The following is a 162,851-nucleotide window of genomic DNA, read 5'->3' as shown; positions in this document are numbered from 1 at the left end:
GTCGGCAGCTGGTTTTGGGGTGGTTGTTGTCAATCCGGCGCAGGTGCGCGCCTTTGCCAACGCGCTCGGCCGCAGGGCCAAGACCGATCCGATCGATGCGGCCGTCATCGCTGCCTTCGTACTGGCGACGAAGCCGGCTATCCGGCCGTTGCGCGATGCCGAGACGCAGGCCCTGTCCGAACTCATTGCCCGGAGGCGGCAGATCGTCCAGATGACCGTTGCCGAGGAGAACAGGTTGCGTATGGCGCTGGCCAAACAAGCGCAGAGAAGCATCAAGCGCTTGCTGACAGCCTTGCGCCGCGAACTCGAAAACCTCGATGCCGACCTCGACAGCCATATCCGCAAATCGCCGGTCTGGCAGGTGCGCGAGGCGCTGTTGACCTCGGTGCCGGGTGTCGGGCCGACAACGGCGCGTACGCTGCTGGCCGAGCTGCCCGAACTCGGCAGCCTCGACCGCCGCCAGATCGCCTCACTGGCAGGTCTTGCCCCCTGGACGCGGCAATCGGGAAAGTGGAAGGGCAAGAGTTTCATCGGCGGCGGCCGCGGCAAGGTGCGGGCTGTGCTGTTCATGGCCGCCCTCGTCGCCAGTCGGTACAACCCCGACCTCAAGGCCTTCCGCGACCGTCTGGTCGCGGCCGGCAAGCCCAAGATCGTCGCAACTATGCGCAAGCTGCTCACCATCCTCAATGCCATCATCAGGGACGGACGACCATGGCAAAACGCTTGACAAATAAGACAGTCGCTCTCCCCGCTTGCGGGGCGAAGGGGATAGCGGCAACCCCTCTGTTCCTCACCAGCATTTCGCAGGGCACGTCCCCTCTCCCCGTTTTTCACGGGGGTCGAAGGACGGGTCGAGACCGTTGGCTCGGCCCTGGTGGGGTTAGGGTGAGGGGCAATCTTGAGGGCAAAACCCGGACAACCATTGCACAAGGCCGAGCAGCACCTGCCTTAACAATCGACCCATCGCCGCTGCGGTCCGACGTCGACATGAACGATACCGTTGCAATAGGTGCCGATGCCGCCAATGCCAGGCGCACTTCTGGCGGCCGCGATGATGATGCGCTCCGAGAGGCCCGGCATTCTGATATCGGCCGCCAGGCATTTTCCGTGCAGGGATCCATGGCGGCTGGGATGCGGCCGGAGGCCGGAGGTGATCATTGGCCGGCGCCCGGTTTTTGCGGCGATATGCGACAGGACCGCCCGAAGACGCTCGGGAAAACAGCCGGCACGAACACTGACGGTCTGGACCGTATAGGCGAGGCGTGCATCCTGGCTGGGAAGATGGAGGACCGGTCGTTTGCTGTCTTGACCGACGGCGTTGGTTGCTGATTGTAGGGCGAAAAGGCCTGCCATGGCGAGCAAACTGGCGTTCTGCATGGTCCCCTCCGGGCGGTTGACGCGGCGACCATTGGGCCGCTACTGCGCGGTAGAGGATTTTCATTTCAATAAAAGCTTTTCTGTGAAATTTTATACTCAATTATGAGTAATCAGCTTGATCATTTTGGCTTAAAACCGTGGATATCGCCGATCCAAATTGGAATAAACGTCTCAATCGGGAGATATAACATGACGATCCAGTCGCTTTTCCTCGTCACCCTCGTCGTCGACGACTACGACCGCGCCAAGGCTTTCTATTGCGATTGCCTCGGTTTCGACTGCCTGCAGGACGAGACGCAGCTGGAGGGAAAGCGCTGGGTGGTGGTGAAGCCGAAGGGTGGGGCCATGGTTGGAGATGGAGCCGCGTTTCTGCTGGCGCAGGCGGCAGATGCGACGCAGCGCGCGGCGATCGGCAATCAGACCGGCGGCCGTGTCGGCTTCTTTCTGAAGACCGACGATTTTGCCCGCGACCATGCCGCACTGCTTGCGGCCGGCGTGCGCTTTCTGGAAGAGCCGCGACATGAGGTCTACGGCACGGTTGCGGTGTTTGCCGATCCCTACGGCAACAGCTTCGATCTGATCCAGCATGCCGCAGGCTGAACCCCTTGATTGCGGCCGGTTGCCCGTGCATAAGCCGCGGCGTTAGCAACACGGGCGAAAGCCATGTTGCAAATGCAGCCATCTAAAAGCTGTGGGCCCTCCACCAGCCTATTGAGGACGACATGAGCGAATTCAAGAAACTCGTATTCTCCGGCGTGCAGCCGACCGGCAATCTGCATCTCGGCAATTATCTCGGCGCCATCCGGCGGTTCGTGGCGCTGCAGGACGGCAATGACTGCATCTACTGCGTCGTCGACATGCATGCGCTCACCGCCCAGCTCGTGCATGAGGACATGCCGAGCCAGACGCGCTCGATCGCCGCCGCCTTCATCGCCGCCGGCATCGATCCGGAAAAGCATATCGTCTTCAACCAGTCGGCCGTGCCGCAGCATGCCGAACTTGCCTGGATCTTCAATTGCGTCGCCCGCATCGGCTGGATGAACCGCATGACGCAATTCAAGGACAAGGCCGGCAAGGATCGCGAACAGGCTTCGCTCGGTCTCTACGCCTATCCTAGCCTGATGGCCGCCGACATTCTCGTCTATCGCGCCACCCATGTGCCTGTCGGTGAGGATCAAAAGCAGCATCTGGAGCTTGCCCGCGACATCGCGATGAAGTTCAACCTCGATTATGCCGAGCATATCAGCAGGACCGGTTATGGGGTCGACATCACCGTCGGCAACGAGCCGGTGCATGCCTATTTCCCGATGGTCGAACCGCTGATCGGCGGGCCGGCGCCGCGCGTCATGTCGCTGCGTGACGGCACCAAGAAAATGTCGAAATCCGACCCTTCCGACCTCTCCCGCATCAACCTGATGGACGACGAGGACGCGATCTCGAAGAAGATCCGCAAGGCAAAGACCGATCCGGACGGCCTGCCGAGCGAGATCGACGGGCTGCAGGGCCGCCCGGAAGCCGACAATCTGGTAGCAATCTATGCGGCCCTTGCCGACAAGTCGAAGGCCGACGTGCTTGCCGAATTCGGCGGCCAGCAGTTCTCCGTCTTCAAGCCGGCACTGGTCGATCTCGCCATCCATGTGATGGCGCCGATCACCGGCGAGATGCGCCGGCTGATGGACGACACCAGCCATATCGACGCGATCCTGCGCAAGGGCGGCGAACGCGCCAGGGCCCGCGCCGAGGTGACGATGAGCCAGGTCCGCGACGTCATCGGCTTCCTCTACTGAGGGTGATCTGTTCTTCTCCCCACCCAGGGGCGAAGGGGACCTTCGTCTGGGGAGAAGGGAACATTCTGCCGGGGGGAGAAGAGGAAAAACTGGGCTTGCAAATTTTCCGCTTCGGGTGTCAGAGTCCGCGCCATGGTATCGAAGCGACTCTCACGGCTCGAAGGTCATCGCCGCAAATTCATGGCGGTGATCGACGGTACACCCGAATGCCAGCGCGCCGTTCATTATGCCGGCCGGCGCGCGAAGAATTCCAATGGCGGGCTGGTGCTGCTCTATGTCATCCCCGACGGGGATTTTCAGCAATGGCTCGGCGTCGAGGCGATCATGCGGGCGGAAGCCCGTGAAGAGGCCGAAGCGGTCGTTGCCAAGATCGCCCAGATCGTGCGCGAGACGATCGGCATCGAGCCTGAGGTCGTCATCCGTGAGGGCAGTGCGGCCGAACAGATCAACGCCGTGATCGAGGAAGACCGCGATGTGGCGATCCTGGTTCTGGCTGCCGGTTCGGCGAAGGAAGGTCCGGGACCGCTGGTTTCGTCGGTTGCCGGCCGCGCGGCGGCGTTTCCGATCCCGGTAACCGTGTTGCCGGATACGTTAACCAACGAGGAAATCGACGCCCTCTGCTGACAATTTCTTGAGTAAAAATCTCTTGAATGGAACCGGCAATGGGCTTATCTTCTTTTGAAGAATTCTAAAGACGGCGAAGCCATGGGCCAGCCGCATGGAGACCCAGATGTTCATTCAGACCGAAGCCACGCCGAACCCCGCCACGCAGAAGTTCCTGCCGGGCAAGGTGGTGATGGAAAACGGCACGGCCGAGTTCCGCAGCGCCGAGGAGGCTGAGGCTTCGCCGCTCGCCGCCCGCCTGTTCGAAATCCCCGGCGTCACCGGCGTCTATTTCGGCTATGATTTTATTTCCGTCTCCAAGGATGATGCCGAATGGCAGCATCTTAAGCCGGCTATATTAGGCTCGATCATGGAGCATTTCATGTCCGGCAAGCCGGTCATGGGCGATGCCTCCATGCTTTCGGAAGACGTCGATGCCGGCGACGAATTCTTCGACGAGGGCGATGAATCGATCGTGCTGACCATCAAGGAGCTTCTGGAGACCCGCGTGCGCCCCGCCGTTGCCCAAGACGGCGGCGACATCACCTTCCGCGGCTTCAAGGACGGCAAGGTCTATCTGAACATGAAGGGTTCCTGCGCCGGCTGCCCGTCTTCAACGGCAACGCTGAAGCACGGCGTCCAGAACCTGCTGCGCCATTTCGTCCCGGAAGTGCAGGAAGTGATTGCCGCTTAAAAGCTTGGATCCGTCCGGCCGTTCATCTCTCGTTCGGCCAGACGGATTTATGTTCAAGCGACAATAGATTTTTCGGAAATTGATGGCATGATTGTTCTGGCGCTCGACACGGCAGGTGTAGACTGCGCTGCCGCCGTTTACGACAGCGGCAGGAATACGATGCTGGGGGAGGCATCGGACATGATCGGCAAGGGGCATGCTGAACATCTGATCGATATCGTTGATCGCGCACTCGATCAGGCGGGGCTGGCACTTTCTCATATCGACCGGATTGCCGTCACCATCGGCCCCGGCTCGTTTACCGGTATCCGTGTCGGCGTTGCCGCAGCCCGGGGTTTTTCGCTTTCCCTCAATGTGCCGGCCGTCGGCGTCACGACGCTCGAGGTCATGGCATCAGCCCAGCGCGAGAAGACGCCTCATCGCCCCGTGCTGGCAGCGATGGACGCCAAACGGGGCGAAATCTACCTCCAGGCCTTTTCATCAGACGGTTCGTCTCTCGACGCGCCACGGGCGTTAAGCGTTGCAGAGGCGCAGGCTTTTGCTAGAGACTTCGACGGCGAGATCACCGGTTCGGCGACGCCGCTGCTGAAGGCCGGCGCCGGCGGCGATCACAGCAACAGTTTCCCGATCTCTGTCGTGGCGCGCCTCGGTGCTGCCGCCTCCCTGGATGCCGGAAAGCCGAAGCCCCTTTATCTGCGCGGACCCGACGCCAAGCCGCAGGCCGGGTATGCAATCGCCCGACGAGTGTGACCATGCTGGAATCCTACCTGACGCTGAAGCCGGAATTCGAAATCATCGCCATGGAGCGCGAGGATTGCCGCGATGTCGCCGTCCTGCATGGGGAGCGCTTTGCCCGACCCTGGGGCGATGGTGAATTTCACGGCCTGCTTATGCAGGACACCGTGTTCGGCTTCGTCGCGCGCCAGACCAATGCCTTTCTGAAAAAGCCGCTTCCCGGCTTCATCCTTGCCCGCCATGTCGCCGGCGAGGCGGAGATCCTGACGATCGCCGTGCAGGCGAAAGTCGCCCGTTCCGGGCTCGGCTGGCGGCTGATGCAGGCGGCGATCCGGGAAGCGCGCGCACGCGGCGGCGAGAGCATGTTCCTCGAGGTCGACAACGGCAATACCGCGGCCCTTGGCCTCTATCGCAAGCTCGGCTTCGAAAAGGTCGGCGAACGCAAGGGTTACTACAAGCAGGACAATGGCGCCCTCTCCACGGCGCTTGTCATGAAGCGCGTTCTTCGGTAGTTGCCTTGCAGCGAGATGACATGCAGGCCGGCGCAAGCACCGCGCGGCGTTGTCGAAACACGGATATTTTACAGGCGGGCCATGTCTGATGTAGCCAAGACCCTTGAGGAGCTTTGCACCGAACGCGGCATGCGCATGACCGAGCAGCGCCGCGTGATCGCGCGCATCCTCGAAGATTCCGAGGATCATCCCGACGTGGAAGAACTCTACCGCCGCTCGGTGAAGGTCGATGCGAAGATTTCGATTTCGACCGTCTATCGCACCGTGAAGCTGTTCGAGGATGCCGGCATCATCGCCCGCCACGATTTCCGCGACGGGCGCTCGCGCTACGAAACGGTGCCGGAAGAGCATCACGACCACCTGATCGACCTGAAGACCGGCACGGTCATCGAATTCCGCTCGCCGGAGATCGAGGCGCTGCAGGAACGCATTGCCCGCGAGCATGGCTTCCGGCTGGTCGACCACCGGCTCGAGCTCTACGGCGTTCCGTTGAAGAAGGAAGATCTCTGAAGCAATGGCCCCCCGGGAGACCAGCATTTGATCGCCTGGCTGCGCATCGGGCTTGCTGCGGTCGTCATCCTCGCCGTCAGCATCGTGCTCATGCCGCTGCAGCTGCTTGCCCTGCGTTTTGACTGGCGGCTGCGCCGCAGGCTTCCGCGCGCCTGGCACCGTATCGTCTGCTATTGTCTCGGCGTCCGCATCCGTGTCACCGGCAGGCTGGAGGAGCGTCGGCCGCTGATGCTCTGTTCCAACCACTCGTCCTGGCTCGACATCATGGTGATGTCGGCGGTTGCCGACGTCGCCTTCATTGCCAAGATCGAGGTGGCCGACTGGCCGATCTTCGGCACGCTCGCCAAGCTGCAGAAGAGCGTCTTCGTCGTGCGCGAGGAGAAGCGCAGGACCGGCCACCAGGCCAACGAGATCGCCGGGCGAATGGCCGACGGCGAGATCGTCGTGCTCTTCCCGGAAGGGACGACTTCCGACGGCAACCGGCTGCTGGAGGTCAAATCCTCGCTGTTCGGCGCTGCTGCGATGGCGGTGCCCGCTTCACCGACGGGAACCGTCGTGGTGCAGCCGGTGGCAATTGCCTACACCAGGGTGCACGGCATCGCCATGGGCCGCTATCATCGGCCGCTGGCCGCCTGGCCGGGGGATATCGAGCTGTTGCCGCATCTGATCGATATCGTGCGATGCGGCGCGATCGACGCCGAGGTTTGCTTCGGCGAGGCGGTGGATTACCGCGCCGACACCAATCGCAAGGAGGTGAGCGGCACGATCGCCTTGCGTATCCGCAACCTGTTGAACAGCTGCCTGCGCGGGCGGGAAATCTCCTGACTCAAGATTTCGATTTTCTCGGACGGCAAAAACCACTAAATAGCGCGCCATGACACAGGACAGCGCCCTTCTCCAGGCCCCGAAGCCGATCGTCGCCGACGGCAGCAACAGCCGCAAGGTCTTCATCAAGACCTATGGCTGCCAGATGAACGTCTACGATTCTATGCGCATGAGCGATGCGCTCGCCCGCGATGGCTATGAGCCGACCGAGGACATGGAAGAGGCGGACCTGGTTCTGCTCAACACCTGCCATATCCGCGAAAAGGCGGCCGAGAAGGTCTATTCGGCGCTCGGGCGGCTGCGCGACATGAAAAAGAGGAAGGCAGCGGACGGAAGGGAGATGATGATCGGCGTTGCCGGCTGCGTCGCCCAGGCCGAAGGCGAGGAGATCCTGCGCCGGGCGCCTGCCGTCGACGTCGTCATCGGCCCGCAGACCTACCACCGCCTGCCGGAGGCGCTGCGCCGGGCCAAAGAGGGCCAGCGCGTCGTCGATACGGAATATGCGATCGAGGACAAGTTCGAGCATCTGCCGATCCCCGAGAGCCGCAAGATCCGCGCCCGCGGCGTCACCGCCTTCCTGACGGTGCAGGAGGGCTGCGACAAGTTCTGCACCTTCTGCGTCGTGCCCTATACGCGGGGCTCGGAAGTGTCGCGGCCGGTTTCTCAGATCGTCGAGGAAGCCGAAAAGCTCGTCGAAGGCGGGGTGCGCGAAATCACCCTGCTCGGGCAGAACGTCAATGCCTGGCACGGCGCCGGGCTGCAGGGCGAGGCATGGAGCCTCGGCGACTTGCTCTACCGCCTTGCCGAGATCCCCGGCCTTGCGCGGCTGCGTTATACCACAAGCCATCCGCGCGACATGGACGACCGGCTGATCAACGCCCATCGCGACCTCGGGGCGCTGATGCCCTATCTGCACCTGCCGGTGCAATCAGGCTCCGACCGTATCCTCAAAGCGATGAACCGGCGCCATACGGCAGCCGAATACCTGACGTTGATTGGGCGCATCCGCGCGGTGCGGCCCGATATTGCGCTGTCGGGCGATTTCATTACCGGCTTTCCGGGGGAGACAGACGCCGATTTTGAGGATACACTCCGGCTTGTGGAGGAGGTCCGTTATGCACAGGCCTTCTCGTTCAAATACTCGACACGGCCGGGCACGCCCGGCGCGGAGCTGAAGGACCAGGTGCCGGAAGAGATCAAGGCAGAACGGCTGGAACGCCTGCAAGCGCTTCTCCTGAAGCAGCAGCAGGAATTTGCCGAATCCTGCATCGGCAAAGAGATTGATCTGTTGCTCGAAAAGCCCGGTCGCATGCCGGAACAGCTAATCGGCCGTTCTCCCTGGCTTCAATCAGTGAATGTTGATGCAAAAGCATCGCAAATCGGTGACATTATTAAAGTGCGAATCACCGGAACCGGAACCAACAGCCTGTTTGCCGAACGCGCAGAGGCTGCGGTTTAACCCAAGGAGCCTGACCGCTTGAACGGACAAGAATTGGTTTCTTCTTCACCGCGCCACCCCCCCCGCACGCCAAGCGACTCCAATCACTTTGTCCTGACGTTCGAGAACAATCGCTTCGCCAGCGAACTCTTCGGTCAATTCGACCAGAACCTCAAGCTACTCGAGGAACGGCTCAACATCGATGCTCGGGCGCGCGGCAATTCGGTCGTTATCACCGGCGATGTCGTGACCACCAACCAGGCGCGGCGCACGCTCGACTATCTCTACGAAAAACTTCAGAAAGGCGGCAGCGTGGAACGATCCGACGTCGAGGGCGCAATCCGCATGGCGGTCGCCGCCGACGATCAGCTCAGCCTTCCCACAATGGAGCGCAAGGCCAAGTTGACGATGGCACAGGTTTCCACCCGCAAGAAGACGATCATCGCCCGCACGCCGACGCAGGACGCCTATATCAGGGCGCTGGAACGCGCCGAAATGGTCTTCGGCGTCGGCCCGGCTGGCACCGGCAAGACCTATCTCGCCGTCGCCCATGCCGCCCAGTTGCTGGAGCGCGGCGCCGTCGAAAAAATTATCCTGTCGCGCCCTGCCGTCGAAGCGGGCGAGCGCCTCGGCTTCCTGCCCGGCGACATGAAGGAAAAGGTCGACCCCTATCTTCGCCCGCTCTATGACGCACTCTACGACATGATCCCCGCCGACAAGGTCGATCGGGCGATCACCGCCGGCGTCATCGAAATCGCGCCGCTCGCCTTCATGCGCGGCCGCACCCTTGCCAACGCCGCCATCATCCTCGACGAGGCGCAGAACACGACATCGATGCAGATGAAGATGTTCCTGACGCGTCTCGGCGAAAATGCCCGGATGATCATCACCGGCGACCCGAGCCAGATCGACCTGCCGCGCGGCGTCAAATCCGGTCTCGTCGAGGCGCTGCAGCTACTGAACGGCGTCGAGGGCATCTCGATCGTGCGCTTCAAGGATACCGACGTCGTCCGCCATCCGCTGGTCGGGCGCATCGTCAGGGCCTATGATTCGACCTATGCCGTCGAAACCGAAGCAGTCAGCCGGCAGGACTGATGGCCGAACTCGACATCCAGATCAGCGTCGAGGACATCGGCTGGCCGGGCGAGGAGACGCTGCTGTCGTTTTGCGAACGCGTGCTCGGCGCAGCCGTGGTCTATCTCCGCGACAGCGAGAAGCAACCGTTCCCGACGATGCCGCCCGAGGTTTCGCTTGTTTTCACCGACGACGCCTCGATCCAGGACATCAACGCCGAATGGCGCGGCAAGGACAAGGCGACCAATGTGCTGTCCTTTCCGGCCTTTCCGGTTCAGCCCGGCAAGATGCCCGGTCCGATGCTCGGCGACATCATCGTCGCTCGGGAGACGGTGGAGCGGGAAGCCGGCGAGCTCGAAAAGAGTTTCGACGACCACCTGACCCACCTTCTGGTGCACGGTTTCTTGCATCTTCTCGGCTACGACCATATGAATAGTGCCGAAGCCGAAATTATGGAGGGGCTGGAGACTCGCATTTTGGCGCAGCTCGGCCTATCTGATCCCTACGAGGGTCAAGACCTTAAAATGGAACCATGAGCGACTTTACGACGAAGCCGGCGGCAGACGCCAAGGACTCCGAGCCATCCTCCTCTTCGGACGAGGCAGGCAGTAGTCGGCCATCCGGCCGATCCCAATCCTTCTGGTCGCGCGCCGCGCGCATCCTCCGTCCGCAGCAGGGCTCGCTGCGTGAGGATCTTGCCGACGCGCTGATGACCGATGCGCACGGCGACGATGCCTTTTCGCCCGACGAACGGGCAATGCTGCACAACATCCTGCGCTTTCGTGAGGTGCGCGTCGCCGACGTGATGGTGCCGCGCGCCGATATCGAGGCGGTCGATCAGAACATCACCATCGGCGAACTGATGATCCTGTTTGAGGAATCCGGCCGCTCGCGCATGCCCGTCTATGCCGATACGCTCGACGATCCGCGCGGCATGGTGCATATCCGCGACCTGCTCTCTTATGTCGCCAAGCAGGCGCGCAACAAGCGCCGCGGCCCGACGAAACCGGCCGCTAGCCTGCCGGCGCTGCCGGCGATCGAGGTTGCGCCCGAAAACATCCAGAAGACCACGCGTCTGGCCAAGCCCAATTTGGACCTCGCCCGCGTCGACTTGCAGAAGACGCTGACGGAAGCCGGCATCATCCGCAAGATCCTGTTCGTGCCGCCGTCGATGCTGGCATCCGACCTGTTGCGCCGCATGCAGGTGAACCGCACGCAGATGGCGCTCGTCATCGACGAATATGGCGGCACCGACGGGCTCGCCTCGCATGAGGACATCGTCGAAATGGTGGTCGGCGACATCGACGACGAACATGACGACGAAGAGGTGATGTTCAAGCGGGTCGCCGAAGACGTCTTCATCGCCGACGCCCGCGTCGAACTGGAAGAGATCGCCGCAGCGATCGGGCCGGATTTCGACATCAGCGAGCAGGTCGACGAGGTCGATACGCTGGGCGGCCTGATCTTCTCCGCGCTCGGCCGCATCCCGGTGCGCGGCGAGGTCGTCCAGGCGCTGCCCGGCTTCGAATTCCACATCCTCGACGCCGATCCGCGCCGCATCAAGCGGCTGCGCATCACCCGCAAGCGCCACGCGATCCGCCGCCGCGCCAAAGTCGATGGCGACATCGCGCCCGGCTCCGACGTCGGCGACGACCGGTCGGCGGAATCGACCGCCAACTAAAGCGCGTAGCATTCAGTTTGATTGCTGTGACGCGCTTCAGCTGTTTTTTATGCATGTCGCTATCCCGGAACCGCTGCACAATTCCGGGCGATCTGTTCTCAATTAAAGAGTTAGAGCATGATGTCGTCCGAAAACCGCTCACACTTTTCGGCATCATGCTCTAGCAGGACAAAGAGCCGCTTTTTTGAAAGACTGCGAATGGGTTGATTCGCGGTTTGATGGGAGTGCGCATGGAGCGGCTTGCGGACAGGGTTATCCTCGTCTGGGGGTTCAAACGGTCGCTGCTGGCCATCGCCGCCGGAGCATTCGCCGTGCTGGCGCTGCCGCCTTTCGGCTTTTTTGCGGCAATGTTCCTCTCCTTCACCCTGCTCGTCTGGCTGATCGACGGGGCGGCGGCGGCGCCTGAAAGCGGCCTGGTCGGCAGACTGTGGCCGGCCTTTGCCACCGGCTGGCTGTTCGGCTTCGGTTATTTCGTCGCTGGTCTCTGGTGGCTCGGCCATGCGCTGCTGGTCGATCAGGAGGAGTTCGCCTGGGCGTTGCCCTTGGCAATTCTCGGGTTGCCGGCCTGTCTTGCGATTTTCTACGGGCTGGCAGCCGCCATTGCCCGCATCTTCTGGTCTGATGGGATGGGACGGATCGCCGCACTTGCGGCCGGCTTCGGGCTGATGGAATGGCTTCGAAGCGTCATCCTGACCGGCTTTCCCTGGAACGCCATCGGCTACGGCATGATGCCCGTTCCGCTGATGATGCAGTCGGCGCATGTGATCGGGGTGATGGGGGTGACGGCACTTGCCGTCTTCATTTTTTCCGCGCCTGCCCTTGCCGGCACGCGGCAAGGCGCGCGCGGCGGCATCGCGCTCGCCGCCCTGCTGTTTGCCGCCCATCTCGGTTATGGCGCTTATGCCCTCTATCTCGCACCGCGGCCCGACGCCTTGCCCGAGGACAAGCGGCCGGTGGTGCGGTTGGTGCAACCTGCCATCGATCAGGCGGAGAAGATGGACAACGACGCCGACCGCAATGCGATCTTCGAGACCCATCTGAAGCTGTCGGCCGAAGCGCCGAAGAATGGCGGACGGAAGCCCGATATCATCGTCTGGCCGGAAACCTCGATCCCTTTCATCCTCACCGACAACCAGGATGCGCTGATGCGGATCGCCGATACGCTCGACGACAACCAGATCCTGATCGCCGGCGCCGTCCGCGCCGAGGAAATGGGACCGGGCACGCCGACACGCTACTATAATTCCATCTATGTCATCGACGGCCGCGGTCAGATCATCGCTGCCTCCGACAAGGTGCATCTGGTGCCTTTCGGCGAATACCTGCCCTTCGAGGACCTGCTCACCGAATTTGGCATCCAGAACGTCGTCGAGATGCCGGGCGGGTTTTCGGCGGCTGCCAGCCGCCACCTGCTGGCGCTGCCCGGCGGGCTCAATCTCTATCCGCTGATCTGCTACGAGATCATTTTCCCCGATGAAATGACCGGCGACATCAAAGACGCCAATGCGATCCTCAACATCACCAATGATGCCTGGTTCGGTGCGACACCCGGCCCCTATCAGCACTTCCAGCAGGCGCGAGTGCGGGCGGTCGAAACCGGGCTGCCGCTGATTCGCGACGCCAATAGCGGCATTTCAGCAATTGTGAATGCACATGGGGAAATAATTGCGGGCCTCGGTCTCGAGGAAATCGGCTTTATTGATGCAACTCTTGATAGGTTCGGCGGAGAGGCTGGAACGACATTCCCCCTGCAAACACACTTCTGGTTGACCGAGGCGCTGCTCATTTTGATTGCGCTGGTTTCTCGTAGAGGTTTTATTTCCGGGCTGAATTGACCAAAAACCCCTAAAATTGCATAGTGATGACAATCGGCGTTCTGAATGGATGTGCAAAGGTGGTTCTCACCGCTTGCAACGTGGCGTTTGGGATGGATCAGGGGCATGCCGGTTAGAAACAGGTTGAAATTCTTAGCTAGGGCACGACCATGATTGAAAACAAAAAGAAGCCTAATCCGATCGACATCCACGTTGGCAGCCGTATTCGCCTTCGCCGAACAATGCTGGGAATGAGCCAGGAAAAACTCGGGGAAAGCCTCGGCATTACCTTTCAGCAGATCCAGAAATACGAAAAGGGCACCAACCGCGTCGGCGCAAGCCGTCTGCAGAATATCTCGAACATCCTCAATGTCCCGGTTTCCTTTTTCTTCGAGGACGCGCCCGGCGAAAATTCCGGCGCCGGCGGGATGGAAACTTCCAGCTCGAATTACGTCGTCGATTTCCTCTCTTCCTCGGAAGGCCTGCAGCTCAACCGCGCCTTCGTCAAGATTTCCGATCCCAAGGTTCGCCGCAAGGTCGTGGAGCTGGTGAAGGCATTGGCCGCTGAGGCCGACTCCGACTGAGCCAGCTCCATCGCAGAATTCGAAAGGCGGCCGAAAGGCCGCTTTTTTGCGTTTTTGGGGCAAAATTTGTCACTTTGCCGCAGATATAAAGATATATTTATGTCCTTCTGCGCTTGTCATCGGGTCTCGAACTGAGTACCTACTAGCGAGCTTTTGTTCTTTGAGGGGAATCCCGGAATGCGCGCGAATTATCTCTTTACCAGCGAATCTGTTGCCGAAGGTCATCCGGACAAGGTTTGTGACCGCATCTCCGACGAGATCGTCGATCTGGTCTACCGCGAAGCGGCCAAGACCGGCGTCAATCCGTGGGGCGTTCGCATTGCCTGCGAAACGCTGGCGACGACCAACCGCGTCGTCATCGCCGGTGAAGTCCGCCTGCCGCCGAGCCTGATGAAGAAGGACAAGCATGGCAAGGACGTCATCAATCCTTCGAAGTTCAAGGCCGCCGCCCGCCGCGCCATCAAGGATATCGGCTACGAGCAGGACGGCTTCCACTGGAAGAAGGCAAAGATCGACGTGCTGCTGCACTCGCAGTCGGCCGACATCGCGCAGGGCGTCGACAGCGCCGCCGACCAGCAGGGCGACGAGGGCGCCGGCGACCAGGGCATCATGTTCGGTTACGCCTGCCGCGAAACGCCGGACCTGATGCCGGCGCCGATCTATTATTCCCACAAGATCCTGCAGCTGCTGGCAACTGCCCGCAAGAAGGGCGACGGCGAAGTCGCCAAGCTCGGTCCCGACGCCAAGAGCCAGGTGACCGTGCGCTACGTCGACGGCAAGCCGTCGGAAGCAACCTCGATCGTGCTTTCGACCCAGCATCTCGACGAAAGCTGGGATTCGAACAAGGTCCGCGCCGTCGTCGAGCCCTATATCCGCGAAGCGCTCGGCGAACTGAAGATCGCTGACGATTGCAATTGGTACATCAACCCGACCGGCAAGTTCGTCATCGGCGGGCCGGACGGCGATGCGGGCCTCACCGGCCGCAAGATCATCGTCGACACCTACGGCGGTGCGGCTCCGCATGGCGGCGGTGCGTTCTCCGGCAAGGACACGACGAAGGTCGACCGTTCGGCTGCCTATGCCGCCCGCTACCTCGCCAAGAACGTCGTCGCGGCCGGCCTTGCCGACCGCTGCACGATCCAGATCTCCTACGCGATCGGCGTCGCCCAGCCGCTGTCGATCTATGTCGACCTGCACGGCACCGGCAAGTTCAGCGAAGATCAGGTCGAAGCGGCGATCCGCAAGAACATGGACCTGTCTCCCTCCGGCATCCGCCGCCATCTCGACCTCAACAAGCCGATCTATGCGAAGACCTCTGCCTACGGCCATTTCGGCCGCAAGGCCGGCCGCGACGGCTCGTTCTCCTGGGAGCGCACCGACCTCGTGAAGGCGCTCAAGGAAAGCGTGAAGGCCTGAGATAAAGCATGACGGATATGGAACGCCGCGGCCGGGCGACGGAAGCCTTCTTCGGTCGCCGCAAGGGCAAGGCCCTGCGCGAACAGCAGGCCGAGACGCTGAACAGTCTGCTGCCGGCATTCCTTATCGATCTTTCAGCGGCTCCACTGGGGCCGCTGACTTCCCTCTTCCCGGCTCCGGTCGAGAGATTGCGGCTGGAAATCGGTTTCGGCGGCGGCGAACACCTGATCCACCGCGCCCTCGAGACACCTTCGACCGGCTTCATCGGCGTCGAGCCCTTCGTCAATTCCATGCAGAAGCTGTTGTCGCGCATCGGCGAAACCGGTGCGCGCAATATTCGCGTCTATAATGACGACGCGACGCAGCTGCTCGACTGGCTGCCGGCCGCTTCGCTCGATCAGATCGATCTGCTCTATCCCGACCCCTGGCCGAAGCGGAAGCACTGGAAACGCCGCTTCGTCTCGAAGACCAATCTCGACCGCTTTCATCGCGTGCTGAAGCCCGGCGGCCTGTTCTGCTTTGCCTCCGACATCGACACCTATGTGAACTGGACGCTGATCAAATGCCGCGACCATGGCGGCTTCGACTGGATGGCCGACAATGCTGCGGATTGGCTGACACCCTACGAGGGCTGGCCGAGCACGCGCTACGAGGCCAAGGCACGGCGCGAGGGCCGCTCTTCGGCCTATCTGACATTCGGGAAGATCTGAGGGCCAACAAGATCTAACGACAGGTCGCAGCAGAGATCTGCCGGCCTTTCCACCTCATCGAATACGGAAAAAACGTCTAACGAGGCACCGCACCCATGTCGCGGCATCCGCCGCGAGCGCATCCAAATCGAATAGCATGAGCATGCACCGCAAGAGCGGTGAAACGCGACAGACTGCATTCGACGGTCAGTGCAGGCTGACCGTCTTCAGTTCGTCCTCGGCAGCCTTGAAGAAGGTGCTGGAGCGATTGTCCGTCAGAAGGATGGGCGTGCCGTCGGCGCCGAAGAGCGCCCAGAGGTCGACGTTCGGATCGATATCCGGCGCCTCGGGAAAGCACTTGGCGACCTCATCGGTACGCATTTTTCTGATATAGGCGACCTCGCCGCTGCCGATGTGGGCAAGCTCGGATTTGGTCAAGTGAGACGTGGCTTCTTTCATCAACATTCCTGTTCCTCCGGAAGAAGGGACCAACGGTTCGACAAACCGTTGTGCTACTCTGAGACCGAAATGTTAATTTTCTTGACCATGCGCGCGGGTTCCGGACGAATTAGATCGACGGAGAGCAGACCGTTCTTCAGGCCGGCTCCAAGCACCTGCATGCCGTCGGCAAGAACGAAGGTGCGCTGGAACTGGCGGGCGGCGATGCCGCGATAGAGATAATCCCGTTCACCCTGCTCCACCTGGCGGCCGCGGATCAGAAGCTGGTTCTCCTCGATGGAGACATCGAGTTCCTCCTCGCCGAAACCGGCCACCGCCAGCGTAATGCGCAGACGTTCCGGCGCGCCGCTATCGGCGCCGATGCGTTCGATATTATAGGGCGGATATCCGTCGCTCGCCTTGGAAATGCGCTCCAGCGTCTTTTCCATGGCATCGAAGCCCAGAAGCAGCGGGCTGGCGAAAGGGGTAATGCGGCTCATTTCTTTTCAAGTCCTTGATGCAAGCGACCATCCCGGACCTTAAGGGCAGCATCCGGATGCTACTAATATGGGGACAGCACTCCGGCGCTGCAAGACGCAGGCGACGTCCCTGCCCCATCCCTCAATTTTAAGGTGGTGGCGGTCGGCTGCTTGACAAAGCGCCTGCTGCCTCGCATCAAAACGTGCCGGCGCGGAATGTGCCGATTTGTGACGAGAAATGAAGAAAACGGTGCATCGGATGGCAAACGCAAGAAAGATCATCATCGACACGGATCCCGGCCAGGACGACGCGGCCGCCATCATGCTGGCCTTCGGCAGCCCCGAGGAGCTGCAGGTACTGGGGATCACCACGGTCGCCGGCAACGTGCCGCTTTCGCTCACCAGCCGCAATGCACGCATCGTCTGCGAGCTCTGCGGCCGGACGGAGACGAAGGTTTTCGCCGGCGCCGACGCGCCGATTGCCCGCAAGCTGGTGACCGCCGAACATGTGCACGGCAAGACCGGCCTCGACGGTCCTGATCTCGCCGAGCCGACGATGGCGCTGCAGCCCGGCCATTCCGTCGACTTCATCATCGAGACGCTGCGCCTGGAGCCGGAAGGCACGGTGACGCTCTGCACGCTCGGGCCGCTCACCAATATCGGCATGGCCTTGCAGAAAGCACCCGATATCGCCCCGCGCATCCGCGAACTGGTGATGATGGGCGGCGGCTTCTTCGAGGGCGGCAACATCACCCCGGCGGCCGAATTCAACATCTATGTCGACCCCGAGGCAGCCGATATCGTCTTCCGCTCGGGCGTCCCGATCGTGATGATGCCGCTCGACGTGACGCACCAATTGCTGACCCGCAAGGACCGGGTCAAGCGCATGGCCGAGATCGGCACGGCGCCGGCAAAGGCCATGGTCGAGATGCTGGAATTCTTCGAGCGGTTCGACATCGAGAAATACGGCTCCGACGGCGGGCCGCTGCATGACCCGACAGTCGTCGCCTACCTGCTGAAGCCGGAGCTTTTCAACGGCCGGGACTGCAATGTCGAGATCGAGGTTCACTCCGAACTCACCGCCGGCATGACCGTCGTCGACTGGTGGCATGTCACCGAGCGCAAGCGCAATGCGAAAGTCATGCGCCACGTCGATGCGGACGGCTTCTTCGATCTTTTGATCGAACGCTTCGCCCGCATCTGATTTTTTGGATGTCCGTCTCTTGAAGAGAGGACAACGGCAACCTCAGGCGTCCTTCTCGTCGAAGACCGAATTGGTCTCGGCTTCGGCCGGCTTCGGGCCGCCCTTGGCAACGCCGACCATGGCTGGGCGCAGCACTCGCTCGCCGATGGAAAAGCCTGCCTGCACGACCTGGACGACGGTGTTGTTCGGCACGTCGGGGTTCGGCACCTCGAACATCGCCTGATGGAAATTCGGGTCGAACTTCTGGCCGACCGGCTCCAGCTTGCGAACGCCATGGCGTTCGAGAGCCGACAGCATGGCGCGCTCGGTCATCTCCACACCCTCGATCAGCGTCGTCAGGCCGGCATCGGCCGCGTCCTTGAGCTCTGGCGGGATGGCATCCAGCGCCCGGCGCAGATTGTCCGAGACGGCAAGCATGTCGCGGGCAAAACCGGCGACGGAATAGGACTTGGCATCCTTGACCTCGCGCTCGGTGCGCCGGCGCAGATTGTCCATCTCGGCAGCAAGGCGCAGATAGCGGTCGCGCAGTTCGCCGTTTTCGGCTTTCAAAAGCTCGAGCGGGTCCGGCTGGGTGGCCTCTTCCTGCGCAATATCGTTCTCGACGTAGGCGGCAGCGTCGGCTGCGGCATCGGCCGCAGTTGCGTCAGGTCCGTTTTTCGTCGTGTCATCGGTCATGACGGTCTCCGGTTGGTGTCTTCAGATGCGCCCGATATCGAGGTTTGACCGAAAAAAATCAAGTCTGCGTGACAAAGAAGCGAAAATTCTGCGCCTGTACAGCGCCACTCTCGTCAGATGCCCAACGGACGCTGTCGAACTTTGAAGGGCTGCGACGTCAAAGCGGCATCAAAGGGGATTGCGCGAAAGGCGGGAGACGAGCTGGGCGGTGTAGTCCACCATCGGCACGATGCGGGAATAATTGAGCCGCGTCGGACCGATGACGCCGACGGCGCCGACGATACGATCGTCATCGTCACGATAGGGCGCGACGATGAGCGAGGAGCCTGACAGCGAGAAGAGCTTGTTTTCCGAACCGATGAAGATACGCACGCCCGAACCGGTTTCGGCGAGATTGAGGATCTCGATCAGGCTGTCCTTCTTTTCGAGATCGTCGAACAGCAGGCGCAGCCGGTCGAGATCCTCGGCGCCGGCGAGGCCTTCGAGCAGGTTGGCGCGGCCGCGGATGATCAGCTGCGTCGGCTTTCCCTCGTCCGGGCTGCCGGCCCAGACAGCGATGCCGCGCTCGACGAGATCACGCGACAGGGCATCGAGCTCGTGACGGACGTTATCCTTCAGCTGGCTTAATTGTTTGCGGAGCTCCGGCAGGGTCTGGCCGGACATGTGGGCATTGAGAAAATTCGCCGCCTCCGCCAGCTGCGAGGAGGTGACCCCCGCCGGCAGCTCGATGATTCGGTTTTCCACCTGATCGTGATCGCCGACGAGCACGGCCAGCGCCTTTGTCGGTTCAAGCCGGATGAACTCGACATGTTTCAGCACCGGATCGCTTTTCGAGGTGATGACCAGGCCGGCGCCGCGCGAAATGCCGGACAGCATGCGGCTTGCCTCGTTCATCATCGATTCCACCGGATTGCCGCCGCTTTCGGCCCGCACCTGCCGATCGATATTGGCGCGGTCCTCGGCGGAGAGATCACCGACCTGCATGAAGGCATCGACGAAGAAGCGCAGGCCTATCTGGGTGGGCAGCCGGCCGGCGCTGGTATGCGGCGAATAGATGAGGCCGAGATCCTCGAGATCGCTCATGACGTTGCGCACCGAGGCCGGCGACAGCGACATCGGCAGCAGGCGGGACAGATTGCGCGAACCGAGCGGCTCGCCGCTCTCCAGATAACCCTCGACGATGCGGCGAAAAATTTCCCTGGAGCGCTCGTCGAGCGCAGCAACAGCATCCGAAACCGATGTCGACCTGATGCCCATGAACCTCTCGAACCCGCGCTGATGATATTTCCCGAAAGTAAGTCAAACTCGCAGCCGTGGCAAAAGGGAATTTGCAAATGAGCGCCGCCAATCGTAGAAGCGGTCAACAAACCCCAGGAGATAAGAATGCGGCCTTCAGGCAGAAAAATCGACCAGATGCGCAAGGTCTCGTTCGAGCGCAATTTTTCCAAGCATGCGGAAGGCTCCTGCCTGGTAAAATTCGGCGATACGCATGTGCTCTGCACGGCCAGCCTCGAAGAAAAGACGCCGCCATGGCTGCGCAATTCCGGCAAGGGCTGGGTCACGGCCGAATACGGAATGCTGCCGCGGGCGACCGGTGAACGCATGAAGCGCGAGGCCGCCGCCGGCAAGCAGGGCGGCCGCACCCAGGAAATCCAGCGGCTGATCGGCCGGTCGCTACGCGCCGTCGTCGACCTGCAGGCGCTCGGCGAACGGCAGATCACGCTTGATTGCGATGTCATCCAGGCCGATGGGGGCACCCGGACGGCTTCGATCACCGGCGGCTGGATCGCCCTTTACGACTGCCTGAAATGGATGGAAAGCCGCAACATGATCAAGGTCGACCGGGTCCTGAAGGATCATGTCGCCGCCATCTCCTGCGGTATCTTCGCCAGCCAGCCGGTGATCGATCTCGATTACCTCGAAGATTCCTCGGCCGAGACCGATGCCAACTTCGTGATGACCGGCACCGGCGGGATCGTCGAGATCCAGGGCACGGCCGAAGGCACACCGTTCAGCGAGGGCGAATTCACCTCGCTGATGCAGCTTGCCAGAAACGGCATCGGCGAACTGGTCGCGCTGCAGAAGCAAGCCGTCGAAGGATGAACCCCATGCTGGAAGGCATGTTGGAAACGGCGCTCTATGCACGCGATCTCGATCAGGCCGAGACGTTCTACGAAGACGTTCTCGGACTTGAAAAGATCGCCCGCGCCGCCAACCGGCATGTCTTCTTCCGCTGCGGCCCCGGCGTTCTGCTGATCTTCAATCCTGAGGAAACGGTGAAGCCGCCGGCGCGGGATGCCCTGCAGGTGCCGCCGCACGGCACGACCGGACAGGGCCATGCCTGCTTTCGGGTGTCCGGCCGCAACATCGATGCGATGGCCGAACGGCTGAGAACGGCCGGCGTGGCGATCGAATCCGAAGTGCACTGGCCGAATGGCGGCCGCTCGATCTATTTCCGCGATCCTGAGGGCAACAGCCTGGAATGCGCGGAGGCGAAAATCTGGGGCATCGAACAGGACATCTGAATGCGCAAGCTTGAAACGAAGACCATCGTCGTCGCCAGCCACAATGCCGGCAAGATCCGCGAGATCCAGGAACTGATCGGACCGCTCGGCTTCACCGCCAGATCGGCTGCCGAGCTGAATTTCGTCGAACCGGAGGAAACCGGCACAAGTTTCGAGGAGAATGCGACGATCAAGGCGGTCGCCTCGGCCAATGCCGCCGGCATGCCGGCGCTTTCGGACGATTCCGGGCTGGTGGTCGATGCGCTTGACGGCGACCCCGGTGTCTACACCGCCAATTGGGCGGAGACATCAGACGGCACGCGCGATTTCGACATGGCGATGGCCAAGGTGGAAAAGGCGCTGCAGGATGCCGGCGCGACCAAGCCGGAACAGCGTACCGCGCGTTTCGTCAGCGTGCTCTGCCTTGCCTGGCCGGACGGCCACACGGAGCTGTTTCGCGGCGAGGTGGAAGGCAGCGTCGCCTGGCCGCCGCGCGGCACCCAGGGCTTCGGCTACGATCCGGTCTTCCAGCCCGAGGGTTACGACATCACCTTCGGGGAAATGAGCAGCGAGGAAAAACACGGCTGGAGCGCCGGCAAGCCGCAGGCGCTGTCGCACCGGGCCCGCGCCTTCAAACTCTTTGTCGAAACCTGCCTGGAGGCATAGGATCACTCCGTGGACAATTTCGACACGCCAAGCCTTTCGCGCGACGCCGCGCTGCTGCCCGATACCGGCGAGCCCGGCTTCGGCGTCTATGTGCATTGGCCCTTCTGCGCGGCGAAGTGTCCCTACTGCGACTTCAACAGCCATGTGCGCCACCAGCCGGTCGATCAGGAGCGCTTTACGGCGGCCTTCCTGAAGGAGATGGCGACGGTGCGGGCGATGAGCGGGCCGAAGACGGTGACGAGCATCTTCCTCGGCGGCGGCACGCCCTCGCTGATGAAACCGGAAACGGTCTCCGCCATTCTCGACGGCATTGCGCGGCACTGGCATGTGCCAGATGGCATCGAGATCACCATGGAAGCCAATCCTTCGAGCGTCGAAGCCGAACGCTTCCGCGGCTACCGGGCGGCGGGTGTCAATCGCGTCTCGCTCGGCGTGCAGGCGCTGAACGACCGGGATCTAAAATTCCTCGGCCGGCTGCATGACGTCGCCGACGCGCTGAAGGCGATCCGGCTGGCGCGCGACATTTTTCCGCGCATGTCGTTCGATCTGATCTACGCGCGGCCGCAGCAGACGGTCGAGGAATGGGAAAAGGAGCTGAAGGAGGCGATCTCCTATGCGGTCGACCATCTTTCGCTCTATCAGCTGACCATCGAGGAAGGCACGCCCTTCTACGGCCTGCATAAGGCCGGCAAGCTAGTCGTGCCGGATGGCGAGCAATCGGCAGTGCTCTACGAGGCGACGCAGGAGATTACGGCGCGCGAAGGCATGCCCGCCTATGAGGTTTCCAATCACGCCCGGCCGGGTGCGGAAAGCCGGCATAACCTGACCTATTGGCGCTACGGCGATTATGCCGGCATCGGCCCGGGCGCCCACGGCCGGCTGGCGCGTGGCCCGGAGAAGCTCGCGACGGCGACCGAGCGCAAGCCGGAAGCCTGGCTCGACATGGTCGAACGTGACGGCCACGGCATTCTCGATGAGGAACGACTCGGCTACGAGGAACAGTCCGACGAGTTGCTACTGATGGGGCTGCGGCTCAGGGAGGGCGTCGATCTTGCCCGCTGGCAACAGCTTTCCGGCCGCGACCTCGACCCGAAACGCGAGGAATTCCTGCTTGAACACAAATTCATCGAGCGGATCGGCAATTCACGCCTGCGCTGCACGCCGTCCGGCATGCTGATCCTCGATTCCGTCGTCGCCGATCTCGCCTGCTGACGCCCACGCAATGCATTGGTCCAGCGCGGCCGACATCGCGGGCCGCGCCGGAAAGCATTTCTCAGCCGTGGCCGGTGACGCCCGCCTTGAACAGGCTGCCGGTCGGCGTCTTCAAAAACATCTCCAGCGGAATATGCTCCTGGTGCAGGAACCCGGTCGCCGGCAGCAGGCCGTCGCGGACCATTTCGATGACGGCAACAACGGAGGCCGACGTCGTCCAGGCGATCGCCGTGCGGCGTGCGCCGGCAATCTCGATCGGGTAATAGGCGCGGACGAACTCCTTGCGGCGCAGGCTGCCGTTCTCCGTGCCCTCGGCGGCGACGTGGACATAGACGACATCGTCTTCAACAGGCGGCTTGGCATTGGTCAGGATCTCGCCGGCGAGCTTGCGCTTGTCGCGCATCAGAAGCTCGTGGAAGAAGAAGTTCATCAGCTCCATATGGCCGGGATACCGCATGGTCTTGTAATCGAGATTGTCGATCTTGCCGAGCATCGTGTCGCACATCGTGCCGAGACCGCCAGACGTCGTGAAGGCTTCGAGCTTGACGCCTCCGACATAGACGGTCTCGTGCCATTCCATCGGCGAGACGAGCTTGCGCACCCCGCCCTCGATGACCTCGCAATCGTTCAGATATTCGTTGACGACGCCCTCAGGCGACCAGTTGAAGGCATAGCCGAGCAGTCCGGTCGGATGCTGCGGCAAGGCGCCGACGCGCATGCGGATCGAACGGCAGCGATCGAAGCCGTCGGCAAGGCTTGCGCCGACGATGCCGACGAAACCCGGCGCCAGGCCGCATTGCGGCGCCATCAGGCCGCGGGCGGTCTTTGATAGTTCGATGATGAAATTGGTGGTGGGAACGTCTTCGGTCAGGTCGAAATAATGAATGCCGGCCAGATGGGCGGCGCGCGCCAATTCGATGTTCAGATGGTAAGGCAGGCAGGAGAGCACCGCCTCGACATTCGACAGCAGCTCGCCGACCACCTGCGGGTCGGAAATATCGCCGGCGCGGCACTTGAAGGGAACGTCGCTCAACGGCAATTGCGCATCGACGCCGATGACCTCGAAGCCGCTTTCATGCAACAGCGTCGCCGCCAGCCGTCCGACCTTGCCCAGGCCGAGAACGGCGATCTTTTCGAAACTCATTCATTCCTCCCACGCGCCATTCGGCGCTTCTTCATCTTGTATCGTCCCTCCAATACCGCCGCCGTTTTGAGCGACAGGCACTGGGAGGCCGGAGGTATAGAATAAAAAGCTCATAAAAGAAAACGGCCGGAATCGCTTCCAGCCGCCAAAGCTTTGCGAAAATCGGGCGATTATTCGTTAATCAACCGCTTCAACAGCTCGACTTCGTGCGAAAGCTTGTTGTCGCCCGAAATCAGCTCCTCGATCTTGCGCACGGCATGCAGCACGGTCGTGTGATCGCGCCCGCCGAAACGGCGGCCGATCTCGGGGAAGGAGCGCGGCGTCAGCGTCTTCGCCAGATACATGGCGATCTGGCGCGGCTTGACGATGACGCGGGTGCGGCGGTTCGAGACCAGTTCCTGGCGCGAGACGTTGTAGTGCCTGGCGACGATGCGCTGGATGTCCTCGATGCGCACACGGCGGGGCTCGCCGGAGCCGACGAGATGCGCGAGCAGCTCGTCGACGCGCTCGATCGACAGGTTCGGCTCGAAGGAGCGCCGGAAGACCAGCTGATTGAAAGCGCCTTCGAGTTCGCGGCCGCTGGCCGTGACGTTGCGGGCGACGTGCTGGAGCAGTTCGGCCGGAATTTCCAGCGACGGATCTTCGAGCCGGGCGGCCGCCAGGCGACGCTTGAGGATTTCGAGACGCATCTCGTAATCCGGCGCGTCGAATTCGATCGCGACACCGCCCTGCAGGCGCGAGCGAACACGCGGGTCGAGCGATTCCAGCTCCCAGGGCGCCCTGTCGGCGGCGACGACCACCTGCTTGGCGCTGTCGAGCAGCATGTTGAGGAGATGGCAGAATTCGTGCTGGATCATCTTGCCCTGCAGGAACTGCATGTCGTCGATGATCAGCAGATCGATGTTGCGCAGCGAATCCTTCAGCGTCAGCGCATCATTGTCGCGGATCGCGGTGGCGAAGCGCCACATGAAATATTCGGCCGTCAGATAAACGACGCGCAGAGCCCGCGGGTTCTGCACCGCCGCATTGGCAATTGCCTGCAACAGGTGTGTCTTGCCGAGGCCGACCGTCGAATGGATGAAGAGCGGGTTGAAGCGCACGGCGCCGGAACCGGCTTCGGCGATCGTCTTCGCCGCTGCAAGCGCGACGCGGTTCGAGCTGCCTTCGACGAAGGTGTCGAAGGTGAAGCGGCTGTCGAGCGGCGAACCGAAGAGCGGCGAACCAAAGCTTGCGGGCCTTGCCGCAGCAACGGAGGAAACCGCCTGTTGGACGGCCTGGCCGGCCGGCTGGGCACTTGCGGGACGGCGCGCCTGGGGGGCAGCGACCGGCTCGGGCTGGGCCGCCTCATCGAGTGCCTTCGTGCTGCTGCGCGTTGCCGTGCGCACCAGGACTTCGATCTTCAGAATTTCCGGATCCTCGGCCTGGAACAGGCCGGTGATGAGATCGAGATAACGATTGTTGATCCACGACTTCAGGAAGGTGGTGGGAACCGAAAGGCGCACCACACTCTTCGATACCGAATGCAGCTTCAGCCTGGCGAACCAGCTGGCATAGACGTCAGGACCAACCTGGGCCTTCAAGCGCGCGCTGACGCGCTCAAACAAGATGCTGTGCTTCATTTCCGCCTTTGCTTCTCCCACGTCGAGGCGAATGGAGCCAAACGTCTGCGGTGCCACATCCCCATTGTCGGGCCCGCCCGTCGTCATCGTATTCATCTGCATAATGCCGCCTTTCAATTCCACCGGGCGGCTTCCGCTAAAATAGCCGCCCGATCATTCCCCGCTTTGGCGGGCTGACGGCATCCTCATGAAGCCGCTCACCTGCCGGTTCACTCAAACACTGCCCCCGAAGGGACCGGCACAAAATTCCGTTGCAGGAACCGCATTCATGCGGCAACCTTCATCGGCTTTCCGTGCCAGGCTGGCGGTCGATCCTCGTTTTCGACCGATCAGCCCGAACGCAATATCACTTTAACCTTCCCCGGCGGCCTCGCCTTAAACGTGTGGCCACTGAAGGCACAAAACATCCCTGCCCGTAACAGCCACGTTACGGCCCAAATCCGTCGAGTGCTTGAAAAAACGGAAGCGCAAGGCTCCGTAACAAATGGCACGCACTTATCGCCCTGCCGACGTGGCAGTTAAGACCGAGCCTCTGCAGGTGATGTCCGCGCCCCTTGTTGGAGGCCATTTAGGCAGGATCAAAAGGCAATATCAACGATGAATTTTACGCAAAATTAACAAGCGGCCATTGACTCCGCCTGCCCTTTTCGGGCGTCACACCAGCGTCAAAAAAGAATCGCTTTTGAATCAAGGAGATTCCCCGTTCGGGCTATTTTGACACGCAGGGAAAGAAAAAAAATAATAATCTTCTTGACTCCCCCCTGGTCCCGGAAGCTTGGGGCAGAGTCGCGCAGCGTGAAAGCATCCTTGCGCAAGTCTTTGTTTTTGAACAATTTTTCCTGTCATGGCGCTGACACGAAACAGTCGTGAGATTAACCATACAGGGGCTGATCGGTTGAATCGAAAAAGCCCGGTAAAATTACCGGGCTAATCATAACGAGGAAGCCGTTAATGGAAGATTACGCGGTCGCAGTGACCGAAAGAGCCTTCACACGAGCGGCCAGGCGCGAGACCTTGCGCGATGCCGTGTTGGCGTGCAGCACGCCCTTGCTGGCGGCGCGGGCAAGCTCGGGCTGAGCAGCCAGGAAAGCTTCCTTCGCCTTGGCGGCGTCACCGGATGCGATGGCCTCTTCGACCTGGCGAACGAAAGTACGAACGCGCGAGCGACGAGCCTTATTGACGTCGGTACGGCGGGCGATCTTGCGGGTCGCTTTTTTCGCCGAAGTTGTATTGGCCATGGATGCCTCTCTCAAGAATTCGAACAAACTCCGCTATTACCGCGGGCCCTGCGGCCACAAAATCCAGCAATTCGGGAGCAATCGCGGAAAACCAAACCGGCTTTCCGAACCGTGGGCGGGCATATAACTCTAAAGCCGGCCCACGTCAACGCGGATTTTCAAGCTTTGCGGCTGGAACCGCCTAAAAGCACTCAACGGTGCGTAAAAGCCGGTTTGCGCTTCTCGACGAAGGCCGCCATGCCTTCCTTCTGGTCGTCGGTGGCAAAGAGACTGTGAAACAGCCGGCGCTCGAAGCGCAAGCCCTCCTCCAGCGTCGTCTCGAATGCGCGGTTGACAGCCTCCTTGGCCATCAAGACCGAGGGGCGCGACAGCGAGGCGATCTTTTCGGCCGCCGCCAGCGCCTCGTCGATGAGACGCTCGGGCGCCACCACACGCGAAACGAGTCCCGATCGTTCGGCCTCGGCGGCATCCATCATCCGGCCGGTCAGGATGAGATCCATCGCCTTCGCCTTGCCGACGGCGCGCGTCAGCCGCTGCGAGCCCCCCATGCCGGGAATGACGCCGAGGGTGATTTCCGGCTGGCCGAACTTCGCCGTCTCCGCGGCGATGATGAAATCGCACATCATGGCGAGCTCGCAGCCGCCGCCGAGCGCAAACCCACTGACGGCGGCGATCACCGGCTTGCGCGCCTTGGCGACGTCATCCCAGCCGCTGATGAAATCACTCTTATAGATATCGGCGAACTCGAGCGGCTGCATCTCCTTGATATCGGCGCCGGCGGCAAAGGCGCGCTCGGAACCGGTGAGCACGATCGCGCCGACCGCCTCGTCGGCATGGAAGGCGGCATAGGCCTCCCTCAATTCCTTGAGGACGATGGAATTCAGCGCGTTCAGCGCCTGGGGTCGGTTCAGCGTGACGAGGCCGACATTGCCTCGGGTTTCGACGATCAGGGTCTCGTAGGCCATGCTGTTCTCCCGGTTCCGGATCTTACTTCTGGCAGGTGGCGCAATAGAAGGTGGAGCGGCCCGCCTGGACGATGCGGGCGACCGTACCGCCGCAGCCGGGCGTGCGGCAAGCCTGGCCTTCGCGATCATAGACGGAGAAGGAATGCTGGAAATAGCCGAGCGATCCGTCGGTCTGGATATGATCGCGAAGCGACGATCCGCCGGCTGCGATCGCATCGGCAATGACCTCGCGGATCGAGGCGACGAGCAGGTCAAGCTGCTCTTTCGGCCGGCCGCCTGCCGTCACCAGCGTGCCGGCGGCGCGGATCGGCGAAAGATGGGCGCGCCACAGCGCCTCGCAGACATAGATATTGCCGAGACCGGCGATGTTCTTCTGGTCGAGGAGCGCACTCTTCAATGGCTGCGCCTTGTCCCGGAAGCGTTCGGCGAGATATGCGGCCCCAAGCTCGTTTCCCGTCGGCTCCGGGCCGAGATCGCGGAAGAAGGGATGAGCGGCGAGATCGGCGCGCGCCATCATATCCATGAAGCCGAAACGGCGCGGGTCGTTGTAGACGACGCGGCGAGGACCACCTTGACCTTCCAGATGAAAGACGACGTGATCGTGCTTCTCGTCCTTCGAACGGGCATGGTGGAATTCACCCGGTATTCCGGAGCCGACGCCCTCCTCGATGCGCCCCCCCTCGACGCGAAAGGAGCCGGACATGCCGAGATGGGAAATCAGCGTGTTGCCGTCGTCGAGGTCGACCAGCAAATATTTGGCGCGGCGGCCAAGGCTGACGATGGTGCGGCCGGATACCCTGTCGGCGAAAGCGTCGGGAAAGGGGAAGCGCAGATCGCCGCGGCGCAGCTCCAGCCTGGCGATGCGAGCCCCCTCCATCGCCGGCGCCAGGCCGCGTTTCACCGTTTCGACTTCTGGCAATTCCGGCATCTTAACCCATCTATCTCTAACGTGTTTCAACCGAGGACGATGTGCGCTATAGCGCCAGTGTGCTGCGGAGAGCGCGGCCCTGTGATAACGTCGCGCGCGGTCTTTCGCTACGGCCGCCGCGCCCGAATCTTAAGGAATGGAGCAGCCTGATGTCAGAAAGCCGCACTTCCGCCGATGGCGGCATGGAGACCTCCTACGGCTTCCGTGAGGTGTCTGACGGCGAGAAGCAGGGCCTCGTCAACCAGGTGTTCCACAAGGTCGCCAAGCGCTACGACATCATGAACGACGTCATGTCGATGGGCATGCACCGCGCCTGGAAAGATGCGATGATTTCGGCGCTGAACCCGCGCAAGGAGCCGGGTTACAAGGTGCTCGATGTCGCCGGCGGCACCGGCGACATCGCCTTCCGTATCGTCGAGGCCTCGGGCCGGCAGGCGCATGCGACCGTGCTCGACATCAACGGCTCGATGCTCGGCGTCGGCGCCGAGCGGGCGGAAAAGAAGAAGCTTTCCGGCAATCTCACCTTCGTCGAGGCGAATGCCGAGGAACTGCCTTTCGAGGCTGGCAGCTTCGACGCCTATACGATCGCCTTCGGCATCCGCAACGTGCCGAGGATCGATGCGGCGCTGTCGGAGGCCTATCGGGTGTTGAAGCGCGGCGGACGTCTGCTGGTGCTGGAATTTTCCGAAGTCGATATGCCGCTGCTCGACAAGATCTACGACGCCTGGTCGTTCAATGCCATTCCGCAATTCGGCAAGGCGATCACCGGCGAGGCCGAACCCTACCAATATCTGGTGGAATCGATCCGCAAGTTCCCGAACCAGGAGAATTTCGCGGCAATGATCCGCCAGGCCGGTTTTTCGCGCGTCAACTACACCAATTATACCGGCGGCATTGCCGCGCTGCATTCCGGCTGGAAGCTTTGAGGGAATGAGGGAAGAAAACACGAACCTCGTCCGGCGGGGCATAGCAGCATGAGCACATTCGGGGCCTATTTCCGCCTTTGGCGCGTCGGCTGGGTGCTCGTGCGTGAGGGCGTCGTGTCGGCTCTTCCGTCCGAAGGCCTGCCGCCGCCGGTCGCACTCGCCAAATCCTTCGTCACGATTTTCGAGCGCAGCAAGGCGCGGCATCAGAAGCGCAGCGACCGGTTGGCGCAGGCCGTCGAACGGCTCGGTCCCTCCTATGTGAAGATCGGCCAGTTCCTGGCGACGCGGCCGGATGTCGTCGGCGTCGAATTCGCCAACGACCTGTCGCAGCTTCAGGACCGGATGGCCTTCTTTCCCTCGGCTGCCGCCAAGGCCAATATCGAAGGCTCGCTCGGGCGGCCGATCGGCGAACTCTATGCGAGCTTCGGCGAGCCGATCGCCGCTGCCTCGATCGCCCAGGTGCATCCGGCCGAGGTCGAGACATCAGAGGGCCGCAAGAAGGTCGCCGTCAAGATCGTCCGGCCGGGCGTGCGCCAGCGTTTTGCCCATGACATCGAGGCGATGTATCTCGTCGCCCGTATGCAGGAGCGTTTCCTGGCCTCCAGCCGGCGGCTGCGGCCGGTCGAGGTGACGAAGACGCTGGAGCAGACGACGAAGGTGGAGATGGATCTTCGCCTGGAAGCGGCCGCCCTTTCCGAGATCGCCGAGAATACCGAAAAGGACCCGGGCTTCCGCGTGCCGAAGGTCGACTGGGAGCGCACCGGACGCGACGTCATCACCATGGAGTGGATCGACGGCACGCGCATGTCCGATGTTGAGGGCCTGCGCGCGGCCGGCCACGATCTCAACCTGCTCGCCGATACGCTGATCCAATCGTTCCTGCGCCACACGCTGCGCGACGGTTTCTTTCATGCCGACATGCATCCGGGCAATCTGTTCGTCGATGCGGGCGGCATGATCGTCGCCGTCGACATGGGCATCGTCGGACGCCTCGGTAAAAAGGAGCGGCGGTTCCTCGCCGAAATCCTCTACGGCTTCATCACCCGCGATTATATCCGCGTCGCCGAGGTGCATTTCGAGGCGGGTTATGTGCCCGGACACCACAATGTCGAGAGTTTTGCCCAGGCGATCCGAGCAATCGGCGAGCCGATCCACGGACAGCCGGCCGAGACGATCTCGATGGGCAAGCTGCTGACGCTGCTTTTCGAAGTGACCGAACTGTTCGACATGGCGACACGGCCGGAGCTGGTGATGCTGCAGAAGACCATGGTCGTGGTCGAAGGCGTGTCGCGCATGCTCAACCCGCGCTTCAACATGTGGAAGGCCTCCGAGCCCGTTGTCGGCGACTGGATCCGCACCAATCTCGGCCCGAAACGGATCGCCACCGATATCAAGGACGGACTGAAGGCGGCGGTCAAACTCGCCGAAGCAGTGCCCGAAATCGCAGCGAAAACGGAAAAATTCCACCACCAGCTCCTGCTAATGAGCGAACATGGGCTGCGCTTCGATGCGCAGACAGCGGAGGCGATCGGCAAGGCCGAGGCGCGGCATAACCGCTCGGCCAGGATCGCGCTTTGGGTCATCGCATTGACGCTTCTCTATATTGCCTGGATGGTGAGCTGATCCGCCTGTCAAAAACATGCTGTGTTCGGCATTTAGGATATCCCATGTGACGGAAGGGCCGCTTAGTCTCACTGTTTAGGAGATATGGCACATGCAGCACGAACGCCCTGGCATCGAACTTTCCGGACGGCCGCTCGGTTTTGCCGAGATGGTGACGATCGGTGCCGGCAAGGCGACGATTTCGGCGTCGGCGACCGGCATGGCCCGCATCGCAATCGCCCGTGAGGTCGTCGAGGAGGCCATCGCCTCCGGCATGCCCGTTTATGGCGCGACGACCGGCGTCGGCGCCATGAAGGATGTGGAGTGGTCGGCCGACGAACTCGATACCTTCAACCTCGGCCTGGTGCGCGCCCATCATTTCGGCACCGGCACACCCTTTTCCTGCAATGTCGTGCGCAATGCCATGGCGATCCGCGTCAATACGGCGCTGACCGGCCAGGTCGGCTGCACGCCGGAGCTGATCCAGGCCTATATCAGGATGCTCGAGGCCGATCTCATCCCGGTCGTGCGCCGCACCGGCTCGATCGGCTGTGCGGATATCGGGTTGATGGGACAGATCGGCGCGGTGCTGACCGGCGTCGGCGAAGCGGTCTATCGCGGCAACCGGATGCAGGCGGCAGAGGCTTTCCGGGCAGCCGGGCTGGAGCCGGTGCGGATGGCGCCGCGCGACAGCCTCGCCTCGCTCAGCATCAATGCGGTGAGCTTTGCAGCGGCGGCGGAAACGACGCGCAATGCCGCCGCCTCGATCCGCATCCTGCTGGCGACGGCGATGATGGCGGCCGGCGCGCTCGGCGCGTCCCGCGATCCCTGGAAGGCGGTCCGCCATGTCGGCACGGCGCGCGAGGCGCTGATCGGCGCCTGGCTCTGCAACGCCTCCGACGATTGGAACTGGCCGGTTGCAACGCATGTTCAGGACCCGCTCAGCCTGCGGATGATCGCCCAGGTGTTCGGCGCGGTGATCGAAAACCTGCTGTCGACCGGCCACAAGATCCTTGCCGCCACCGGCCGCTCGGACGACAATCCGGTCGTCGTCGAAGGCCGGGTGATGACCTCGGGCGGGTCGCTGCCGCTCGATGTGACGATCCTGCTCGAATCGGCGGCACTCTGCATGGCGCATGCGGCGCGCAATGCCTTCAACCGCTGTGTCATTCTCGGCAACGGTCAGCGGCGCGACCTGCCGGTCAATCTCGTGCCGCCGGGGCGGATCGCCACCGGTTTCGGGCCGATCATCAAGCTTGCCGGCGAGATTTTTTCGCGCGTGCTGTCGATGTCCAATCCCGTATCGGCACAGTCGCTGGTGGTGGCGGCCGGACTGGAGGATGAGGCAGCCTTCCTGCCGCTGGTCATCGAGCGCTTCGACCGGCAGATGCGGGCGCTGAAGCGTCTCGCAGCCCTCGAGGCGCTGCTGTCTGCCCAGGCGATCGACATTCTCGGCGACGAACCGAAGGGCGTCGCCGCCATGCTCTACGAAGTGGTGCGCAAACATGCGGATTTCTATACGGTCGACCGGCCGCTGTCGGCCGAGGTGGAGGCGATCGAAGAGGAACTCGGCTCGGACGACTTCGTCTCCAGGCTGACCGAGCAAGTTCCGATCGCATCCTTCGACGATTTCTTCGCGCTCGGCTCGCTGGAGCGCATCGAGGAGCGGCTGGCCCGCCACGAGGCACCGGCACTCTGATCTCAGCTTAGGGAGGAAGCGTCATGGACTTCGATCTCGTTCTGCAGGGCACAGTGGTGCTGCCGGACCGCATTGTCGAAGCGGGTTATGTCGCCGTGCGTGACGGCCGCATTGCCGAGGTCGGCCTCGGCGTGCCGCCTGCGGCGCGCGAGCGGCATCTGCTCGGCAAAGCGCTGATCCTGCCCGGCGCGATCGACGCGCAGGTGCATTCGCTGTCCCAGAAAGACCAGGAGGATTTCATCTGGTCGACGCGCTCGGCAGCCGCCGGCGGCGTGACTGCCATCATCGACATGCCTTATGACGAGGGCGACCTCGTCTGCTCGGCAGCGGCGGTGAAACGGAAGATCGACCATGCGAGCCCGCAGGCGCGCGTCGACTTCGCGCTTTACGGCACGGTCGATCCGCAAGAAGGCGCCGCGCGGATTGCCGAGATGGTCGAAGCAGGCGTTGCGGCGTTCAAATTCTCGACCTTCGGCACAGACCCAAAGCGTTTTCCGCGCATTCCGCCGGCTCTGCTCGACGCCTGCTTTGCGGCAATCGCGCCGACGGGGCTGACGGCTGGCGTGCACAATGAGGACGACGAGGCGGTACGCACCTACATGGAGCAGGTGAAGGCGAGCGGCATCACCGACTGGCGGGCGCACGGCCTGTCGCGGCCGGCGATTACCGAACTCCTGGCGATGCACACGATCTTCGAGACGGGGGCTGCGACCAGCTGCCCGGCGCATGTGGTGCACTGCTCGCTCGGGCGCGGCTACGACATCGCGCGTTCCTATCGCCGCGACGGCTTTGCCGCGACGGTCGAATGCTGCATCCATTATCTGACGCTCGACGAAGAGAATGACGTGCAGCGCCTCGGCGGCAAGGCAAAGATCAATCCGCCGGTACGGCCGCGCGCCGAGGTGGAAAAACTCTGGCGGAAAGTGGCGAAGGGCGATGTCTGGCTGGTTTCGACCGATCACGTCAGCTGGTCGGAGAACCGCAAGACCAATCCCGACATGCTCGCCAATGCCTCCGGTGTTCCCGGTCTCGAGGTGATGGTGCCGCTTTTCATCAAAGGCGCCGTCGAACGGGGCATTCCGCTCACTTGGGCAGCCAAGCTGATGGCGGAAAACCCGGCCAAGCATTTCCGGCTCGACCATATCAAGGGGGCGCTGACCCCCGGCAAGGATGCCGATATCGTCGTGCTGGAGCCGCGGGAGAGCGTCTATGACGCCGCCGCAAGCGGCAACAACGTCGTCGGCTGGAGCCCTTATAATGGGATCCGCCTGCCCTGGACCGTTGCGGCCACATATCTGCGCGGCGAAAAGATCGCCGAGAGCGGGAAGGTGCTCGCCGAGCCCCGCACCGGACGGTTCGTGAGGCCGCTGCCGCGCCAGGTTATCGCGGGAGCCGGTGCATGAGCCGTAATCTTCCCGTCGATGCCGGCCGGATCGCTGGAGATATCGAGGCGCTGGCCGCAATCACCGAGCCGGGGCATCCGTGGACGCGGCGGGCCTTCACGCCGCTCTTTCTCGAAGGCCGGGCCTATATCGAAGCGCGGATGAAGGCGGCAAGACTGGAAACGCGGATCGATGCCGCCGGCAATCTGATCGGCCGGCGCACCGGCCGCAAACCCTGGCTCGGCACGATCATGGTCGGTTCGCATTCCGACACGGTGCCGGATGGCGGCCGCTTCGACGGCATTGCCGGGATGATCTCGGCACTGGAGGTGGCGCGGGCACTGCACGATCAGGGCCTTGAGCTCGACCACGATCTGGAGATCGTCGATTTCCTTGCCGAGGAGGTGAGCATCTTCGGCGTATCCTGCATCGGCAGCCGGGGGATGACCGGGCAATTGCCGGAAGCCTGGCTTTCGCGCGTCAGCGACGGGCGCGAGCTTGCCGAGGGTATCGCCGAGGTGGGCGGCAGTCCAGACGTTCTGGCGCAGCAGAAGCGGCCCGATCTGGCAGGCTTTCTCGAGCTTCATATCGAACAGGGGCCGGTGCTCGAAGCCGAAAAAGCCGATATCGGCATCGTCACCGCGATCTCGGGCATCACCCGCCTGGAGATCACCGTCGAGGGGCGGGCCGACCATGCCGGCACGACGCCGATGGACCGGCGGGCGGATGCACTGGTGGCGGCCTCGCAATTGGTGCTCGACATCCGCAACGCCGCCGCCGAACTTGCCAAAACACCAGGCCACTTCGCGGCGACGGTCGGCGAGTTCCGGATCGAGCCGAATGCGGCCAATGTCGTGCCGTCGAAGGTGGTGCTGCTGATCGATGGCCGCGCGGAGATCCGCGCCGACATGGAGGCCTTCTGTCGCTGGCTCGACGGCCATGTCCAAAAGCTGGCGGACGCCTATGGCGTGACGATCAAGGCGCCGAACCGGGTGTCCGACAATCTGCCGACCCCGGGTGATGCCGGGCTGCTGTCGACGCTGGAGGCCGCCTGCGAGCGCGTCGGCGCCAAGCATCGCCGCATGGCCTCCGGCGCAGGGCACGATACGGCCTGGATCGCCAAGGTGGCGCCAGCGGCGATGATCTTCGTGCCCTGCCGGGACGGCCGCAGCCATTGCCCCGACGAATGGGCTGACAATGACGACGTCGCGCTCGGCGCCGCCGTGCTGTTCGAGGCGGTGCGCGAGATGGACAGAAATTCGAACCAGGAGAAGCCGGATGGGACGCATACTGGTTGAGAAGGACGTGGAAGCGGCCGTCAAGGGCGGCTCCGTCTATGCCGCCGGCGGCGGCGGCTGGGCCGATCACGGGCGGATGCTCGGACTGGCGGCCGTCACTATCGGCAAGCCGGAGCTGGTCTCGATCGACGAGTTGCAGGACGAGGACTGGATCGCGACGGCGGCGGCGATTGGCGCGCCGGCCTCGACCACGCCCTGGGAGATGCAGGGCATCGATTATGTCAAGGCCGTGCAGCTCCTGCAGGAGGCGCTGGGCGAAAGGCTCTCCGGGCTGATCATCGGCCAGAACGGCAAATCCTCGACGCTGAACGGCTGGCTGCCGTCGGCAATCCTCGGCACCAAGGTGGTCGACGCGGTCGGCGATATCCGTGCGCACCCCACAGGCGACATGGGCTCGATCGGCATGGCCGGCTCACCGGAGCCGATGATCCAGACCGCCGTCGGCGGCAATCGGTCCGAGAACCGCTATATCGAACTGGTGGTCAAGGGCGCGACCGCGAAGATCTCGCCGGTGCTGCGCGCCGCCGCCGATCAATCCGGCGGCTTCATCGCCAGCTGCCGCAATCCGCTGAGAGCCTCCTATGTGCGCAGCCATGCCGCACTCGGCGGCATCTCGATGGCGCTTGCGCTCGGCGAGGCGATCATTGCGGCGGAGAGGAAGGGCGGATCTGATGTCATCGACGCCATCTGCAAGACGACGGGCGGGCATATCCTCGCCGAGGGCATCATCACCCGCAAGGACGTCGTCTACACCAAGGAAGCCTTCGACATCGGCACGATCACCGTCGGTCCGGGCGAAAAATCGGTGAGGCTGCATGTGATGAATGAATATATGGCGGTGGACGATGCGGATGGCATGCGGCTTGCCACCTTCCCCGCCGTCATTACCACCCTGTCAATCGAGGGCGAACCGCTCAGCGTCGGCCAGCTCAAGGAGGGCATGCATGTCTTCATCCTGCATGTGCCAAAGGAACTCATACCGCTGTCGGCAAGCGTGCTCGATCCCACAGTCTATCCCGTCGTCGAAAAGGCGATGGGGATCGAGATCGCCCGTTATGCACTGGAAACGAAGGCCTGAACCATGACGCGCGATCCCGGCTTGGAAGAATTGCTGCGCGAGGAACTCGGCGATCGGCCTGGCTTCAGCGAAAAATCGATGTTCGGCGGCCGGGCCTTCCTGCTGAACGGCAATCTTCTCTGCTGCGCGCGCAGTGACGGCATGCTGGTCCGTCTCGGCCGAGGCAATGACGGCTGGGCGCTGGCGCTGCCGGGCGTCATCCAGATGCTTTCGGGCGAGCGTGTGATGCAGGGCTGGGTGCGGGCGACGGCTGCGGTCTACGGCGACGATGCGCTCAGACGGCGTTTGCTCGATGCGGCGCTCGCCTATGTGGAATCGCTGCCGGGCAAATAACGCCGTTCCCTTCTCGCCTGGGAAGAAGGGAGGATAACCAACGAGGAATCCACGATGCCGAAGGCCAATCCACGTCATCCGAACTTTCCGATCCCCGGGGGGCCGCAGCTGCGTGCCAAGGGCTGGCGGCAGGAAGCGCTGCTGCGGTTGCTCGAAAACGTGCTGTCGGTCGGCGAGGATCCGGAAAACCTGATCGTCTATGCCGCACTCGGCAAGGCGGCCCGCAGTTGGGCGGCGCATAAGGGCATCGTCAAGGCACTGACCGAGATGGACGAGAACCAGACGCTGCTCATCCAGTCCGGCAAGCCGATCGGCCTCGTTCGAACCCACGCCAAGGCGCCGCTAGTCATCATGGCGAACTGCAATATCGTCGGGCAATGGGCGAAAGCCGAGGTGTTCTACGAGCTGCAGCGCAAGGGGCTGATCTGCTGGGGCGGACTGACGGCCGGCGCCTGGCAATATATCGGCAGCCAGGGCGTCATCCAGGGCACCTACGAGATCTTCATGCGCATTGCCGAGCGGCGCTTCGGCGGCGATCTCCTCGGCCGCTTCGTGCTGACGGCCGGCCTTGGCGGCATGGGTGGGGCACAGCCGCTCGCCGGTCGCATGGCAGGGGCGGCGATCCTCTGTGTCGATATCGACCCGGAACGGGCCCGCAAGCGCCAGCAGATCGGCTATCTCCAGGAAATCGCCCCCGATCTCGATAGCGCCCTTCAGATGATCGATACGGCGGTGAAGGAGAAGCGGGCTCTTTCCGTCGGCCTCGTCGGCAATGCGGCCGAGGTCTATCCGGAGATTGCCCGGCGCGGCATTGTGCCCGACATCGTCACCGACCAGACCTCGGCACACGACCTCGTCTATGGCTATGTGCCGAAGGGCATGAGCCTCGAGCAGGTCAAGGGACTGCGCGACGACGGCCAGGGGCAATTGATGGCGGCAAGCCGCGCCTCGATCGTCGACCATGTGACGGCGATGCTGGAATTCCAGAGGAAGGGCTCGGAAGTTTTCGACAATGGCAACCTCATCCGCACCCAGGCGAAAGAGGGCGGCGTCACCAATGCCTTCGACATTCCGATCTTCACCGAAGCCTATCTCAGGCCGCTGTTTGCCCGGGCGATCGGGCCGTTCCGTTGGATGGCGCTGTCGGGCGAGGAGAGCGATATCGCCCGCATCGACGACCTGCTGCTGGAACTATTCCCCGACAACAAGATCATCACCAACTGGATCCGGCTGGCGCGCCAGCATGTGCCGTTCGAAGGGCTGCCGGCGCGCATTGCCTGGCTCGGCCACGGCGAACGCACGGCACTCGCCCGGCGCGTCAATACGCTGGTTGCGAACGGCGAACTCAAAAGCCCGGTCGCCTTCTCCCGCGACCATCTCGATGCCGGCGCCATGACGCATCCCAATATCATGACCGAGCGGATGAAGGACGGTTCCGACGCGATCGCCGACTGGCCGCTAATCGATGCGATGATGCTCTGCTCGTCGATGGCCGATCTCGTCGTCGTCCATTCCGGCGGCGGCGGATATGCCGGCTACATGACGAGCTGCGGCGTCACGGTCATCGCCGACGGCACCGATGCCGCCGACGAGCGGCTGGACCACGCACTGACCAACGACACCGCCCTCGGCGTCATGCGTTATGCCGATGCCGGTTACGAGGAAGCGCTGGACGAGGTGGCGAAGAAGGACGTGCCCTACATCCGGCTTGGTTGAACAGTTCCCGACTTGCTATAGACTGTTGTCATACCCACCAAGAGCGATGACGTGGAAACAGCCAAGATCTTCTGGTCAAGAGGTTCCCGGGCCGTCCGGCTGCCCAAGCAATTCCGTTTCGATGGCGACACCGTCACTATCAGGCGCCAGGGGCGGGCGGTTATTCTCGAACCGATTTCCGACGATTGGGGATGGCTTGCCGACGTGACCGGTCCTGTCGATCCCGACTTCGCCAGTGCGGCCGAAGAACAGCCTGCGGCACAGGAGCGTCAATCGATCAGATTCGAAACTTCGATGAGATTGCCGTCGGGATCCCCAAAATAGACCGAGCGCAGACGTCCGGTCGCGCCGGTGCGTTCGACCGGCCCTTCTTCGATCACAACGCCCGACGCCTGCAGATGGGCGATGACGTAGGCAAGCGGCGTCTCAGTGATGAAGCAGAGGTCGCCGGAGCCGGGGGTCGGATGTCTCGCCTTGGGTTCGAATTCGTGACCGGCCTGATGCAGGTTGATCTTCTGTCTGCCGAATTTCAGCGCCTTGCGGCCTTCCGCAAAGGTTTCGACCGACATGCCGAGGATGCGGGTATAGAAATCGCAGGTCGTTTCGATATCGGCGACGGTCAGCACGAGATGGTCGAGACGGTCTATGCGGATCATGCTTTTCTCCTCGCAAGGTGCTGGGCGGCACAGGCGGAGATAAAGGCCAGCGCCAGCATGGCAAGCATGAAGATAACGACGGCGGCCCAGCCTTCCACTGCGAAAAACCAGCCGCCGGCCGAGCCCATGAGGCTGGAGCCGACATAATAGGCCAGCATATAGAGCGACGAGGCGTGGCCTTTGGTGCCATGCGCCAACTTGCCGACAAGGCCGCTGGCGATGGAGTGGCTCATGAAGAAGCCGGTCGTCAGCACGACGATGCCGAGGATGATCGATGGCAGCGACGCAAACAGCGTCAGCGCGCTGCCGGCGGCGGTGAGCGCCAGACCGAAGAGCAGCACGCGAAAGTGCCCGATCCGATCTCCGAGCAGGCCGCCGATCGAAGAGGCGCCGATGCCGAAGAGATAGACGGTGAAGATCAGGCCGAGTTCGGTCTGGTTGAGGCCATAGGGCGGCGCCACCAGGCGAAAACCGGCATAGTTGTAGATCGTCACGAGGGAGCCCATCGCCAGGAAGGCGATGGCGAAGATGAAGGGCAGCGCCGGATTTTTGAGATGGCCGAGCCAGGCTTTGAGATGAAAGCTGAGGTCGAAGCCCGGTCGGCGGACGAAATTTCTTGACGGCGGCAGCAGGGCGATGAAGCCGAGCGCGGCGGCAAGGCCGATGGCGCCGATGATGAAAAGCGCCGGGCGCCAGGTGAGATATTCGGCGAAGATGCCTGTCAGGACGCGGCCGGACATGCCGCCGAAGGCCGTGCCGGCGACATAGAGGCCCATGGTGGCGCCAAGGCCGCGCGGGTCGATCTCCTCGGCGAGATAGGCCATGGCGACGGCGGGCACGCCGCCGAGAACGAGGCCCTGCAGGGCGCGGATGACGAGCAGCAGGTGCCAATCCGGAGCGAAGGCGGTGGCAATTGTCAGCAATGCGGCGGCGACCAGCGATAGCGCCATCAGGCTGCGGCGGCCGAGACCTTCCGAAACCGCGGCGGCACAGATGATGGCGACCGCGAGGAAGCCTGTAGAGAGCGAGAGGGACAGCGAACTTTCGGCCGGGCCGACGGCAAATTCCTGCGAGAAGATCGGGAGCAGCGGCTGCACGCAATAGAGCAGCGAGAAGGTGGAAAAGCCGGAAAGGAAAAGCGCCAGACTGGCGCGGCGATAGGCGGCGGAGCCGCGCGTCAAATAATGCTTTTCTGCTGCGATCACGGTCTTTGCGGCATGCGCTGACGGCGGCATATGTTCATCCTGATGAGCCTTGGAATTCATGCGTTAACCCGCCGGATCCCAATAGGGTGGATCGCCGAAGCTCTTCTTCAAGTGATCGGCAATGGCGCGGAGCTTGGCCGAGGGATTGTGGCCCTCTGGATGGGCCATATAGATGAATTCGGCCTCCGGCCTGTGGCCGACATCGATTTCGGCAAGCCGGCCCTCGCGGATCGCCGGGCCGGCAATGAAGGCAGGCAGCAGCGCGATGCCGAGACCGGCAATCGAAGCGTCACGAAGCATGTCGCCATTGTTGATGCCGAGCGCCAGTTTCGCGCGGACGACGATCGCACCGTCGGGCGTCTGGAAGCGCCAGTCGGCAACGCCGCGATTGGTGTAGAAGATGCCGCGATGGCTGCTGAGATCCGCCAGCGACGCCGGCATTCCTGCACGCGCGAGATACGCCGGCGACGCGCAGAGGAGGCGGCGGCTGCGGGTGAGCTTCCAGGCGACCAGCCGGCTATCGGCGATCGGGCCGTTGCGGATGACCGCGTCGTAGCCGTCCGAGGACGCATCGACGCGCCGGTCGTCGATATCGAGCGTCAGTTCGATCTCCGGATGTTCGGCGAGGAAGGGATAAAGCGCCGGGCCGAGATGCATGCGGCCGAAGGTGACGGGTGCAGCAATGCGGATCGGCCCCGACAGGGTTCCGCGCCGCTCGGCCATGTCGGCGGCAGCCTCCTCGATCTCGCGGACGATGCGACCGGCCCGCTCCAGGAAGACCGCACCATCCTCGGTCAAGGTGAGTTTGCGCGTCGTTCGGTGCAGCAGCATGCCGCCGAGCGACTTCTCCAGCTCGGCCAGCCTTTCGCTGACGACGGATTTGGAGAGCCGCAGCCGCCGGGCGGCCTCGCTGACCGAGCCTGCCTCGGTGACGGCGACAAAAGCCGCTATACCTTCGATTCTGATCATCGTTCGGCTTTTCCGAATTCGAATTCCATGATCTGGAGACTAATCCGAACGAACGGAAAATGCCATCTTCCATTCAACGGAAGGGACGGCAGGGGCCGCCTCGGATCAAGAACAGGAATGAGACCATGAACCGTTTGAACAACAAGGTCGCAATCGTCACCGGCGCAAGCTCAGGCATCGGCCGCACCACGGCAAAGCTCTTCGCCGCTGAGGGCGCCAAGGTCGTCGTCGGCGCCCGCCGCGAGCGCGAACTCGACAGTCTCGTCGCGGAGATCAAGGCGGAAGGCGGCGATGCTGTCGCCGTGGCCGGCGACGTCCGGTCGGAAGACTATCACAAGGCGCTGGTCGCGGCCGCCGTGACCCATTACGGCAAGCTCGACATTGCCTTCAACAATGCCGGCACACTCGGCGAGGCCGGCCCGAGCACCGGCGTTTCGGAAGCAGGCTTCAGCGATGCGTTGGCGATCAATCTGACCGCCGCCTTCCTCGCCGCCAAGCACCAGATCGGCGAAATGGTGGGGAATGGCGGCGGCTCGGTGATCTTCACCTCGACCTTCGTCGGTTACAGCTTCGCCTTTCCCGGCGTCGCCGCCTATGCCGCCAGCAAATCCGGCCTGATCGGCCTGACCCAGGCGCTCGCGGCCGAATACGGACAGCAGGGCGTGCGCGTCAATGCCATCCTGCCGGGCGCCGTCGACACCGACATGTATCGGGAGATGAACGACACCTCCGACAAGCAGTCCTTCATCACCAATCTGCATGCGCTGAAGCGTGTCGCAGCGCCCGAGGAGCTGGCCCGCTCGGTTCTCTACCTCGCCTCCGACGATGCGAGTTTCGTCACCGGCACTGCCTCGCTGGTCGATGGCGGCGCGTCGATCACCCGAACCTGACGAAAGCCAAGCGCTCCCCAATTCGCCGGATGAAAGCGCGCCTTCTCCGGCCACAATATCCGATCAAAGGAACGTCATCATGTCACGACTGCAGAACAAGACAGCCCTCATCACCGGCGGCACCAGCGGCATCGGCATCGAAACCGCCCGCCAATTCATCGCCGAAGGCGCCCGCGTCGTCGTTACCGGCAGCAGCGCCGCAAGCGTCGAAGCCGCCCGTAGCGAACTCGGCGACAAAGCGATCGTCATCCAGGCCGATGCCGGCAATGCGGCCGGCCAGAAGGCCGTCGCCGATACGGTGAAGCAAGCTTTCGGCACGCTCGACATCCTCTTCGTCAATGCCGGTGTCGCCGAATTCGGGCCGCTGGAACAGTGGAGCGAAGCCGCCTTCGACAAGTCGGTGGCGATCAATGTCAAGGGGCCGTTTTTCCTGATCCAGTCGTTGCTGCCGATTTTTTCGAGCCAGGCCGCAATCGTGCTCAATACCTCCATCAACGCCCATATCGGCATGCCGAACTCCAGCGTCTATTCACTGACGAAGGGTGCATTGCTGACGCTCGCAAAGACGCTGTCGGGCGAACTCATCGGTCGCGGCATCCGCGTCAACGCCGTCAGCCCGGGCCCGATCGCCACGCCGCTCTACAGCAAGCTCGGGGCGTCGGAAGCCCAATCCAAGGCGATGGCTGCCGAGATCCAGTCGCAGATCCCCGTCGGCCGCTTCGGGAACCCCAGCGAGGTCGCGAAAACGATCGTCTTTCTCGCCTCCGATGAGGCCGCCTATATCGTCGGCAGCGAACTCGTGATCGACGGCGGGATGAGCAACCTCTGAGCCCACGAGAATGACGGCCGACGTCATGAACGGGGCGGCACCGGCCGAGCGCGGCGATGTGTGCCGTCCCGCGATTGCATGTTCTCCGCCAAAGGCTTAGGGTCAGAAAAAGGCGACGGGTAGAAAGCCATGGCTCTCAGCGGCAAACGCATCCTCCTCATCATCTCCGGCGGCATCGCGGCCTATAAGAGCCTGGATCTGATCCGCCGGCTGCGCGAGCGCGGCGCCAGCGTGCGCCCGGTGATGACCAAAGGCGCCCAGGAATTCGTCACACCGCTGGCCGTCGGCGCGCTTGCAGCCGACCACGTCTTCCTCGATCTGTTTTCGCGCCAGGATGAGCAGGATGTCGGCCATATCCGGCTGGCGCGCGACTGCGATCTCGTGCTCATTGCCCCCGCCACGGCCGACCTGCTGGCGAAGATGGCGAACGGGCTTGCCGACGATCTCGCCTCGACCGTGCTTTTGGCGACGGAGAGGCCGGTGCTGGCCGCACCGGCGATGAACCCCCGCATGTGGGCGCATCCGGCGACGCGGCGCAATGCGGCAAGACTCAGGGACGACGGCGTCCGCTTCGTCGGGCCGATGGCAGGCGAGATGGCGGAGAGCCGGGAGGCGGGGCTCGGCCGGATGGCGGAACCGCTGGAGATCGTCGCGGCCGCCGAAACCATGCTCGACGACGGAGAAAAGCCGCTCAAGGGACGCAAGGCGATAGTCACGTCGGGACCGACGCACGAGCCGATCGATCCGGTGCGCTACATCGCCAACCGCTCTTCCGGCCGGCAGGGGCATGCGATCGCCGCAGCCCTTGCCAGGCTTGGGGCGGAGGTGACGCTGGTCTCGGGGCCGGTGACGATCGCCGATCCCGTCGGCGTCAACGTCATCCATGTCGAGCGGGCGGAAGAAATGCGCGATGCCGTGCTGGCGGCGCTGCCGGCCGATATCGCCGTGATGGTCGCGGCGGTGGCGGACTGGCGAGTGGCCTCGGCCGCCGACCAGAAGCTGAAGAAACATCCGGGCGAATCCATTCCGACGCTGGCGCTGACCGAGAATCCGGACATCCTGAAAACCGTCGGCCATCATACGATGCGGCCGAAACTGGTGATCGGCTTTGCCGCCGAGACACAAGATGTGGAAAGCAATGCGAAGGCGAAACTCGAGCGCAAGGGCGCCGACCTGATCGTCGCCAATGACGTCTCTCCGGCCACCGGCATCATGGGCGGCAGCCGCAACAGCGTCAAACTCATACGCCGCAACGGCGTCGAGCAATGGCCTGATCTGGCGAAGGAAGAGGTTGCCGAAAGGCTGGCGGCGCTGATCGCCGAAAGTTTCCGCTAAAGCGCTTTATGCGGGAATAGCCACGCGCTGCGGCTTGGCTGCACTTCGCTTTCCCGGCCGGAAGTCGGCGACGTCGATGCCGTTTTTGCTGACGGTAACGGCGCTGCCATTCGGAATTTCGGCCCAGGCATCGCCATCGTCGTTCAACGGCTCGGACACCAGGCAATAGCCGGCGCCGACAGGTGAGGCATAGAGGGTCGGCGCCTTGCGATCGGTGGCATAGCGGATCGCATAGAGCGTGTTGCCGTCGGAGAAGGCGGCGGTAAAGCGCAGCAGGATCGAACCGACGACGCTTTCGGCCAGATCCTCGACGAAGCCGACCATTTCAGCCATTGCGGCCACCGGCGCCTCACGCAGGCCGAATTGCAGCGCCAGCAGGAACATCAACTCGGAATCGGTCGTGCCGCCGCGGGCATTGAACAGTTCGTCGTCGAGCATCGCCTCCATCGGCCGGCGCAGGCGCTCGAAACCGGAGATCTGGCCGTTGTGCATGAAGGACCAGGTGTCGTGGGTGAAGGGGTGGCAATTGTCGCGGCGCGTGCCGCCGCCTGTAGCCGCGCGGACATGGGCGAGGAAGAGCGGCGAACGGATCTGCCGCGCCAGGCTCTTCAGATTGCAATCCGACCAGGCCGGCAGGATATCACGGTAGCGGCCGGGCTCCGGCCTGTCGCCATACCAGGCGATGCCGAAGCCATCGCCATTCGTCGCCGTCTTGGCGCGGGTGGCGCAATGGGACTGCTCAATCAGCGAATGGGCAGGCGAGGATACCAGCTCCTCGAGATAGAGAGGATCTCCGCGATAGGCTGCCCAGCGACACATGGCTTTCTTGCTCCGACCCGCCGCCGCATCGGCGGGCATGCTGAAATTGTCTGACGTCGCGGCTAATAACAGCTTAACGCGCCGCCGGTTTGCAAGCGCAAGATGACGGTTTCGTGGCGCCTCGGATGTTCAAATTCGGCGAAAGCCTGTGTTCTTTTGTGAACACTGCGTTGTCCGCTGGGCAGGCTTCGCGCTTGGCGGCCGGGCCGCTATAGTTGCCGCCAAGTTGAACCTTCAAGAGGACGCCATGTCGATCCGACCCGTCAAACATGAAAGTACCGCCACACCGACCATGGAAGGCGCGGGCGTGAAGCTGCACCGCGTCTTCGGCTTCGGCGATCCTGCGATGACCGATCCGTTCCTGATGATGGACGATTTCCGCAATGACAATCCGGCGGAATATATTCGCGGTTTCCCATGGCACCCGCATCGCGGCATCGAGACGATCACCTATGTGCTTGCCGGCACCGTCGAGCATGGCGACAGCCTTGGCAACCGTGGCCTGCTCGGCGCCGGCGATATTCAGTGGATGACGGCCGGCAGCGGCATCATGCACCAGGAAATGCCGAAGGGCGATTTCGCCGGCCGCATGCACGGTTTCCAGCTCTGGGCAAACCTGCCCTCCTCGCTGAAGATGACGGCGCCGCGCTATCAGGACGTCAAATCCGCCGACATCCCTGTCGTCGTCGATGATGACGGCACGGCCGTGCGGGTGATCTGCGGCGATTTCTGGGGCAAGGCCGGTCCCGTCGACGGCGTCGCCGCCGAGCCGATCTATCTCGACGTCTCGGTGCCGCCCGGCAAGAAGAAGCGTCTGCCGGTCGACACCTACCGCAACGCCTTCGCCTATATCTTCGCCGGCTCCGGCACCTTTCGCGATGCGTCGAAACCCTTCGGCGTGCGCGTCGAGAAGGAAGTCGACGGCGAGGAGTTGAACATTCGCGACATGTCCGGCAACCGCACGCTCGTGGTCTTCGACAGCGGCGACGAAGTGACGGTGCAGGCGGGGGACCAGGGCATCCGTTTCCTGCTTGTATCAGGCAAGCCAATCGAGGAGCCGGTCGCATGGCACGGCCCGATCGTGATGAATTCGCGCGAGGAAATCATGCAGGCGATGCGCGAGCTGCAGAACGGCACCTTCATCAAGGCGGCGCATTGATCGCATTTCTCTCTTGCATCTGCGAAGAATCGGCCTACCTTTGAGCTATCAGCAACAGAACGAAAGGAAGGTGATCCAATGTCTAATGAGATTTCGGACCTCTTAACGGGCATGGGAGAGTTGATGAAAGCGAGGCAGCCCTCGCACTAATCCCCGCCTTCCTGGGGCTGCATAGACAGTCCGGGCCCGTTTGAGGCCAAACTCATGGAAAGGGTCGCCGAGGCGGCCCTTTTTTATTGCCCTGATTTGAGACCGTTGACGGATAATCGAAATCCCACTACTCATAAAGTCATCTGATGACCTTATGAGTAGTGGGATGCACGCAATCAGCAGGACCAATCTCGCCGATGACGCTGTCGAGGCGATCCGCGGCGACATTCTCGGCAAGCGCTGGGCGGTCGGCGAGAAATTACCCAACGAAGCCTCGCTGTCGGCCATGCTGTCGGTCAGCCGCGGCACGGTGCGCGAGGCGGTGCGGGTGCTGGTCTCCCAAGGCTATCTCGAAACCCGCCAGGGTTCGGGAACCTATGTGCGCGCGACCAGCGATGCCGGCCGGCCGTTGACGATGGCGCGGCGCGCCAGCCTGCGCGACCAGTTCGAGGCGCGCTTGGCGCTCGACGTCGAAGCCGCCCGGCTGACGGCGGTGCGCAAAAGACCGGAGACGGTTACCGAGCTTCGCCGGCTGCTTGCCGAACGCGGCAATTACGACGGCGGCAACCAGGCCGCCTTCATCCAGCGCGACCTTGCCTTCCACAAGGCCGTCATCGCCGCTTCCGGCAACCGGGCGATGATCGAGATCTACGATTTCTTCTCGGCCTCGATCGCCGATACCATCGCCGCCACACTCGGCAGGGATATTCCCGAACCGGATATGCAAGCGCATGCCGATATCGTCGACGCCATCGAAACCGGCGATCCCGACAAAGCGGACGCGGCGGTGCGCCGCTTCATGGCGCCGGTTCTTGCCGCCCTCGACCGGATGATCCTGTCATGACCACACCGTCCACCGATGCCATCACCGCGCTTGACGCGACCGACGAATTGTTGATCGACGCCGAGGCCGGCAGCCTGCCACCGCCACAGGCAACACCGGTGCGCGGCGCCGCAGGTCGCTTCCTGCTCGGCGCCAGCCTGGTGCTGATCGCCTTCAACCTGCGCCCGGTCTTTTCGAGCGCCTCGGCGCTGCTGCCGGAAATCCGCGCGGAGCTTGGCCTCAGCGCGCTTGGCGCCAGCCTGCTGACGACGCTTCCGGTCGTCTGTCTCGGCGCCTTTTCGCCGCTGGCGCCGCGTCTTGCCCAGCGCCTCGGCACGGAACGCACGCTGCTCGGCGTTATCCTGCTTCTGGCCCTCGGCACTGCATTGCGCGGGTTTTCCTCGGTGCCGCTGCTGTTCATCGGCACTGCGCTGGCCGGCGCCTGCATTGCCGTCGGCAACGTGCTGTTGCCGGGGCTGGTGAAACGGGATTTCGCCGGGCGCGCCGCGCTGATGACCGGCTTCTACACGATGGCGCTCTGCGCCGGTGCGGCCAGTGCGGCCGGGCTGACACTGCCAATCGAACACGCGCTCGGCGGCTCTCTTGCGGGCGCACTAGCCGCCTGGGCCCTACCCGCCTTGATCGTCAGCCTGCTCTGGCTGCCGCAGGTTCTGCGCAGCGGCAGGCAGGCCAGGCGAAACGGTTTCCGCGTCGAGGGCCTCTGGCGCGACCGGCTCGCCTGGCAGGTGACGCTGTTCATGGGACTGCAATCGGCGCTTGCCTATTGCGTCTTCGGCTGGCTGGTTCCGATCCTGCGCGAACGCGGCCTCGACGGCGTCACCGCCGGGGCGATCGTCTCGCTGTCGGTAATGGTGCAGGCAACATCCTGCCTCATCGTCCCGCATATCGCCGTGCGCGGCAAAGACCAGCGGCTGATCAATGCGAGCCTTTGCGGTGTCGCCGTCACCGCCCTGCTCGGCCTGCTGTTTGCGCCGCTGTCGACCGTCTGGCTGTGGGCGGTGCTGCAGGGCATCGGCCAAGGCGGGCTGATCGCGGCGGCGATGACGACGATCGTGCTGCGCTCGCGCGATCCCGATGTCGCCGCCCATCTTTCCGGCATGGCGCAATGCGTCGGTTACCTGCTTGCCGCCATCGGCCCGCTTATCGTCGGGCTCATCCGCGACTGGACCGGCAGCTTTTCCTGGTGTGCGGCCCTCTTCGTCGCGCTCGGGCTCGGAGCCGCGATCAACGGCTGGAAGGCCGGCCGGTCGGTCGAGATCAACGTCCATGCGGTGGAGAAGGCCAGTTGAGCCCTCACCGGCCCATCACCATCTCTTGATGCCGGTCGCCGGCGGCGGATGCTACGCTATCTCAGCCCGCATTATCCACCGCCGGAGAAGACATCTTGCGCCTACGAACTCTGTTTCTGCTTGCCGCGCTTGCGACGTCGCTGGCTCCTGGCCTTTCCCCCGCGCAGGAAAACGGCGAAGGCCGGGCGAATGTCGAGAGCGGTGCGCGCGACGGCGTGCTGAAGCTGCTGCCGGCCGATTCCGTCACCGAGCACGAACTGACGATCGGCGGCCGAAAGATTGCCTATACTGCAACCGCCGGCACGCTGGATCTCTTCGGCCAGGACGGCGCGCAGACCGGCGCGATCTTCTACACCGCCTATGTCGCGAAAGACGGAGGGCCGGACCGGCCGCTGACCTTTGCCTTCAACGGCGGGCCGGGTGCGGCGTCCGCCTTCCTGCATCTCGGGCTGGTCGGGCCTGAGGTGCTCGACTTCGGGCCTCAGGCCCGTGACGGCGCCCATGCGAAACTGGTCGACAACCCGCAAAGCTGGCTGGATTTCACCGATCTCGTGCTGATCGACCCGATCGGCACCGGCTGGAGCCGGACCGCAAAGATCGACGACGCCTCCAACTATTACAATGTCAACTCAGACGCCCAGAGCATTGCCAAGGCGATCGCGCTCTATGCCGCGCACAACAACCGTTCCAATTCGCCAAAATATCTTCTCGGCGAAAGTTACGGCGGCTTCCGCGCAGCCAAGGTCGCTTCGACGCTGCAGGAAAGCCAGGGCATCATCGTCGCCGGCGCGGTGATGCTTTCGCCATTGCTTGAGGGACAGTTGATGTTCAATGCCGACCAGTTCGCGCTCGGCGCAGCACTTGAGCTGCCGTCGCTGGCGGCAGCCGAACTCGACCGGCACAACGCCTTTGACGAAGAGAAGCAGCGCGAGGCCGAAACCTTCGCGCTGGGCGACTATCTGACGACGCTCGCCGGTCCGCCGCCGACAGGCGCCGAGGCGGCCGCCTTCTATCGCAGGATCGCAGGGCTGACGGGCATCCCCGAGGATATCGTCACTCGCAACCGCGGCTTCCTCGGCAATTCCTTCGTCAAACACTCCGCCGGCAGCGGCGAAGTGATGAGCCCCTACGACGCCGCCTTTGCCACCCCCGATCCCTATCCGGAATCGGATTACGACCGGGGCGACGACGCCATCCTCGACGGCTTCACCCGCGCCTATGGCGGCGCCTTTGCCGACTACGCCCGCAACGCCCTCGGCTTCAAAACAGAGATGACCTATTCGCTGCTCGACAGTGATATCAGCCGGCGCTGGGAATGGGGCGGCGGGCGCGGCGGCGGATCGCGCCTCCAGGCGAGTGCCACCGACGACATCCGGCAGCTGCTCGCCTCAAACCCGGCCTTCCACCTGTTGATCGCGCATGGCTACAGCGATCTGGTGACGCCTTACGGCGTCAGCCGCTATGTGGTCGACCACCTGCCGCCCTCGCTCACCGACGGCCGCGTCGGGCTGAAACTTTATCGCGGCGGGCATATGTTCTACACGAATGCCGATCAGCGGGCCGCCTTCACGGCGGATGCCAAGGCCTTCTACGCCACACGCCCGGCCGCGCAGCCGGCAGACTAAAGCGTGGCGCGATCATTCAGATTCGCTTGGCCCACGCTTCAGGTCTTTGTTTTTCCGCATGTCTTCGTCGCAAAACCGCGGTACACTTTTGCGACATGCTTTGAGGACTTGCCGATGCATATCACCGGAGGCTGTCATTGCGGGGCGATCCGCTATCAGGCGGAAATCGATCCGGAGCGGGTCTCGATCTGCCATTGCACCGATTGCCAGCGGCTGACGGGCTCCGCCTATCGCATCACCGCACCGGCGCGGCCGCAAAGCTTCGCGCTCATAGCAGGTGAACCGCGCAGCTACAGCAAATATGGCGACAGCGGCCGCCTCAGCCGTCAATTCTTCTGCCCGAATTGCGGCTCGCCGCTCTATCGCACCGATGGCGACGGCGGCGCGATCGGCATCCGCGTCGGCGGCATCGATCAGCGGCGAGACCTCAAACCGAGGAAACAGATATGGTGCCGGTCGGCCCTGCCCTGGGTGGAGAATATCGAGCCGCTGCCACGATCCGATCGCGAGGACCAACGCGGCAAGGACGTTTAGGCTGCAGACTATTCGGGCAGCGGCCATCGCACCCTGAGATGCGATGGCCACCGGGTTCAGGCCGCCTGCTTCAACAGGCCGAGCGCTTCGGTCAGATCGACCTCGCCGAGGAAACCGCCACTGCTTTTAACCTCCTGCCGGTGCTCGATTGCCTGGGCGAAACGCACGGCCGGCTGCTGCTGCATGCGCTCATAGAGGCGATGCAGGCCGGGAAACTGCTGCCGGTCGACGACCTTGTGAAAATCGTTCCAGCGGGCGATCCCGACGAAATAGGCGTCGGCCAGGCTCGGGCCGTTGCCGAGAAGCCATTCGCGGCCATCAAGCAGACGTTCCAGCGTATGATGGGCCTTTTCGACCGCGGCGATGCCATAGGCCGCCAGCGCCTGCTTCTGCTGCGGCTCCAGCGGGTGTTCGAAGGCATACCAGAGCGGGCCGAAAGCCTTGAAGAAACTGGTGTTGAGAAAGGCGAGCATCTGGTTCAGGCGATCGAAATCCTCCGACCCCTGCGCAAAACCCCGACCGCTGCCGATTGCGCGGGCGCCGATATGCTGGAGGATCGCCATGCTTTCGCTGATGACCCTGCCATCCTCAAGCAACAGCGACGGCGTTTCGCCGACTGGGTTGATCCTGAGGTATTCATCGCTGGAGACCATTTCCGGCATCTCGACGCGGCAGAGCCGGTAGGGCAGGCCGGACCATTCCAGCGCGACGATCGAGCCGAAGGAGCAGCCTTCCGGGACGCCGTAAAACAATATGGGTGACATCAATCGTTCCTTTCAGAATTGAGCCCGTTTGGACGCGATCAATGTGCAGATGTGGACGATCTTGCGGTAGAGGCTATAAATGCATCCCAATGTCTATAATCCTGGAAGATGGTCATGGCGCTTTTCAACCTCAACGACCTGCATCTCTTCGTGCAGGCGGTCGACAGTGGCGGTTTCACGGCCGCGGCGAGACATCTCGGCATTCCGAAATCGACCGTCAGCAAGCGGGTCGCGGAGCTGGAGGGACGGCTTGGCGTGCGGCTGATTCAGCGCACGTCACGGAGCTTCGCGCTGACCGAGCTCGGCCGAGAATTCTTTCAGCACGCCCAGGCCTCGATCATCGAGGCGGAGATGGCCGAGGGCATCGTGCGGCGGCATCTGGCCGAACCGGCCGGCAGTGTTCGCCTGACCGCCTCGGTGCCGACGGCGCAGTTCACCCTGACGGAGCACCTGCCGGCGCTGGCGGCACGCTATCCAAAGCTCCGGCTTTCCGTTCATGTGACCGACCGCTTCGTCGATATCGTCCAGGAAGGCTTCGACATCGCGCTGCGCAGTCACCGCGCGCCGCTGCCGGATTCGGCGCTGGTGCAGCGCAAGCTTGCCAGCCATCCTTTCTTCATTCTCGCGTCGCCGGATTATATCCGCGCCCATGGCGAACCGAGCAGGCCGGAAGAGCTGGCGCAACATGCCACGATCATGACCAGCCTGACCGACAATCAATGGCGGCTCTATTGCGATAGCGGCGAAAAGGCTCTGGTCACACTGCAGTCCGTGATGGCGGCGGATGAACCCTATGTGCTGATGGAAGCGGCGGCGGCCGGGCTCGGCATCACCTGCCTGCCGACATCGGTCTGCCGGAAGGCGCTGGCGACCATGCGGCTGGTGCGGCTGCTACCGGACTGGACGGCCGGCAGCATCGAGACGACGATCCTGATGCCGCACCGGCGCGGCCAGCTGCCAGCGGTGCGCGCCGTCGTCGATTTTTTGGCGGAACGGCTTGCCGGCTAGAGCCGTATCACGCCGCCTTGGCGGCGTGATATTCCTTGATGGCGACCATCTTGATGGCCGGATGGCGTTCCGACTCGTAGCGCAACGAGAAACCGTCCTGGGCGAGGAAGACCGGATCGCCGTCGAGATCACGGGCGATATCGCCGCGTTTGACGGTGAGGAATTTTTCGAGATCGGCCGGCTGATCGGCCGAGATCCAGCGGCAGACCGAGAAACGCGACGTTTCGAAGGAGACCGGCAGGCCGTATTCGGCCATCAGCCGCTCCTTCAAGACGTCGAGCTGCAGGGCGCCGACGACGCCGACGATCGCCGGTGAACCGTCTTCCGGCGAAAACAGCTGGACGACGCCTTCTTCGGCCATCTGCTGCAGGGCTTCCTTGAGCTTCTTCGCCTTCATCGCGTCTTCCAGGCGCACGCGGCGCAGGATTTCAGGCGAGAAGTTCGGCACGCCCTGGAAGACCAGCGATTCGCCTTCGGTCAGCGTATCGCCGATGCGGAGCGTCCCGTGGTTGGGAATGCCGACGACATCGCCGGCATAGGCGGTGTCGGCGAGCTGGCGCTGCGAGGCAAAGAAGAATTGTGGCGCCGTCAGGCCGAGCTGCTTGCCGGTGCGGGCAAGCCTTGCCTTCATGCCGCGCTCGAGCTTGCCGGAGCAGATGCGGGCAAAGGCGATGCGGTCGCGGTGGTTGGGATCCATGTTGGCCTGGATCTTGAAGACGAAGGCCGTCATCTTGTCGTCGGTCGCGTGCACCGTCCTGGTATCGGCGACCTGGTCGCGTGGCGGCGGCGCAAAATCGCCGAGCGCGTCGATCAGGTCGCGAACGCCGTAATTGCGCAGCGCCGAGCCGAAGAAAACCGGCGTCATATGGCCTTCCAGGAAGGATTGGCGGTCGAATGGGCGGCAGGCCTCGATCGCCAGTTCCGTCTCCTCGACGAAGACCTGGCGCTCGTTTTCCGGCAGCCGGCCGGCAACGCTCTGCGGGCCGTTGACCGGCGTTCCCTCGATTTCGGTATCCGAGCCGCGCACCGTGTTGGCAGCAATATTGTAGGAGCCGCAGAAGGTCTTCGAGCGGCCGATCGGCCAGGTGATCGGCGCCGTATCCAGCGCCAGCTTCTCTTCCACCTCGTCGAGGATCTCGAAGGGATCGCGGCTTTCGCGGTCCATCTTGTTGATGAAGGTGATGATCGGGATATCGCGCATGCGGCAGACTTCGAAGAGCTTCAGCGTGCGCGGCTCGATGCCCTTGGCGGCATCGATGACCATCACGGCGGCATCGACGGCGGTCAGCGTGCGATAGGTGTCGTCGGCGAAATCCTCGTGGCCCGGTGTGTCGAGGATGTTGAAGACATTGTCGTTATATTCAAAGGTCATCACCGAGGTGACGACGGAGATGCCGCGTTCGCGCTCGATCTTCATCCAGTCGGAGCGCGTCTGTATGCGATCCTTCTTCGCCTTGACTTCCCCGGCAAGCTGAATGGCGCCGCCGAACAGCAGCAGCTTTTCGGTGAGCGTCGTCTTGCCCGCGTCCGGGTGGGCGATAATAGCGAATGTGCGGCGGCGGGAAACCGCCTCGGCGAGACTTTCGGCCATACTGTGAATCCTGTGGAATTGCCGCGTATCTAACGATTAAAGCCCGGCTTTGCAATTGACCTCGGCGCTCCGGGCGCAAAGTAATGGGCCATGACCATTCATCACGATGTGAGACCGACGCTGAACCTCATCCGCCTGGCCAACGGCGAAGGCCTCGACCTGCCCGCCTATGAAAGCAAGGGGGCGGCCGGCATGGACCTGCGCGCCGCCGTCGACGCGGCAGCACCACTGACGCTGCTGCCCGGCAAACGGGCGCTGGTGCCAACCGGTTTCATCTTCGAGATCCCCGAGGGGTTCGAGGGCCAGGTGCGGCCGCGCTCCGGCCTTGCCTTCAAACACGGCATCACCTGCCTGAATTCGCCGGGCACCGTCGACAGTGACTATCGCGGCGAGGTGAAAGTGCTGCTCGCCAATCTCGGCGACGAACCGTTCATTATCGAGCGCGGCATGCGCATCGCCCAGATGGTGATCGCGCCGGTGACCCAGGCGCGGGTCGCCGAGAGTGCCGCGGCAAGCGAGACAATGCGCGGCGCCGGCGGCTTCGGCTCTACCGGCGTGTGATGAATAAGCCCCCCGACAGCGCGGGCCTCACCTTCCGGCAGGATTATTTCGGCGACCCGGCCGGCTGGGCAGCCTTGGTCTGCCTGCTCAAGGATATTTTCGGCATCGATCTCGGCCCAATGCAGCGGCTCGGCGGACCCGATCCCACCAGCATGCCGTTCGGCTGGTTCGATGCCGAGGGCGTCCTTGCCGCCAATATCTCGGCCTTTGCGCTGCCCTTCGTCCTCAACGGCAGGATCGTCCATGCCGCCGGGCTGCAATCGGGTGCGGTGCGGCCGCCATGGCGCGGCCGCGGGCTCTACCGCGACGTGACGGTGAAAGCGCTCGACTGGTGCGAGCGGCAGGGTTTTGAAGCCGTCATCCTCTACACCGACAAACCGTCGCTCTACCAAGCCTACGGTTTTCGCGCGATACCGCAGTATCGATATGAGGGAGTTGCACCAGACCCCTCGATTTTCGCCGGCCCCGCCCGGCTGCTTGCGCCGAGCAATGCCGACGATCTTGCCCTGCTGCAATCGCTGCTGAAAGCGCGAAGCCCGGTTTCGACCTCGCTCTCGGTGACAATCAATGCCGCGATGTTTCTCATCAATACGCAGCTCAATGCCGATGTTCACGTCAGCTTGCTGGAAGACCAGCAGGCTGCGATCGCCTGGAAGATGGATGAGGCGGGCCGCTTCAGCCTTCTCGATGTCGTGGCGACGGAGATCCCGGCGCTTGCCGCGATCCTCGGCGGGCTCGACATTGCCTCGGCCGCCGTCGAGGTGTTTTTCCGTCCCGATAAGCTCGGCTGGGCGGGCACGCCGCAGCCGGTGGAAAGCGGCACAGTGCTGATGCTGCGCGGGCTCGGCGATGAGGCCCCGCACTTTCCGGCAATGCTGTCGCCGATGGCGGATTTCTAAAGCATGTCGCGCAAAAGTGTGCAGCGGTTTTCCCAGGCAAAGCGCGAAGCGCTTTTGCCGCAACGACATGCGTAAAACAAAGAGTTAAAGCGCAAGGAGCGAATCTGAAAGATCGCGACGCGCTTTAAGCACTCGTTCGCCGACTTTACTTTTTCCGTGACAGCGGCGGCAGGCGGCGCTTGACGGGCGAGGCCTTGATCATCGCGGTGTTGGTTTCCGCCCGTTCGGCGACCCTGTCCAGCAGGCCGTCGAGCTCCGCCATCGAGCGGATGACCAGGCGAGCGATAAAACAATCCTCCCCGGTCACCTTGTCGCATTCGACGATTTCGGGAATTTCCTGGATGATGCGCTCGACGATGTGCAGCTGTCCCGGCAGCGGGCGCACGCGGACGATCGCCTGCAGGGGATAACCGACGGCGGCGGGGTCGAGATCGATGGTGAAGGCCTTGATGACGCCGCGCTCCTCCAGCCGCCGCAGACGCTCGGCAGCACTCGGCGAAGAGAGCCCCACCTGCTGCGCCAGCTCCTTCAGCGAGATGCGCGCATTGCCGGCCAAGGCTTCCAGAATGGCCTGATCGGTATCGTCGAGCGATTGCGCATCATTAGCCATGGCGTCATCTTTTCCTATCATGATTAGGCAATAGCGATCATTCTCCTTCTTATCATTATATATTATTGCCGGCCACTTCAATATTCTGATGCCAACAATGGAGGCAATCATGAGCAGCGACATCAAAAGAGGCACAGCGGAAATGACGGCAGCGATGCTGATCTCGGGAACGATCGGCTGGTTCGTCGTCATGTCGGGCCAGCCAGTCAGCGGCGTGGTTTTCTGGCGCTGCCTGTTCGGCGCGCTCACCCTGCTCGTCATCTGCGGCGCCCTCGGGCTGCTGCGGCCCGGCATTCTCACGCTGCGCACCTTCGGCATCGCCGTCTTCGGCGGCGTCGCCATCGTCTTGAACTGGCTGCTGCTGTTCGCCTCCTACTCTCATGCGACGATCTCGATCGCCACGACCGTCTACAACACCCAGCCCTTCATGCTGCTGGTGCTTGGCGCGCTGTTTCTCGGCGAAAAAATCACCGCGACCAAGCTGTTCTGGCTGGTGCTCGCCTTCGCCGGCATGATAGCGATCGTGCAGGGGAAACCAGGTGGAAGCGGCGATGCGCTCGACGGCTACGGCCTCGGTATCCTGATGGCGCTGGGCGCGGCTTTCTTCTACGCGCTCGCAGCGCTTGCCGCGAAATGGCTGAAGGGCACGCCGCCGCATCTTATCGCGCTAATCCAGGTCGCGACCGGCATGCTGATGCTGGCGCCGATGACCGACTTTTCGCATCCACCCGCGGATGTGGGGACGTGGGCGATCCTTATCACCGTCGGCGTCGTTCATACCGGGCTGATGTATGTGCTGCTCTATGGCGCGATCCAGCGGCTGCCGACGCATCTCACCGGCGCCCTGTCCTTCCTCTATCCGATCGCGGCGATCCTCGTCGACCGGCTGGCCTTCGGCCACGCGCTGCAGCCGATGCAGATCGCGGGCGCGGCGATCATCCTGCTTGCCGCCGCCGGCATGAACCTCGGCTGGAGCCCAAGATGGCTGCGGCCGCGGGCGCTGGAGAGTTGAGAGCTGAAGCGCGTCGCATGGAACTGCTGCACACGTCCGGATGACATGCATTGGCGTGCCGGCATCGATGGCCGGCACGCCGGTTTGCCGGTCTTACTTCTGGCGGCGCGTCGTTTCGAACAGGAACCAGGTGCGGCGCTCACCCTCGTCGATCCAGTTCTCGATCAGGCTGGCGGTCGCGACATCATTATGCTCGTCGCAGAGACCATGCAGCTGGCGCAGCAGCGAAACGAGCTGGCCATTGTCCTCGCGCAGTTCCGACAGCATGTCCTCGGCCGTGACGAAATCAGCGTCATTGTCGGTTATGCGCTGCTGGCGGGCGATCTGGCCGATGGAGCGCAGCGTCACGCCGCCGATCTTGCGGGCGCGCTCGGCAATGTCGTCGGTCATGGCGAATATCTGCTCTGCCTGTTCGTCGAGCAGCAGGTGATAGTCGCGGAAATGCGGGCCGGACATGTGCCAGTGGAAGTTCTTGGTTTTCATATAAAGGGTGAAGACATCGGCGAGCAGTGCGGTCAGCGCCGCCGAAATATCGGTGACGGCATTGGTCGGCAGGGTGGAAGGGGTCTTGAGCGGCGAAAGTCTGCGGGACTCGGCTGAGGTAGGGGACATTCATTTTCTCCTTGGTGATGAAAATCTCGACGGCGCCATCGGTCTTTTCGGGGAGCGCAAAGGGTGCCGATGGCGCGCGTGCAGAGAGAGAACTAGCAAGGCCGGATCGCTTTCCAAGTGGCTTATCGTTCAGCAGACCTATTCCTTATGGTCATGGACCGATCAGCGCCGAAGCATTGATGACGGCGTGAAGCGCGCCTATAGAGAGATCGCGCAATCCAGTGGATATCAAAGATGAGCCTCACCGCCCTGATCACCTATGCCGGAGCGCTGTTCATCGCAGCCGCCATCCCCGGACCCGGGATTACCGCGATCGTCGCCCGCGCGCTCGGCTCGAATTTCCGCGAGACCTTCTTCATGGGCCTCGGCCTGGTGCTTGGCGACATGAGCTATCTGACAGCGGTCATTCTCGGCCTGGCCTTCGTCGCGCAGACCTTCACCGAAGTGTTCATCATTATCAAAATCGCCGGCGCCCTCTATCTCGGCTATATCGCCTGGAAACTCTGGACGACCGGGCTGCTGCCGCAGGACATCGCGGCGAAGAAATCCAGCAATATCGGCCTATCCTTCCTCTCCGGCCTGCTGGTGACGCTCGGCAATCCGAAGACGATGCTGTTCTATGTCGCCCTGGTGCCGACGCTGATCGATATCGGCAATATCGGCTTGCGCGACTATGCGATGCTGCTTGCGGTGACCTTCGTGGTGCTGATCACCGTGCTCGTGCCCTATATGCTGCTGGCCTCGCGGGCCCGCACGATGCTGAAGCGACCGCGCGCGCTGCAGGCGCTGAACCGGGTTGCCGCCGGCATCCTGGCCGGCACGGCAGCCTTCATCGCCACCCGGGCTGCCTGAAATAAACATTCGGCAAGAACCGGTTTTCAAAGGTTTTTTTCTCCGCTCCCCGCTCCCCCGGGGTGAACGCGGTCTGGCCTCTTCAGGCCTTTGACCCTATTCTCCTCCTCGATTTCAGGAGCAGGATTTCAAAGGGAGGCACCCATGTCGCACAAGCCCGGCCGCGGCCGCATCTATTCCTCGATCACCGAGACCATCGGCGATACGCCGCTCGTGCGCTTCGACAAGCTGGCGCGGGAAAAGGGCGTGGTGGCCAATCTGATCGGCAAGCTCGAATTCTTCAACCCGATCGCCTCGGTCAAGGACCGCATCGGCGTGGCGATGATCGAAGGCTTGGAAGCGCAGGGCAAGATCACGCCCGGCAAGACGGTGCTGATCGAACCGACCTCGGGCAACACCGGCATTGCGCTCGCCTTTGCCGCCGCCGCCAAGGGATATCGGCTGATCCTCACCATGCCGGAAACCATGTCGGTCGAGCGCCGCAAGATGCTGGCGCTGCTCGGCGCCGAGCTCGTGCTGACTGAGGGACCGAAGGGCATGAAGGGCGCCATCGCCAAGGCGGAGGAACTGGCAGGGTCGCTTCCCGACGCCGTCATTCCGCAGCAGTTCGAAAATCCGGACAATCCCGAGATCCACCGCAAGACCACGGCCGAGGAAATCTGGAACGACACCGACGGCACGGTCGACATCCTCATCTCCGGCATCGGCACCGGCGGCACGATCACCGGCGTCGGCCAGGTGCTGAAGAGCCGCAAACCCGAGATCCAGATCATCGCCGTCGAGCCCGCCGATTCACCGATCCTCTCCGGCGGCAATCCCGGCCCGCACAAGATCCAGGGCATCGGCGCCGGCTTCGCCCCAAAAATCCTCGACACCGGCATCTACGACGAGGTCGTCACCGTCACCAACGACGAGGCCTTCGAACAGGCGCGCCTGGTCGCAAGGCTCGAAGGCGTGCCGGTCGGCATCTCCTCGGGCGCGGCGCTGGCCGCCGCCATCAAAGTCGGCAGCCGTCCGGAGAACGCCGGCAAGAACATCGTCATCATCATCCCGTCCTTCGCGGAGCGGTATCTGTCGACGGCGCTGTTTGAAGGGCTGGGTAGCTGAATAGCGAATAGCGCGAATAGCGCGAATAGCGCGAATAGCGAATAGGATGAAGGCCTGCTTGGTGACGGGCAAGGCACTTAACTATTCGCTATTCGCTACTTCCTATTCGCTTCTATCCTCACGCCGCCGCCGTCAACCTCTCCCCTGCAATGCGGTAAGAAATCGCTTCGGCGAGATGGAGGCGGCCGACCGTCGGTTTGCCGTCGAGGTCGGCGAGGGTGCGGGCGACCTTGAGGACGCGGTGGTAGCCACGGGCGGAGAATTTCATCTTTTCGGCGGCGTCGCGCAGCAGCTGCAGGCCGCCGGCATCGGGTTCGGCGAGTTTCTCGATCATTGCGGTGGAGCAGCGGGCATTGGTGCCGATGCCCTTTGCGCCGGCGGCCTCGAAGCGCTCCTGCTGGATCTCGCGGGCGCGGGCGACGCGGCGGGCGACGTCGGCGCTGGCCTCAGCGGCCATCGGCCGGATCAGATCAGCGGCGGAGACGGCCGGCACGTCGATGCGGATATCGATGCGGTCCATCAGCGGGCCGGAGATGCGGGCCTGATAATCGCTCATGCAGCGCGGGCCACGGGCGCAAGTATGGCCGGGCTCGCCGGCCATGCCGCATCGGCAGGGGTTCATCGCTGCGATCAGCTGGAATTTCGCCGGATAGGAGACGCGGTGATTGGCGCGGGCGATGACGCATTCGCCGCCTTCGAGCGGCTGGCGCAGCGCATCTAACGCCTGCGGGGTAAATTCGGGAAACTCGTCGAGGAAGAGCACACCGTGATGGGCAAGCGAGGCCTCGCCCGGCCGGGCGCGGATGCCGCCGCCGACGAGGGCGGCCATGGTGGCGGAATGGTGCGGCGTGCGAAAAGGCCGGCGGTCGGAAAGCTTGCCGCCGGAGAGCTGGCCGGCGATCGAATGGACCATCGAAACCTCGAGCAGCTCGGCGGGCGAGAGCGGCGGCAGGATCGACGGCAGTCTTGACGCCAGCATCGACTTGCCGGAACCGGGAGGGCCGACCATCAAGAGATTATGGCCGCCGGCGGCTGCTACCTCGAGCGCCCGCTTGGCGCTTTCCTGGCCCTTGATCTCGGCAAGGTCCGGCAGGTTGGCGGCATTGGCGCGGATCGATGCCTCCGGTCGGGTGAGCACCTGCGTGCCGCGGAAATGATTGGCAAGGGCAATCAGGCTGCGGGGTGCGAGAATATTGACCTCGGCGCCGGCCCAGGCGGCTTCGGCGCCGCTTTCGGCCGGGCAGATCAGCCCCTTGCCGAGCCCATTGGCGCCGATCGCCGCCGGCAGCGCGCCCGATATGGCGGCAATCGTGCCGTCGAGGTTGAGTTCACCAACGACGACATACTCCGCCAGCGCATCGGCAGGGATGGCGCCGAGCGCCGCCATCAGCGCCAGCGCGATCGGCAGGTCGAAATGTGAGCCTTCTTTCGGCAGATCGGCCGGCGCCAGGTTGACGGTCACCCGCTTGGCCGGCAGCGCCAGGCCGGAGGCGTGAAGGGCGGCCTGCACACGTTCGCGGCTTTCGGCCACCGCCTTATCAGGCAGGCCGACGATCTGCATGCCGACTTTGCCGGGAGCGACCATGACCTGGACCTCGACCGGCACACCTTCGATGCCCTGAAATGCCACCGTACTGACACGCGCGACCATAAACCCATCCCCCTGCCCGCAAACTCTTATACCGCCCGCAACCCTTCCGGGCCAGCAGTTGCAATCTGGCATGGAAACAGGAATAAAACAAGAACACGATGGGAACATAGTCAGATGTAGACTGTGACCGGAGTTGTGCCCGGTCATAGCAGGCGCGGGTGGCTCGCGCGCCAAGCTTAGCCGCGCTTGCGCTCGATCGCATCCCAGAGCAGACTGGCGATATCGGCGCCGCCGAATTTCTTGACCTCGCGGATGCCTGTGGGCGAGGTGACGTTGATCTCGGTCATGTAATCGCCGATCACATCGATGCCAACGAGCAGGAAGCCGCGTTCTCTGAGCGCTGGGCCAATGCGGTCGCAGATTTCCTGTTCGCGCGGCGTCAGCTCAGTCGCCTCGGCGCGGCCGCCGACATGCATGTTGGAGCGGCTGTCATGTTCGGCCGGCACGCGGTTGATGGCGCCGGCAAATTCGCCGTCGACCAGGATGATGCGTTTGTCGCCCTTGCGCACGTCGGGCAGATATTGCTGGGCGATGAAGGGCTCGCGGAAAAGCTGGCCGAACATCTCAAGCAGCGACGATAGGTTGCGGTCGTCGCGGGTCGAATGGAAGACACCGGCGCCGCCATTGCCGTAGAGCGGCTTCAAGATGATGTCGCCCATCTCGTCGCGGAAGCGGCGGATTTCGGCGGCATCCTTGGTGATCAGCGTCTTCGGCATCAGGTCGGCGAATTCGGTAACGAAGATCTTCTCCGGCGAATTGCGCACCCAGGCCGGATCGTTGACGACCAGCGTCTTCGGGTGGATGCGCTCGAGCAGATGCGTCGAAGTGATATAGGCCATGTCGAAGGGCGGGTCCTGGCGCAGCAGCACGACATCCATGGTCGAAAGATCGACGCGCTCCGGCGCGCCGAGTTCAAAGTGATCGCCCTTGACATCGCGCAGCAGCATCGGCTCGACGCTGGCATAGAGCTTGCCGTCGCGAAAACTCAGGCGCTCGGGCGTATAATGGAATAGCCTGTAGCCGCGCACTTGCGCTTCCAGGCTCATGGCGAAGGTGGAGTCACCTGCAATATTGATGCCGGCGACATGGTCCATCTGGACCGCTACATTGGTGATCTTGGCCATTTCCGTCCCTCGCTGAATGCCGGACAGATGTAGGTCGGAGAGATATCAAACGCAACGGCCAATCAAGGGCTTCGCGTTTCGAGGATCCGCATCAGCCGGCCGCGATAGCTGTCGAGAATGACGGCAAGCACGATGACGGCGCCGATGACGATCGGCTTGATATTGTCGTCGGCGCCGAGAAGCTGCAATCCGGTCGACAGGACCTGCAGAATGCAGGCGCCGACCAGCGTGCCGATGATCGAGCCTTTGCCGCCCGAGAGGCTGGTGCCGCCGATGATGACGGCAGCGATGGCATTCAGCTCATAACCGATGCCGGCAACCGGGCTGCCGACATTGAGGCGGAGCAGATAGACCATGGCGGCGATGCCGGCGGTCAGCCCGGAAATGGTGAAGACCGCGATCTTGTATTTTTTCGGCTGATGTCCCGAGAGCCGAACGGCCTCTTCATTGGTGCCGATGGCGAAGACGAAGCGGCCGAAGACGGTATAACGCAGCACGAACCAGCCGATGAGGACGACGACGACCGCAATCAAAAAGATCGATGGGAGTATGCCCCAGAAGATCAGGTTGCCGAAATCGACGAAAGGCTGCGGCAGGCCGGTGATAGTCGAATTGTCGCTGACGACGCGCGCCAGGCCGCTGGCGACGTTGAGCATGCCGAGCGTGACGATGAAGGAGGGAAGCTTCCACTTCTCGCAGATCCAGCCGTTGACGGCGCCAAGCACAGCGCCGGTGCCCATCGCGGCAAGACAAGCGAGAATAATCGCCTGCCATGGCGAAAACATCGGATTGATCATGATCGTTGCGCCGATCACCGTGCAAAGGGCAAGCAGCGAGCCGACCGAAAGATCGATGCCGCCGACCAGGATGACGAAGGTCATGCCCGCAGCAAGCACGGTGTTGATGGCAATCTGCACGAAGATCTTCAGGAAATTCTCCGGCGTCGCGAAATAGGGCGCGGTCGCCGAGAAAAACGCCAGGATCAGAATGAGGGCGATGGCGACGCCCGCCTCCTTCATCGAGATCCGGATAAGCTTGTCCCAGAAGCGCGCCTCTTTTGCCTCGGTCTGTTTTTCAATGTTGGCGGACACGACTGTACTCCTTGTAGGCGAGCGACAGGATCCTGCTCTCGTCAAATTGTTCGCGAGCGATTTCGCCGGATATTTTGCCGTCGGAGAAAACGATGATGCGATGGCAAATGCCGATCAGCTCCGGCAGATCCGAAGATACCACCAGCACACCTTTTCCTTCGGCGGCAAATTTCCACAACAGCTCATAAATCTCGGCCTTCGCACCGACGTCGATGCCGCGGGTCGGCTCATCGAAGATCAGCACCTTGGGGCCGCGGAACAGCCATTTGGCGATGACCACCTTTTGCTGATTGCCGCCGGAAAAGGTCCTGACGGCCTGATGGATGGAGGGCGTCTTGATCCGCAGCTCGCGCACCAGGCGCTGGGCGTGATCATCCTCCGCTTTGCCGCTGATCAGGCCGTTGCGGGAGATCTTGGCGAGATCGGTTATCGTGGAGTTTTGGGCGCAGCTCATGTCGAGCATCAGGCCCTGCATCTTGCGGTCTTCGGTTGCCAGGCACAGCCCGGCCGCAACGGCATCCTTCGGCGAATTGATTTCGACCAGCTCGCCATTCAGACGGATTTCGCCGGATGCCTTGACGTCGGCGCCGAAGAGAGCCCGAACCGCCTCGGTGCGGCCGCTGCCGACAAGGCCGGCAATGCCGACGATTTCGCCCTTGGCGACGGAAAAGGACAGTTCCGGGCTGTTGCGGTTCACCTTCAGGCCGGAAACGCCGAGCGCTTCGCCAGATACGATGCTGTCGCCTTTAAAAATGCCGTGATCGGAAAGCTTGCGCCCGACCATCAGCTCGACGATGTCAGGGATAGCCAATCCCGCCAGCGGACGGGTAATCACATGCTGGCCGTCGCGCAGCACCGTCACGTCGTCACCGACGTCGAAGATCTCCTCCAGCCGGTGTGAGATATAGAGCGTGGTGACGCCACGCCGCTTCAGGCGCTTCAGAATTTCGAAGAGGCGATCGACCTCCTTGGAGGTCAGAGTTGCCGTCGGTTCGTCGAGAACGAGAAGCTTGCTTTCGTAACAAAGCGCCTTGGCGATCTCGACCAGTTGCAGCTGCGCGACGCTGAGGCTGCCTGCCAGCGTCGTCGGGGCAACGTCGAGACCGACCTCTTCGAGGAGTTCGGCCGCCCTGGCGTTCATCGCCTTATAGTTCACCAGGCCATATCGGCGCGGCAGATGCTCAAACAAGAGATTTTCGGCAACCGTCAGGTTGGACAGCGGGTGCAGTTCTTGGTGAATGACGCGGATGCCGGCCTTGAACGCCTCCAGCGGCGAGGAGGGATGGTAAGGTTTGCCGTCAAATAGAATATGGCCGTCATCCGGCCTGAAGACGCCGCCGAGCAGATTGATCAGCGTCGACTTTCCGGCACCGTTCTCGCCCAGGAGAACGTGCCCCTTGCCGCGGCTGATCCGCATCGAGACATCCTTGAGGGCCACGACGCCGGGGAAGCGCTTGCCGATCCCTTCCAGTCTCAGGATGTCGTCATCTGCTGCGTCTGACACGTCGACCTCATGCACGATTAGGCGATCCTCCACGAAAGGCGCATCGGAGAGGCTCGAAACAAGCCTCTTCCGGAGCGATCAACGCGTCGATCGGTTGGTAGTCGTTGGCGCCGACAGCAAGCCGGCGCCTCTTTGCCTTGTCGTCGGTAATCCCGATTATTTCAGATCGGCTGCTGTGACGAGCTTGACGTCGGTCTTGACCCAGCCGGTGAATTTTTCGCCGGCAAGTTCCCGCATGCCATAGTCGATGCCCATGACCGCCATCTGCGCGCCGTACTGTTCGACGGTGGCGAGCATCTTGCCATCCTTGATCAGCGGCTGAACGGGCGGAATGTTGTCGAAGCCGACAACCTTGATCTTGCCGGCCTGGCCGGCCGCATCGAGAGCCTTGACGACGCCGAGGGCCATGGAGTCGTTGGCGGCCATGACGCCCTTGATATCCTTATATTTCGTCAGGAAATTGGTCATGACGGTGTTGGCTTCCTCCGTCTCCCAATGGGCGGTCTTGCTGTCAAGAAGCTCAAGCTTGCCGGTTTTGATGGAACCCATGAAGCCTTCCTTGCGCTCCTTGCCATTGTCGGCCTCGGGGTTGCCCTCGAGGATGACCACCTTGGCGCCGGGTCCGAGGTCCTTGGCAAGCGCATCGCCCGCAAGCTTTGCGCCTTCCTTGTTGTCTGGCCCGAAGAACGCCAGATCGATACCGGCTGCCTTCTTGGCACCGGCATCAAGCGGCACGTCGATGTTGATGACCTTGACGCCGGCCTTAACCGCCTTTGCCAGCGGCGTGGCCATTGCCTTTGAATCGGCCGGCGCCACAACGATGATATCGTATTTCTGGGTGACGAAGTTCTCGACGGCATCGACCTGCGAGGCGAAATCACGCTCGTCCTTCATGCCGACGGCCTTGAAGTCGAACTTGTCCTTGTTTTCGGCCGCATATTTGTCGGCGCCGGCCTTCATCTGCTTGAAGAACTCATTCGACAGGGATTTCATGATCAAGCCGACCTTCGGCTTCTCGGCCGCAAAGGCAGGCGACACGCTGCAGGACAGCGCCAGCACCAATGTGCCGGCGAGGCCGAGCTTCAGGGCCGCACGGCGCGGTGCATTGATCAAGACGGATTCACGCTTAGAATTGGACATTTTTTCCTCCCGAACGGCTCTGGGCTCAGCTCCATCTGAGTTGCCCGCGGCAAATGAACCGTTTCCAACACGCACTGGGTAACACGCCCCTAGGAATTGTCAAGATGACTTTGATGAGGCAAGCAGCTCAAAGAAGCGGCAATTTTCTTCCCTTTAGTGACGTGTATGATGAACCGGTTCCATTGAGTGATGCACTGCCTTCATGCTATGAGAGACGGCCATGATGAGTGACGCGCAGCCCTTTGACTGGGGCGGAAAAGACCATTAGCTGGAAGCCGCAGTCATGCGCCCTCGGGCGTCTTGCGAAGGCGAAGATGAAGGGCAACTGTTTCTGTCATGTCAAAGGTCGGGATTAGAGAGGTTGCCACGCTTGCGGGAGTTTCCACCGGCACCGTTTCGAGGGTTTTGAACGACCATCCCTCGGTGACCAAGGAGTTGCGGGCACGCGTCACCGGGATCATCAAAGACCTCGGCTATATGCCCGACCCGTCGGCGCGAAGCATGCGCAGCAAGGTCAGCCGCCTGATCGGCATCGTCATTCCGGATCTGACCAATCCGTTCTTCTCGGAACTCGTGCAATCGGCGGAACAAGCGGCGGCCAATCACGGCTATAATATCATCGTCATGACCTCCCTTGATCATGCCGCCAAGGAAGCCGATCGCATCCAGCAGCTGACGAGCCGTAAGGTCGACGGCATCATCCTCGTTCCGAGCAATGATTTCCATACGATCAAGCTGCCGAAGGGATTGCCGATCGTCGTCGTCGACCGTCTGATGCCAGGATATTCCGGCATTGCCGCCGATCACCGCAATGGCGTTCGCCTTGGCGTCGAGCATCTTGTCAAGCTTGGGCATCGCCGCATCGGCTTCATCTCAGGGCCTGGGCATTCCGTCCCCGCCAATGACCGCCTCATGGGTTATCTCGACGCATTGGAGCAGATGGACGGCGGCGCAAAAACGGCAGGGCCGCCCCTGATTGCCGAGGCGGCTTTCGACTATGAGAGCGGTCGTTCGGCGGGGAATTACCTTCTGGCCCGGGCCCGCAACGAGCGGCCGACGGCGATCTTTGCAAGTTCGGACCAGCAGGCAATCGGCTGCATGCGGGCCGCGCATGACCTGGGAATCCCGGTCCCTGCCGCCCTTTCCATCATGGGCTTCGACGGTATCCCGCTCGCCAGCATGACGACGCCGCGGCTGACGACGGTGAAGCAGCCGATTCAAGACGTGGCCGCGGCTGCGGTGGCCGTTCTTTTGAACAAGCAGACCGCGCCCGAACTCGACAATCCGATCCTGTTTGCATGCGAGGTTCTAAACGGGGAAACCACCGCCCCGCCCCAGCCGGATTAACGCACACCCGGCGGCCCTGCTCAGGCAGCGATGCCCTGGTTGCCGCTATTGCGCAGCATGTTGCGGAGGCGATAGGCGATCGCCAAGGGTTTCGGAAACGGCTTGCGCAGGAAGGCGACCTTGCGGACATAGTTGTCGATCCGCCAGCTCGCCCAGGTGCCGCCGGCAAAAAACGCGACGTCGCCGGCGCAAAGCGTTCGTTCGGTGCCGTCCTCGGCGGTGATATGGACCTCGCCTTCGAGGATCATCACGGTCTCGTCCCAACCGAAATACCAGCGGAATTCGCCGGCGGTGCAGTCCCAGATCGCCGTCAGCGAGGCCTCGTCATGGCCGCGCGAATGTTCGGCGGTGCGGGCCTGCGGATTGCCGCTGACGATCCAGTCCGGATTGATCGGCGAAGGCTTCAGCGGCAGCAGGTCGCTTGCATGCGCGACGAAAGATTTCCCCGCCGGCTTCGCCACGGCATAAGGCACCGAGCGCGCCGCCATGGCGACCGCACTTGCAAGCATCAGCTTCCAGGCCATGAACAACCCCAATTGTTATCCCTACCGAGGGGGTAGCAGAGAGTCGTAAGAACCTGGTTCACGCGGGGACTAAAAGTTTAACGATTGGGACGGCGATCTTGAAAGGCGGGCTAAAGCCCTTTGTTTTTATGCATGTCGTTGTCCCGGAACCGCTGCACACTTCCGGGCGACATGCATTAGAAAGCGTCTTGAAAGTGCCGCGGCAGCCGGCCGGGCGTGACCGCGACGATATCATAGCGCTGGGAAAGACGGGCCTGATCCGCCTGGCGGGCGAGCCAGAGATCGCTTGCCGCTCGTATCCGTTTTTGGGCAGAGACAGAGACGGCGTCGACGGCTGCGGCTTCGCCATGGCGGGCCTTGACCTCGACGAAGACAGCGAGATCGCCTTTGCGGGCGATAATGTCGATCTCGCCGAACCGGGTGCGGTGGCGCAGCGCCAGGATGCGGTAACCCTTCAGCATCAGAAAGAGAGCGGCGACATATTCCGACATCAGCCCCCGGCGCAGCGCTTTTCTTCTTATGGCGGTGAGGTCGTTATCGCCCATCGGCGCCCTTCAGCTCCAGCAGGCGCTGGTAGAGCACCTTGCGCGGCAGGCCAGTGAGACGGGCCGCCTCGGTCGCCGCCTTGGCCGTCGGCATGGTCTTGACGAGATCGGCCAGCACGGCTTCGACATCGGCCTCCGGCGTTTCCACAGGCTCGGGCGGGCCGACGACGAGGACGATCTCGCCCTTGACGTTTTCCACCTGCTGATAATGCGCGGCAAGCTCACCAAGCGTGCCGCGGCGGAATTCCTCATAGGTCTTGGTCAGTTCACGGCAGACGGAGGCAGGCCGGGTGCTGCCCAGCACATCGGCGGCGGCCAGAAGCGTGGCGCCGATACGGTGCGGCGATTCAAAGAAGATCAGCGTTGCCGGGGCTGCGGCTAATTCGCCAAGACGATCGCGGCGGGCCTTGTCCTTGACCGGCAGGAAACCGGCAAACAAAAAGGCATCGTTCGGCAGGCCGGAGCCGACAAGGGCTGCAAGCGGTGCCGAGGCGCCGGGAATGGGGATGACGCGGTGACCTGCCGTGATCGCCTGCTGCGCCAGCCGATAGCCCGGGTCGGAGACCAGCGGCGTGCCGGCATCCGACACCAGCGCCACCGAGCGGCCGGCCTCCAGCGCCTGGATGAGCCGCGGGCCGGCCTCATCGGCATTGTATTCGTGATAGGCGAAGGGACGGTTCTGGATGCCATAGCGGTCAAGCAGAACGCGGGTGACGCGCGTATCCTCGCAGGCAAGCACATCGGCGCCGGCCAGCGTTTCCAGCGCCCGCAGCGTGATGTCGCCGAGATTGCCGATCGGCGTGGCGACCAGATAGAGCGCCGGTTCCAGCGGCCGCGCCGGCACCGCCATATTGTGCAGGCGGAAGCTTCGCCGGTTGGCGGCCTGCTCTGTCGTTTCCTCATTCATGCCATTTGCTTTCGTCCCGCCGTCATCGCGCCTTTATGGGCGAGCGGCGCAGCTTCGGCAAGGGTTCGGATTTCTGTGCGCATTGCGCTGGAAAACCGCAAATGCAGGCGCCTGGCCCTCCATGCCTCTTGCAAACCGATGCTGAAGTCTGCCATTTTGCCCGTCCACTCACCCGGCCCAGGCCGGGAAAGCATTCTTCGGGTGCTCGATGCGCCCGGACAGTCACGGTCGAAAGCGGTAGCATCCCATGCGTATTACTATTGAGCGGTCAAACCTGTTGAAATCGCTGAACCACGTGCACCGCGTGGTCGAACGTCGCAACACGATCCCGATCCTGTCCAACGTATTGCTGAAGGCCGATGGCCAGAACCTTGACATGAAGGCGACCGACCTCGACCTCGAGATTACCGAGGCGACGCCGGCAAGCGTCGAGCAGGCCGGCGCCACCACCGTTCCCGCCCATCTTCTCTACGATATCGTGCGCAAACTTTCCGACGGATCGGAAGTGCTGCTGGCGACCAGCGCCGACGGCGGCTCGATGACCGTGCAGTCCGGCCGCTCGAAATTCTCGCTGCAGTGCCTGCCGCAATCGGACTTCCCGGATCTGACCGCCGGCACCTTCACGCATTCCTTCAAGCTGAAGGCGGCCGATCTGAAAATGCTGATCGACCGCACCCAGTTCGCGATCTCGACTGAGGAGACCCGCTATTATCTCAACGGCATTTTCTTCCATACGATCGAGAGCAAGGGCGACCTGAAGCTCAGGGCGGTCGCCACCGACGGCCACCGGCTGGCGCGCGCCGATGTCGATGCGCCCTCCGGCTCCGAAGGCATGCCCGGCATCATCATTCCGCGCAAGACGGTCGGCGAACTGCAGAAGCTGGTCGACAATCCTGAAGTGATGGTGACCGTCGAGGTCTCCGACGCCAAGATCCGCCTGACAATCGGCTCGATCGTCATGACCTCAAAACTGATCGACGGCACCTTCCCGGACTACCAGCGGGTCATCCCGACGGGCAACGACAAGGAAATGCGCGTCGACTGCACGACCTTCGCCCAGGCCGTCGACCGCGTCTCGACCATCTCGTCCGAACGCGGCCGCGCCGTGAAGCTGGCGCTTTCCGAGGGGCAGTTGACGCTGACCGTCAACAATCCGGATTCCGGCAGTGCGACCGAGGAAGTCGCCGTCGGCTACGACACGGATGCGATGGAAATCGGCTTCAATGCCAAATACCTGCTCGACATTACCGCGCAGCTTTCCGGCGAAGAGGCGATCTTCCTGCTGGCCGATGCCGGCTCGCCGACGCTGATCCGCGACACGGCAGGCGACGATGCGCTCTACGTGCTGATGCCGATGCGCGTCTGACGGGAACGAAGGCCTCCCGTCTCCGTTTTTCCTCCTGTCGAAGCGGAGGATCCGATGATGACAAACACGGGAATGGTGCGCATCGGCGTATCCGGCTGGACCTATGCGCCCTGGCGTGGCCAATTCTACCCGGAGGACCTGCCGCAGAAGCAGGAGCTCTCCTACGCTGCCCGACACTTCCCGTCGATCGAGATCAACGGCACTTTCTACAGTCTGCAGCGTTCCGAAAGCTTCGGCCGCTGGCGCGACGAAGCGCCCGATGATTTCGTCTTCGCGGTCAAGGGGCCGCGCTTCATTACCCATATGCTGCGGCTGCGCGCGATCGAGACGGCGCTCGCCAATTTCCTTGCCTCCGGCCTGCTGCGGCTCGGCCCGAAGCTTGGGCCGATCCTCTGGCAATTTCCACCGAACATGGCCTTCGATGCCGATCTTTTCGAAAATTTCCTGGCGCTGTTGCCGCAGGACCGCGATGCAGCGACAGCACTTGCCAAGCGGCATGACGGGCATGTCAAGGGACGGGCCTGGCTTCGAAGCGATGGCGATCAGCCGATCCGCCACGCGCTCGAAATCCGCCACGACAGCTTCCGCTCTGCCGCCTTCATCGAGATGCTCAGACGCCACAATGTTGCGCTCGTCTGCGCCGACACGGTGGAATGGCCGCTGCTGATGGATATCACCGCCGATTTCATCTATTGCCGCCTGCATGGCTCCGAACAGCTCTATGTCAGCGGCTACGCGGACGAGGCCCTCGACCTCTGGGCAGACCGGATCCGCTCCTGGGCAACCGGCGGAGAACCGGAAAATGCGATGCGGGTGCTGGCGCCGCTTACGCCGCGCAACACGGGCCGCGACGTCTATCTCTATTTCGACAATACCGACAAGAAGCTGCGCGCGCCCATCGACGCCGATCATCTGAGCGAAAGGCTTGCCGATCTCATGCCGCGTTCGGCGCCGAAAGCCGCATGAGCTGTTGATGCCGATGTCCTCGTTGCGAAAATCCTTGTCCCGGGAACGACAACCGGCATATTAAGGCATTCGATCAACGTGCGGATGGGTGGAGAATGCGCTTACGAGTCAAGGTGAAGGAACACCTCGGGAAGAGATTCGATGAGGAGATCCGTTTCTTCCGGGGCATGATGCAGGGGCCGAAGACGGTGGGCTCGATCGTGCCGACCTCCTCGATTACCGCCAAGCGCATGGCAAGCGTCATCGACATGCATTCCGGCATGCCGGTGCTCGAACTCGGGCCGGGCACCGGCGCCATCACCAAAGCCATCCTCGGCCGCGGTGTGAAGCCGGACAATCTGGTCGCGATCGAATATTCGACGGATTTCCACCAGCATCTGCAGCGCGCCTATCCCGGCGTGCACTTCATCAACGGCGATGCCTTCGATCTTCAGGCGACGCTGGGTGAATTCGGCGACCGCACGTTCGATTGCGTCATCTCGTGCATTCCGCTTCTGAACTTCCCGATGGCGATGCGGGTGTCGCTGCTCGAAAGCCTGCTCGACCGGCTGCCGGCCGGCCGGCCGGTGGTGCAGATTTCCTATGGTGCGATCTCGCCGATCGCCGCCAATCCCGACCGCTACCATATTCAGCATTTCGACTTCGTCATGCGCAACATTCCGCCGGCGCAGCTCTGGATCTATCGGCGCGGCTGAGATGTTCGGGCTCTACATCACCCATCCGCAGGTCCGGATCGACGCCAACGTGCCGGTGCCGAAATGGGGGCTTTCCGATGTCGGCGCGGTGCGCGCCCGCAAGGCAGCGGAAAGCATCTGGGCGCGGCAGTTGCGGCGCATCGTCTCCAGCGACGAGACGAAGGCGATCGAGACAGCCGAAATTCTGGCGGAAGCCGCCGGCGTGACGATCGAGATCGTCCACGGCATGCACGAGAACGACCGTTCGGCCACCGGCTTCCTACCGCCGCCGCAATTCGAAGAGGCGGCCAACTGGTTCTTCGCCCATCCGGAAGAGAGCTTCAAAGGCTGGGAACGCGCCGTCGATGCCCAGCGCCGGATCGTCGAGGCGGTGAAGAGCGTTCTTGCCACACATGATGCGACAGCGCCGATCGCCTTCGTCGGCCATGGCGGCGTCGGCACGCTGCTCAAATGCCATCTGGCGGGCAAGCCGATCGGCCGCGACCGCGACCAGCCGGGCGGCGGTGGCAATCTCTATGCTTTCGGCCTTGCGGATCGGCTCCTATCATGCGACTGGACACCCATCGAAGACTGGCAGGGGTGACTTCAGATGGACGCACGCGAGCGGTTGATCGTCGGCCTGGATGTTCCAACGATCGACGAGGCGGAAAGACTGGTTTCAACGCTCGGCGACGACATTGTCTTCTATAAGATCGGCTATCAGCTGGTCTTTGCCGGCGGCCTCGAATTTGCCCGCGACCTTGCCGCAAGCGGCAAGAAGGTCTTTCTCGACATGAAGCTGCTCGACATCGACAACACGGTTGCGTCAGGCGTCGAGAACATCGCCAAGATGGGCATGTCGATGCTGACGCTGCACGCCTATCCGAAGGCGATGAAGGCGGCAGTCGAGGCAGCGGCCGGTTCCAGCCTCTGCCTGCTCGGCGTCACCGTGCTGACCTCGATGGATGCCGACGACCTTGCCGATGCCGGCTATAGCCAAGATCCGCACAGCCTGGTGCTGCGCCGCGCCGGACAGGCGCGAGTTGCCGGCATGGGCGGCATCGTCTGCTCGGCAGCTGAGGCGGCCGAGGTGCGCGAGATCGTCGGGCCCGACATGGCAATCGTCACCCCCGGCATTCGACCGACCGGCAGCGACCATGGCGACCAGAAGCGGGTGATGACGCCGTTCGACGCGCTGAAGGCGGGGGCGACGCATCTCGTCGTTGCCCGGCCGATCGTCAAGGCGCCCGATCCCCGGCAAGCGGCCCGCGCCGTCCTCAACGAAATGGTCGGCGCGCTCTGGCCGGCAAACCGCTGACAGAACCCAACACAAAAGGGAGAAGATCATGGCCAAGGGATACTGGATCGCCCGCGTCGATGTTCGCGATGCCGAGCGCTACATGGATTACGTGGCGGCGGCCAAGCCGGCCTTCGAAAAATACGGCGCGAATTTCCTGGCGCGCGGCGGCGCCTTCACCGAACTCGAGGGCAAGGCGCGGGTGCGCAACGTGGTGATCGAATTCCCCTCGCTGCAGCATGCGGTCGACTGCTATAATTCGCCGGAATACCAGATCGCCGCGAAAATCCGTCAGGAAGTGGCGGATGCGGAAATGGTCGTCGTCGAGGGCGTCTGACCCGGCTCGAATCCGCAAAAACTGAGGGCGCGATAGGCCTTCCCGTCGCGCCGGGATTGGGCTAAGACGGAGCCGATACAGCATCCCGCCAAGCCTTTCGAGGAGCCTGCCATGACCCTTGCCAACCTGCCGCCGCTCGTCACCGTATTCGGAGGGTCCGGCTTTGTGGGCAGGCACGTGGTCCGGGCACTCGCCAAGCGCGGTTATAATATCCGCGTCGCCGTGCGCCGTCCCGATCTCGCCAATTTCCTGCAGCCGCTCGGCAATGTCGGGCAGATCTCCTTCGTGCAGGCGAACCTGCGCTATCGCAGCTCGATCGACCGCGCCGTCGACGGTGCGAGCCACGTCGTCAATTGCGTCGGCATTCTGCACGAGACCGGCCGCAACACCTTCGACGCCGTGCAGGAATTCGGCGCCCGCGCGGTTGCCGAAGCGGCGCGCGGCGCAGGCGCCACGCTGACCCATATTTCGGCGATCGGCGCCAATGTGAATTCGGATTCAGGTTATGGCCGCACCAAGGGCCGTGCCGAAACCGCAATCCTCTCCATCAAGCCCGATGCGGTGATCTTGCGTCCGTCGATCGTCTTCGGACCGGAGGACAGCTTCTTCAACAAGTTTGCCGATATGGCCCGCATGTCGCCCGTCCTGCCCTTGGTCGGCGGCGGCAAGACGAAATTCCAGCCGGTCTATGTCGAGGATATCGCCGAGGCCGTTGCCCGCGCCGTCGATGGCAAGGTCGCAGGCGGCAAGATCTATGAGCTTGGCGGGCCTGAGGTCTTGAGCTTCCGCGAATGTCTCGAGACAATGCTGAAGGTGACGTGCCGCAAGAACCCGCTGGTCTCCCTGCCCTTCAGCGTCGCTTCGCTGATCGGCAGCATCGCTTCGCTGATCCCCTTCGTGACGCCGCCGATCACCCCGGATCAGGTTCGCATGCTGAGATACGACAACATCGTCTCCGCAGCAGCCGAGGCGGAAGGCCGCACCCTGCAGGGCCTCGGCATCACGCCGACCATGGCAGCGTCGGTGCTCGACTCCTATCTCGTGCATTATCGGCCGCATGGCCAGTACACGGGCACCGGCAAGGCCGCCTGACCAATTTTTTGAATCTTCGGAACGACGCCGTTCGCGCATGACGCGGACGGCGTTTTGCTTTGCCGGCTCAAGCAAAGCTGGCACAAGTTTGAAATGGTGTTGTGCCGGCCATACCAAGTGCAGTTGCATAAAAGACGCATCGGAAATTTTGTGGAATTAACGCCAAATTTAGCAGGAACGTTTATTGCTATTTGCCATTCCACTGACTACCAAACCCGCGCGTCTTCCGACGGACTCAACGCCTGGGATCGCGTGCGGCAATCACTGTGAAAGGCAATTCTCGATGGGCAAGTCAATCGCGCTCCTTTTTGCGTGTGCGGCGCTAATTATCCTGGCAGGCTCCTTTGTGGCTCCAGGTTCTGTCGCGGCGATAAAGGGTGATTGCTCGCCGGCCTACGGCGTCGATCCTTGCTCGACGGCTTCGATCAGCCATTGACGAAAAGGCCGCGCCTCGATGCCGGCCTCACAAAGACAAGCAGCGGCCGGAGCGTCTGAAGCAGGACGTTCCCAATAAACGCTCGGTCTTGCCGGCTTTAAAAGCAGCGGGCGTCTACTCTTTCAACATTGCTATCTGAAAAATCGGCTGCTTCCGGAAATCGGAGGCTTGATCGCCAAGCGCGCCAGGGCATTTGCATTCGCGCCTGGAGATCGCGCGAATGCAATGCGTTTTTAGGAATGTCTCAGGCGATCAGGCCGGTTGCCGCCATGCCGAGCAGCAAGGCGCCGAGAATGATGCGGTAGACGGCAAACAGCGTGAAGCGGTTGCTTCTGATATAGGCCAGCAGCCATTTGACGGCGACGAACGCGACGACCGTGGAGACGACGAAGGCGATGCCGAGCGCCGTCCAGTCTTCGTTTGCCGCGCCGCCATCCTTGAAAGTCTTCAGCAATTCATAGCCGCTCGCGGCATACATGGTGGGGATACCGACGAGAAAGGCGAATTCGGTCGCAGCGGCGCGGTTGCCGGTGCCGGCCAGCATGGCGACGAAAATCGTGGCGCCGGAGCGCGAGGTTCCCGGGAAGACGCCCGCAACGATCTGGGCGATGCCGACCAGGATGGCGACAAGCCAGGTGATCTCCTTATGGGGGGCTTTGCGCGCCGCGGCCCATTCGGCGAAGATCATCCAGATACCGCCGATGATAAGCGCCCAGGCGATCGGCGTTGCGGTCTCCGGCAGTTCAAAGCCGAGCTTCTTGACGATAAGTCCGAGAATTGCGGTGATGAGGAAGGCGGCGATCAGCTTGGCGGCGTAATCGCGGTTCTCCGGCACCCGCCAGCCCAGCAGCAAATCCAGCAGGCGACGCCAATAAATGATGGTGACGGCGAGGATAGCACCCGCCTGAATGACGATGTTGAACATGTCCGACCGGTGGCCGAGCCATTGCTCCGCAATGATGAGATGGCCGGTGCTCGAGATCGGCAGAAACTCGGTGATCCCCTCGATGACACCGAGAATGGCAGCATTGATATAGTCCATAAATTGTCTCCGGTTTAAAGGTCGGTCAGACTTGAGCCGCGCTTGAGCCTAGCTTCAGCCGATCAGGCGCGGCCGCTATCCTCATACGCAAGAAGCGTGTTTTGTCTTTCGTCAGTTGGCGTGAAAGCCGATTCGCTTGTATTGGCCGGGCCAAACTCCTATAGCTTCAACCAATGAGTCATGACTAGGGCGCTATAACCGAGCTGCCACACAGTCCTGTAACAGCAATCATAAAGCCCGAGTATCGATGCCCACGCTTTATCATCATCCCATGTCATCCGCATCCCGCTTCGTCCGGCTGATCCTGGCCGAATACGGCTATCAGGCCGATCTGATCGAGGAGCAGACATGGGAGAAGCGCCGGGATTTCCTGGCGCTCAACCCGGCCGGCACGCTGCCGGTCTATGTCGACGACAGCATGCGGGCGCTCTGCGGCGCGACCGTCATTTCCGAGTACCTGGACGAGACGCACGGCGTGTTGAAACGCGATCGGCGGCTGCTCGCCGAGGACCCGTTCCAGCGGGCGGAAATCCGCCGGCTGAGCGAATGGTTCATGCAGAAGATGGAAAACGACGTGACCAAGCCGCTCGCTCGCGAGCGTGTCTACAAGTTGCAGATGACCGCCGATCAGGGCGGCGGAGCGCCAGATTCGAAGGTTTTGCGCACGGCCCGCGCGAATATTCGCCAGCATATGCGCTATCTCACCTGGCTTGCCGGCTCGCGCCAGTGGCTGGCTGGCGAGCGGATGAGTTATGCCGACCTTGCCGCCGCGGCCTCGATTTCGATCCTCGACTATCTCGGCGAGATCGACTGGGCGGATGCGCCCCTCGTCAAGGACTGGTACCAGCGGCTGAAGTCGCGTCCCTCCTTCCGGCCGATGCTGACCGAACGGGTGCGCGGGCTGACGCCGGTTTCGCACTATGCCGACCTGGATTTCTGACGAGGGCTCTTCATGCCCGAAGCTGATAGAGATGACAAAGAGCGCCGCCGCCGCGACAATTTGACCGCGTTGGTGCGGGCGGAATCCGCCGCCAAGGGCTTCGATCTCTGTCGCATCACGCGGCCCGACGCGATCCCGCAAGCGAAGGAGCGCCTTGGCGAGTTCATCGATGCCGGACGGCACGGGACGATGGCGTGGATGGCGGAGACGCGCGAACGGCGCGGCGATCCGCTGACACTCTGGAGCGAGGTGCGCTCCGTCGTCGTCTTCGGCCTCAATTACACCCCGGAGGAAGATCCGCGCGGCATTCTCGACAAGCCGGACAGAGCGGCGATCTCCGTCTATGCGCGCAACCGCGATTATCACGACATCATCAAGGGCCGGCTGAAGGAGATCGCCACGCGCTTTGCGGCACGCGCCGGCGCCGATGTGAAGGTGTTCGTCGATACCGCGCCTGTGATGGAAAAGCCGCTGGCGGCGGCAGCCGGCCTCGGCTGGCAGGGCAAACACACCAACCTCGTCAGCCGCATACACGGTTCGTGGCTGTTCCTCGGCACGATGTTCACCACGGCGGATCTTGCCGTCGATGCTGCGGAGACCGATCATTGCGGCTCCTGCCGCGCTTGTCTCGACGTCTGCCCGACGGCCGCCTTCCCGGCGCCTTACCAGATCGATGCGCGGCGCTGCATCTCCTATCTCACCATCGAGCACAAGGGGCCGATCGACCCCGATCTGCGGCCGCTGATCGGCAATCGCATCTATGGCTGCGACGACTGTCTGGCCGCCTGCCCCTGGAACAAGTTCGCAAGCTCCGCTTCCGAGATGAAGCTGAAGGCACGGGAAGATCTGCGCGAGCCGACGATCGCCTTTCTGCTGACGCTCGACGATGCCGGCTTCCGCATCTTCTTCAGCGGCTCGCCGGTGAAGCGGATCGGCCGCGACCGCTTTATCCGCAATGTGCTGATCGCCGCCGGCAATTCCGGCGAGACGGCGCTGGTCGGGCAATGTCGTTTACTCGCCGACGATGCCTCGCCGGTGGTGCGCGGGATGGCGGTCTGGGCGCTGTCGCGGCTGATGGAGGCTGGCGAATTTACGGGTTTTGCCGCACGAAGGGCAGACGAGAGTGACGACGACGTGCTGAACGAATGGCGGCTGGCGGGAGTGAGCTGATGCATGTGATGATCTTTGGCTGCGGTTATTCCGGCACGGCGATCGCCAAGGCCTTCGCCCGCAACGGCGTGCGCATTTCCGGCACCACGCGCTCGGCCGACAAGGTGGAGGCGCTCCGGCAAAACGGCGTCGAAGCCTTCCTTTTCGATGGCGAGACCCTGGACGACCAGTTGCGCCGAGCCCTGGAGAGCGTCACCCATCTCGTGCAGTCGATCGCGCCGGGGAAGGGTGACCCGCTGCTGCGGCTGCTCGGCGAAGGCGGCGCAAGCCTGCCGCCCAGGCTCGAATGGATCGGCTATCTCTCCACGGTCGGCGTCTATGGCGATCACAAGGGCGCCTGGATCAACGAGGACACTCCGTGTGTTCCGGTTTCCGGGCGGTCGAAGGAGCGGCTCGAGGCGGAAGAGGGCTGGCTGGCGATGGGCCGGGAGCGCGGCGTGCCGGCGGCGGTGCTCCGGCTTGCCGGCATCTATGGGCCGGGACGCAATGCCTTCTGCAATCTGGACAAGGGCACGGCCCGACGGCTGATCAAGAAGGATCAGGTGTTCAACCGTATCCGCGTCGAGGATATCGGTGCGGTGGCCCGCTTCCTGTCGGATGGTGGCCTCGGCGGCATCTATAATGTCACCGATGACCGGCCCGGCCCGCCGCAGGATGTGATCGTCGAGGCGGCGCGGCTGATGGGCGTCGCACCGCCACCGGAGCAGGCCTTCGAAACCGCCGAACTGTCACCGATGGCGCGCTCCTTCTACGGCGAGAACAAACGGGTTTCGAATGCGAAACTGAAGGCCGCCGGCTTCGAATTCTCCTTCCCGAACTATCCGATGTCGCTTGCGCAATTGTGGCAGGACGGACGTTGGCGGGGTTAGAACCGGCTGCTCGATGTGACCGACGTCATCGCCCAAAATGAGTAGGAAATTCCTACTTTCCGCATTTGGCGGGACGAATTTCGCCCTTTATTATAGTTAACGGCCTTTAAATTTGCGCAAATGTGGCAGCAAATATGGCAAAGTCGGAAAAAAATTTTTGCGATTTTTGTGAACGCCGGGATGTTAACCATTCTTCTGAAAAATTCGTTCGGATTTTAACTGATTTCATTGTGTTTTTTCTGTCGCAGTGATCGCCGCCCGTTTCCGAAATTCCCCCGTCGCGCTCACGAATGTTACAGATTGTAATATTCCGTGATCAACCGCGGCACTTTTTCGCCACTTTTTCACAGATTTAAGCCCCGCCGCCTGTTGAGGCGTTGCGTTCAATAGTTGAGGGATACTCTGTTTTGAAGAAAATACGTCGTTCTATTATCGCTGCCGTAACTATTGCAGCCTGCTCTTCCGTGCTTCCGGCGGAGAGTTTTGCTGGAGATGGTTGCGGCGGTGCTTCATGGTACGCACTTCACTCCAAAACTGCTTCCGGGGAACGTATGAACCCTGCCGTCTTGACTGCCGCACATCGTTCGCTTGCGTTCGGCACCAAGGTGAAGGTCACCAACCGCAACAATGGCCGCACCGTCGTCGTTCGCATTAACGATCGCGGTCCGTTCATCCGCGGCCGGGTGCTCGACCTGTCGCGCGCCGCCGCCCAGAATATCGGCATGGTGAGCTCCGGCACGGCGAAGGTCTGCTACCAGGTAATCAGCTAAGGCGTACTGCCGGACAACCAGCTGCGCCGTCAGCGGCGCTTGCTCTTGCCGTCAATCGCGGTTACCACGCGGTTGAGACTTGTGAACATTCCGCCCCGCGCCTGTCGCGCCCGTGCGGATCGGTCGCAGGCCATGGCAATTAGGAGACTTTGAATGCGTCTGGGCGGCCGCCTCGAAGGGGCGATTTCTGTGCTCGCGGATATCGATGCCCGCAAGCGGCCCGTCGCCGACGCGCTGAAGGACTGGGGCCTCGCGCATCGTTTCGCCGGCTCCGGCGATCGTGCCGCAATCGGCAACATCGTCTATGACGCCCTGCGCATGCGGCTTTCCCATGCCTGGCTGATGGATGACGACAGCGCTGCAGCCATTGCCCATGCCGTCATGTTCCGCCAATGGGGTTTCACACCCGACAGCCTTGCCGCCGAACTGGCGGACGACAAATTTGCGCCGGCGCCGCTGAACGCCGATGCCGCTGCGGCATTTGCCAGCCGCTCGCTCGACGATGCGCCGCCGCATATCCGCGGTGATATCCCCGAATGGGTCCAATCCTCCTTCGAACAAGCCTTCGGCGCCAGCTGGCTCGCCGAGGCACAGGCGCTTGCCGCCCGCCCGACGCTCGATCTGCGCGCCAACATCCTGAAGTCCTCCCGCGACAAGGCCGTCAAGGCGCTCGAACGAGCCGGCGCGCAGGCGGCGAAGATCGCTCGCTACGGCATCCGGATTGCCGCCGGCGAAGGCGCTTCGCGTCTACCCAACGTGACAGCCGAGCTTTCGTTCCAAAAGGGCTGGTTCGAAGTTCAGGACGAAGGATCGCAGATCGTCGCCGACCTGGTGCTTGCCCATGAGGGCGACCAGGTTCTCGACTATTGCGCCGGCGGCGGCGGCAAGACGCTCGCCATGGCGGCCGCCATGCAGAACAAGGGGCAGGTTCACGCCTATGACGCCGACCGCAAACGGCTGGCGCCGATCATCGAGCGGCTGAAGCGGGCGGGCACGCGCAATGTCCAGGTGCATGACGACGCTAGGGCGCTTTCCAGCCTTGCCGGGCGCTGCGACAAGGTGCTGGTCGACGCGCCGTGCACCGGCACCGGCACATGGCGCCGCCGCCCCGATACGAAATGGCGGCTGACGGCAAAGAACCTCGACGAACGCACCGCCCAGCAGCAGGATGCGCTGACGCAGGCAAGTGGCTTCGTCAAGCCAGGCGGCGAGCTGATCTACGTCACCTGCTCGGTGCTGCCCCAGGAAAACGAGGAACAGGTGCGCCGCTTTACGGCTGGCCATCCTGATTTCCAGATCGTCAGCGCCCTGCCCGCCTGGGATGCGCTCTTCGGGAAAGACGTCTCACGTCCGCACTCTTCCGACGGCCTGACGGTGACGCTGACGCCCGCCTCCACCGATACGGACGGCTTCTTCTTCTGCCGCATGCAGCGGAAGGGCTGAGGGCGGTTGCTGCCGCTTTTTCAAGCAGATGCGCTTGGAAGAGCGTGCCTGCGGCGGCTATCCAATCTTACAATCATTCCAAACTAGAGTGTTTGACACAAGTTTGCTTTTGGGCGAAGAGACGGAGCCCGATTATAGCGCCGCGCGTCTTATCAGACGCGCAAAGGACGCTGTAACAGTTTGAATCGGCGCATCGTGCTTTCCGAAAATCGATGCCGATTTTCGGGCCGATGCGCTAGACGGAATATCCGTCACAGGAGAGGATCATGAAGCTCAACACATTCCGCGCAGCCGTGCTGGCGATTGCCCCCGCCGCCCTGCTCGCCCTGCCCGCCCATGCCGAGACCGATGCTGCCGCTGTGGTCAAACACTATGCCGACGTCGGACATGCGAAATACGAAGACTCGCTGACGACGGCAAAGGCGCTCGATACCGCAATCGACGCTTTCCTGAAGGCGCCGACCGACGCGACGCTGAAGGGAGCCCGGGACGCCTGGATCAAGGCGCGCGTTCCCTATCAGCAGACGGAAGTCTATCGCTTCGGCAATCCGATTGTCGACGACTGGGAAGGCGAGGTCAACTCATGGCCGCTCGATGAAGGCCTGATCGATTATGTCGATCCCTCCTATGGCAGCGAGAGCGACGAAAATTCGCTCTATGTGGCAAATGTCATTGCTAACAAGACGATCAAGATCGACGGCAAGGATGTCGACGCTTCCAAGCTGACGCCGGAATTCCTCTCCGGCACGCTCGCCGGGGCCGGCGGCATCGATGCCAATGTCGCGACCGGCTACCACGCCATCGAATTCCTGCTCTGGGGCCAGGATCTGAACGGCACGGGACCTGGCGCGGGCAACCGCCCGGCAACGGATTACGACCTGAAGAACTGCACGCACGGCAATTGCGACCGCCGCGCCGAATATCTGAAATCCGCCTCCACCCTGCTGGTGTCCGACCTGCAGGAAATGACCGACAACTGGAAGGCGGACGGCGCTGCGACGAAGAATGTCGAAGCCGACCCGAAGGCCGGTCTCGTCGCGATCCTGACGGGCATGGGTTCGCTTTCCTACGGCGAGCTGGCCGGCGAGCGCATGAAACTCGGCCTGCTGCTGCACGATCCGGAAGAAGAGCATGATTGCTTCTCGGACAATACCTACAACTCGCATCTGAACGACGCGATCGGCATCGCCGCCGCCTATACCGGCAACTATACCCGGGTCGACGGCACCAAGCTCAGCGGTCCATCGCTGCACGATCTAGTGGCCGCCAAGGACAAGGCGCTCGACGCCGAGATGGAAGACAAGCTCAACAAGACGCTCGATGCGATGAATGCCATGGCAAAGCGCGGCGAGACGGTCGAGAAATACGACCAGATGATCGGTGAGGGCAACAAGGAAGGCAATGCCGTCGTCCAGGCCGCCATCGCCGGGCTGATCGACCAGACGAAATCGGTGCAGCGCGTTATTGCCGCACTCGATCTCGGCACGGTTCAGCTTGAAGGTTCCGACAGCTTGGATAATCCTAACGCCGTCTTCAAATAAGCAAAAAGGCGGGCCGCTTCGATAACGGAGCGGCCCGAACCCTGAAATGTCGCATGCCCCGGCCCGCCGATTGATCGCCAGCGCAGTACTCTGCGCCACGCTTGCCGGTTTTTCCGCAGCACTTGCCGCCGGTTTCGATCTGCCGGCGAAACGCATCGACCTTTCCGAAGCCGATCTCAAGCGCGTCGCCGACGTGACGCGGCCGACCAAGGATTTTTCGAAGGCCGAGCAATACGAAGCGATGCAGGCGGGTGCTACGACTTCGATCGACCCGGTCACCGAAGACAGCTTCTCGCATATTTCGGCCAACATCCCCTTCGAGGAAGAGCAGAATTTCAGGCTCGGCAATTCGCTCTTCCGCAAGCTCTGGGTTTCCGCTCCCTCCTCGACGCAGGCCTCCGATGGCCTTGGGCCGCTTTTCAACGCCCGCTCCTGCATCAGTTGCCATGTCAATGACGGCCGCGGCAAACCGCCGGAGGGTGGCCCAAGTGCTGTCTCGATGCTGCTGCGGCTTTCGCGAGCAGCCGCAACGCCGGACGAGGAAAAGGCGATCGCGGGAGCTGACGTCGTCAACTTCCCCGATCCCGTTTATGGCCATCAGCTGCAGGACTTTGCCGTTCCCGGCCTTGCTGCCGAAGGCCGGATGGCAATCAACTATGATGAAGAGAAGGTGACGCTCGGCGATGGCGAGACCGTATCGCTGCGCCGGCCGCATTATGCGGTGACGAACCTTGCCTATGGATCGCTCGATCAGGCGACGACAATTTCGCCGCGTGTCGCCTCGGCCATGATCGGCCTTGGGCTGATCGAGGCGATTCCCGAGGCCGATATCCTTGCCCATGCCGACCCAGACGATGCCGATGGCGACGGCATCTCCGGCAAGGCGGCGATGGTGCGCGACCACCGCAGCGGCGAGGTTACACTCGGCCGGTTCGGCTGGAAGGCGCAGAACGCCACGGTGCGCGACCAGAGTGCCGATGCCTTTGCCAGCGATATCGGCATCTCGACATCCGATCAGCCGAATGCGCAGGGCGATTGCACCAAGGCGGAAGAGAAATGCCTTGATATGCCGACCGGCGTACAGAAACGGCTGGGGGCGCAAGAGGCACCGGATCCCATTCTCGACCTAGTGACCTTCTATTCCGAAAACCTTGCCGTTCCGGCCCGCCGCAAGGCGAGCTTTCCCGAGACGCTGAAGGGCAAGCGGATCTTCTACGACAGCGGCTGCATTTCCTGCCATGTGCCGAAATTCGTCACCCGCAGGGATTCGCCCGACAAGGCGCAATCCTTCCAGCTGATCTGGCCCTATTCCGACTTTCTTCTGCACGATATGGGCGACGGGCTTGCCGACGGGCAGCAGGTCGGTCTTGCAAGCGGACGTGAATGGCGCACACCACCGCTATGGGGTATAGGACTGACCCGGACGGTCAGCGGACACAGCTTTTTCCTGCATGACGGCCGTGCGAGGGATCTCACCGAGGCGATCCTCTGGCATGGCGGCGAAGCTGAAAAGGCCCGCAACGCTTTCTCCTCCCGGTCAAAAGACGACAGGGCGGCCCTGATTACATTCCTGGAGTCACTTTGATGCGCCTTTGGCACCCCCTGCTCTGCCTCACTCTGATCGGCCTGGCCACATCGGCGGTCGCCCAGACCGCCGCCACCCCTCCGGCAGGGCTGAACGAGGATGCCGTTCCGGCGGTCATGCAGCGCGCCGTCGACGAAGTCATCCGCCCCGGTTATCGCAACATGCAGCAATCGGCCGCCCGGCTGACGACGGCGATGAAGGATCTCTGCGACGACGGCACGCAGCAGACGCTCGACAAGGCCAAATCCACATTTGACGACACCATCCGCTACTGGTCGATCATCGAGATCGTCCAGACCGGGCCTGTCATCCAGGACAATCTCTTCGAGCACATCCTGTTTTACCCCGACCGCAAGGGCGTCGGCCTGAAGCAGGTGCAGGCGCTGATCGCCAAGGCCGATCCGAAGGATGCGGCGGTCGATGCGATCGCCGGCAAGAGCGTTGCGCTGCAGGGCCTGACGGCGCTGGAATACGTGCTTTACGGCAATGGCGCCGACGATCTCGTCAAGCAGAAGGGCGGCTTCCGCTGCCTTTACGGCCAGGCGGTTGCCGGAAACATCCAGCGTGAGGCCGGCGAAGTCGTCGCCGCCTGGGAAAAGCCCGACGGCGTGCAGGCGAGCTGGAAACATCCAGGCCCGCAGAGCAACGATTTCATGGACAACAAGGAAGCGGTGACCGCGCTGCTCGGCATTCTCGTCCACGGCGCGGAGAATGTCCGCGACCAGCGGCTCGAACAGTTCTACAAGGGCAAGGACACCGCACCGCGCCCGCGCATGGCGATCTACTGGCGCTCGAAAAACACCTGGAAATCGATGGCCGCCAATCTGGAGGGACTGCGCACGCTCTGGCAGAAGGCCGGCATGGCCGAACTTCTGCCGCCGGACAAACAGCCGATCGCCGCCTCAATCGACGAGGATTTCAAATCGCTGCTCGACAGCGTGCCGAAACTCAATCCCGACATCGATGCCGCCTTAAGCGATGCGGAGAAGGCCAAGCTCGATACGCTGCTGGCCGAGAGCCGCGATCTGATCACCCGGATCAGCGACGAATATGGCGCCGCCATCGGCCTTTCGGCCGGCTTTTCCTTTTCGGACGGGGACTGAACCAATGATGCGAAGTGCTGCGATGAACCGACGCGATTTCGTCAAGGCGGCCGGGCTCGGCTTCCTCGCCACCCTGGCACCGAAATCGCTGATGGCCCTGGAGCGGGCGGACGCGGTCTATGCCTCGGGCATTCGTGCGGCCGACGGCTCCTTTGCCGTCGCGACTGTGACAGAGCGCGGCGAGGTCATCGATCAGGTCAAGCTTCCCGCCCGGGCTCACGGCATGGCCTTCAGTGCCGCCACCGGCAGGACCGTCGCCTTCGCCCGCCGGCCGGGCACCTATGCGATGATTTTCGATCCGCGAAATAAGGCCGAACCGATTGTCATCAGCTCGCGGGAAGACCGGCATTTCTACGGCCACGGCGCCTTCTCCGCCGATGGTCGTTTGCTCTACGCCAGCGAGAACGACTTCGACGGCAATCGCGGCATGATCGGCCTCTACGACGCCACCGACCGCTTCACCCGCATCGGCGAATTCGAGACCTACGGCATCGGCCCGCACGACATGACGGTCTCCGACGACGGACGTCTTCTGATCGTCGCCAATGGCGGCATCGAGACGCATCCGGATTTCGGCCGCACCAAGCTCAATCTCGGGGAGATGCAGCCGTCGCTGGTGCTGATCGATGCCGCGACCGGTGCTCTGGTCGAAAAACATGTGCTGCCGGCGGAATGGGCAGAACTCTCCACCCGCCACATCGATCTCGATGACAGGGGCCGCATCTGGTTTGCCTGCCAGTACGAGGGTCACCGCAAGGATTTGCCGCCGCTCGTCGGCCATTTCACCAAGGGCGAGGACCTTACCTTCATCGACCTGCCGGAGCAGACGACGCGCAGGCTCGCCAATTACGTCGGAGCGATTGCCGTCAATCGCAGTGAGGGCCTCGTCGGTATCACCTCGCCGAAGGGCGGCGCCTCGGTGACCCTCGACGCAAGGACGGGCAAGGTGCTCGCCGAAACCAGCATTCCGGATGCGGCCGGCATCGCGCCGGCAAAGAGCGGCTTTGCCGTCTCCTCCTATGATGGCGATTTCCTGTCGACCCGCAGCGACGTCGCCTGGGATCAGCACATCGTTCGGATCTGAACCAGCGACGTAGAGCGTGATCTCGCGCGAAAACCGCTCACACATCAGGGCGACATGCATCAACCGTCGCGCACATAGGCCTTCTGCTCGGCGCTGATGCTCGAGGCCGCGGCCCTTGCCGCCTCATGCAGCCATTCGTTTCCGCGTGTCTGGATATCCCGAAGGATCACGGCGACCGCTGCCGCATCGTTGGAATGGCAATTGGCGATCTCGAAGCCCATCAGCTCGAGCATCGTCGGCGAAAGCAGGATTTCGGGGTGCCGGTCGATTTCGATCTTGCAGCTGTTCGGCGAGATCCGGCGTACGAGGATGCGGCCGGAAACCCGGTAATGCGGATCGACGCACCGCATCCGCCCGTCGGCGATCTCGCCCGCATGGATCGCCACGTCCTGTGGTCTGTGGCGAAGCGACCAGGCGGACGGCAGCAGCGCCTTGGCCTCTCGCAGCACCGGTCCGCCCTGCCATTCGGCATAGGCGACGAAACGCGGCCGGCCGAGGCTGCCGGTGCCGCCGCTGCGTGGCTTCGCCACGAAGCTGCCTGAGCCGAGCGGCAGTGCATCTGCGAGCGCCTTGACATAGGCGGAGGGCGGAGGCTCGCTGCCGGGAAGCAGCATTTCATATTTCTCCCAGAATTCCCGACGTTCGGAATTCGGCAGCATCAGCGCCTTGCGCAGCCATTTGTGATCGCGCTCGAGGATGACGGGCAGCGGATTTTCAAGGCCCCTGCAATAGCCGCTCAGGATCAATTCGCCGATCATCCGAACCGAGGGACCATCGTCGCCGCGCGCCAGCACAGCGCTGGCCGCAAGGCGAACGAGATCCAGCGTATAAGGCATCACCGCCGCATCGTCGAAATCATTGACGCCCCAGACGAGCCGGCCCTCGCCATCGCGCCAGGTGCCGAAATTTTCCAGATGGGTATCGCCGATCGCCAGCACCTCGGGCGCGCGGGCGAGTTCCGGGCAGATATCGAGGATAGTCTCGCACCAGCGCCAATAGGTGGCGCGCAGGAAGACGAAGCCGCCGCTTCGCATCTTCTCGTGCTTCTCCCGGAGATCGTCCGCGACGAGATCGGCCCCGAGTTCGCCGGCCAGCCAAGTCTCGAAATTCCGGACCGATTGCGATATCGTCGTCATGCGCCGGCGCTCCATCCTTTCGAGATCCGACGCGGAGAATACGCGCTGGGCGCGAAGCTGCAATCGTCTTCGCACCAGCTTGCATGGTGACGGAAAGGCGAACGGTGGCCCCGGCGACACGGCCGCAGCTTTCCATCGCCGCTGAGACCGATTTCAGCAATGTGCAGCTTGTCGAATCCGGCCCGCCATGCCACTTTCGCCGCTGCAAGAGGGGCAGCCATGAGCGAGACTGACAGGGGCGATTTCCGCGCGCGAATCCGCCGCAATTTTGCGCGGCAGGCGGCGATGGAGACGATCGGCGCAGAGCTGACGCGCGTCGAGCATGGCGTCGTCGAAATCGAGCTTCCCTTCGACGTCAAACTGACACAGCAGCACGGCATCCTGCACGCAGGCATCATTTCCGCAGCGCTCGATTCGGCTTGCGGTTTCGCCGCCTATAGCGTCATCGACCCCGAAGCTTCGATCCTGACGATCGAGTTCAAGGTCAATCTCATGTCGCCGGGGCGTGGCGATCGTTTCCTGTTTCGCGGGGAAATCACCAAACCCGGCTCCACCATCATCGTCGCAGACGGGCGAGGCTACGCAATCAGCGACGGGCCGGCGAAGCTCATCGCCTCGATGACAGGAACGATGATGGTGATCCGCGGTAGAGAAGGAATTACGGGATGAAGTTCGAGCTGAAGTCGGTCGCGGGAAAGTCCATGCTTTTCGTCATGGCGGCAGAGGCCGAATACGGCCCCTTCCTGCGTTCGCGCATCGAACCTCTGATGACCGGCGTCGGCCCTGTCGAGGCGGCGGTCGCGCTGACCAAGACGCTGGCGCGGCTGGATGCGGCCGACGACCTGCCCGATCTCGTCGTTTCCCTCGGCTCGGCCGGCTCGGCGAAACTGGAGCAGACGGAAATTTATCAGGTAACCTCGGTTTCTTATCGCGACATGGACGCCTCGCCGCTCGGCTTCGAAAAGGGCAGGACACCCTTTCTCGACCTGCCGGCGGTGCTCGAACTGCCGCTGCGCATCCCGGGCATTCCGGAAGCAAGCCTTTCCACCGGCGGCAACGTGATCTCAGGCGCGGCCTATACCGATATCGACGCCGACATGGTAGACATGGAAACCTTTGCGGTGCTGCGCGCCTGCCAGGGCTACAAGCTGCCGCTGATCGGCCTGCGCGGCATTTCCGACGGCGCGGTCGAACTGCAGCACATCTCGGGCTGGACCGAATATCTGCACATCGTCGACCGCAAGCTCTCCTACGGCGTCGACAGCCTGTTCACGGCGCTGGAGGACGGAGTTTTCTGGTTCTGAGCCCTAAAAGCCGCGCGTCTTTTCAGACGCGCGAGGGACAATCGGAACAATAAAAACCAATGCCGCCGATTTCCCGGATTGCAAGGCGAAGCGCTTTTCATTAAAGCCTCGCCATGACCCAGACAGCACATCCCGACTCCGTTCTCATCGTCGATTTCGGCAGCCAGGTGACCCAGCTCATCGCACGACGCGTGCGCGAGGCCGGCGTCTATTGCGAGATCGTTCCCTTTCAATCGGCCGAAGAGGGCTTCAAGCGCCTGCAGCCGAAGGCCGTGATCCTCTCCGGCAGCCCGGCTTCGACGGTGGACGAGGGATCGCCGCGAGCGCCTCAGATCATCTTCGACAGCGGCCTGCCGGTCTTTGGCATCTGCTATGGCCAGCAGACGATGTGCATGCAGCTCGGCGGCAAGGTCGAGAGCGGCCATCACCGCGAATTCGGCCGCGCCTTCCTGGAGGTAAACAAGGACTGCCAGCTGTTCGAGGGCCTCTGGTCCTCCGGTTCGCGCCACCAGGTGTGGATGAGCCATGGCGACCGCGTCACCGCGCTGCCTGAGGGTTTCGAGGTGGTCGCCACCTCCTCCAACGCGCCCTACGCCTTCATCGCTGACGAGAAGCGCAAATATTACGGCGTGCAGTTCCATCCCGAGGTCGTGCATACGCCCGACGGCGCCAAGCTGATTGGTAATTTCATCCACAACATCGCCGGCCTCAAGGGCGACTGGTCGATGTCGGCCTATCGCCAGAAGGCAGTCGATGAGATCCGCAAGCAGGTGGGCGGCAAGCGCGTCATCTGCGCCCTTTCGGGCGGCGTCGACAGCTCAGTCGCGGCGCTGTTGATCCACGAGGCGGTCGGCGACCAGCTGACCTGCATCCTCGTCGACCACGGCCTGATGCGCAAGGACGAGGCGGCCGGCGTCGTCGCCATGTTCCGCGAGCACTACAATTTGCATCTGCTGCATGTCGACGCTTCCGACCGTTTCATCGGCGAGCTCGAAGGCGTCAGCGACCCGGAAACCAAGCGCAAGATCATCGGCCGGCTGTTCATCGAGACCTTCGAGGAAGAGGCAAAGAAACTCGGCGGCGCCGATTTCCTCGGCCAGGGCACGCTCTATCCCGACGTGATCGAAAGCGTTTCCTTCACCGGCGGCCCGTCTGTGACGATCAAGTCGCACCACAATGTCGGCGGCCTGCCGGATCGCATGAAGATGCAGCTCGTCGAGCCGCTGCGCGAACTGTTCAAGGACGAGGTGCGGGCGCTCGGTCGCGAACTCGGCCTGCCCGACAGCTTCATCGGCCGCCACCCCTTCCCCGGCCCCGGCCTTGCGATCCGCTGCCCAGGCGGCATCAGCCGCGAAAAGCTGGAGATCCTGCGCGAGGCCGATGCGATCTATCTCGACGAAATCCGCAAGGCCGGCCTCTACGACGCCATCTGGCAGGCCTTCGCCGTGCTGCTTCCGGTCCAGACCGTCGGCGTCATGGGCGACGGACGTACCTACGAATTCGTCTGCGCGTTGCGCGCCGTCACCTCGGTCGACGGCATGACGGCGGACTTCTACCACTACGACATGGAATTCCTCGGCCGCGCCGCGACCCGCATCATCAACGAGGTGCGCGGCATCAACCGCGTGGTTTATGATGTGACATCGAAGCCGCCTGGCACGATCGAGTGGGAATGAAGGGCTGAGTTGATCCAACTCGCCCAGCCCGCTAAATTGCTTCGGGGAAACGGGACGACTTCTCCATGACAGCCAACAATCGTATTGTCCTCTCTAGCGACCACACGGCCATTCAGCTCCGACAGGCCATTGCCGCCCATATCGCGGCACATGGCTGGGTGGTGGTCGACATCGGACCGACGACGCCGGAAAGCACCCACTATCCCAAACACGGCGAGCGGCGGCGCGGCTCGTCGCCTCTGGTGATTGCCGGTTTGGCATCATCCTATGCGGCACCGGCCAGGGCATCATGATGGCAGCGAATAAGGTAAAGGGTATCCGTTGCGGCATCTGCGCCGACACGTTTTCAGCCCGCATGATCCGACAGCACAATGATGCCAACATGCTGTCGATTGGTGTGCGTGTGGTGGGCGAAGGGCTGGCGCTCGACATCGTAGATGCGTTCCTAACCGCCCAGTTCGAGGGCGGTCGGCATGCGACGCGGGTGGAAATGATTGGGGCGCTGGAGGAGTAGCGTCGTTCCTTGCGTCTTCTTTGGGAGAAGATGTCGAGTAGGCTCAGCGGCAGAGGAATGCCCGGGCCGGCGGCGACAGAAGGGCCGACGGCTACAAAACGATCGTGTGATGTCGGATCTTGTCGATCTGGTGCGTCCTTGGGTCAGCACCCAAGGAGGAGAGCGCCGTGAGAGACCTGATCCTGAAGATGTCCATATCGGTCGACGGCTTCATCAGTGACCTGGACGGCCGAAACACATGGATGTTCGGCTTCGATCGGGAGGCGAAGGCCTGGAGCATCGAGTTTATAGGGAATGCCGGCCTGCACATTATGGGCAGCCGCAGCTTCCTTTCCATGGCCCCCTTCTGGCCGACCTCCACCCTGGCGTTCGGGCCGCCGATGAACCAGATCCCCAAGGCCGTCTTCTCACGACAGGGGCCGGCGATCCTCACGAATGTCACGGCGGCGCTCGATGACATCAGCGCCAAGGGGACCGGACAGTCTGCGGAATTGCAGCCCGGCGCAAGCAGTTGGGCGGAGGCCTATGTGGCGAGCGGTGAGCTCTCGGAGGAAATCACCAAGTTGAAGGCCCAGGAGGGCAAGCCGATCATCGCCCACGGCGGCGTCAGCTTTGCCCGCAGTCTTGTCGCCCAGGGACTGGTCGATCAATTCGCCCTGCTTGTGATCCCCGTGGCGCTGGGCAAAGGCCTGCCGCTGTTCTGCGAACTCCCCGCCCCAGCGCCTCTCAAGCTGATGAGCTCGAAGGCTTTTCCCGGGGGCGCGGTGGCGCAGCTTCGGCACCTTCCACGTCTCTGCCGAGGATGCCCCAGCCACGGTCAAGGCTGCCATTCTTGCCGGCTACCGTCATATCGATACGGCCGAGGGCTATCAGAACGAGGCGGGCGTCGGCCAAGGCATCAAAGCCGGCCTCACCGCCGCGGGTCTTGCCCGAAAGGACATTTTCGTGACCACCAAGGTCTGGCCCGGCAATGCTGCCTGGGGTGATGCGCCGAAGACCTACGAAGGCATCATGGCGGCATTTGCAAAAAGCCTTGCCGCATTGGAGCTGGACTATCTCGACCTCTACCTCATCCATGCGCCATCCGGGGGCACCGAGCGGCTGAACGAATGGCGCGCCCTCGTCGACCTCAAGTCACAGGGCAAGATCAGAGCGATCGGCGTCAGCAATTTCACGGAGGCGCATATCGACGAGATCAAGGCTGCCGGTTTGCCTCTGCCGGCAGCCAACCAGATCGAGTTGCACCCCTGGTCGCAGAAGCCGGATCTGGTCGCTTATCTTGCCGACAATGGCATCGCACCGATTGCCTACAGTTCCCTGGTGCCGCTCTCGACGTGGCGGGCGAAAGACGGTCAAGAAAGCGCCAAGACCGAGGAGATGAAAGCAGCGGGGGCCGAAGCGGCATCGCCTTTTAAGGCAATGGCGGCAAAATACGGCGTCACGGAAGCTCAGTTGTTGCTCCGCTGGGGCGTGCAGAAGGGCTTTGCGGTTCTTCCCAAAACCATGGACCCGGCACGCATGCGCGAGAATCTCGACATCTTCGTATTCGCTATCGACGCAAACGACATGCGCGCCATCGAAACGATGGACCTCGGTGACGGGGTGGCCTGGCCGAGCGGCGATCCGCGACACCTCGGATGATCTGGACGTAAGGCAGACCGCCAACACGGATGGCTGTTTGGCCGGTCAGGATCGTCGTCAGCAGTAACGGCCGAGGTTCACTCACCTCGGCCGGCTGTTTGTCATCCAGAGCATGATGCCGCAAAGTGTGCGCGGTTTTCTTATGACATCATGCTCTATTGCTTTGATTTAGATCGGGATTCAGATTCTAGGCCGATCAGGCCTAAAATTATCCTGATCTAAAGCGCGGCGCATCAAACTTGATTCATGCGCCGCGCTTTAGTCCTTTGTTTCTATGCATATCGTTATCCCAGAACCGCCGCACACTTCAGGGCGACATGCACTAGGGATGACGGCTGCGATGCCAAGCTCAGCGGCCGTAGGTGACCTCGACGGAGGCCTTGTCGAGCGTGTTTGCCCTGACATAGAAACCAACCATGGCGCCCGGCGCAGTATCGGGAAGCGGCAGCTTGTCAACCGAAAGCGCGTAGACGGTGAACTGGTAATGGTGCGGCGTGTCGCCGGCCGGCGGGCAGGCGCCGCCATACCCTGAGACACCAAAATCCGTGTGGCCTTCCACGGCGCCTGTGGGAAGTTTTTTGTCACCGCTGGCGCCGGTGGCGATCTCCGAGGCATCCGCGGGAATGTTGAACACCGACCAATGCCACCAGCCCGAACCCGTTGGAGCATCCGGATCGTAAGCCATGACGGCGAAGCTCTTGGTCGCCTGGGGAGCACCCGACCAGGCCAGTTCCGGCGAGATGTTCTTGCCGGCGCAGCCGAAGCTGTTGAAGACCTGCGCATCGGCCATGGACTTGCCTGAAGTCAGATCTTTCGAGGTGAGCTTCATTTCGGCATGGGCGGCGGTGGCGCCGAAGACGGACGCGGCGAGAAGGACTGCTATTATGGAACGCATGCTGTTTTCCTGCGGTTGATAATGCAGGAAAGCTATCGTCACGAAGCAGGTGCATCTGCCCCGCTATGCTCAACTTCTGCCCCGATCCGCTCAAAACGCTCAGATCCGCCCCGCACGTGGCGCGGATTGACGCCAAACCGCTCTTTGAACCGCGCCGAAAATTGCGACGGGGAATCGTAGCCGACCTCAAGCGCAACCTGCGCCATCGGCAGGGTTGTGGTTTGAATGAGGCCCAGGGCGCGATTCATTCTTGTATCGCTCAAGATCTCGCTGAAACCGGTATCCTCGACGGCCAGCTTACGCCTGAGCGTCGCCTCGCTCATATTGAAGGCGCGCGCCGCCTGCCCCAGCGTCCAATCAAAGGCCGTATCACCTTCAATCATCTGCCTCAGCCGATCCTCGAGCCGAGGGCTCTGGCATTGACCCAGCACCGCTCCGCAGAGCGCAAACCAGGTGACGAGTTCCATCAGACGAGCCTTGGCAATAACGCCGGGAAGCCGCGTCAGATTGCCGGGCTGACAGCAATAGTCAAACAATGCCGCTGCTTCCTCCGGCAGGTTTGAGGCGCCTGCCGGGATAGGCCGCGATGGAACGGCCACCGACCCCATGCTGCTATAGGCATCTTCGAAGAGCGGTCTGGGGACAGGAAGCGCCAGGGTCTGATATTTCTGCGGCGCCCTGGGAATATTCTCCATGGTCAACGGTCGATAGTCGGGCAGCAAGGCATATGCGCCCGCCTCGAGGCGCAAAGCCTTATCATCCGCCATGACGATCTTCGTTCCGGATTGCACCTGGATCAACAAGGGGCTCGTGCTGACGAGACGAGAAAAGCAGGCGCGTCCACCCTGACGGATCAGGGCCCTGGTCGGAATGGGAAAGACGTCGTCCAGCATAGGTTCTCCGGCAACAGGATGCCCCTCGCCCCTGATCCTTAGCGATGGGGAAATAGCAAAACCGCGTGACTGGGGCAACCTTGAGCCGGGGCCTATGCCGCAGGAGCCAGCCGCTCTCATCCTCGGGAAATTCGCTGGGATCGTACCGGGTTCGGGCAGGGCTCGACCATATCTAATGCCTAGCGGACTTCCTGATATGCTCCACCAGCGCCCGCAGCTTCAGCGGCTGCCTCTGGCGCCTGGGATAATAGAGATAGAAGCCCGGGAAGGGCGGGCAGAAATCTTCGAGCAGCGGCACGAGTTCGCCGCGTTCGATATAGGCCTCAAAGGTTTCCACCATGCCGAAGGTGATCCCGGCGCCGGCGCAGGCCATGCGGATCATCATCCCCATGTCGTTGGTGGTGACGGCGGGATCGACCGCGACGTCGAAGTCGCGATCATTTTCGGTGAACTCCCAGCGATAAGGCGCCGTATCGGGGCGAGGTCGCCAGCCGATGCAGGCGTGATCCTGCAGTTCGCTGGGATGGCGGGGATGGCCGCGGCGCTCAAGGTAGGCGGGGGATGCGGCCGCGCATTGGCGCTGCGGCTCGGAGACCGAGATCGCGATCATATCCTGCTCGATGACTTCGCCGAGCCGGACACCGGCGTCGAAGCCGGCCTCGACGATATCGAATTCGTCATCGGTGACGGTGATATCGAGTTTGATCTCAGGGCAGGCTTGCATGAACCCGGCCAACAAGGTGCCGGACAGAAAACTCTCGGCGATCGAGGAAACGGTGATCCTCAGCAGGCCGCTCGGGCGCGCCTGCATCTCCCGCACCGTCTGCATCGCATCCTTGACCTGCCGGACCGATGGGCGAACCGCCTCGAAGAACACGTCGCCGGCTTCGGTCAGGCTAACGCTGCGCGTCGTGCGCTGGACCAGCGCGACCCCAAGACGATCCTCCAGACGCTGCAGAGCCTGACTGACGGCGGAGCGGGTGACGCCAAGTCGCTCACCGGCCAGCCGGAAGTTCCGCGCTTCCGCCACGGCGAGAAAGACTGAAATGCCTTCGAGATCGTCGATCATTGGTTAGCAGTTTTAACCAAGGCATCCGGTATTGGCAACTTAATCAACTCGATTGCGCAGCCTATTTTTCTCTCGAGGTCAGGCAAGGCGGCCGTCATGCCAGCCCTCTATCGAGAGGAAAAACGATGCGAAGGATTTCCAAGAGCGCTGTTCTGCAAATTTTCGCCGTCACCACCCTGGCCGGCACGGCGATCGGCCCCGCGGATGCCGTCAACGACCGGCGATCCATACGTCAACAAACAAGCGAGAACACGATGCAGCAACATCCCTATGTCGGCATATGGGTGACGGATGATGGCCGTATCCGCCATGAACTCCTGCCCGACGGCCGTTACGACGAGGCCCGCGGCAACCGGGAGAGCGCCTATCGAGGCCGTTACGAAGTCACCGGAAGCCATATCGAATACTGGGACGACACCGGCTTCACGGCCGACGGCGATTTCGTCGACGGCGATACGCTCCATCATGGCGGCATGGTGCTCCGCCGCCAATAGACATCACTCGGGATAAGGCCGTTTCGGCCGGAAAGGATGACGATCATGTCTGCCACCACACCCATCTGGTTCATCACCGGCGCATCGTCCGGCCTCGGCCGGGCGCTTGCGGAGGCGGTTCTCGCCCGTGGCTGGCGCGCCGCCGTGACCGCGCGCAGACCAGAGACCCTCAGGGATCTCGCAGCTGAACACGGCAACCGCGCGCTTGCTCTCGCACTCGATGTGACGGACGGCCGCTCCGTCGCCGGCGCGGTTCATGACGCCGAGAGACATTTCGGCGCGATCGACGTGCTCGTCAACAATGCCGGCTACGGCTATCTCGCGGCGATCGAGGAGGGCGACGATGCGGAGATACGCGCCCAGTTCGAGACCAATGTCTTCGGATTGATCGATGTCACCAAGCAGGTTCTGCCGGGTATGCGGACACGCCGGCGAGGGCACATCTTCAATGTCTCCTCGCTCGGCGGTCTCGTCGCCTTCGCTGCCACCGGCTATTACCACGCCACCAAATTCGCGGGGCAAGCGGCGCCAGGCCACCCGCTCGGTCTCCGGCAAACAGCCGGGAGATCCGGTCCGTGCCGCAGCCGCCATCCTATCGGCCTTCGAGGCGGAGGAACCGCCGCTGCGTCTGCTGCTCGGCGCACCTGCCCTGAAGATCGCCCGCGAACGGCTCGACGCGCTGCGCGGAAACTTCGACGCCTGGGCGGAGACGACGCTCAGCGCCGATTTCCCCAGCTGACCACCAAGAAACACTCAATCGACAAAGGAGCTTGAAATGTCGACGATCGAAGGAAAAGTCATCGCCATTACCGGGGCCAGCAGCGGCATCGGAGAGGCTGCTGCAAAGGTGCTGGCTGCCGCGGGCGCGCATCTCGTGATCGGCGCGCGCCGCACCGAGCGGCTGGAGACACTCGCCGGCGAAATAGCAGCCAAGGGCGGCAGCGTGCGGCTGCGAAAGCTTGATGTCACCGACCGTTCCCAAGTGGAGGCCTTTGCGGGTTTTGCCAGGTCCGAATTCGGCCGGTTGGACGTTATCGTCAACAATGCCGGCGTCATGCCGCTCTCGCCGCTTGCGGCCCTCAAGGTCGACGAGTGGGACCGGATGGTCGACGTCAACATCAAGGGTGTGCTCTACGGCATCGCCGCTGCGCTTCCGATCATGAAGGCGCAGGGATCCGGACAGATCATCAACCTGGCTTCGATCGGCGGCCACGCCGTTTCCCCAACGGCCGCGGTCTATTGCGCGACGAAATTCGCGGTGCGGGCGATCTCGGACGGGTTGCGGCAGGAGACGGATCGCATCCGGGTGACGGTCATCTCCCCCGGCACCACGACATCGGAACTGGCCGGCACGATTACCGATCCGACCGCGCGGAACGCCATGAGGGTTTTCAGGGCGGTCACGATCAGCCCCGAGGCTATCGCCAATTCGATCCTCTATGCCGTCAGCCAGCCTGACGATGTCGATGTCAGCGAGATCATCGTCCGGCCAACGGCCAGCCCGCATTGAGCAGCCGGCATCCCGGCTGAGACCGCCCCGCCGCCTAAAACCCCAGCGATTGCTGGGCGGGCGGCGGCGGGCCGAGCTGGACGCCTTCAAGCTCCAGCATGCGGGTCTTCGATGACGAGCCGCCGGGAGCCGAGAAACCGCCGATTTTGCCGCCGGCGGCCAGCACCCGGTGGCAGGGGATGATCAATGCGACCGGGTTCTTCGCCATCGCCTGGCCGACGTCGCGCGCGACTTCCGGCCCGGCGCCAAGCTCTTTCGCCAGCGCGCCGTAGGTGGTCGTATGGCCCCAGCCGACACGCCTTGCCGCCGCGTAAATATCCCTGAAGAGGGCATCCTGCCCGGCAAGATCGAGTTCGACGTCGGAGAAATCCGTTTCCTCGCCCTGGAAATAGCGCTTCACGGCGGCGACCGTTTCGAGCACATCAGGCGTCGGCGCGCCGGGCTCGGCACCCGGCAGGCGGCGCAGTAAGAGCCGCTCGGTCGCTTCCGCGGTTTTCGTCGGCAGCTGGAAGCGGGCGATGCCGGCGTCGCTCCAGGCGATGCCGCAGAAACCAGCCGCGGTTTCGAAGATGAGATAGTGATGGATCGTCTGGGCCATGACACAGCCTCCGCGTTTTCGATTACCACCAAAATCGTACGGAACGGCCGCTGTTTCAACCCGATTCTTGCGCATCTCGTTCTTTTTTTGTTCTTGATATTCTACCTTGCCGGCGTATCTTTCACCTCTTTTTTGGAGCGCGAGGCGGTCATGACGACCTGACAGGCCATGAACCAGATTTCCTTCGATTTCGACCATGGTCAAAATCGACGCGGGCAGGCGTGTGAAAGCCGGAACGGCGGCCACAGGCTTTTCTTTGCGCTCCGCCCGCCTGCGATCGTCGAACGGCAAGCGGCTTCGATCGCCGACGACTATTGCAAGACCTTCTCCCTTTCCGCAAAGCCGCGGCTGACGACCCTGCATGTGAGCGTTATCGGCATCGGCGACTATGAAGTGTTGCCGGAGGACGTGATCTTTGCGGCCCGGCAGGCCGCCGCTACAGTCGAGGGCGCGCCGATCGCCGTCACCTTCGACAGGATCATGAGCTTCAAGCGGGAAGGCAAGGCGCGGCCTCTGGTGCTCTGCAGCAAAGACGGGCTGATGCCGCTCATGCGACTGCATGTCCAGCTTGGTGTCGGCCTGCACAATACCGGATTGCGTGACAATATCGATCGCAATTTCACGGCGCATATGACGCTGCTCTATGACCGCAAAGCAGTGCCGCCGACGAGCCTCGACCAACCGGTTTCGTGGACGGCGCGGGAATTCCTGCTCATTCACAGCGTTCTTGGAAAAACCGAACACCACATCATCGATCGCTGGCCGCTGCTTGGCTGACGGCAATGGCATCTCCGGACCAAGGCTTGCGCTTCCGCGATTTCCGCGCATAAAGCTGAACAACCGTCGGGATGGCAAACGGAGAACGAAGACAGCATGGATGTTTCAGAGATCATCATCCCAGGAGATACGCCGGGAACGGAGTGGCGGCTGCCGGTGCTGCGCTTTGCGGGCCACGATCCGAAGGCGCCGAAGATCTATATCCAGGCCGCACTGCATGCCGGGGAACTGCCGGGAACGGTGCTCCTGCATTTCCTCTGCGAGCGGCTGCGGCAGGCGGAAAGCGAAGGCGGGATCGTCGGCGACATCACCATCGTGCCGCAGGCCAATCCGATCGGTGCGGCGCAATCGCATTTCGGCGACCTGCAGGGTCGTTTCGACCTTGGCTCACGCACCAATTTCAACCGGGATTTTCCGCTGATCTCCCTTGCCGATCGGGCCACGCTGATCGAAGACCTCGATGATTATCCGGCTACCGACAGGCTGAAACGACAGCTCTTGCATATGGCGCTTGGCGCCGATCTCGTCCTCGACCTGCATTGCGACGACGAATCCCTGCAATATGCCTATATCGACGAAGCCTTCTGGCCGGAGGCGGCCGATCTTGCCGCTGCACTCGATATGGAGGCCGCGCTGCTTTCGGATGGCGAAAGCTCGGCCTTCGAAGAGGCGGTCGGTTTTGCCTGGAAATATGAGGTTTCCGGCGAGCGCCAATCGCGGCTGCCGGGCAGGCTTTCGGTCACCGTCGAGCTGCGCGGCAAACGCGACGTCGATCCGGTGCTGGCTGAGAAGGATGCGGAGGGGCTGTGGCGGTTCCTTGCGGCACGGGGGATCGTCGGTGAGGTGAAGGCTGAGGCAAAGGCGTTTTCCGGTCCGGCCGTGCCGCTCGACAATGTCGAGATCATTCGCGCTCCTGAAGGTGGGGCCGTGCTCTTGCATCGCGCCATCGGCGACAGGGTTGTGGAAGGCGAGCTCCTGGCGACGATTGTCACCCGCCCGGGTCAGCCGGGTGGCAGCATCGAACTCCGCGCCCCGCAAGACGGGTTGATCCTGACCCGAACGTCCGACCGGCTGGTACGGCGGCGCGGCGACCTGATGAAGATTGTCTGCGACAGTCCCAGCGACGCCTTGCGCAAGGCCGGCACGCTGGAGAATTGAGCCGAGCCGGATCCCGGCGAGTGCCGGGATAAAGTGTCGCGGGCATTTGCGCCGGTCTTCTTGCATGGTATCTCGCAGCGATCACAGGGAATCGATCGGGCATGACCGTCACCATCTATGGTATCAAGAATTGCGACACGATGAAGAAGGCCCGCAGCTGGCTGGAAGAACACGGCGTTGCCTATGCGTTTCACGATTACAAGGCGCTCGGCATCGACCGCGCCCATCTTGATGCCTGGATCGATCAGGCCGGGCTCGATACCGTGCTCAACCGCGCCGGCACCACCTTCCGCAAACTGGCTGATGCAGAGCGGGAGAACCTCAGCTGGGAGAAGGCGATCCAACTGATGCTCGACCAGCCGTCGATGATCAAACGGCCGGTGCTGGAGGCCAGCGGCAAGTTGCTGATCGGCTTCAAGCCGGCGATTTACGCCTGTGCATTTGCAGGCTGAACGACAGGCAACAACTCCCGAGCTAGAGATGTCCAAGACCACGCGCGCGACACAGGTTCTTTCCCAGGCAGGCGTCGCCTTCACGGTCCATGCCTATGACTACGACCCGGGCGCCGAGCGCGTCGGCCTGCAGGCGGCGGAAGCCCTTGGCGAAGCGCCGCACCGGGTGCTGAAGACGTTGATGGCGGAGGTGGACGGCAAGCCGGTCTGCGTCGTCGTGCCGTCGGACCGCGAAGTCAGCATGAAGAAGCTTGCGAGCGCCTTTCACGGCAAATCGGCCAATATGATGAAGCCGGCCGATGCCGAGCGGCTGACGGGTTATCATGTCGGCGGCATCAGCCCCTTCGGCCAGAAGAAATCCATGCCGACGGCGATCGAGGAAACCGCCCTGGCCGAACCGCTCGTCTATATCAATGGCGGCCAACGCGGACTGCAGGTGCGGCTCGATCCAAAGGATGCGTTGAAGGCCTTGAAAGCGGTCGGCGTATCGTTGATCGCCTGATCAAAGGAAACGAGCCAGTAAAGCTGTTATGGTATTTGCCTCGGTCTCGGCAAGCTTGCAGCCAATATGGGTTTCGATCGACCTAGCATAGACCGCCCACATGCGCTCTCGCAGCTGCAGCCCGGCATCGGTGATCACGACCCAGCGGCCGCGCGCATCCTCGTCGAAGGTCTCGCGGTGGACCAAGCCCTCCCTTTCCAGCCGGTCTACCAGACGGGAGAGATTATATTGGGCAAGCAGTGTCCGTTCTTCGATCTCATAGGGACGCAATCGCCCGCCCTTTGCCCTCGCCAGCTCCCAAAGCACGTCGTACCAGGAAAGCGTCGGCATTTTCGCCGCCTTGAAATCGATTTCGATCGCCGCAAGCAGACGATCGCGGGCGCGCATGATGTGTATCCATGCGCTGGTCGCGGCTTCGCTCGGCGTCGGGGACTTATCGGACATAGATGCAGTTACATTTAACTTGAACGCCGGCGCAATCGCTATTATATGCATTTGCATCTATCATCGTTATTGATATTTTCAGCCGCGGCGTGCGGCATCAGGAGAGCGCCATGAGCAAGCTTACATTGATCAGCCACCACCTCTGCCCCTATGTGCAGCGCGCCGCGATCGTGCTTCTCGAAAAGGGCGTGCCGTTCGAGCGCATCAACATCGATCTTGCCAACAAGCCGGACTGGTTCCTGAAAATCTCGCCGCTCGGCAAGGTGCCGCTGCTGCGGATCGAACAAATGGATGGCAGCGAGGCCGTGCTGTTCGAAAGCAGCGTCATCTGCGAATATCTGGAGGAAACGCAGGTGGGAACTGCGCTGCATCCGGCCGATCCGCTGACCCGCGCCCGTCATCGCGGCTGGATGGAATTCGGCACGTCCGTGCTGTCCGATCTCTGGGGTTATGAAACGGCGCAGGATGAACTGCAGCTGGAGGCCAAGCGCAAGGCGCTCATCGCAAAATTCACGACGCTCGAGGGCGCGCTGGGCGACGGGGCCTATTTTCCCGGCAGTGGCTTCAGCCTCGTCGACGCCGTCTTCGCGCCTGTGTTTCGTTATTTCGATCTCTTCGACACGCTCGGCGACAGCGGCATTTTCGACGGGCTCGAGCGGGTAAAGCGCTGGCGCAAGGCGCTGTCAGAGCGCGCGAGTGTCCGAGCCGCCGTTGGCGAGGATTACCCCGAGCGACTGACGGATTTCCTCAACAAACACAACTCGATCCTGCTTAGGCAGCCTGCCGCCGCCTGAGCGCGCAAGTGGCCGGGTGTCGATCCGGCCGCTGGCAATTCGGTAGCGGCGCGCTTCATTTTCGCCGCAAACGGGTCTAAGTCTGCCAGCCTTGAGAACGTCGATGACAAAAGGCAGGTTGAACCATGACTTTCATGCCCCAGAGCCAGAACACCATTGATCCCGTCAAGCTGGAGAAGCTTGCGAAAGTTGCCGTCAAGGTCGGGCTGCAGCTGCAGAAGGGTCAGGATCTGGTGATTACCGCGCCGGTGGTGGCGCTGCCGCTCGTTCGCCTGATCACCAAACACGCCTATCAGGCCGGCGCCGGCCTGGTCACCGCCTTCTATTCCGACGAGGAAACGACGCTTTCGCGCTATCAGCATGGCAGCGACGAGAGCTTCGACCGCGCCTCCGGCTGGCTCTACGAGGGCATGGCCAAGGCCTATGCCAACGGGGCGGCCCGGCTGGCGATCGCCGGCGACAATCCTTTGCTGCTTTCCGAGCAGGATGCCGACAAGGTCGGCCGCGCCAATCGCGCCACATCAACCGCCTACAAGCCGGCGCTGGAAAAGATCTCGAATTTCGACATCAACTGGAACATCGTCTCCTATCCCAATCCATCCTGGGCCAAGGTGGTCTTCCCCGACGATCCCGAGCCGATCGCCATCGCCAAGCTCGCCAAGGCGATCTTTGCCGCCTCGCGCGTCGATGTCAGCGATCCGGTCGCCGCCTGGGCCGAGCACAATGCGAATCTCGCCAAGCGCTCCGCCTGGCTGAACGGCGAGCGCTTCGCCTCGCTGCATTTCCAGGGACCGGGCACCGACCTGATGGTCGGGCTTGCCGACGGGCATGAATGGCATGGAGGCGCGTCCACCGCCAAAAACGGCATTACCTGCAATCCCAACATCCCGACCGAGGAAGTCTTCACCACGCCGCATGCGCTACGCGTCGAAGGCCATGTTTCCAGCACCAAGCCACTTTCGCACCAGGGCACGCTGATCGACAATATCCAGGTGCGCTTCGAAGGCGGCCGCATCGTCGAGGCCATGGCCTCGCGCGGTGAAAAGGTCTTGAACAAGGTGCTCGATACCGACGAGGGTGCGCGCCGGCTCGGCGAAGTGGCGCTGGTGCCGCATTCCTCGCCGATCTCGGCCAGCGGTATCCTGTTCTACAACACGCTGTTCGACGAGAACGCCTCGTGCCACATCGCGCTCGGCCAGTGCTATTCCAAGTGCTTCCTTGACGGCGCAACACTGAGCCAGGAGCAGATCAAGGCGCAGGGCGGCAATTCCAGCTTGATCCATATCGACTGGATGATCGGCTCTGATAAGGTCGATATCGACGGCGTCAAGCCCGATGGCTCGCGGGTTCCGGTGATGCGGCAGGGCGAATGGGCCTGACCGGCATCATTATGCGCTGACTGAGCCAGACGCTGGCAAGCACCATGGCGAGGCCGGCGATCTGCGCCGGCGCCAGGCTCTGGCCGAGCGCCAGCCAGCCGAGTAGGGTCGCGACCAGCGGGCTCAGAAAGCCAAGCGAAGAGACTGCCGAGGGTTCGATGCGCGACAGGCCGCGAAACCACAGCAAATAGGTAAAGGCAGCGCCGATCAGGCCGAGATAGGCGATGCCGGCAATGTTTGCGAGGCTCGGTGCCGGCAGCGCCGGTTCGAGGCAAAGCGCAAAGGGCACCAGCAGGATGCCGCCTGCCGTCAATTGCCAGGCGGTGAAGGTGAGGTTCGAGACCGGCGGCGCCCAGCGCCGTGTCAGCACCGTGCCGAAGGCCATCGAGACGGCGCCGGCGAGACCGGCGGCGACCCCTACGGGATCGAGCCCCGCCGTCGGCGTCAACACCAGCAACCCGACGCCGGCCATGCCGGCAAGACCGGCCAACACGGCGAGCTGCCGGACCGGCTTGCCGAGAAAAAGCCGCGACAGCGCGATGACGATCAGCGGCTGCACCGCGCCGACCGTTGCGGCAACGCCGCCCGGCAGCCGGTAGGCGGAGACGAAGAGCATCGCCCAGAAGAACGAGAAGTTCAGCGCGCCGAGAACGAAGGTCCTTCCCCACCAGATGCCGGACGGCAGCTTTCTCACCAGCAGCAGAAGCAGCAGGCCGGCCGGCAGCGCCCGCAGCATCGCCACCGTCAGCGGATACCCGGCCGGCAGCAATGCGGTGGTGACGATGTAGGTGCTGCCCCAGATGGCGGGTGCAAGTGCGGTCATCGCAAGATCGGTGGCATAGCCAGAATTTATCTTCATCTCGAGAATCTCTATTTCAAGACAAATCCATCCTATCGGTTCTTATCTTGACGTCAAGATAATGAATGCTATCGGTGGATGATGAGCGAAGACGGCAAGATCGACCATGTCGACAAGATCCTGGCGCAATGGCGACGCGAGCGGCCGGATCTCGACGTCGAACCGATGGGCATCCTCGGGCGCCTGAAGCGCCTCGGCACCCATCTCGGCCGCGAGGTAGAGGCGGTGCTGCTGAAGCAGGGGCTTTCGTCCTCCGCCTTCGACGTGCTGGCGACGCTTCGCCGCGCCGGTGCGCCCCACCGGCTTTCGCCGGGCGAGCTCCTCGAGATGACCATGGTCAGCTCCGGCACGATGACGAACCGCATCGACCAGCTGGAAAAAGCGGGCCTCGTCGAGCGGATCCTCAATCCCGACGACCGCAGGAGCGTGCTCATCGCGCTGACGGAAAAGGGACTTGCGACGGTCGAGACCGCTGTCGACGCCCATGTCGCCAATCAGCACCGGCTGTCGAAAAACCTGAGCGCTGCCGAGAAGGCGGACCTCGACAGGCTGTTGCGGAAGCTGCTTGCGGATTTCGAGTAATTTTCGCACGCTTGCCGGTGATGATGAACACTGCGGTTATGCCATGCAGCATTCCGGGGCCTGCTTCGAAGGCTCAGAGATGGCGGCATTCGGGGAGAAATCCTGCCGCTCTTGCCGCATTGCTTCTGCAATCATATCGGCATCCTCATTGCTGATGCCGAACAGACCGAAACGGAGCTGATAACCCCAATTGGGGCCGACCTGCGTGAAGGCGAGCCGGCCGAGCAGCGGCCGGATCAAGGTTTCCTCCGCAGGCCGCCAATCGACATCCCGCCGCCAGGGCCTGAAACCGCTTTCCAACTCCACCTGGTAAGGCGCGCCATCGTGTGCCAGACCGATCGCGGTGAAAGCTTGCAGGCGGTCCTTGCCGCCAAAGACGACAGTGGGCGAGTAGTAGATCACACGATCCCCAGGCGTGATTCGCCTGAGGGGTGACGCCTTGCCGTGACAGACCTGCATGAAACCGGCTTGACGGCCGATGCGGACATGCGCTGCGGAAGCGACGGCGATCCAGGCATTGGCCATGGCTCAAACCGCCTCGGACACGGTATAGACCCGCAGGCGATGCCCATCGGGATCGGCCGCGACGAAGCTTCGGCCGAAGTCAAGATCGGTCGGCGCCATGACGATGTTGGCGCCCTTGGCCTGCCAATCGGCATGGGTCGCATCGACCTTGCCGGCCGTGGAAACCTTGAACCCTATCTCGCTGCCGCCGCCGGCTGCCGCCGGCGAGGGCTCCACACCGGCTTTGCCCCAGAGACCGAGCCCCAGGCCGGACGGCAAGATAAACATGGCGAAGGTTGCACTTGTCTCTACGGGCTCCTGCCCAAGCAGCGTGGTGTAGAAGCGGGCGCTGGTCGGGGCGTCGGTCACGTAGAGAAGAATGCTGTTTTTGTCGGTCATAAGGATCTCCTGTCGTTGGTTGGACGTTATGACCTTATGAAATGATACTGCCAGAAACTGGCAGTATCATTTGTCTCCTTGCGATATTCCCTGACCCTCCCGCCACTGTTTCAGCAGTGCCTGCCTGCGCTTGGGATAGCGGGCATCGAGCGCTTCCGCATGGGCAATTCGATCCGTGCGAAAAGAACGGAAATCCTGGCGGAGTTCGCACCAGCCGAGGAGCACACGCACCTGATCGAAAAAGGCCAGCGCAAACGGCCATACCACACGCTCCGACCCGACGCCGGCTCCATCGCGATAGGACAGGGAAAGCTTGCGTTCGGTGCGGATCGCCTTGCGCAGAAGGGCCGGATCGACGGAGTCGACAGGAATGCCGACGCCAGGTCCCACCAGAAGCGCAGAGGCGTCCAGCTCGTCACGCAGCTCGGTCGGCAACACGGCGGCGATCCGTGCCAGCGCATTTCGCGCCGCATCGCGCAGATGACCGTCGGCTCTGTCCGCCACCCACCGGGAGCCGAGCACAAGCGCTTCTATCTCTTCCGGCGGAAACATCAGCGGCGGCAGGAGAAATCCCGGTTTCAAGACATAACCAACGCCCGGCTCACCCTCGATCGCGGCGCCCTGGGCCTGAAGGCTGGCGATATCGCGATAAAGGGTGCGGATACTGACGCCGATTTCGTCGGCCAGCACCACGCCACTCACCGGCCGACGGTGGCGGCGCAGCACCTGGAGAAGATCGAGGAGGCGTTCTGAACGGGACATGCAGACAAACTATACATTCTTGCCACTGCCAGATAGTGGCAGGATCAGACTGCGCGTTTTACTCAAATTGCTAGAAAAGACTTCCCTGCTTCGATGGACCGCCGGCTTCCGGCTTGGCAGGCCGCCTCTTCAGCGAGGTTGGCGGCATGCCGCCTTCGGTGGTCACCGCGCCGATGCGGCCGTCGGAAAATTCGATCGAGACCGCCGCACCTGCCGAAAGAGCTGTGGCCTCAGAGACCGGCCTGTCCTCGTCGTCGCGGATCACCGCGTAACCGCGCTTCAGCACATTCTTGTAGGAGAGCGACTGCAGCACGCGGTCCTGCGCCGCAAGCGCGGCTTTTGCCCGAATCAGCCGATGGGATGTCGCGGTATCGGCGTGCCTGACGAGATTGGCGAGATGGTCGCGGGCGCGGCCGGTCTGCGCCTGCAGGCGGGCGGGCAGTGTGGCGAAGACCGCCTCGGCACGGTCGACCCGCGATTTCGAACGGTCGATCAGCCGCTCGACCATGCGCTCGGCCCGCCCGATCCGCTCGTTCAGCGTCTGGCGGCGCTCGGCGATGCGGCCGGAGAGCAGATCAGGGCGCAAATGCGCGGCCACGCGCTCGAAGCCGCGACGCTTGTTGATGGTGTTGAGCTCCAGCCCGCGGCCGAGGCCGGCCGCCGCCTCGTCGAAACGCCGGCGCGGCAAGGCGAGAAGCTGATCGAGCGACGGCAATGCCCGCATCAGCGCCCGGACGGACTGGCGACGCTGATCCATCTGCCGGTTCATGCAGCCCTGCAGCCGCGCGGCAAGGGCGGCGGCCTGGGCCTCGAGCTCCGCCTTGACCGGCACCGCCATTTCCGCAGCCCCTGTCGGCGTCGGCGCACGGACATCGGCGGCATAGTCGATCAGCGTCCAGTCGGTCTCATGACCGACGGCCGAGATCAGCGGGATCCGGCTTTCGGCCGCAGCACGCACGACGATTTCGTCGTTGAAGCTCCAGAGATCTTCGAGGCTGCCGCCGCCGCGCGCGACGATCAGCACGTCGGGGCGGGGAATGGCGCCGGCCGGCTCCAGCGCGTTGAAGCCGCGAATGGCGTTCGCCACCTCCTCGCCGGACCCCTCGCCCTGAACCTTCACCGGCCAGACGAGGACATGCACGGGAAAACGATCGGAGATGCGGTGAAGAATATCGCGGATTACCGCACCGGTCGGCGAGGTGACGACGCCGATCACCCTTGGCATGAAGGGCAGCCGCTTCTTGCGGGCGGCATCGAACAGGCCCTCGGCGCCAAGCTTGCGCTTGCGCTCCTCGATCAGCGCCATCAGCGCGCCGGCGCCGGCCGGTTCCAGCGTCTCGATGACGATCTGATATTTCGAAGAGCCGGGAAAGGTGGTGACCTTGCCGGTGGCAATGACCTCCATGCCTTCTTCCGGGCGGAATTTCAGCCGCGAGAAGGTGCCCTTCCAGATGACGGCATCGATGCGGGCACGGTCGTCCTTCAGCGCGAAATAGGCATGGCCGGAGGAGTGTGGGCCACGATAGCCGGAGATCTCGCCGCGCACGCGGACCTGGTCGAAGGTGGTTTCGACGGTGCGCTTGATCGAGCCGGAAAGCTCCGAAACCGAATATTCGGCAAGGTTGGTCGGCGAATCGCTGTCGAAGACGTTGCTCATCCCTTCTTTCTATGTCCATCGGCGGCAAACTGGAAGGTCGCGGTCATCGCCGAGATCTGTTTTCCGGGATGTCGAGGTCGTTGGCGGCGGACGCACGCTACGCCACGCATGCTCACCATGCGGCCGTGGCAGCTTGGCGGATGAACAACGAAATCGGGTAAATCCGTTTGGTTGCGGAACGTATAGTTAGAATGCGCGTTATAGACGAAAGGAGTTGCTAACCACCGCAATACAAAGGCTTTTCGGCGGTGGCCGCCGGTAAATCTTTGTTAGTTGGCGCTTCCTATGCTTCCCCTCGTTATCTCTGGGAAGGTGCTGAAATGATTATTCTCACAGCAGCAGCATTGGGCATCAGCGCCGGGCAAACCCGCTCGGCTGCCGCAATCGCGCTGGTCGCCGCGCTGATAGGAATAACGTTCGTGGTGGCGGCGATAACCTCGCCCGGACCAGTGTCGATCCTGGCGTTCGTCTATGCCGTGCTCGGCTTTAATGGCGGCCTCATGCTCTTTGTTCTTGGGCTCTTTGCCAATGCGCGTCTTCGTCGCGCGACACGTGTTTCCCACTAAATTTTTTACCGAAAGCTGCCGGCGTCAGTTCGCCACCGGCCGATAGCGAAAGAACTGAACGCCCACCTCCGCTGCCTTCGGAAGCGGCTCCAGATAAGGCGGGATATTGCCCTTGCCGAGCTCGGCATAAAGGCCATCCGGTTTTAGCTTGGCAATCTCGCGCGTCTGCGGGTCATTGGGGCAGAAGCCAAGCACCGTCACCCCCGCGCCCTTCAGGAAGGCTTCCGCCTCCTGCGGCTCCGCCAGGCCGATATGCAGTTCCGTCAGCATGCCGCCCTGATTGCGATGATATGGCGCCGAAAGAACCCGGTTTTTCGTAAAGCGAAGGATCGGAACGCCCATCTGCGACGGTGCTGAGATCAGCCCGTCCGGCAGCCCGGCAAGCGGCGCCAGTGCCTCTTTCGAGGTACAGGAAAGCACCTTTGCCGCCGCCGCCTTCTTCTGCGCGCCATTGTCCATCTGCAGCGAGACAAGTCCGCCGGCGACCGCCCAGGCCGCCGGAACGCTGGCGAGCACCGTCACGATATAGACGAAGGCGGCGGCAACATTGTCGCTGTCGCTGTTGGAGATCCGCCTGATATCGATGATCAGCAGCGCAAGCGGCAGAATGGAGAGCAGGTTTGAGAACGTCGCGCCGCGCACCTGGACCAGCGCGATCGCCCAGCTGGTGGCGAGCAGGAAGAGCAGCACCAGATGGATCTGCATGCGGTCGCGCCGAACGATACGGAAGATGCAGACGGCCATGCCGAACAGGCCGGCCGCATAGAAGGCACCGATCGAGAAGGGATCGGTGCGCGCGAGCACGAAGGCCGACTGCGCTTCCGACACGTTCCTCAGCCAGAGTTCGACCAGCATCGGATCGAGACCGGCCAGCGGATCACTCAGGCATTGCGGCGCAATCACCATCGCCGAACCGAGAACGCCGGCACCGACGAGGCCAAGCGCGGCAAAGCGCAGGGAGCGACGCAGGCGGCTGGCAAAGACTGCCGAAAACAGCATCAGCCCGCCGCCGATCGCCGCCAGGCTGTAATAACCGAGCGAGAGATTGTCGCAGGTAACCATCGAATAGAGCCGGGGCGGCACCGTTGCGACAAAGAGGATGCTGATGGCAATCGCCAGCGCCAGGCCGAAGGCCCCCGCGGCAACAGCGAAAATCTGCCCCTCCCATGCCCAGAGCAAAGCGACGGTCAGACAGACGGCGGCGACGAAAGGCGTCGTCTCGGCGCCGATGGCGATGGCGACCGCTGCGGCGATGCCGGCGACCGCATAGCTCCAGCCGCGGCGCTGCGGATCCAGAAGCATCGCCACCATCGTCGCGACAAGTCCCAGCTGCGCATTGTGATGATCGATGGCGCCCGGCGCGAAACGGCTGCCGGTGTAAATCGCAAGGCCGGTCATGGCGAGACTGAGATGCATGCCGGCAACACCGCCGATACGCCGTCCGGCAACGGCCATGGCGAGCATGGCGGGCAGGACGAGCGATACCGGCCAGACGGCGAGCGCCAGCGCCTCGGCGGTCTCGTGGGGCGCAAACAGGCCGAAGAACCAGATCAGCGAAGCGATCGGCAAATCGATCAGCCTCGACCAGTGCATCAGCGTGCCGCCCTCGAGGCCGAGGCGGTATTGCATCAGATCGAACCAGCCTTGCCCGGCGAGAAGATCGCGAACCTCGATGAGACGCATTCCGTCGTCATTGTCGGGACCGACGTAATCGGTAGCGTTGGAGAGCTTGGTGACAAGGAGGATAGAGGCGAGGATGACGCTATAGATAATGACGGTTGGCCAGAGGCGCATGAGCAACCTGCTCAGCCCTCCCCTTGGAGCAGTGGTCACGGAGGAGGCATTGGCGATCGGCTGCACAGCGTTCATCGTGGTTAGCGCTTCGTTTCAGATGGCCGAAGCTTAGCGATCGCCGATCAAGAAAGTGTAAAGCCGTTTGCGGAAGTGCCGATTTTGCCTGCGTCATAGGGTCTTATTAACGGCGGGTGATTTAGGCTGAGTGCGGCTTTCAGTGTAACGAGTAGAGTCATGGCCCGATCGCGTACCGATAATCCCAATATTGCCGTCCTGCTTCCCTGTTATAATGAAGCCGCGACGATCGGCGCGGTCGTGCGGGGTTTCCGCGCGACGCTGCCGGATGCTGCGATCCACGTCTACGACAATAATTCCACCGACGGCACCGCGCTGCAGGCGATGCTTGCCGGCGCGCATGTCGTGCGCGAGCGACGCCAAGGCAAGGGCCACGTCGTACGCCGCATGTTCGCCGACATCGACGCCGATATCTACATCATCGCCGACGGCGACGGCACTTACGCGCCTAGCGATGCCGAAGAGCTGGTGCGCACACTGCTGACCGAGCGCGCCGACATGGTTGTGGGAACCCGGCGCGGCGTTCGTGCCGATGCCGGCCGTCAAGGCCATGCGCTCGGCAACCGGCTTTTCAACCTGCTCTACCGGACGATCTTCGGCCCCGACTTCACCGATATCTTTTCCGGCTACCGCGCTTTCTCGCGCCGCTTCGTCAAGAGCTTCCCAGCGGTATCGGGCGGCTTCGAAATCGAAACCGAGATGTCCGTGCATGCCTCGCGGCTGAAGCTTCCGGTCAGCGAACTCGAACTCGACTATGGCCGCCGGCCGGAAGGCTCGCACTCGAAGCTTTCGACATTTCGCGACGGCGCCAAGATCCTCTGGATGTTCGCGATGCTGATGAAGGAAACCCGGCCCTTCGCCTTCTTCAGCGCGATCAGTGCCATCTTCATGCTGACGAGCCTCGGCTTCATGGCGCCGGTGCTGGCGGAATATTTCCAGACGGGTCTCGTCAGCCGCATGCCGACCTGGGTGCTGTCGACAGCGCTGATGATGATCTCCTTCATGCTTTTTACCGCCGGCGTCATCCTGGATTCGGTTGCCCGCGCCCGCGCCGAACAGCTTCGTATCCATTATATGAGCCTGGAAACGCCGAGCGCCGTCAAAGCGCCGCTCGGCGAAGCAGGGCCGGTATCGCGCGCCCGCGCCCGCAAGGCGGATGCGGCATGAGAAAGCTCATCCGTTTCGCGATCGCGGGCGGCATCGGCTTCCTCGTCGATGCCGGCGTGCTGTCGGCGCTGCTGCATCTGACGCCGCTCGGGCCGTTTCTGGCGCGGCTCGTGGCGATCGCGGCTGCAATGGCGGTGACCTGGATTTTCAATCGGAGCTTCACCTTCGACCGGTCCAGCCGGTCGCTGGCCGCCGAAGGCTTCCGCTATGGCTCGGTCGGGGTAACGGCAGCGCTCGTCAATTACGGGCTTTATTCCGCACTTCTGCTTTCGCTGCCGGCACTTCAGCCGCTTGCGGCCATGGTCATCGCCAGCATCGCCTCGATGGTCTTCAGCTTCTTCGGCTATTCGCGCTTCGTCTTCCGCGCCGAATGATTAGAGCGCCGCGCGTCACTGGACGCGCAAAGGACGCTCTAACACTTTAAATTGGCGCATAATCGCTTCCGATTTTCGGAAAGGATTATGCGCTAGACGGCTTCCCAGCCGTCTTTCTCGCTGGCGCGGTAGATCGCGTCGATCACCTTTTGGTTCAATTTCGAATTTTCGAGCGTGACGATCTCCTCCTTGCCACCTTTCACCGCCCGGGCGAAGGCTTCGACCTGCCGCTTGTATTGACGGCTGTCCTGGAAGCGGAAGATGCGTGATTCATTGTGGCTGCGATCGGCAAGCTCGATTTCCTCAGGCCCCCAGCGATTGGCGTTGAACGGCGACTTGACCTCGATGTAACCTTCGGTGCCGTGGAAGACCATGACCTGACGGTTGGCCATCTGCGTCGAGATATAGAAGCTCAGCTCGAAATCGCCGAAATCGGCCTTGACGCTCGAATAGATATCGGTGCCGAAATCCGGATCACGCTCGGTGATCGCCTGGATCCAGAGCGGCTCCTTGCCGGTGGAAAAACGCGTGCCCATCACGGGATAGACACCGATATCGGGAAGGCCGCCGCCGCCGAGTTCGGGAACGTTGCGCATGTTGGCGGGATCGCGGTTGAAATAGGTGAAGGCGCCCTGCACATGCCGGAGCGTACCGATCGCGCCCTCGTCGATCAACGCGCGCACCTTCTGCCAGACCGGCGAATAGGTGATCATATAGGCTTCGGTGACCACCACCCGGTTGCGGTCGCGGGCGGCAATCAGATCGTCGATGTCATCGGCCTTCAGCGCTAGGGGCTTTTCGCAAAGCACGTGTTTGCCGGCATCGGCTGATTTGATCGACCATTCGATATGCTGCGAGGTAGGCAGCGGGATATAGACGGCGTCGATGAGGTCGGAGGCCAGCATCTCCTCGTAGGAGCCGAAGGCATGCGGCACGGAGAAGCGGTCGGCCATCTCCCTTGCGCGCGTGAGATCACGGCTGGCAATCGCCGTGACGACGCAATTTTCCGCGTCCTGGATTGCCGGAACGACATTGTCACGGCCGATCTTCGCCGTTGAAATGATACCAAAACGCAGCATGATCCAAACCTCCCAAACAGATTTCCGCGAACCATATTCAGGCCTTAGCCACGGCGCAATGGTGCGGGCTGAAATCACGGAAGTTTGCCTTCCCGGATGCCCGGAATGCGCTAGGTTGCTGCAAGGCGGCGTTCTGCCGTGTCCACGATTTCAAACACATCACCATATTGGAGAGCGTCATGGAAATGCGCCGGCTTGGAAAAACGGGTCTTTCGGTCGCGCCGATCGTCATCGGCGGCAATGTCTTCGGCTGGACGGCCGACGAGAAAGCATCCTTCGCCATTCTCGACGCCTTCTTCGACGCTGGCCTGAACACGATCGATACGGCGGATGTCTATTCCGCATGGGTCCCGGGCAACAAGGGCGGCGATTCCGAGGAGATCATCGGGCGCTGGCTGAAGCAGGCCAAGGTTTCCCGCGACCAGGCGGTCATCGTTACCAAGGTCGGCTCGGACATGGGGCAGGGAAAGACACTGAAGGAGAGCTATATCCTCAAGGCGGTCGAGGATTCGCTGCGCCGGCTGCAGACTGACTATATCGACCTCTATCTGTCGCACTGGCCGGATGCCGATACGCCGCACGAGGAAACACTCGGCGCCTATGCCAAGCTGAAGCAGCAGGGCAAGATCCGCGCCATCGGCTGCTCGAACTATGATGCGACGCTGCTGCAGGCCTCCTTCGACGCTGCCGAAAAGGCCGGCCTGCCCCGTTACGATGTGGTGCAGCCGGAATATAATCTTTATGAGCGCGCAAGCTTCGAGGGGCCGCTCGCCGATCTCTGCGTTGAAGAGGACATCGGCGTCATCACCTATTTCAGCCTGGCTGCCGGCTTCCTCACCGGCAAATACCGCAGCAAGGCCGATACGCAGGGCCGCGCCCGCGAGGGCCGGGTTTCGACCTATTTCGACGACAAGGGTCTGCGCATTCTTGCCGCGCTCGACACGGTTTCTGCCGAGACCGGCGCCAAGCCCGCCGAAATTTCGCTCGCCTGGCTGCTGCGCAAGAAAGGCGTGACGGCGCCGATCGCCAGCGCCACCAGCCTTTCGCAGCTTGAAAGCCTGGCGAAATCGGCGACACTTCAGCTTTCCGATGACGCAATGGCCCTGCTCGATCAAGCCGGGAACTGAAAGAAAGAGCCCATGACCGTGACGATCCGCGATGCCCGCGCCGAGGACGAGAGCCGCTGGCGCGAACTTTGGGCGGCCTACCTCGCCTTTTACGAAGTCACGGTCGATGCCGATATCACCGATTCCACTTGGCGCCGGGTTTTCGATCCGGCGTCGGCGATCGCCATGCGGGTCGCCGAGGTCGATGGCAGGATCATGGGCTTTGCGCTCTATCTCACCCATGAGGGCACATGGATCCGCGGCAGGGACTGCTATCTCGAAGACCTGTTTGTCGATCGCGATGCACGCGGCAAAGGGGTCGGGCGGGCGCTGATGGACGACCTCGTCGCCATCTGCAAGGCCAAGGGCTGGTCGCGGCTCTATTGGCATACGAGCGAACAGAACACGACGGCCCGGGCGCTCTACGATCGCTATGTCGAGAGCGACGGCCATATCCGCTACCGCATCAGCTTTTGAGTCTGGGAAAACCTTAGTAGAAAGCGGCGTGATCGCCCTCCCAGTTCGCCATGCCCGGTTTGGTCGGGATGCCGCGCGGGCTGATATAACTCTGGATGGTAGCGTCGCCTTGGGTAAAGGATGCCCACGATGGGCCCGCTTCATGCGGCGACGCTACCCCTCGGTGGCTAAAGCGCGTCGCATGTAACTTGATTCATTCGACGCGCTTTAGCTCTTTGTTTTTATGCATGTCGTTTTCCGGGAACCGCTGCACACTTCCCGGCGACATGCATTAGTGAGCGGTGTAGGCCCCGTCGACCATATGACAGCTTCCAGTAATGAAGCTTGCCTGTTCCGAAAGGAGAAAACATACGAGAGCCGCCACTTCATCGGGCGATCCACGCCGGCCCATTGGCTGCAACGAGTTCAATCTCCGAGTGCTTGTCACAGGCTCACACAGAATCGGCGTTTCGATCCAGCCGGGGGCAACTGCATTGATCCGAATACCCATACGCGCGTACTCGATCGCAGCGGCCTTCGTGAGGCCGATGACCCCGTGCTTAGCCGCGGTATAGGCCGATGCCAGTGGCAATGCAACGGAACCGAGAATGGAGGACATGTTTACGATGGCCCCGCCTACGCCGGCTTGCAGCATGGCGGCAATCTCATATTTCATGCAATAGAATGTACCGTCCAGATTGACGCTCATCAACTTGCGCCATTGGTCGAGCGGGTAATCCGCGGTAGCGGTCCGGACGCCAGTCAGCCCTGCATTGTTCACCGCTAGGTGGAGGCCACCACATTTCTGGACGGCAAACTCAACCAACCGCTCGACCGCATCGGCGATGGTGACATCGACGGCGAAATCGACAGCCTTCCCTCCCTGCGTCCGTATATCAGTAGCAACGCGGTCGGCACTATCGGCATCAATATCCGCGACGATTACCTCTGCCCCCTCAAGAGCAAGTTGTCGCGAAATCGCAGCGCCAATCCCCGACCCCCCACCTGTCACAATCGCAACTTTTCCGTCGAAGCCAAGCTCCATTCCCGCCCCCCAGTTTTACTCGATCCTAATCGAACAGAGGCGGGTCGTGCATGCAAGAATTTTAAACAAATCCTGATCTAACAACCACTCATTGAAGGTGCCGATCGGTGGACCACAACGACTCTGCCTGCCGTCGACCCCAAAACTCCGCAGGAAAATGCCCGGCATTTGACGGATATCATAGCATGCGAGTTCCCCGTTTTCCGTTGCTCTATAAGCACTGATGCAAGAGCGTTTGCCAAAAAGCGCGGCGATGTTAAATACAAGGGTGGGCTGATCAATCGCGTTGGCAGATGAAAATGGACGAAAGTCACGTTACGCGCCGGGGAATTCTTCTGGGAAGTCTGGCTCTGATAATGTCCGGATGTACTACCGAGGACGGGCCGCCATTTGGGTATTACGCCCTTGGGCGGAACCCGGATCGTGATACCCGCTACCGGCGGCAAACAGTGAGCTATAGTGGTGATGAGCCGCCCGGCACCATCGTCGTCGATACCGCCAGCCGATATCTCTATTTCGTCGAGGCGGGCGGTCAGGCAACACGCTACGGCGTCGCGGTTGGACAGGAAGGATTGAGTTTCAAGGGCCAAGCCACGGTAGGTCGCAAGGCAGAATGGCCGTCGTGGACACCGACCGCCGACATGATCGCGCGTAAGCCGCGCCTCGGCCAATACGCTGAAGGCGTCCCAGGCGGACCAGGAAATCCGTTAGGTGCGGCCGCCCTCTATCTCTATCAGGACGGAAAAGACACCCTGTTTCGTCTACATGGAACGAACGCGCCGTGGTCGATTGGTCAGGCAGTGTCGAACGGATGCGTCCGACTCACCAACCCCAACATTGTGGATCTCTATGGGCGCACCCATGTGGGAACCAGAGTCCTAGTGATCTAGCGGCGGCATTCCTCGCTCGAATCGGCAGGCAGCCGACCCATTTTCCCGCTGCGCAGGCAGCAAAAGCCTAGGATGCGCTCAGATTGTGTTCTTTCTGCACTAGCCTTTACGTAAGTTGACGCTACTATTATCGACGTTGCCTACGATAAGTGATGCCGATTCTAAGGAGAGGACTTCTTGATGAGCAGAATTCTAATCGTGATCATCTCTGTGCTTGCTGTTGCCAATCTCACCGCCTGCGGAATGATTGGCAAAGGAAAAGGCAAGGCACCGCCACCGGCTGCTGCTCAAGTATATAAGTAGCGACCATCCCTCGATTTGTGACGAGGGTCGAGTTCGGTCCTCCTCACAACTTAAGTCGCCAGCACCGGGCTATCCCCGGAGCCGCGTTCATATGAGCATTCACCCCCCGTGCGAACCGAGGCAGGTGAGAGGAGTGCATTGATGACGCTTGCAAGAGGTTGTCTGCCGCTTGTAATCCTGATGGCGATTGCCGTCGTGTCATGCCAGACCAAAGACAAAGCCCAGCAGCCGCGTTTCACGTCCGATGCCAATGGCCGAACAACCATCTCGGCCAACGAAAATTCAAATCGGTATTTCCTCGAGTTCCGTTCGCGATATGCGCTCAGCTATGGACACACCTATGTTGTCTTTGGGCGCACGGACAAGAACGGAAACATGGTTGATCCGCAGGTCGCCGGCCTCGCCCCGGCCTCGACCGATCCCGGAGCCTACGTCTTGGGCCATTTCGTGCCGGTTTCAGCAACAACCGGAGCGACCGACGGTGATCTGGAAGAGGCGTACCGGTCGGCAAGCTGGAGAGTCATGCTATCGGACGGCGAGTACGAAGACGCTGTTCGCTTCATCCGCAAACAACAGGCAAGTTCCCGTCTCTGGGAAGCAACGGTCTACAACTGCAATGCATTCGTGGCGGACATTGCACGTCACATGGGATACAAGGCGCCCGGCATTTGGCTGAGGCCGCAACAATTCATTACGAAGCTTCGCGAGATGAATACCGGTTGAGGGCATATTGGATTTGACCAAGAAGCTAAAGCGTGTCGCGATCTTTCAGAGTCGCTTGTTACGCTTTAGGTCTTTGTTTTTACCATGTCTTTATCGCAAAACCGCGGCACACTTTTGCGAGACATGCTCTAAGGTAGGTCGACTCATGAATGTACGTTGGTAAACCGGCAAACGCCGGCCAGTGCGGAAAGGCTTTGGTGACCTGATTTGTACCTATCGATCGCTACTGCAGGTAAGGTCATCTGGGTCCTCGGGGTCGTCGTCTGGGCGATCATTCGCCGTCCTCATGCGCGCCGCGCCAAGCGCTTGCAGGTTGTTAGCGACCGCCGCACGCCTTCGGAGGCCGTAGGACTTGCCGCTGGCCTTCTTGGCCTCTCCATCATACCAGCGATCTATGTTGCAACCGGATTTCCCCTCGCTGCCGACTACCCGCCCCATCTGTGGGCCGTGGCACTTGGTGCGATACTTCTCGTCTGTGCGATGTGGGTTTTCCGTAGGACCCACAAGGCCCTCGGCAAGAATTGGTCGATAACGCTGGAGATCCGCGAAAAGCACAAACTCATCTCTCAAGGACCCTATGCCCTTGTCCGCCATCCGATGTACACATCATTTCTGCTCATGGGACTTGGCCAAGCCTTCCTCCTGTCGAACTGGGTGGCGGGACTAGCGGGGCTGCTCGGCGCCGGGATCCTCTTTTTCCTCAGAGTAGACAAAGAGGAGCGTATGATGCTGGACGTTTTCGGTCCCGAGTATCAAGCCTACATGGACAAGACAAAACGAATTATTCCTTATCTCTACTAGAGGTGGCCCCATGCGAGGTCGAGCCATTAAACTCTCCGCATCGCGACGCCTTGTCGGCGATCTGATGAAATTCTCGATCGGTGTGCCGCGCGTCACGGTGCAGCGGAAGATGAATATCAGCGCGCTCCTGGCGGCCAGAACAGCACAGCCAGTCAGGCCGTCATGGACCGTTCTCTTCTTAAAGGCATATGCACTTCTCGCACAGGAATTGCCGGACCTGCGCCGCGCTTATGTCAAGTTTCCGACACCGCGACTTTATGAATATTCAGGAAATGTGGCGTCCATTGCCCACGAACGTGAACATGAAGGCGAGCGGATCGTTCTACTGAGCCTGATCAGGGCTCCCGAGAAGAGATCCATCACTGAGCTTCAGACCTTGATCGAGGCGGCAAGGTCCCGCCCTGTCATGGAGGTCAAGGAATTCCGGCGCATATTGAAGTTTGCACACCTTCCCGGCCCCATCAGGTGGCTTGTGATGTGGCTTGGACTGAATCTCGGTCGGCAGCGGCCGCGTTTTTTTGGCACTTTCCAATTCTCCGTCTACTCTGGCCTCGGGGCAGAATCCCTCAACCCCCTTACGCCGCTAACCACGCTTCTCAACTACGGCCCAATAGACGATGATGGGACTGTAACCGTGCGCATCCATTACGACCACAGGGTCATGGACGGTGCAAATGTTGCACGAGCGCTGGATCGGTTGGAAAACATACTGAATGGCGAAGTCACGGGGGAATTGAAGGGTCTCGCTCAGACAGGAGCCACCCCTGGCACGACAGCCTTGAGAACCGCGACATGAGCCTACAAATCGTGCTCCGTCCAGCCATCGTTGTTGTCGGTGCATCGCGCGGCATCGGGCGGGCCATCGCCAAAGTTGCCGCACGCGAGCGTGCCGCAATTGTTCTTGTTGCGCGTTCGATTGAGGGCCTCATATCGGCGGCGGCAGACGTGCGGGAGGCGGGGGGCGAGGCTTTCGTGCTGGAAATGGATCTCTTGGCCACAGATACATCGACGCGTCTGCAAAATTTCCTGTCGATAAATGCCTTGTTCTGCGATGTCCTCGTCAATAGCGCCGGTTATGGCTTGCGCGGCGCCGCGACCTTATTGCCTATCGACGACCAACTCGGAATTATCGATGTCAACATACGCGCATTAAGCGATCTGACCCTTCGCTTCTTGCCGGAAATGGCGGCGCGGCGGCGCGGCGGCGTAATCAATCTTGGCTCAGTGGCAAGCTTCCTTCCTGGGCCGAATATGGCGTTGTATTACGCCAGCAAAGGCTTCGTGCGCTCCTTTTCGGAAGCACTTCATCAAGAGTTGCGCGGCACCGGCGTGACAGTGACATGTGTCGCTCCAGGACCAGTATCGACAGAGTTTCTGGAGCGATCCGGCGCTGGCCGGTCGACGCTCTTCAAGGTTCTCCCGAAGCTGGACGCGGACTATGTGGCCGAACGAGCCTGGCGCGGCTTCAGGTCCGGGCGGCGCCTCGTCGTACCTGGTACCTCCTCTAAACTGGCCGTTTTTGCGGCGGCGCTCTTGCCCTCGACCGTCTTGCTGCCTTTGGTCAGCAGAATGCAACGCCGAACAAATGATCCATGTCCTTGTGGTTCCGGGGAAAAGTTCAAGAAATGCTGCGGCGGCGGGTGGACAACGTTTCATCGCGGCCGTCGATAAGAGTCACGTAGGGCGCCATCACTTTTTTTATAGCGCATGCGGTTTGGCTGCATTTCCGCATTCCGTTGAGCCTGCGTCATGTAGAAGATCTGCGGGCGCAGCGCGGCATTGAAGTCTCGTTCCAGACTGTCGCGGAGTCGGCCGCCAAGTTCCGCCGAGACTATGCCCGCTACATCCGGCGGCGGTGGGAAGTTTTGCCGACAAGTGGCATCTCGGCGAAATAGTCGTTTCCATCAAGGGCAAGGGCTGGGCGCGGCTCTACTGGCATACGAGCGAGCAGAACAAGACAGCCCGGGCGCTCTACGACAGCTATGTTGAGAGCGACGGCCACATCCGCTACCGCATCAGCTTTTGAGTCTGGGAAAATCTTGGTAGAAAGCGGCGTGATCGCCCTCCCAGTTCGCCATGCCCGGTTTGGTGAGTATGCCGCGCGGGCTGATATAACTCTGAATCACCCGTTTCGGCCGTTCGTGCCATTGGATATTGAAGGCCCAGAGCTTCGGGAAGAAACAAAGTGAGGCATAGGGCAGGTGGTCGTGGATCCACCAGGCGAGCCGTTGCCAGTCGCTTTCATTGCTGTAGTGGTCGAGCATCCACGGCACGGCAATGCAGACCGCGGCACCCATGCAGCCGTCGAAGTCCCGCATATCCCAGATGTGATGCGCGGCGGTGGTAGCATTGGTCGAGCAGTTCAGATCGTTCTCGTTGCCGAACCGGTTTACCGCGGGCGAACGATAGCCGGAGCGGATATGCAGGCGCCCGAAGGTTGCTTCCAGCGGCTCCAGCAATTCCTCGCAGAGCCTCCTGCCCACCTCGATCGCCAGATCGGGATCCTCGGGGATGTTGGGAATGCGGTAGAAATCGGCAATTTCAGAATGCAGGAAATCGCGGAAGAAAAAATTCTGCGACAGCCGTACGCGGCCAAGATCCTCCAGACCCTTCATCGAACCCGGCTTACGCATGACTTTATCTTTCTCCATCGACAGCAGGAATGATCGCCCGGAGCAGATTTCCAGTCCACCCGAAATCGACCGGGAACAATTTGCGCGATCCTCGCTTCTTAATGTGTCGCCGCGTTCGCGGCCTTTCCCAGAACAAGGATCGAGAAAATGGCCAAGGAAAAGACGTTGGAAGATCTCTTCTACGATACGCTCAAGGACATCTATTTTGCCGAACGGCAGATCTTGCGCGCCCTGCCGAAGATGGCGCGCGCCGCCCAGTCTTCCGAACTGAAGGCGGGCTTCGAAAAGCATCGCGAGGAAACCGAAGGCCAGGTCGAGCGCCTGCAGCAGGTTTTCGAACTGATCGGCAAACGCGCTCAGGGCAAGACCTGCGAGGCGATCCAGGGCATTATCGCCGAGGGCGAGGAAATCATGGAGGAATTCAAGGGCACATCAGCCCTCGATGCCGGTCTGATCTCTGCTGCCCAGGCCGTCGAGCATTATGAAATCGCCCGTTACGGCACGCTGAAAACCTGGGCGGCGACACTCGGCCTCAAGGATGCCGTCCGCCTGCTCGACCAGACGCTGCAGGAGGAAACGGCGACCGACAAGACCCTTTCCCAGCTCGCCACCACGGCGGCGAACCAGAAGGCAAAGGCTGCCTGACGGATGAACAGAACGGGCGGCAGGTCTCTTGCCGGTCGCCCGCATCTTCCTAAACATATTTGAAGAAATCGATGAAGGCGCGCAGTGCCGGCCGCATCTGCCGGCGGGTGGGATAATAGAGAAACGCCCCGGAATAGGGCGCGCACCAATCCTCCAGTACCCGCACGAGGCTGCCGCTTGCCAGCTCGGCATCCACCCGCATGTCGAACAGATAGGCAAGGCCAGCGCCGTTCAGCGCCGCAAGCAGGGCCAGCCGGTCCTCGCTGACGATCAATGGCCCGTCGACGGAAACGACCAGTTCCTGCCCATCTTTTTCAAACTCCCAGCGATAGATTGAGCCGTTGGTAAAGCGCCGCTTGATGCAGCGGTGGCCGACGAGATCGCGCGGATGCTGCGGCTTCGGAAAGCGCTTGAAATAATCGGGCGAAGCGGCAATCACCGTCGTCAGATCGGGCGAGACCTTGACCGCGATCATATCGGCTTCCAGGCTCTCCTCCAGCCTTATGCCGGCATCGAACCCCTCCTTGACGATATCGGTGAAGCCGTCCTCATTGGCGATCTCCAGGGTGATATCGGGATAGAGGTTGAGAAAGTCGCCGAGGCGCGGGGCGAGCAGGAGATCGGAGGCAAAGCGCGGCGCGGTGATGCGCAGGTTTCCGGCAGGCCTGGCACGCGTATCGCGGACCGCCTCCAAAGCAATGCCGATCTCCTCGAGCGCCGGGCGAAGCCGTTCGAGAAGCAGGCGGCCCTCTTCCGTCGGCGCGACGCTGCGGGTGGTGCGCGCCAAGAGTCTGACACCCAGGCTCTCCTCGAGGCTCGAGATCGCATGGCTGACGGCCGAGGGCGCAACGAGGAGTTCCTTGGCAGCGGCCCGGAAGCTGCGATGCTCGGAGACGGCTGCGAGAACGGCAAGTTGTGCGAGCTGTGTTCGATTCATTGATCGAACAGATAGAACAACCCGTTATAAATTGCATGTATTTTCTGAGCGATACGGCAGGAATATGGTCTGTTCGTACCGCACAAACCCCCAAAAGCGGTTCAGCTCAAAAGGAGCGTAGCATGAAAACCCGAAAACTCGGAAATGATCTCACCGTCTCTGCCGTCGGCCTTGGCTGCATGGGCATGAGCTTTGCCTATGGCGCCAGCGACGAGGCAGAATCGATCAGGACCCTTCATCGCGCCATCGATCTCGGGGTCACCTTTTTCGACACCGCCGAAGTCTACGGTCCCTTCACCAACGAGGTTCTTCTCGGCAAGGCGCTGAAACCGTTTCGCGACCGGGCGGTGATCGCCACCAAGTTCGGCTTCAAGATCGATACCAGCCAGGCGGGCACTGCCGCCATCACCGGCGTCGACAGCCGCCCGGAGCATGTCAGAGCGGTCGCCGAGGCCTCGCTGAAGCGCCTGGGGATCGAGACCATCGACCTCTTCTACCAGCACCGCGTCGATCCCAATGTGCCGATCGAGGACACCGTCGGCGTCATGGCCGAGTTGGTGAAGGAGGGTAAGGTCCGCGCCCTCGGCCTCTCCGAAGCCGGCGGCGCCACCATCCGCCGCGCCCATGCGGTGCATCCGATCGCAGCACTGCAGAGCGAATATTCGCTTTGGACGCGCGATCCCGAGGAGGATGTGCTTGCCACGTGCCGCGAACTCGGTATCGGCTTCGTGCCCTACAGCCCGCTCGGCCGCGGGTTCCTCACGGGCGCGATTCGCAAGGTCGACGATCTCGCCGCCGACGATTTCCGCCGGCAGGTTCCGCGTTTCCAGGCGGAGAATTTCGACGCCAACGCGGCACTCGTCGCAACGCTCGAGCGGCTTGCTGCCGACAAAGGCGTGACCGCCGCACAGCTGGCGCTAGCCTGGGTGTTGAGCCAGGGCGACAACATCGTGCCGATCCCCGGCGCCCGCAAGCTTCACCACCTCGAACAGAATGCTGCCGCTGCCGATATCGTGCTGAGTGCGGCTGAGCTTGAAGAGCTCGGCCATGCAATCCCCGTAGGGAAGGTGGCCGGCAAGCGTTATTCGGATGCCTCGCTTGCTATGACGAACCTCTGAGCCCTTACTGAAACCAAAGCCCGGCCTGATGCAACCGGCCGGGCTTGCCTTGGCGGCTGGCGAAACTATTTACCGCCATCCCACCAAACGGGATGAAAACATGTCGGACAGGCAAGCAGTCGAACAGACGGTTCATCTCTATGTCGAGGGCATGGCCTTCGCCAATGAGGCGGCCTTGAAAAAGGCCTTCCACCCGAAAAGCTCGATCATCGGCTATTACCAGAATGCCGTCGAATGGCTGACGCGGGACGAATTCATCTCCGCAATCCTGGCGGAGGAGCCTGCCCCGCCCGGAACGCAGCCGTTCATGGATATCCAAAGCGTCGATGTCGAGGGCGATGCGGCGAGCGTCAAGGTTACCGACGATTTCGCCGGAATGCGCTTCACCGATTATCTCTCGCTGCTGAAGATCGAAGGCCGCTGGACAATCGTCAGCAAGCTCTACCATCTTCATACGTGAAAAGACCGGCCGCTTAACGACCGGTCCCATTGTCTCGGCAAAGCCGGCAGGATCAGCTCCTGAGGACGCCGCCGGTGAATTTCATCACGCTGGCGATGATCTTCTGCGTCAGTGTCTCGAAATCTTCATCCGTCAGCGTACGCTCGACCGGCTGGATCTGAACCTCGATCGCCACCGACTTCTTGCCCTCGCCGACCGACGCGCCTTCGAAGATATCGAAGACATTGACGCCGGTGACCAGCTTGCGGTCGGCGCTTGTCGCAGCCTTGATGACCGCGCCTGATTCCACCGTCTTGTCGACGACGAAGGCGAAATCCCGCTTGACCGCCTGGAAGGGCGACAGTTCGAGCGCCGGCTTGGTGCGAGTCGCCTTTTTCTTCGGCTCGGCCATCGCATCAAGATAGACCTCGAAACCGCAGAGCGCGCCGGAGACATCGAGCGCTTCCAAGGTCAGCGGATGGAATTCGCCGAAATAGCCGAGCACCACCTTCGGCCCCATCTTGATGGTGCCGGAGCGGCCGGGATGGTACCAATCCGGTCCACCCCGCTCGATCTGGACATTGCCCATCGGCAGGCCGCAGGCTTCGATGACGGCGAGCACATCGGCCTTGGCATCGAAGACATCGACCGGCTTGCCACCGCCCTTGGCGGCATTCGACCAGGCGCGACCGGCGCCGGCAAGCGAGGCCGTGCCGCGGCGGATGCCGCCGGCAACGCGGCGCTGGCCGTCCGGCCTGTCGTTCTCATAGGTGCCGGAGACTTCGAAGAGGGCGACGTCGGCATAACCCTTGTCGGCATTGCGCTGGGCTGCCGTCAGCAGGCCCGGCAGCAGCGAAGGGCGCATATCCGACATTTCGGCGGCGATCGGGTTGGCAAGCTTGAGGGCTGCCGCCCCGCCGCCGAAGAGTTTGGCCTGATCTTCCGGAATGAAGGACCAAGTAACGGCTTCGAGCATGCCGCGCGAAGCAAGCGCCCGCTTGGCGATGCGGGTGCGGATCTGCAGCGTCGTCAGGATCTTGCCGTTGACCGCCGCATGGCTTTCCAGCGGCGCCGGCTTGATATTGTCGACGCCGTGGATGCGCATGACCTCCTCGACGAGATCGGCCTTGCCATCGACATCGGGACGCCAGGAGGGAACGGCGACGGAGACACGCTCGCCGGAACCGGAGACCGTGAAGCCGAGGCGGGTCAGAATGCTGTTGCTTTCTTCATCCGAGACTTCGAGCCCCGTCAGCCGCTTGACCTCAGAATAAGGGAAATCGACGATCTTTGGTTCGTAACCCTTATAGCCGACGACCTCGGCCCTGGCGGCCGTGCCGCCGCAGAGTTCCAGCACCAGTTCCGTCGTGCGTTCGAGACCGGGAACCATGTAGTCCGGATCGACGCCGCGTTCGAAGCGGTAGCGGGCATCGGTGATGATGCCGAGGCTACGGCCTGATTTGGCGATGTTCATCGGGTCCCAGAGGGCGGATTCGATCAGCACGTCGACGGTGTTTTCGTCGCAGCCGGAATGTTCGCCGCCCATGATGCCGCCGATCGATTCGATGCCGTCTTCATCGGAGATGACGACATTGTTCGGGCCGAGCTTGTATTCACGTTGATCGAGCGCCAGCACGGTCTCGCCTTCGGCGGCGCGGCGGACGGTGAGGTTGCCCTTGACCTTGGCAGCGTCGAAGACGTGCATCGGCCGGCCCTGATCGAAGGTCATGTAGTTGGTGATATCAACCAGCGCATTGATCGGACGCAGGCCGATGGCGATCAGCCGCTGCTGCATCCAGCGCGGGCTCGGGCCGTTCCTGACGCCGCGCACCAGGCGCAGCGCAAAGCCCGGGCAGAGCTTCTGATCGTCGAGATCGAGCGTCAGCTTCACCGGCGTCTCGCCGTCGACGGCGAAGGATGGCGCCGGCCGGGTTTTCAGCGTACCGAGACCGGAGGCGGCAAGATCGCGGGCAATGCCGTGGATCGACGTGCAATCCGGCCGGTTGGGCGTCAGGTTGATCTCGATGACCGGGTCGTCGAGATTGGCATAGGCGGCATAACTCTTTCCGACCGGCGCATCTTCAGGCAGATCGATGATGCCGTCGTGACTGTCGGAGATCTGCAGCTCCTTTTCGGAGCACATCATGCCATGGCTTTCGACGCCGCGGATATTGCCGACGGCAAGCGTCACATCGATACCGGGGACATAGGTGCCGGGAGCGGCAAAGGCGCCGACGAGGCCGGCGCGCGCATTCGGCGCGCCGCAGACGACCTGGACCGGCGCGCCGGCCCCGGTATCGACCATCAGCACCTTCAGGCGATCGGCCTGAGGATGCTTTTCCGCCGAGACAACTCTGGCGATGACGAAGGGCTTGAACGCCGCCTTGTCGTCGACATCCTCGACCTCCAGCCCGATCTCGGTCAAGCGCGTGCAGATTTCATCGAGGCCGGCATCCGTTTCCAGATGCTCTTTCAGCCAGGAGAGCGTGAATTTCATCGTCCCAATTCTCCGTTCAAGCGCTGAGGCCGCCGAACAGCGTCGGCATGTCGAGCGGGCGGAAGCCGTAATGCGTCATCCAGCGGACGTCGGCGTTGAAGAAGTCGCGCAGGTCGGGCATGCCGTATTTCAGCATGGCGATGCGGTCGAGGCCCATGCCCCAGGCAAAACCCTGATACTCGTCCGGATCGAGCCCGCCGTAACGCAGCACGTTCGGATGGACCATGCCGCAGCCGAGGATCTCCATCCAGTCGGTGCCTTCTCCGAACTTGACGATCGGGCCGGAGCGGTCGCACTGGATATCGACCTCGAAAGAGGGCTCGGTGAAGGGAAAGAAGGACGGGCGGAAACGCATCGTCACGCTGTCGACCTCGAAGAAGGTCTTGCAGAATTCCTCGAGCACCCAGCGGATGTTGGCGACATTGGCCGTCTTGTCGACGACAAGGCCCTCGACCTGATGGAACATCGGCGAATGCGTGGCGTCGCTGTCCTGGCGGTAGGTCTTGCCGGGAATGATGATGCGGATCGGCGGTTTCTGCGCCTCCATGGTGCGCACCTGCACCGGCGAGGTATGGGTGCGCAGCACCTTGCGCTCGCCATTCTCGTCCGGGTGGAAGAAGAAGGTGTCGTGCATCTCGCGGGCCGGGTGGCCTTCGGGGAAATTCAGCGCGGTGAAATTGTAATAGTCGGTCTCGATGTCGGGACCTTCGGCGATCGAAAAGCCCATGTCGGCGAAGATCGCGGTGATCTCGTCGACGATCTGGCTGATCGGATGGATGCGGCCGCGCTCGGCAGGCGAAGAGCGCACCGGCAGGCTGACATCGACCGTCTCGGCCTTCAGCCGCGCATTGATCGCCTCTTGGCGGAGCGTCGTTTTGCGGGCGGCGAGCGCCTCGGTCACCGCATTCTTCAAAACGTTGATCGCAGCGCCCTTGGTCTGGCGCTCCTCCGGCGTCATGGCGCCGAGCGTCTTCAACAGTTCGGAGACGGAGCCCTTCTTGCCGAGGGCGGAAACGCGCACGGCCTCGAGGGCCGCCTCGTCATCGGCGGCGGCGATTTCGGCGAGCAGCGATGCGTTGAGCTGGTCGATATCTGACATTGTCACTTCTTTCCGTCCAGTATCAGGCGGGCGATCGGGAGGCAGGCGGCGCCGGCCGGCGCAAGGGATATAAAGAAAGAAAAACCCGCGCTAGCCCAAACCAGCGCGGGTTTCCCAAAATCAAAAATTCAAAGCTTGGGAAGCGCTGGTTACTTGACCGCGCCTTCAAACTCGTTCGCCGTGCCGGCTTCCTTGAGGTACTCAAGAGCCTTCTTGGCGGCGTTGACCAGCGCGCCGAATGCTTCCGGCTCGTGGATCGCCATGTCGGAGAGAACCTTGCGGTCGACTTCGATGCCAGCCTTGGTCAGGCCGTCGATGAAGCGGCCGTAGGTCAGGCCGAATTCCCGGACAGCGGCGTTGATGCGCTGGATCCAGAGCGCACGGAAGTTACGCTTGTTGACCTTGCGGTCGCGGTAAGCGTACTGCTTCGAACGATCGACAGCAGCCTTGGCAGTCCGGATGGTGTTCTTGCGACGGCCGTAAAAGCCCTTTGCGGCCTTCAGAACCTTCTTGTGCTTGGCGTGAGAGGTGACGCCTCTTTTTACACGTGCCATATCATGATCTCCTTAAATCTAGCGTTCGCGGACGAGTCTCAGAGACCGTTCGGCAGGTAATTCTTGATAACCTTGCGGCCATCCGGTTCTGCGAGAACCATGGTGCCACGTGCATCGCGAATGAACTTGTTGGAACGCTTGATCATGCCATGGCGCTTGCCGGCAGCGGCAGCCTTGACCTTGCCGGTTGCGGTGATCTTGAACCGCTTCTTGGCAGAGGACTTCGTCTTCATCTTGGGCATTTTGCTACTCCTTCTGTCCTCCCTGCGCGCTTCATCAAAAAAGCCCTTCTCGCGAAGTCCGGTTCTCCGGCCGTCGCAACAAGGTGCGGGAGCGTTTGTTGTTGATCTGCGGCATCGGCGACGAACCGTTCCGCAAGCATTCGAAACTGCCACGGCATGCCCTGCCGGTCAGTTCGGACGCGCGCTTATAACCGCAGCGTTCTGAAAGTGCAACGGGGCGGCGGAGGAATCTTCGCGCATCCAGTACAAGGCCCGAATCATCATGGCCGAAAGCACAAAAGCCGCCCTTGCGGACGGCCTTGGGGCGAAAAAGTGCCTGGCGCTTACTTCGGCGCCAGCACCATCATCATCTGGCGGCCTTCGAGCTTGGGTTCGGCTTCGACCTTGGCGAACTCGATCGTATCAGCCTTGACCTGCTGCAGAAGCTTCATGCCGAGTTCCTGGTGGGCCATTTCACGGCCGCGGAACTTCAGCGTCACCTTGACCTTGTCGCCTTCGTCGAAGAAGCGACCCATCGCCTTCATCTTCACCTCATAATCATGGGTGTCGATGTTCGGGCGCATTTTGATTTCTTTGACTTCGACGATCTTCTGCTTCTTGCGCGCCTCGGCAGCCTTCTTCTGGTTGGCATATTTCAGCTTGCCCAGATCGAGGATCTTGCACACAGGCGGTTCGACATTGGGGGAAATTTCGACGAGATCGAGGCCGGCTTCCTCAGCCATTTTCAAGGCCTGGTCGGTAGGCACGACGCCCATATTCTCGCCGTCAGCCCCGATCAGCTGAACTTTGGGAATGCGGATTTCACGGTTCGAGCGCGGTCCGTCCTTCACGGGCGCGTCGGTTTTAAAAGGTCTGCGAATGGTCGTATTCTCCTCGCGTTGTTTTCGGAACGTTGCAGCCTCGCGCTCCCATATCGGGGTGCACAAACGTGTCGCGTCATCGCTGCAACGGAGTCAATATCATCCTTTAGCGGAAAAATCACCCGCTGTCAGCCTGCCAAGAATCTGTTTTATAGGCCAAAATAACAGGAGTTTCGCCGATGTTCGATCAGATGCCCAATGCCCAGCCGCAGTTCCTGACGGTCGGCGAGGGAGAGGCAGCGCGCGAGATCGCCATGCTGGTGCGCCCGGCGCAGGCCGGCAATGGCGCACCAGCGCTCGTCTGGCTGTCCGGCTACCGGTCCGACATGAGCGGCACCAAGGCAGTGGAACTCGACGGGCTGGCGGCGGAACTTGGGCTCGCCTGCATCCGTCTCGATTATTCCGGCCACGGACTGTCCGGCGGCAGCTTCAGCGACGGCACGATCTCACGCTGGCTGGAGGAAGCGCTTGCCGTCATCCGCTACGTTGCCCCCGAGCGAGTGATCCTCGTCGGCTCGTCGATGGGCGGCTGGATCGCGCTCAGGTTGGCGCAGGAGCTTGCGCGGCAGGACGGCCCGAAGCTCGAAGGCCCAAAACTCGAGGGGCCAAAACTTGAAGGGCCAAAACTCGAGGGGATGGTGCTGATTGCGCCGGCCCCCGATTTCACCTCCGAGCTGATCGAGCCGAACCTCAAGGCCAAGGAGCGCAAGTCGCTTGCCGAGCGGGGTTATTTCGAAGAGCGCTCGCCATATAGCCCTGAGCCGAACATCTACACACGGGCACTGCTCGAGGACGGCCGCGAAAACCGGGTGCTCGACGGCATCATCGAAACGGGCTGCCCGGTGCATATCCTCCAAGGCATGAAAGACGCCGACGTGCCGCATGCGCACGCGATGAAACTGGTCGAACATCTTCCCGCCGACGACGTGGTGCTGACATTCATTCGCGACGGCGACCACCGGCTTTCCCGCGCGAGCGATATCGCGCTTCTGCTTAGCGCCGTCAAAGGCATCATCCGTTCATCGACAAATGTGCAGATGCCCGTTTGAACAGCACCGGCCGAGAAATTCCCCTGACGCAAGCCCCCAACCCGTTGCATTTTAACCATGTCGGCGAGTCGTAAGGTGCTCCCAAGAAGTAACGATTGACTCTTCTTGGCCCTCTCCATTAACACTTTGTTAATAAATAAGGGGCGATGCGAGGAAGAGCGGGCGTGCGGATAAAGGGTATTTTTGTGGCCATGATGGCCATGTTTGCGATGGCAACGGCCGCCATACCGGCCCCCAGCAGAAATGCTTCCATGGTAACGGGCAATGCCACCTCCCAGCCAATTGGCCACTACGATTTCTGTCAGATCCACCGCAGTGAATGCGGCGCAAACCGCAATTCTGGCCCGGTCGAGATGACGCCGGCAAAGTGGTCGCTGGTGCGTTCGGTCAACGCCACGGTCAACCGCACGATCACGCCGATGACCGACAAGGAAATCTACGGCAAGGATGAGGTCTGGGCCTATCCGACCACTGCCGGCGACTGCGAGGATTTCGCGCTGCTGAAGCGCCGGACGCTGATCCAGCGCGGCTTTTCGGCTGCCGATCTGCTGATGACCGTCGTGCGCAAGCCTGACGGTGAAGGCCATGCCGTGCTGACGCTGCGCACCGCCGAGGGCGATTTCGTGCTCGACAACCTCGCCTCCGACGTCAAGCCGTGGTTTGGAACGCCCTATTCCTTCGTCAAGCGGCAGTCGAGCTACAATTCCGGCCGCTGGGTCACCATCGAGAACGGCCGCGACGTACTGGTCGGCGCACTGCGGTAAGGATTTTTGGGGGGTGTGGGGAAAGGCCGGCGAAAGTCGGCCTTTTTGTTTTTCTGGACGGCGGAGAGGCGTCTACCGTTACCTTTCGCTTCCGCTCAAGGTGTTCGTCGCTAACGCTCCTCACCCATTGCCAATCAGAATACCGGCGCCGAGCACCAGGCCGCCGCCGAGCACCACCTGGAAGGCGGCGCGCAGGAAGGGTGTTTCCATGTAGCGGTTCTGGATGAAGGCGATTGCCCAGAGTTCGAAGAAGACGACGATGGCAGCGGTGATGGTCGCCGTCCAGAAGTGCGGGATGAGGTAGGGCAGAGCGTGGCCGAGGCCGCCGAGCGCCGTCATGATGCCGCAGGCAAGGCCGCGTTTGACCGGCGAACCTCTGCCGGAGATCTTGCCGTCGTCGTGGGCGGCTTCGGTGAAGCCCATCGAGATGCCGGCGCCGACGGAGGCCGAAAGGCCGACAAGGAAAGTCTGCCAGGTATCCTGCGTGGCGAAGGCGGCGGCGAAGATCGGCGCCAGCGTCGAGACCGAGCCATCCATCAGCCCGGCAAGACCCGGCTGTACATAGGTCAGCACGAACTGCCGCCGCACTGTCTCGTTCTCGTCATGTTTGACATCTTCAGGCGTATGTTTGTCGCCCAGCATGCGGGCGATGTCCTCATGCCCTTGTTCGGCAAGGGCGAGATCGCCGAGAAGCTCGCGTGTCGAGGCGTCCGAGGTGCGTTTTGCCGCCTCGACATAGAAACGATAGGCCTGCTCCTCCATCGCCTCGGTTTCCCGCCGCATCGCATCCAGCGTAAGATTTGCCCTGAGCCAGTCGGGTTTGCGTTCGTAAAAGCCCTCGACATGTTCACGCCGGATCAGCGGAATGCGCTCGCCGAAACGCTGGCGATGGATATCGAACAACGACTTGCGATGCGTATCCTCGACCTCGGCCATATCTTCGAAGACCCTGGCGGAGGCCGGAAATTCGCGGCGCAACCTATCGGCATAGGCGAGATAGATGCGGGCATCGTCCTCCTCGGAGGCGATCGCAAGGGCGAGAATCTCCTGCTCGGACAGCGACTCGAAAGATCGTTTCGGGGATCTGAAAAACCGCGCCAGCATGACTTTCTCCAATTTTTTAGAATAATTCTAAATCTAGAGAAGGTGGCAATAGCGGTCAAGTGTGTAGGAAGACTCGCCGACAGATTGCCGCAAGGGGCGCGGATGACTTTGGCCCGTTGCCATGACGGCCTATATAAGGGCTGCCGCATCACGCGGCGCCGGGGTTTTTGGAATGATGAGTGAGATTCAGGGCCGCCCTGCCCATGTCGCGGCGATCCGCGAAAGGGCGGAGGCCGAAATGCGGGAAATGGGCGTCGACGCGGCCTTCATCGACAGGCTGGTCGAGACTTTCTACGCCCGCGTGCTTGCGCATCCCGATCTCGGCCCGGTGTTCGACGCCAGGCTGTCTGGCCGTTGGCCGGCGCATATGGCGAAGATGAAGAGCTTTTGGTCGGCGGTCGCCTTCCGCAGCGGCGCCTATGGCGGCAAGCCGGTGCAGGCGCATACCGGTGTCCAAAACCTGACGCTTGACCTCTTTCCGAAGTGGCTGTCGCTGTTTGCTGCGACGCTCGACGATATCGCCCCAACGCCAGAGGCCAAGGCCTGGTTCATGGCGACGGCGGAGCGGATCGCCAAGAGTCTGACGCTCTCGTTGTTCTACAATCCCGCCCTCGACGATCCGACCAAGAAGACGGGCTGATCCCTACTGCTTTGCGGAGAAGGTGGCGCCGGCGCTTGCGGCGACGACCAGGGCCGTTCCGGCCATCTGCAGAAGGGTCAGGGGCTGCGCCAGAATGGCAAAGCCTGCAAGCGCCGCAATCGCCGGCTCGAGACTCATCAGGATGCCGAAGGAGGTCGTCGGCATGCGCCGCAGGGCAATCAGCTCCAGCGTGTAGGGCAGCAGCGGCACGAGAATGGCGAGGCCTGCCATTTCGATCAGGCCGTAGCTATCGAGCGCCGGCACGGCGCCTGAGAAGCCGAAAGGTGTGGCGACGAGAGCGGCGACCATGAGCGACATGGAAAGCCCTTCCAACCCCTTGAAGCTTGCGCCGATCCTCTTCGTGAGCACGATATAGATCGCCCAGCCGGTTCCCGCGCCGCAGGCGAAAAGAATGCCCTGGATATTCCCAACCCAGCCTTCACCGTCATGGGCAAGAGCCAGAACGCCGAGCGCGGCAATGAGCGGCCAGACGAGACGCCGACTGAGGCCGTAGCCGATGGTCGCCACCGAAAGCGGGCCGAGAAAATCGATCGCCACGGCAAGACCGAGCGGTATGCGCTCGATCGCCGCGAAGAAACTCATGGTCATCAGCGCTGTCGTCGTGCCGAGAACCAGAGCGCTTGTCCATTGCTCCCGGCTATAGCTGAATATGCGCGGACGGACGGCGACGGCCAGAATGATGGCGGCAAAGGCAAGGCGCAGCCAGCTGGCGCCGGCTGGTCCATAGGTGGCGATGGCGGAGGAGGACAGCGCCGCGCCGAACTGAATTGAGGACATGGACATGAGGCACATCAGGGCACCCGCCGCCAGGCCGCCGGATGTTGCCGGCGCTTCGATGGCCAGCACGCCGGAACCGTCGTTCGTTCTGTCTTCCATGTGCGTCTCCGATTGAGCGCTCTTCATACGAAGGCGATTTACGACCGACAAATTCAAACTTCTGATCCAGGCAGCAAAAGACCTGATGTATCAGAGGCGGCCGGAGAGGATCACCTCTTCAGCGTCTTCGAAGCTCATCTCGAAGATCTTCTTGCCGATCTCGAAGCTGAAGCCGTTGCGGGCGAAAGCGGAGAGCTCCTTGGCCTTTCGCTTTTCGTCGAGTTCGACCCGGCGGAAGGGACCGAAGGCGCGCTTGCGGGCAAATATCGCTGCCGCATAGAGGTCGTCAGCCTCCGCAAGTGCCGTCTCGACCTTGTCGCTGGAGACACCCTTGGCTGTCAGTTTCCGGGCGATCGCGCGTTTCGATTTGCCGCCGCGCACGGCAGAGCGCGTGCTGATCTCGGCATAGGCGCTATCGTCGAGAACCTTGTTGTCATAGGCAAATTTGACGGCGAAATCGGCAACGGCCTTGAGTTGCGCCGCCCTGATATCCTCGAACTTCTCCCTGGCCTTGCGAGTGATGGCGTCGAAGAGCTGCTTTTCCGTCATCATCCGCCGCTCCAGGCGATAGATGGCGGAGTTGCGCGCCCAGCTCAGCATGCGGGGTGTCGGGATATCGGATGGAACGGTCTCGTCGGTCATATCAAGCAATCAGGCTTCCAGACCCTTGAGGACATTGGCAACGTTGAGCCCGATCTCCGGCACACCGTAACCGCCCTCCATGCAGGTCAGCACCGGCAGGCCGGCAGCGGCGATCATCGCGCCCATGCGGGTGAAATCGTCAGAGGTCAGGCTGAAAAAGGAGATCGGGTCGCGTTCGAAAGTATCGACGCCGAGCGCCACGACGATCGCCTCGGCGCCGAAGGCCTTGATGCGGGCGAGCGCATCGGCAAGGGCCGAAGACCAGACCTCCCAGGGCGTGCCCGGCGGCATCGGATAATTGCGGTTGGCGCCGGTGCCATCCCCCTCGCCTTCCTCGTCGGCATGGCCGAGGAAATAGGGAAAGGCCTGCATGGGATCGCCATGCAGCGAGGCAGTGAAGACATCGCCTCTGTGATAGAAGAGATCCTGCGTGCCGTTGCCATGGTGGAAATCGACGTCGAGCACGGCAACTTTGGCCGCGCCGCGGTCGAGCAGCCGCTGCGCCGCCACGCCCGAATTGTTGATGAAGCAGTAGCCGCCGAAGAGATCGATGCCGGCATGGTGGCCGGGCGGGCGGCAGAGCGCGAAGGCGAAACGATGGCCCTGCGCCAACCAGTCGGCGCCTGACACCGCGCAGCGCATCGAGGCAATCGCCGCCTCATAGGAGCCCTTGGTGATCGAGGTGTCGGCGGCATTGGCATAATGGCCGATCGCGCCGACGATATTTTCGGGCACACGCTGGCTGGTGCGGCGCACCGGGAAGGAATTGGCGATCGCCTCCCCTTCGAACCCCGCCGCCACCCAGCGATCCCAGACGGTGGCGAGAAAATCGAGATAGGCAGGATCATGCACCTTCCCAGCCGTTTCCAGTCCGTGCGCATCGGGCGCGACGACATCGGCAAAGCCCGCCTCCTTCACCGCCGCGAGGATCCATTCGGCCCGGAACGGCGCCTCGAAGGGCGTCACCAGTTGACCGGCGTAAAGCTCGGTCCTGGCGTCGCGCAGCTTGTGGTCTTCGGAATAGATGACGCGCATTTCAGATCCTGCCGTTGGTTGAAGTCGAGATTTACACGGGTTGACCCCAGCAAAAAAGCCGCAGGAGGCATTGATCGCCGAGGCAGATAACGCCACCTTCACCAGTGTTTTGAGAACGAGGAAATTTCCCGCATGAAAGTGCTGATGGTCGATGTCGACGGCGTGCTCATTCATGGTCGCCCGGCCGACGGCCTGCCGCACTTCACCTATCTCGAGCGCGATCTCGGGCTGCGCCTCGAGCTGTTGCAGCAGGAATTCTTCCAGACCTGCTGGGGCGATATCATCATCGGCCGTGAGCCGTTGGAGCCCGGGCTTGCCAAAGTGCTGGCAAAGATCGCGCCCCATCTCAGCGCCGCGACGCTGATCGATTACTGGTTCGAAAACGATCGCCGCCTCGATCTCGACTTGCTGAAAGAGCTTGCCGCGCTCCGGCAAAGCGGCATCACGCTTTTCCTGGCGACCAACCAGGAGCACAGGCGGGCGCGCTACCTGATGGAAGAGGCTGGCCTCGGCGCGCATTTCGACGGCATCCTCTACTCCGCAGCGCTCGGACACCGCAAACCTTCGCCTGAGTTTTTCCGGCTGGCGACCGAGCGGGCCGGTGCCCTGCCCGGCGAGATCGCCTTTATCGACGATATGGCGGAAAATATCGAAGCGGCGCGGCAGTTCGGCTGGAGTGCGGCGCAATGGACGGCGGGCGCCAGGCTGCACGAGACGCTTTCCGCCTTCAGCCATCCGCGATAAGCCGTCTGGGATGAGCCGGGCCGGCGCAATCAGGCGAGCCGCTTATAGAACAGGGTGGTATCGCAGAAGCCGCCTTGCGGCCACAGCGCATAATCCGGGATGACACCGACGCGCTGCCAGCCGAGGCGCGGATAGATCGCCTCGGCATCGCTGCCGGTTGCCGTATCAAGCACCAGCAAGGTCTTGCCACGCCTTGCCGCCTCGCGCTCGGCGGCATCCATCAGCAGCCGGGCAAGGCCACGCCCGCGGGCGGAGCGATGCACCAAGAGCTTCTTCAGATCGCCGCGATGCGGCTGGTTCGGCATCTGCGCGGCGCCTACCTGCACCGTGCCGACGATCTGACCGTCGAGTTCGGCGACCAGCAGCAGGTTCCCGCCGGAGGCGACCGCATCGGCGACATCGCGCCAATAGGGCACGGCATCCTCAGAACCGTAAGGTTGCATGAAGCCGACGGAAGCGCCGCCCGCGACGCAATCGGCAAGCACCTGCGCCAGCGCCGGAATGGCGGCGCGCGCCTCCTCGGCAGAAAGGGTACGAATGTCGGCCATGCTGTTCTCCTGAAATGAAGCTGTTAGCGGCCGCCGCGATCGAGCACGACGCAATAGCTCGCCGGGGCATGGCCGGGATTGTGGAAGACATGGCCCTCGCCGACGGGCATGAAGAGACAATCGCCGGGGCGCAGCCGATAGACCACCTCCCCCGCCGTCATCTCCAGCTCGCCGTCGAACAGCCAGACATGCTGGGTCATGCCATGGGCGCTGGCATGCGGGGGGAAGCTGACGCGGGCGCCGGCCGGAAATTCGACTTCGACGATGTCGACATCGGAGGCGGTGCCCGGAGCCGACACAGACCTTCTGAGATAACCGGTCTCCGGGTCGCGCCAGACCTGCTGCTCCTGCCGGCGGGCAAGCGGCGAGGCCTGCTGCCCTTCCTCCGCGAAGAAGGCCGAGAGCGACAGGCCGAGGGCGGCGCAAATTCTGGCCAGCAGCGAGGCGGTCGGGCTCGCCTCCGCCCGCTCGATGCGCGAAATCATCGCCCGGCTGACGCCGGAAAACGCGGCAAGATCCTCCAGCGTCAAGCCCTTTTCCAGCCGCAGCTTGCGGATGCGGATGCCGATTGCCTGTTCCAGTTGGTCTTCCATCTCTAGATCCATGATTCCACTATAAGAGAAATACATGATCCGATGATGGAATCAACTCTCTTCAGGCGGTCGGCGCTGACCTTGCTTTCGCCACAGCCTCGCCGATATATGGCAGCGCAATTCAGATGGGAGAAAACGATGGACGCCAGCACGCAGAGCACCGAACTGACGGCAAGCTTCACGGCCGCCGCCTGGGACAGGATCGCGCCCGTTATGGCCAAGATCGAGGTCTTGCCGCTTCTTACCCGCCTGTCCGACGGCACGCTACCGCCGGAGGTTTTCCGGCACTACATTCTGCAGGATGCGCTCTACCTGAAGCATTATGCGCGCTGCCTGGCGATCGTCGCGGCCAAGGCGCCCGACAATGCGCAGGTGCTGCGCTTCCTCGGTTCGGCGCAGAAGGCGATCACCGTCGAGCAGGGCCTGCATGCAGGCTTCCTCGCCCAGTTCGGCATCACCTCCGCGGATGTGACATCAGCCGAACCCTCGCCTGCCTGCTTTGCCTATACCAACTTCCTGCTTGCCACCGCCTATCACCGCTCCTACGCGGTGGCGCTTTCTTCCATCCTTCCCTGCTTCTGGATCTACTGGCACGTCGGCGAGGCGATCAAGAACCGGCCGGCGATCGAGGGCAACGCCTTCCAGGCCTGGATCAACACCTATGGCGATCCGCAATTTGCCGCCGGTGCCCGCGAGGTGATCGCGCTGACCGACATTGCCGCCCGCGCCGCGTCACCGGTGGAGCGCGCCGAGATGAGCGATGTCTTCGTGCGCGCCTCGCAATATGAATGGATGTTCTGGGATTCAGCCTGGCGGCTGGAGACGTGGCCGGTCTGATCCGCGCCCGACCGGCCGACAAAATAGCGTAAACAGCGGGATAATTACCGCTTTGCGGCAGGGGGCGGCGCTGCTATATGGCGCGCATGAGCACCAATTCCACCACTCCGCTGTCCCATATCCGCAACTTTTCGATCGTGGCCCACATCGACCACGGCAAATCGACGCTGGCCGACCGGCTGATCCAGACGACGGGCGGCCTTGCCGAGCGCGAAATGTCCGAGCAGGTGCTCGACAATATGGATATCGAGCGCGAGCGCGGCATCACCATCAAGGCCCAGACCGTGCGCCTGCATTACCAGGCGAACAATGGCGAGAAATATATTCTCAACCTGATCGACACGCCCGGCCATGTCGACTTCGCCTACGAAGTCTCGCGGTCGCTATCGGCCTGCGAGGGCTCGCTGCTCGTCGTCGACGCCAGCCAGGGCGTCGAGGCGCAGACGCTCGCCAACGTCTACCAGGCGATCGACAACAACCACGAAATCGTCACCGTCCTCAACAAGATCGACCTGCCGGCCGCCGAACCCGACCGCATCAGGGAGCAGATCGAGGAAGTGATCGGCATCGACGCTTCGGAGGCCGTGCTGATTTCGGCCAAGACCGGCCTCGGCATTCCCGACGTGCTGGAGGCGATCGTTAACAAGCTGCCGGCGCCGAAGAGCCCCGGCGGCGACAAAGCGCCGCTGAAGGCGCTGCTGGTCGACAGCTGGTACGACACCTATCTCGGCGTCATGGTTCTCGTGCGCATCATCGATGGCGTGCTGACTAAGGGTCAGACGATCCGCATGATGGGCACCGATGCGAAATACCAGGTGGAGCGCGTCGGCGTGCTGACGCCGAAGATGGTCAATATCGACAGCCTCGGCCCCGGCGAGATCGGTTTCATCACCGCCTCGATCAAGGAAGTGGCCGATACCCGCGTCGGCGATACGATCACTGAGGACAAGCGGCCGACCGCCCAGGCGCTGCCGGGCTTCAAGCCGGCGCAGCCGGTGGTATTCTGCGGCCTGTTCCCGGTCGATGCCGCCGACTTCGAGGATCTGCGCGCCGCCATGGGCAAGCTTCGCCTCAACGACGCCTCGTTCTCCTTCGAAATGGAATCGTCGGCTGCCCTTGGCTTCGGTTTCCGTTGCGGCTTCCTCGGCCTCCTGCATCTCGAAATCATTCAGGAGCGGCTGGAGCGCGAGTTCGACCTCGACCTCATCGCCACCGCACCCTCCGTCGTCTACAAGATGTTCATGACCGACGGCACGGAGCGCGAGTTGCACAACCCGGCCGACATGCCCGATGTCGTCAAGATCTCCGAAATCCACGAGCCGTGGATCCGCGCGACGATCCTGACGCCTGACGATTATCTCGGTGGCATTCTGAAGCTTTGCCAGGACCGCCGCGGCATCCAGATCGAACTCACCTATGTCGGCACGCGCGCGATGCTGACCTATGACTTGCCGCTCAATGAAGTCGTCTTCGATTTCTACGATCGGCTGAAGTCGATCTCGAAGGGCTACGCCTCCTTCGACTATACGCTGACCGACCACCGCGAGGGCAACCTGGTGAAGATGTCGATCCTCGTCAATGGCGAGCCGGTCGACGCGCTATCGATGATGGTGCACCGGACGGCGGCCGAAAAGCGCGGCCGCGACATGTGCGAAAAGCTCAAGGAGCTGATCCCGAAGCACATGTTCAAGATTCCGATCCAGGCGGCGATCGGCGGCAATGTCATCGCCCGCGAGACCATCTCGGCGTTGCGCAAGGACGTGACGGCGAAATGCTACGGCGGCGACGCCACCCGCAAGCGCAAGCTGCTCGACAAGCAGAAGGCCGGCAAGAAGCGCATGCGCCAGTTCGGCAAGGTCGAGATTCCGCAGGAAGCGTTCATTGCAGCGCTGAAGATGGGCGACGAGTAACGCTTCTCAATGGCATCTGATGCGCATATAGTGTGCGCATCAAACCAAGGAGATCGTCATGGCGCAGCATGCGAGAAAAGCAGCGAACCTCTCTCTCGATGAAGGTCTCGTCTCGCAGGCGCGCGACCTCAAGATCAATATATCCAGGGCGGCGGAAGATGGAATCGCGAAAGCCATAAAGGCGGAACGCGAGCGGCTGTGGCGTATCGAGAATGCCGAGGCCATCGCCGCTTCCAATGCCTATGTCGAAAAGCACGGCCTGCCGTTTCAGAAATATCGCCAATTCTGATGGCGCGGTTTCACGTCTACAATCTCGTGCATACCGATGCGCTTGCTCTCGATCTGCAGTCAGATCTGCATGGCGAGCTGACGACGCGGATCATGGCACCGATGCTTCCGCTGCAAGCTCTTCCCAAAATAATGCGCCAGCTCAATCCGCAATTCGTGATCAACCACGTGCCATACGTGATGGCGACCCAATTTGTCGGCGCGATTTCCATTAAAGAGATCGGCGTCGTCGCCGCGGATCTCACCTCCGACAGCGATCGTATCACCAGCGCCCTGGAATTTCTCTTCCAGGGCTTCTGAGCCGTCATCCCTTGCCCATATACTCCTTCACCAGCCCCTCATAAGCGTCCATTTCGGGCAGCGCCTCATAGCTGTGCACGGCGCCGGTCTCGGCAAAGGCCAGCTTCTCGCTCGTCCAGGTCTCGATGAAGGGGGTGAACCAGCTGGGATCGCCGAGCATGGTGACACGCAGGTTGACAAACCAGTCCATGCCTTCCGGACGGGTGAACATCCAGCTCATGCAATGCGGGCAGAAATAATGTTTCGTAACGCCGTGCAGGCCGCCGATGACGGGCTCGCCTTTCGTCACCTCGAAGCCTTCACTGGGGATGGCGGCGCTGAGCGAATAGGCGCTCGCGGTCATCCTCTGGCAGCCTGTGCAATGGCAGGCCATGGTCAGCAGCGGCGGCGCGCTGATCTTCAACCGCACCTGGCCGCAACGGCAGCCGCCTTCCATGGGTAGGGTTTGCGCTGTCATGATATTTCTCCCGTTTGCCGATGATCTAGCGGAATGATCGCCGCTGTCGAGGTGGCAAGGCCACGATGCGTAGCCTTGCCGAGCATGGTCAGGCGACCGCTTCGCGGCGGGAGCCGCCGCGGCCCCGCAGGCCCGTTGCCATGACCAGCGCGCCGAGGGCTGCAGCCGCCATCGGCACCAGAAGCGCCACACGTAGCGATTCCAGCCGGGCTTCGGGAGAGATTTCTTCGCCCAGAATATAGGCGCCGATGGCGCTGACGCCGGAAAGGCCGAGCGCGGCTCCGAACTGGATCGCGGTATTGACCAAGCCGCTGGCAAGCCCATGCTCGTCTTCGGCGATGCCGTCGGTCGCGACGATGGTCAACGGGCCATAGCCGAGCGCGAAGGCAAGGCCGAGCAGGAGCATCGACGGGAACATGGCAGCATAGGTCCAGTCGAAGCCCATGCGAGAGAATAGCGCATAACAGGCAAGCGCCAGCAGGAAACCGCCGAGAATGACGCAGACATTGCCGAAGCGGTCGACGAGCCGCGGCGTCAGGATCGGCGCAACCACCGCGTCGATGCCGATCGCCAGCAGCGCCAGGCTCGTCTGCATCGGCGTCCAGCCGAGCAGCTCCTGCAGATACAGGGAGGCGATGAACTGAAAGCCGAAAAAGGAGCCGGCAAACAGCAGGGCGCCGAGATTGGCGCGGATCAGGGCGCCCGAGCGCAGAATGCCGAGCCGCACCAAGGGGGCAGCCGAAGAGCGCTCGATCAGAATGAAGGCAAGCCAGAACAGCGCACTTGCCACAAAGACGGCGATCGTCCATTCCGCGCGCTCGCCAGGATGCTCGAGCCGGGTGACGCCGTAGGCGGCAAGCAGCATGGCGCCGGTCAGCGTCACTGCGCCAGATAGATCGAATTTTCCACGCGCGGTTCCCGCACCCCGGTCGACGATCAGCCGCGGGGCGACGGCAAGGAGGCTCGCCGCAAGCACCACCGGCGCGAAAAACACCCAGCGCCAGTCGATCGCGGCAAGCAGGCCGCCGGCGACAAGGCCGAGCGAGAAGCCGGCCGACGCCGTCGACGCATAGATCATTACCGCCCGGTTGCGCTGCGCTCCCTCGGGGAAATTGGCGGTGATGAGCGCCAGGCCGGCGGGCGTCATGAAGGCGGAAGCTGCACCGGTGACGAAGCGGGCAACGAGCAGCATCCAGCCCTCGCTCGCAAAACCACCGAGGCCGGAGAAGGCGAGGAAGACGGCGAGCGCCGTCAGGAAGACGCGCTTCCTGCCGAAGATATCGGCGGCGCGGCCGCCAAGCAGCATGAAGCCGGCATAACCGAGCACATAGGCGCTGACGACGGCGCTGAGCGTCGTTGTCGACAGGCCGAGATCGGCGCGGATCGCCGGCAGCGCGATATTGAGCATGGCGACATCGATGCCTTCGAGGAAGATCGCGCCACAGAGCACGATCAGTGCCCCGGCTGAGCGTGGGCTCATGCGTCCTTCTGATTTGGTCTGGGAAGATGGGGTGGACATGGATCCGTTCCTTCGGTTGACGAGCTGAAACAACGGGGATGAGGCGAGTTACTTTTCATGCCTCGGTTCCCTCTTGTAACCGAAGCCTAGTTAAGACATGATCCGGCACCATGGAAGAAGGCACTTCAAACTCACCGAGTGACATTTGCAGCACCGGCAAGAATTATGACGTCCTGCAATGGGATGCGCGCGAGGAATGCGAGGTCCGGCAGATCCTCGACCGGATCGCCGACAAATGGTCGCTGCTCGTCATTGCGCTGCTCGAAAAACGCACGCTTCGCTTCACGGAATTGAAGAGGAATATCGACGGCATCAGCCAGCGCATGCTGACGACGACGCTGCGGCACCTGGAGCGGGACGGTATCATCGAGCGCACCGTCTATCCGGTCGTGCCGCCGAAGGTCGATTACGCGTTGACGCCGCTCGGCTGCACGCTGCACGAAACGATCCGTTCGCTGGTGCTGTGGACCGAGCAGAACCAGGCCGGCATCATCGCCGCGCGGCAACGCTACGATGCGCGAGCCGACAGCGGCCTTTAGCCGGGCAACGAATGCTGGCGGGGGCTTTGGCCTGCATGCCGCGACAGATGAATTTGGGCGAAGCCTATCGAGCGCGCGCCGGGTTGCCGATCACGGTGGCGTTCGCCGGCACATCCCTGGTCACCACGGCGCCGGCGCCGACGATCGCACCATCGCCGATCGCGACGCCGCCGAGGATGATGGCGCCGCCGCCGATCCAGACGTCGCTGCCGAAAACGACCGGCCGAGCGATCTCGATGCCCCGGCTGCGAAGCGTCGGGTCCTTGTGATGTTCGGCGCAATAGATCCGCACGCCGGGGCCGAACATGGTGCGGTCGCCGATGGTCACCCGGCCGGAATCGAGGATGGTGCAGCCGGCATTGAAATAGACGCGCTCGCCGAGAGTGATGTTGATGCCGTAGGAGCAGTGAAACGGCGCTTCGATGAAGACATCGGGTGCCATGCCCGCAAAGAGCGCCCTCAGGGCTGGCGCCATGGCGCCGCGTTCGTCCGGCGGCAGCGTATTGTGGGCATGGACAGCCCGGCGCGCCTGCCGGCGCAAGAGATCGAGTTCGTCATCGAGGCAGCAATACCATTCGCCTGCCGCCATCTTCTCGCGTTCGCTTGCCGGCATGACCTCGCCTCTCACGCCGAGGCCTCTGACAGCATCTCGATCTCGTCTGCTTCGATCAGGCTGACCCAGGCGCGGGCGATGGCAAGGCCCGCGGCATCGGCGCCACGCCCATGTCTTGCCGCCAGTTCGGCATGGCTCTCCAGCCAGCCTGGCGCGATGCGCTCGATCGTATCGGGGAATTCGGCCTTCCATTGCGCGACGACCGCGGAATTGGCCTCGAAATGGAACTGGGTGCCATAGACGGCGCGGCCGATGCGGAAAGCCTGGTTCTCGGCGACAGGGCTTGTCGCCAGACGCACCGCGCCGGCGGGCAGGGAAAACGTATCGACATGCCATTCGAAGATGGTGAATTCGCCGCCAAGCGCCGACAGCAGCGGGTCGGCCTGGCCCTCCTCGGTGACGCCGATCCCGTGCCAGCCGAATTCGCGGGCGCTTCCTAGCAAATTGTCGCCGCCATAGGCGCGGGCGAGGATCTGGCTACCGAGGCAGATGCCGAGCACGGCCTTGCCGGCATCGCCGAAGCGGCGCGAAAGCCGGACGAGCTCCGGCAGATAGGGGTGCGTCTCGTCATCCAGCGCGCTCTGCTCGCCACCAAGAACGACAAGCGCGTCATGGCCGGATATATCCGGCGGCAGGACGCCGTCCTGCCACACCCGGAACCACTCGATCTCCGCTTCCGCCTCATGGAGTGCAGCGGCAAGCGCGCCGAGGCCGGTGTTCTTCATATTTTCGATGACTGCGACTCGCATGGGTTTTTCCCGGTATTGCCGATAGAGGAAGAGACCATGCCGGCGGGTGGCGCGCAAGACGCTGGCGATTGCGCGCGCCAACAACAGGGCTTACATCAGCGCAGAGAAAAGGAGTCTGCCATGACCGAAAAAGCCCGTGTCTCGATCCTCTACTGCACTCAGTGCAACTGGCTGCTGCGCGCCGCCTGGATGGCGCAGGAGCTGCTGCACACTTTTTCCGACAGTCTCGGGGAAGTAGCGCTGATCCCCGGCACCGGCGGCAATTTCGAGATCCGCGTCAACGGCGATCTGATCTGGGAGCGCAAGCGCGACGGCGGCTTTCCCGGGCCGAAGGAACTGAAGCAGCGGGTGCGCGATATCATCGAGCCCGGCCGCGATCTCGGTCATGTCGACCGCGCCTTGCTCGAAAGCTAATGGCGGCAACTCAGCGATAGGGCGAGCGGCAGGTCTTGTAGATGCCTTCATAGGTGAGGAAGCGATCCGTTCTTGGATCGTAGGAGCGGTATTCATTGCTGCACCAGGCGACATGGCTGTTCTTGTCAGCCACCTTCGGCTGCAGCCGGCGCACCGGCGGCGGCTCATAGGTCAGCTGCGGCCGGCCAGCCGCACCCGGCTGGTAATAGGTCGGACCCGTCGCGCCGCGCGGGCGGTAATTCGGCTGGACATAGGCGGGTCGATGCCATTGCTGCGGCCCGAAACCGAAGCACCCGCGAAAATCGCAGAGCGTCGATCCGGTGTTGAGCGGCCCGATCCCCGGCTTGCCCAGCTTCAGCGAATCAGCGCCCGCCATGGCAGGCGCGAGAACGGCGAGAAGACCGGCGAACACTAGCATGCGGACAACGGGCATGAGGGATTCCTTTCGATATTTCCTTTATATAGGGCGTACCAAGCGAAGCGCTATGCCTGCCCTCCGGCCGCTCCCTCTCATATGACCGACTGTTTTTCGCCAACTGTCAGAAAAACTTCAAAAACCCGGTTGACAGTCAGGAGCCGCCCCCTTACATCGCTCTCCGTCGCCCAGATGGCGGAATTGGTAGACGCGCCAGCTTCAGGTGCTGGTACCCGAAAGGGTGTGGAGGTTCGAGTCCTCTTCTGGGCACCATTCCATTCTTGATCGCTACCGGATCAAGGAGTTAAGCCTATCCAAAATTTACGCATTTGTGCCTGTGGAAACAGGCCAGCAGCAATGCGTTCAAGGCTTGCCTGCTCAATTCCACGGACTTTCAAAATCCATATTAACGCGTATTCCGGTCGCCGATACCCAGCCGCCATTGACTTGTTCATTGCCGATGGAACATAAAGCGAACAAAATGGAGCCTTGTGATGATCCGATACGCCACATCCGTAGCCAGCGCCCCTGAGCCTTCAAAGGCGCGCGAGGCGCCAGCCGCCAAGCCGGCCATTGAAATGCCTCCGCCCAACCAGGTCGTTGATGTATCCTCGGCCGGTGCGGCGCTTGCTGCCTATCCGCTGCTGGTCGGCTCCGAGTCAGACGAGTTCGGCTCCGACACTTTGCCAAAGATCACAAAGCCACCACGCCGTGCGGCAAAAAATCGGAAGGCTAAAGTAGCCGAAGCAGCCAGCACTCCACTCCAGCTTGATCTAGAGGCCTAACCGTCTCTTCGGGACAAGAATAGCGGCGATTCCGCGAACTCCTCCCATATTCTATATAGCACTTCGGAATCCCGAAATTGGTTGCCGACTTGAAATCATTGGATGTTTCGCCACGGCAACACCTCGCAAAACCCGGCGGATTTCGGAATCCCGAAGCGGGGGAATTTCGGGATTCCGAAGTGAGGTTTTTTTCGTGACGACGTGTGCATCTGTCGACAGTAAGCGGCCGGCGGACCGGTATCCTGCGGGAGCCATCAGCAGAGCTTTCCCTTATCGGGCGGTTCGCAGCATGTGCATCTTATGCGTCAGCGCCGCTTTGGCCGGCGCGTGATGGCGTGGTTGATGGCCTTCACGCGGCCATTTCGACCGTCGTCTTCCTGCTGTCTGGAATAACGGTCAGAACCCCCATGCCGGCTTCTCTGGCGGCGCTCAGAAGCAATTCTCTGAGTCGGTCCATCCCCGCTTGCCCCATGACGGCATCGGCGCAAGCCTTCACCGCCGCCACGTACTCCTCTCCATCCTCAAACGGCCAGTCCACCATCAGAACTTCGGCTGCGTCGTGGAGCGTCCTGACGATCTTGCGCTTGTGCCGGTCGCCGAGAAAGAGAACGAGAGGCGCAAAATCCGCCGATGTGTTCCATTGCATGGCACTTTCTCCCCAAGAGTTAGAATATTAGTAACAATGCAAAAAGCGTGCCGGGGAAGGCGGGAGGCGCTATCGTTGCCCGATAGAGCCGTTTTCTATCGACGGCCTCGGCAATGGATGCGTGACGAGTGCGGCCAAGCGGGGCTGTTTCATTGCTCAACGCATGGCCTGCCGAAAGCGCGGCCGCCTCGTCCGACACCCCCGCAAGCCTCGCACAAGAACGAAATCGGATACCGGGACCAGGATGGGCATACGGCCGTGCCGCCTGTGAGCGCCCCGCATGCCGGATTGCCTCGCCGGGCAGGCCGGAAACCATAATTGTTTCTAAACACTCTGGAGTTCGCTCGGGATGAAAGTCGTAATTCTCGCCGGTGGTCTGGGTTCGCGCCTCGCCGAAGAGACCAGCGTCCGGCCTAAGCCCCTGGTCGAGATCGGCGGCATGCCGATCCTCTGGCACATCATGAACATCTATGCCCATCACGGGCTCGATGATTTCATCATCTGCGCCGGCTACAAGGGCTATATGATCAAGGAATATTTCGTAAACCTTGTTCTGCACCACAGCGACATCACCGTCGACCTCGGCGCCAACAGTATCAACTATCACGGCGGTAAACGACCGAACTGGCGCGTGACCGTGGTCGATACCGGCATGCATTCGATGACCGGCGGCCGTCTCGGGCGCATTCGCGACCATCTGACACCAGGCGAACCCTTCTGCATGACTTATGGCGACGGTGTCGGCGACATCGACATCGCCGCCGAAGTCGCCTTCCATCGCGATCACGGCCTGAAGGCGACGATGTGCGCGGTAACCCCGCCCGGACGCTACGGCGCCACGAATATCGAAGGCCAGTTCATCACCTCCTTCGTCGAGAAACCTCGAGGCGACGGCCAGCGTATCAATGGCGGCTTCTTCGTGCTCGACCCTTCGGTGGTCGATCTCATCCCAAGCGACGACACGATTTGGGAAGCCGGACCGCTGGAATGGCTTGCCGCCAACAACCAACTTGCCGCCTTCAAGCATGACGGCTTCTGGCAGCCGATGGATACGCTTCGCGAGCGCACCCATCTGGAAGAACTCTGGAATTCCGGGAAGGCGCCGTGGAAGCAATGGGCCTGACCGATTTCTGGAAAGGGCGGCGGGTTTTCCTCACCGGCCATACCGGCTTCAAGGGTTCCTGGCTTTCCCTGTGGCTGGAACGGCTCGGCGCTGAGGTGAGCGCGGTTTCCCTGGCGCCTGAGACCGAACCGTCACTCTATCGGAAACTCGCTCCCTGGGACGATCGCGGCCATCACATCGTCGATATCCGCGACGCCGAGGCGCTTCTTTCTCTCTCCAGGCGTTTCGAGCCGGAGATCGTCATCCATATGGCGGCGCAGGCGCTGGTGCGGCGTTCCTATGAGAACCCGGCCGAGACCTTCTCGACCAATGTCATGGGAACGGCAAATGTTCTCGACGCAGTTAGGCAGACGCCCTCCGTCAAAACAGTGCTGGTCATCACCTCGGACAAGGTCTACGCCAATAATGGCAGCGGCATCCCCTTCGTCGAGACCGATACGCTCGGAGGCAAGGATCCTTACAGCAATTCCAAAGCCTGTACCGAACTCATCTGCCAGAGCTACCGCGACAGTTTTTTCAATGGCCGAGATCTCAGGCTCGCCACGGTGCGCGCCGGTAATGTCATCGGCGGCGGCGACTGGTCCAGGGATCGGCTGATCCCGGATTTCATCCGCGCCTTCGAAAGCAACCAGCCGATCATGCTGCGTTATCCCGCGGCGATCCGCCCCTGGCAGCACGTACTGGAGCCGCTTGGCGGTTATCTCGGCTTCGCGAAAGCGCTGACCGAGGAACGCGTCAAGGATCTGCCGAATGCGTTGAATTTCGGCCCGCATCCCGAAAGCTTCGCCACTGTTTCCGAACTTGCCGAGGCGCTCGGGCGTGCGCATCGCGTCGAAGACGTGTGGCGGCTGGCGCCGGGGGAACATCTGCCCGAAGCGCCGGCGCTGACCCTGAGCTCGGCGCTCGCGCTCGACACCATCGGCTGGCGCCCGCGGCTGAGCCTGCAACAGACCATCGACTGGACTGCCGCCTGGTACAAAGCCAACCGCGAGGGCGAAGACATGCGCGCCTTCTCGCTCGGCCAGATCGCGGCATATGAGGAAGCAGTATCATGACAGCGCACAATTGCCGGTTTTGCGATGCTCCGTTGAAGCATCGTTTCGTCGACCTCGGCTCGACGCCGCTCGCCAATGCCTATCTGACGGAAGAGCAACTCGAGCAGCCGGAGCCATCCTATCCGCTGCGCGCCTTCGTCTGTTCCGAATGCTGGCTGGTGCAGGCCGATGCTTTCGTCCCGCCGGAAGACATCTTCAGCCACTATGCCTACTTCTCCTCCTACAGCGACGGCTGGGTGGAGCATGCCCGCCAGTTTACCATCATGGCCCGCGAACGTTTCGGCCTTACCGCGGCGTCGCAGGTCATCGAAGTGGCGAGCAATGACGGCTATCTTCTCAAACATTTCGTCGAGGCCGGCGTGCCGGTGCTCGGCATCGAGCCGGCTGAGAACGTCGCGGAGGTGGCGCGGCAGATCGGCGTTCCTACGGAAGCGCGCTTCTTCGGCAAGGAAACCGCTGCCGACCTCGTCTCCCGCGGCCTTGCCGCCGACATCGTCATCGGCAACAACGTGCTGGCCCACGTGCCTGATATCAACGACTTCGTCAGCGGGCTCTCTGCCGTTCTGAAGCCGGATGGCGTTGTCAGCGTTGAATTCCCGCATCTGCTGCGGCTGATGCAAAACATCCAGTTCGACACGGTCTACCACGAGCATTTCTACTATCTTTCGCTGCTCGCCGTCGAAAAAGTCTTCGCAGCGCACGGCCTCAAGGTATTCGACGTAGAAGAGCTGCTGACCCATGGCGGCAGCCTCCGCGTGCTTGCCTGCCGTGCAACATCCACGGCTCACGCAATCGGTCACGGCCTTGCCAAAGTCCGCGCCGATGAGGCGGCTGCCGGCTTCGACAAGGTCGAGATCTACGAGGCCTTCCAGAGCCGCGTGGCGCCGATCAAGGATGGTCTGCTCGCCTTCCTCGAGCAAGCCAAACGCAGCGGCAAGACGGTCGCCGCCTATGGCGCTGCCGCCAAGGGCAACACGCTGCTGAATTTCTGCGGTGTCGGTACCGACCTGATCGACTACGTGGTCGATCGTAATCCGCACAAGCAGGGACACTTCCTGCCGGGAAGCAAGTTGCCGATCTACGCGCCTGAGAAGATGGACGAGACGCAGCCGGACTACATTCTCATCCTGCCCTGGAACATCAAGAACGAAGTCGTTGCGGCCAACAGCAGGGTCGGAGCCTGGGGTGGACGCTTTGCCGTCGCCGTGCCGGAACTGACGGTGCTCGGATGAAATTCCTTCCGACGGCGGTTTCGGGCGCCTTTGTCGTGGAAGTCGACGCGCGCTCCGACGACCGGGGAATGTTCGCACGAACCTTCGACGCACAGACCTTCGCGGCGCGGGGTCTGGTGCCCGTCTACCCGCAGTGCAACGTCTCCCAGAACCACATGCGCGGGACGCTGCGCGGCATGCATTACCAGGCCGAGCCGCGGCCGGAGGCGAAGCTGGTGCGCGCCACGCGCGGCAGGGTCTTCGACGTGGCACTTGATCTCAGGCCGGATTCGCCGAGCTATCTCAAGTGGGCCTCCGTCGAGCTCGATGCCATCAGTCACAATGCCTTCTACATACCTGTCGGATGCGCGCACGGCTTCCTGACCCTCGAGGACGACTGCGAGCTCTTCTACCAGATGTCGCAAACCTACGTACCGGAACTTGCCCGCGGGGTCCGCTGGGATGATCCCGCCTTTTCCATCGCCTGGCCGTTCATGCCGAGCATCATCAGCGAGCGCGACGCCGCGCTTGAGAGCTACGGCCAGGAGACAAGCCTTTGAGCGGCATCAAACTCAGCATCTGCATCCCGACGTACAATCGCGAGGCCTACCTCAGAAACGCGCTGATCTATTGCCGGAACGACTATAAATTCGATTTTCCCTTCGAGATCGTCATCTGTGACAATGCCTCCACTGATCACACCCAGCAAGTTGTCGAGGAGTTCATCGGGCACGGATTGCCGATCCGCTATTACAAGCGTGAGGTCAACGCGGGCGCTAACGCCAACGTCACGAGCGCTCTTCGCCTCGGCAGGGGCGAATACGTCGTCTATCTCGCCGACGACGACATCCTGATTGCCGATGCGGTGGCCAACACCGTCAAATATCTCGATGAGAACCAGGATGTGACCTGCGCCCATGCGCCCTGGTTCCTCTATGACGAAGTCGCCAAAAACGACATCACCAAGTTCTACAATGTCGAGGAGGATCGGAAGTTTCCGCGCGGCAGCTTCGGCGACGTCTTTCAGTATATCTTCGAACGCCACATCTTTCCGGAAATCGCGATCTACCGCGCGTCGGCCCTGCGGTCGGCCTGGATCCCGCGGGACATCTGCTTCTACCCGTTCCCGTTCCTTGCGCATTTCCTCGATCAAGGCGCGGTCGCCTTCCTGCAGCGGCCGTTCTATCGCTCCATCGCCAATTCGGCGATCGTTCGTGACCGTCCACAGGAAGGCGCCAATGACGTCATGACGAGCTGGGATCGTTATCGCGGCGGACTTGAATATTTCCTCTATACGGGCGCCAGGCGCGGGGCGGTGATCCTGACGCCCGAGTCACGTCTCAAGTATGAAGAGATGTGCAAGATCTTCACGCTCAACCGCATGGCGGTCGCCTTCCGCTTCTGGGCCGCGCGCAAGAATTTCATCAAGGCCTATGAGCTCTATACCCGCATCATGTGGGGCGGGATGCTCGACCACCCGGAAATTCGCCCCTTCCGCGAAGGGCTGCCTCTGATGGTCGCCATCCAGACGCTGGTGAGCGAAGTGAATTCGGCAATCGGCATCGACACGTTGCTTCTCGGCGGCTTCTCGGAAATCACCGCACTCGAAGGCCTGATGCGCGAACTCGGCCTCAACGAAAAGGTGAAGGTTACGGTGGAAATCAGCGACAGCCCACTGGAAAGCACTGCCGTCTTCATCAACGTCGACAGCGACCGGGAATATTTCGTAGCACTCGGCTACCTGCCCAATCTGGTGTTCCACGAGCACGATGTCGCCCGGCACATCATCATGTGAGCCTCGCGCCAGTTTCAAAAGCTAGCGTCGTGGCGGGCGCCCGCGTCTCGATTTCAATTCAACAGAAATTAGCGGCATGACAAACAGGATCTTCTACACCAAGCCTTCCATCACCCAGCTTGAAATCGATTATGCCACGGACGCGGCAGCGACCGGCTGGGGCGCACGCTGCTACGACTACATCAACCGCTTCGAACGCGACTTCAAGACCCATCTCGGTAGCGACTTCGCCATCGCTACATCGAGCTGCACCGGCGCCATGCACATGGGCCTGGCCGCGCTCGGTGTCGGCGAAGGCGACGAAGTGATCCTCGCTGACACCAACTGGGTCGCCACCGTCTCGCCGATCGTCCACCTCGGCGCCAAGCCGGTTTTCGTCGACGTGCTGCCGGACTCCTGGTGCATCGATCCAGACGAGGTCGAGCGGCACATCACCTCGAAGACCAAGGCGATCATCGCAACCCACATCTACGGCAATCTTTGCGACATGGATGCGCTGCTCGAGATCGGCAAGCGCACCGGCATCCCAGTGATCGAGGATGCGGCGGAAGCGATCGGCTCCGTTTGGAATGGCCGCCGCGCCGGCTCGATGGGCGCCTTCGGCACCTTCTCCTTCCACGGCACGAAAACGTTGACGACGGGCGAAGGCGGCATGTTCGTCACCAACGACGCCGCGCTTTACGAACGGGTGCTGACGCTCAGCAACCACGGCCGCGCGCGCGGCCAGACCAAGCAGTTCTGGCCCGACGAAATCGGCTTCAAATACAAAATGTCCAACATCCAGGCGGCCATCGGCTGCGCACAGCTCGAGCGCATCGAAGAACTCGTCGCCCGCAAGCGGGAAATCCTCGCCGCTTACATGGTCCGGCTTTCCGCCCTGCCGGGCATCTCGATGAACCCGGAATATAGCGGCACGATTAACGGCGCGTGGATGCCGACCGCGGTCTTTCATCGGTCGACGGGTATTGTCCGCGAGATGATGCAGCAGGCCTTCGAGACCGCCAATATCGACGCGCGCGTCTTCTTCCATCCCCTCTCCAGCCTCTCCATGTTCGATGACCGGCCCGAGAACGTCAACGCCTGGAGCATTCCGGGCCGCGCGATCAACCTGCCCAGCTATCACGACATGAGCGAAACCGATATCGACCGGGTGGCGGCAACGCTGCTCGATGTGGCGGCCGGGCGGATCTACCATAACAGCACGGCATTGCGGCAGTCGGTCTAAGGCAGCCCTACAGCGAAGGACAAAGAACAGTCATGACCACGAAGGACGATCGTCTCGAATTCGAAGCCCACAGGCGGGAGATGTCGCTTGCGCTCGGCAAGGACGAGGCAAGTTTCCAACAGTCGCTGAACACGCTGATCGGGCTCGACAAGTTCGACTACTTCTATCTCTGGTCATGGATGGGCGTGCCGATCATCCAGCTTCCGGTCGATATCCTGGCGACACAGGAAGTCATCTGGGCGACCAAACCCGATGTCATCATCGAAACGGGCATCGCGCGCGGCGGCTCGCTGATCTTCATGGCGTCGATCCTCGCCGCCACGGGCAATGACAAGGCCAAAGTTGTCGGGGTCGACATCGACATCCGCGCCCATAATCGCGAGTCGATCGAATCCCATCCGATGTCGAGCCGGATCAAGATGATCCAGGGCGGTTCCGTCGACGACGACGTGCTTGCCGCCGTGAAGGCCGAGATCCCGCCGGGCGCCCGCGTCATGGTTGTGCTCGACAGCGACCATTCCTACGAGCATGTTCTGGCGGAATGCCGAGCCTACGGTCCGCTGGTGACGGAAGGCTGCTACCTCGTCGTCGCCGACACGCTCATCGGCCACTTGACCGAGGAGCAGGCCTTCACGAAGCGCTCCCAGATTTGGCTGCGCGGCAATGAGCCGCTGAAGGCAGTCACCGATTATCTGGCGGAAACCGACCGCTTCGAAGTCGATCCGGTCCTGAACGGCAAGCTCGTGCTGTCTTCGTCGCCGGGCGGCTACTGCATCTGCCGCAAGGCGTGAGCGGACAATCAGGGATAGCCGTTCATGGCGCAGGTGGATATCGTCAACCTCAAGGACAATGCGGATCCGGCACGACGGCTCCGACTTCCGATCAGGGACGATAGCGGCAAGCATGTGGGCGACCTGCAATGCATCGACAGATCGATGCTCGACGAGCCTGGCCTGATCGACGACCTGACGACGTGGCGCAACCAGTCGATGCCGTTTTTCCTCACCCAGTTTAGCGCCAGCAAGGAACGTACGCGGCGGTGGCTCGAAAGCATCTCGCTGCCCGCCCATGACCGAATCCTATTCGTCATTTGCGATCCCGGCGGAAACCGGTTGGGCAATTTCGGCGTCTGCAACATCCGGCCCGGCTCGGCCGAATTCGACAATGTCATCCGCGGCCGGGCGAGCGATATCCGCAATTTGATGTTCCATTGCGGCATGACAATGCTGGAGTGGACGTTCGCCGGGCTTGGGGCCGAAACGGCCGAGTTGCACGTCTTCTCCCACAATGAAAAAGCGATCGGCCTCTACAAACGGCTGGGCTTTTCGGCAGCCGAAAGCCTGCCGCTGCGGCGCATCGAGGAAGAGGACATGGTCAAATATTCGGTCGTTGATCGACCAGAAGCAAATGCCGGCTTCGACTATCTGAGGATGGAATTTCCGATCGAACGTTTCCGACAGGCGCATTCAGCGGCTTTGCTGACCGGCTGAAGCGCCTAGAGCCTTTCCTGGTCAGATTGAAGCACTCTGCCGGAGCAGGCTTTCGTCAGGGCAGAGGCGATTGGCGATGGGCATACCCCAGGTACATCCGAGCCGATCGCCTCTGATCCTGGCGGAAAGATGTCCGGCGCCCACCGGCCGCACCGCTTCGCTATGGCAAAGCGATAAGTGCGTCCGGCGATTTCCAAGTCTTGCAGATTTGCCAGGCAAATCTGCGGCAGGGTTGGCTGAAACGGGCCGCCTGCTCGACCGGCCGGCTTGGCCGTAGAGCTCGGCTACGACGCGCGCCGGCCGGTCGAGCATCCGACTCCGTTTGAGCCAACAGAATGCTTCAATCTGATCAGGAAAGGCTCTATCGCACCGGCTGATAGTGGCCGCGTAGCGGAACCTTGTCGTCCATCGAGATGAAGCCGTCGCGTTCGCAGACATACATCAGCGTCGGCATGCCGCCCGAGCGGAAGATTTCGTCGTAACGGCGGCGGATCTGGACGGTTTCGGTGCGGCAATTATAGGATTCTTCCTCCTTCTTGTCCGGCTGCGCCTTGACGCCGGGCAGACCCTTGTAGGGATAGAGGGGCTGAACGTTGGAATCGACCGATTTCGTCCAGTCGACGGCAGAGGCGGACGTGGGCGCCAGGCCGGACACGGCAACGAGCGACATCAGAAGCATCATCATGAGCCGCATGGCAATTCTCCTGCCGGCAATAGGGCACTCACAGGATGTAGGAAAACCGGAGACCGTCATCAAGCGGCGGTCGCGGGCGATTTCCTGAAATAACTTCTGATAACGGGATGGCCGAAGAGGCCGGCAAGGATCGCAAAGGCCGCGCCGGCGACGAAACCGGCGAGAAGACCGCCGATGACGCCGGCGACCAGCAGGATCTTCTTTCCTGGGCCATCGGCCTTGACCGGCGGCTCGGCCGGCGAGATGACGCGAATGTTACTCTGGTTGAGGTTCTGCTCCTCGTTCGTCTGGCTGGAGCGCTTCAGCACCGTCTCATAGATATCGCGCGCCGCCGTCGCCTTGCGCTGCAATTCATTCAATTCCACCTGCTTGTCCGAGGTGCTCGCCTGCAGCGCCTTCTGCACGGCAAGTTCCTTGGCGATGCTGTCCTCGGCGGCCTTGGCCTGCTCGTACTCACCCTTGGCGGACGTGGCGAGACGCTGCAATTCACCCTTGATTTCACCGGCAATGCTTTGCAGGGAGGAGCGGGCCGCCTGCAGGCGCGGATGGCGCGTGCCCATCTGGCTTTCGAGGCTGCCGACGGCGGCGGCCTGGGTGGCATATTGCTGGCGCAGGCTGACCAGCGGCGAGGTGACGCCACCCTCCGCCTGGTTGCCGGCGACGATGTCTTCGACGCGGAGATTGGCGACGGCATCGGCGCGGGCCTTCGCCTGAATGGTCTTTTCCTGTGCCGTCACCAGCAGCGTGTTCAGCGAGACGAGCCGCTGATCGGAGATCAGATTGCCTTCGGTGGCGACCATGTCGTTGTCGGCGCGGAAGGTTTCGACAGCCTGCTCGGCCTCCAGTACCTTCTGGCGCAGATCGTCGAGACGTCCGTCGAGCGTCGAGGAGGTGTTTTCGTAGATGCCGTTCGAGGCGCTGTTCTCCTCCTCAGTGAAGGAGGTGACGACCTGGTTGGCGAGCCTTGCGGATTTTTCGGGATCATTGGTCGTCGCGGCAAGCGAAACAACATAGGTGCTGGCCTGACGGGTGATGACCAATGCCTTCTGCAGGGCGCCGATCACGGCGGCGCCATCGGTGCGGCCACCGGTGAATTCCGGATCCTGGTCAAGCTTCATGGTCTCGACGACGCGGCGAAGCACATTGCCCGAAGTCAGGATCTGCACTTGGCTGTCGATCAACGTCGAGATCATTTCCGGCGAAGGCCCCGACGATTGCCCGCCTGCATCGGCAAGGCCGATCTGGCGCGGATCGAAATAGAGGCTGCTGACGGCGGTGAATTTCTGCCCGATGGACGGCGCCACCGCCCCGCCGGCAACGGCGCCGAGCAGCGCCAGACCAAGGACGACCAGCCGTCGGCTCCAGATCGCCGCAACACTGGAGCGGAGATCGAGAAGCGGTGCGGCAGGCACAGGCACGGCGTTCGACGGCGCGTCCACGGCTGACTGTTTCAAAGGTGCGGTCGGGGGCGAAGGCGCCGGGCGCTCGGACCGGCGGGGTGCCGCGACACTTGCCTGTGGCGGCACAGGAGCGGCGGGTTCGAGCACCGGCGGCACGAAATCGTCCGGACGGACGACGGGGCTGCGCATGCGCACGCCTTCCGGCGCAGTCTGAGTTGACTCATAACTGCGCCAGCCAGGGAGCCGGCTTACCCTGTTCCTGTCATACTGGTTCATACGCACACTCGTGTCCCGCCCAGCGTGAAAGACTGAAGCCGAGGTGCTGAGACTTTAGAAATTCTTAGCTAACGGACCGTTAAAATAATCTCAGCGACGCCGATGTTGCGATTTGCCGCGATTGCGAGGATAGCCATGAGGACGAGACGACATCTGACGGCGCTGCTGCTTGCGGCCGCTCTCGTCCCGTCGCCGGCCCTTGCCGCCGACGCGCCCTGTTTTCGCGGCGTCAATCTTTCCGGCGGCGAATATGGCGAGCGCGGCGGCACCTTCGGCACCAACTATACCTATCCCGGCGAAGACACGATCGGCTATTTCGCCGAAAAAGGCATGACGATCATCCGCCTGCCCTTCCGCTGGGAGCGGCTGCAGCCGGCGCTCGGCGGGCGGCTCGACGAGGACGAGTTCAAGCGGATCAAGGATACCGTCGGGCTGATCCGCAAGCACGGCATGGCCGTGCTGCTCGACCCGCATAATTTCGGCTATTACGACAAGGCGCAGATCGGCACGGCGCCGGCGACGGATGCTGCCTTCGGTGATTTCTGGGCAAGGCTCGCGGTCGAATTCGCCAATCAGGACGGCGTGCTCTTCGGCCTGATGAACGAACCGCACGACATCAAGGCGACGGACTGGCTCGATGCCGCCAATGCGGCGATCCGCAGCATCCGCGCCGTCGGCGCCCGCAACCTCATCCTGGTGCCGGGCACCGCCTGGAGCGGCGCGGCAAGCTGGGAAACGGACGTGATCGGCGGCGCCAATGGCACGGTCATGCTCGGCGTGCGCGATCCGCTCGACTTCTACGCCTATGAGGTCCACCAGTATCTCGACGCCGATTCCTCCGGAACCCACCCGACCTGCGAAGGCTCAGGCGCCGCCGTCGAGGCGATCGCCGGCGTCACCGCCTGGCTGAAGAAGAACCATAAGCGCGGCTTTCTCGGCGAATTCGGCGCCTCCACCGACAAGGACTGCATGAGCGGGCTAACCGAGATCTATTCCACCATGTCTGATAATGGCGACGCCTGGCTTGGCTGGTCCTATTGGGCGGCGGGCGAATGGTGGCCGGCCGACGAACCGTTCAACGTCCAGCCGCGAAAGGGCACCGAGCGGCCGCAGATGCGGCTTCTCGTCGCCTCGGCAAAAGCCAAAGCCGGCGCCTGCGTCACCGTCAAGCCGGCGGGGAATTGACATGGCGATCCTCGACCAGAAGGCAGCGAGTTTCACCATAGCCGGCAACCGGCTCAATGCCGCCGGTCAAGCGTCGCGCATCGACTACCCGGTGCTCTGGCTCGGCCTGCTGTCGGTGCTCTACAACGGCATTCTCGCCTTCATCAACCACAACATCATGCCGCTCTCGTTAACGCATGTCGCCGCCAGCGAGGGGCTGATCATGGCGAGCGCCATCCTCTACATTCTGCACAAGGGGATCTACGAGACGGACCTCCCGGCCTTCCTGTTCCTGCTGTTCACGCTTGTCGTGACGATCTACGTCAGCGTGCTGAACCGCATGCTGTTCGTCGATCATTTCCGCAACGTGCTGATCATCTTCTGCTTTACCGGCCTCGGCGGCTGGAGCAACGAGAAAACCATGAAGCTCGCCTTTCGCTGGGCGAGCCTTGCCGTGATGATCTTCCTGATCTTCGAGATCGTCAGCGTGCCGTTCTACGTCAGCATCGTCCATCCGTCCGATTATTTCGCCAATACGCGCGGGCTGCTGCCATTGAGCTACAACACGACAGGCCTGTTCCAGAACGCGCTCGGCTTTCCCGAGCGTTTCTCCTTCGGCATTATCGACCACCGCTCGTCGTCGATCTTCCTCGAACAGGTGTCGCTCGCCAATTTCTGCGGCGTGATCGCGATCTATCTGATTTCCATGTGGGAAAGGCTCGGTCGCTGGGACCGGTTGCTCATGATCGGCACGGCGGTACTGATCCTGGTGACGAACGATACGCGCACGATGCTGATCTTCTGCCTTGCCTGCATCGGCGGCTATTTCGTCTTTCCGAAGATCCCGAAGAATTTCAATCTGACGCTGATGCCGCTGATCGTCGCCGCTGGTTTCCTCGTCTACACCCTGAAACCCAATGCGACCGGCGACAATTTCACCGGCCGCATCAACCTGACGATGAAGAAGGTCATGGATCTCGATCCTCTCGCCATCCTCGGGCTTTCGGTCGACCGGGTCGCCGAATTTGCCGACAGCGGCTATGTTTATCTGATCTACGCGGCGACGATCTTCGGCGTCATCGCCTTCTGGCTGTTTGTCTGCCTTTTTCCGGCGGGACGCACGGCGGCGCAGCGGCGTTGCGCCCATTCACTTTCTCTTTTCATTTTTCTGAATATGATGATCGGGGGGACCGCTGTTTTCTCGATGAAGATCGCCGGTCTCCTGTGGTTCGTCGTCGGATATATGCGCTTCCACGACAGCCCGCGCCTCCGGCAGGATCGTGCGGCAGATGTAATGAGTTGACCGTAGCGGCACGGCGCCCGCGCGAGCCCGAGGAGCAAGACGCTCGATGCTTGTCCAGCTTCAATATCTGCGCGCCATCGCTGCGCTGATGGTCGTCTATTTCCACGCGATCTTGCAGCTTGCCAAGGTCAACCCCGCCGTCGACGCCACCGCCTTCGTCTATGGCGAGACCGGCGTCGACATCTTCTTCGTGCTCAGCGGTTTGGTAATGTGGCTAACGACGAGCGGGCGGGCGATGAGCCCCATCGATTTTGCCCGCCGGCGGATCAAACGCATCGTGCCGCTCTATTGGCTGGCAACGCTGTTTTCGGCCGTCGTGGCGCTGGCGGCCCCGTCATTGCTGAAATCGACAGTGTTCGACCTGTCGCATCTCATCGCCTCGCTGTTCTTTCTGCCATGGGCCAATGCCGCCGATCCGAGCACGATCGCCCCCGTCGTCGTGCCGGGCTGGACGCTGAATTACGAGATGTTCTTCTACCTCGTGTTTGCGCTGCTGCTGGCACTCCCGGAAGTCCGCCGGATTCCAGCGATGTTGGCCGTCTTTGCCATGATCCTGATCGTCTGCCGGCTGCTGCCTGAGATGACGGCCAGCCGGTTCTACGGCGAGCCGATCATCCTGGAGTTTCTCGCCGGCGTCGTGCTCGGCTGGCTCTACCGGCAAAAGGTGCTTCTGCCGAACCGCTGGGCATGGGCGGCACTGGCCCTGGGGTTCGCATTTCTCTTCATCAACGAGGCGCTGATGGGGCCGGAAAGCCGGTTCTACGCCTGGGGCATTCCGGCGATCTTCATCGTCTACGGCGCGGTCTCCATCGACTTTTCCAGGCTGCCTTTTATCGGCTGGCTGAACTATCTCGGCGACTGCTCCTACAGCATCTATATCACCCACGCCTTCACGTTGGCTTTCCTCAGGGTCGCCGCCGACCGCCTGCCGATCGGCATCCTGAAGCAGCCGGTCCTCTTCGTGATCCTGTCGCTGGTGCTCTCGTCGATCGGCGGCGCACTCATCCACGAAATCACCACGCCCCGCCGCAAGGTCGCGGTGGCAGGCCGCCCGCCGGCCTAAGATTCAGCGCTCGAAGGCGAGAATACGCATCCCGGCGGCGCTGGCGGCACAGTTTTTCGCGCAACTTCTCCTAAGCTATGCCCAACGTGAGAGAACTTGCAGAAACATGACGGTTCATCTTGCAATTTGTCGCATGAATGAAAGTGCGCCGGCCTGTTCGCCGCCGGGGCTTTGATCTAAGCACGGCGGCGGTCTTGAAGAGGGAAGAGCGAGAGACATGAGAAGCTATGTATTGACGGTATCCTGCAAGTCGACGCGCGGCATCGTGGCGGCGATTTCGAGTTATCTGGCCGACAAGGGCTGCAACATCATCGACAGCTCGCAGTTCGACGATCTCGATACCGGCAAGTTCTTCATGCGCGTCTCGTTCATCTCGGAAGAGGGTCTTTCGGGCACCGAGATCGGCGCCGATTTTCCACCGGTCGCCGCCCCCTTTTCGATGGATTACG

The 162,851-nt window shown here is 62.2% G+C and carries 174 protein-coding genes, 1 tRNA gene and 4 pseudogenes; 117 read left to right on the top strand and 62 right to left on the bottom strand.

What is annotated here, in order from left to right; translation table 11 throughout:
- Positions 1-727 (top strand): IS110 family transposase (locus HJB84_RS20405; protein WP_221116720.1); only part of this gene is annotated, 727 nt, incomplete at its 5' end.
- A 221-nt stretch (positions 728-948) separates the two neighbouring features.
- Here HJB84_RS20405 and HJB84_RS20400 read toward each other — a convergent pair.
- Positions 949-1,377 carry a D-Ala-D-Ala carboxypeptidase family metallohydrolase gene (locus HJB84_RS20400; RefSeq protein WP_207582650.1) on the bottom strand — a complete coding sequence of 143 codons (429 nt, stop codon included), beginning with the start codon at positions 1,375-1,377 and terminating at the stop codon, positions 949-951.
- Between the two features lie 189 nt (positions 1,378-1,566).
- Here HJB84_RS20400 and HJB84_RS20395 point away from each other — a divergent pair, with 189 nt between their 5' ends.
- The 16 genes from HJB84_RS20395 to HJB84_RS20320 all read left to right on the top strand — a co-directional run bounded on the left by HJB84_RS20395 (position 1,567) and on the right by HJB84_RS20320 (position 15,760).
- Positions 1,567-1,977, top strand: coding sequence for a VOC family protein (locus HJB84_RS20395; protein WP_207582649.1), 411 nt, complete (start codon positions 1,567-1,569; stop codon positions 1,975-1,977).
- A 122-nt stretch (positions 1,978-2,099) separates the two neighbouring features.
- The gene (trpS, locus tag HJB84_RS20390) at positions 2,100-3,164 is read left to right on the top strand and encodes a tryptophan--tRNA ligase (protein ID WP_207582648.1); all 1,065 of its coding nucleotides are present in this window, start codon (positions 2,100-2,102) and stop codon (positions 3,162-3,164) included.
- A gap of 132 nt (positions 3,165-3,296) precedes the next feature.
- Positions 3,297-3,788 (top strand): universal stress protein, encoded by a 492-nt coding sequence (locus HJB84_RS20385; protein ID WP_164006283.1) that lies wholly within the window; start codon positions 3,297-3,299, stop codon positions 3,786-3,788.
- Between the two features lie 106 nt (positions 3,789-3,894).
- The gene (locus HJB84_RS20380) at positions 3,895-4,461 is read left to right on the top strand and encodes a NifU family protein (RefSeq protein ID WP_207582647.1); all 567 of its coding nucleotides are present in this window, start codon (positions 3,895-3,897) and stop codon (positions 4,459-4,461) included.
- 87 nt (positions 4,462-4,548) lie between these two features.
- Positions 4,549-5,211, top strand: coding sequence for a tRNA (adenosine(37)-N6)-threonylcarbamoyltransferase complex dimerization subunit type 1 TsaB (tsaB, locus tag HJB84_RS20375; RefSeq protein ID WP_221116719.1), 663 nt, complete (start codon positions 4,549-4,551; stop codon positions 5,209-5,211).
- A gap of 2 nt (positions 5,212-5,213) precedes the next feature.
- Positions 5,214-5,708 (top strand): N-acetyltransferase, encoded by a 495-nt coding sequence (locus tag HJB84_RS20370; RefSeq protein ID WP_207582645.1) that lies wholly within the window; start codon positions 5,214-5,216, stop codon positions 5,706-5,708.
- An 81-nt stretch (positions 5,709-5,789) separates the two neighbouring features.
- Positions 5,790-6,218: a Fur family transcriptional regulator gene (locus tag HJB84_RS20365; protein ID WP_007633774.1), complete on the top strand. Its 429-nt coding sequence runs from the start codon at positions 5,790-5,792 to the stop codon at positions 6,216-6,218.
- A gap of 27 nt (positions 6,219-6,245) precedes the next feature.
- A complete protein-coding gene (locus tag HJB84_RS20360) occupies positions 6,246-7,043 on the top strand; it encodes a 1-acyl-sn-glycerol-3-phosphate acyltransferase (RefSeq protein WP_207582644.1) in 798 nt (265 codons plus the stop codon).
- A 49-nt stretch (positions 7,044-7,092) separates the two neighbouring features.
- Positions 7,093-8,502 (top strand): tRNA (N6-isopentenyl adenosine(37)-C2)-methylthiotransferase MiaB, encoded by a 1,410-nt coding sequence (gene miaB, locus HJB84_RS20355; protein WP_207582643.1) that lies wholly within the window; start codon positions 7,093-7,095, stop codon positions 8,500-8,502.
- Positions 8,503-8,520: 18 nt separating this feature from the next.
- Positions 8,521-9,576: a PhoH family protein gene (locus tag HJB84_RS20350; RefSeq protein WP_221116718.1), complete on the top strand. Its 1,056-nt coding sequence runs from the start codon at positions 8,521-8,523 to the stop codon at positions 9,574-9,576.
- A complete protein-coding gene (ybeY, locus tag HJB84_RS20345) occupies positions 9,576-10,091 on the top strand; it encodes an rRNA maturation RNase YbeY (RefSeq protein WP_207582642.1) in 516 nt (171 codons plus the stop codon). Before HJB84_RS20350 ends, ybeY begins: the two co-directional genes overlap by 1 nt.
- Complete coding sequence (locus HJB84_RS20340) at positions 10,088-11,236, top strand: hemolysin family protein (protein ID WP_207582641.1); 1,149 nt, start codon at positions 10,088-10,090, stop codon at positions 11,234-11,236. The genes ybeY and HJB84_RS20340 overlap by 4 nt, the downstream gene beginning before the upstream one ends.
- 230 nt (positions 11,237-11,466) lie before the next feature.
- Positions 11,467-13,071 carry an apolipoprotein N-acyltransferase gene (lnt, locus tag HJB84_RS20335; RefSeq protein ID WP_207582640.1) on the top strand — a complete coding sequence of 535 codons (1,605 nt, stop codon included), beginning with the start codon at positions 11,467-11,469 and terminating at the stop codon, positions 13,069-13,071.
- Between the two features lie 149 nt (positions 13,072-13,220).
- Entirely contained in the window at positions 13,221-13,634 is a 414-nt protein-coding gene (locus tag HJB84_RS20330) for a helix-turn-helix domain-containing protein (protein ID WP_207582639.1), read from the top strand.
- Between the two features lie 177 nt (positions 13,635-13,811).
- Positions 13,812-15,050 (top strand): methionine adenosyltransferase, encoded by a 1,239-nt coding sequence (gene metK, locus HJB84_RS20325; RefSeq protein WP_207582638.1) that lies wholly within the window; start codon positions 13,812-13,814, stop codon positions 15,048-15,050.
- Positions 15,051-15,058: 8 nt separating this feature from the next.
- Positions 15,059-15,760, top strand: coding sequence for a tRNA (guanosine(46)-N(7))-methyltransferase TrmB (locus HJB84_RS20320; RefSeq protein ID WP_207582637.1), 702 nt, complete (start codon positions 15,059-15,061; stop codon positions 15,758-15,760).
- Between the two features lie 186 nt (positions 15,761-15,946).
- Here the strand turns inward: HJB84_RS20320 and HJB84_RS20315 are convergent, their stop codons facing one another.
- Together HJB84_RS20315 and HJB84_RS20310 are read right to left on the bottom strand one after the other, a co-directional pair.
- A complete protein-coding gene (locus tag HJB84_RS20315) occupies positions 15,947-16,204 on the bottom strand; it encodes a DUF1150 family protein (protein ID WP_164006271.1) in 258 nt (85 codons plus the stop codon).
- A gap of 47 nt (positions 16,205-16,251) precedes the next feature.
- Positions 16,252-16,677 carry an Hsp20 family protein gene (locus HJB84_RS20310; RefSeq protein ID WP_207582636.1) on the bottom strand — a complete coding sequence of 142 codons (426 nt, stop codon included), beginning with the start codon at positions 16,675-16,677 and terminating at the stop codon, positions 16,252-16,254.
- A gap of 238 nt (positions 16,678-16,915) precedes the next feature.
- Here HJB84_RS20310 and HJB84_RS20305 point away from each other — a divergent pair, with 238 nt between their 5' ends.
- Positions 16,916-17,860, top strand: a complete 945-nt coding sequence (locus HJB84_RS20305; protein ID WP_221116717.1) for a nucleoside hydrolase — start codon at positions 16,916-16,918, stop codon at positions 17,858-17,860.
- A 42-nt stretch (positions 17,861-17,902) separates the two neighbouring features.
- Here the strand turns inward: HJB84_RS20305 and grpE are convergent, their stop codons facing one another.
- Together grpE and hrcA are read right to left on the bottom strand one after the other, a co-directional pair.
- Complete coding sequence (grpE, locus tag HJB84_RS20300; RefSeq protein ID WP_207582634.1) at positions 17,903-18,535, bottom strand: nucleotide exchange factor GrpE; 633 nt, start codon at positions 18,533-18,535, stop codon at positions 17,903-17,905.
- A gap of 168 nt (positions 18,536-18,703) precedes the next feature.
- Positions 18,704-19,792: a heat-inducible transcriptional repressor HrcA gene (hrcA, locus tag HJB84_RS20295; protein WP_207582633.1), complete on the bottom strand. Its 1,089-nt coding sequence runs from the start codon at positions 19,790-19,792 to the stop codon at positions 18,704-18,706.
- Positions 19,793-19,918: 126 nt separating this feature from the next.
- Here hrcA and rph point away from each other — a divergent pair, with 126 nt between their 5' ends.
- Genes rph through hemW form a run of 4 tightly spaced genes read left to right on the top strand, consistent with a single transcriptional unit; the run spans position 19,919 to position 22,917 of the window.
- Positions 19,919-20,638 carry a ribonuclease PH gene (rph, locus tag HJB84_RS20290; RefSeq protein WP_007633796.1) on the top strand — a complete coding sequence of 240 codons (720 nt, stop codon included), beginning with the start codon at positions 19,919-19,921 and terminating at the stop codon, positions 20,636-20,638.
- Positions 20,635-21,060, top strand: a complete 426-nt coding sequence (locus HJB84_RS20285; RefSeq protein WP_207582632.1) for a VOC family protein — start codon at positions 20,635-20,637, stop codon at positions 21,058-21,060. The genes rph and HJB84_RS20285 overlap by 4 nt, the downstream gene beginning before the upstream one ends.
- Positions 21,061-21,705 carry an RdgB/HAM1 family non-canonical purine NTP pyrophosphatase gene (gene rdgB / locus HJB84_RS20280; RefSeq protein ID WP_207582631.1) on the top strand — a complete coding sequence of 215 codons (645 nt, stop codon included), beginning with the start codon at positions 21,061-21,063 and terminating at the stop codon, positions 21,703-21,705.
- A gap of 9 nt (positions 21,706-21,714) precedes the next feature.
- Positions 21,715-22,917, top strand: coding sequence for a radical SAM family heme chaperone HemW (hemW, locus tag HJB84_RS20275; protein ID WP_207582630.1), 1,203 nt, complete (start codon positions 21,715-21,717; stop codon positions 22,915-22,917).
- 61 nt (positions 22,918-22,978) lie between these two features.
- Here hemW and HJB84_RS20270 read toward each other — a convergent pair whose 3' ends face one another.
- The 5 genes from HJB84_RS20270 to mutM form a co-directional block, all read right to left on the bottom strand.
- On the bottom strand, positions 22,979-24,061 hold the full coding sequence (locus HJB84_RS20270) for a saccharopine dehydrogenase family protein (protein WP_221116716.1): 1,083 nt from the start codon (positions 24,059-24,061) through the stop codon (positions 22,979-22,981).
- A gap of 170 nt (positions 24,062-24,231) precedes the next feature.
- A complete protein-coding gene (gene dnaA / locus HJB84_RS20265; RefSeq protein ID WP_207584239.1) occupies positions 24,232-25,782 on the bottom strand; it encodes a chromosomal replication initiator protein DnaA in 1,551 nt (516 codons plus the stop codon).
- Positions 25,783-26,639: 857 nt separating this feature from the next.
- A complete protein-coding gene (gene rpsT, locus HJB84_RS20260; RefSeq protein WP_003570835.1) occupies positions 26,640-26,918 on the bottom strand; it encodes a 30S ribosomal protein S20 in 279 nt (92 codons plus the stop codon).
- Positions 26,919-27,109: 191 nt separating this feature from the next.
- Complete coding sequence (locus HJB84_RS20255; RefSeq protein WP_207582628.1) at positions 27,110-27,883, bottom strand: enoyl-CoA hydratase; 774 nt, start codon at positions 27,881-27,883, stop codon at positions 27,110-27,112.
- A gap of 22 nt (positions 27,884-27,905) precedes the next feature.
- On the bottom strand, positions 27,906-28,811 hold the full coding sequence (mutM, locus tag HJB84_RS20250) for a bifunctional DNA-formamidopyrimidine glycosylase/DNA-(apurinic or apyrimidinic site) lyase (RefSeq protein WP_221116715.1): 906 nt from the start codon (positions 28,809-28,811) through the stop codon (positions 27,906-27,908).
- 149 nt (positions 28,812-28,960) lie between these two features.
- On the opposite strand from mutM, the gene ubiE reads away from it, so the two are divergent.
- From ubiE to HJB84_RS20205, 9 genes are all read left to right on the top strand, one after another.
- Positions 28,961-29,737, top strand: a complete 777-nt coding sequence (gene ubiE / locus HJB84_RS20245; RefSeq protein WP_207582626.1) for a bifunctional demethylmenaquinone methyltransferase/2-methoxy-6-polyprenyl-1,4-benzoquinol methylase UbiE — start codon at positions 28,961-28,963, stop codon at positions 29,735-29,737.
- Positions 29,738-29,785: 48 nt separating this feature from the next.
- Positions 29,786-31,360, top strand: coding sequence for a 2-polyprenylphenol 6-hydroxylase (ubiB, locus tag HJB84_RS20240; RefSeq protein ID WP_221116714.1), 1,575 nt, complete (start codon positions 29,786-29,788; stop codon positions 31,358-31,360).
- Positions 31,361-31,451: 91 nt separating this feature from the next.
- Complete coding sequence (locus HJB84_RS20235) at positions 31,452-33,038, top strand: aromatic amino acid lyase (protein WP_164006256.1); 1,587 nt, start codon at positions 31,452-31,454, stop codon at positions 33,036-33,038.
- Positions 33,039-33,061: 23 nt separating this feature from the next.
- Positions 33,062-34,441, top strand: coding sequence for a dihydroorotase family protein (locus HJB84_RS20230; protein WP_221116713.1), 1,380 nt, complete (start codon positions 33,062-33,064; stop codon positions 34,439-34,441).
- A complete protein-coding gene (locus HJB84_RS20225; protein ID WP_221116712.1) occupies positions 34,438-35,718 on the top strand; it encodes a Zn-dependent hydrolase in 1,281 nt (426 codons plus the stop codon). The genes HJB84_RS20230 and HJB84_RS20225 overlap by 4 nt, the downstream gene beginning before the upstream one ends.
- Complete coding sequence (locus HJB84_RS20220) at positions 35,699-36,796, top strand: DUF917 domain-containing protein (RefSeq protein WP_221116711.1); 1,098 nt, start codon at positions 35,699-35,701, stop codon at positions 36,794-36,796. Before HJB84_RS20225 ends, HJB84_RS20220 begins: the two co-directional genes overlap by 20 nt.
- 3 nt (positions 36,797-36,799) lie before the next feature.
- On the top strand, positions 36,800-37,129 hold the full coding sequence (locus tag HJB84_RS20215; protein WP_207582620.1) for a TfoX/Sxy family protein: 330 nt from the start codon (positions 36,800-36,802) through the stop codon (positions 37,127-37,129).
- A 54-nt stretch (positions 37,130-37,183) separates the two neighbouring features.
- Positions 37,184-38,845 (top strand): urocanate hydratase, encoded by a 1,662-nt coding sequence (locus HJB84_RS20210; protein WP_221116710.1) that lies wholly within the window; start codon positions 37,184-37,186, stop codon positions 38,843-38,845.
- 51 nt (positions 38,846-38,896) lie between these two features.
- Positions 38,897-39,169, top strand: coding sequence for an antitoxin (locus HJB84_RS20205; protein ID WP_221116709.1), 273 nt, complete (start codon positions 38,897-38,899; stop codon positions 39,167-39,169).
- Here the strand turns inward: HJB84_RS20205 and HJB84_RS20200 are convergent.
- The 3 genes from HJB84_RS20200 to HJB84_RS20190 are packed head-to-tail and all read right to left on the bottom strand — an operon-like array spanning position 39,115 to position 41,675.
- Positions 39,115-39,501: a VOC family protein gene (locus HJB84_RS20200; RefSeq protein ID WP_221116708.1), complete on the bottom strand. Its 387-nt coding sequence runs from the start codon at positions 39,499-39,501 to the stop codon at positions 39,115-39,117. The two genes, HJB84_RS20205 and HJB84_RS20200, sit on opposite strands and share 55 nt — an antisense overlap.
- On the bottom strand, positions 39,498-40,736 hold the full coding sequence (locus tag HJB84_RS20195) for an MFS transporter (protein WP_221116707.1): 1,239 nt from the start codon (positions 40,734-40,736) through the stop codon (positions 39,498-39,500). Before HJB84_RS20195 ends, HJB84_RS20200 begins: the two co-directional genes overlap by 4 nt.
- Positions 40,737-40,769: 33 nt before the next feature.
- A complete protein-coding gene (locus HJB84_RS20190; RefSeq protein ID WP_221116706.1) occupies positions 40,770-41,675 on the bottom strand; it encodes a LysR family transcriptional regulator in 906 nt (301 codons plus the stop codon).
- A 125-nt stretch (positions 41,676-41,800) separates the two neighbouring features.
- Here HJB84_RS20190 and HJB84_RS20185 point away from each other — a divergent pair, with 125 nt between their 5' ends.
- From HJB84_RS20185 to coaBC, 3 genes are all read left to right on the top strand, one after another.
- Positions 41,801-42,565 carry an SDR family oxidoreductase gene (locus HJB84_RS20185; RefSeq protein WP_221116705.1) on the top strand — a complete coding sequence of 255 codons (765 nt, stop codon included), beginning with the start codon at positions 41,801-41,803 and terminating at the stop codon, positions 42,563-42,565.
- A gap of 79 nt (positions 42,566-42,644) precedes the next feature.
- Positions 42,645-43,394: an SDR family oxidoreductase gene (locus HJB84_RS20180; protein ID WP_221116704.1), complete on the top strand. Its 750-nt coding sequence runs from the start codon at positions 42,645-42,647 to the stop codon at positions 43,392-43,394.
- Positions 43,395-43,523: 129 nt separating this feature from the next.
- The gene (gene coaBC / locus HJB84_RS20175; RefSeq protein ID WP_221116703.1) at positions 43,524-44,729 is read left to right on the top strand and encodes a bifunctional phosphopantothenoylcysteine decarboxylase/phosphopantothenate--cysteine ligase CoaBC; all 1,206 of its coding nucleotides are present in this window, start codon (positions 43,524-43,526) and stop codon (positions 44,727-44,729) included.
- 6 nt (positions 44,730-44,735) lie between these two features.
- On the opposite strand, the gene HJB84_RS20170 is transcribed toward coaBC, so the two are convergent.
- Positions 44,736-45,548: a class II glutamine amidotransferase gene (locus tag HJB84_RS20170; protein WP_207582612.1), complete on the bottom strand. Its 813-nt coding sequence runs from the start codon at positions 45,546-45,548 to the stop codon at positions 44,736-44,738.
- Positions 45,549-45,795: 247 nt separating this feature from the next.
- On the opposite strand from HJB84_RS20170, the gene HJB84_RS20165 reads away from it, so the two are divergent.
- From HJB84_RS20165 to HJB84_RS20145, 5 genes are all read left to right on the top strand, one after another.
- Entirely contained in the window at positions 45,796-46,707 is a 912-nt protein-coding gene (locus tag HJB84_RS20165; protein WP_071084535.1) for a pirin family protein, read from the top strand.
- A gap of 316 nt (positions 46,708-47,023) precedes the next feature.
- Positions 47,024-47,701: a FadR/GntR family transcriptional regulator gene (locus HJB84_RS20160; protein ID WP_221116702.1), complete on the top strand. Its 678-nt coding sequence runs from the start codon at positions 47,024-47,026 to the stop codon at positions 47,699-47,701.
- Entirely contained in the window at positions 47,698-48,990 is a 1,293-nt protein-coding gene (locus tag HJB84_RS20155) for an MFS transporter (RefSeq protein WP_221116701.1), read from the top strand. The genes HJB84_RS20160 and HJB84_RS20155 overlap by 4 nt, the downstream gene beginning before the upstream one ends.
- A gap of 95 nt (positions 48,991-49,085) precedes the next feature.
- Complete coding sequence (locus HJB84_RS20150) at positions 49,086-50,615, top strand: S10 family peptidase (protein WP_221116700.1); 1,530 nt, start codon at positions 49,086-49,088, stop codon at positions 50,613-50,615.
- Positions 50,616-50,729: 114 nt separating this feature from the next.
- On the top strand, positions 50,730-51,149 hold the full coding sequence (locus tag HJB84_RS20145; protein WP_207582608.1) for a GFA family protein: 420 nt from the start codon (positions 50,730-50,732) through the stop codon (positions 51,147-51,149).
- 56 nt (positions 51,150-51,205) lie between these two features.
- Here HJB84_RS20145 and HJB84_RS20140 read toward each other — a convergent pair whose 3' ends face one another.
- Complete coding sequence (locus tag HJB84_RS20140) at positions 51,206-51,913, bottom strand: glutathione S-transferase family protein (RefSeq protein ID WP_221116699.1); 708 nt, start codon at positions 51,911-51,913, stop codon at positions 51,206-51,208.
- A 114-nt stretch (positions 51,914-52,027) separates the two neighbouring features.
- On the opposite strand from HJB84_RS20140, the gene HJB84_RS20135 reads away from it, so the two are divergent.
- A complete protein-coding gene (locus HJB84_RS20135) occupies positions 52,028-52,921 on the top strand; it encodes a LysR substrate-binding domain-containing protein (RefSeq protein WP_207582606.1) in 894 nt (297 codons plus the stop codon).
- Positions 52,922-52,928: 7 nt separating this feature from the next.
- Here the strand turns inward: HJB84_RS20135 and HJB84_RS20130 are convergent, their stop codons facing one another.
- Positions 52,929-54,512 carry a peptide chain release factor 3 gene (locus HJB84_RS20130; protein ID WP_207582605.1) on the bottom strand — a complete coding sequence of 528 codons (1,584 nt, stop codon included), beginning with the start codon at positions 54,510-54,512 and terminating at the stop codon, positions 52,929-52,931.
- 90 nt (positions 54,513-54,602) lie between these two features.
- Here HJB84_RS20130 and dut point away from each other — a divergent pair, with 90 nt between their 5' ends.
- Together dut and HJB84_RS20120 are read left to right on the top strand one after the other, a co-directional pair.
- Positions 54,603-55,073 (top strand): dUTP diphosphatase, encoded by a 471-nt coding sequence (gene dut / locus HJB84_RS20125; protein WP_207582604.1) that lies wholly within the window; start codon positions 54,603-54,605, stop codon positions 55,071-55,073.
- Positions 55,073-55,972 carry a GNAT family N-acetyltransferase gene (locus HJB84_RS20120; RefSeq protein ID WP_221116698.1) on the top strand — a complete coding sequence of 300 codons (900 nt, stop codon included), beginning with the start codon at positions 55,073-55,075 and terminating at the stop codon, positions 55,970-55,972. Before dut ends, HJB84_RS20120 begins: the two co-directional genes overlap by 1 nt.
- A gap of 145 nt (positions 55,973-56,117) precedes the next feature.
- On the opposite strand, the gene HJB84_RS20115 is transcribed toward HJB84_RS20120, so the two are convergent.
- The gene (locus HJB84_RS20115) at positions 56,118-56,582 is read right to left on the bottom strand and encodes an Lrp/AsnC family transcriptional regulator (RefSeq protein ID WP_221116697.1); all 465 of its coding nucleotides are present in this window, start codon (positions 56,580-56,582) and stop codon (positions 56,118-56,120) included.
- Between the two features lie 97 nt (positions 56,583-56,679).
- Here HJB84_RS20115 and HJB84_RS20110 point away from each other — a divergent pair, with 97 nt between their 5' ends.
- Positions 56,680-57,594 (top strand): DMT family transporter, encoded by a 915-nt coding sequence (locus tag HJB84_RS20110; RefSeq protein WP_207582602.1) that lies wholly within the window; start codon positions 56,680-56,682, stop codon positions 57,592-57,594.
- 93 nt (positions 57,595-57,687) lie between these two features.
- Here HJB84_RS20110 and HJB84_RS20105 read toward each other — a convergent pair whose 3' ends face one another.
- Positions 57,688-58,206: a Dps family protein gene (locus HJB84_RS20105; RefSeq protein ID WP_221116696.1), complete on the bottom strand. Its 519-nt coding sequence runs from the start codon at positions 58,204-58,206 to the stop codon at positions 57,688-57,690.
- A 234-nt stretch (positions 58,207-58,440) separates the two neighbouring features.
- Here HJB84_RS20105 and HJB84_RS20100 point away from each other — a divergent pair, with 234 nt between their 5' ends.
- Positions 58,441-59,058 carry a LysE family translocator gene (locus HJB84_RS20100; protein ID WP_221116695.1) on the top strand — a complete coding sequence of 206 codons (618 nt, stop codon included), beginning with the start codon at positions 58,441-58,443 and terminating at the stop codon, positions 59,056-59,058.
- A 144-nt stretch (positions 59,059-59,202) separates the two neighbouring features.
- Positions 59,203-60,165: a cysteine synthase A gene (cysK, locus tag HJB84_RS20095; RefSeq protein ID WP_207582599.1), complete on the top strand. Its 963-nt coding sequence runs from the start codon at positions 59,203-59,205 to the stop codon at positions 60,163-60,165.
- 118 nt (positions 60,166-60,283) lie between these two features.
- On the opposite strand, the gene HJB84_RS20090 is transcribed toward cysK, so the two are convergent.
- From HJB84_RS20090 to HJB84_RS20070, 5 genes are all read right to left on the bottom strand, one after another.
- Complete coding sequence (locus HJB84_RS20090) at positions 60,284-61,816, bottom strand: YifB family Mg chelatase-like AAA ATPase (RefSeq protein ID WP_207582598.1); 1,533 nt, start codon at positions 61,814-61,816, stop codon at positions 60,284-60,286.
- 176 nt (positions 61,817-61,992) lie between these two features.
- Positions 61,993-62,940, bottom strand: coding sequence for a glutathione synthase (gene gshB / locus HJB84_RS20085; RefSeq protein ID WP_207582597.1), 948 nt, complete (start codon positions 62,938-62,940; stop codon positions 61,993-61,995).
- A gap of 62 nt (positions 62,941-63,002) precedes the next feature.
- A complete protein-coding gene (locus tag HJB84_RS20080; protein ID WP_207582596.1) occupies positions 63,003-64,031 on the bottom strand; it encodes an ABC transporter permease in 1,029 nt (342 codons plus the stop codon).
- Complete coding sequence (locus HJB84_RS20075) at positions 64,015-65,535, bottom strand: sugar ABC transporter ATP-binding protein (RefSeq protein WP_221116694.1); 1,521 nt, start codon at positions 65,533-65,535, stop codon at positions 64,015-64,017. The genes HJB84_RS20080 and HJB84_RS20075 overlap by 17 nt, the downstream gene beginning before the upstream one ends.
- Positions 65,536-65,691: 156 nt before the next feature.
- On the bottom strand, positions 65,692-66,675 hold the full coding sequence (locus HJB84_RS20070) for a sugar ABC transporter substrate-binding protein (RefSeq protein WP_221116693.1): 984 nt from the start codon (positions 66,673-66,675) through the stop codon (positions 65,692-65,694).
- A gap of 336 nt (positions 66,676-67,011) precedes the next feature.
- Here HJB84_RS20070 and HJB84_RS20065 point away from each other — a divergent pair, with 336 nt between their 5' ends.
- Positions 67,012-68,022, top strand: a complete 1,011-nt coding sequence (locus tag HJB84_RS20065; RefSeq protein ID WP_221116692.1) for a LacI family DNA-binding transcriptional regulator — start codon at positions 67,012-67,014, stop codon at positions 68,020-68,022.
- A 20-nt stretch (positions 68,023-68,042) separates the two neighbouring features.
- Here HJB84_RS20065 and HJB84_RS20060 read toward each other — a convergent pair whose 3' ends face one another.
- The 3 genes from HJB84_RS20060 to rsmI all read right to left on the bottom strand — a co-directional run bounded on the left by HJB84_RS20060 (position 68,043) and on the right by rsmI (position 69,998).
- On the bottom strand, positions 68,043-68,546 hold the full coding sequence (locus HJB84_RS20060; protein WP_221116691.1) for a cupin domain-containing protein: 504 nt from the start codon (positions 68,544-68,546) through the stop codon (positions 68,043-68,045).
- 176 nt (positions 68,547-68,722) lie between these two features.
- Positions 68,723-69,091: a YraN family protein gene (locus tag HJB84_RS20055; protein ID WP_207582591.1), complete on the bottom strand. Its 369-nt coding sequence runs from the start codon at positions 69,089-69,091 to the stop codon at positions 68,723-68,725.
- Entirely contained in the window at positions 69,081-69,998 is a 918-nt protein-coding gene (gene rsmI / locus HJB84_RS20050; RefSeq protein WP_221116690.1) for a 16S rRNA (cytidine(1402)-2'-O)-methyltransferase, read from the bottom strand. Before rsmI ends, HJB84_RS20055 begins: the two co-directional genes overlap by 11 nt.
- A 247-nt stretch (positions 69,999-70,245) precedes the next feature.
- Here rsmI and dnaN point away from each other — a divergent pair, with 247 nt between their 5' ends.
- The 7 genes from dnaN to HJB84_RS20015 all read left to right on the top strand — a co-directional run bounded on the left by dnaN (position 70,246) and on the right by HJB84_RS20015 (position 75,730).
- Positions 70,246-71,364, top strand: a complete 1,119-nt coding sequence (dnaN, locus tag HJB84_RS20045; protein WP_207582589.1) for a DNA polymerase III subunit beta — start codon at positions 70,246-70,248, stop codon at positions 71,362-71,364.
- Positions 71,365-71,418: 54 nt separating this feature from the next.
- Positions 71,419-72,330 carry a DUF72 domain-containing protein gene (locus HJB84_RS20040; protein ID WP_221116689.1) on the top strand — a complete coding sequence of 304 codons (912 nt, stop codon included), beginning with the start codon at positions 71,419-71,421 and terminating at the stop codon, positions 72,328-72,330.
- Positions 72,331-72,425: 95 nt separating this feature from the next.
- Positions 72,426-73,025 (top strand): phospholipid N-methyltransferase PmtA, encoded by a 600-nt coding sequence (pmtA, locus tag HJB84_RS20035; protein WP_207582587.1) that lies wholly within the window; start codon positions 72,426-72,428, stop codon positions 73,023-73,025.
- Between the two features lies 1 nt (position 73,026).
- Entirely contained in the window at positions 73,027-73,608 is a 582-nt protein-coding gene (locus HJB84_RS20030; protein WP_221116688.1) for a histidine phosphatase family protein, read from the top strand.
- Between the two features lie 6 nt (positions 73,609-73,614).
- Positions 73,615-74,322 carry an orotidine-5'-phosphate decarboxylase gene (gene pyrF, locus HJB84_RS20025; protein ID WP_221116687.1) on the top strand — a complete coding sequence of 236 codons (708 nt, stop codon included), beginning with the start codon at positions 73,615-73,617 and terminating at the stop codon, positions 74,320-74,322.
- A gap of 28 nt (positions 74,323-74,350) precedes the next feature.
- Complete coding sequence (locus HJB84_RS20020) at positions 74,351-74,638, top strand: DUF1330 domain-containing protein (RefSeq protein ID WP_221116686.1); 288 nt, start codon at positions 74,351-74,353, stop codon at positions 74,636-74,638.
- A 111-nt stretch (positions 74,639-74,749) separates the two neighbouring features.
- On the top strand, positions 74,750-75,730 hold the full coding sequence (locus tag HJB84_RS20015) for a complex I NDUFA9 subunit family protein (RefSeq protein WP_221116685.1): 981 nt from the start codon (positions 74,750-74,752) through the stop codon (positions 75,728-75,730).
- A gap of 680 nt (positions 75,731-76,410) precedes the next feature.
- Here HJB84_RS20015 and HJB84_RS20010 read toward each other — a convergent pair.
- Positions 76,411-77,208 (bottom strand): undecaprenyl-diphosphate phosphatase, encoded by a 798-nt coding sequence (locus tag HJB84_RS20010; protein ID WP_221116684.1) that lies wholly within the window; start codon positions 77,206-77,208, stop codon positions 76,411-76,413.
- 247 nt (positions 77,209-77,455) lie between these two features.
- Between HJB84_RS20010 and HJB84_RS20005 the strand changes: the two genes are divergently transcribed.
- The 9 genes from HJB84_RS20005 to HJB84_RS19965 all read left to right on the top strand — a co-directional run bounded on the left by HJB84_RS20005 (position 77,456) and on the right by HJB84_RS19965 (position 87,713).
- The gene (locus HJB84_RS20005) at positions 77,456-78,148 is read left to right on the top strand and encodes a glutathione S-transferase family protein (RefSeq protein ID WP_207582581.1); all 693 of its coding nucleotides are present in this window, start codon (positions 77,456-77,458) and stop codon (positions 78,146-78,148) included.
- A gap of 12 nt (positions 78,149-78,160) precedes the next feature.
- Positions 78,161-79,318 carry a tRNA epoxyqueuosine(34) reductase QueG gene (gene queG, locus HJB84_RS20000; RefSeq protein ID WP_221116683.1) on the top strand — a complete coding sequence of 386 codons (1,158 nt, stop codon included), beginning with the start codon at positions 78,161-78,163 and terminating at the stop codon, positions 79,316-79,318.
- Complete coding sequence (locus HJB84_RS19995; protein ID WP_221116682.1) at positions 79,318-80,187, top strand: SDR family oxidoreductase; 870 nt, start codon at positions 79,318-79,320, stop codon at positions 80,185-80,187. Before queG ends, HJB84_RS19995 begins: the two co-directional genes overlap by 1 nt.
- A 407-nt stretch (positions 80,188-80,594) precedes the next feature.
- A complete protein-coding gene (locus HJB84_RS19990; protein ID WP_221116681.1) occupies positions 80,595-80,957 on the top strand; it encodes a septal ring lytic transglycosylase RlpA family protein in 363 nt (120 codons plus the stop codon).
- Positions 80,958-81,110: 153 nt separating this feature from the next.
- Positions 81,111-82,400, top strand: a complete 1,290-nt coding sequence (locus tag HJB84_RS19985) for an RsmB/NOP family class I SAM-dependent RNA methyltransferase (protein ID WP_207582577.1) — start codon at positions 81,111-81,113, stop codon at positions 82,398-82,400.
- A gap of 266 nt (positions 82,401-82,666) precedes the next feature.
- Positions 82,667-83,941, top strand: coding sequence for an imelysin family protein (locus tag HJB84_RS19980; protein WP_207582576.1), 1,275 nt, complete (start codon positions 82,667-82,669; stop codon positions 83,939-83,941).
- A 46-nt stretch (positions 83,942-83,987) separates the two neighbouring features.
- Entirely contained in the window at positions 83,988-85,526 is a 1,539-nt protein-coding gene (locus HJB84_RS19975; RefSeq protein WP_207582575.1) for a di-heme oxidoredictase family protein, read from the top strand.
- Entirely contained in the window at positions 85,526-86,629 is a 1,104-nt protein-coding gene (locus HJB84_RS19970) for an imelysin family protein (protein ID WP_207582574.1), read from the top strand. Before HJB84_RS19975 ends, HJB84_RS19970 begins: the two co-directional genes overlap by 1 nt.
- 4 nt (positions 86,630-86,633) lie before the next feature.
- Complete coding sequence (locus HJB84_RS19965) at positions 86,634-87,713, top strand: DUF1513 domain-containing protein (protein ID WP_207582573.1); 1,080 nt, start codon at positions 86,634-86,636, stop codon at positions 87,711-87,713.
- Between the two features lie 59 nt (positions 87,714-87,772).
- Here HJB84_RS19965 and HJB84_RS19960 read toward each other — a convergent pair whose 3' ends face one another.
- Positions 87,773-88,849 carry a DUF2252 family protein gene (locus HJB84_RS19960; RefSeq protein ID WP_221116680.1) on the bottom strand — a complete coding sequence of 359 codons (1,077 nt, stop codon included), beginning with the start codon at positions 88,847-88,849 and terminating at the stop codon, positions 87,773-87,775.
- 219 nt (positions 88,850-89,068) lie between these two features.
- Here HJB84_RS19960 and HJB84_RS19955 point away from each other — a divergent pair, with 219 nt between their 5' ends.
- The 6 genes and pseudogenes from HJB84_RS19955 (at position 89,069) to HJB84_RS19930 (ending at position 93,984) form a co-directional block, all read left to right on the top strand.
- Positions 89,069-89,518 (top strand): PaaI family thioesterase, encoded by a 450-nt coding sequence (locus HJB84_RS19955; protein WP_003544704.1) that lies wholly within the window; start codon positions 89,069-89,071, stop codon positions 89,516-89,518.
- Positions 89,515-90,153, top strand: a complete 639-nt coding sequence (locus HJB84_RS19950) for a 5'-methylthioadenosine/S-adenosylhomocysteine nucleosidase (RefSeq protein WP_207582571.1) — start codon at positions 89,515-89,517, stop codon at positions 90,151-90,153. The genes HJB84_RS19955 and HJB84_RS19950 overlap by 4 nt, the downstream gene beginning before the upstream one ends.
- Before the next feature lie 113 nt (positions 90,154-90,266).
- Complete coding sequence (gene guaA, locus HJB84_RS19945; protein WP_221116679.1) at positions 90,267-91,829, top strand: glutamine-hydrolyzing GMP synthase; 1,563 nt, start codon at positions 90,267-90,269, stop codon at positions 91,827-91,829.
- 65 nt (positions 91,830-91,894) lie between these two features.
- Positions 91,895-92,343, top strand: a pseudogene (gene rpiB, locus HJB84_RS19940) (ribose 5-phosphate isomerase B).
- Positions 92,344-92,531: 188 nt separating this feature from the next.
- Positions 92,532-93,047, top strand: a pseudogene (locus tag HJB84_RS19935) (dihydrofolate reductase family protein); the annotation flags it as partial.
- 124 nt (positions 93,048-93,171) lie between these two features.
- Positions 93,172-93,984 carry an aldo/keto reductase gene (locus HJB84_RS19930; protein ID WP_221116723.1) on the top strand — a complete coding sequence of 271 codons (813 nt, stop codon included), beginning with the start codon at positions 93,172-93,174 and terminating at the stop codon, positions 93,982-93,984.
- A 349-nt stretch (positions 93,985-94,333) separates the two neighbouring features.
- On the opposite strand, the gene HJB84_RS19925 is transcribed toward HJB84_RS19930, so the two are convergent.
- From HJB84_RS19925 to HJB84_RS19915, 3 genes are all read right to left on the bottom strand, one after another.
- The gene (locus HJB84_RS19925) at positions 94,334-94,879 is read right to left on the bottom strand and encodes a YbhB/YbcL family Raf kinase inhibitor-like protein (RefSeq protein ID WP_221116678.1); all 546 of its coding nucleotides are present in this window, start codon (positions 94,877-94,879) and stop codon (positions 94,334-94,336) included.
- A 38-nt stretch (positions 94,880-94,917) separates the two neighbouring features.
- Entirely contained in the window at positions 94,918-95,772 is an 855-nt protein-coding gene (locus HJB84_RS19920; protein ID WP_221116677.1) for a helix-turn-helix domain-containing protein, read from the bottom strand.
- A 172-nt stretch (positions 95,773-95,944) separates the two neighbouring features.
- A complete protein-coding gene (locus tag HJB84_RS19915) occupies positions 95,945-96,841 on the bottom strand; it encodes a LysR family transcriptional regulator (RefSeq protein ID WP_221116676.1) in 897 nt (298 codons plus the stop codon).
- Positions 96,842-96,966: 125 nt separating this feature from the next.
- On the opposite strand from HJB84_RS19915, the gene HJB84_RS19910 reads away from it, so the two are divergent.
- The 3 genes and pseudogenes from HJB84_RS19910 to HJB84_RS19900 all read left to right on the top strand — a co-directional run bounded on the left by HJB84_RS19910 (position 96,967) and on the right by HJB84_RS19900 (position 98,845).
- Positions 96,967-97,335 carry an Atu4866 domain-containing protein gene (locus HJB84_RS19910; protein WP_221116675.1) on the top strand — a complete coding sequence of 123 codons (369 nt, stop codon included), beginning with the start codon at positions 96,967-96,969 and terminating at the stop codon, positions 97,333-97,335.
- A gap of 36 nt (positions 97,336-97,371) precedes the next feature.
- Positions 97,372-98,074 (top strand): annotated as a pseudogene (locus tag HJB84_RS19905) (SDR family NAD(P)-dependent oxidoreductase).
- A gap of 36 nt (positions 98,075-98,110) precedes the next feature.
- A complete protein-coding gene (locus HJB84_RS19900; protein WP_221116674.1) occupies positions 98,111-98,845 on the top strand; it encodes an SDR family oxidoreductase in 735 nt (244 codons plus the stop codon).
- A gap of 34 nt (positions 98,846-98,879) precedes the next feature.
- On the opposite strand, the gene HJB84_RS19895 is transcribed toward HJB84_RS19900, so the two are convergent.
- A complete protein-coding gene (locus tag HJB84_RS19895; protein ID WP_207582569.1) occupies positions 98,880-99,443 on the bottom strand; it encodes a methylated-DNA--[protein]-cysteine S-methyltransferase in 564 nt (187 codons plus the stop codon).
- A 168-nt stretch (positions 99,444-99,611) separates the two neighbouring features.
- Between HJB84_RS19895 and HJB84_RS19890 the strand changes: the two genes are divergently transcribed.
- The 4 genes from HJB84_RS19890 (at position 99,612) to ybaK (ending at position 102,332) form a co-directional block, all read left to right on the top strand.
- Positions 99,612-100,220 carry a 2'-5' RNA ligase family protein gene (locus tag HJB84_RS19890; RefSeq protein WP_207582568.1) on the top strand — a complete coding sequence of 203 codons (609 nt, stop codon included), beginning with the start codon at positions 99,612-99,614 and terminating at the stop codon, positions 100,218-100,220.
- Positions 100,221-100,316: 96 nt separating this feature from the next.
- On the top strand, positions 100,317-101,378 hold the full coding sequence (locus HJB84_RS19885; RefSeq protein WP_221116673.1) for a succinylglutamate desuccinylase/aspartoacylase family protein: 1,062 nt from the start codon (positions 100,317-100,319) through the stop codon (positions 101,376-101,378).
- 101 nt (positions 101,379-101,479) lie between these two features.
- The gene (locus tag HJB84_RS19880; protein ID WP_207582566.1) at positions 101,480-101,830 is read left to right on the top strand and encodes an ArsC family reductase; all 351 of its coding nucleotides are present in this window, start codon (positions 101,480-101,482) and stop codon (positions 101,828-101,830) included.
- 28 nt (positions 101,831-101,858) lie between these two features.
- Positions 101,859-102,332, top strand: coding sequence for a Cys-tRNA(Pro) deacylase (gene ybaK, locus HJB84_RS19875; protein WP_207582565.1), 474 nt, complete (start codon positions 101,859-101,861; stop codon positions 102,330-102,332).
- Here the strand turns inward: ybaK and HJB84_RS19870 are convergent, their stop codons facing one another.
- On the bottom strand, positions 102,333-102,776 hold the full coding sequence (locus HJB84_RS19870; RefSeq protein ID WP_221116672.1) for a MarR family winged helix-turn-helix transcriptional regulator: 444 nt from the start codon (positions 102,774-102,776) through the stop codon (positions 102,333-102,335). It abuts the gene before it with no gap.
- Between the two features lie 110 nt (positions 102,777-102,886).
- Between HJB84_RS19870 and HJB84_RS19865 the strand changes: the two genes are divergently transcribed.
- Positions 102,887-103,570, top strand: a complete 684-nt coding sequence (locus HJB84_RS19865; protein ID WP_207582563.1) for a glutathione S-transferase family protein — start codon at positions 102,887-102,889, stop codon at positions 103,568-103,570.
- Positions 103,571-103,695: 125 nt separating this feature from the next.
- Positions 103,696-104,949, top strand: a complete 1,254-nt coding sequence (locus HJB84_RS19860) for an aminopeptidase (protein WP_207582562.1) — start codon at positions 103,696-103,698, stop codon at positions 104,947-104,949.
- On the opposite strand, the gene HJB84_RS19855 is transcribed toward HJB84_RS19860, so the two are convergent.
- On the bottom strand, positions 104,897-105,808 hold the full coding sequence (locus tag HJB84_RS19855) for an EamA family transporter (protein WP_221116671.1): 912 nt from the start codon (positions 105,806-105,808) through the stop codon (positions 104,897-104,899). The two genes, HJB84_RS19860 and HJB84_RS19855, sit on opposite strands and share 53 nt — an antisense overlap.
- Positions 105,809-105,889: 81 nt before the next feature.
- On the opposite strand from HJB84_RS19855, the gene HJB84_RS19850 reads away from it, so the two are divergent.
- On the top strand, positions 105,890-106,390 hold the full coding sequence (locus HJB84_RS19850; protein ID WP_207584238.1) for a MarR family winged helix-turn-helix transcriptional regulator: 501 nt from the start codon (positions 105,890-105,892) through the stop codon (positions 106,388-106,390).
- Positions 106,391-106,426: 36 nt separating this feature from the next.
- Here the strand turns inward: HJB84_RS19850 and HJB84_RS19845 are convergent, their stop codons facing one another.
- The 4 genes from HJB84_RS19845 to xseA form a co-directional block, all read right to left on the bottom strand.
- Complete coding sequence (locus HJB84_RS19845) at positions 106,427-106,915, bottom strand: EVE domain-containing protein (protein WP_207582560.1); 489 nt, start codon at positions 106,913-106,915, stop codon at positions 106,427-106,429.
- 3 nt (positions 106,916-106,918) lie between these two features.
- Positions 106,919-107,293 (bottom strand): VOC family protein, encoded by a 375-nt coding sequence (locus HJB84_RS19840; protein WP_221116670.1) that lies wholly within the window; start codon positions 107,291-107,293, stop codon positions 106,919-106,921.
- A 66-nt stretch (positions 107,294-107,359) separates the two neighbouring features.
- Positions 107,360-108,055, bottom strand: a complete 696-nt coding sequence (locus HJB84_RS19835; RefSeq protein ID WP_207582558.1) for a YafY family protein — start codon at positions 108,053-108,055, stop codon at positions 107,360-107,362.
- Between the two features lie 70 nt (positions 108,056-108,125).
- Positions 108,126-109,712, bottom strand: a complete 1,587-nt coding sequence (gene xseA, locus HJB84_RS19830; protein ID WP_221116669.1) for an exodeoxyribonuclease VII large subunit — start codon at positions 109,710-109,712, stop codon at positions 108,126-108,128.
- Positions 109,713-110,032: 320 nt separating this feature from the next.
- Here xseA and HJB84_RS19825 point away from each other — a divergent pair, with 320 nt between their 5' ends.
- A complete protein-coding gene (locus tag HJB84_RS19825) occupies positions 110,033-110,278 on the top strand; it encodes a hypothetical protein (RefSeq protein WP_221116722.1) in 246 nt (81 codons plus the stop codon).
- Between the two features lie 24 nt (positions 110,279-110,302).
- Here HJB84_RS19825 and HJB84_RS19820 read toward each other — a convergent pair whose 3' ends face one another.
- Positions 110,303-112,147, bottom strand: a complete 1,845-nt coding sequence (locus tag HJB84_RS19820; RefSeq protein WP_207582556.1) for a hypothetical protein — start codon at positions 112,145-112,147, stop codon at positions 110,303-110,305.
- A gap of 159 nt (positions 112,148-112,306) precedes the next feature.
- On the opposite strand from HJB84_RS19820, the gene HJB84_RS19815 reads away from it, so the two are divergent.
- Positions 112,307-113,314, top strand: a complete 1,008-nt coding sequence (locus tag HJB84_RS19815; protein WP_207582555.1) for a glycosyltransferase — start codon at positions 112,307-112,309, stop codon at positions 113,312-113,314.
- Complete coding sequence (locus tag HJB84_RS19810; protein WP_221116668.1) at positions 113,311-113,688, top strand: GtrA family protein; 378 nt, start codon at positions 113,311-113,313, stop codon at positions 113,686-113,688. Before HJB84_RS19815 ends, HJB84_RS19810 begins: the two co-directional genes overlap by 4 nt.
- A gap of 92 nt (positions 113,689-113,780) precedes the next feature.
- On the opposite strand, the gene HJB84_RS19805 is transcribed toward HJB84_RS19810, so the two are convergent.
- Positions 113,781-114,767, bottom strand: a complete 987-nt coding sequence (locus tag HJB84_RS19805) for a Gfo/Idh/MocA family protein (RefSeq protein WP_207582553.1) — start codon at positions 114,765-114,767, stop codon at positions 113,781-113,783.
- A 179-nt stretch (positions 114,768-114,946) separates the two neighbouring features.
- Between HJB84_RS19805 and HJB84_RS19800 the strand changes: the two genes are divergently transcribed.
- Entirely contained in the window at positions 114,947-115,894 is a 948-nt protein-coding gene (locus HJB84_RS19800; RefSeq protein WP_207582552.1) for an aldo/keto reductase, read from the top strand.
- A gap of 12 nt (positions 115,895-115,906) precedes the next feature.
- Positions 115,907-116,350, top strand: coding sequence for a GNAT family N-acetyltransferase (locus HJB84_RS19795; RefSeq protein WP_221116667.1), 444 nt, complete (start codon positions 115,907-115,909; stop codon positions 116,348-116,350).
- Positions 116,351-116,621: 271 nt separating this feature from the next.
- Here the strand turns inward: HJB84_RS19795 and HJB84_RS19790 are convergent, their stop codons facing one another.
- Positions 116,622-117,374 (bottom strand): SDR family NAD(P)-dependent oxidoreductase, encoded by a 753-nt coding sequence (locus tag HJB84_RS19790; RefSeq protein WP_207582550.1) that lies wholly within the window; start codon positions 117,372-117,374, stop codon positions 116,622-116,624.
- 299 nt (positions 117,375-117,673) lie between these two features.
- On the opposite strand from HJB84_RS19790, the gene HJB84_RS19785 reads away from it, so the two are divergent.
- The 7 genes and pseudogenes from HJB84_RS19785 to HJB84_RS19755 all read left to right on the top strand — a co-directional run.
- A complete protein-coding gene (locus HJB84_RS19785) occupies positions 117,674-118,264 on the top strand; it encodes a L,D-transpeptidase (protein WP_207582549.1) in 591 nt (196 codons plus the stop codon).
- A gap of 180 nt (positions 118,265-118,444) precedes the next feature.
- Complete coding sequence (locus HJB84_RS19780) at positions 118,445-118,567, top strand: ABC transporter (RefSeq protein WP_207582548.1); 123 nt, start codon at positions 118,445-118,447, stop codon at positions 118,565-118,567.
- 141 nt (positions 118,568-118,708) lie between these two features.
- Entirely contained in the window at positions 118,709-119,290 is a 582-nt protein-coding gene (locus HJB84_RS19775) for a hypothetical protein (protein ID WP_221116666.1), read from the top strand.
- A 207-nt stretch (positions 119,291-119,497) separates the two neighbouring features.
- On the top strand, positions 119,498-120,091 hold the full coding sequence (locus tag HJB84_RS19770; RefSeq protein WP_207582546.1) for a protein-S-isoprenylcysteine O-methyltransferase: 594 nt from the start codon (positions 119,498-119,500) through the stop codon (positions 120,089-120,091).
- Between the two features lie 10 nt (positions 120,092-120,101).
- Positions 120,102-120,887, top strand: a complete 786-nt coding sequence (locus HJB84_RS19765; RefSeq protein ID WP_207582545.1) for a hypothetical protein — start codon at positions 120,102-120,104, stop codon at positions 120,885-120,887.
- Positions 120,884-121,762, top strand: coding sequence for an SDR family oxidoreductase (locus tag HJB84_RS19760; protein ID WP_207582544.1), 879 nt, complete (start codon positions 120,884-120,886; stop codon positions 121,760-121,762). Before HJB84_RS19765 ends, HJB84_RS19760 begins: the two co-directional genes overlap by 4 nt.
- A gap of 17 nt (positions 121,763-121,779) precedes the next feature.
- Positions 121,780-122,027 (top strand): annotated as a pseudogene (locus HJB84_RS19755) (IS6 family transposase); the annotation flags it as partial.
- Between the two features lie 79 nt (positions 122,028-122,106).
- Here the strand turns inward: HJB84_RS19755 and HJB84_RS19745 are convergent.
- Positions 122,107-122,724, bottom strand: coding sequence for a hypothetical protein (locus HJB84_RS19745; protein ID WP_221116665.1), 618 nt, complete (start codon positions 122,722-122,724; stop codon positions 122,107-122,109).
- A 147-nt stretch (positions 122,725-122,871) separates the two neighbouring features.
- On the opposite strand from HJB84_RS19745, the gene HJB84_RS19740 reads away from it, so the two are divergent.
- The gene (locus HJB84_RS19740; RefSeq protein ID WP_007633960.1) at positions 122,872-123,369 is read left to right on the top strand and encodes a ferritin-like domain-containing protein; all 498 of its coding nucleotides are present in this window, start codon (positions 122,872-122,874) and stop codon (positions 123,367-123,369) included.
- A 49-nt stretch (positions 123,370-123,418) separates the two neighbouring features.
- On the opposite strand, the gene HJB84_RS19735 is transcribed toward HJB84_RS19740, so the two are convergent.
- Entirely contained in the window at positions 123,419-124,306 is an 888-nt protein-coding gene (locus tag HJB84_RS19735; RefSeq protein WP_207582542.1) for a LysR family transcriptional regulator, read from the bottom strand.
- Positions 124,307-124,428: 122 nt separating this feature from the next.
- Between HJB84_RS19735 and HJB84_RS19730 the strand changes: the two genes are divergently transcribed.
- The gene (locus HJB84_RS19730; protein WP_221116664.1) at positions 124,429-125,424 is read left to right on the top strand and encodes an aldo/keto reductase; all 996 of its coding nucleotides are present in this window, start codon (positions 124,429-124,431) and stop codon (positions 125,422-125,424) included.
- Positions 125,425-125,524: 100 nt separating this feature from the next.
- Positions 125,525-125,884, top strand: coding sequence for a nuclear transport factor 2 family protein (locus tag HJB84_RS19725; protein WP_221116663.1), 360 nt, complete (start codon positions 125,525-125,527; stop codon positions 125,882-125,884).
- 52 nt (positions 125,885-125,936) lie between these two features.
- Here the strand turns inward: HJB84_RS19725 and pheT are convergent, their stop codons facing one another.
- From pheT to infC, 5 genes are all read right to left on the bottom strand, one after another.
- Positions 125,937-128,360 (bottom strand): phenylalanine--tRNA ligase subunit beta, encoded by a 2,424-nt coding sequence (gene pheT / locus HJB84_RS19720; protein WP_221116662.1) that lies wholly within the window; start codon positions 128,358-128,360, stop codon positions 125,937-125,939.
- A gap of 16 nt (positions 128,361-128,376) precedes the next feature.
- Positions 128,377-129,459, bottom strand: coding sequence for a phenylalanine--tRNA ligase subunit alpha (pheS, locus tag HJB84_RS19715; RefSeq protein ID WP_221116661.1), 1,083 nt, complete (start codon positions 129,457-129,459; stop codon positions 128,377-128,379).
- A 149-nt stretch (positions 129,460-129,608) separates the two neighbouring features.
- On the bottom strand, positions 129,609-130,013 hold the full coding sequence (gene rplT / locus HJB84_RS19710; protein ID WP_209879723.1) for a 50S ribosomal protein L20: 405 nt from the start codon (positions 130,011-130,013) through the stop codon (positions 129,609-129,611).
- Between the two features lie 38 nt (positions 130,014-130,051).
- Positions 130,052-130,255: a 50S ribosomal protein L35 gene (rpmI, locus tag HJB84_RS19705; protein ID WP_003544621.1), complete on the bottom strand. Its 204-nt coding sequence runs from the start codon at positions 130,253-130,255 to the stop codon at positions 130,052-130,054.
- Positions 130,256-130,578: 323 nt separating this feature from the next.
- A complete protein-coding gene (gene infC, locus HJB84_RS19700) occupies positions 130,579-131,115 on the bottom strand; it encodes a translation initiation factor IF-3 (protein ID WP_081525788.1) in 537 nt (178 codons plus the stop codon).
- A 179-nt stretch (positions 131,116-131,294) separates the two neighbouring features.
- On the opposite strand from infC, the gene HJB84_RS19695 reads away from it, so the two are divergent.
- Entirely contained in the window at positions 131,295-132,164 is an 870-nt protein-coding gene (locus HJB84_RS19695) for a carboxylesterase (RefSeq protein ID WP_221116660.1), read from the top strand.
- A gap of 164 nt (positions 132,165-132,328) precedes the next feature.
- A complete protein-coding gene (locus tag HJB84_RS19690; RefSeq protein ID WP_207582537.1) occupies positions 132,329-132,928 on the top strand; it encodes a transglutaminase-like cysteine peptidase in 600 nt (199 codons plus the stop codon).
- Between the two features lie 120 nt (positions 132,929-133,048).
- Here the strand turns inward: HJB84_RS19690 and mbfA are convergent, their stop codons facing one another.
- Complete coding sequence (gene mbfA / locus HJB84_RS19685) at positions 133,049-134,032, bottom strand: iron exporter MbfA (protein ID WP_221116659.1); 984 nt, start codon at positions 134,030-134,032, stop codon at positions 133,049-133,051.
- 172 nt (positions 134,033-134,204) lie between these two features.
- Here mbfA and HJB84_RS19680 point away from each other — a divergent pair, with 172 nt between their 5' ends.
- Positions 134,205-134,672 carry a group III truncated hemoglobin gene (locus tag HJB84_RS19680; protein WP_221116658.1) on the top strand — a complete coding sequence of 156 codons (468 nt, stop codon included), beginning with the start codon at positions 134,205-134,207 and terminating at the stop codon, positions 134,670-134,672.
- Positions 134,673-134,675: 3 nt separating this feature from the next.
- Here the strand turns inward: HJB84_RS19680 and HJB84_RS19675 are convergent, their stop codons facing one another.
- From HJB84_RS19675 to HJB84_RS19665, 3 genes are all read right to left on the bottom strand, one after another.
- Positions 134,676-135,569 carry a DMT family transporter gene (locus HJB84_RS19675; RefSeq protein WP_221116657.1) on the bottom strand — a complete coding sequence of 298 codons (894 nt, stop codon included), beginning with the start codon at positions 135,567-135,569 and terminating at the stop codon, positions 134,676-134,678.
- 90 nt (positions 135,570-135,659) lie between these two features.
- Positions 135,660-136,211 (bottom strand): recombination regulator RecX, encoded by a 552-nt coding sequence (gene recX / locus HJB84_RS19670; protein ID WP_221116721.1) that lies wholly within the window; start codon positions 136,209-136,211, stop codon positions 135,660-135,662.
- A 9-nt stretch (positions 136,212-136,220) separates the two neighbouring features.
- Positions 136,221-137,246 carry a histone deacetylase family protein gene (locus HJB84_RS19665; protein WP_221116656.1) on the bottom strand — a complete coding sequence of 342 codons (1,026 nt, stop codon included), beginning with the start codon at positions 137,244-137,246 and terminating at the stop codon, positions 136,221-136,223.
- Between the two features lie 132 nt (positions 137,247-137,378).
- Between HJB84_RS19665 and HJB84_RS19660 the strand changes: the two genes are divergently transcribed.
- Positions 137,379-137,990, top strand: a complete 612-nt coding sequence (locus HJB84_RS19660; protein ID WP_221116655.1) for an HAD-IA family hydrolase — start codon at positions 137,379-137,381, stop codon at positions 137,988-137,990.
- 29 nt (positions 137,991-138,019) lie between these two features.
- Here the strand turns inward: HJB84_RS19660 and HJB84_RS19655 are convergent, their stop codons facing one another.
- Entirely contained in the window at positions 138,020-138,538 is a 519-nt protein-coding gene (locus tag HJB84_RS19655) for a GNAT family N-acetyltransferase (protein ID WP_207582531.1), read from the bottom strand.
- Positions 138,539-138,561: 23 nt separating this feature from the next.
- Positions 138,562-139,131, bottom strand: a complete 570-nt coding sequence (locus HJB84_RS19650; RefSeq protein WP_207582530.1) for an XRE family transcriptional regulator — start codon at positions 139,129-139,131, stop codon at positions 138,562-138,564.
- Positions 139,132-139,269: 138 nt separating this feature from the next.
- Here HJB84_RS19650 and tenA point away from each other — a divergent pair, with 138 nt between their 5' ends.
- From tenA to HJB84_RS19630, 4 genes are all read left to right on the top strand, one after another.
- The gene (gene tenA, locus HJB84_RS19645; RefSeq protein WP_221116654.1) at positions 139,270-139,968 is read left to right on the top strand and encodes a thiaminase II; all 699 of its coding nucleotides are present in this window, start codon (positions 139,270-139,272) and stop codon (positions 139,966-139,968) included.
- Positions 139,969-140,045: 77 nt separating this feature from the next.
- Positions 140,046-141,878 carry a translation elongation factor 4 gene (lepA, locus tag HJB84_RS19640; protein ID WP_221116653.1) on the top strand — a complete coding sequence of 611 codons (1,833 nt, stop codon included), beginning with the start codon at positions 140,046-140,048 and terminating at the stop codon, positions 141,876-141,878.
- A gap of 58 nt (positions 141,879-141,936) precedes the next feature.
- Positions 141,937-142,167, top strand: a complete 231-nt coding sequence (locus HJB84_RS19635; RefSeq protein ID WP_088940105.1) for a type II toxin-antitoxin system CcdA family antitoxin — start codon at positions 141,937-141,939, stop codon at positions 142,165-142,167.
- The gene (locus tag HJB84_RS19630; protein WP_221116652.1) at positions 142,167-142,466 is read left to right on the top strand and encodes a CcdB family protein; all 300 of its coding nucleotides are present in this window, start codon (positions 142,167-142,169) and stop codon (positions 142,464-142,466) included. The genes HJB84_RS19635 and HJB84_RS19630 overlap by 1 nt, the downstream gene beginning before the upstream one ends.
- A gap of 4 nt (positions 142,467-142,470) precedes the next feature.
- Here the strand turns inward: HJB84_RS19630 and HJB84_RS19625 are convergent, their stop codons facing one another.
- The gene (locus HJB84_RS19625; protein ID WP_221116651.1) at positions 142,471-142,923 is read right to left on the bottom strand and encodes a GFA family protein; all 453 of its coding nucleotides are present in this window, start codon (positions 142,921-142,923) and stop codon (positions 142,471-142,473) included.
- Positions 142,924-143,011: 88 nt separating this feature from the next.
- A complete protein-coding gene (locus tag HJB84_RS19620; protein ID WP_246762706.1) occupies positions 143,012-144,403 on the bottom strand; it encodes an MFS transporter in 1,392 nt (463 codons plus the stop codon).
- Positions 144,404-144,552: 149 nt separating this feature from the next.
- Between HJB84_RS19620 and HJB84_RS19615 the strand changes: the two genes are divergently transcribed.
- On the top strand, positions 144,553-144,981 hold the full coding sequence (locus HJB84_RS19615) for a helix-turn-helix domain-containing protein (RefSeq protein WP_207582523.1): 429 nt from the start codon (positions 144,553-144,555) through the stop codon (positions 144,979-144,981).
- A gap of 64 nt (positions 144,982-145,045) precedes the next feature.
- Here HJB84_RS19615 and HJB84_RS19610 read toward each other — a convergent pair whose 3' ends face one another.
- Both HJB84_RS19610 and HJB84_RS19605 read right to left on the bottom strand, forming a co-directional pair.
- A complete protein-coding gene (locus HJB84_RS19610) occupies positions 145,046-145,594 on the bottom strand; it encodes a sugar O-acetyltransferase (protein WP_207582522.1) in 549 nt (182 codons plus the stop codon).
- Between the two features lie 11 nt (positions 145,595-145,605).
- Entirely contained in the window at positions 145,606-146,343 is a 738-nt protein-coding gene (locus HJB84_RS19605; RefSeq protein WP_207582521.1) for a type 1 glutamine amidotransferase, read from the bottom strand.
- A gap of 120 nt (positions 146,344-146,463) precedes the next feature.
- Between HJB84_RS19605 and HJB84_RS19600 the strand changes: the two genes are divergently transcribed.
- Positions 146,464-146,757, top strand: coding sequence for a SelT/SelW/SelH family protein (locus tag HJB84_RS19600; protein ID WP_207582520.1), 294 nt, complete (start codon positions 146,464-146,466; stop codon positions 146,755-146,757).
- 10 nt (positions 146,758-146,767) lie between these two features.
- Here the strand turns inward: HJB84_RS19600 and HJB84_RS19595 are convergent, their stop codons facing one another.
- On the bottom strand, positions 146,768-147,190 hold the full coding sequence (locus tag HJB84_RS19595) for a BA14K family protein (protein WP_207582519.1): 423 nt from the start codon (positions 147,188-147,190) through the stop codon (positions 146,768-146,770).
- Between the two features lie 168 nt (positions 147,191-147,358).
- Here HJB84_RS19595 and HJB84_RS19590 point away from each other — a divergent pair.
- A tRNA-Leu gene (locus tag HJB84_RS19590) sits at positions 147,359-147,445 on the top strand.
- A 221-nt stretch (positions 147,446-147,666) separates the two neighbouring features.
- A complete protein-coding gene (locus HJB84_RS19585; protein ID WP_221116650.1) occupies positions 147,667-147,957 on the top strand; it encodes a poly(hydroxyalkanoate) granule-associated protein in 291 nt (96 codons plus the stop codon).
- Positions 147,958-148,306: 349 nt separating this feature from the next.
- Here the strand turns inward: HJB84_RS19585 and HJB84_RS19580 are convergent, their stop codons facing one another.
- Positions 148,307-148,603, bottom strand: coding sequence for a DUF982 domain-containing protein (locus HJB84_RS19580; RefSeq protein WP_221116649.1), 297 nt, complete (start codon positions 148,601-148,603; stop codon positions 148,307-148,309).
- Between the two features lie 349 nt (positions 148,604-148,952).
- Here HJB84_RS19580 and rfbF point away from each other — a divergent pair, with 349 nt between their 5' ends.
- From rfbF to HJB84_RS19540, 8 genes are all read left to right on the top strand, one after another.
- On the top strand, positions 148,953-149,726 hold the full coding sequence (gene rfbF, locus HJB84_RS19575; protein ID WP_207582516.1) for a glucose-1-phosphate cytidylyltransferase: 774 nt from the start codon (positions 148,953-148,955) through the stop codon (positions 149,724-149,726).
- Positions 149,717-150,781, top strand: coding sequence for a CDP-glucose 4,6-dehydratase (gene rfbG / locus HJB84_RS19570; protein WP_207584235.1), 1,065 nt, complete (start codon positions 149,717-149,719; stop codon positions 150,779-150,781). The genes rfbF and rfbG overlap by 10 nt, the downstream gene beginning before the upstream one ends.
- The gene (locus tag HJB84_RS19565) at positions 150,778-152,013 is read left to right on the top strand and encodes a class I SAM-dependent methyltransferase (RefSeq protein ID WP_221116648.1); all 1,236 of its coding nucleotides are present in this window, start codon (positions 150,778-150,780) and stop codon (positions 152,011-152,013) included. Before rfbG ends, HJB84_RS19565 begins: the two co-directional genes overlap by 4 nt.
- Complete coding sequence (gene rfbC, locus HJB84_RS19560; protein WP_207582514.1) at positions 152,010-152,552, top strand: dTDP-4-dehydrorhamnose 3,5-epimerase; 543 nt, start codon at positions 152,010-152,012, stop codon at positions 152,550-152,552. The genes HJB84_RS19565 and rfbC overlap by 4 nt, the downstream gene beginning before the upstream one ends.
- Positions 152,549-153,787 carry a glycosyltransferase family A protein gene (locus tag HJB84_RS19555; protein WP_221116647.1) on the top strand — a complete coding sequence of 413 codons (1,239 nt, stop codon included), beginning with the start codon at positions 152,549-152,551 and terminating at the stop codon, positions 153,785-153,787. The genes rfbC and HJB84_RS19555 overlap by 4 nt, the downstream gene beginning before the upstream one ends.
- Before the next feature lie 76 nt (positions 153,788-153,863).
- Positions 153,864-155,012 carry a DegT/DnrJ/EryC1/StrS family aminotransferase gene (locus HJB84_RS19550; protein ID WP_221116646.1) on the top strand — a complete coding sequence of 383 codons (1,149 nt, stop codon included), beginning with the start codon at positions 153,864-153,866 and terminating at the stop codon, positions 155,010-155,012.
- Between the two features lie 32 nt (positions 155,013-155,044).
- Complete coding sequence (locus HJB84_RS19545) at positions 155,045-155,803, top strand: cephalosporin hydroxylase family protein (protein ID WP_207582511.1); 759 nt, start codon at positions 155,045-155,047, stop codon at positions 155,801-155,803.
- Positions 155,804-155,827: 24 nt separating this feature from the next.
- Positions 155,828-156,502, top strand: a complete 675-nt coding sequence (locus HJB84_RS19540; RefSeq protein WP_221116645.1) for a GNAT family N-acetyltransferase — start codon at positions 155,828-155,830, stop codon at positions 156,500-156,502.
- A gap of 361 nt (positions 156,503-156,863) precedes the next feature.
- Here the strand turns inward: HJB84_RS19540 and HJB84_RS19535 are convergent, their stop codons facing one another.
- On the bottom strand, positions 156,864-157,196 hold the full coding sequence (locus HJB84_RS19535; RefSeq protein ID WP_221116644.1) for a hypothetical protein: 333 nt from the start codon (positions 157,194-157,196) through the stop codon (positions 156,864-156,866).
- Between the two features lie 59 nt (positions 157,197-157,255).
- On the bottom strand, positions 157,256-158,872 hold the full coding sequence (locus tag HJB84_RS19530) for a GumC family protein (protein ID WP_221116643.1): 1,617 nt from the start codon (positions 158,870-158,872) through the stop codon (positions 157,256-157,258).
- Between the two features lie 135 nt (positions 158,873-159,007).
- On the opposite strand from HJB84_RS19530, the gene HJB84_RS19525 reads away from it, so the two are divergent.
- The 4 genes from HJB84_RS19525 to HJB84_RS19510 all read left to right on the top strand — a co-directional run.
- The gene (locus HJB84_RS19525) at positions 159,008-160,057 is read left to right on the top strand and encodes a glycoside hydrolase family 5 protein (protein WP_221116642.1); all 1,050 of its coding nucleotides are present in this window, start codon (positions 159,008-159,010) and stop codon (positions 160,055-160,057) included.
- A gap of 1 nt (position 160,058) precedes the next feature.
- The gene (locus tag HJB84_RS19520; protein WP_221116641.1) at positions 160,059-161,339 is read left to right on the top strand and encodes a hypothetical protein; all 1,281 of its coding nucleotides are present in this window, start codon (positions 160,059-160,061) and stop codon (positions 161,337-161,339) included.
- 46 nt (positions 161,340-161,385) lie between these two features.
- Positions 161,386-162,402 (top strand): acyltransferase, encoded by a 1,017-nt coding sequence (locus HJB84_RS19515; RefSeq protein ID WP_221116640.1) that lies wholly within the window; start codon positions 161,386-161,388, stop codon positions 162,400-162,402.
- A 217-nt stretch (positions 162,403-162,619) separates the two neighbouring features.
- Positions 162,620-162,851: ACT domain-containing protein (locus HJB84_RS19510; RefSeq protein WP_259671129.1), on the top strand; the 232-nt coding region annotated here is incomplete at its 3' end.

The organism is Rhizobium sp. NZLR1b, assembly GCF_019685155.1.
Taxonomy (GTDB): domain Bacteria; phylum Pseudomonadota; class Alphaproteobacteria; order Rhizobiales; family Rhizobiaceae; genus Rhizobium.
Note: the sequence above shows the minus strand (reverse complement) of the source record. Positions and strands in the feature narration are given on the sequence as shown.

What these genes read in the sequence shown, in the direction of transcription:
- HJB84_RS19660 (WP_221116655.1), top strand. Translation starts at nt 137,379, where the DNA reads ATGAAAGTGCTGATGGTCGATGTCGACGGCGTGCTCATTCATGGTCGC.
- HJB84_RS19785 (WP_207582549.1), top strand. Translation starts at nt 117,674, where the DNA reads ATGGACGAAAGTCACGTTACGCGCCGGGGAATTCTTCTGGGAAGTCTG.
- HJB84_RS19840 (WP_221116670.1), bottom strand. Translation starts at nt 107,293, where the DNA reads ATGACCGACAAAAACAGCATTCTTCTCTACGTGACCGACGCCCCGACC.
- HJB84_RS19550 (WP_221116646.1), top strand. Translation starts at nt 153,864, where the DNA reads ATGACAAACAGGATCTTCTACACCAAGCCTTCCATCACCCAGCTTGAA.
- HJB84_RS20235 (WP_164006256.1), top strand. Translation starts at nt 31,452, where the DNA reads ATGCAGCACGAACGCCCTGGCATCGAACTTTCCGGACGGCCGCTCGGT.
- rph (WP_007633796.1), top strand. Translation starts at nt 19,919, where the DNA reads ATGCGGCCTTCAGGCAGAAAAATCGACCAGATGCGCAAGGTCTCGTTC.
- HJB84_RS20255 (WP_207582628.1), bottom strand. Translation starts at nt 27,883, where the DNA reads ATGGCCTACGAGACCCTGATCGTCGAAACCCGAGGCAATGTCGGCCTC.
- HJB84_RS19815 (WP_207582555.1), top strand. Translation starts at nt 112,307, where the DNA reads ATGGCCCGATCGCGTACCGATAATCCCAATATTGCCGTCCTGCTTCCC.
- grpE (WP_207582634.1), bottom strand. Translation starts at nt 18,535, where the DNA reads ATGACCGATGACACGACGAAAAACGGACCTGACGCAACTGCGGCCGAT.
- HJB84_RS20090 (WP_207582598.1), bottom strand. Translation starts at nt 61,816, where the DNA reads ATGGTCGCGCGTGTCAGTACGGTGGCATTTCAGGGCATCGAAGGTGTG.
- HJB84_RS20380 (WP_207582647.1), top strand. Translation starts at nt 3,895, where the DNA reads ATGTTCATTCAGACCGAAGCCACGCCGAACCCCGCCACGCAGAAGTTC.
- HJB84_RS20210 (WP_221116710.1), top strand. Translation starts at nt 37,184, where the DNA reads ATGCCGAAGGCCAATCCACGTCATCCGAACTTTCCGATCCCCGGGGGG.
- HJB84_RS20140 (WP_221116699.1), bottom strand. Translation starts at nt 51,913, where the DNA reads ATGTCACCCATATTGTTTTACGGCGTCCCGGAAGGCTGCTCCTTCGGC.
- HJB84_RS20270 (WP_221116716.1), bottom strand. Translation starts at nt 24,061, where the DNA reads ATGAGTTTCGAAAAGATCGCCGTTCTCGGCCTGGGCAAGGTCGGACGG.
- HJB84_RS20400 (WP_207582650.1), bottom strand. Translation starts at nt 1,377, where the DNA reads ATGCAGAACGCCAGTTTGCTCGCCATGGCAGGCCTTTTCGCCCTACAA.
- gshB (WP_207582597.1), bottom strand. Translation starts at nt 62,940, where the DNA reads ATGGCCAAGATCACCAATGTAGCGGTCCAGATGGACCATGTCGCCGGC.
- rsmI (WP_221116690.1), bottom strand. Translation starts at nt 69,998, where the DNA reads ATGAATGAGGAAACGACAGAGCAGGCCGCCAACCGGCGAAGCTTCCGC.
- tenA (WP_221116654.1), top strand. Translation starts at nt 139,270, where the DNA reads ATGGACGCCAGCACGCAGAGCACCGAACTGACGGCAAGCTTCACGGCC.
- HJB84_RS19950 (WP_207582571.1), top strand. Translation starts at nt 89,515, where the DNA reads ATGAAGTTCGAGCTGAAGTCGGTCGCGGGAAAGTCCATGCTTTTCGTC.
- HJB84_RS19895 (WP_207582569.1), bottom strand. Translation starts at nt 99,443, where the DNA reads ATGGCCCAGACGATCCATCACTATCTCATCTTCGAAACCGCGGCTGGT.
- HJB84_RS20160 (WP_221116702.1), top strand. Translation starts at nt 47,024, where the DNA reads ATGCACGCAATCAGCAGGACCAATCTCGCCGATGACGCTGTCGAGGCG.
- HJB84_RS19740 (WP_007633960.1), top strand. Translation starts at nt 122,872, where the DNA reads ATGGCCAAGGAAAAGACGTTGGAAGATCTCTTCTACGATACGCTCAAG.
- lepA (WP_221116653.1), top strand. Translation starts at nt 140,046, where the DNA reads ATGGCGCGCATGAGCACCAATTCCACCACTCCGCTGTCCCATATCCGC.
- HJB84_RS19805 (WP_207582553.1), bottom strand. Translation starts at nt 114,767, where the DNA reads ATGCTGCGTTTTGGTATCATTTCAACGGCGAAGATCGGCCGTGACAAT.
- HJB84_RS20005 (WP_207582581.1), top strand. Translation starts at nt 77,456, where the DNA reads ATGCCCACGCTTTATCATCATCCCATGTCATCCGCATCCCGCTTCGTC.
- xseA (WP_221116669.1), bottom strand. Translation starts at nt 109,712, where the DNA reads ATGAGCAACGTCTTCGACAGCGATTCGCCGACCAACCTTGCCGAATAT.
- rpsT (WP_003570835.1), bottom strand. Translation starts at nt 26,918, where the DNA reads ATGGCCAATACAACTTCGGCGAAAAAAGCGACCCGCAAGATCGCCCGC.
- HJB84_RS19880 (WP_207582566.1), top strand. Translation starts at nt 101,480, where the DNA reads ATGACCGTCACCATCTATGGTATCAAGAATTGCGACACGATGAAGAAG.
- pmtA (WP_207582587.1), top strand. Translation starts at nt 72,426, where the DNA reads ATGCGCTTACGAGTCAAGGTGAAGGAACACCTCGGGAAGAGATTCGAT.
- HJB84_RS19675 (WP_221116657.1), bottom strand. Translation starts at nt 135,569, where the DNA reads ATGGAAGACAGAACGAACGACGGTTCCGGCGTGCTGGCCATCGAAGCG.
- HJB84_RS19580 (WP_221116649.1), bottom strand. Translation starts at nt 148,603, where the DNA reads ATGCAATGGAACACATCGGCGGATTTTGCGCCTCTCGTTCTCTTTCTC.
- HJB84_RS19855 (WP_221116671.1), bottom strand. Translation starts at nt 105,808, where the DNA reads ATGAAGATAAATTCTGGCTATGCCACCGATCTTGCGATGACCGCACTT.
- pheS (WP_221116661.1), bottom strand. Translation starts at nt 129,459, where the DNA reads ATGTCAGATATCGACCAGCTCAACGCATCGCTGCTCGCCGAAATCGCC.
- metK (WP_207582638.1), top strand. Translation starts at nt 13,812, where the DNA reads ATGCGCGCGAATTATCTCTTTACCAGCGAATCTGTTGCCGAAGGTCAT.
- HJB84_RS20010 (WP_221116684.1), bottom strand. Translation starts at nt 77,208, where the DNA reads ATGGACTATATCAATGCTGCCATTCTCGGTGTCATCGAGGGGATCACC.
- HJB84_RS19520 (WP_221116641.1), top strand. Translation starts at nt 160,059, where the DNA reads ATGGCGATCCTCGACCAGAAGGCAGCGAGTTTCACCATAGCCGGCAAC.
- ubiE (WP_207582626.1), top strand. Translation starts at nt 28,961, where the DNA reads ATGTCAGAAAGCCGCACTTCCGCCGATGGCGGCATGGAGACCTCCTAC.
- rplT (WP_209879723.1), bottom strand. Translation starts at nt 130,013, where the DNA reads ATGGCACGTGTAAAAAGAGGCGTCACCTCTCACGCCAAGCACAAGAAG.
- mutM (WP_221116715.1), bottom strand. Translation starts at nt 28,811, where the DNA reads ATGCCGGAATTGCCAGAAGTCGAAACGGTGAAACGCGGCCTGGCGCCG.
- HJB84_RS20200 (WP_221116708.1), bottom strand. Translation starts at nt 39,501, where the DNA reads ATGATCCGCATAGACCGTCTCGACCATCTCGTGCTGACCGTCGCCGAT.
- HJB84_RS19780 (WP_207582548.1), top strand. Translation starts at nt 118,445, where the DNA reads ATGAGCAGAATTCTAATCGTGATCATCTCTGTGCTTGCTGTTGCCAAT.
- HJB84_RS19535 (WP_221116644.1), bottom strand. Translation starts at nt 157,196, where the DNA reads ATGCGGCTCATGATGATGCTTCTGATGTCGCTCGTTGCCGTGTCCGGC.
- HJB84_RS19745 (WP_221116665.1), bottom strand. Translation starts at nt 122,724, where the DNA reads ATGCGTAAGCCGGGTTCGATGAAGGGTCTGGAGGATCTTGGCCGCGTA.
- HJB84_RS20225 (WP_221116712.1), top strand. Translation starts at nt 34,438, where the DNA reads ATGAGCCGTAATCTTCCCGTCGATGCCGGCCGGATCGCTGGAGATATC.
- HJB84_RS19545 (WP_207582511.1), top strand. Translation starts at nt 155,045, where the DNA reads ATGACCACGAAGGACGATCGTCTCGAATTCGAAGCCCACAGGCGGGAG.
- HJB84_RS20115 (WP_221116697.1), bottom strand. Translation starts at nt 56,582, where the DNA reads ATGGCTAATGATGCGCAATCGCTCGACGATACCGATCAGGCCATTCTG.
- HJB84_RS19920 (WP_221116677.1), bottom strand. Translation starts at nt 95,772, where the DNA reads ATGCTGGACGACGTCTTTCCCATTCCGACCAGGGCCCTGATCCGTCAG.
- HJB84_RS19665 (WP_221116656.1), bottom strand. Translation starts at nt 137,246, where the DNA reads ATGCGCGTCATCTATTCCGAAGACCACAAGCTGCGCGACGCCAGGACC.
- HJB84_RS20135 (WP_207582606.1), top strand. Translation starts at nt 52,028, where the DNA reads ATGGCGCTTTTCAACCTCAACGACCTGCATCTCTTCGTGCAGGCGGTC.
- HJB84_RS20310 (WP_207582636.1), bottom strand. Translation starts at nt 16,677, where the DNA reads ATGAGCCGCATTACCCCTTTCGCCAGCCCGCTGCTTCTGGGCTTCGAT.
- tsaB (WP_221116719.1), top strand. Translation starts at nt 4,549, where the DNA reads ATGATTGTTCTGGCGCTCGACACGGCAGGTGTAGACTGCGCTGCCGCC.
- pheT (WP_221116662.1), bottom strand. Translation starts at nt 128,360, where the DNA reads ATGAAATTCACGCTCTCCTGGCTGAAAGAGCATCTGGAAACGGATGCC.
- HJB84_RS19680 (WP_221116658.1), top strand. Translation starts at nt 134,205, where the DNA reads ATGATGAGTGAGATTCAGGGCCGCCCTGCCCATGTCGCGGCGATCCGC.
- HJB84_RS20165 (WP_071084535.1), top strand. Translation starts at nt 45,796, where the DNA reads ATGTCGATCCGACCCGTCAAACATGAAAGTACCGCCACACCGACCATG.
- miaB (WP_207582643.1), top strand. Translation starts at nt 7,093, where the DNA reads ATGACACAGGACAGCGCCCTTCTCCAGGCCCCGAAGCCGATCGTCGCC.
- HJB84_RS19800 (WP_207582552.1), top strand. Translation starts at nt 114,947, where the DNA reads ATGGAAATGCGCCGGCTTGGAAAAACGGGTCTTTCGGTCGCGCCGATC.
- HJB84_RS19600 (WP_207582520.1), top strand. Translation starts at nt 146,464, where the DNA reads ATGACCGAAAAAGCCCGTGTCTCGATCCTCTACTGCACTCAGTGCAAC.
- HJB84_RS19850 (WP_207584238.1), top strand. Translation starts at nt 105,890, where the DNA reads ATGAGCGAAGACGGCAAGATCGACCATGTCGACAAGATCCTGGCGCAA.
- HJB84_RS20195 (WP_221116707.1), bottom strand. Translation starts at nt 40,736, where the DNA reads ATGCCGCCGTCAGCGCATGCCGCAAAGACCGTGATCGCAGCAGAAAAG.
- HJB84_RS20065 (WP_221116692.1), top strand. Translation starts at nt 67,012, where the DNA reads ATGTCAAAGGTCGGGATTAGAGAGGTTGCCACGCTTGCGGGAGTTTCC.
- HJB84_RS19790 (WP_207582550.1), bottom strand. Translation starts at nt 117,374, where the DNA reads ATGGAGCTTGGCTTCGACGGAAAAGTTGCGATTGTGACAGGTGGGGGG.
- HJB84_RS20220 (WP_221116711.1), top strand. Translation starts at nt 35,699, where the DNA reads ATGGGACGCATACTGGTTGAGAAGGACGTGGAAGCGGCCGTCAAGGGC.
- ubiB (WP_221116714.1), top strand. Translation starts at nt 29,786, where the DNA reads ATGAGCACATTCGGGGCCTATTTCCGCCTTTGGCGCGTCGGCTGGGTG.
- dut (WP_207582604.1), top strand. Translation starts at nt 54,603, where the DNA reads ATGACCATTCATCACGATGTGAGACCGACGCTGAACCTCATCCGCCTG.
- HJB84_RS20030 (WP_221116688.1), top strand. Translation starts at nt 73,027, where the DNA reads ATGTTCGGGCTCTACATCACCCATCCGCAGGTCCGGATCGACGCCAAC.
- HJB84_RS19915 (WP_221116676.1), bottom strand. Translation starts at nt 96,841, where the DNA reads ATGATCGACGATCTCGAAGGCATTTCAGTCTTTCTCGCCGTGGCGGAA.
- ybeY (WP_207582642.1), top strand. Translation starts at nt 9,576, where the DNA reads ATGGCCGAACTCGACATCCAGATCAGCGTCGAGGACATCGGCTGGCCG.
- HJB84_RS20105 (WP_221116696.1), bottom strand. Translation starts at nt 58,206, where the DNA reads ATGTCCCCTACCTCAGCCGAGTCCCGCAGACTTTCGCCGCTCAAGACC.
- HJB84_RS19620 (WP_246762706.1), bottom strand. Translation starts at nt 144,403, where the DNA reads ATGAGCCCACGCTCAGCCGGGGCACTGATCGTGCTCTGTGGCGCGATC.
- HJB84_RS19890 (WP_207582568.1), top strand. Translation starts at nt 99,612, where the DNA reads ATGAACCAGATTTCCTTCGATTTCGACCATGGTCAAAATCGACGCGGG.
- HJB84_RS20185 (WP_221116705.1), top strand. Translation starts at nt 41,801, where the DNA reads ATGAACCGTTTGAACAACAAGGTCGCAATCGTCACCGGCGCAAGCTCA.
- HJB84_RS20190 (WP_221116706.1), bottom strand. Translation starts at nt 41,675, where the DNA reads ATGATCAGAATCGAAGGTATAGCGGCTTTTGTCGCCGTCACCGAGGCA.
- HJB84_RS19585 (WP_221116650.1), top strand. Translation starts at nt 147,667, where the DNA reads ATGATCCGATACGCCACATCCGTAGCCAGCGCCCCTGAGCCTTCAAAG.
- recX (WP_221116721.1), bottom strand. Translation starts at nt 136,211, where the DNA reads ATGACCGACGAGACCGTTCCATCCGATATCCCGACACCCCGCATGCTG.
- HJB84_RS19795 (WP_221116667.1), top strand. Translation starts at nt 115,907, where the DNA reads ATGACCGTGACGATCCGCGATGCCCGCGCCGAGGACGAGAGCCGCTGG.
- HJB84_RS20060 (WP_221116691.1), bottom strand. Translation starts at nt 68,546, where the DNA reads ATGGCCTGGAAGCTGATGCTTGCAAGTGCGGTCGCCATGGCGGCGCGC.
- HJB84_RS19515 (WP_221116640.1), top strand. Translation starts at nt 161,386, where the DNA reads ATGCTTGTCCAGCTTCAATATCTGCGCGCCATCGCTGCGCTGATGGTC.
- HJB84_RS20040 (WP_221116689.1), top strand. Translation starts at nt 71,419, where the DNA reads ATGATGACAAACACGGGAATGGTGCGCATCGGCGTATCCGGCTGGACC.
- HJB84_RS19595 (WP_207582519.1), bottom strand. Translation starts at nt 147,190, where the DNA reads ATGCCCGTTGTCCGCATGCTAGTGTTCGCCGGTCTTCTCGCCGTTCTC.
- HJB84_RS20180 (WP_221116704.1), top strand. Translation starts at nt 42,645, where the DNA reads ATGTCACGACTGCAGAACAAGACAGCCCTCATCACCGGCGGCACCAGC.
- HJB84_RS19725 (WP_221116663.1), top strand. Translation starts at nt 125,525, where the DNA reads ATGTCGGACAGGCAAGCAGTCGAACAGACGGTTCATCTCTATGTCGAG.
- HJB84_RS20340 (WP_207582641.1), top strand. Translation starts at nt 10,088, where the DNA reads ATGAGCGACTTTACGACGAAGCCGGCGGCAGACGCCAAGGACTCCGAG.
- pyrF (WP_221116687.1), top strand. Translation starts at nt 73,615, where the DNA reads ATGGACGCACGCGAGCGGTTGATCGTCGGCCTGGATGTTCCAACGATC.
- cysK (WP_207582599.1), top strand. Translation starts at nt 59,203, where the DNA reads ATGTCGCACAAGCCCGGCCGCGGCCGCATCTATTCCTCGATCACCGAG.
- HJB84_RS20100 (WP_221116695.1), top strand. Translation starts at nt 58,441, where the DNA reads ATGAGCCTCACCGCCCTGATCACCTATGCCGGAGCGCTGTTCATCGCA.
- HJB84_RS20370 (WP_207582645.1), top strand. Translation starts at nt 5,214, where the DNA reads ATGCTGGAATCCTACCTGACGCTGAAGCCGGAATTCGAAATCATCGCC.
- dnaN (WP_207582589.1), top strand. Translation starts at nt 70,246, where the DNA reads ATGCGTATTACTATTGAGCGGTCAAACCTGTTGAAATCGCTGAACCAC.
- ybaK (WP_207582565.1), top strand. Translation starts at nt 101,859, where the DNA reads ATGTCCAAGACCACGCGCGCGACACAGGTTCTTTCCCAGGCAGGCGTC.
- HJB84_RS19845 (WP_207582560.1), bottom strand. Translation starts at nt 106,915, where the DNA reads ATGGCCAATGCCTGGATCGCCGTCGCTTCCGCAGCGCATGTCCGCATC.
- HJB84_RS19610 (WP_207582522.1), bottom strand. Translation starts at nt 145,594, where the DNA reads ATGCCGGCAAGCGAACGCGAGAAGATGGCGGCAGGCGAATGGTATTGC.
- rfbC (WP_207582514.1), top strand. Translation starts at nt 152,010, where the DNA reads ATGAAATTCCTTCCGACGGCGGTTTCGGGCGCCTTTGTCGTGGAAGTC.
- coaBC (WP_221116703.1), top strand. Translation starts at nt 43,524, where the DNA reads ATGGCTCTCAGCGGCAAACGCATCCTCCTCATCATCTCCGGCGGCATC.
- HJB84_RS20170 (WP_207582612.1), bottom strand. Translation starts at nt 45,548, where the DNA reads ATGTGTCGCTGGGCAGCCTATCGCGGAGATCCTCTCTATCTCGAGGAG.
- rpmI (WP_003544621.1), bottom strand. Translation starts at nt 130,255, where the DNA reads ATGCCCAAGATGAAGACGAAGTCCTCTGCCAAGAAGCGGTTCAAGATC.
- HJB84_RS20055 (WP_207582591.1), bottom strand. Translation starts at nt 69,091, where the DNA reads ATGGGCGATAACGACCTCACCGCCATAAGAAGAAAAGCGCTGCGCCGG.
- HJB84_RS19735 (WP_207582542.1), bottom strand. Translation starts at nt 124,306, where the DNA reads ATGAATCGAACACAGCTCGCACAACTTGCCGTTCTCGCAGCCGTCTCC.
- HJB84_RS19695 (WP_221116660.1), top strand. Translation starts at nt 131,295, where the DNA reads ATGTTCGATCAGATGCCCAATGCCCAGCCGCAGTTCCTGACGGTCGGC.
- HJB84_RS19760 (WP_207582544.1), top strand. Translation starts at nt 120,884, where the DNA reads ATGAGCCTACAAATCGTGCTCCGTCCAGCCATCGTTGTTGTCGGTGCA.
- queG (WP_221116683.1), top strand. Translation starts at nt 78,161, where the DNA reads ATGCCCGAAGCTGATAGAGATGACAAAGAGCGCCGCCGCCGCGACAAT.
- HJB84_RS19730 (WP_221116664.1), top strand. Translation starts at nt 124,429, where the DNA reads ATGAAAACCCGAAAACTCGGAAATGATCTCACCGTCTCTGCCGTCGGC.
- HJB84_RS20070 (WP_221116693.1), bottom strand. Translation starts at nt 66,675, where the DNA reads ATGTCCAATTCTAAGCGTGAATCCGTCTTGATCAATGCACCGCGCCGT.
- HJB84_RS19865 (WP_207582563.1), top strand. Translation starts at nt 102,887, where the DNA reads ATGAGCAAGCTTACATTGATCAGCCACCACCTCTGCCCCTATGTGCAG.
- HJB84_RS20015 (WP_221116685.1), top strand. Translation starts at nt 74,750, where the DNA reads ATGACCCTTGCCAACCTGCCGCCGCTCGTCACCGTATTCGGAGGGTCC.
- HJB84_RS19525 (WP_221116642.1), top strand. Translation starts at nt 159,008, where the DNA reads ATGAGGACGAGACGACATCTGACGGCGCTGCTGCTTGCGGCCGCTCTC.
- HJB84_RS19540 (WP_221116645.1), top strand. Translation starts at nt 155,828, where the DNA reads ATGGCGCAGGTGGATATCGTCAACCTCAAGGACAATGCGGATCCGGCA.
- hrcA (WP_207582633.1), bottom strand. Translation starts at nt 19,792, where the DNA reads ATGGGCATCAGGTCGACATCGGTTTCGGATGCTGTTGCTGCGCTCGAC.
- rfbG (WP_207584235.1), top strand. Translation starts at nt 149,717, where the DNA reads ATGGGCCTGACCGATTTCTGGAAAGGGCGGCGGGTTTTCCTCACCGGC.
- HJB84_RS19925 (WP_221116678.1), bottom strand. Translation starts at nt 94,879, where the DNA reads ATGCGTTCCATAATAGCAGTCCTTCTCGCCGCGTCCGTCTTCGGCGCC.
- HJB84_RS19530 (WP_221116643.1), bottom strand. Translation starts at nt 158,872, where the DNA reads ATGAACCAGTATGACAGGAACAGGGTAAGCCGGCTCCCTGGCTGGCGC.
- HJB84_RS20395 (WP_207582649.1), top strand. Translation starts at nt 1,567, where the DNA reads ATGACGATCCAGTCGCTTTTCCTCGTCACCCTCGTCGTCGACGACTAC.
- HJB84_RS19960 (WP_221116680.1), bottom strand. Translation starts at nt 88,849, where the DNA reads ATGACGACGATATCGCAATCGGTCCGGAATTTCGAGACTTGGCTGGCC.
- HJB84_RS20110 (WP_207582602.1), top strand. Translation starts at nt 56,680, where the DNA reads ATGGAGGCAATCATGAGCAGCGACATCAAAAGAGGCACAGCGGAAATG.
- guaA (WP_221116679.1), top strand. Translation starts at nt 90,267, where the DNA reads ATGACCCAGACAGCACATCCCGACTCCGTTCTCATCGTCGATTTCGGC.
- mbfA (WP_221116659.1), bottom strand. Translation starts at nt 134,032, where the DNA reads ATGCTGGCGCGGTTTTTCAGATCCCCGAAACGATCTTTCGAGTCGCTG.
- HJB84_RS20020 (WP_221116686.1), top strand. Translation starts at nt 74,351, where the DNA reads ATGGCCAAGGGATACTGGATCGCCCGCGTCGATGTTCGCGATGCCGAG.
- HJB84_RS19860 (WP_207582562.1), top strand. Translation starts at nt 103,696, where the DNA reads ATGACTTTCATGCCCCAGAGCCAGAACACCATTGATCCCGTCAAGCTG.
- HJB84_RS19775 (WP_221116666.1), top strand. Translation starts at nt 118,709, where the DNA reads ATGACGCTTGCAAGAGGTTGTCTGCCGCTTGTAATCCTGATGGCGATT.
- dnaA (WP_207584239.1), bottom strand. Translation starts at nt 25,782, where the DNA reads ATGCAGATGAATACGATGACGACGGGCGGGCCCGACAATGGGGATGTG.
- HJB84_RS20230 (WP_221116713.1), top strand. Translation starts at nt 33,062, where the DNA reads ATGGACTTCGATCTCGTTCTGCAGGGCACAGTGGTGCTGCCGGACCGC.
- HJB84_RS19885 (WP_221116673.1), top strand. Translation starts at nt 100,317, where the DNA reads ATGGATGTTTCAGAGATCATCATCCCAGGAGATACGCCGGGAACGGAG.
- HJB84_RS20285 (WP_207582632.1), top strand. Translation starts at nt 20,635, where the DNA reads ATGAACCCCATGCTGGAAGGCATGTTGGAAACGGCGCTCTATGCACGC.
- HJB84_RS19870 (WP_221116672.1), bottom strand. Translation starts at nt 102,776, where the DNA reads ATGTCCGATAAGTCCCCGACGCCGAGCGAAGCCGCGACCAGCGCATGG.
- HJB84_RS19835 (WP_207582558.1), bottom strand. Translation starts at nt 108,055, where the DNA reads ATGTCCCGTTCAGAACGCCTCCTCGATCTTCTCCAGGTGCTGCGCCGC.
- HJB84_RS20155 (WP_221116701.1), top strand. Translation starts at nt 47,698, where the DNA reads ATGACCACACCGTCCACCGATGCCATCACCGCGCTTGACGCGACCGAC.
- HJB84_RS19635 (WP_088940105.1), top strand. Translation starts at nt 141,937, where the DNA reads ATGGCGCAGCATGCGAGAAAAGCAGCGAACCTCTCTCTCGATGAAGGT.
- HJB84_RS19900 (WP_221116674.1), top strand. Translation starts at nt 98,111, where the DNA reads ATGTCGACGATCGAAGGAAAAGTCATCGCCATTACCGGGGCCAGCAGC.
- HJB84_RS19605 (WP_207582521.1), bottom strand. Translation starts at nt 146,343, where the DNA reads ATGCGAGTCGCAGTCATCGAAAATATGAAGAACACCGGCCTCGGCGCG.
- HJB84_RS20215 (WP_207582620.1), top strand. Translation starts at nt 36,800, where the DNA reads ATGACGCGCGATCCCGGCTTGGAAGAATTGCTGCGCGAGGAACTCGGC.
- HJB84_RS19995 (WP_221116682.1), top strand. Translation starts at nt 79,318, where the DNA reads ATGCATGTGATGATCTTTGGCTGCGGTTATTCCGGCACGGCGATCGCC.
- HJB84_RS19975 (WP_207582575.1), top strand. Translation starts at nt 83,988, where the DNA reads ATGTCGCATGCCCCGGCCCGCCGATTGATCGCCAGCGCAGTACTCTGC.
- HJB84_RS19565 (WP_221116648.1), top strand. Translation starts at nt 150,778, where the DNA reads ATGACAGCGCACAATTGCCGGTTTTGCGATGCTCCGTTGAAGCATCGT.
- HJB84_RS20305 (WP_221116717.1), top strand. Translation starts at nt 16,916, where the DNA reads ATGGCAAACGCAAGAAAGATCATCATCGACACGGATCCCGGCCAGGAC.
- HJB84_RS20385 (WP_164006283.1), top strand. Translation starts at nt 3,297, where the DNA reads ATGGTATCGAAGCGACTCTCACGGCTCGAAGGTCATCGCCGCAAATTC.
- HJB84_RS19910 (WP_221116675.1), top strand. Translation starts at nt 96,967, where the DNA reads ATGCGAAGGATTTCCAAGAGCGCTGTTCTGCAAATTTTCGCCGTCACC.
- HJB84_RS19955 (WP_003544704.1), top strand. Translation starts at nt 89,069, where the DNA reads ATGAGCGAGACTGACAGGGGCGATTTCCGCGCGCGAATCCGCCGCAAT.
- HJB84_RS19615 (WP_207582523.1), top strand. Translation starts at nt 144,553, where the DNA reads ATGGAAGAAGGCACTTCAAACTCACCGAGTGACATTTGCAGCACCGGC.
- HJB84_RS20330 (WP_207582639.1), top strand. Translation starts at nt 13,221, where the DNA reads ATGATTGAAAACAAAAAGAAGCCTAATCCGATCGACATCCACGTTGGC.
- HJB84_RS19625 (WP_221116651.1), bottom strand. Translation starts at nt 142,923, where the DNA reads ATGACAGCGCAAACCCTACCCATGGAAGGCGGCTGCCGTTGCGGCCAG.
- HJB84_RS20365 (WP_007633774.1), top strand. Translation starts at nt 5,790, where the DNA reads ATGTCTGATGTAGCCAAGACCCTTGAGGAGCTTTGCACCGAACGCGGC.
- HJB84_RS19985 (WP_207582577.1), top strand. Translation starts at nt 81,111, where the DNA reads ATGCGTCTGGGCGGCCGCCTCGAAGGGGCGATTTCTGTGCTCGCGGAT.
- HJB84_RS20145 (WP_207582608.1), top strand. Translation starts at nt 50,730, where the DNA reads ATGCATATCACCGGAGGCTGTCATTGCGGGGCGATCCGCTATCAGGCG.
- trpS (WP_207582648.1), top strand. Translation starts at nt 2,100, where the DNA reads ATGAGCGAATTCAAGAAACTCGTATTCTCCGGCGTGCAGCCGACCGGC.
- HJB84_RS20120 (WP_221116698.1), top strand. Translation starts at nt 55,073, where the DNA reads ATGAATAAGCCCCCCGACAGCGCGGGCCTCACCTTCCGGCAGGATTAT.
- HJB84_RS19825 (WP_221116722.1), top strand. Translation starts at nt 110,033, where the DNA reads ATGATTATTCTCACAGCAGCAGCATTGGGCATCAGCGCCGGGCAAACC.
- HJB84_RS19980 (WP_207582576.1), top strand. Translation starts at nt 82,667, where the DNA reads ATGAAGCTCAACACATTCCGCGCAGCCGTGCTGGCGATTGCCCCCGCC.
- HJB84_RS20130 (WP_207582605.1), bottom strand. Translation starts at nt 54,512, where the DNA reads ATGGCCGAAAGTCTCGCCGAGGCGGTTTCCCGCCGCCGCACATTCGCT.
- rfbF (WP_207582516.1), top strand. Translation starts at nt 148,953, where the DNA reads ATGAAAGTCGTAATTCTCGCCGGTGGTCTGGGTTCGCGCCTCGCCGAA.
- HJB84_RS20315 (WP_164006271.1), bottom strand. Translation starts at nt 16,204, where the DNA reads ATGTTGATGAAAGAAGCCACGTCTCACTTGACCAAATCCGAGCTTGCC.
- HJB84_RS20320 (WP_207582637.1), top strand. Translation starts at nt 15,059, where the DNA reads ATGACGGATATGGAACGCCGCGGCCGGGCGACGGAAGCCTTCTTCGGT.
- HJB84_RS19965 (WP_207582573.1), top strand. Translation starts at nt 86,634, where the DNA reads ATGATGCGAAGTGCTGCGATGAACCGACGCGATTTCGTCAAGGCGGCC.
- HJB84_RS19650 (WP_207582530.1), bottom strand. Translation starts at nt 139,131, where the DNA reads ATGGAAGACCAACTGGAACAGGCAATCGGCATCCGCATCCGCAAGCTG.
- HJB84_RS19970 (WP_207582574.1), top strand. Translation starts at nt 85,526, where the DNA reads ATGCGCCTTTGGCACCCCCTGCTCTGCCTCACTCTGATCGGCCTGGCC.
- rdgB (WP_207582631.1), top strand. Translation starts at nt 21,061, where the DNA reads ATGCGCAAGCTTGAAACGAAGACCATCGTCGTCGCCAGCCACAATGCC.
- lnt (WP_207582640.1), top strand. Translation starts at nt 11,467, where the DNA reads ATGGAGCGGCTTGCGGACAGGGTTATCCTCGTCTGGGGGTTCAAACGG.
- HJB84_RS19810 (WP_221116668.1), top strand. Translation starts at nt 113,311, where the DNA reads ATGAGAAAGCTCATCCGTTTCGCGATCGCGGGCGGCATCGGCTTCCTC.
- HJB84_RS19655 (WP_207582531.1), bottom strand. Translation starts at nt 138,538, where the DNA reads ATGGCCGACATTCGTACCCTTTCTGCCGAGGAGGCGCGCGCCGCCATT.
- HJB84_RS19820 (WP_207582556.1), bottom strand. Translation starts at nt 112,147, where the DNA reads ATGAACGCTGTGCAGCCGATCGCCAATGCCTCCTCCGTGACCACTGCT.
- HJB84_RS19630 (WP_221116652.1), top strand. Translation starts at nt 142,167, where the DNA reads ATGGCGCGGTTTCACGTCTACAATCTCGTGCATACCGATGCGCTTGCT.
- HJB84_RS19765 (WP_207582545.1), top strand. Translation starts at nt 120,102, where the DNA reads ATGCGAGGTCGAGCCATTAAACTCTCCGCATCGCGACGCCTTGTCGGC.